This is a genomic window from Terrabacter sp. MAHUQ-38 (assembly GCF_014518425.1).
GTDB lineage: Bacteria > Actinomycetota > Actinomycetes > Actinomycetales > Dermatophilaceae > Terrabacter.
In genome coordinates, this window is the sequence record NZ_JACVCU010000001.1 from 561,841 (window position 1) to 791,434 (window position 229,594).

199 protein-coding genes, 3 tRNA genes and 2 pseudogenes (2 of these 204 running past the window's edge) are annotated in these 229,594 nt (G+C 71.3%); 106 read left to right on the top strand and 98 right to left on the bottom strand.

The window, feature by feature from the left end; translation table 11 throughout:
- The 3 genes in view from H9I49_RS24305 to H9I49_RS02735 are tightly spaced (at most 9 nt apart) and all read left to right on the top strand, a layout consistent with a single transcriptional unit that may run on beyond the window.
- Positions 1-340, top strand: the final stretch of a protein-coding gene (locus H9I49_RS24305; RefSeq protein ID WP_188028779.1) for a HAMP domain-containing sensor histidine kinase. The gene continues 842 nt to the left of window position 1, outside the view; only the last 340 of its 1,182 coding nucleotides appear in the window; its start codon lies beyond the left edge, outside the window; its stop codon occupies positions 338-340.
- Positions 341-349: 9 nt separating this feature from the next.
- On the top strand, positions 350-1,042 hold the full coding sequence (locus H9I49_RS23655; RefSeq protein ID WP_188028780.1) for an MBL fold metallo-hydrolase: 693 nt from the start codon (positions 350-352) through the stop codon (positions 1,040-1,042).
- Positions 1,030-1,791: an SDR family NAD(P)-dependent oxidoreductase gene (locus tag H9I49_RS02735; RefSeq protein WP_370587398.1), complete on the top strand. Its 762-nt coding sequence runs from the start codon at positions 1,030-1,032 to the stop codon at positions 1,789-1,791. The genes H9I49_RS23655 and H9I49_RS02735 overlap by 13 nt, the downstream gene beginning before the upstream one ends.
- A gap of 12 nt (positions 1,792-1,803) precedes the next feature.
- Here H9I49_RS02735 and H9I49_RS02740 read toward each other — a convergent pair whose 3' ends face one another.
- Positions 1,804-2,820: an LLM class flavin-dependent oxidoreductase gene (locus H9I49_RS02740; RefSeq protein ID WP_188028781.1), complete on the bottom strand. Its 1,017-nt coding sequence runs from the start codon at positions 2,818-2,820 to the stop codon at positions 1,804-1,806.
- Between the two features lie 94 nt (positions 2,821-2,914).
- On the opposite strand from H9I49_RS02740, the gene H9I49_RS02745 reads away from it, so the two are divergent.
- From H9I49_RS02745 to H9I49_RS02785, 9 genes are all read left to right on the top strand, one after another.
- Positions 2,915-4,495 carry a molybdopterin-dependent oxidoreductase gene (locus tag H9I49_RS02745; protein WP_188028782.1) on the top strand — a complete coding sequence of 527 codons (1,581 nt, stop codon included), beginning with the start codon at positions 2,915-2,917 and terminating at the stop codon, positions 4,493-4,495.
- A 110-nt stretch (positions 4,496-4,605) separates the two neighbouring features.
- The gene (locus H9I49_RS02750; RefSeq protein WP_188028783.1) at positions 4,606-5,271 is read left to right on the top strand and encodes a fasciclin domain-containing protein; all 666 of its coding nucleotides are present in this window, start codon (positions 4,606-4,608) and stop codon (positions 5,269-5,271) included.
- Between the two features lie 47 nt (positions 5,272-5,318).
- Positions 5,319-5,930: an ECF RNA polymerase sigma factor SigK gene (sigK, locus tag H9I49_RS02755; RefSeq protein ID WP_188028784.1), complete on the top strand. Its 612-nt coding sequence runs from the start codon at positions 5,319-5,321 to the stop codon at positions 5,928-5,930.
- Positions 5,927-6,733: an anti-sigma factor domain-containing protein gene (locus H9I49_RS02760; RefSeq protein WP_188028785.1), complete on the top strand. Its 807-nt coding sequence runs from the start codon at positions 5,927-5,929 to the stop codon at positions 6,731-6,733. The genes sigK and H9I49_RS02760 overlap by 4 nt, the downstream gene beginning before the upstream one ends.
- A 104-nt stretch (positions 6,734-6,837) precedes the next feature.
- A complete protein-coding gene (locus H9I49_RS02765; protein WP_188028786.1) occupies positions 6,838-7,266 on the top strand; it encodes a hypothetical protein in 429 nt (142 codons plus the stop codon).
- A gap of 23 nt (positions 7,267-7,289) precedes the next feature.
- The gene (locus H9I49_RS02770) at positions 7,290-7,943 is read left to right on the top strand and encodes a vWA domain-containing protein (protein WP_188028787.1); all 654 of its coding nucleotides are present in this window, start codon (positions 7,290-7,292) and stop codon (positions 7,941-7,943) included.
- Positions 7,944-7,978: 35 nt separating this feature from the next.
- Positions 7,979-8,392: a hypothetical protein gene (locus H9I49_RS02775; protein ID WP_188028788.1), complete on the top strand. Its 414-nt coding sequence runs from the start codon at positions 7,979-7,981 to the stop codon at positions 8,390-8,392.
- Positions 8,393-8,420: 28 nt separating this feature from the next.
- Entirely contained in the window at positions 8,421-9,362 is a 942-nt protein-coding gene (locus H9I49_RS02780) for a phosphotransferase (RefSeq protein WP_188028789.1), read from the top strand.
- Between the two features lie 30 nt (positions 9,363-9,392).
- A complete protein-coding gene (locus H9I49_RS02785) occupies positions 9,393-9,965 on the top strand; it encodes a hypothetical protein (RefSeq protein ID WP_188028790.1) in 573 nt (190 codons plus the stop codon).
- A 205-nt stretch (positions 9,966-10,170) separates the two neighbouring features.
- On the opposite strand, the gene cobA is transcribed toward H9I49_RS02785, so the two are convergent.
- The 10 genes from cobA to H9I49_RS02835 all read right to left on the bottom strand — a co-directional run bounded on the left by cobA (position 10,171) and on the right by H9I49_RS02835 (position 21,092).
- On the bottom strand, positions 10,171-11,406 hold the full coding sequence (gene cobA, locus H9I49_RS02790) for a uroporphyrinogen-III C-methyltransferase (protein WP_188028791.1): 1,236 nt from the start codon (positions 11,404-11,406) through the stop codon (positions 10,171-10,173).
- On the bottom strand, positions 11,394-12,773 hold the full coding sequence (locus H9I49_RS02795) for a sulfate adenylyltransferase subunit 1 (protein ID WP_188028792.1): 1,380 nt from the start codon (positions 12,771-12,773) through the stop codon (positions 11,394-11,396). The genes cobA and H9I49_RS02795 overlap by 13 nt, the downstream gene beginning before the upstream one ends.
- Entirely contained in the window at positions 12,773-13,744 is a 972-nt protein-coding gene (gene cysD / locus H9I49_RS02800; RefSeq protein WP_188028793.1) for a sulfate adenylyltransferase subunit CysD, read from the bottom strand. The genes H9I49_RS02795 and cysD overlap by 1 nt, the downstream gene beginning before the upstream one ends.
- The gene (locus H9I49_RS02805) at positions 13,741-14,490 is read right to left on the bottom strand and encodes a phosphoadenylyl-sulfate reductase (protein WP_188028794.1); all 750 of its coding nucleotides are present in this window, start codon (positions 14,488-14,490) and stop codon (positions 13,741-13,743) included. The genes cysD and H9I49_RS02805 overlap by 4 nt, the downstream gene beginning before the upstream one ends.
- Positions 14,487-16,205, bottom strand: coding sequence for a nitrite/sulfite reductase (locus tag H9I49_RS02810; protein WP_223128237.1), 1,719 nt, complete (start codon positions 16,203-16,205; stop codon positions 14,487-14,489). The genes H9I49_RS02805 and H9I49_RS02810 overlap by 4 nt, the downstream gene beginning before the upstream one ends.
- Positions 16,206-16,507: 302 nt before the next feature.
- Positions 16,508-17,443 carry a lytic transglycosylase domain-containing protein gene (locus H9I49_RS23665; protein ID WP_255523588.1) on the bottom strand — a complete coding sequence of 312 codons (936 nt, stop codon included), beginning with the start codon at positions 17,441-17,443 and terminating at the stop codon, positions 16,508-16,510.
- A gap of 111 nt (positions 17,444-17,554) precedes the next feature.
- Complete coding sequence (locus tag H9I49_RS02820; RefSeq protein WP_188028795.1) at positions 17,555-17,953, bottom strand: universal stress protein; 399 nt, start codon at positions 17,951-17,953, stop codon at positions 17,555-17,557.
- A gap of 107 nt (positions 17,954-18,060) precedes the next feature.
- Positions 18,061-18,945 (bottom strand): ATP-binding cassette domain-containing protein, encoded by an 885-nt coding sequence (locus H9I49_RS02825; RefSeq protein ID WP_188028796.1) that lies wholly within the window; start codon positions 18,943-18,945, stop codon positions 18,061-18,063.
- Entirely contained in the window at positions 18,942-19,967 is a 1,026-nt protein-coding gene (locus H9I49_RS02830; protein WP_188028797.1) for an ABC transporter permease, read from the bottom strand. The genes H9I49_RS02825 and H9I49_RS02830 overlap by 4 nt, the downstream gene beginning before the upstream one ends.
- A 3-nt stretch (positions 19,968-19,970) precedes the next feature.
- Positions 19,971-21,092, bottom strand: a complete 1,122-nt coding sequence (locus H9I49_RS02835; protein WP_188028798.1) for a substrate-binding domain-containing protein — start codon at positions 21,090-21,092, stop codon at positions 19,971-19,973.
- 117 nt (positions 21,093-21,209) lie between these two features.
- On the opposite strand from H9I49_RS02835, the gene H9I49_RS02840 reads away from it, so the two are divergent.
- Complete coding sequence (locus tag H9I49_RS02840; protein WP_188028799.1) at positions 21,210-22,277, top strand: LacI family DNA-binding transcriptional regulator; 1,068 nt, start codon at positions 21,210-21,212, stop codon at positions 22,275-22,277.
- 118 nt (positions 22,278-22,395) lie between these two features.
- Positions 22,396-22,812 carry a hypothetical protein gene (locus tag H9I49_RS02845; RefSeq protein WP_188028800.1) on the top strand — a complete coding sequence of 139 codons (417 nt, stop codon included), beginning with the start codon at positions 22,396-22,398 and terminating at the stop codon, positions 22,810-22,812.
- Here H9I49_RS02845 and H9I49_RS02850 read toward each other — a convergent pair.
- The 3 genes from H9I49_RS02850 to H9I49_RS02860 are packed head-to-tail and all read right to left on the bottom strand — an operon-like array spanning position 22,802 to position 26,072.
- Positions 22,802-24,028, bottom strand: coding sequence for a glycosyltransferase (locus H9I49_RS02850; RefSeq protein WP_188028801.1), 1,227 nt, complete (start codon positions 24,026-24,028; stop codon positions 22,802-22,804). The two genes, H9I49_RS02845 and H9I49_RS02850, sit on opposite strands and share 11 nt — an antisense overlap.
- Before the next feature lie 36 nt (positions 24,029-24,064).
- A complete protein-coding gene (locus H9I49_RS02855) occupies positions 24,065-24,667 on the bottom strand; it encodes a TetR/AcrR family transcriptional regulator (protein ID WP_188028802.1) in 603 nt (200 codons plus the stop codon).
- 34 nt (positions 24,668-24,701) lie between these two features.
- The gene (locus tag H9I49_RS02860; protein WP_188028803.1) at positions 24,702-26,072 is read right to left on the bottom strand and encodes a 6-phospho-beta-glucosidase; all 1,371 of its coding nucleotides are present in this window, start codon (positions 26,070-26,072) and stop codon (positions 24,702-24,704) included.
- Positions 26,073-26,223: 151 nt separating this feature from the next.
- Between H9I49_RS02860 and H9I49_RS02865 the strand changes: the two genes are divergently transcribed.
- On the top strand, positions 26,224-27,339 hold the full coding sequence (locus H9I49_RS02865; RefSeq protein ID WP_370587399.1) for a carbohydrate kinase family protein: 1,116 nt from the start codon (positions 26,224-26,226) through the stop codon (positions 27,337-27,339).
- Between the two features lie 25 nt (positions 27,340-27,364).
- On the opposite strand, the gene H9I49_RS02870 is transcribed toward H9I49_RS02865, so the two are convergent.
- From H9I49_RS02870 to H9I49_RS02905, 8 genes are all read right to left on the bottom strand, one after another.
- Positions 27,365-28,216, bottom strand: a complete 852-nt coding sequence (locus H9I49_RS02870) for a carbohydrate ABC transporter permease (RefSeq protein ID WP_188028805.1) — start codon at positions 28,214-28,216, stop codon at positions 27,365-27,367.
- Positions 28,216-29,061 carry a carbohydrate ABC transporter permease gene (locus tag H9I49_RS02875; protein ID WP_370587400.1) on the bottom strand — a complete coding sequence of 282 codons (846 nt, stop codon included), beginning with the start codon at positions 29,059-29,061 and terminating at the stop codon, positions 28,216-28,218. The genes H9I49_RS02870 and H9I49_RS02875 overlap by 1 nt, the downstream gene beginning before the upstream one ends.
- 137 nt (positions 29,062-29,198) lie before the next feature.
- The gene (locus H9I49_RS02880) at positions 29,199-30,527 is read right to left on the bottom strand and encodes an ABC transporter substrate-binding protein (RefSeq protein WP_188028806.1); all 1,329 of its coding nucleotides are present in this window, start codon (positions 30,525-30,527) and stop codon (positions 29,199-29,201) included.
- A 136-nt stretch (positions 30,528-30,663) separates the two neighbouring features.
- Positions 30,664-31,710 (bottom strand): LacI family DNA-binding transcriptional regulator, encoded by a 1,047-nt coding sequence (locus H9I49_RS02885; RefSeq protein ID WP_188028807.1) that lies wholly within the window; start codon positions 31,708-31,710, stop codon positions 30,664-30,666.
- A gap of 142 nt (positions 31,711-31,852) precedes the next feature.
- The gene (locus H9I49_RS02890) at positions 31,853-33,706 is read right to left on the bottom strand and encodes an ABC transporter ATP-binding protein (protein WP_188028808.1); all 1,854 of its coding nucleotides are present in this window, start codon (positions 33,704-33,706) and stop codon (positions 31,853-31,855) included.
- Positions 33,703-34,635, bottom strand: a complete 933-nt coding sequence (locus H9I49_RS02895; RefSeq protein ID WP_255523589.1) for an ABC transporter permease — start codon at positions 34,633-34,635, stop codon at positions 33,703-33,705. The genes H9I49_RS02890 and H9I49_RS02895 overlap by 4 nt, the downstream gene beginning before the upstream one ends.
- Complete coding sequence (locus H9I49_RS02900) at positions 34,632-35,621, bottom strand: ABC transporter permease (protein ID WP_188028809.1); 990 nt, start codon at positions 35,619-35,621, stop codon at positions 34,632-34,634. Before H9I49_RS02900 ends, H9I49_RS02895 begins: the two co-directional genes overlap by 4 nt.
- On the bottom strand, positions 35,618-37,267 hold the full coding sequence (locus H9I49_RS02905) for an ABC transporter substrate-binding protein (protein WP_188028810.1): 1,650 nt from the start codon (positions 37,265-37,267) through the stop codon (positions 35,618-35,620). The genes H9I49_RS02900 and H9I49_RS02905 overlap by 4 nt, the downstream gene beginning before the upstream one ends.
- 220 nt (positions 37,268-37,487) lie before the next feature.
- Here H9I49_RS02905 and H9I49_RS02910 point away from each other — a divergent pair, with 220 nt between their 5' ends.
- From H9I49_RS02910 to H9I49_RS02925, 4 genes are all read left to right on the top strand, one after another.
- Positions 37,488-40,895, top strand: coding sequence for a cellobiose phosphorylase (locus H9I49_RS02910; RefSeq protein WP_188028811.1), 3,408 nt, complete (start codon positions 37,488-37,490; stop codon positions 40,893-40,895).
- Between the two features lies 1 nt (position 40,896).
- Positions 40,897-43,074 (top strand): glycoside hydrolase family 3 N-terminal domain-containing protein, encoded by a 2,178-nt coding sequence (locus tag H9I49_RS02915; RefSeq protein ID WP_188028812.1) that lies wholly within the window; start codon positions 40,897-40,899, stop codon positions 43,072-43,074.
- Positions 43,071-45,404, top strand: coding sequence for a beta-galactosidase (locus tag H9I49_RS02920; RefSeq protein WP_188028813.1), 2,334 nt, complete (start codon positions 43,071-43,073; stop codon positions 45,402-45,404). Before H9I49_RS02915 ends, H9I49_RS02920 begins: the two co-directional genes overlap by 4 nt.
- A 197-nt stretch (positions 45,405-45,601) precedes the next feature.
- The gene (locus tag H9I49_RS02925) at positions 45,602-47,029 is read left to right on the top strand and encodes a hypothetical protein (RefSeq protein ID WP_188028814.1); all 1,428 of its coding nucleotides are present in this window, start codon (positions 45,602-45,604) and stop codon (positions 47,027-47,029) included.
- 3 nt (positions 47,030-47,032) lie between these two features.
- Here the strand turns inward: H9I49_RS02925 and H9I49_RS02930 are convergent, their stop codons facing one another.
- The 4 genes from H9I49_RS02930 to H9I49_RS02945 form a co-directional block, all read right to left on the bottom strand.
- Entirely contained in the window at positions 47,033-47,935 is a 903-nt protein-coding gene (locus H9I49_RS02930; RefSeq protein WP_188028815.1) for a carbohydrate ABC transporter permease, read from the bottom strand.
- Entirely contained in the window at positions 47,932-48,927 is a 996-nt protein-coding gene (locus H9I49_RS02935; protein ID WP_255523590.1) for a carbohydrate ABC transporter permease, read from the bottom strand. Before H9I49_RS02935 ends, H9I49_RS02930 begins: the two co-directional genes overlap by 4 nt.
- A 14-nt stretch (positions 48,928-48,941) precedes the next feature.
- On the bottom strand, positions 48,942-50,207 hold the full coding sequence (locus H9I49_RS02940) for an extracellular solute-binding protein (RefSeq protein WP_255523591.1): 1,266 nt from the start codon (positions 50,205-50,207) through the stop codon (positions 48,942-48,944).
- Positions 50,208-50,370: 163 nt separating this feature from the next.
- A complete protein-coding gene (locus H9I49_RS02945) occupies positions 50,371-51,171 on the bottom strand; it encodes a DeoR/GlpR family DNA-binding transcription regulator (RefSeq protein WP_188028816.1) in 801 nt (266 codons plus the stop codon).
- Between the two features lie 124 nt (positions 51,172-51,295).
- On the opposite strand from H9I49_RS02945, the gene H9I49_RS02950 reads away from it, so the two are divergent.
- Positions 51,296-52,195 (top strand): SIS domain-containing protein, encoded by a 900-nt coding sequence (locus tag H9I49_RS02950; protein ID WP_188028817.1) that lies wholly within the window; start codon positions 51,296-51,298, stop codon positions 52,193-52,195.
- A gap of 206 nt (positions 52,196-52,401) precedes the next feature.
- Here the strand turns inward: H9I49_RS02950 and H9I49_RS02955 are convergent, their stop codons facing one another.
- The 3 genes from H9I49_RS02955 to H9I49_RS02965 are packed head-to-tail and all read right to left on the bottom strand — an operon-like array spanning position 52,402 to position 55,084.
- On the bottom strand, positions 52,402-53,235 hold the full coding sequence (locus H9I49_RS02955) for a class II fructose-bisphosphate aldolase (RefSeq protein ID WP_188028818.1): 834 nt from the start codon (positions 53,233-53,235) through the stop codon (positions 52,402-52,404).
- Positions 53,232-54,182: a 1-phosphofructokinase family hexose kinase gene (locus tag H9I49_RS02960; RefSeq protein WP_188028819.1), complete on the bottom strand. Its 951-nt coding sequence runs from the start codon at positions 54,180-54,182 to the stop codon at positions 53,232-53,234. Before H9I49_RS02960 ends, H9I49_RS02955 begins: the two co-directional genes overlap by 4 nt.
- On the bottom strand, positions 54,179-55,084 hold the full coding sequence (locus tag H9I49_RS02965) for an ROK family protein (RefSeq protein WP_255523676.1): 906 nt from the start codon (positions 55,082-55,084) through the stop codon (positions 54,179-54,181). The genes H9I49_RS02960 and H9I49_RS02965 overlap by 4 nt, the downstream gene beginning before the upstream one ends.
- A 206-nt stretch (positions 55,085-55,290) precedes the next feature.
- On the opposite strand from H9I49_RS02965, the gene H9I49_RS02970 reads away from it, so the two are divergent.
- A complete protein-coding gene (locus H9I49_RS02970; protein WP_188028820.1) occupies positions 55,291-55,695 on the top strand; it encodes a VOC family protein in 405 nt (134 codons plus the stop codon).
- 95 nt (positions 55,696-55,790) lie between these two features.
- On the opposite strand, the gene H9I49_RS02975 is transcribed toward H9I49_RS02970, so the two are convergent.
- Positions 55,791-56,135: an MmcQ/YjbR family DNA-binding protein gene (locus H9I49_RS02975; protein ID WP_188028821.1), complete on the bottom strand. Its 345-nt coding sequence runs from the start codon at positions 56,133-56,135 to the stop codon at positions 55,791-55,793.
- Positions 56,136-56,322: 187 nt separating this feature from the next.
- Between H9I49_RS02975 and H9I49_RS02980 the strand changes: the two genes are divergently transcribed.
- Positions 56,323-57,144 (top strand): hypothetical protein, encoded by an 822-nt coding sequence (locus H9I49_RS02980; protein ID WP_188028822.1) that lies wholly within the window; start codon positions 56,323-56,325, stop codon positions 57,142-57,144.
- Here H9I49_RS02980 and H9I49_RS02985 read toward each other — a convergent pair.
- Positions 57,117-57,626: a GNAT family N-acetyltransferase gene (locus H9I49_RS02985; protein ID WP_188028823.1), complete on the bottom strand. Its 510-nt coding sequence runs from the start codon at positions 57,624-57,626 to the stop codon at positions 57,117-57,119. The genes H9I49_RS02980 and H9I49_RS02985 overlap by 28 nt on opposite strands.
- A gap of 145 nt (positions 57,627-57,771) precedes the next feature.
- Between H9I49_RS02985 and H9I49_RS02990 the strand changes: the two genes are divergently transcribed.
- Positions 57,772-59,136, top strand: a complete 1,365-nt coding sequence (locus tag H9I49_RS02990; protein ID WP_188028824.1) for a S53 family peptidase — start codon at positions 57,772-57,774, stop codon at positions 59,134-59,136.
- Between the two features lie 49 nt (positions 59,137-59,185).
- Here the strand turns inward: H9I49_RS02990 and H9I49_RS02995 are convergent, their stop codons facing one another.
- The 4 genes from H9I49_RS02995 to H9I49_RS03010 all read right to left on the bottom strand — a co-directional run bounded on the left by H9I49_RS02995 (position 59,186) and on the right by H9I49_RS03010 (position 62,380).
- Positions 59,186-59,770 (bottom strand): transcriptional regulator, encoded by a 585-nt coding sequence (locus H9I49_RS02995; protein ID WP_188028825.1) that lies wholly within the window; start codon positions 59,768-59,770, stop codon positions 59,186-59,188.
- A 6-nt stretch (positions 59,771-59,776) separates the two neighbouring features.
- Positions 59,777-60,940, bottom strand: a complete 1,164-nt coding sequence (locus tag H9I49_RS03000) for a PEP/pyruvate-binding domain-containing protein (RefSeq protein WP_188028826.1) — start codon at positions 60,938-60,940, stop codon at positions 59,777-59,779.
- An 8-nt stretch (positions 60,941-60,948) separates the two neighbouring features.
- Positions 60,949-61,761: a CPBP family intramembrane glutamic endopeptidase gene (locus H9I49_RS03005; protein ID WP_255523592.1), complete on the bottom strand. Its 813-nt coding sequence runs from the start codon at positions 61,759-61,761 to the stop codon at positions 60,949-60,951.
- A 97-nt stretch (positions 61,762-61,858) separates the two neighbouring features.
- Complete coding sequence (locus tag H9I49_RS03010) at positions 61,859-62,380, bottom strand: DinB family protein (protein ID WP_188028827.1); 522 nt, start codon at positions 62,378-62,380, stop codon at positions 61,859-61,861.
- Between the two features lie 278 nt (positions 62,381-62,658).
- On the opposite strand from H9I49_RS03010, the gene H9I49_RS03015 reads away from it, so the two are divergent.
- Positions 62,659-64,050 carry an FAD-binding oxidoreductase gene (locus H9I49_RS03015; protein ID WP_188028828.1) on the top strand — a complete coding sequence of 464 codons (1,392 nt, stop codon included), beginning with the start codon at positions 62,659-62,661 and terminating at the stop codon, positions 64,048-64,050.
- 55 nt (positions 64,051-64,105) lie between these two features.
- On the opposite strand, the gene H9I49_RS24310 is transcribed toward H9I49_RS03015, so the two are convergent.
- Both H9I49_RS24310 and H9I49_RS03025 read right to left on the bottom strand, forming a co-directional pair.
- A complete protein-coding gene (locus tag H9I49_RS24310; RefSeq protein ID WP_188028829.1) occupies positions 64,106-65,536 on the bottom strand; it encodes an adenylate/guanylate cyclase domain-containing protein in 1,431 nt (476 codons plus the stop codon).
- The gene (locus tag H9I49_RS03025; RefSeq protein ID WP_188028830.1) at positions 65,529-67,295 is read right to left on the bottom strand and encodes an FAD-dependent oxidoreductase; all 1,767 of its coding nucleotides are present in this window, start codon (positions 67,293-67,295) and stop codon (positions 65,529-65,531) included. Before H9I49_RS03025 ends, H9I49_RS24310 begins: the two co-directional genes overlap by 8 nt.
- A gap of 129 nt (positions 67,296-67,424) precedes the next feature.
- Between H9I49_RS03025 and H9I49_RS03030 the strand changes: the two genes are divergently transcribed.
- Entirely contained in the window at positions 67,425-68,657 is a 1,233-nt protein-coding gene (locus H9I49_RS03030; protein ID WP_188028831.1) for a cysteine desulfurase-like protein, read from the top strand.
- Positions 68,658-68,678: 21 nt separating this feature from the next.
- On the opposite strand, the gene H9I49_RS03035 is transcribed toward H9I49_RS03030, so the two are convergent.
- Genes H9I49_RS03035 through H9I49_RS03045 form a run of 3 tightly spaced genes read right to left on the bottom strand, consistent with a single transcriptional unit; the run spans position 68,679 to position 72,752 of the window.
- The gene (locus tag H9I49_RS03035; protein ID WP_370587401.1) at positions 68,679-69,203 is read right to left on the bottom strand and encodes a metallophosphoesterase; all 525 of its coding nucleotides are present in this window, start codon (positions 69,201-69,203) and stop codon (positions 68,679-68,681) included.
- 13 nt (positions 69,204-69,216) lie between these two features.
- Positions 69,217-70,164 carry an FAD binding domain-containing protein gene (locus tag H9I49_RS03040; RefSeq protein ID WP_188028833.1) on the bottom strand — a complete coding sequence of 316 codons (948 nt, stop codon included), beginning with the start codon at positions 70,162-70,164 and terminating at the stop codon, positions 69,217-69,219.
- Positions 70,161-72,752 (bottom strand): molybdopterin-dependent oxidoreductase, encoded by a 2,592-nt coding sequence (locus H9I49_RS03045; protein ID WP_188028834.1) that lies wholly within the window; start codon positions 72,750-72,752, stop codon positions 70,161-70,163. Before H9I49_RS03045 ends, H9I49_RS03040 begins: the two co-directional genes overlap by 4 nt.
- Positions 72,753-72,849: 97 nt before the next feature.
- Here H9I49_RS03045 and H9I49_RS03050 point away from each other — a divergent pair, with 97 nt between their 5' ends.
- Positions 72,850-73,812: a 2-dehydropantoate 2-reductase gene (locus tag H9I49_RS03050; protein WP_370587402.1), complete on the top strand. Its 963-nt coding sequence runs from the start codon at positions 72,850-72,852 to the stop codon at positions 73,810-73,812.
- A 34-nt stretch (positions 73,813-73,846) separates the two neighbouring features.
- On the opposite strand, the gene H9I49_RS03055 is transcribed toward H9I49_RS03050, so the two are convergent.
- The gene (locus tag H9I49_RS03055; protein ID WP_188028835.1) at positions 73,847-74,683 is read right to left on the bottom strand and encodes a matrixin family metalloprotease; all 837 of its coding nucleotides are present in this window, start codon (positions 74,681-74,683) and stop codon (positions 73,847-73,849) included.
- 192 nt (positions 74,684-74,875) lie between these two features.
- Between H9I49_RS03055 and H9I49_RS03060 the strand changes: the two genes are divergently transcribed.
- Positions 74,876-75,583 (top strand): M50 family metallopeptidase, encoded by a 708-nt coding sequence (locus H9I49_RS03060; RefSeq protein WP_370587403.1) that lies wholly within the window; start codon positions 74,876-74,878, stop codon positions 75,581-75,583.
- Positions 75,584-75,888: 305 nt separating this feature from the next.
- On the opposite strand, the gene H9I49_RS03065 is transcribed toward H9I49_RS03060, so the two are convergent.
- A complete protein-coding gene (locus H9I49_RS03065) occupies positions 75,889-76,791 on the bottom strand; it encodes an endonuclease/exonuclease/phosphatase family protein (protein WP_188028836.1) in 903 nt (300 codons plus the stop codon).
- 144 nt (positions 76,792-76,935) lie between these two features.
- Here H9I49_RS03065 and H9I49_RS03070 point away from each other — a divergent pair, with 144 nt between their 5' ends.
- The 3 genes from H9I49_RS03070 to H9I49_RS03080 all read left to right on the top strand — a co-directional run bounded on the left by H9I49_RS03070 (position 76,936) and on the right by H9I49_RS03080 (position 81,837).
- Positions 76,936-80,235, top strand: coding sequence for a BTAD domain-containing putative transcriptional regulator (locus tag H9I49_RS03070; protein WP_188028837.1), 3,300 nt, complete (start codon positions 76,936-76,938; stop codon positions 80,233-80,235).
- A gap of 163 nt (positions 80,236-80,398) precedes the next feature.
- Complete coding sequence (locus H9I49_RS03075; RefSeq protein WP_188028838.1) at positions 80,399-81,304, top strand: peptidoglycan-binding protein; 906 nt, start codon at positions 80,399-80,401, stop codon at positions 81,302-81,304.
- A gap of 44 nt (positions 81,305-81,348) precedes the next feature.
- Positions 81,349-81,837: a hypothetical protein gene (locus H9I49_RS03080; RefSeq protein ID WP_188028839.1), complete on the top strand. Its 489-nt coding sequence runs from the start codon at positions 81,349-81,351 to the stop codon at positions 81,835-81,837.
- A gap of 62 nt (positions 81,838-81,899) precedes the next feature.
- Here the strand turns inward: H9I49_RS03080 and H9I49_RS03085 are convergent, their stop codons facing one another.
- From H9I49_RS03085 to H9I49_RS03105, 5 genes are all read right to left on the bottom strand, one after another.
- A complete protein-coding gene (locus H9I49_RS03085; RefSeq protein ID WP_188028840.1) occupies positions 81,900-82,550 on the bottom strand; it encodes an LON peptidase substrate-binding domain-containing protein in 651 nt (216 codons plus the stop codon).
- A 49-nt stretch (positions 82,551-82,599) separates the two neighbouring features.
- Entirely contained in the window at positions 82,600-83,586 is a 987-nt protein-coding gene (locus H9I49_RS03090) for a serine/threonine-protein kinase (protein ID WP_188028841.1), read from the bottom strand.
- 365 nt (positions 83,587-83,951) lie between these two features.
- Positions 83,952-84,034, bottom strand: a tRNA-Leu gene (locus tag H9I49_RS03095).
- Between the two features lie 89 nt (positions 84,035-84,123).
- A complete protein-coding gene (locus tag H9I49_RS03100) occupies positions 84,124-84,933 on the bottom strand; it encodes an NAD(P)-dependent oxidoreductase (protein WP_188028842.1) in 810 nt (269 codons plus the stop codon).
- A 43-nt stretch (positions 84,934-84,976) separates the two neighbouring features.
- The gene (locus H9I49_RS03105; protein ID WP_188028843.1) at positions 84,977-86,575 is read right to left on the bottom strand and encodes a hypothetical protein; all 1,599 of its coding nucleotides are present in this window, start codon (positions 86,573-86,575) and stop codon (positions 84,977-84,979) included.
- 219 nt (positions 86,576-86,794) lie between these two features.
- On the opposite strand from H9I49_RS03105, the gene H9I49_RS03110 reads away from it, so the two are divergent.
- The 7 genes from H9I49_RS03110 to pknB all read left to right on the top strand — a co-directional run bounded on the left by H9I49_RS03110 (position 86,795) and on the right by pknB (position 95,802).
- Positions 86,795-87,571 carry a DUF3662 and FHA domain-containing protein gene (locus tag H9I49_RS03110; protein ID WP_188028844.1) on the top strand — a complete coding sequence of 259 codons (777 nt, stop codon included), beginning with the start codon at positions 86,795-86,797 and terminating at the stop codon, positions 87,569-87,571.
- Between the two features lie 51 nt (positions 87,572-87,622).
- Positions 87,623-88,222: an FHA domain-containing protein gene (locus H9I49_RS03115; protein ID WP_188028845.1), complete on the top strand. Its 600-nt coding sequence runs from the start codon at positions 87,623-87,625 to the stop codon at positions 88,220-88,222.
- Positions 88,223-88,226: 4 nt separating this feature from the next.
- Positions 88,227-89,666 (top strand): PP2C family serine/threonine-protein phosphatase, encoded by a 1,440-nt coding sequence (locus H9I49_RS03120; protein WP_188028846.1) that lies wholly within the window; start codon positions 88,227-88,229, stop codon positions 89,664-89,666.
- Complete coding sequence (locus tag H9I49_RS03125) at positions 89,663-91,060, top strand: FtsW/RodA/SpoVE family cell cycle protein (RefSeq protein WP_370587404.1); 1,398 nt, start codon at positions 89,663-89,665, stop codon at positions 91,058-91,060. Before H9I49_RS03120 ends, H9I49_RS03125 begins: the two co-directional genes overlap by 4 nt.
- A complete protein-coding gene (locus H9I49_RS03130; protein WP_188028847.1) occupies positions 91,057-92,517 on the top strand; it encodes a penicillin-binding transpeptidase domain-containing protein in 1,461 nt (486 codons plus the stop codon). Before H9I49_RS03125 ends, H9I49_RS03130 begins: the two co-directional genes overlap by 4 nt.
- Positions 92,514-93,851: a serine/threonine-protein kinase gene (locus H9I49_RS03135; RefSeq protein WP_188028848.1), complete on the top strand. Its 1,338-nt coding sequence runs from the start codon at positions 92,514-92,516 to the stop codon at positions 93,849-93,851. Before H9I49_RS03130 ends, H9I49_RS03135 begins: the two co-directional genes overlap by 4 nt.
- 103 nt (positions 93,852-93,954) lie before the next feature.
- Entirely contained in the window at positions 93,955-95,802 is a 1,848-nt protein-coding gene (gene pknB / locus H9I49_RS03140; RefSeq protein WP_188029587.1) for a Stk1 family PASTA domain-containing Ser/Thr kinase, read from the top strand.
- A gap of 100 nt (positions 95,803-95,902) precedes the next feature.
- Here the strand turns inward: pknB and H9I49_RS03145 are convergent, their stop codons facing one another.
- Both H9I49_RS03145 and H9I49_RS03150 read right to left on the bottom strand, forming a co-directional pair.
- Positions 95,903-96,532, bottom strand: coding sequence for an aminodeoxychorismate/anthranilate synthase component II (locus H9I49_RS03145; protein WP_188028849.1), 630 nt, complete (start codon positions 96,530-96,532; stop codon positions 95,903-95,905).
- A 38-nt stretch (positions 96,533-96,570) separates the two neighbouring features.
- Positions 96,571-97,350 (bottom strand): DUF881 domain-containing protein, encoded by a 780-nt coding sequence (locus H9I49_RS03150; RefSeq protein WP_188028850.1) that lies wholly within the window; start codon positions 97,348-97,350, stop codon positions 96,571-96,573.
- Between the two features lie 185 nt (positions 97,351-97,535).
- Here H9I49_RS03150 and H9I49_RS03155 point away from each other — a divergent pair, with 185 nt between their 5' ends.
- Positions 97,536-97,787 carry a cell division protein CrgA gene (locus H9I49_RS03155; protein ID WP_188028851.1) on the top strand — a complete coding sequence of 84 codons (252 nt, stop codon included), beginning with the start codon at positions 97,536-97,538 and terminating at the stop codon, positions 97,785-97,787.
- A gap of 402 nt (positions 97,788-98,189) precedes the next feature.
- Here the strand turns inward: H9I49_RS03155 and H9I49_RS03160 are convergent, their stop codons facing one another.
- A complete protein-coding gene (locus H9I49_RS03160; RefSeq protein ID WP_370587405.1) occupies positions 98,190-99,092 on the bottom strand; it encodes a rhomboid family intramembrane serine protease in 903 nt (300 codons plus the stop codon).
- A gap of 88 nt (positions 99,093-99,180) precedes the next feature.
- Positions 99,181-99,699, bottom strand: coding sequence for a peptidylprolyl isomerase (locus H9I49_RS03165; protein WP_188028852.1), 519 nt, complete (start codon positions 99,697-99,699; stop codon positions 99,181-99,183).
- A 188-nt stretch (positions 99,700-99,887) separates the two neighbouring features.
- On the opposite strand from H9I49_RS03165, the gene H9I49_RS03170 reads away from it, so the two are divergent.
- From H9I49_RS03170 to H9I49_RS03185, 4 genes are all read left to right on the top strand, one after another.
- Positions 99,888-100,508 carry an antitoxin gene (locus H9I49_RS03170; RefSeq protein ID WP_188028853.1) on the top strand — a complete coding sequence of 207 codons (621 nt, stop codon included), beginning with the start codon at positions 99,888-99,890 and terminating at the stop codon, positions 100,506-100,508.
- 127 nt (positions 100,509-100,635) lie between these two features.
- Positions 100,636-101,802, top strand: a complete 1,167-nt coding sequence (locus H9I49_RS03175) for a hypothetical protein (RefSeq protein WP_188028854.1) — start codon at positions 100,636-100,638, stop codon at positions 101,800-101,802.
- A 485-nt stretch (positions 101,803-102,287) separates the two neighbouring features.
- Positions 102,288-102,665 carry a hypothetical protein gene (locus tag H9I49_RS03180; protein ID WP_188028855.1) on the top strand — a complete coding sequence of 126 codons (378 nt, stop codon included), beginning with the start codon at positions 102,288-102,290 and terminating at the stop codon, positions 102,663-102,665.
- Entirely contained in the window at positions 102,662-104,983 is a 2,322-nt protein-coding gene (locus tag H9I49_RS03185; protein WP_188028856.1) for a caspase family protein, read from the top strand. The genes H9I49_RS03180 and H9I49_RS03185 overlap by 4 nt, the downstream gene beginning before the upstream one ends.
- Before the next feature lie 13 nt (positions 104,984-104,996).
- Here H9I49_RS03185 and H9I49_RS03190 read toward each other — a convergent pair whose 3' ends face one another.
- Both H9I49_RS03190 and H9I49_RS03195 read right to left on the bottom strand, forming a co-directional pair.
- Positions 104,997-106,163 (bottom strand): amidohydrolase family protein, encoded by a 1,167-nt coding sequence (locus H9I49_RS03190; RefSeq protein ID WP_188028857.1) that lies wholly within the window; start codon positions 106,161-106,163, stop codon positions 104,997-104,999.
- On the bottom strand, positions 106,163-107,521 hold the full coding sequence (locus tag H9I49_RS03195; RefSeq protein WP_188028858.1) for a glutamine synthetase family protein: 1,359 nt from the start codon (positions 107,519-107,521) through the stop codon (positions 106,163-106,165). The genes H9I49_RS03190 and H9I49_RS03195 overlap by 1 nt, the downstream gene beginning before the upstream one ends.
- Before the next feature lie 143 nt (positions 107,522-107,664).
- Between H9I49_RS03195 and H9I49_RS03200 the strand changes: the two genes are divergently transcribed.
- Positions 107,665-108,246: a DUF6529 family protein gene (locus H9I49_RS03200; RefSeq protein ID WP_188028859.1), complete on the top strand. Its 582-nt coding sequence runs from the start codon at positions 107,665-107,667 to the stop codon at positions 108,244-108,246.
- A 69-nt stretch (positions 108,247-108,315) separates the two neighbouring features.
- On the opposite strand, the gene H9I49_RS03205 is transcribed toward H9I49_RS03200, so the two are convergent.
- The 13 genes from H9I49_RS03205 to H9I49_RS03265 all read right to left on the bottom strand — a co-directional run bounded on the left by H9I49_RS03205 (position 108,316) and on the right by H9I49_RS03265 (position 123,974).
- Positions 108,316-108,388, bottom strand: a tRNA-Ala gene (locus H9I49_RS03205).
- Positions 108,389-108,405: 17 nt separating this feature from the next.
- Positions 108,406-108,585: a DLW-39 family protein gene (locus tag H9I49_RS03210; protein WP_188028860.1), complete on the bottom strand. Its 180-nt coding sequence runs from the start codon at positions 108,583-108,585 to the stop codon at positions 108,406-108,408.
- A 28-nt stretch (positions 108,586-108,613) separates the two neighbouring features.
- Positions 108,614-108,690: transfer RNA gene (locus H9I49_RS03215), tRNA-Ile, on the bottom strand.
- Between the two features lie 177 nt (positions 108,691-108,867).
- Positions 108,868-109,653 carry a DUF3566 domain-containing protein gene (locus tag H9I49_RS03220; protein ID WP_188028861.1) on the bottom strand — a complete coding sequence of 262 codons (786 nt, stop codon included), beginning with the start codon at positions 109,651-109,653 and terminating at the stop codon, positions 108,868-108,870.
- Positions 109,650-112,361, bottom strand: coding sequence for a DNA gyrase subunit A (gyrA, locus tag H9I49_RS03225; protein ID WP_188028862.1), 2,712 nt, complete (start codon positions 112,359-112,361; stop codon positions 109,650-109,652). Before gyrA ends, H9I49_RS03220 begins: the two co-directional genes overlap by 4 nt.
- Positions 112,362-112,508: 147 nt before the next feature.
- Positions 112,509-114,680, bottom strand: a complete 2,172-nt coding sequence (gyrB, locus tag H9I49_RS03230) for a DNA topoisomerase (ATP-hydrolyzing) subunit B (protein ID WP_188028863.1) — start codon at positions 114,678-114,680, stop codon at positions 112,509-112,511.
- Between the two features lie 372 nt (positions 114,681-115,052).
- A complete protein-coding gene (locus H9I49_RS03235) occupies positions 115,053-116,474 on the bottom strand; it encodes a M36 family metallopeptidase (RefSeq protein WP_188028864.1) in 1,422 nt (473 codons plus the stop codon).
- A gap of 130 nt (positions 116,475-116,604) precedes the next feature.
- Positions 116,605-118,077: a protealysin inhibitor emfourin gene (locus H9I49_RS03240; RefSeq protein WP_188028865.1), complete on the bottom strand. Its 1,473-nt coding sequence runs from the start codon at positions 118,075-118,077 to the stop codon at positions 116,605-116,607.
- A gap of 179 nt (positions 118,078-118,256) precedes the next feature.
- Entirely contained in the window at positions 118,257-118,811 is a 555-nt protein-coding gene (locus H9I49_RS03245; protein ID WP_188028866.1) for a DUF721 domain-containing protein, read from the bottom strand.
- The gene (gene recF / locus H9I49_RS03250) at positions 118,804-120,114 is read right to left on the bottom strand and encodes a DNA replication/repair protein RecF (protein WP_255523593.1); all 1,311 of its coding nucleotides are present in this window, start codon (positions 120,112-120,114) and stop codon (positions 118,804-118,806) included. Before recF ends, H9I49_RS03245 begins: the two co-directional genes overlap by 8 nt.
- 19 nt (positions 120,115-120,133) lie before the next feature.
- Positions 120,134-121,297 carry a phosphogluconate dehydrogenase (NAD(+)-dependent, decarboxylating) gene (gene gnd, locus H9I49_RS03255; protein ID WP_188028867.1) on the bottom strand — a complete coding sequence of 388 codons (1,164 nt, stop codon included), beginning with the start codon at positions 121,295-121,297 and terminating at the stop codon, positions 120,134-120,136.
- A gap of 117 nt (positions 121,298-121,414) precedes the next feature.
- Positions 121,415-122,542: a DNA polymerase III subunit beta gene (dnaN, locus tag H9I49_RS03260; RefSeq protein ID WP_188028868.1), complete on the bottom strand. Its 1,128-nt coding sequence runs from the start codon at positions 122,540-122,542 to the stop codon at positions 121,415-121,417.
- Positions 122,543-123,215: 673 nt separating this feature from the next.
- A complete protein-coding gene (locus H9I49_RS03265; protein WP_188028869.1) occupies positions 123,216-123,974 on the bottom strand; it encodes a TetR/AcrR family transcriptional regulator in 759 nt (252 codons plus the stop codon).
- A gap of 122 nt (positions 123,975-124,096) precedes the next feature.
- Here H9I49_RS03265 and H9I49_RS03270 point away from each other — a divergent pair, with 122 nt between their 5' ends.
- Positions 124,097-125,053: an NAD-dependent epimerase/dehydratase family protein gene (locus tag H9I49_RS03270; RefSeq protein ID WP_188028870.1), complete on the top strand. Its 957-nt coding sequence runs from the start codon at positions 124,097-124,099 to the stop codon at positions 125,051-125,053.
- A gap of 51 nt (positions 125,054-125,104) precedes the next feature.
- Here the strand turns inward: H9I49_RS03270 and dnaA are convergent, their stop codons facing one another.
- Positions 125,105-126,739 carry a chromosomal replication initiator protein DnaA gene (gene dnaA / locus H9I49_RS03275; RefSeq protein ID WP_188028871.1) on the bottom strand — a complete coding sequence of 545 codons (1,635 nt, stop codon included), beginning with the start codon at positions 126,737-126,739 and terminating at the stop codon, positions 125,105-125,107.
- Positions 126,740-127,294: 555 nt separating this feature from the next.
- On the opposite strand from dnaA, the gene rpmH reads away from it, so the two are divergent.
- The 8 genes from rpmH to H9I49_RS03315 all read left to right on the top strand — a co-directional run bounded on the left by rpmH (position 127,295) and on the right by H9I49_RS03315 (position 134,067).
- Positions 127,295-127,432 (top strand): 50S ribosomal protein L34, encoded by a 138-nt coding sequence (gene rpmH, locus H9I49_RS03280; RefSeq protein ID WP_028051105.1) that lies wholly within the window; start codon positions 127,295-127,297, stop codon positions 127,430-127,432.
- Positions 127,433-127,450: 18 nt separating this feature from the next.
- Positions 127,451-127,801: a ribonuclease P protein component gene (gene rnpA, locus H9I49_RS03285; protein WP_188028872.1), complete on the top strand. Its 351-nt coding sequence runs from the start codon at positions 127,451-127,453 to the stop codon at positions 127,799-127,801.
- A complete protein-coding gene (gene yidD / locus H9I49_RS03290) occupies positions 127,798-128,130 on the top strand; it encodes a membrane protein insertion efficiency factor YidD (protein WP_188028873.1) in 333 nt (110 codons plus the stop codon). The genes rnpA and yidD overlap by 4 nt, the downstream gene beginning before the upstream one ends.
- 92 nt (positions 128,131-128,222) lie before the next feature.
- A complete protein-coding gene (yidC, locus tag H9I49_RS03295; RefSeq protein ID WP_188028874.1) occupies positions 128,223-129,212 on the top strand; it encodes a membrane protein insertase YidC in 990 nt (329 codons plus the stop codon).
- Positions 129,213-129,308: 96 nt separating this feature from the next.
- Complete coding sequence (locus tag H9I49_RS03300; RefSeq protein ID WP_223128241.1) at positions 129,309-130,031, top strand: R3H domain-containing nucleic acid-binding protein; 723 nt, start codon at positions 129,309-129,311, stop codon at positions 130,029-130,031.
- Positions 130,032-130,101: 70 nt separating this feature from the next.
- Positions 130,102-130,893 (top strand): 16S rRNA (guanine(527)-N(7))-methyltransferase RsmG, encoded by a 792-nt coding sequence (gene rsmG / locus H9I49_RS03305; RefSeq protein WP_188028875.1) that lies wholly within the window; start codon positions 130,102-130,104, stop codon positions 130,891-130,893.
- 667 nt (positions 130,894-131,560) lie between these two features.
- Positions 131,561-132,562 (top strand): ParA family protein, encoded by a 1,002-nt coding sequence (locus tag H9I49_RS23360; protein ID WP_370587406.1) that lies wholly within the window; start codon positions 131,561-131,563, stop codon positions 132,560-132,562.
- 347 nt (positions 132,563-132,909) lie between these two features.
- Positions 132,910-134,067, top strand: a complete 1,158-nt coding sequence (locus tag H9I49_RS03315; RefSeq protein ID WP_188028876.1) for a ParB/RepB/Spo0J family partition protein — start codon at positions 132,910-132,912, stop codon at positions 134,065-134,067.
- Positions 134,068-134,079: 12 nt separating this feature from the next.
- On the opposite strand, the gene H9I49_RS03320 is transcribed toward H9I49_RS03315, so the two are convergent.
- Positions 134,080-135,519 (bottom strand): hypothetical protein, encoded by a 1,440-nt coding sequence (locus H9I49_RS03320; RefSeq protein WP_188028877.1) that lies wholly within the window; start codon positions 135,517-135,519, stop codon positions 134,080-134,082.
- Between the two features lie 191 nt (positions 135,520-135,710).
- Here H9I49_RS03320 and H9I49_RS03325 point away from each other — a divergent pair, with 191 nt between their 5' ends.
- The 3 genes from H9I49_RS03325 to H9I49_RS03335 all read left to right on the top strand — a co-directional run bounded on the left by H9I49_RS03325 (position 135,711) and on the right by H9I49_RS03335 (position 138,659).
- Complete coding sequence (locus H9I49_RS03325; protein ID WP_188028878.1) at positions 135,711-136,571, top strand: Fpg/Nei family DNA glycosylase; 861 nt, start codon at positions 135,711-135,713, stop codon at positions 136,569-136,571.
- 236 nt (positions 136,572-136,807) lie between these two features.
- The gene (locus H9I49_RS03330; RefSeq protein ID WP_188028879.1) at positions 136,808-137,698 is read left to right on the top strand and encodes a metallophosphoesterase; all 891 of its coding nucleotides are present in this window, start codon (positions 136,808-136,810) and stop codon (positions 137,696-137,698) included.
- Positions 137,699-137,801: 103 nt separating this feature from the next.
- Positions 137,802-138,659 carry an alpha/beta fold hydrolase gene (locus H9I49_RS03335; RefSeq protein WP_188028880.1) on the top strand — a complete coding sequence of 286 codons (858 nt, stop codon included), beginning with the start codon at positions 137,802-137,804 and terminating at the stop codon, positions 138,657-138,659.
- Positions 138,660-138,756: 97 nt separating this feature from the next.
- On the opposite strand, the gene H9I49_RS03340 is transcribed toward H9I49_RS03335, so the two are convergent.
- Positions 138,757-139,773, bottom strand: coding sequence for a glutathione S-transferase family protein (locus H9I49_RS03340; protein ID WP_188028881.1), 1,017 nt, complete (start codon positions 139,771-139,773; stop codon positions 138,757-138,759).
- A 106-nt stretch (positions 139,774-139,879) separates the two neighbouring features.
- Between H9I49_RS03340 and H9I49_RS03345 the strand changes: the two genes are divergently transcribed.
- The gene (locus tag H9I49_RS03345; protein WP_188028882.1) at positions 139,880-140,536 is read left to right on the top strand and encodes an N-acetyltransferase; all 657 of its coding nucleotides are present in this window, start codon (positions 139,880-139,882) and stop codon (positions 140,534-140,536) included.
- Positions 140,537-140,583: 47 nt separating this feature from the next.
- Here H9I49_RS03345 and H9I49_RS03350 read toward each other — a convergent pair whose 3' ends face one another.
- From H9I49_RS03350 to H9I49_RS03385, 8 genes are all read right to left on the bottom strand, one after another.
- Positions 140,584-141,801 carry an N-acetylmuramoyl-L-alanine amidase gene (locus H9I49_RS03350; RefSeq protein ID WP_188028883.1) on the bottom strand — a complete coding sequence of 406 codons (1,218 nt, stop codon included), beginning with the start codon at positions 141,799-141,801 and terminating at the stop codon, positions 140,584-140,586.
- 142 nt (positions 141,802-141,943) lie between these two features.
- On the bottom strand, positions 141,944-142,273 hold the full coding sequence (trxA, locus tag H9I49_RS03355) for a thioredoxin (RefSeq protein ID WP_045189044.1): 330 nt from the start codon (positions 142,271-142,273) through the stop codon (positions 141,944-141,946).
- A gap of 44 nt (positions 142,274-142,317) precedes the next feature.
- Complete coding sequence (trxB, locus tag H9I49_RS03360; protein WP_188028884.1) at positions 142,318-143,376, bottom strand: thioredoxin-disulfide reductase; 1,059 nt, start codon at positions 143,374-143,376, stop codon at positions 142,318-142,320.
- A gap of 195 nt (positions 143,377-143,571) precedes the next feature.
- The gene (locus H9I49_RS03365) at positions 143,572-144,480 is read right to left on the bottom strand and encodes a hypothetical protein (RefSeq protein ID WP_188028885.1); all 909 of its coding nucleotides are present in this window, start codon (positions 144,478-144,480) and stop codon (positions 143,572-143,574) included.
- Between the two features lie 241 nt (positions 144,481-144,721).
- Positions 144,722-145,294, bottom strand: coding sequence for an RNA polymerase sigma factor SigM (gene sigM / locus H9I49_RS03370; RefSeq protein WP_188028886.1), 573 nt, complete (start codon positions 145,292-145,294; stop codon positions 144,722-144,724).
- A 3-nt stretch (positions 145,295-145,297) separates the two neighbouring features.
- Entirely contained in the window at positions 145,298-147,256 is a 1,959-nt protein-coding gene (locus H9I49_RS03375; RefSeq protein WP_188028887.1) for a protein kinase family protein, read from the bottom strand.
- A gap of 67 nt (positions 147,257-147,323) precedes the next feature.
- Positions 147,324-149,675, bottom strand: a complete 2,352-nt coding sequence (locus H9I49_RS03380) for a DUF6049 family protein (protein ID WP_188028888.1) — start codon at positions 149,673-149,675, stop codon at positions 147,324-147,326.
- 41 nt (positions 149,676-149,716) lie between these two features.
- Positions 149,717-150,202: an NUDIX hydrolase gene (locus H9I49_RS03385; protein WP_188028889.1), complete on the bottom strand. Its 486-nt coding sequence runs from the start codon at positions 150,200-150,202 to the stop codon at positions 149,717-149,719.
- Between the two features lie 147 nt (positions 150,203-150,349).
- Between H9I49_RS03385 and H9I49_RS03390 the strand changes: the two genes are divergently transcribed.
- The 15 genes from H9I49_RS03390 to H9I49_RS03460 all read left to right on the top strand — a co-directional run bounded on the left by H9I49_RS03390 (position 150,350) and on the right by H9I49_RS03460 (position 177,608).
- Positions 150,350-151,849, top strand: a complete 1,500-nt coding sequence (locus H9I49_RS03390; RefSeq protein ID WP_370587407.1) for a CCA tRNA nucleotidyltransferase — start codon at positions 150,350-150,352, stop codon at positions 151,847-151,849.
- Between the two features lie 117 nt (positions 151,850-151,966).
- A complete protein-coding gene (locus H9I49_RS03395; RefSeq protein WP_188028890.1) occupies positions 151,967-152,521 on the top strand; it encodes a hypothetical protein in 555 nt (184 codons plus the stop codon).
- Entirely contained in the window at positions 152,518-153,762 is a 1,245-nt protein-coding gene (locus H9I49_RS03400; RefSeq protein WP_188028891.1) for a hypothetical protein, read from the top strand. Before H9I49_RS03395 ends, H9I49_RS03400 begins: the two co-directional genes overlap by 4 nt.
- Positions 153,763-153,868: 106 nt before the next feature.
- A complete protein-coding gene (locus tag H9I49_RS03405) occupies positions 153,869-154,378 on the top strand; it encodes a hypothetical protein (RefSeq protein WP_188028892.1) in 510 nt (169 codons plus the stop codon).
- The gene (locus H9I49_RS03410) at positions 154,375-155,187 is read left to right on the top strand and encodes a PP2C family serine/threonine-protein phosphatase (protein ID WP_188028893.1); all 813 of its coding nucleotides are present in this window, start codon (positions 154,375-154,377) and stop codon (positions 155,185-155,187) included. Before H9I49_RS03405 ends, H9I49_RS03410 begins: the two co-directional genes overlap by 4 nt.
- 2 nt (positions 155,188-155,189) lie before the next feature.
- Positions 155,190-157,907, top strand: a complete 2,718-nt coding sequence (locus tag H9I49_RS24315; RefSeq protein WP_188028894.1) for an FHA domain-containing protein — start codon at positions 155,190-155,192, stop codon at positions 157,905-157,907.
- A complete protein-coding gene (locus H9I49_RS03420; protein WP_188028895.1) occupies positions 157,904-159,601 on the top strand; it encodes a serine/threonine-protein kinase in 1,698 nt (565 codons plus the stop codon). The genes H9I49_RS24315 and H9I49_RS03420 overlap by 4 nt, the downstream gene beginning before the upstream one ends.
- Positions 159,602-159,813: 212 nt before the next feature.
- Positions 159,814-160,605 (top strand): hypothetical protein, encoded by a 792-nt coding sequence (locus H9I49_RS03425; RefSeq protein WP_188028896.1) that lies wholly within the window; start codon positions 159,814-159,816, stop codon positions 160,603-160,605.
- Positions 160,602-166,922 (top strand): fibronectin type III domain-containing protein, encoded by a 6,321-nt coding sequence (locus tag H9I49_RS03430; RefSeq protein ID WP_188028897.1) that lies wholly within the window; start codon positions 160,602-160,604, stop codon positions 166,920-166,922. The genes H9I49_RS03425 and H9I49_RS03430 overlap by 4 nt, the downstream gene beginning before the upstream one ends.
- A gap of 115 nt (positions 166,923-167,037) precedes the next feature.
- The gene (locus H9I49_RS03435; RefSeq protein WP_188028898.1) at positions 167,038-168,030 is read left to right on the top strand and encodes a MoxR family ATPase; all 993 of its coding nucleotides are present in this window, start codon (positions 167,038-167,040) and stop codon (positions 168,028-168,030) included.
- Between the two features lie 43 nt (positions 168,031-168,073).
- Positions 168,074-169,498, top strand: coding sequence for a DUF58 domain-containing protein (locus H9I49_RS03440; RefSeq protein ID WP_188028899.1), 1,425 nt, complete (start codon positions 168,074-168,076; stop codon positions 169,496-169,498).
- An 89-nt stretch (positions 169,499-169,587) separates the two neighbouring features.
- Positions 169,588-172,212, top strand: a complete 2,625-nt coding sequence (locus H9I49_RS03445) for a transglutaminase-like domain-containing protein (protein WP_188028900.1) — start codon at positions 169,588-169,590, stop codon at positions 172,210-172,212.
- Complete coding sequence (locus H9I49_RS03450) at positions 172,209-176,609, top strand: FtsK/SpoIIIE domain-containing protein (RefSeq protein ID WP_188028901.1); 4,401 nt, start codon at positions 172,209-172,211, stop codon at positions 176,607-176,609. The genes H9I49_RS03445 and H9I49_RS03450 overlap by 4 nt, the downstream gene beginning before the upstream one ends.
- Positions 176,610-176,999: 390 nt before the next feature.
- A complete protein-coding gene (locus H9I49_RS03455) occupies positions 177,000-177,275 on the top strand; it encodes a WXG100 family type VII secretion target (protein ID WP_081633740.1) in 276 nt (91 codons plus the stop codon).
- Between the two features lie 57 nt (positions 177,276-177,332).
- Entirely contained in the window at positions 177,333-177,608 is a 276-nt protein-coding gene (locus H9I49_RS03460) for a WXG100 family type VII secretion target (RefSeq protein WP_188028902.1), read from the top strand.
- A 188-nt stretch (positions 177,609-177,796) separates the two neighbouring features.
- Here H9I49_RS03460 and H9I49_RS03465 read toward each other — a convergent pair whose 3' ends face one another.
- A complete protein-coding gene (locus H9I49_RS03465; protein WP_188028903.1) occupies positions 177,797-178,435 on the bottom strand; it encodes a peroxiredoxin in 639 nt (212 codons plus the stop codon).
- A gap of 244 nt (positions 178,436-178,679) precedes the next feature.
- Here H9I49_RS03465 and H9I49_RS03470 point away from each other — a divergent pair, with 244 nt between their 5' ends.
- The 3 genes from H9I49_RS03470 to H9I49_RS03480 all read left to right on the top strand — a co-directional run bounded on the left by H9I49_RS03470 (position 178,680) and on the right by H9I49_RS03480 (position 180,034).
- A complete protein-coding gene (locus tag H9I49_RS03470; RefSeq protein ID WP_188028904.1) occupies positions 178,680-178,880 on the top strand; it encodes a hypothetical protein in 201 nt (66 codons plus the stop codon).
- A gap of 28 nt (positions 178,881-178,908) precedes the next feature.
- Positions 178,909-179,142, top strand: coding sequence for a hypothetical protein (locus H9I49_RS03475; protein WP_188028905.1), 234 nt, complete (start codon positions 178,909-178,911; stop codon positions 179,140-179,142).
- Between the two features lie 127 nt (positions 179,143-179,269).
- Positions 179,270-180,034, top strand: a complete 765-nt coding sequence (locus tag H9I49_RS03480; protein WP_188028906.1) for a DUF4190 domain-containing protein — start codon at positions 179,270-179,272, stop codon at positions 180,032-180,034.
- Between the two features lie 98 nt (positions 180,035-180,132).
- Here H9I49_RS03480 and H9I49_RS03485 read toward each other — a convergent pair whose 3' ends face one another.
- From H9I49_RS03485 to H9I49_RS03495, 3 genes are all read right to left on the bottom strand, one after another.
- Complete coding sequence (locus H9I49_RS03485; RefSeq protein WP_188028907.1) at positions 180,133-181,224, bottom strand: inositol-3-phosphate synthase; 1,092 nt, start codon at positions 181,222-181,224, stop codon at positions 180,133-180,135.
- A 3-nt stretch (positions 181,225-181,227) separates the two neighbouring features.
- Positions 181,228-181,887, bottom strand: a complete 660-nt coding sequence (locus H9I49_RS03490) for a PadR family transcriptional regulator (protein ID WP_188028908.1) — start codon at positions 181,885-181,887, stop codon at positions 181,228-181,230.
- 143 nt (positions 181,888-182,030) lie between these two features.
- Positions 182,031-182,402, bottom strand: a complete 372-nt coding sequence (locus tag H9I49_RS03495; RefSeq protein ID WP_188028909.1) for a hypothetical protein — start codon at positions 182,400-182,402, stop codon at positions 182,031-182,033.
- A 373-nt stretch (positions 182,403-182,775) separates the two neighbouring features.
- Here H9I49_RS03495 and H9I49_RS03500 point away from each other — a divergent pair, with 373 nt between their 5' ends.
- From H9I49_RS03500 to H9I49_RS03540, 9 genes and pseudogenes are all read left to right on the top strand, one after another.
- Positions 182,776-184,983 carry a transglycosylase domain-containing protein gene (locus H9I49_RS03500; RefSeq protein WP_188028910.1) on the top strand — a complete coding sequence of 736 codons (2,208 nt, stop codon included), beginning with the start codon at positions 182,776-182,778 and terminating at the stop codon, positions 184,981-184,983.
- A gap of 7 nt (positions 184,984-184,990) precedes the next feature.
- On the top strand, positions 184,991-186,334 hold the full coding sequence (locus tag H9I49_RS03505) for a glycosyltransferase 87 family protein (protein ID WP_188028911.1): 1,344 nt from the start codon (positions 184,991-184,993) through the stop codon (positions 186,332-186,334).
- Positions 186,335-186,568: 234 nt separating this feature from the next.
- Positions 186,569-186,856, top strand: a complete 288-nt coding sequence (rpsF, locus tag H9I49_RS03510; protein ID WP_188028912.1) for a 30S ribosomal protein S6 — start codon at positions 186,569-186,571, stop codon at positions 186,854-186,856.
- 50 nt (positions 186,857-186,906) lie between these two features.
- Positions 186,907-187,521 carry a single-stranded DNA-binding protein gene (locus H9I49_RS03515; protein WP_188028913.1) on the top strand — a complete coding sequence of 205 codons (615 nt, stop codon included), beginning with the start codon at positions 186,907-186,909 and terminating at the stop codon, positions 187,519-187,521.
- 133 nt (positions 187,522-187,654) lie between these two features.
- Positions 187,655-187,891, top strand: a complete 237-nt coding sequence (gene rpsR / locus H9I49_RS03520) for a 30S ribosomal protein S18 (RefSeq protein WP_013494395.1) — start codon at positions 187,655-187,657, stop codon at positions 187,889-187,891.
- 26 nt (positions 187,892-187,917) lie between these two features.
- A complete protein-coding gene (rplI, locus tag H9I49_RS03525) occupies positions 187,918-188,364 on the top strand; it encodes a 50S ribosomal protein L9 (RefSeq protein WP_188028914.1) in 447 nt (148 codons plus the stop codon).
- Between the two features lie 372 nt (positions 188,365-188,736).
- Positions 188,737-188,859, top strand: a pseudogene (locus H9I49_RS24320) (hypothetical protein); the annotation flags it as partial.
- Between the two features lie 26 nt (positions 188,860-188,885).
- Positions 188,886-189,209, top strand: coding sequence for a DUF4262 domain-containing protein (locus tag H9I49_RS03535; RefSeq protein WP_255523695.1), 324 nt, complete (start codon positions 188,886-188,888; stop codon positions 189,207-189,209).
- A 129-nt stretch (positions 189,210-189,338) separates the two neighbouring features.
- A complete protein-coding gene (locus H9I49_RS03540; RefSeq protein WP_255523594.1) occupies positions 189,339-190,220 on the top strand; it encodes a hypothetical protein in 882 nt (293 codons plus the stop codon).
- A 202-nt stretch (positions 190,221-190,422) separates the two neighbouring features.
- On the opposite strand, the gene H9I49_RS03545 is transcribed toward H9I49_RS03540, so the two are convergent.
- From H9I49_RS03545 to H9I49_RS03565, 5 genes are all read right to left on the bottom strand, one after another.
- Positions 190,423-191,451, bottom strand: a complete 1,029-nt coding sequence (locus H9I49_RS03545) for a LacI family DNA-binding transcriptional regulator (protein ID WP_188028916.1) — start codon at positions 191,449-191,451, stop codon at positions 190,423-190,425.
- Positions 191,448-192,995: a GH1 family beta-glucosidase gene (locus H9I49_RS03550; RefSeq protein WP_188028917.1), complete on the bottom strand. Its 1,548-nt coding sequence runs from the start codon at positions 192,993-192,995 to the stop codon at positions 191,448-191,450. The genes H9I49_RS03545 and H9I49_RS03550 overlap by 4 nt, the downstream gene beginning before the upstream one ends.
- Entirely contained in the window at positions 192,992-193,822 is an 831-nt protein-coding gene (locus H9I49_RS03555) for a carbohydrate ABC transporter permease (RefSeq protein WP_188028918.1), read from the bottom strand. Before H9I49_RS03555 ends, H9I49_RS03550 begins: the two co-directional genes overlap by 4 nt.
- On the bottom strand, positions 193,819-194,850 hold the full coding sequence (locus H9I49_RS03560) for a carbohydrate ABC transporter permease (RefSeq protein WP_370587408.1): 1,032 nt from the start codon (positions 194,848-194,850) through the stop codon (positions 193,819-193,821). The genes H9I49_RS03555 and H9I49_RS03560 overlap by 4 nt, the downstream gene beginning before the upstream one ends.
- 160 nt (positions 194,851-195,010) lie before the next feature.
- Positions 195,011-196,345, bottom strand: coding sequence for an extracellular solute-binding protein (locus H9I49_RS03565; RefSeq protein ID WP_188028919.1), 1,335 nt, complete (start codon positions 196,343-196,345; stop codon positions 195,011-195,013).
- A gap of 303 nt (positions 196,346-196,648) precedes the next feature.
- Here H9I49_RS03565 and iolC point away from each other — a divergent pair, with 303 nt between their 5' ends.
- Positions 196,649-197,614, top strand: coding sequence for a 5-dehydro-2-deoxygluconokinase (gene iolC / locus H9I49_RS03570; RefSeq protein ID WP_188028920.1), 966 nt, complete (start codon positions 196,649-196,651; stop codon positions 197,612-197,614).
- A gap of 255 nt (positions 197,615-197,869) precedes the next feature.
- Here the strand turns inward: iolC and H9I49_RS03575 are convergent, their stop codons facing one another.
- The 6 genes from H9I49_RS03575 to H9I49_RS03600 all read right to left on the bottom strand — a co-directional run bounded on the left by H9I49_RS03575 (position 197,870) and on the right by H9I49_RS03600 (position 202,692).
- A complete protein-coding gene (locus tag H9I49_RS03575; RefSeq protein WP_188028921.1) occupies positions 197,870-199,228 on the bottom strand; it encodes an MATE family efflux transporter in 1,359 nt (452 codons plus the stop codon).
- Positions 199,225-199,935, bottom strand: coding sequence for a DNA alkylation repair protein (locus H9I49_RS03580; protein WP_188028922.1), 711 nt, complete (start codon positions 199,933-199,935; stop codon positions 199,225-199,227). The genes H9I49_RS03575 and H9I49_RS03580 overlap by 4 nt, the downstream gene beginning before the upstream one ends.
- A 79-nt stretch (positions 199,936-200,014) precedes the next feature.
- Positions 200,015-200,647 carry a class I SAM-dependent methyltransferase gene (locus H9I49_RS03585; protein WP_188028923.1) on the bottom strand — a complete coding sequence of 211 codons (633 nt, stop codon included), beginning with the start codon at positions 200,645-200,647 and terminating at the stop codon, positions 200,015-200,017.
- A 21-nt stretch (positions 200,648-200,668) separates the two neighbouring features.
- Positions 200,669-201,304: a GTP cyclohydrolase I FolE gene (gene folE / locus H9I49_RS03590; protein ID WP_370587409.1), complete on the bottom strand. Its 636-nt coding sequence runs from the start codon at positions 201,302-201,304 to the stop codon at positions 200,669-200,671.
- Complete coding sequence (locus H9I49_RS03595; RefSeq protein ID WP_188028924.1) at positions 201,301-202,227, bottom strand: patatin-like phospholipase family protein; 927 nt, start codon at positions 202,225-202,227, stop codon at positions 201,301-201,303. Before H9I49_RS03595 ends, folE begins: the two co-directional genes overlap by 4 nt.
- A gap of 3 nt (positions 202,228-202,230) precedes the next feature.
- A complete protein-coding gene (locus tag H9I49_RS03600; RefSeq protein WP_188028925.1) occupies positions 202,231-202,692 on the bottom strand; it encodes a DoxX family membrane protein in 462 nt (153 codons plus the stop codon).
- Positions 202,693-202,815: 123 nt separating this feature from the next.
- On the opposite strand from H9I49_RS03600, the gene H9I49_RS03605 reads away from it, so the two are divergent.
- Genes H9I49_RS03605 through H9I49_RS03615 form a run of 3 tightly spaced genes read left to right on the top strand, consistent with a single transcriptional unit; the run spans position 202,816 to position 204,058 of the window.
- On the top strand, positions 202,816-203,070 hold the full coding sequence (locus H9I49_RS03605) for a hypothetical protein (protein ID WP_188028926.1): 255 nt from the start codon (positions 202,816-202,818) through the stop codon (positions 203,068-203,070).
- Entirely contained in the window at positions 203,070-203,816 is a 747-nt protein-coding gene (locus H9I49_RS03610) for an RNA polymerase sigma factor (protein ID WP_188028927.1), read from the top strand. Before H9I49_RS03605 ends, H9I49_RS03610 begins: the two co-directional genes overlap by 1 nt.
- Positions 203,813-204,058, top strand: coding sequence for a hypothetical protein (locus H9I49_RS03615; RefSeq protein WP_188028928.1), 246 nt, complete (start codon positions 203,813-203,815; stop codon positions 204,056-204,058). The genes H9I49_RS03610 and H9I49_RS03615 overlap by 4 nt, the downstream gene beginning before the upstream one ends.
- A gap of 42 nt (positions 204,059-204,100) precedes the next feature.
- On the opposite strand, the gene H9I49_RS03620 is transcribed toward H9I49_RS03615, so the two are convergent.
- On the bottom strand, positions 204,101-204,376 hold the full coding sequence (locus H9I49_RS03620; RefSeq protein WP_188028929.1) for a DUF2277 domain-containing protein: 276 nt from the start codon (positions 204,374-204,376) through the stop codon (positions 204,101-204,103).
- 108 nt (positions 204,377-204,484) lie between these two features.
- Between H9I49_RS03620 and H9I49_RS03625 the strand changes: the two genes are divergently transcribed.
- From H9I49_RS03625 to H9I49_RS03670, 10 genes are all read left to right on the top strand, one after another.
- Positions 204,485-205,612, top strand: coding sequence for an ROK family transcriptional regulator (locus tag H9I49_RS03625; RefSeq protein WP_188028930.1), 1,128 nt, complete (start codon positions 204,485-204,487; stop codon positions 205,610-205,612).
- 138 nt (positions 205,613-205,750) lie between these two features.
- Complete coding sequence (locus tag H9I49_RS03630) at positions 205,751-207,109, top strand: extracellular solute-binding protein (RefSeq protein WP_188028931.1); 1,359 nt, start codon at positions 205,751-205,753, stop codon at positions 207,107-207,109.
- Between the two features lie 81 nt (positions 207,110-207,190).
- A complete protein-coding gene (locus H9I49_RS03635; protein WP_188028932.1) occupies positions 207,191-208,138 on the top strand; it encodes a carbohydrate ABC transporter permease in 948 nt (315 codons plus the stop codon).
- Positions 208,138-209,010: a carbohydrate ABC transporter permease gene (locus H9I49_RS03640; protein ID WP_188028933.1), complete on the top strand. Its 873-nt coding sequence runs from the start codon at positions 208,138-208,140 to the stop codon at positions 209,008-209,010. Before H9I49_RS03635 ends, H9I49_RS03640 begins: the two co-directional genes overlap by 1 nt.
- A 1-nt stretch (position 209,011) precedes the next feature.
- Positions 209,012-210,433, top strand: a complete 1,422-nt coding sequence (gene nagZ / locus H9I49_RS03645; protein ID WP_188028934.1) for a beta-N-acetylhexosaminidase — start codon at positions 209,012-209,014, stop codon at positions 210,431-210,433.
- Entirely contained in the window at positions 210,430-211,509 is a 1,080-nt protein-coding gene (locus H9I49_RS03650; RefSeq protein WP_188028935.1) for an ROK family protein, read from the top strand. Before nagZ ends, H9I49_RS03650 begins: the two co-directional genes overlap by 4 nt.
- Positions 211,509-212,321: a glucosamine-6-phosphate deaminase gene (locus H9I49_RS03655; protein ID WP_188028936.1), complete on the top strand. Its 813-nt coding sequence runs from the start codon at positions 211,509-211,511 to the stop codon at positions 212,319-212,321. The genes H9I49_RS03650 and H9I49_RS03655 overlap by 1 nt, the downstream gene beginning before the upstream one ends.
- Positions 212,322-212,707: 386 nt before the next feature.
- Positions 212,708-215,293: a replicative DNA helicase gene (dnaB, locus tag H9I49_RS03660; protein WP_370587410.1), complete on the top strand. Its 2,586-nt coding sequence runs from the start codon at positions 212,708-212,710 to the stop codon at positions 215,291-215,293.
- A 230-nt stretch (positions 215,294-215,523) separates the two neighbouring features.
- Positions 215,524-216,306 (top strand): hypothetical protein, encoded by a 783-nt coding sequence (locus tag H9I49_RS03665; RefSeq protein WP_188028937.1) that lies wholly within the window; start codon positions 215,524-215,526, stop codon positions 216,304-216,306.
- 76 nt (positions 216,307-216,382) lie between these two features.
- Complete coding sequence (locus H9I49_RS03670; protein ID WP_188028938.1) at positions 216,383-216,964, top strand: DinB family protein; 582 nt, start codon at positions 216,383-216,385, stop codon at positions 216,962-216,964.
- 524 nt (positions 216,965-217,488) lie between these two features.
- Here H9I49_RS03670 and H9I49_RS03675 read toward each other — a convergent pair.
- Positions 217,489-218,316: a carbon-nitrogen hydrolase family protein gene (locus H9I49_RS03675; RefSeq protein ID WP_188028939.1), complete on the bottom strand. Its 828-nt coding sequence runs from the start codon at positions 218,314-218,316 to the stop codon at positions 217,489-217,491.
- A 162-nt stretch (positions 218,317-218,478) separates the two neighbouring features.
- Here H9I49_RS03675 and H9I49_RS03680 point away from each other — a divergent pair, with 162 nt between their 5' ends.
- The gene (locus tag H9I49_RS03680; RefSeq protein ID WP_188028940.1) at positions 218,479-219,135 is read left to right on the top strand and encodes a Type 1 glutamine amidotransferase-like domain-containing protein; all 657 of its coding nucleotides are present in this window, start codon (positions 218,479-218,481) and stop codon (positions 219,133-219,135) included.
- A gap of 290 nt (positions 219,136-219,425) precedes the next feature.
- A pseudogene (locus tag H9I49_RS24325) lies at positions 219,426-219,617 on the top strand (hypothetical protein); the annotation flags it as partial.
- Positions 219,618-219,660: 43 nt separating this feature from the next.
- Here the strand turns inward: H9I49_RS24325 and H9I49_RS23690 are convergent.
- Complete coding sequence (locus tag H9I49_RS23690; protein ID WP_188028941.1) at positions 219,661-219,819, bottom strand: hypothetical protein; 159 nt, start codon at positions 219,817-219,819, stop codon at positions 219,661-219,663.
- A gap of 103 nt (positions 219,820-219,922) precedes the next feature.
- On the opposite strand from H9I49_RS23690, the gene H9I49_RS03690 reads away from it, so the two are divergent.
- The 6 genes from H9I49_RS03690 (at position 219,923) to H9I49_RS03715 (ending at position 226,203) form a co-directional block, all read left to right on the top strand.
- Positions 219,923-220,912, top strand: a complete 990-nt coding sequence (locus tag H9I49_RS03690; protein ID WP_188028942.1) for a patatin-like phospholipase family protein — start codon at positions 219,923-219,925, stop codon at positions 220,910-220,912.
- A 144-nt stretch (positions 220,913-221,056) separates the two neighbouring features.
- Complete coding sequence (locus H9I49_RS03695; protein ID WP_188028943.1) at positions 221,057-222,538, top strand: FAD-dependent monooxygenase; 1,482 nt, start codon at positions 221,057-221,059, stop codon at positions 222,536-222,538.
- A 61-nt stretch (positions 222,539-222,599) separates the two neighbouring features.
- Positions 222,600-223,115: a putative immunity protein gene (locus H9I49_RS03700; protein ID WP_188028944.1), complete on the top strand. Its 516-nt coding sequence runs from the start codon at positions 222,600-222,602 to the stop codon at positions 223,113-223,115.
- A 416-nt stretch (positions 223,116-223,531) separates the two neighbouring features.
- A complete protein-coding gene (locus tag H9I49_RS03705; protein ID WP_188028945.1) occupies positions 223,532-224,722 on the top strand; it encodes a lanthionine synthetase LanC family protein in 1,191 nt (396 codons plus the stop codon).
- Between the two features lie 99 nt (positions 224,723-224,821).
- A complete protein-coding gene (locus tag H9I49_RS03710; protein WP_188028946.1) occupies positions 224,822-225,475 on the top strand; it encodes an O-methyltransferase in 654 nt (217 codons plus the stop codon).
- A gap of 5 nt (positions 225,476-225,480) precedes the next feature.
- A complete protein-coding gene (locus tag H9I49_RS03715; RefSeq protein WP_188028947.1) occupies positions 225,481-226,203 on the top strand; it encodes a VOC family protein in 723 nt (240 codons plus the stop codon).
- A 45-nt stretch (positions 226,204-226,248) separates the two neighbouring features.
- Here the strand turns inward: H9I49_RS03715 and H9I49_RS03720 are convergent, their stop codons facing one another.
- Positions 226,249-227,442: a RimK family alpha-L-glutamate ligase gene (locus H9I49_RS03720; RefSeq protein WP_188028948.1), complete on the bottom strand. Its 1,194-nt coding sequence runs from the start codon at positions 227,440-227,442 to the stop codon at positions 226,249-226,251.
- A 54-nt stretch (positions 227,443-227,496) separates the two neighbouring features.
- On the opposite strand from H9I49_RS03720, the gene H9I49_RS03725 reads away from it, so the two are divergent.
- Positions 227,497-227,943, top strand: coding sequence for an ATP-dependent zinc protease (locus tag H9I49_RS03725; RefSeq protein ID WP_370587411.1), 447 nt, complete (start codon positions 227,497-227,499; stop codon positions 227,941-227,943).
- Positions 227,944-228,048: 105 nt separating this feature from the next.
- On the opposite strand, the gene H9I49_RS03730 is transcribed toward H9I49_RS03725, so the two are convergent.
- The gene (locus H9I49_RS03730; protein ID WP_188028950.1) at positions 228,049-229,044 is read right to left on the bottom strand and encodes an NAD-dependent epimerase/dehydratase family protein; all 996 of its coding nucleotides are present in this window, start codon (positions 229,042-229,044) and stop codon (positions 228,049-228,051) included.
- Between the two features lie 115 nt (positions 229,045-229,159).
- Positions 229,160-229,594, bottom strand: partial view of a MerR family transcriptional regulator gene (locus H9I49_RS03735; RefSeq protein ID WP_188028951.1) — the 3' portion only. The gene runs 3 nt beyond the window's last position; 435 of the gene's 438 nt are visible here — the last part of the coding sequence; its start codon lies off the right edge, out of view; the stop codon is at positions 229,160-229,162.

The following is a 229,594-nucleotide window of genomic DNA, read 5'->3' on the forward strand; positions in this document are numbered from 1 at the left end:
CGTGGCCGACCGTGACCGCATGGAGCAGGTCCTCGTCAACCTGACCAACAACGCCCGTCGCCACGGTGGCGGGCGGGTCGTCATCGGGGGCCGGCGCGAGGGTACCGACGTCGTCGTGACGGTGCGCGACCACGGCCCGGGCGTACGCGACGAGGACGTACCGCGGCTCTTCACCCGGCTGGCCCGTGGCAGCGACGGCACGGACTCGGTGGGGCTCGGGCTGTGGATCGTGCGCACGCTCACCGAGGCCCACGGCGGCTCCGTCAGCCACGAGAACGCCGATCCCGGCGCGCGCTTCCTCGTGCGCCTGCCCCACACCCTGCCGCTCGACGGCTCCTAGGCTGGGTCCATGCGCGTGGACGACGTCGTGCGGATCGGCCTCGGCGGCTTCGTGCGCCCGGCGGAGGAGACGGGCACGGGCAGTCCCAGGGTCGAGCCGGTGTTCGGCTACCTCGCCCGGACGCCGGCGGGCCTGCTGCTGCTCGACACCGGGCTCGGCGAGGCCGACGAGGAGACCGACGCGTGGTACCGGCCCCGCCGGGTGCACGTCGCCGACGCCCTGCGGTCGGTCGGTGTCGCGCTCGACGACGTCGCACTGGTCGTCAACTGCCACCTGCACTTCGACCACATCGGCGGCAACCCCGCCTTCGCCGGCCGTCCGATCCACTGCCAGCGCCGCGAGCTCGACACCGCGAGGGCGGGCGACTACACGATCCCCGAGCTGGTCGACTTCGACGGCGCCCGCTACGAGCTGCTCGACGGCGAGGCGGAGCTCGTTCCCGGCATCCACGTGATCCCGACGCCCGGGCACGTCCACGGGCACCAGTCGGTCGTCGTCGAGTGCGAGGACGGGTCGCTCGTGCTCGCCGGCCAGGCCCACGACACCGCCTCCGGCTGGTCCGCCGACGTGCTGGCGGCGCAGGCGCCCGAGCTGGGCCACGAGCCGCCGCTGCCGACCCCGAGCCCGTGGATGGCCCGGATCCTCGAGTTCGACCCGCGGCGGGTCGTCTTCGCCCACGACGCCGCCGTGTGGGTGCCGTGAACCCGGGCGGCGAGCGGCCGTCGTACGTCGTGACGGGCGGCGCGCAGGGCGTCGGGCGCGCGATCGTCGACCGGCTCGCGCGGGAGGGCAACGTCGTCGTGCTCGACGTGGCCACCGCTCTCGACGGCAGGCCCGAGCGGGTGGAGCTCGTCACCGGCGACGCCTCCGACCCGCGCGACGCAGCGGCCGCCGCCGAGACCGCCGAACGGCAGGGCCCACTCGCCGGGTGGGTCAACAACGCGGCCGTCTTCCGCGACGCGAACCTCCGGTCGTCCACGTCCACCGAGGTGCTCGACCTCGTCGTGGCCAACCTCGGCCTCGCGGTCACGGGCTGCCACGCGGCCGTGAACCACTACCTCGCGCACGGACGAGCCGGCGCGATCGTCAACGTGTCGTCGCACCAGGCGCTGCGCCCGGTGCGCGGTGCGCTGCCGTACGCCACGGCCAAGGCCGCCGTCGAGGGGCTGACGAGGGCAGTCGCCGTCGACCACGGGCCGGACGGCATACGCACGAACGCCGTGGCGCTGGGCTCCATCGCGACGGCCCGCTACGAGGCACACCTCCGCGAGCACCCGGACGCGGGGGCGGAGATGGCGCGGCTGCACCCGCTCGGCCGGATCGGCACGCCGGAGGAGGTCGCCGAGGTCGTGGCGTTCCTCCTGTCACCGGCTGCCGGGTTCGTCAACGGTGCGGTGCTGCCCGTCGACGGTGGGCGGGCCGTCAACGGGCCCGACCCCGAGGCCGTCTAGGCCCGGGATCCCTCAGCGCCAGCCCAGCCCTGGCGCGACGTGCGTGAGCACGCTCTCGATGACGTGGGCGTTGTAGTCGACACCGAGCTGGTTCGGCACGGTGAGCAGCAGCGTGTCGGCGGCCGCGATCGCCTCGTCCTCGGCGAGGTCGCGGAGGAGCTGGTCGGGCTCACCGGCATACGTCTTGCCGAAGCGCGCGGTGCCGCCGTCGATGATGCCGACCTGGTCCTGGCTGGCCGCCTCGCGGCCGAAGTAGGCGTGGTCGACGTCCGTGACGATGGGGAAGACGCTGCGGCTCACCGATACCCGGGGCTCGCGCTCGTGGCCGGCCGCGCGCCACGCGTCGCGGAAGCGCTGGATCTGCTCGGCCTGAAGCTGGTGCAAGGGCACGCCCGTGTCCTCGGTGAGCAGCGTCGAGCTCATGAGGTTCATCCCCTGCGCCGCGGTCCACTCAGCCGTCGCGCGGCTGCCTGCACCCCACCAGATGCGCTCGCGCAGGCCGGGCGAGTGCGGTTCGACGCGGAGCAGGCCGGGCGGGTTGGGGAACATCGGGCGCGGGTTCGGCTCGGCGAAACCCTTGCCGGAGAGGACGTCGAGGAACGCCTGAGTGTGCTCGCGCGCCATCGCGGCGTGGTCGCCGTCCGCCGGCTCGAAGCCGAAGTACCGGAAGCCGTCGACGACCTGCTCGGGTGACCCGCGGCTGATGCCGAGCTGCAGCCGTCCGCCCGAGATGAGGTCAGCGGCGCCGGCGTCCTCCGCCATGTAGAGCGGGTTCTCGTAGCGCATGTCGATGACGCCGGTGCCGATCTCGATCCGGCTCGTGCGCGCCCCGACGGCGGCCAGCAGCGGGAAGGGTGACGCGAGCTGCCGCGCGAAGTGGTGCACGCGGAAGTAGGCACCGTCGGCGCCCAGCTCCTCGGCCGCGACGGCGAGGTCGATCGACTGGAGCAGCGCATCGGACGCGGACCGCGTCTGCGAGTGCGGCGAGGGGTTCCAGTGCCCGAACGAGAGGAAGCCGATGTTCTTCACGTGGCGTGCAACAACGCGGGTGTCCGCACCCTTCCCGGGCCCTGGGTCGGCGCTCCGGACAATCCGCCCGGCCCGTCGGCACCGAACGCCGGACATGACGCGCCTACGACCTGCCCTGAGCGGGATCCTCGCCGCGGTCGCCGGCATCGCTGCCGGTCACCTCGTCGCCGGCTTCCTCGCGCCGGCCTCGTCGCCGGTGCTCGCCATCGGCTCGACGGTGATCGACCTGACGCCGACGCCGGTCAAGGAGTGGGCGATCGCGACCTTCGGGAACGCCGACAAGGCGATCCTGCAGGCCTCGGTGCTCGTCGTGACGCTGACTCTCGCGGCTGGGGCGGGCCTGCTCGCCCGCCGCCGGCTCCCGCTCGCGATCGGCTTCATCGTGCTGCTGACCGGCCTCGCCGGAGTCGCCGCGCTGCTGCGGCCGACCGCAGGCGTGGTGGACGCGTTCCCGGCCCTCGCTGCCATGGCCCTCGGCGTCGCCACCCTCGTCTGGCTCGCGCGCTCCGCGCGTGCCGCGACGGGCGACGCACCGACGGAGGCCGCCAGGCGGCGCGACGTGACGACCGGTCCACGCGGCTCTCTCATGACGAACGCCACCGACCCCGCCACACGAGCCGCCACCGGCCGGCGCCGTTTCCTCGGCGGCGCCCTCGGCGTCACCGTGCTCTCGGTGCTCGCCGCCGGCGGCGGCCAGCTGCGCAGCAGCGCCCAGGCCGCGAAGAGGATCGTGCTCCCGCAGGCCGCCGACCCCGCGAAGGCCCTGCCCAGGGGGCTCGAGGCCACCGTCCCCGGCATCTCGCCCCTGCGCACGCCGACCAACACCTTCTACCGCGTCGACACGAACCTCGTCGTGCCCACGGTCGACGTCGACGCCTGGACCCTCGAAGTCGGCGGCATGGTCGAGACGCCGTTCAGCGTGACCTTCGCCGAGCTCGCCGCCACGCCGCTCATCGAGCGCGACATCACGATGACGTGTGTCTCCAACGAGGTCGGCGGCGGCTACGTCGGCGCGGCCCGATGGCTCGGCGTGCGCCTCACCGACGTCCTCGACCGCGCGGGAACGACGGGCAGACCCGACCAGCTGCTCAGCACCGCCGTCGACGGCTTCACGATCAGCACGCCGCTCGACGTCCTCCGCGACGGACGGGACGCGATGATCGCCATCGGCATGAACGGCGCCCAGCTCTCTGACGTCCACGGCTTCCCGGCCCGCCTCGTCACGCCGGGGCTCTACGGCTTCGTCGGCGCGACGAAGTGGCTGGCGAAGCTGACCCTGACCACGTATGCCGCCGACCAGGCGTACTGGACCAGGCGCCAGTGGGCGACGGACGCTCCCATCAAGACGAGCGCGCGCATCGACACCCCCGCGCCCCTCTCGACGGTCCGGGCGGGCACGGTCGCCATTGGCGGCGTGGCCTGGGCCCAGCACCGCGGTGTGGGCAGGGTCGAGGTCCGCATCGACGACGGCCCTTGGCAGGAGACCAGGCTCGGCCCCGACGTCGGCATCGACTACTGGCGCCAGTGGTACCTCGCCTGGGAGGCGAAGCCCGGCCTGCACCGACTCGCCGTCCGCGCCACGGACCTGCAGGGCGGGCTCCAGATCACCGAACGAGCCACTCCCTTTCCCGACGGGTCGAGCGGGATCCAGGAGGTGGTGGTGACCGTCGCGTGACAAGCAACGACGACGCTCCCGAAAAAACCTGTGCCCCAAGCCAATCCGGAGCCGTCGCGGCGCCGAACCCCTGCTGACCTCGCACCACCCAGCCACAAGGAGTGACTGACATGAAGACCATGAAGACCCGCACCGCCCTCGTCGCCCTCGCGATCGCCCTGCCGCTGACCCTCGCCGCCTGCGGCAGCTCGTCCGACACCTCGGCCGCTGCCGGCAGCACGCCCTCGGCCTCCAGCTCGGACGCCATGACCCCCACGCCCTCGGAGACGATGGCGTCGTCGGACGACGGCATGGCCGACCCGGCGACGCAGGTCTTCGGCGAGGCCTGCTCGGCCGTGCCGAAGGACGGCAAGGGCTCGTTCACCGGAATGGCGACCGACCCCGTCGCGACCGCTGCGAGCAACAACCAGCTGCTCTCGACCCTCGTCACCGCCGTCAAGGCCGCCGGCCTCGTCGACACCCTCAACTCGGCGCCTGACGTCACCGTCTTCGCGCCGACCAACGACGCGTTCGCCAAGATCCCGGCCGACACGCTGAAGAAGGTCCTGGCCGACAAGCCGACCCTGACCAAGATCCTCACGAACCACGTCGTCGCGGGCACGCTGTCCCCAGACCAGCTCGCGGGCACGCACAAGACGCTCGCGGGCACCGAGCTGACGGTCGCGGGCTCGGGCGAGTCCTTCACCGTCGGCAAGGAGAAGGCCGCCGTCCTCTGCGGCAACGTCCCGACCGCCAACGCGACCGTGTACATCGTCGACTCCGTCCTGATGCCCTGACCGTCACCCGGCCACGGCTGACGCAGACCACGACGACGGGCGAGACAATGGACCCCATGTCACGGTTCTCGGTGGTTCCCTCCGGCGACGGGTCGCCGGAGGGAACCGCCCGCCCCGTCACGCTGGAGCAGCTGCTCCGCAGGTCGGCGACCGGGGACGAGACGGCCTTCGCCGAGCTGTACGACGCGGTCTCTCCACGGCTCTTCGGCCTCGTCCGCCGCGTCGTGCGCGACCCCGCCCAGTCCGAGGAGGTCGCGCAGGAGGTCTTTCTCGAGATCTGGCGGCACAGCGCACGGTTCGACCCCGGCAAGGGCGGCGCGCTCTCGTGGATGCTCACCATCGCCCACCGCAAGGCCGTCGACCGGGTCAGGTCCGCCGAGGCGGCCCGGCACCGCGACGAGGGCTACGGCTCGAGCAACCAGGACGTGACGCACGACTCCACCGCGGAGGCCGTCGTCGAACGGCTCGATGCGGAGCGGGTCCACCGGGCCCTGGACACCCTGACGCCCGCCCAACGCCAGGCGCTCGAGCTGGCCTACCTCTCGGGCTACACGCATACGGAGGTGGCGACCATGCTCGACCTGCCACTCGGGACAGCCAAGACGCGCATCCGTGATGGACTCATCAGACTACGAGACACGTTGGGGGTGACACGGTGAACGACGACATCCACGCTCTCTCCGGCGCCTACGCCGTGGACGCCCTCGACGACGCCGAGCGGGCACGGTTCGAACGACACCTCGCGGGATGCACCGCCTGCCAGGCCGAGGTCGAGAGCCTCTTCGCGGCCGCATCCGAGCTGTCGGTCCTCACCGAGGCCACGCCTCCGGCATCCCTGCGCGCAAAGGTGCTCGGCGACATCGCGACCGTCCGTCCTCTGCCTCCGCTGACGGCGCCCACCGACCAGTCTCGCGACCAGGCCGGCGACCAGCCCAGCGACCAGCCCGGCGACCAGCTGGGCGACGGGGCCGACGCCCCACCCGTGGAGCAGCTTGCCGACCGGCGTCGCGCACGAGGACTGTCCCGCGGCTGGCGCGGGCTCGTCGCGGCCGCGACCGTCGCCGTGCTGGCGATCAGCGGGTTCGTCGTGTGGCGGCAGGTCAACGCCGACCCGGCGAGGACGATCGCCGAGCAGGTGCTCGCCGCGGGCGACGCCACGCGGACCTCGAAGACCTTCGCCGACGGGTCCACCGCGACGATGGTGCGGTCCGGCTCGCTCCACAAGGCCGTCATCATCACGAGCGGCATGGCGCAGCCTCCGGGTGGCAAGGTCTACCAGCTCTGGCTGCAGGACCCGACCGGGCACATGGCCTCGGCCGGTGTCATGCCCCCGGGCCCCGACCAGGTCGTCGTCCTCGAGGGCGATGCGAGCAAGGCGACGGGCGCCGGGATCACCATCGAGCCGGCAGGCGGCTCGGGACAGCCGACGTCCGACCCGATCGCCCTGTTCAGCTTCGCCTGACCCTCCGGCCCCACCCCGCGCGAGTCTCGCCCCGGCTGAGTTGGCGTGGCTCGTGCGGAGGCGCGGCTATTGCGCTACCGCAGTTAATGCGGCACGATGGTCACATGAACAGCAGCGAGCACCAGCCGCCGGCACCCGAGGCCTCGAGCGAGACCGTCCGGGCCGCGATCGAGGCCGCCACGGCGGCACTCGCCCAGGCCGATCCGACGACGCCGAGTTCCGCCCTGCCCCTGCTGCGCTCCGCCCAGGAGCACGTCACCACGGCCATCGACGAGGCCATGGCCGCACTGCTCGTCGCCGAGGGCGGCACCATCCGCACCGCGGGCGCCCTCGCCGGCCTGTCGGAGAACGCCGTCGGGCCGCGGTTGGCCCGCACGCGACTGCTCGCGGCATACGGCTCGGAGTCCGGACGCGTCACGGCGGCCGGCGTCGAGCGCGCCCGCTACGACCTCGAGGAGGGACGCCACCGCGCGGGGGCCGACCTGCCCGACCAGCCCAAGCCGATGCGTTTCCGCGCGCGTCGCACCACCTAGGGACCACCTGAGAGGGGACCACCATGACCGACCCGAACCTCACCCACCTGTACTTCCTGCTCGACCGCAGCGGGTCGATGCAGTCGATCAAGGACGACACCGAGGGCGGCTTCGACGCCTTCATCGCGGAGCAGCGCTCGCAGCCGGGCGCCTGTCGCGTCACCCTCGCCCAGTTCGACGACCAGTACGAGGAGGTCTACCGCGACCGCCCCGTCGGCGACGTGCCACCGCTCAAGCTCCAGCCGCGCGGCAGCACGGCGCTGCTCGACTCGATCGGCCGCCTCGTCGGTGAGGCCGGCGAGCGGCTCGCCGCCCTGCCCCAGGAGCAGCGTCCGGGCGTCGTCATCGTCGGGATCATGACCGACGGCCACGAGAACGCGTCGCGCGAGCTGACCCACCCGCAGGTCAAGGCGCTGATCGAGCGGCAGACCAAGGACTACGGCTGGCAGTTCCTCTACATGGGCGCCGACCAGGACGCCATCGAGGTCGGCTCGAGCATCGGCGTCTCCGCGGCCAACTCGATGACGTACAGCCGGGGGCGGGTCGCCGCCGCCATGGCTGCGACGTCGCGCAACATCGGCCGCACGCGGTCGGCCGTCGCTGCGGGCGCCTCGATGCAGGAGGCGTCCTCGCTCATCGCGTTCGACGCAGAGCAGCGCGCCGCCGCCCAGGAGTAGGGGCCGGGGACGGGCCCGCGAGGTACGTTGTCGCCATGACGGACGACGAGCAGTTCACCGTGCCCGTCCCACCGGTGCCCACCGCGAGCCCGACCCAGGAGCTGCCGGTCGCCGAGCCGACCCGCGCCCTGCCGGTCGCCGCGCCAGCCGTCCCGCCGAACCCGTATGCCGGTGGGCCGGCCTGGCCGGTCGCGCCTCCTCACGCGGTCGACCCGAACGTCAGCCCGAACGTCCACCAGCTCGTCCGCTTCGGGCTCACCGACACGATCGTCATCCGCACCATCGACCGCGGCCCCGAGGAGACGGTCGTCGCCGCGGTCCTCTCCGTGATCGCGGCACTGCTGCTCCTCCTCGGGCGCGGGCGAGCGGGCCGCTCCCCCCTGGGCTGGGCCTGCCTGGCCCTCGCCGTCCTCACCGTTGCGGTCGCCGTCTGGCGGCTGCTGCCATGACGCGGACCTGCTGAGCAGGACACGCACGGTGCTCCAACCCTCGACAGCGGCGGCAGTCGCCGACGCCTACGACCTCCCCTCGCCCGCCCGGCTCACCGGGCCGGTCGCGCGCGGGCAGCTCGGGCAGGTGTGGCGGCTCGACACCCCGCGCGGCAGCCACGCCGTCAAGGAGTGGTTCGCGACGCCTGACCTCGACGACGCCTCACGGGACGCCGATCTCGTCGAGGCCGCCCGCGCCCACGGGGTGCTGACACCCGAGATCGTCAGAACGCCGGCCGGCGAGGTCGCCACGATCGTCGAGGGCACGGCGGTCCGCGTGTTCGGCTGGGTCGACCTCCGCGCACGGTCGCGCCGCCTAGACCCCGCCGAGGTCGGCCGCACCGTGGCCCGGCTGCACCGCGCGGGTCCGCGCACCATCGACGGGGTCGACAACTGGTTCGCGACGGGGTTCGGCGAGCAGAGCTGGCGCGAGCTGCACCGTCGCGTCGCGGACGAGGGGGCGCCCTTCGCCGGGCAGCTCGGGGCCCTCGTGGACGAGCTCGTCGCCGTCGAGTCGGTCATCGAGCCGCACGAGGCGCCGATCGCCTGCCACCGCGACCTCTGGGCCGACAACGTCCTCGCGACCGCCGACGGACGCATCTGCGTCATCGACTTCGAGAACATGGGCCCGGCCGACCCGAGCCAGGAGCTCGCGATGGTGCTCTTCGAGTTCGGCAACGACGACCCGTCCCGTGCGCGACGGCTCCACACGGCATACCGCGAGGCCGGGGGGCCGGGGCGCGTCTCCCGCAGAGGACACTTCACGATGCTCGTGGCCGAGCAGGCGCACATCGGCCAGCTCGCCTGCTCGCGCTGGGTCGGCACGCCGGCGGGCTCGGAGCGCGAGCGGCTCGCGGCGTGGTTCCTCGAGATCCCGGAGGACCCGGTGACCCTGGCCCGCATCGACCGGATCCTCGCCGCCGTCGCGTGACCCGTGCCGGCGCGGGCCTACGCTGGCGCCGTGACGAGTCTCGGACGCCTGCTGCTGGCCCAGGTCCGCGCCATCGGCTCACGCAACGCATGCCTGCCCGCTCGCGATGTGCCCGGCGGTCCGTGGGCCGTCGTCGGGCAGCGCACCTACCGCACGGGCGCGAGCGGCAGCACGAGCGAGGTCGTCGAGCGCGCCCGGACCGTACGGTCAGTGACGAGCCTGCGCGCCTACCAGGACGCCGGGCGGGCGGACCTGTTCGTGCAGGTCGTCAGGTTCGCCTCGGCCGACGACGCGCGGGTGGCGGTGGACGAGCTGCGCGCACTGCCGCGCTCGGTGCCTCACGCCAAGGGCGTGTCGGACATCGGACCACTACGCACGGCGTCGCCCCCCGAGGTGGCCGGTGCCGACCGGACCGAGGCCGCGGAGCAGGCCTTCGTCCTCGACGGCGAGCACGCCCGCACGCTCACCCTGTGGTGCACGACGGGCCCGTTCGTCGTCGTGGCCGGCCTCGGCGGGCGCGCCGAGGTGGTGCGCTGGTCGCAGCTGTCCGGGATCGTCGAGGCGCAGCTCGCGGCGCTCAGCCGCGACCGAGCAGTCGGCTGAGGAAGCCTCCGCCCGCAGGCTTCTCGGAGGCTTGGTGTCCCGCGCAGCGCTGGTCGGCGGGCACGTGGCGCATCACGTCGTCGACGTGCTGGCCACAGCCGGCCCACGTCGTCCTGCCGCACGTCCGACAGGTCACGGCTCGGCACATGGTCGGTCTCCTCCAGCGGTGGTGAGACACCTCTGAGGATGTCCGGCGACCGTCACGCTAACCGGCGGAGGAGACGCGGCGCCACTCGGGGGAGAGCCGCACGACGTCGCCCACGACGACGACGGCCGGCGCCTCGACCGCCCTAGCAGCCGCCAGCTCGGCGATGGTCGCCACCGTGCCCACCGTCGTGCGTTGCGTGGGCAGGAAGCCGCGCTCGACGATCGCTACGGGGCAGTCGGACGAGCGGCCATGTGCGACAAGCAGGTCCATCGTGCGGCTCAGCCGGGTGACGCCCATGAGCAGGATGACCGTGTGGTCGCCGCCGGTGGGCAGTGCCGGGATGTCGTCGTGCCCGGTGACGACGGTGAAGCCGCGCGCGACGCCCCGGTGGGTCACCGGGATGCCGGCCGCCGCAGGCACCGAGACGGCACTCGTCACGCCCGGCACGACCTCCACGGGTATGCCGTGCGCCTCGCACGCCTCCCGCTCCTCGCCCCCGCGGCCCAGGACGTAGGGGTCGCCGCCCTTGAGACGCACGACGCCGAGGCCGCGCTCGGCCTCCTCGACGAGGAGGTCGTTGATCCGCGACTGGGGCACAGGGTGGTGGCCGGGCGTCTTGCCGACGTCGATGACGCGGACCGACGCGGGCAGACGGTCGACGACGCCGCGCGGCGCGAGCCGGTCGACGACGACGACGTCGGCCGAGGCAAGCAGCTCGTGGCCTCGCGTCGTCAGCAGGCCGTCGATGCCTGGGCCGCCACCGACGAGTGCCACCCAGCCACGGCGACCGTGGGTCCGGGTGCGCCGCAGGTCGAGCGCGCCCGAGGCGAGGGCGCGCTCCACCCCGTCGCGGACGGTCACGGCGAGGCCCGGATCGCCGGCGGCATACGCGGAGACGGTGACGCGGCCGTCCGGGGTGGTCACGTCGGCACGTGCGGCCACGCTCGCGCTCGTGCCCGCCGCGTCGGTCGCGTCGACGCACCAGACGCGCAAGGTCTCGGCGTCGGCCGCGACCTCGCGGTCGACGGACGGCTCACCGGTCGCCGTGTGCGCGAACCAGGCGCCGTCGAGGTCCGCCGGGCCGGCGTAGTCGCGCTCGAGCCACTCGACGCGTTCGTCCGCCACGAGGTCGCGCAGGTCCTCACAGACCCACGGCGCGACGACACGCACGACGGCGCCCTCGTCGAGGAAGGCCCGCACTCGGCGCGCCGAGACGGGGCCACCCCCGACGGCCACGACGAGGCGGCCGGTCAGGTCGAGGACGACCGGCAGGGCCGGCTTCAGATGTCCCATTCCTCGTCACCCTCGGGCCGGGTCGGCGCCGGCGCCGAGCTCGGCAGGGTCGCGCCGACCATGCCCGCGGCGACGGTGCGACCGTCGTGGGCGTCGATGAGCAGGAACGAGCCGCCCCGGCGCGAGACGGAGTAGTTCTCGACCGGCACCGGGCCGGCGAGGCGCAGCGTGACGAGACCGATGTCGTTCAGGGACAGGGCCTCCGACGGCACGGTGTGCAGGTCGTCGAGGTCGAGCGCCCCGTCGAGCGAGCGGACCGCGGTCTGGACCGTGCGCGACCCGTGCTTGAGGAGCAGGCGCTGCCCGGGCCGCAGTGGAGCGTCCCCGAGCCAGCACACGACGGCCTTGATGTCCTGGGTGGGCTCGGGGGCGTCGGACGCCGACGCGATGACGTCGCCCCGGGAGATGTCGATCTCGTCGGCGAGGCGCAGCGTCACCGACTGCGGCGCGAACGCCTCATCGAGCGTGCGCTCGCCGAGGTCGATGCCGACGACGGTGGTGCGGCGGCCGGACGGCAGGGCCACGACCTCGTCACCGACGCGCACGACACCCGAGGCGACCTGGCCGGCATACCCCCGGTAGTCGCGGTACGCATCGTCGCGCGCCGCGCCCTGCGGGCGGATGACGAGCTGCACCGGCAGGCGGAAGGACTCGTTGGCCGGGTCGTCCGACGGCGGCAGCGCCTCGAGCAGCTCGAGCAGGCTCGGGCCGGTGTACCAGGGCGTGCGCTCGGACCGCTCGGCGATGTTGTCGCCGTCGAGCGCGCTGACCGGGATCGCGATGGCGTCCTCGAGGCCGAGATCGCGGGCGACGGCCTGCACCTCCGCGTTGACGCGCTCGTAGACCTCCTGCGAGAAGTCGACGAGGTCGATCTTGTTCACCGCGACGACGACATGCGGCACCCGCAGCAGCGCGGTGACGGCGAGGTGACGGCGGGTCTGCTCGAGCACGCCCTTGCGGGCGTCGACGAGGAGCACGACGACGTCGGCCGTGGACGACCCGGTGACCGTGTTGCGGGTGTACTGCACGTGGCCGGGGCAGTCGGCGAGGACGAAGGAGCGGTTGGCCGTCGCGAAGTAGCGGTAGGCGACGTCGATCGTGATGCCCTGCTCGCGCTCGGCGCGCAGGCCGTCGGTGAGCAGCGCCAGGTCGGCGGCGGTCAGGCCGCGGTCGCGGCTGACCCGCTCGACGGCGGCGAGCTGGTCGGACAGGACCGACTTCGTGTCGTGGAGCAGCCGACCGACGAGGGTCGACTTGCCGTCGTCGACCGAGCCGGCGGTCGCGAGCCGGAGCAGCGTGCCGCGGGCCGCACCGGCGACGGCGGCGGGGTCGAGGGCGGGAGCGGTGGTCTGCGTGGGGCCGGCCATCAGAAGTAGCCCTCCTTCTTGCGGTCCTCCATGGCGGCCTCGGAGATCCGGTCGTCGGCGCGGGTGGCGCCGCGCTCGGTCAGGGTCGAGGCGGCCACCTCGAGGACGATGTCGGCGTTCGTGCGGGCCGGTGACTCGACGGCCCCGGTGCACGACATGTCACCGACCGTGCGGTAGCGCACGAGGCGCGTCTCGACGGGCTCGTCGTCGCGCGGCTGGCTGTACGGGCCGACCGCGAGCCACATGCCGTCGCGGTGGAACACCTCGCGCTCGTGGGCGTAGTAGAGCGGCGCCAGAGGGATGTCCTCGCGCTCGATGTAGCGCCAGATGTCGACCTCGGTCCAGTTGCTGATCGGGAAGACGCGCACGTGCTCGCCCGGCCGGTGCCGCGGGTTGAAGAGGTTCCACAGCTCGGGGCGCTGGTTCTTCGGGTCCCACTGGCCGAACTCGTCACGCAGGGAGACGATGCGCTCCTTGGCGCGGGCCTTCTCCTCGTCGCGCCGGCCGCCACCGAAGACCCCGTCGAAACGGTTGTCGTTGATGGCGTCGAGCAGGGGCAGCGTCTGCAGCGGGTTGCGCGTGCCGTCGGCGCGCTCACGTAGCCGCCCGTCGTCGATGTAGTCCTGCACGCTCGCGACGACGAGCCGCAGGCCCAGGCGCTCGACGGTCTCGTCGCGGTACGCGAGGACCTCGGGGAAGTTGTGGCCCGTGTCGACATGGAGCACCGGGAACGGGATCGGCGCCGGCCAGAAGGCCTTGGTCGCGAGGTGCAGCATGACGACGGAGTCCTTGCCGCCGCTGAAGAGCAGGGCCGGGCGCTCGAGCTCGCCCGCCATCTCACGGATGACGAGGATCGCCTCCGCCTCGAGAGCGTCGAGGTGGGTGAGGCGGCGGTCGTCGGCGGATGTCGTCGCCGTTGCGGCAGTCGTCGCGGCCGTGGGCGCGGTGAGGTCGTTCGTGGTGGCCGTCATGTGTGGAGTCCGCACTCGGTCTTGGAGAAGCCGGCCCAGCGGCCGGCACGGGGGTCCTCGCCGGGCTCGACCCGGCGGGTGCACGGCTCGCAGCCGATCGACGGGTAGCCGTCGGAGAGAAGCGAGTTGACCTCGACCTGGTGCTCAGCGGCATACGCCAGGAGCTCGTCGAAGGTCCACGCCGCGAGCGGGTTGATCTTGACGAGGCCGTTCTTGTCGTCCCACGACACGAGCGGCGTGCTCGTCCGGGTCGGCGCCTCCTCCCGTCGGACACCGGTCACCCACGCCTCGTACAGCGACAGCGTGCGCGCGAGCGGCTCGACCTTGCGCATCAGGCAGCACAGGGCCGGGTCGCGCTCGTAGAGGCGGGCGCCGTACTTCTCGTCCTGCTCGGCCACCGTCAGCTCGGGCGTCACGTTGACGAGCGTGATCGGGAGGTCCTCGGCGACGATGTCGCGCGTCACGATCGTGTCGGAGAAGTGGTAGCCGGTGTCGAGGAAGAGCACGTCGACGCCGGGCGCGAACCGCGAGACCACATGCGGCAGAACGGCATCCGCCATCGAGCAGGCCACCGCGAGGGTGCCGTCGAAGTGGAACGCGGCCCACGCGGCCACCTCGTCGGCACTCGGCTCGTTGTCGGGGTCGGCGCCCAGGGTCGCGTTGAAGTCGTCGACGAGGGCCTTGAGCTCCTCGGGGGTGCGGCGCTTGCGCGGCACCTTGGGCGTCGCGAGGTCCACGGTCGTCATACGAGCGCTCCTTCGTCGGCTCGGGCGGTCCACTGGGAGAAGGTCTCGCCGCCCTCGCGCTCGTCGAGGAAGCGACGCACGACACGCTCGACGTAGTCGGGCAGGTCGTCGGCGGTGACCTTGAGGCCGCGGACGGTGCGGCCGAGACCGGCCTCGTCGCGGTCGACGGACGCGAGCCCGCCGCCGAGGTGCACCTGGAAGCCCGGCACCTGCTCGCCCTCGATCGTGACGAGCTGGCCCTTGAGGCCGATGTCGGCGACCTGGATGCGGGCGCACGAGTTCGGGCAGCCGTTGACGTTGAGGCTGATCGGGGTGTCGAGCTGCGGCGCGACGTCGGCCAGGCGCTGCTCGAGGGCCGCGATCGTCGTGGCCGCCGTCGCCTTGGTCTCGACGATGGCGAGCTTGCAGTACTCGATGCCCGTGCAGGCCATCGTGTGCCGCCGGAAGGGGCTCGGCGTCGTCGTCAGGCCGAGCTTCTCGAGTCGGCTCACGACGCCGCGCACGCGACGCCCGGGCACGTCGAGCAGCACGAGCTTCTGGTGCGGCGTCAGGCGGAGTCGGTCGGAGCCGACCGACTCCATGATGTCGGCGAGGCCGGCGAGCACGTCACCGCTGATGCGGCCGACCGTCGGGGCGGCGCCGAGGTAGCGCAGCCCGTCCTTCTGCAGGTGGACGCCGACGTGGTCGCCCGGACCGGTCGCGGGCGCCGGGGCCGGGCCGTCGGGCAGGGCGCGCTCGAGGTACTCGTCCTGGAGCACCTGGCGGAACTTCTCCGGGCCCCACTCGGCGAGGAGGAACTTGAGGCGGGCCTTGTTGCGCAGCCGCCGGTAGCCGTAGTCGCGGAAGATCCGGATGACGCCGTGCCAGACCTCGGCCGCCTCCTCGGGCCGCACGAAGACGCCGACCCGCTCGGCGAGGCGCGGGCTCGTCGACAGGCCGCCGCCGACCCACAGGTCGTAGCCGGCGCCGAGCTCGGGGTGCACGACCCCGACGAGCGAGATGTCGTTGATCTCGTGCACGACGTCGAGGCTCGGATGGCCCGTGATGGCGGACTTGAACTTGCGCGGGAGGTTCGCGAGCTCGGGGTCGCCGATGTAGCGGTCGAGGATCTCGTCCATGACCGGCGTCGGGTCGATGATCTCGTCCTTGGCGATGCCTGCGAGCGGGCTGCCGAGGATGACGCGGGGGGTGTCGCCGCACGCCTCGGTCGTCTGCAGGCCGACGGCCTCGAGGCGTCGCCAGATCTCGGGCACGTCCTCGACGCGGATCCAGTGGTACTGGATGTTCTGCCGGTCGCTGATGTCGGCGGTGCCGCGCGCGAACTCCTGGCTGATCTCGGCGAGGGTGCGCAGCTGGGCGAGGCTGAGGGCGCCGCCGTCGAGGCGGACGCGGAGCATGAAGTACTCGTCGGACAGCTCGGTGTCGTCTAGCTGGGCCGTGCGGCCGCCGTCGATGCCGGGCTTGCGCTGCGTGTAGAGCCCCCACCAGCGGAACCGGCCACTGAGGTCCTGCGGCGGGATGGAGGCGAAGCCCTCCTTGGAGTAGATCTGCTCGATCCGCTCCCGGACGTTGAGGCCGCCGTCCTCCTGCTTCCAGGTCTCGTTGGCGTTGAGGGGCTCGGTGCCGTCGACCTTCCACTGCCCGTTGGAGCGGCCGGCGCGCGGCGGGCGGGTGGCCGGGCGGGCGGGCCCGGTCGCAATGTCGGTGACGGTCATGTAATCGAATGTATAACCAGCCATTATCTGCGCCCAAGCGGGTCCAGATTTCGGCCCTTTCCCACCGCCTCGGTGGGAATGCTCGCCTCAGCGCCTCCGGCAGACCACGCCCCGCACCCGCCGACCGCGGGTCCCCACGAGCCTCCCACGAACGCCCCACCCCCGTTGCGCGCGCTCGTGATGTGAGCGCGCGATCCGTGCATCGGCGCGTGAAATTTCGCGCGCCTCGCCCCTGTTTCGCGCGCTCAGGCCTGAAGCGCGCGAAACATCCCGGGTCTGGGGGGCGTCGCGTCGAGGGCCCGTCAGGGGCCGGCCTGCTCTCCTGACGTGACCGCCTCGACCAGCCCGAGGACCGTGCGCACGTAGCGGTCGGAGTGGTTGTACGAGCGCACCGCGGCGCGCAGGTCGTCGGGCCGGGTCAGGTCCCGCCCGCCGGCGCACAGGTAGCGGGCCGCGGCGAGCGTCGCGTCCTCGACGTTCTGCGGGTCGGCGACGCCGTCCCCGTTCGCGTCGGCGCCCCACAGCCGCCACGTCCCCGGGATGAACTGCATCGGACCCACGGCGCGGTCCCAGACGGGGTCGCCGTCGAAGCGTCCGCCGTCGGTGTCGTGGATCGCCGCGAAGGACCCTCCCGAAAGTGCCGGCCCGCGCACGGGCGGGACGACGTCATGCCGGGCGTCCAGCGAGCGCCCGCGCAACGAGGACGACTCCACCTCACCGATGGCCGCCAGGAGCATCGCGGGTATGCGGCAGCCCTTCGCCTCGCTGGCTGCCGCGGACTCGTAGGCCGCCCAGAGGATCTGCTCCTTCGTGCGCGCCGCGCGGCCGCCGCTCGACCCCGGGCGGGGGGCGACGGCGATCGGCGTGCGCAGGTCGGCCGGTGGCGTCCAGTCGTGGGGACGGGTGCTCGAGCCTCCGCCGGGTTCGAGCTGCGCGGCGTCTTCGGTCACCGGGACGCCCACGACGTACGCGGCGGCGACCCTGATCCCGTCGAAGAGGGGGCTTACGAGCTCGCCCGCCAGCGCACCGAACCCGGGACCGGAGGTCACCGCCGGGAGGGACGTCGCCGGGGCGCCAGGGTCGCGCCTGGGCGGGAATGTCAACTGGGGCGACGGTGTCGGCGTGGGCACGGAGCCGTCGTCCCCGGCGTGCGCCGGAAGAGCCGTCGTGACCGTCACGAGTGCGGCCACGACCGCCGCGGTCATGACCGCGATGGCCCCTCGCTCCGTGCGACGCATGGTTCCTTGCCTCCTGCGACCAATGGAACCCCAAAACGCGGTCGACCGTGGCCGATCGTGGGGCCCGTGTCCGCGGACCCGGGCCCCACGGCTGGCTGGGGATCCGGGCCGTCAGCGGGCCTTGACGGCGAGGACGTCGCAGGGCGCGTCGAGGAGCACCTGCTGGGAGGTGCTTCCCGTCACGAGCTTGCCGACCGGCGAGCGACGCCGGACGCCGATGACGACGAGGTCGGCACCGAGCTCCTCGACCGTCGCGAGGATCTCGTCGGCCGCCGAGCGGCCGCTCGTCGGCTGACGCACCTCGTGCGCGACGTCGGCGTTGGCGAGCTGCAGGTCGATCGTGTCGATGTCCTCCGCCGTCGCGAAGGACGGGTCGGCGTAGTTGCCGTCGCGTCCGGTGTTCACGACGGTGAGGTGGGCCCCACGGTCCTTGGCGATCTCGATGGCGGCGTCGAGGGCCGCGACCCCCTCCTTGGTCGGGATGTACCCGACGACGATCTTGCGGAACATGCCTCTCCTGACTGGGGGTGCTGGCGGTGATTGGATCCGGGGTGCGCGAGGGTCTGCCCGAGGGGAGCAGGGCCGCCGCGGTCGGCGGCCCTGTCGTCGGGGTGGGCTCAGCTCTCGAGCTTCATCGCGCCGGTCATGATCGCGACGCCGTCGGTCATCGAGTGCGACGACGGGGTGATGACGCCGGCGAGACCGCCCAGACGCTGGATGTGGATGCGGTCTGCGACGTCCCAGACGTGCGGCATGTTGTGCGAGATGAGGATGATGCCGAGCCCTCGGTCCCGCAGCTGGCGAATCATCTCGAGCACCTGGTTGCCCTCCTTGACGCCCAGGGCGGCGGTGGGCTCGTCGAGGATGACGACCTTGCCGCCGAAGGCCGCCGCGCGACTGACGGCGACCGCCTGGCGCTGGCCTCCGGAGAGGGTCTCGACCGCCTGGCCCATGTTCTGGATCGTCTGGATGCCGAGGTCCTGCACGGCCTTTCCGGCGCGCTCCTTCATGCCCTTCTTGTCGAGCATCCGGAGCACGGAGCCGAGCGGCCCCGGGCGGCGCTCCTCGCGGGCGAGGTAGAGGTTGCTCGCGATGTCGAGCGCCGGGATGACCGCCAGCTGCTGGTAGACCGTCTCGATGCCGGCGTCGCGCGAGTCCTGAGGCCGCTTGAAGTGCACGACCTCGCCGTCGAGCCGCATCTCACCGGAGTCGGGGACGAGGGCGCCGGTGAGGCACTTGATGAGGGTCGACTTGCCGGCGCCGTTGTCGCCGATGACCGCGAGCACCTCGCCCGGGTAGAGGTCGAGGTCGACGCCGTCGAGACCGACGACGCGGCCGAACGTCTTGACGAGACCGCGGGCCGACAGGACCGGGTGCGTCTTGTCGGCGCTCGGTTGGGCGGTCGAGAAGATGCCGCCGTGGTGCGGAGTCGTCTCGTCGGTGGTCGAGTCGGTGCTGGAGACGGTCGTGGAGTCGGTGGTGGAGACGGAGTCGGCGCTCATGCCTTGACCTTCCTGATCCATTGGTCGACGGAGACGGCGATGATGACGAGGACGCCGGTCGCGAGGACGCGGAACTGCTGGTCGACGCCGCCCAACGAGAGACCGAACTGCAGCGACTGGACGATGAGCGCACCGATGAGCGTGCCGACCAGCCGGCCCCGGCCGCCGAAGAGGCTCGTGCCGCCGATGACGACTGCCGTGATGCTGTTGAGGTTGGCGTCGACGATGGCGTTCGGCGTGGCCGCGCCGGAGCGGCCGATGAGGACCCATGCGGCGATGCCGTAGATGAGCCCGGCCACGGTGTAGACCGTGAGGAGGACCCGCTGGGTCGCCACGCCGGAAAGGCGAGCGGCCTCGCGGTCGTCTCCGACCGCGTACACGTGCCGGCCCCAGGCCGTCTGCGAAAGGGCGAATCCGACCGCGAGGTACATCACGCCGACGGCCACGACACCCCACGTGAGGCGGAAGCCACCGCGCGGGCCGAAGCCCTCGCCGAGCGAGTTGAGCAGGCCGGGGAGGTGGTCGGCCTGGATGCTCGAGCCGCCGGAGTAGAGCAGCGCGATCGCGGTGAAGATGCTCAGGGTCCCCAGCGTCACGATGAACGGTGGCAGGTTGAGCCTCGTCACGAGCACGCCGTTGAGGTACCCGGCGGCGACCGCGAGGAGCAATCCGATGAGCAGAGCCAGGAACCCGTTCATTCCGCCGTCCTGCGCCAGGCTCGCCATCACCATCATCGACAGGACGGTGATCGCGCCGACGGACAGGTCGATGCCGGCCGTGAGGATGATGAGGGTCTGGCCGATTGCGAGCGCCGCGACGACAGCCGTCTGCTGCAGCATCAGCCCCATCGACGAGGGCGACGCGAACCGGGGGTTGAGCGTCGTGAAGGCGATGAACGCGATGACGAGAATGAAGAGCGGGCTCAGCCACGGGTATCCGTGCAGCACGTGCTGGATCCGCTGGAGCGGGCTCTGCTGCCGCCGAGCGAACTCGGCGGCAGCAGTGGACTGGGTGGCGGTCATGACTCAGTTGCCCCAGCAGATCTTGGCGCCCTCGTCGGACGTGATGCTGTCGAGCCCGTCGACCTTCTTGTCCGTCACGAGCGCGACACCGGTGTTGTAGAAGTCGAGGCCGGGCGAGACCTTCGGCTTCTCACCACCGGTTGCGATCTTGGCGATGGCCTCCATCCCCAAGGTCGCCATCTTCAGCGGGTACTGCTGTGCCGTCGCACCGATGACACCGTCCTTGACGGACTTGACACCAGCGCAGCCACCGTCGACCGAGACGATGAGCGCCGTCTTGCCCTGCGCCTGCAGGGCGCCGTTGGCGCCGACGGCCGTCGGCTCGTTGATCGTGTAGACGAGGTTGATGTCGGGGTTCTTGCTGAGGCACTTCTCCATGGCCGTGCGGCCGCCGTCCTCGCCGCCGTTGCCCGCTTCGTTGCAGACGATCGTGTAGTCGCCGCCCTTGCCTCCGGTGTACTTGCCGGTCTTGGCCTCGTCGCCGTTCTTCTTGCCGTCCTTGACGTCGATGCCCATGCCCTCGAGGAAGCCCTGGTCGCGGTTGTAGTCGACCGAGACGATCTTGTCGTTGAACAGGTCGAGGAGCGCGATGACGGCCGGCTTGCCGTCGAGCTGCGCGGCAGCCCACTTCCCGTCGAGCTTGCCCGCCTCGCGGTTGTCGGTGGCGAACGTGATGTCCACGGTGTCGGCCGGGTCGGGCGGGGTGTCGAGGGCGATGACGTAGAGGCCCGCATCACGGGCCTTCTTCATCGCCGCATTGACACCGGTGCTCATCGGCGTGATGAGGATTCCCTTGTCACCACGGGCGATCGCGTCCTCGATGGCCGTGATCTGCCCGGCGTCGTCGCCCTCCTGCTTGCCGGAGGCGACGGTGAGGCTGACGTTGTTCTTGTCGGCGTCCGCCTTGGCGCCCTTCTGCATCGCCACGAAGAACGGGTTGCTCGAGTCCTTCGTGATCAGCGCGACACCGATCTTCTCGCCGCCGGCGCCGCCGGTGCTGCCCGAACCGCCGCCGTCGCCACTGCCGCATGCCGCGGCACCGAGGAGGAGCGTCCCGGCGGCGACGGCCACGAGGGCGCGGCGGCCGACCGCCGAACGTCGGGAGGAGGTGGGGCTCTGCTGCATGACATGACCTCTCTGTCTGACGTCGCCTTGTGACAACGTTGTCAGGTCCGGTTATAGGCGCCCCCTTGCCTTGGCGTCAAGTGATGGGCTACAAATCGCAACGTGGATGAGACAACGATGTCATCTGATCCGGAGGCGGTCCCGCCGACCGGCGGCGCCGCCCCGCCGACCGTGGCGCGAGCGACGATGAAGGACGTCGCGGCGCTCTCGGGGGTGAGCATCAAGACCGTCTCACGCGTGGTCAACGACGAGCCCGGGGTCTCGCAGCAGGTGCGCGAGCGCGTCAACCGCGCCGCGGCCCGCCTCGACTACAGCCACAACGTCCACGCGAGCAACCTGCGGCGTACCAGCGCGCGCACCGGGATGATCGCGGCGCTGTTCCAGGACATCAGCAACAGCTTCTCGGCGAGCCTCCTGCGCTCACTCGAGGACGTGGCGCGTGGGCACTCGACGGCGGTGCTCGCGGCCAGCCTGGACGAGGAGCCCGACCGCGAGCGGGCCCTCGTGAAGGCCTTCGTCGCCCGGCGGGTCGACGGGCTGGTGCTCATGCCGGCGACGTCGCGTCAGGAGTACCTCGCGGCCGAGCTGCGCGCCGGGCTGCCGACCGTCTTCGTCGACCGGGTCCCGCACGGCGTCGACGCCGACTCCGTCACGGTCGACAACGTCCTGGGGTCGCGGCACGCCGTCGAGCACCTGCTCGCACACGGACACCGGCGCATCGTCGTGCTGAGCGACCTCGCGGCGATCCAGACGGCCGGGGACCGCCTGCGGGGCTATCGCGACGCGATGGGCGCGGCGGGCATCCCGGCCGCCGACCGGCTGGAAGTGAGCGACCTGCGCACTCCCGAGGATGCCGAGCGGGCGGTCCGCGCGCTCTACCACCGCTCGGGTCCCGCGCCCACCGCCGTGTTCGCCGGCCGAAACGACCTGGCCGTCGGTGCGGTCCGGGCCCTTCGCTCGCTCGGGCTCGCGCACCGGGTGGCTGCCGTGGGCTTCGATGACTTCCCGCTCGCCGACCTGCTCGACCCCGCCCTCACGGTCGTTCGCCAGAACGTCGCGCAGATCGGCGCCGAGGTCGGCCGGCTGCTCTTCGCGCGCATCGCCGGCGACACGGCGCCCCCGCGCCGCGTCATCATCGAACCGACCCTCGTCCTGCGCGGGTCGGGCGAGATCTCACCCTCCTGAGCGAGCTCATGGCGGTGGTATGCCGTCTCCTCCCAAGCCTTTCCGCCTGTGCCTTGACACTGGATAGCGGAACTATCCATTATTGGACAGTCAAACTATCCAATGGCAAGGAGCTTCCATGGACGCCGTCACCCTGTCCGACGCCTCACGCACGCTCGCCGGGATCCTGCTGCTCGCACTCGTCACGGTCGAGAGCGGCGGCCTCTACCTCGTGAGGGTCGTGACCGGGCGCGCCGGCGTGACGCCCTTCCAGGAGAAGTTCGCCCGCGCCGGCCACGCCCACGCGGGCGTGCTGCTCCTGCTCGCTCTCATCTGCCAGCTCCTCGTCGACCACAGCGGCCTGACCGGCGCGTGGGAGTGGCTGGCCCGCTCAGGGGTCGCGGCGTCGGCGCTGCTCATGCCGGGAGGCTTCTTCTTCTCCTCGATGGGCGCCGGCCGCGACCGCCCGAACCGGCTCATCGCCCTCGTGTTCGCAGGCGGCGCCCTGCTCGCGATCTCCCTGACGACGCTCGGCATCGGCCTCGTCACCGCCTGACGAGGACCCGCTCCACACGGTCGGCACCGGCGGCAGCACCTCCCGCGGCCGCATACCCCGAGGCGATGCGACGGGCACCGTCGGCGCGCGTCGCGGCCTCCCGGACGGCGTCGCGCAGCGTCTCGGCCGTCAGCCGCCGCGGGGCGACCTTGGTGCCCGCACCGGCGTGGACGACCCGCGCCGCGACCTCGAGCTGGTCGCGACCGAAGGGAACCACGCACACGGGTATGCCGCGCGCCAGGGCCTTCTGGGTCGCGCCCATGCCGCCGTGGGTCACGGCGACCACGGCCCGGTCGAGGACGTGGCCGTGCGGGACGAACTCGACGACGCGGACGTTGACGGGCAGGTGGTCAGGGACGTCGACGCCGGCCGGCATCGTCGCGACGACCGTCCAGGGCTCGCCCGCGAGGCCCTCGATCGCGGCCCTGACGAGGGCCTCGTCGGCCTGGTACTCCGACGACGTCGTGACGAGCGCGAGAGGCCCGTCGATCTCCTCGAGCCAGTCCGGCGCCTCACCCGGCGGTTCCCACGGGAGCGCGCCGATCATCGTCACGTCGTCGCCCCAGTCGTCGTGCGGGTACTCGAACGGCTCGGCGGTGGTGACGAGCAGGGCGTCGGCGCGCCGGAAGAAGGCGTCGGCACTGTCGATCGCGGCCAGGCCACGAGGGGCGCGGAGCGCGTTGATCCGCGGCACCAGCGCCTTCTCCGCCGCGCCCATGACGAGCGGCCGCAGGAGGGCGTCGCGCAGCCTGCCGACGGGGCCGGCCATCGGCAGCAGTCCCGGACCGAACGGCGGCGTGCCGCGCGACCGGAGCGGCGGCGTGTACGGGCTGAAGAAGACCCACGGTCCTCCCCACGCCTCCGCCGTCAGGGAGGCACCCCACGCGTTGATGTCGACGACGACGACGTCGGGGCGCACCTGTGCGATGGCGCGCTCGAGGTCGGGCCCGTCGAGGGCGGCCCGCTCGCAGAAGGTGCGCACCGTCAGCTCGAGGGCCTGCTTGGGCCCCTTCGCCTCCCAGTCCGGGTGGACGATCGCGCCGATGGCCGGGTCGATCGGCTCGGCGGACAGACCGAGGGAGCGCACGACGTCGACGTGCGAGCCGAGGGTGCGCACGTGGACGTCGTGGCCGCGGTCACGCAGCTCGAGCAGCAGCGGGGTCATGGGGAAGAGGTGACCGAGTGCTGGCGACGTGTAGGCGAGAACGGTGGACATGGGCCCCTCCCGGGCACGGGCGTGACGCGCGCGGCGTCAGCGCTCGGTGGTGAACGGCTCGAGCAGCTCGAGCAGGGCGGTGGTGACCTGGCGCCTGCTGAGGCCGGCGTCGCGGCGCAGCAGCTTCCAGGTGTAGACGTCGCACACGGCGACGAACTGGGCGAGGCGGCGGTCGTGCTCGACCCCCGTCAGCCCCGACAGGTGGGGCGCGAAGACGTGCGCGCACCACTCACGGTGCAGGGCCCGCGCCCGCGCGGTGATCGCCCCGATCGTGGGCGACGCCTCCTCCTCGGCGAGCAGGCGCAGCGCCACGTCGCCGGTCGTCTCATAGTGCTCGACGACGTTGTCGACGATGCCCGACAGATCCCCGATCGGCGCCTTCATGCGCTGGGCGCGCACGGCATCCGTGCCCCGCGTCGCAGCAGCCGCGACGAGTCCCTCCTTGTCGCCGAAGCGGCGGATCACCGTCTGGACCGTTACTCCGGCACGTGCAGCGACGGACGCGAGCGTGAGCTGGACGTACGGCACCTCGAGGAAGAGCGCGGCCGTCGCGTCGAGGATGCGCTCGCCCGTCTGCGCCGTGGACCGCGCGCGCTCGCGCATGACGTAGGCACGGCCCTCACCCCCCTCGCTTTTCATATTAGCGAGGTTAACTCCAATATGTGGCTGCTGTCTAGCGCAACGTCGAGTAGAACTCGGGGAGCCGTCGGCCGTATGCCGTGAGCAGCTCGCGCGCGACCGTGACCGAGTCGACGAGCGGGTGGAGCGCAAACGCCTGCACCGCAAGGGATCCGGAGTGCTCGACGGCCGCGCGGATGATGAGCTCGTCGACCGCCTTGACCTGCTGCACGAGCCCCAGGGCGTGGCCCGGCAGCGGACCCACCTCGACCGGTACCGGGCCCGACGCGTCGACCCGGCACGGCACCTCGACGACGGCATCGTCCGGGAGGCAGGCCACGGTGCCGCGGTTGCGGACGTTGAGGATCAGGCGTGCGGGCTCGTCGCGGGCGATGGCGGCCATCAGGGCGAGGGCGACCCCCTCGTAACCGCCGCCCTCCACGTCCGCCTCGGACCGCTCGTGCGACTCGCCGTCGTCGGCCTCACGCGTCTCCTGCATGTAGGTCGCGTTGCGCTCGCGGCGCACGGCGTCCCATCGGTCCCACGCCTCACCGGGGTGTGCGGCGACGGCGGGGTAGAAGTCGGCCTGCTGGGCGACGAGGTACTCGCCGCGGGTCTGTGGCGCACCGGCGATCTGGGCGATCGCGTCACGCGTGAAGTAGTAGTAGTAGAGGTACTCGTTGGGCAGTGCACCGAGCGACCGGAGCCAGTCCGTGCCGAAGAGGTTGCCCTCCTCGATGCCAGCGAGCGCGGCCTCGTCGGTGAGCAGGTCGGGCAGCAGGTCGCGGCCGTCCAGCCGCAGGCCCGTGAGCCAGCCGAGGTGGTTGAGGCCCGCGTAGTCGATGTCGAGGTCGCCCAGGTCGTGACCGAGCGCGCCGGCCGCGCGCTTGGCGAGACCCAGCGGGGAGTCGCAGATGCCGACGACCCGGTCGCCGAGCACCGACTGCATCGACTGCGTCACCAGACCGGCCGGGTTGGTGAAGTTGATGACCCACGCCTCCGGCGCGAGGCGCTGGACCCGACGGGCGACGTCGAGTGCGACCGGAACCGTGCGCAAGCCGTAACCGACGCCACCGGGGCCGGTCGTCTCCTGTCCGAGCAGCCCCAGGTCGAGGGCCAGGCGCTCGTCGACCGTGCGTCCCTCTAGACCACCGACCCGCATCGCCGAGAAGACGAAGTCGGCGCCGGTGAGTGCCGTGTCGACGTCGGTCGTCGCCGAGACCGTCGGCGGCACGACGCCGACCTCGGTCCCGGACGCGTGCCTGCCCGCCTGCTCGGCGAGCACCCGGCGCATCACGTCGAGCCGGGACGGGTCGGTGTCGTGCAGGACCACCTCCGTGACGCGGCGCTCGGCCGTGTCGTGCAGCAGCGCACCGTGGACGAGCGGCACGCGGAACCCACCGCCGCCGAGGATGACGAGCTTCATGGCAGCACCACCCTCGGACCGTACCAAGGCGGGACGAAGCGCTCACCCGACGCGCGGCCGGGACCCGCCGGACGGCATAGGTCGTCGTGCTGCTCGCCGCCAGCACCCGAAAACCCGCGAGTCACGGGCGGGGGTGCGCGATCATGGGGACGTGCCGCACCACACGTTCGACCCTCTGGCGTCGCGTCGCACCGACGACGACCCGCAGCTCGACGTGTTCGTGTGGGGCACCGTCTTCCTCGACATGATCTTCGCCGGGCTGCCGAGCGCCCCCAAGCCGGGCACGGAGGTCTGGGCCGAGGGCCTGGCCTCGTGCCCCGGAGGGATCGCCAACCTCGCCGTCGCGACCCGCCGGCTCGGCCTGCGCACGGGCCTGGCCGCGGCCTTCAGCGACGACGACTACGGCGACTTCTGCTGGCGCACGCTGGAGCAGCAGGAGGGCATCGACCTCGCCCGTAGCCGCCGGTTCGCCGACTGGCACAGCCCCGTCACGGTGTCGATGTCCGTCGACCGCGACCGCAGCATGGTCTCGCACGGCCACCCGTCGCCCGTGTCGGCGAGCGAGCTCATCGGCACGCCGCCGAGGTCGCGAGCGGTCATGGTCGACCTCGGCGAGGACGAGGCGTTCGGCGGCACGGGCCCGACCTGGGTCGACCAGGCCCGCGAGCGCGGCGCGCTCGTCTTCGCCGACGTCGGCTGGGACCCGAACGAGCAGTGGTCGCCGCACGTCCTCGAGCGGCTCGAGCGGTGTGACGTCTTCATGCCGAACGCCGTCGAGGCGATGGCCTACACCGGCACGAGGTCCCCGGTCGAGGCCGTCTACGCGCTCGCCGACCGCGTGCCCGTCGCCATCGTCACCGACGGCGCCGACGGCGCGCTCGGCATCGATGCCCGCACGGGCGAGGAGGCTCGCGTGCCGTCGCTGCGCGTGCACGAGGTCGACCCGACCGGGGCGGGCGACGTCTTCGGTGCGGCCCTGCTCGTCGGGACGCTGGCCGAGTGGCCGCTCGAGCAGCGGATGACGTTCGCCAGCCTCTGCGCCGGGCTCGCGATGCAGCAGTACGGCGGCTCCCTCGCGGCCCCCGGGTGGGGCGACCTGGCCGACTGGTGGACCGCGCTCGTCGCGGACACGAGCGGCGACGCGTACCACCGCTCGCTCCGGCGGCGGTTCGGCTTCCTCGACGACATCGTGCCCCGGGTGCCGGTCCTGGCGTGCCGCCGCGCCACGGCGACGATCGCGCGCCGCGCCGACGTCGAGCCCTTCTGAGGGGCTCCCGGGCCACGGCGTGGTCTCAGTCGCCGGCGATGCCGGTGCGCTCGACGCCCTCGACGATCCAGCGCTGGAGGAAGAGGAACATCAGCAGCAGCGGCAGGATCGCGACGAGCGCCGCCATGAAGAGCTGGCTCACCTGCACCGACTGAGCGGTGAGGAACGTCGACAGGGCTATCTGGACCGTCCACGACTCCTGGTCGCGGCCGATGACGAGCGGCCAGAGGAACGCGTTCCACGAGCCGATGAAGGTGATCGTGCCGATGGCCGCGACGAAGCCGAGCGAGTTCGGCACGACGATCTTCCAGAACGTGCCCCAGTAGCCGAGGCCGTCGATGAACGCCGCCTCCTCGATCTCCCTGGGGAAGCCGAGGAAGAACTGCCGGAACAGGAACGTCGCGAGCGCCTGGAAGAGGCCCGGGATGATGAGGCCGCGCAGCGTCGAGATCCAGCCGAGCGTCGAGACGAGGACGAAGCTCGGCACGAACGTGACGGCCGCCGGGATGAGCAGGGTCGCGGTGATCGAGTAGAAGACGGTGTTGGACCAGCGGTACGGGATGCGGGCGAGGCCGTAGCCGGCGAGACCCGAGACGACGAGGACACCGACCGTCTGGGTGACGGCGATGAGGCCGGAGTTGAGCAGCGAGCGCGCCATCGGGATCGCCGGGTTGTCGAAGAGGCCGGTCAGGTTCGAGGTCTCCCAGACGGGAGGCAGCCAGTTGAAGTCGGGCGAACCGAGGTCCTGCTCACGCATGAGCGCACTGCGGACGAGGAGGTAGAAGGGGATGAGGAAGAGCAGCGCACCGAGCACGAGCGCGCTGTAGCGGGCCCACCCCGCCGCGCGGGACTGCCTGCGGCTGCGCACGATCGCCATCAGTCGCCCCTGTCGCCGAGCCGGAGGATGCGCCCCTGCACCACCGCGACGACCGCGATGATGAGCGTGAGGATGACGGCGCCCGCCGAGCCGTGGCCGAAGTCCTGACCGGAGCCGAGCGCCGTGTAGTAGAGGTAGACGAGCGGCGGTCGCGCGTAGGGCGGGTACGTGCCGAACGTCGACAGGATGTTGTAGAACTCGTCGAACGCCTGGAACGCGTTGATGAGCAGCAGGAGCAGCACCGCCGTCGACGTCGCCCGCAGCTGCGGCAGGGTGATGTGGCGGAAGACCTTCCAGCCCTCGGCGCCATCGATGGCCGCCGCCTCGTAGAGCGTCGGGCTGATGCGCTGGATGCCGGCGAGGAAGAGGATCATGTAGAAGCCGACCTGCAGCCAGAGGCGAGCCGTGACGATGACCAGCCAGTACCAGGGCGGGTCGGCGAGGCTCAGCCACGGGATGCTCTCGATGCCGAACCAGCCGAGCACCGCGTTGGCCAGACCTGACCGGATGCCGCTGAAGATAGACATCTTCCAGATGAGCGCGGCGACGACGTAGGAGCACGCGGTCGGCAGGAAGAACACCGACCGGAAGAACGACTGCATGACGCGGGTGCGCGCCACGAGCAGCGCCGCCGAGAGGGAGAGCACGAACGTGGTCGGCACGATGAAGACCGCGAAGGCGAGGAAGGTCAGCAGGCTGCTGCGGAACGCCGGGTCGCGCAGCATGTCGAGGTAGTTGCCGACGCCGACGAACGTCGTCGGCGTCACCGTGTTGTACGAGTCGAAGAACGACAGGTAGACCGACCAGAGGATCGGCAGGTAGACGAAGACGACGAGCCCGAGCACGAAGGGCCCGACGAAGACCCAGAACCACAGGTTGCGGTCCTGACGTCCGCGCAGCCGTCGGCCGAGCGACGGCGTCCGTGCCGTCGCCCGGTCGGGTGCCGCCCGGTGGCCGTATGCCGTCGGGTCGGCCCGCGTCGTCAGGCCAGGACCCGCTTCAGCTCGGGCTCGGCGACGGCCTTGACCTTCGCGATCTCGCCGGCCGGGTCGGCGCCCTCCTTGACGATGCGGTTCATCGCGTCGCCGAAGGCGGTGCTGCACTTGGGCGTCCACAGGATCGGGCTCTGCGCGTGACCGACGTCGGTCGCGAGCTTGGCCGCCTCTGCAGCCTGTCCCTCCTTGAGCGTCGTCGCCTGGCTGATCAGGCTCGTGCGCGACGGGATGTGGAAGCCGTACGCCGTCGCGAAGTCCAGCTGGTCGGCGGTCTGGTCGATCCAGAGGTACTTGACGAACTTCTTCGCCGCGTCGACGTTCTTGCTCCTGGCGCTGACGCACGAGCCGTAGGCGCCGACCGGCACCGACGCCTTGCCGCTGCCGTCGAGCGCGGGCCAGGCCATGACGCCGAAGTCGTCGGCGAGCCCCTTCTTGATGTCGGGGAAGGTCCAGAGGCCGGTGAACTGCATCGCCGTCAGGCCGGCGGTGAGTGCGGAGGGGTCGAACCAGTCCTTCGGCGCGCCGAGCAGCAGGACCTTCGCCTCCCACAGCTCACGGAGCTTGCCCAGGGCGGTCGCCGCGCGCGGGTCGTCGAAGCCGAACTGGTTGTCGTCCGTGAGGTAGTCGAGTCCGGCCGACCACAGCATCGGGCCACCCATGAGTCCCGCGCCGCCGTCGTTGCCGAGGAAGAGGCCCTTGACGTTGCCCTGGGTCAGCTTCTTGGCGGCCTCGAGGAGCTCGTCGACCGTCTGAGGCGGCGTCACGCCGGCCTTGTCGAGCAGTGACCTGCGGTAGACGAGCAGCTGCATGTCGACGACCTGCGGGATGGCGTACGTCTTGCCGTCGTAGGTCATCCGCTTGAGGATGCTGGGGTTGAAGTCGTCCTTGGTGTCGCCGAGCAGGTCGGTGAGGTCGACGACCTGGTCGCCCTTGATCATGTCGATGGTCGGGCCGTTGCCGTACTCGAAGACGTCGGGGCCGGCATCCGTGAGCAGCGAGGCTGCCGTGGACTGGTCGTAGTCGCCGGGCTTCCAGCTCACCTTCACGGTGGCGTCCTTGTAGGCCGCGGCATACCTCTCGACGGCCTGCTGGGTGCCGGCCTCGCCGTACTGGTGGTACCACTGGTTGAGGGTGACTCCTCCGCCACCGCCACCAGTCGCGCCCCCGGTCGCGGTGGGCTCGCGCCCGGTGTTGCTCCCGCAGGCGGCGAGGGCACCCGTGACGGCAGCCGCCCCGCCGAGGGCGAAGAGCGAGCGACGGGTCAGGGTGGGCCCGAGGGCTGGGCCGAGCGGTCGGCCGATCTGCTTGTCAGACATGGCGCTTCCCCTGTGTCCTTCCTGCCCGGCATGACGGGCAACCGGTGTCGACGGCGGGCGTCAGGCCACCTGCTCGACCTCGCCCACGATGCGATCGTATGCCTGCAATCTGGGCATGACCCGGCTGCGAAGCGGGTCAGGCGCCGACGACGGAGGTCTGGTCCCATTCGCAGCCGCAGGATCCGCGCACCACCATGCGTGTCGGCAGCACCTGGGGATGCACGTCGAACGTCCGGCCGGCGATGCGCTCGTGGAGCCGGATGGCGGCCCACCGTCCGAGCTCACGCATCGGCTGCTGCACCGTGGTCAGACCAGGGGCGAGGTAGCGCGAGGTCATGATGTCGTCGAAGCCCACCACGGCGACGTCGTCGGGCACCCGGCGACCCTCGCGGTCGAGGAGCACCATCGTGGCGAGCGCGAGCTCGTCGTTGGCACACACGATGCCGTCGATGTCGGCTCCGGCGGCCTCCGCCGCGCGCAGCCCGTCCATGACGCGTCGCCCCGACGTCTCCTCGTACTGGACGCGGACAGGTTCGGCCACCTCCGCGCCGCGCTGGTGAGTCAGTGCGTGCAGGAAGCCGCGGTAGCGCTCCGAGATGTCGTGGGAGGTGTCCGGGTCGCCCACGAAGACAAGGCGTCTGCGACCGTGCTCGAGCAGGTGCCGGGTCACCTCGGCCGAGCTGATGAAGTTCTCGACCTGCACCGAGTCGCAGCCCTCGATCGCGTCGCGGGCGACGAGCACGGTCGGTGTCGAGCGCACGATCTGGCGCACCATCGTGTCGCTGACCGTGTCGTTGGCGATGACGATCCCGTCGACGCGGCCGAGGATCTTGCGCACCGCTGCCTCGGCGTCCTTCGACGCGTCGCACACGACGACGACGGTCGACTGCCCAGCCTGCGCGGCCGTCGCCTCGAAGCCCGACAGCAGCTCCGAGTAGTAGGGCCCTCGAAGTCCCGGGAGCACGAACCCGTGGGTCTCGTGGGACGGCACGTCGACGGCCCGCCCCGCGCGCAGCGGTACGTACTCGAGGTCCTCCACCGCCCGCAGCACCCGCTGGCGGGTGATCGCGGAGGCCGGGGTGGACCCGCTGAGGACGCGCGAGACCGTGGCGATGGACACACCGGCGCGCTCGGCCACGGTGTAGATCGTGACCGGTCGCGCGTCATCGTGCTCTGTCGACACCGAGGCTCCTCCTCCCCGGCCCCACTGTGCACGCCACCGCGAACGCGCACAAGCCGGGCACACGGGGCCTGGACGCCGAAGACGGGCGTATGCCGTGCGGTCGGGTGTATGCCGTGGGGCAGCGTCCGTCGGCCTCGCCGCGTCAGAACGGGTTGGGGATCGCCTCGATGAGCGTGCGGGTGTACGCGTCCTGGGGCGAGCGGATCACCGCGAGGGTCTGCCCCTGCTCGACGATCCGGCCGTTGTTGAGCACGATGACCTCGTCGGCGAGCATCCGCGCGCTCAGCAGGTCGTGCGTGATGTAGAGGATGCCGACGTCCTTGGTCTGGACGAGGCCGCCGAGCAGCTCGAGGATCTCGGCGCGGATCGACACGTCGAGGCTCGAGATCGGCTCGTCGGCGACGATGATGTCGGGCTCGACCGCGAGCGCCTTGGCGATGACGACGCGCTGGCGCTGCCCGCCGGAGAGCTCGTAGCCGTAGCGGTTGACGAACCGGTCGGCGGGTGTGAGCGCCACCGTCTCGAGCAGCTCCTCGACCCGGTCGCGCAGGGCGTCGCCCTTGAGGCCGTGGTAGTTGGCCAGGGGACGGGCGAGGACGTAGCCGAGCCGCTTCGCCGGGTTGATCGAGCTGTACGGGTCCTGGAAGACCATCTGGACGTTGCTGCGGTAGTCGCGCAGCGAGCGTCCGCGGAAGCCGGCCACCTCCTGGTCGCCGTTGGGCCCGTGGAAGACGATCCGGCCCGTCGTCGGGCTGTCGACGCCGGTGATCATCCGGGCCAGCGTCGACTTGCCGCTGCCGCTCTGCCCGACGAGCGCCGTCACCTCGCCCTTGCGCAGGACGAAGCTCGCGTCCGTGACGGCCTCGGTGTGCTGGACGGTGAGGCCCCGGCGACGGGTGAACACCTTCGAGACGTGGTCGACGGTGAGCACGACGTCGCCGCGCAGTGCCTGCGTCGACTCCTCGGCGGTCTTGACGAACTGGGGGCCGTCGAAGGTGCGCTTGGGTTCGCCGTGCTCGCCGGCGCCGCCCTCATCGCGCTGGAGCTGCGCGACGTGGCACGCGGCCCGGCCCGCGGCCATCGGCAGGAGAGGCGGGTCGACCTCGGTGCACCGGGCGATCCGCTCGGGGCATCGCGGGGCGAAGCTGCAACCGCGGATCTCGAGGCTGAGGTCCGGCGGGCGGCCCGGCACGTACGTGATCCGGACGGTCTCCGCGCGCGGGTCGCCGTACGACCCCAGAAGACCCTTGGAGTACGGGTGGAGCGGGTCTCGCAGGAGCGCGGCGGCCGGTTGTTCCTCGACGATTCGGCCGGCATACATGACGAGGATCCGGTCGGACAGGTCGAGCACGGTCCCGATGTCGTGGCTGATGAACAGCACCGCGAAGCCCTGCTCGGCCTGGAGGCGGCGGACGTTCTCGAGGATCGAGTGCTGCACGACGACGTCGAGGCCGGTCGTCGGCTCGTCGAGGAGGACGAACTTCGGCTCGAGGGCCAGCGCGAGCGCGAGGTTGACGCGCTGGCGCATGCCGCCGGAGAGCTCGTGCGGGTACGCGGAGATGAACCTGTGGTCGATGATGACCATGTCGAACAGCTCGCGGATGCGCGTCGTCACGGCCTCGCCCCGCAGACGCGAGTGCTGCTCGATGACGTCCCGGAACTGCGCCTCCACCCGCGTCACGGGGTTGAGCGCGTTCATGCTGCTCTGGAAGACGGTCGAGATGTCGCGCCAGCGCAGGTCGCGCAGCTCGTCCTCATGCAGGTGCGTGATGTCCGTGCCGTCGAAGGTGATGCTGCCGGCACTGATGCGGCCCGGTCGCTGGAGCAGGCGTAGCAGCGCCGTGCCGAGCGTGGTCTTGCCGGAGCCCGACTCGCCGATCAGCCCGACGAACTCGCCGGCCTCGATCGAGAAGCTGACGTGCTGGACGGCGTCGAGCGGCCGGTGCGACTTCGGCTCGTAGCGGACCGACAGGTCCGAGACGTCGAGCAGGCTCATGCGTCCTCCCGGAGGTGCGGGTTGCTCAGCAGGTCGACACCGAAGTTGATGAACGACATGCCGGTGATGAGGATGGCGAGGACGAGGCCGGGCACGAACACCCACAGCCACAGCCCCTGCGTGATCGCGCCCTGGGCGTTGGCCTGGTAGAGCATCGTGCCCCACGAGACGCTCTGGCTGTCACCGAGGCCGAGAACCGCCAGACCCGCCTCCGCTCCGATCGCACCGGTGGCCGCGCCGACGAAGGCCGCTGCGACCAGCGAGCTCATGTTGGGCATGATCTCCCGGAAGATGATGCGCGTCGTGCTCTCGCCGGAGAACTTCGCGGCCGTCACGAAGTCGCGGTTGCGCAGGGTGATGATCTGGGCGCGCTTGGCCCGGGCACCGCCTGCCCAGGACGTGATCGCGATGACGAAGACGATGAGCCAGACGCCGCGCACCTCGGAGTAGGCCACGAGCGTGATGATGAGCGGCAGGGCCGGGATGACGAGGGCGACGTTCGTGACGAACGACAGGATGTCGTCGACGATCGTGCCCTCGGCGTAGCCCGACACCATGCCGATGACCAGGGAGATGATCGTCGCCAGGAGACCGCCGAACAGCCCGACCAGCAAGGAGATCCGCGACCCGTAGATGAGCTGCGACGCGATGTCGCGACCATCGGTCGTCGTGCCGAGCCAGTTGTCGCCGCTGGCACCGGCGAGCGGTGTGAACGTCGAGTCGAGCGGGTCGTGCGGCGCGACGAGGGGGGCGAAGACGGCGACGATCACGTAGACGGAGACGATGACGACGCCGACACGGGCCTTCCTGCTGCTCCAGACGACCTCCCACCAACGGTCCGGGCGGCCGGCGTCCGAGACCTGCTCGAGCGTGAGGGCCTGGGCCGAGTCGCCTTCTGCCATGAAGTCTTTCGCGGGGGTCGTTGTCATGACTGCGCCCTTCTCGCGCGCGGGTCGAGCACTCCGTAGAGCAGGTCGGCGACGAGGTTCGCGACGAGCACCCCGACGGTCGTCAGGAGCATCAGGGTCTGCAGGAGCGGGTAGTCCTTGTTCTCGACCGCCTCACCCATGAGCCGGCCGAGGCCCGGGTAGTCGAAGGCCTGCTCGACGAGGATGGCGCCACCCAGCACGCCACCGAGAGCCAGGGCGAAACCGGTGACACTCGGGAGCAACGCGTTGCGGGCGGCATACTTCAGGGCGACGACCCGGTCTGGCAGCCCCTTGGCCTTGGCCAGCCTGATGTAGTCCTCGCCGAGGTTCATGATCATCGTGTTGCGCATACCGAGGATCCAGCCGATCGGCGTGACGATGAGCAGCGCCAGCGCCGGCAGGAACGAGTGCGACACCGCCTCCTGGACGAACGGGAAGTTGAGTCCCGGCGTCGACTCCTCGTAGCCGCCGGAGGTGGGGAACCAGCCGAGGCTGTAGCCGAAGACGTACAGCAGCAGAAGGGCGATCCAGAACGGCTGGAGCGTGCCGAGGAACGTCGAGCCCAGGGTCACCACGGAGTCGAAGCGCGAGTTGCGCCGCCACGCGGCATACGCCCCGAGGACGACACCGACCACGAAGGAGAGCGCCTGCGTGACGGTGACGAGGATGACGGTCCACCAGAACGCCTGGCCGATGACCTCGGTGACCTTGAACGGGTAGTAGCTGTACGAGAGGCCGAAGTTGCCGCGCACGAGCTCGCCGAGGTACGTCCCGTACTGCTGGACCAGCGACCCGTCGGGCGCCCCGAGCATGGCCCGCATGGCGCGCACCTGGGCCGGGTCGAGCTGCGCGTCCTTGCCGGCCAGCTTCTTGACCATGATCTCCGCGGGGTCACCCGGCTGGAGACGGGGGATGAGGAAGTTCAGCGTCACCACGGCCCAGAGCGTCGCGACGAAGAAGCCGAACTTCCGCGCGAAGTACCTCACTTCGGAGCGGTCAGGCGCGTGATGACGAGGAGACGGTCGTCAGAGGGGTTGGCGTAGGGGTCCTGCTCGCTCGGCCAGCCGACGGCCTTGTCCGTGCGGTAGAGGATGCGGGCCGGGGCGTAGATGAGCGGGGTCACGGGGTACTTCGTCATCATCGTGTCGACGAGCTCACCGAGGTACTTCTTCTGGTCGGCCTCCTCGGTCGACTGCGACAGGTCGGTCACGGCCTGGTCGACGGCGGGGTCGCTGAACCGGCCGACGTTCGGCAGGATCTCGGTCACCGTGGGGAACTGCTTGCTCGACAGCTTGGCGCCGATGTTCTTCGCGAGCTCGCAGCCACCGTGGAGGTACTCGAGCATGAGCTGGAAGTCGCCGGTCTTCTTCTGGCCGTCCACCGAGTCCGGAGCCGAGGCGGTGACCTTGGTGGCGACACCCGCGTCGTTCAGGCCCTTGGCGACGACGTCGGCAACGGCCTGGTAGTCGATCCACCCGGCCTGCACCGAGAAGTTCACGGCGAGCGGCGAGCCATCGGGCATCGTGCGCTTGCCGTCGGCGCCCTTCTTGTAGCCGGCCGCGTCGAGCAGCTGGTTCGCCTTCGCGATGTCGTAGGGGATGACGGTGTCCTGGCCGGCGTACTTCTCCGGCAGCAGCTTCTCCATGGAGGGCAGCTTGAGACCGGTCTGGCTGGCCGGCTTCATGATCCCGTAGGTCGCCTTGACCGACATCCCCTCCTTGTCCATCGCGTGGCTGATCGCCTCGCGGAACCTCGGGTCGTTGAACGGCGGCTTCTGGTCCTGGCCCGTGAGCACCGTCATGCCGTTGGGGGCGTAGTAGAGGTGGTTGGTCTTCGGGTCGGCGTCGACGAACGTCTTCTTCGGGTTGGGCACCTCGCCCCAGTACGCGTCGAGCTGGCCGGAGCGCAGCTTGAGGGCGGCCTGCGACGCGTCGTAGTTTCCCTCGAGGACGAGCTTGTTGACCTTGATCCTGTCGGCCTGCCAGTAGTCCGGGCGGCGCTCGAGGACGAGGCGGCGACCGTTGTAGGTGCCGACCTTGAACGGCCCGGTGAAGACGGGGGTCTTGTCGACGTACTTCGACGGGTCACCGACGCCCCCGTAGTAGTGCTCGGGCAGGATCTTCGTCGAGATGATGCCGTCGTACTTCGGGGCCGCGTTGCCGGTGAACTCGAAGACGACCCGGTTGCCCTCCGCGGTGACGGACCTCGCCGGCGCACCGAACGTGTCGTTCCAGACACCGGCCTTGTCGATGGCCGGGTACTGCTTGCCGAGGTTGAAGGTGAAGGCGACGTCCTTGGCGGTGAAGGCCTTCCCGTCGCTCCACTTGACGCCGTCACGGATGTCGAGGGTCAGCTTCGTGGCGCCCTCCCACGTGGCCTTCGTGGCGAGCCACGGGGTCTCCTCGCACGTGAGGTTGTTGCGCACGATGAGCGGCTCGTAGAGCCAGTTGGACGTGAGCGGCTTCGGGGAGTTCGGGTTGTAGTTGACGAGTCCACCGACGGTGGCGTCCGCATCCGACGGGAACGTCAGCTGGGCGATCATCCCGCCGCTGCCCGCAGCCCCCTCGGTCTCCTTCTGCTTGGCGCTGCCGGCGCAGGCGGTGAGGGCGAGGGCGGCGGTCAGACCGGTCACGCCAATCGCGATCAACGTGGGCTTTGTACGAGTCAGCGTCATTGCGGACCTCCGTCGGGGGCGGGATTTCCGCCAGAGTAGGCGCGGGCGAATGACCGGTGTCAACGCTCTTGGGGCATGTAAGTACTTTCATGGGGTTCGTCGTGCGTGCCCTGACTTTCATTTGTTTTCAAGGGGATTCGCTCTGGAGTGGAACCGCGGCCGCTGGTAGGAATGAAGGGTGCTCGACGACAACGCCGTCCTGTCAGCTCCCACGGTCTTCACCCTGGGGGGCCGCTCCGGGCTCATCGCCGAGGTCCTCGACAGCGGCGCCCTGAGGCGTCTCGAAGCCTTCGGCACCAGCCTGTTGCTGCACCCTGCGACCGTCGCCGAAGCGGGTCTGACGAACGTCCACCTGCGCCTGCACCGGCCGGAGGGCATCCGTCGACTGGCGCTCCTCGGGCCGGGGAGCGGCTCCGTCGTGACGGGGGGCGACGGGGAGGTGGCCGTCACCGGGAGCCACGAGTCGGTTGCCTACCGGCTGTCGCTGCGCCTCGGCGAGGGCCAGGCCGACGCGGCGACCTGGCACTGGGACGTCGAGCTGACGAACACGTCCGGCGAGCCGGTCACGGCCGACGTCGTGCTGACCCACGACCCCGCGCTCGCTCCGCTCGCGAACGTGCGCATCAACGAGTACTACGTGAGCCAGTACCTCGACATCACGCCGGTCGCGACGTCCCAGCACGGCACCGCCGTCGCGGTGCGCCAGAACATGCCGGGCGAGCGCGCGCCCTGGCTCATGGTCGGGACCGTCGGCACCGGCGCCGGCTGGTCGACCGACGCCCTCCAAGTGGTCGAGCGCACCGAGCGCGGAGTCGTGTGGAGCGGCCTCGACGCCGCCGAGCTGCCCTCGCGTCGCCTCCAGCACGAGCACTCGCTCATCGCGCTACAGGACGCGCCCGTCGAGATCGCACCGACACACACCCACCGCACCGGCTTCTGGGGCATCACCCTCGAGGACCATCCGGCGGCGACCTCCGACGACGACGCGCGCTGGGCCGACGTCGCCCTCGCGGCGAGCCCGACCGAGGCCGTGCAGACGGGCGGCGGCGCGACAGGCCGGCCCACCCCGTCGACTCTATGGTCCTCTGGCGCGGCCTTCGCGTCTCGAGCACTCACCCGCGAGGAGCTCGACGCCGCAGGCCTGCTCGCCGATCGCAGGCACGTCGAGACCTCCGACGACGGGACCGAGCTGGCCTGGGTCGTCGACGGCGGCCAGCTCGTCACGCCGGCGAAGGAGCTGGCCGTCCTCCGCCCCCACGGACACCTCCTGCGCACCGGCGACACCTTCACGCCCGACTCGCACTCGCTCGCCTCGACCGTCTGGATGGCCGGAACCTTCCACTCACAGGTCACGCGTGGTCACGTCGGCCGCAACGCGCTCGCGACCGGCCGCCGCACCTACCTCGGCCTCCAGCGTGCCCACGGCGTGCGCCTGTTCATCGAGGCTCCCGACGACACCTGGCACCTCCTCGAGACCCCGAGCGCGTGGTTTACCGGCCTCGACCACTGCACGTGGTGGTATGCCGCCGCGTCCGGGCCTCTCCTCACCGTGACCTCGAGCGCCCCCGCCGACGAGCACACCCTGAGGCTCTCCGTCCGCCAGCAGGGCGCCGCCCCACGACGGGTCCTCCTCGCAATGCAGGTCGCCGACGACCTGACGCCGGCCCCCTCCGTGACGACGGCCGGCGACCACGTTCACATCACGACCGCCCACGACCCGCGCCCGTGGCGGGTGTCGTGGGCCGGGCCCGGCAGCCCCGACCTCGGAGACGCGCGTCTCCAGGTCGACGGCGTCTCACGTGGGCACGGCTGGCTGACGGTGCTCTTCGAGCCGGCCGAGCAGGTCGAGGTCGTCATGGCGTCGGCTCCCGGCGCCGGTGACGCGGCCGAGGGTGAGGTGAGCCCGACGGACGAGCACCTCGGCGCCGCCTTCTGGCACAAGGCCGCCCATGCCGTGTCGCTCGACGGCGCGGGCCTCGGCGACGTGCCAGAGGCACAGGCGCACCACCTCTCGGCCGCCCTTCCGTGGTTCGCCCACAACGCGCTCGTCCACTACCTCTCGCCCCGCGGCCTCGAGCAGTTCTCGGGCGGTGCGTGGGGCACCCGCGACGTCTGCCAGGGACCGGTCGGGCTGCTGACCGCCCTCGGCCGACAGGACGCGGTCCGTGACGTCCTGCTCCGCGTCTTCCGCGCGCAGAACGCCCGCGGCGACTGGCCGCAGGCCTTCGAGTTCCTGCCGCCGCTGCGCGAGTCGGGGCAGCCGGACTCGCACGGCGACGTCGTCTTCTGGCCCGTCCTGGCAACCGGCGACTACCTCCGCACGACCCGTGACGCCGGCCTGCTGGAGGAGACCGTCGCCTTCGTCGGCGACGACGCGCTCGGCGAGCCCGCCACGGTCGCCGCGCACCTGCGCCGGGCGGTCGACCGGATCACGGAGTGCACGGTTCCCGGGAGCCCGCTCCCCGCATACGGCCACGGTGACTGGAACGACTCGCTCCAGCCCGCCGACCCGCGCCTGGCGGCACATCTCGTGTCGACGTGGACCGCCGTGCTCCAGACGCAGTCGCTGCGCACCCTCGCCGAGGGGCTCCGCGCGGCCGGGGCGCCGGGCGACGCCGGCGCCCTCGCCGACGACGCCGACGACCTCGCCGAGCGCACGCACGACGCGCTGCTCGACCAGCTCGCCGCCGACCCGGTGCTGCCCGGCTACCTGCTCCACCACGACGAGGGGCGGCTCGAACCGCTCGTGCACCCGACCGACGAGCGCACCGGCCTGCGCTACGGCGTGCTGCCGTGGATCCATGCGATCGGTGCAGACCTGCTGACGCCGGAGCAGGCCCGCCACCACCTCGACCTCATCGAGGAGCACCTGCTCGGCCCCGACGGCGCGCGGCTCTTCGACCGGCCGGTGAGCTACGTCGGCGGACCGATGACGGTCTTCCAGCGCGCCGAGGCAAGCACCTTCTGGGGCCGCGAGATCGGTCTCATGTACATGCACGCCCACCTGCGGTACGCCGAGGCGCTGGCCCGGGTCGGTGACGGCGCCGGCCTGCTGCGCGCACTCGCGAAGTCGAGCCCGGTCGGTCTGGAGTCCCTGGTGCCGCAAGCCCGCCCGCGGCAGACGACGTGCTACTACTCGTCCTCGGACGGCGCCTTCACCGACCGTTACGACGCCCAGGCGAGATATGCCGCCCTCATGGCCGGCGAGGTGCCGCTCGAGGGCGGGTGGCGCGTCTACTCCTCCGGCCCGGGGCTCGTGCTGCGGCTCGTGACCGAGGTGCTGCTCGGCATCCGGCAGCGCGGCGACGACATCGAGATCGACCCCGTCCTGCCGCCGGGTGAGGGCGCGACCGCGGGGGAGCTGACCGCGCGTCTGCCCCTCCTCGGCCACGACCTCACGGTCCGCTACTTCGTCGGCCCGGAGGGACACGGCGTCCGGCGGGTCACCGTCGCCGGCCGTGAGCTCGACCTGCGACCACTGCGCAACCCCTACCGGCGTGCGGGGGCGGTCGTCCGCGCCGCCGACCTCACCAGCGGCCCGAGCACCACCGCCCCCACCACCGAGATCCACGTGGAGACCCACTGACATGACTGACGTCACCACCAGGACCACCCGGCCGTGGCTCGATGCCGCGCTGCCCGTCGAGGAACGCATCGACCTGCTCCTGGCCGAGATGACCTTGGCCGAGAAGGTCGGCCAGACCCATCAGGTCGCCAACATCGACCCCGAGGCGGACGCCGAGAGGATCCGCGCCGGCCGCATCAGCTCGAGCCTCTACGCGTCCGGCGCCACGGGCGGGAACGAGCGCGACGAAGGGGTCCTCGTCGGCAACATCGACGCCGCGCAGCGCCACGCGGTCGAGGGCAGCCGGCTCGGCATCCCGCTGCTCTTCGGCCGGGACGTCATCCACGGCCATCGCACCGTGGGGCCGATCCCGCTGGGGCTCGCGGCTTCGTTCGACGCCGAAATCGCGGAGAAGCTCGGCGAGACCGCGGCCCGGGAGGCCGCCGTCGACGGCGTCGCGTGGACCTTCACCCCGATGGTCGACATCTCCGAGGAGCCGCGCTGGGGCCGCGTTGCCGAGTCCCTCGGCGAGGCGCCGGTCCTCTCGGGACGCCTGGCAGCCTCGCTCGTGAAGGGCTTCCAGGGTGCCGACCCGAGCGACCCCGACCGGATCGCCGCGTGCGCCAAGCACTTCACCGGATACGGCCTCGCCGCCGGCGGCCGGGACTACGACACGGTGAGCGTGGGCGAGAACACGCTGCGCAACCTGCACCTGCGCCCGTTCAAGGCGGCCGTCGACGCCGGCGTCCTGACCGTCATGGCCGCCTTCAACGACGTCGACGGCACGCCGATGCACGCCCACGAGCACCTGCTCCGCGGCGTCCTCAAGGGCGAGTGGGGGTTCGACGGCGTCGTGGTCGCCGACTGGAACGGCATCGGGCAGATCGTGTTCCAGGGCGTCGCCGCCGACAACCGCGACGCGGCCGCCCTCGCCATCCGTGCCGGCGTCGACCTCGACATGGTCAGCGGCGCCTACCTCGCGCACCTCGAGGATCTCGTCGAGTCGGGCGAGGTCGAGCTGGCGCTGGTCGACGACGCCGTGCGTCGCGTGCTGCGCCTCAAGTTCCGCCTCGGCCTCTTCGAGCGTCCGTATGCCGCCCAGCCGGGTGCGACGAACGCCCCGACTCCCGAGACCCGGGCGGTCGCGCTCCGCGCCGCCCAGGCCGCGCACGTGCTCGTGAAGAACGACGGCGTGCTGCCGCTCGAGCCTGACGCCGGGACGCTCCTGCTCAGCGGACCCTTCGTCGACGAGGGGGAGGCGCTGCTCGGCACGTGGACGCTCGACGGCCGCGGTGAGGACGTCGTCAGCCCTGCGGCAGCGGTCCGGGAGCGTCTCGGCGACCGCGTCGAGGTGAGCGACGGCCGCTTCTCGGACCGCACGCTCCAGCAGGCCCGGCGCGCCGAGCGGACCGTGCTGCTCCTCGGTGAGCACCCGTCGCGGTCAGGCGAGGCCAACAGCGTCACCGACATCGGCCTGCCGCACGGCCAGCTCGACGTGCTGAAGGCTGTCGCCCGGCTGGGCAAGCCCGTCGTCGCCGTCGTCTACACCGGCCGCCCGCTCGACCTCGGCCAGGTGCTCGACCTGGCCGACGCCGTCGTCGTCGCATGGCACCCAGGTGTCGAGGCCGGCACCGCCCTCGCGTCGGTCCTCTTCGGCGACGTCGAGCCGCACGGCCGGCTGCCGATGACGTTCCCCCTCTCGACCGGGCACATCCCGACGAGCACGCACCAGCGGCCCACCGGCCGGCTCATCCGCGCGGACGTCGACCACGCGGAGGGGCGCTACCTCGATGCGCCCACCTACCCGCGGCTCCCCTTCGGGTTCGGCCTGTCGTACACGACCGTCGAGTACGCCGCTCCCACGGTGTCGACCCCGACGATCCCCACTGACGGTTCCCTCACCCTCACGGTCACCGTGGCGAACACCGGCGAGCGCGCCTGCCGAGAGGTCGTGCAGCTCTACTTCCGCGACCCCGTCGCCCAGGTCACCCGCCCCCTCGTCGAGCTCACCGACTGGGCGCTCGTCGACCTCGCACCCGGCCAGTCCCGTGAGGTCACGTTCGACGTCCACGCCGGGCAGTTCGCGTACGTCGGTCGCGACCTGACCGCCCGCATCGACGAGGGAGAGGTGGTCCTGCTCACCGGACCCGACTCCGCCCGGCTCCAGCCGGTCAGCATCACGGTGAGGAACGACTCATGATCGAGACCATCCGCCGGCAGATCCGCGTCGACGGCACGCCTCGCATCGTCATGTCGGGCGAGGTGCACTACTTCCGCGTCGCGCGTGAGGAGTGGGCCCAGCGCCTCGACCTGCTCGTCGCGGCCGGCTGCGACACCGTCGCCTCGTACATCCCGTGGATCTTCCACGAGCTGCCCGACGGCAGCATCGACGTGACGGGCAGGACCCGTCCCGAGCGCGACGTCGGCGCGTTCATCGACCTCGCGGCCGAGAAGGGCCTGCGGTTCATCGCCCGGCCAGGGCCGTTCGTCATGGCCGAGCTGAAGAACGAGGGCATCCCGTTCAGCGTCTACCGCGACCACCCGGAGATCGTCCCGGTCGGCTGGGACGGGGCACCGGTCGCCTCACGCACGGTCGACTACCTCGCGCCCGCCTTCCTCGCCGAGAGCGGCCGGTGGTTCGACGCGATCATGCCGGTGCTCGCGCCACGGCTGCAGCCGGCCGGCGGCCCGGTCATCGGCGTGCAGCTCGACAACGAGGTGGGCATGCTCGCCTGGGTGACGAACTCGCCCGACCTCACCGACGGGCTCGTCGAGGCGTTCGGCGAGTTCGTTCGCAGGCGTCACGGCGAGGCGACCCCGTATGCGGTCCGGCCCGGTGAGGCGGGGTGGGCGGACCTCGTGCGCTCCCCCTCGGAGGAGGCCGCCGGGCCGCTGCGCCTCGACCTCGGCCTCTTCATGCGCGGGCGTTTCGGCGAGTACGTGGCCACCCTGCGCCGGATGTGCCAGGAGCGTGACGTGGCCGGCGTCCCCTTCTTCGTCAACATCCACGGCACCGAGGGCGGCAACGGTGCGCCGTTCCCCATCGGGATCAGCCAGCTCGTCGACACCTACAGCGGCATCCCCGGGATGGTCTCGGGCTCGGACCACTACCTCGGCGAGGCGACGCTGAACACGATGACCGACCTCTACGTCATCAACGCCTTCATGGCGGCGGTGCACGACGACGACCAGCCCCTGACCTCGCTGGAGTTCGAGGCGGGGTCGGGCGACTACGGCGCCGGCTCGGAGCTGCAGTACGACCCGTCGACCGCGGACCTCAAGACCCGTCTCTGCCTCGCGCAGGGCAACCGGCTCGTCAACTACTACCTCTTCGCCGGCGGCATCAACCCGCCGCTCGACGAGCTCGTCGGCGACGGCAACGACCGCCTCTCGTTCACCGGGGAGCGCCACGGCACGGCCGCACCCGTCGGTCCCGAGGGCCAGCGCGGCTACACCTATGCGGCGACGAGTCGCAGCATCCACGCGATCAAGGCCAACGAGCCGTGGCTCGCCCGGATGGACGAGGACCACGACGACGTGTCGCTGGGACTCGTGCTCGACGCGTACATGACCGAGTACCACCACCCGGGCTCCGCGCTCATGACGGAGGTCGTCGACGACCTGACCGCGCACCGCGGGGCGGGTGAGCGCAAGGCCCTCGCACGATCCCTGCTGCTCGGCGGGTTCCGTTACGGTGCAGTGCATCTCGAACGCCGTGACCCCGAGCCGGGCAGCACGGTGCTCGTAGGAGTCGGCCGCTACGTGTCGCGCACCGTGCAGGAGCGCCTCGTCGGCCACGTCGTGTCGGGCGGCAACGTCGTGCTGCTCGGCCGCATCCCCGAACGCGACCTGGACGGCACGCCGTGCACCGTCCTCGCCGACGCGCTCGGCATCAAGCCGGGCGAGGTCGTGCGTGACCACGGGCACTACTTCCCCTCGCTCGTCGCCCACGGCTGGGCCGAGCCGTGGCCGGAGGTGCGGGCGGGCTGGATCCAGTCGCTCGTGCACGAGCGCGGCGACGTCGTGCTCACCGACGTCTACGGAGCCGTGTGCGGCGTCGACGTGGCGCTCGGCGAGGGCCGGGCCATCGTGCTCGCCGCGCAGGTGCCCTCGGACCCGGTGCTCTTCGACCGGGCCCTGTCGAGCCTGGGCGTCGGCCCCGGGCTCCGCCTCGAGACGCAGTGGCCGGGCGTGTTCGCGACGACGACGAGCACGGCAGGCGGCGAGCGGGCCCTGCACGTCATCAACACCTCCGGTGCGGGGGCCACCGTGACCGTCGCGCTCGACGACACCCCGATCGCCGCCGGGACCACGCTGGAGGTCCCGGCCCGCAGCGGGCACATCCTGGCCCTCGGGCTCGACGTCGCCGGACGCCGCCTCGAGTGGGCCTCGGCCGAGGTCGCCGGCGTCGACGCGGACGGCTCGGTCCACTTCCGGCCGGGCCTCGACGAGGACGGCGGGACGACGGTGGTCGTCGACGGGACACCGGTACGGCTGGCGCCGGGCGAGCACACCGTCCGGCCCGGCTGACAGGCGACGGCCTCGGTCTCGCACGGGTGACCGGGGCCGTCGTCGTGTTGCTTGACTCGAGGCGAGGTGCCGGGGTAGGCATCCGGTGAGTCCACTGGGAGTTCACTGGGAAGGTGGCCGGATCCCCGGGTCCCGGCGGATCCGTGCCTATCGTCGTGGGGAGCATGTCCCTTCTCGACGGGTGAGCGAGTCCAACGATGACGGTCCAGGTCCGCCCCTCCACCACGGGGTCGCCTCGTGGCGGTCGCGAGGCCGGACCGCCGAGATGGCTCCTCGTGGCCGTCGTCCTCGGCGTCGCGCTCGTCCTGACGGACACTGTCTCGCAAGCCGTCGCGCCGTACATCCGCAGGGACGACTGGCCGTACCTCCTGCCGCCGGACACGCCGACCGCCACCAGCGTCGTCGCGAAGAACCTCCTCGAGGGCCGATGGCTCAACTCGGCCTGGTGGTATGTCATCGGCCAGCACGGCACGGCCACCTCGGCTGCGGTGACGTACGCGGCGGCATACGCCCTCTTCGTCGCCGGACTCTGGCGCCTGCTCCGTCTGAGACTCCCGCGGCTGCACTGGGCTGTCGACGCGCTGCTGGGGCTGGCCCTCTTCGTGTCGGTCGTGTGGGTGCGGCTGCTCTACTGGCCGGGCACCCTCACGCCGTCGGTCCTCGTGGCTGCCGCGGGTGTCTGGACGCTGCCGGCGGCAGGCCACAGCCGCCGCCGCCTCGGCACGTGGCTGCTCGTGGTCACCGTGCTGTCGGTGCTGACCTACCCTCCCGTCGGGATCGTCCTCTTCGTGTGTGCCGTGGTGCACGTCGGGGTGCGGCCGTGGCGCGACATGGTGCTGCTCGCCGTCGGTCTCGTCGCGTCGTACGCGGTCGGCGTGGCCGTCATCTACGTGCTCAACAAGATCGCGTTCGACCACTTGGGGCTGCGGATCGCCGCCTGGCGGCACCCGAACCCACTGGTCAGCCTCTACGACGCGAAGGTCAACACCCTGCGGGTCCTGCGAGCCCTGTACCGACTGGGGGTCGTCGTCTGGGCGGCCGGCCTCGTGGGTGTCGTCGCTTCCGTGGTGGCCTTCCGCGACACAGGCCTTCGACCGGCCCTGGTGCGACTGTGGTTCGCCGTCGCGGTCGTGGTCGGCCTGGGCTCGGCCCAGACTCTCGTGACCGGCATCGACACCGACCCGCGCGGTGAGCTCTGGGCCTGGCTCGCGATCGTCCTGCCCGCGGCGTTCCTGCTGGCCGGGTCGCGGTGGTCACGCCGGATCGGGGTCGCCTGTCTGGCGGTCCTCGCCGTGGTCGGGGTCGCCACGTGGCGCTCGGACGTCGGTGACCACCAGGCCACGCGACGTGCGTACTCCGCCCTCGTCCAGCAGGCCACGCAGCCGCGGCCCGACGGGTCACGACCGCAGGTCGTGCTCTACCAGCCGGCGAAGGAGCGGAACACGACGAGGGGCCGAATCACGGCCGGCACGGTGCGGATGATGGTGCGGGCCGCCCAGGACGGGGTGGTGCCGAGGTGGTGCACCGAGGCCGAGTGCCGCCGGATCGCGGCGGCCCGGCACTCGGTCGTAGACCTCGGCACCGTCGTCGGCATCGTCGTGCCGCCCCCGCCGGCCCAGCTGTGACGCCTACTTGACGGAGCCGGCGGTGAGGCCGCCGACGAGGTGCTTCTCGATGATCGCGAAGAGGATGACGACCGGCACGACGGCGATGACCGACGCCGCGAAGAGCTGGTCCCAGTGCTGCTCGTAGCCGGTGATGTAGGCGCGCATGCCGACCGTGAGCGGTTTCTTGTCGTCGTCGATCATGAGTGTCAGCGCCACGACGTACTCGTTCCACGCGGCGATGAAGGTGAAGATCGTCGCGGTCACGAGGCCGGGCAGGGTCAGCGGCAGCATGACCCGGCGCAGCACCTGCCAGCGGCCCGCGCCGTCGAGCGCCGCCGCCTCCTCCACCTCGAGCGGGATCGAGGCGAAGAAGCCGTGCAGGATCCAGATCGCGAAGGCGAGGTTGAACGCAGCGTTCGTGATGATGAGCGCGCCGTACGTGTTGATCATGTTGAGCTCGAAGAACTGCCGGTAGAGGCCGACGACGAGCGACGTGGGCGCGAACATCTGCGTCACGAGCACGAGCAACAGGAACGCCCCGCGTCCCGGGAAGCGGTGCCGGGCCGTCATGAACGCCGCCGGGATCGCGACGACGATGACGATGACCGTCGAGCCTGCCGCGACGATGAGCGAGGTCTTGAGCCAGGCCAGGAACCGCTCGTCGCCGAGCACCTGCGCGTAGGTGTCCCACTGCCAGACCTTCGGCAGGATCGTCGCGGGGGTGCTCTTGACGTCGCTGCTCGTGCGCAGCGAGTCGAGCACCATGACGAGGTAGGGCGCGAGAAAGACGAACGCGACGAGCGCTCCGCCGACCGCCATGAGGATCCGCTTGCGCCGCTTGGGGTCCCGAGGTGCCGAGGTCGAACTGCCCTGCGGCGCAGGCGTTCCCGCCGATGGGGGGGTAGAGACCGTGGTCGAGGTCATCGGCTCGTCTCCTCACGCCAGTTGATGATCTTCAGGTAGATGGCCACGACGACGAGGATGAGCAGGACGTTGAAGATGCCCGCGGCGGCGGACATGCCGACGTCCTTCTCCTGGCTCTTGAACGCCAGCTTGTACATGAACGTGATCGTCGTGTCGTGCAGGTAGCCGGGGTTCCGGTCGTTGAGCGTGTAGATGATCGGGAAGCTGTTGAAGACGTAGATGACGTTGAGCACCGTCGCGATCATCAACGCCGGGCGCATGAGCGGCAGCGTGATGTTCCAGTAGCGCTGCCACGGGCTCGCGCCGTCGACGGTCGCGGCCTCCATGACGTCGTCGGGGATCGCGCCGAGGCCGGCGATGAACACGAAGATCGTGAACGGCAGCGACACGAAGACGCCGACGACGACCATCGAGAACATCGTCCAGCTGTCGTTGCCGAGGAAGTCGATCGGCGTGCTGATCAGGTGCAGGCCCTGCAGGACGTGGTTGATGATCCCGTAGTTGTAGTCGTAGAGCAGCACGAAGAGCTGGCTCGTGATGATGAGCGAGGCAGCCCACGGGATGATGACGGCCCAGCGTACGAAGCGCCGCCCCGGAAACGGCTTCACGAGGAACTGCGCCAGGGCCAGGCCGATGACGATCGTGACCGCGACGACGGCGACCACCCACACGACGGTGTTGAGCAGGACCGTGCCGAGGTCGGGGTGGGCCAGGACCTTGGCGTAGTTGTCCCAGCCGGCATCGCCCTTGCGCAGGCCCGTGATCGAGTACTCCCCGCGTGAGGCGTCGAAGAGCTTGATCGCCGGGTAGAGCACGACGCCGAGGATGAGCGCGAGCGCCGGCGCGAGCCAGAGCAGCGCGACGAGGGGGTGGACCTGGCCGATGCGGCCGGCCCGCCTGCGACGGGACGGGCGGGACGGCATACGGGAGCCGGGGTCCCCCGACCCCGCAGCTGCGGCGGGGTCGGGGGTCACGGTGGTGCGCTCGGTCATCGCGGACGCGAACCTCATCCGCCGTTTTCGGCGGTCTGCTGGAGCTTGTCGAGCACGGCCTTCGGGTCGCCGGTCATGGCCGCGCCGAGGTTCTGCTGGACGGCGAGCTTGACCTTGTCCCACGTCGGGTCGTCGGTCGGCGTCAGCTGCGCGTTGGGCAGGGTGTCGAGGTAGACCTTGAGCTTCGTCTCGCCGGCGAACGCCTCGACACCGGACTTCGTGACCGGGAGGAAGCCCTCGGCCTTGATGAACGTGTTGACCTGGTCGGGCTGGTAGTAGAGCTCGTAGAAGGCCTTGACCGCCTTCTCGTTGCCCGGCTTCTTGAAGGCCATGAGGTAGTCGGTGACGCCGAAGGTCTTGCTCTCGGAGCCGTCGTTGGTCGGGAACGGCGCGACGCCGTAGTCGACCTTCTTGTCCTTGTCGAGGTCGGCCGCCAGCGGGCTGAAGCCGATGACCATGCCGGCCTTGCCGGACTTGAAGAGGTCGAACGCGTCAGCGCGGTTGGTGCGGGCCGGGTTGTTCTGCGTGAGCTTCGCGTCGGTCAGCTTCTTGAGGAAGGCCAGAGTCTCGACGTTCTTGTCGGAGTTGATCGTCCACTTCCCGCCGTCCTTCCACGTGCCGCCGTTGTTGAACAGCCACATGGAGAACTCGCCCTGCGACTCCTCCGGTCCGAGGGGGAGGGCATAGCCGACGTTGCCACCACCGAGCGCGGTGATCTTCTTGGCGTCCGCCTCGAGCTCGGCCCACGTCTTCGGCGGCTCGTTGATGCCGGCCTGCTTGAAGAGCGCCTTGTTGTAGAAGAAGGCGCGGGCCGACGACAGGTCGGGGAAGCCGTAGAACTTGCCGTCGTACGTGCCGTACTTGACGAAGGTGTCGAGGATGTCGCTCTTGACGCTCGCCGGCAGGACGGCGTCGGAGTCGTACAGGAGGCCGTCCTTCGCGTAGCTGGCGTACGCGTTGAGGTTGAGGATGTCGGGCGCCTGGTTGTTCTGGATCATCGTCGAGGACTGCTGGTCGATGTTGTCCCAGCTGACGACCTGCACCTCGAGGGTGTAGCCGGTCTTCTCCTTGTACGCCTTGGCGAAGGCGTCCCAGAACGCCTTGGTGTGGTCCTTCGAGTACTCGGCCGCGACGAGCTTGATCGTCTTGACCTCCTCCCCACCGGTGGAGCCTCCCGCGCCGCCGGCGTTGCCGGCTCCGGTGCCACCGCCACAGGCCCCGAGGGCGAGGCCCGCGATGGCCAGACCCGCGACGACCACAGAGTTCTTCATCGACCTCATGTCTCTCCTTGGTTCGGTGCCGGGGTGGTTGGCGGCGTGATCACGCGCCTACCCGTCACACGGTGACGCCCAACCTAGAGCGGGATTCTGCGCACCGCAAGACCAAAGGTGACTGAAATTTGGCTCAATCAATCACAATCACGCATCGCCACTGCGCGACTCGCTAGACCTGGTGGACCTCGACGCCCGCGTCGCGCAGCGCCTCGACCTCGGCCCGGTCTGCGCCCACGGTAGTGACGAGGTGGTCGATGCGCTCGGCAGGACAGATCGAGGCGAAGGTGCGCGTGCCGAGCTTCTCTCCGGTCGCGACGCAGATGACCTGCTTCGAGCGCTCGATCATCGTGCGGATGATGGCGGCCTCCTCCTCGTGCCGGCAGGTCGCGCCCTCGCGCGCGGAGAGGCCGTTGACCCCGACGACCGCGACATCGAGCCAGAGCTGGTGCAGCACGAGCTGCGCGAGCGGTCCGGTCACCTCGTAGGACTCGGGCCGCGCGACGCCGCCGAGCGAGACGCACTGCACGTGCGGGCGCAGCACGGCCTCGGTCGCGATGTTGAGCGCGTTGGTCACGATGGTGATCTCGCCGTCGCTCGCGAGGTCCTCGCGCGCCGTGATGGCCCGCGAGGTGGCGGTCGTCGTCGTGCCGCCGTTGAGCCCGATGACCTGGCCCGTGCGCACGAGCGCGGCCGCCGCCTCGGCCACGCGCGCCCGGTCGTCGTCCGCGCGCCCGCTCCGGTAGCGGTAGGGGAGCTCGTAGGCCACCGAGGTCGCGACTACCCCGCCGTGGTTGCGGGCGACGAGCTGCCGCTTGGCGAGCTCGGAGAAGTCGCGGCGGATGGTCGCCTCGCTGACGCCCAGCAGCTCGGAGGCCTCGCCGACTCCGAGACGGCCGACGGTGGCGAGCCGGTCGAGCATGATCGACCAGCGGCTGGCGCGGTTACGGGCGAGATCGCTGTCTTCGGTCACGGGCTGACCATACCGCGCAGTTCGAGCAATAGACATGTGCATCTATGCGCGTTTAGGCTACGTTTCGATCAAACACAGTCACGGCGCCACGGCCCCGTGCCGTCACGACGTCCGGAGTCCAACGATGCCGCAGAACCAGCACCTCGCCCAGGAGATCGCCACCCAGCCCGACGACTGGGAGCGGGTCGTCGGCCGACTCGCCACGGTCGCCGAGCGCCTACCGCAGCCGGGCGAGCGCGTCGCCACGATCGGCTGCGGCACGTCGTGGTTCATGGGCCAGGCGTATGCCGCACGGCGTGAGGAGCTCGGGCAGGGCGTCACCGACGCGTATGCCGCCTCGGAGCACCGCCTGAGCCGCGGTTACGACCGCGTCGTCGTGATCAGCCGCTCCGGCACGACGACCGAGGTCATCGAGGTCGTCGAGGCGTTGCGCGCCTCCGGTACGCCGCACGTGTCGATCGTGGCGACCGCCCGGACGCCGGTCGTCGAGCAGTCCGCCGCGACCATCCTGCTCGACGACGTCGACGAGCAGAGCGTGGTGCAGACGCGGTTCGCCACGACGACCCTCGCACTGCTCCGCGCGTCCCTCGGCGAGGACCTCGCACCGGTGGCGGCGCAGGCCCGCGCCGTGCTCGCGGAGGAGGCGTCGGCGGCATACGGCCGGCTCGCCCTGGCCGAGCAGGTCACCTTCCTCGGGCGCGGCTGGACCGGCGGGATCGCCAACGAGGCGGCGCTCAAGCTGCGCGAGTCGGCACAGTTCTGGTCCGAGGCCTACCCGGCGATGGAGTACCGCCACGGCCCGATCAGCATCGCCGCCCCCGGCCGGGTCGTGTGGGCCTTCGGCGAGGTGCCCGAGGGCCTCGCGGACCAGGTGCGGGCCGCCGGCGCGCACTTCGAGCACCGCGACATCGACCCGCTCGCCGACCTCGTGCGCCTGCACCGCCTGTGCCTCGCGAAGGCCGACGCGGCCGGTCTCGACGCCGACGCCCCCCGCCACCTCACGCGCAGCATCGTCCTCACCTGACCCCCGCCCTCCCCTCGGGCTCGCCCGCCGAATCGCGCGCTCCAGCCCTGAGCGCGCGGTTCAACCCGAGGCGCGTGACATTTCGCGCGCCTCACGGACGTTTCGCGCGCTCAATCCAGAAGCGCGCGATCCGGACCCGAGCGCGTGACATCTCGCGCGCCCAGAACCTGTTTCGCGCGCTCAGGTCAGGAGCGCGCGAAACAGGGTCAGCGGAGGGCGAGGAGCTGCAGGAGGCGGGCGGCCTCGTCGGTGACCGCGTCGCGGGCCGCGCCGAGGTAGACCCTCGTGTCCACGGTCGGCGACTGCTCGAGACGGCCGGTCATCGCGCGCGTGAAGACCTGGTTGAGGTGCGTCGCGATGTTGACCTTCGTCATGCCCGCCCGCACCGCCGCGACGAGGCCGTCGTCGGGGACGCCCGACGAGCCGTGCAGCACGAGCGGCACCGGCACCGAGTCGCGCAGTGCCGCAATGAGGTCCGTGTCGAGCTCGGCGGTCCGGTCGGTCATGGCGTGACTGCTGCCGACGGCGACCGCCAGTGCGTCGACACCCGTCTCGGCGACGAACCGGGCGGCGGCCGCGGGATCGGTGCGGGCCCCCGGGGCGTGCACGCCGTCCTTGCCCCCCACCTCACCGAGCTCGGCCTCGATGCTCATGCCGGCGCCGCGGCACAGCTCGACGACGCGCCGGGTGGCGGCGCGGTTCTCCTCGTCGGGCAGCGTCGACCCGTCGAACATGACCGACGTGAGCCCGAGCCGCACCGCCTCCGCGACGAGGTCGGCGTCCTCGGCGTGGTCGAGGTGGACGACGACGGGCTGGTCGCACGCGTCGGCGATCGCGAGCGTCGCGGCCGCGAGGGGCGCGAGCGACCCGTGGTAGCGGACGCAGTTCTCCGAGATCTGCATGACGACCGGGAGGCGGACGCGTTCGGCCGCGGCGGCGTACGCCTCGGCGTGCTCGATCTGGACGACGTTGAAGGCCGCGACGGCACGCCCGGCGGCTGACGCCTCCGCAAGCAGGGGCGTGAGGGGCGAACGGCTCACGGACGGATCTCCTCGATCTCGACGGTGGGGAGCAGGCGGTCGACGTCGGCGGGGTCGACGGAGCCGGCGACGGGCTGGAGGACGGCGGCGGCGGACCACGCGATGCCGCGACGCAGCGCAGCCGCCCAGGCGTCACGGCCCTGCGGCATCCCGTCCTCGAGGTCGGCCGCGAGCGCGGCGGTGAGGGCGTCACCGGCGCCCGTGGGGTTGCCCGACAGCGGACGGCGAAGGTGGGCGCGCAGGGCGACGTCCTCGTGGACGAGGACGAGACCGTTGGTGCCGTCGCTGACGACGGCCGCACCCGCGCCCGCGACGACGAGGGCCCGGGCCGCGCCGGGGACGCTCGGCACCTCACCCCTTCCGAGACCGGTCAGCGTGACGGCCGCTTCGACCCGGTTGGGTTTCACGAGCTCGGGGGCGGCACCGAGGGCGCGGGTGAGCGGGACGCCGCTGACGTCGAGGACGACCCGAAGGCCGGCCTCGCGCGCCAGGAGGGTGACGCGGCGGACGAGGTTCGGGTCGGTCCCGGGCGGGAGGCTGCCCGACACCGTGAGCACGCTCGCGTCGGGCGCCAGCCTCACGAGCTCGTCGGCGAGGCGGTCCCAGACCCGCTGCGACTGGCCGAAGCCCGGCTCGTTGAGCAAGGTCGCGCGGCCGTCCGCCTCGACGACGGCCACCGAGCGCCGCGTCGGGCAGGGTGAGCTGACCAGGCGGTGTGGCACCCGGCGGGCGTCCAGGTCGGACGCGAAGAGGCCGGTGTCGAGCTCACCCACGGGCGCGACGGCCACCGCCGGTCGGCCCATGGCCGTGAGCACCGCGGCGACGTTGAGGCCCTTGCCCCCGGCCCGCTCGCTGACCGAGCCGACGCGGTGGGACTCCCCGAGCGCGACGGATGTGACGGCATACGTGATGTCGAGCGCCGGGTTCGGCGTCAGCGTGAGGATCATCGACCGACGAGGTCGAGCGCTATGGTCGCGGCGCCGAGCGAGCCGGCGCGGTCGCCGAGGGCTGCGGCCTCGACGGCGACGTCGTCGCGGCCGCCCAGGCGGACTGTCAGCGCGTCCCGGAGCGGGTCGAGGAGGGTGTCGCCCGCGTGGACGAGGCCGCCACCGATGAGGACGAGCTCGGTGCCGGCGGCCGCGACGACCGGGGCGACCATGATCGCCAGGGCGTCGATCGCCTCCTGCCAGATGCGACGGGCTTCGGGCTCGCCGGCGTCGGCGCGACGGGCCACCTCCTCGGCGTCACCGACCATGCCGGTGGCCTCGGACCAGCGGCGTCCGATCGCTCCGGCACTCGACAGGGCCTCGAGGCAGCCGCGCTGGCCGCAGGCGCACGCGGGGCCGTCGGGAACGACGACGATGTGACCGATCTCGCCGGTCCAGAGGGAGCCGGTGACGAGCTGGCCGCGGCAGAGGATCGCGCTCGCGAGGCCGGTGCCGAGGGGGACGAAGAGCACGTTGTCCGCCTCTCGCGCCGCGCCGAGCCGGTGCTCGGCGAGCAACCCCGAACGCACGTCGTGCCCGATGGCGACCGGCACGTCGACGTGGGCGCTGATGCCGCCGCGCAGGTCGAGGTCGCGCCAGCCGAGATTGGCCGACCAGACGCCGATGCCCGCCACGTCGTCGACGAGCCCGGGCACGGCGACGCCGACCGCGAGAAGCTCCACGGCGTCGTCGGCGCGTGCGGTCAGCTCGACCACGGACTTGGCGGCGACCTCGCCGAGCTGAGGGCCGACGTCCTCGGGTGTCGGTCGCACCGCCTCTGCGAGGACCTGCCCGTCGGGCGCCACGAGGACCGACTTGACCCGGGTGCCACCGACGTCGATCCCGACCACTGCTTCGCGCATCACGCCGCGCAGTCTATGCGCAATACTGCACGGCTCAACACCTGATCGATCACATTCGGACACATCCAGGGACGCTCGAGCACGCTCCCCACCCTGCCACCGACCGCCTCCCTCCGCTCGCGAAGCGGGCAGGCTCTCGCCGCCATCGGCGAAGGAGACAGGGCAACCCGGTTGCGGCGGGGGGCGATCGGGACGACGCTGCCCGCATGGCACTGGAGATCCACAACATCACCTTCGACTGCGCAGACTCGCGCGCCCTCGCCACGTTCTGGGCGGGGCTGCTCGGCTGGAACGTCTACTACGACGACGACCCCGAAGTGGTCGTCGCGCCCTCCTTCCCCCACCCCGGCACGGGGCTGCTCTTCATCCCGGTGCCGGAGGGCAAGACGGCCAAGAACCGGGTCCACCTCGACGTCGCCCCCGACGAGGGCACCCGCGACGAGGCCGTCGAGCGGGCTGTCTCCGCCGGTGCCACGGTCGTCGGGGACCACCGCAAGGAGGACGGCACGGGTTGGGTGACGCTGGCCGACCCGGAGGGCAACGAGTTCTGCATCGAGCGCGGCGCCGCGGAGAAGGGTCCGCGGACGTCCGCCTCCTACCGCATCGGCTGACCGCTCGGCTCGCCGCGTCAGCCGGACGCCGCAGCCAACCGCCTCAGCCGGCCGCGTCAGCCGGCCGCCGCAGCCAACCGCCTCAGCCCGCCACCTCAGTCGCCGCCCTGGGCGAGCGCGACGGTCTTGGGCACGACGAGGCGCCACGCGTCGATGACGATCTCACGCATGCGCGCCTCGTCGAGGGCCGCGAGCCTCACCTCGACCCAGTTGAAGCGCAGGTCGGAGCGGCGCGGCATGAGGAATACGTCGGGCTCGCTCGCGACGAGGACGTCGCGCTCCTCCTTGGGGAAGGCGAAACCCATCTGCGTCTCGTCGGCGGAGAACGCGAGCCACACGATCTTGCCGACACGGAACTTCACGCGGTCGCGGACCAGCACCTCGTACGAGCGAGGCAGCTGCTCGGCCACACGGCGCACGTCGTCGATGGTCACGGGCACCCCTCCACCCTGCCACACGGCCCGGCGGCACGCCGTTTCGATACCTCTGGTACCGAGGGACCTGCCCGTCAGCGCCATGTCGGACCTTCCGCGTCGGCACGCGGCGGCATAGCCTGCGTCCTGTCGCGACCCCGACGGCACCGGGCCGGGCGGGCTGAAACGTCGACCTCTTCCAAGGAGCCGACGTATGCCGTTCTCGCCGTCCCAGCACACCGTCCCCGAGCGCCTCCTCGCCTTCCTCGACCGTCTCGGCGCCGAGCTCGACCGCCGCGGAGACGCCGTGGCGCTCCTCGGCCTCGGGTCGGTGGGGCGCGACCGGCACCGCCTCGACGAGCACTCCGACGCCGACTTCTTCGTCGTCGTCGACGACGCGGCAGCGCGTGACCGCTACCTGGGCGACATCGACTGGCTCGAGGCCGCGCACCCCGTCGTGTGGTCGTTCGAGAACAGCGCGGCCGGGCGCAAGGCGCTCCTCGCCGACGGGCTCTTCGCGGAGTATGCCGTCTTCCCCCTCGCGGACATGGCGACCGCCGGCTACCCGCCGGGCCGCATCCACTGGAGCCGCGCCGACGCACCGGCCGGGCTGGAGATCCCGAACGTGCCTGTGCCGCAGGCGCCCCCGCTCGAGCACGAGGTCGGCGAAGCGGTGACGAACCTCTACGTCGGGCTGCACCGCGACCTTCGCGGAGAGCGCCTGACGGCGACGCGCTTCATCCAGGGGTATGCCGTCGACCGCTGGGTCACGGTGCTCGGCCACCTCGGCCTCGGCGACGGCGATGCGCAGGACCCCTTCGTCGTCGACCGCGGGGTCGAGCGGCGGTTCGGGCCGGACCTGCTGCCGCTCGCGGACCTCGTCCCCGGCTACGAGCGCAACGCGCTGGCGTCCGAGACCCTGCTCGACCTGCTGGAGGCGCACGTCGAGCTCGACCCCGCGATCGTGGCCGCGGTGCGCGACCTCATCGGCCGGGCGCGCGCGGCGGCTCAGTCGCGGGCGAGGTCGAGCGCGTAGACGAGCAGGTTCGTGTCGTCGACCGGCGACCAGTCGCGCTCGGGCACCCGGACGAAGCCGAAGCGCTCGTAGAGCCGGTGCGCCGCGTACATCATCGGCTGCGTCGACAGGACCACGCGGCTGCGACCGAGCGCGCGCGCCCGGTCGAGGCACGCGGCGACGAGGGCCGCGCCCACACCGCGGCCGCGTCCACTCGGCGCGACCGCGAGGGTGCGGAACTCCGCCTCGTCGTGCGCGGCGATGTTGGCGAAGGGCCCCGGACCGCCGACGAACGCGACGCCACCGAGGACCGAGCCGGCCTCGTCCACCGCGACGAGGACCTCGGCGTGCTCGGCCCGGTGGCGCACGTCGCGCAGCACGGCCAGGTACGGGTCCTCCGCGCCGAAGTCGAGCAGGTCGTCGTCCAGGTAGGCGGTGGCCGTCAGCTCACCGAGCAGGTCGTATTCCTCGGGCCGCGCCGCCCGGATCGTGAAGCCCTCCATGTCCGCAGTCTCGCAGCCCGCCACGACGGGTTCCCAACCCTCCCATGCAGCGAGCAGGAGCAGCCAAGCCGATTCGCAGAGAGCCGACCTACCTTCCGAACGGCTCGCCCGAGCCGCCTCGGGGGTGACCAGGGAAAGGGGCACCATGCGCACACCACAGACGCGCGGACGGACGTATCTCGGGGTCGGTCTCGTCACGGCCGCGTTCGCCGTCGGGTCGACGCTCGCCGCAGGGTCCGCGACAGCGGCCGGCACCAGCACCGTCAGCACCAACACCGGCGACATCGTCTACACGGTCCATCCGCTGACGCGGCAGTTCTCGACCGGGACCCACCCGGGCGCCCTGCCGACGCCGTCGCAGTGCGTCGCGGCGATCGGGCTCGCCTGCTACACACCGGCGCTCATCCGCAGGGCGTACGACATCCCCGCGGGCTGGACGGGCAAGGGACGGCGGATCGTCATCGTCGACGCCTACGGGAGCCCCACCGTGCGGCAGGACCTCGACGTCTTCAGCCGGACGTTCGGGCTGCCTGAGGCCGACCTCAACGTCTACTACCCGCAGGGCGCGCCGGACTCGAGCACCGCCCACCAGGGCCAGCCCCTCGGCTGGGCCGGCGAGACGAGCCTCGACGTCCAGTGGGCGCACGCCGTCGCGCCGGACGCGACGATCAACCTCGTCGTCGCCCCGAACAACTACGGCAATGCCATCAACGTCGCCGTCCGCTACGCCGTCGACCACGACCTCGGCGACGTCCTGTCGATGAGCTACGGCGCTTACGAGGCAGCCATCAGCGGCAAGGGCAACAACCTGCAGCTGCAGCAGTCGCACGAGAACTTCGTCGCCGCGCAGGCCAAGGGCATCTCGCTCTTCGCCTCGTCCGGCGACGACGGCGCCTCCAACGGCGGGCCGACCCCGGCCGCCGGCTACCCGGCATCCGACCCGCTCGTCACGGCCGTCGGCGGCACGAACCTCTTCGCCGGCGACACCGGCGCCTACCGGTCCGAGACGGTCTGGGGTGACGAGGCGTCGTGCGCCGTCCACCAGCCGTTCGGCTGCCGCCTCGGCCCGATCGGCGCGACCGGCGGGGCGCCCAGCACGATCTTCCCGGCGCCCTCGTACCAGGCCGCCGTCAACGGCAATCGGATGCGCACGACGTCGGACGTGGCGTACGACGCGTCCGTCTACACCGCCGTGTTCGTCTACAACGGCTTCAACCCGGACCCGGCCGACAACGGCTTCTACTTCTACGGAGGCACGAGCTCCGGCTCGCCGCAGTGGGCCGCCATCGGTGCCCTCGCCGACCAGCAGGCCGGCCACCGGCTCGGCGGGCTCAACCCCGCCCTGTATGCCATCGGCGCGGGTCGGACACACGCCCTGGCCTTCCACGACGTGACCTCCGGCAACAACGCATGGGAGGGGCCGGGCCTCGACGCGAAGGTCGGATACGACGACCCGACCGGCCTCGGCTCACCGGACGTCGCGAACCTCGTGGGTCAGCTCGTCCACTGACTCCGCGTATGCCGTGAGGCGGCCGCCCGGTACGCGCCGGTCGGCCTCTTCAGCGGGAGAGGCCGAGCGTGGCGATGAGGTCCTCGTGCAGCTCGAACCAGACCCGGTGGCACGAGTCGACGTCGGTGCCGGTGAGCCACGCGGGGTCGTCGTCGGAACGGAAGAGTGCAGTGGCGAACCGGCGGTGATAGCCCTCGAACCTGGTGAGGCAGTCGGCCAGCCGGTCCTCGAGGCCGGAGAGGTCAGCGGCCACGCCCGAGAGCGCTTGCCACGCGGCCTCGTGGTTCTCGGGTGACGGGTCGAGCTGCACCGTCGTGCAGGCGTGGGCGACGACGTCGTTGAGCGGGACGAAGGCTCGATGCGCCTCGACGACGATCTCGCGGCCACCCACGGCATCGATCTCGTCGCGAAGCAGGGACTCACCCAGCCGCCGCCCCTCCTCCGTCAGGGACCAGCCGGACACGGCGGCGAAGGCGCTCCGCGCCACGCGACCCGCGGCCCGGTGCGCTTCCAGTCGCCCAGCAGTCTCGTCGAGGCGCAGGCCGAACCGTGCGGCCACTTCGGGGGTGTCGCCGAAACCGGTGAGCCGCACGGCGTGCAGGGTCAGCAGGTCTGGCGTCGACGCCTGGGTCATCGGCGCTCACTCACCTCTTCGGTGCTCACTGAGACGGGCTGGTGCGGCGACGGTACCGCGCGCGCCGTCCACCACGACGGCCTCCCCGTCGCCGATCCGCGACAGCGCGCCGACCGCCCCGACGACGGCGGGGATGCCGGCCTCGCGAGCCACGATGGACGCGTGCGACAGCAGGCCCCCGGTCTCGGTGACGACAGCGGCGACGATGCCGAAGAGCGGGGTCCACGCCGGGTCGGTGGTGCGGCAGACGAGGATGTCACCGGGACCGATCCGACCGAACTCGTCGACTCCGCGCACGACCCGTGCCGTCCCGCCGACCGTGCCCGAGCTCGAACCGGTGCCCGACACCAGCACTCGCCCGGTGTCGTGGCCGCTGCGTCGCGACCGGGAGAACGCGCTCGTGGTGATGGGCCGCGCTTGGAGGACCCACAGCCGGTCACCCTCGACGGCCCACTCGACGTCGACGGCATGGCCCAGCACGGCCTCGACGTGACGGGCGGCCTCGGCCACCTCCGCGGCCATCGCGTCCGTCAGGCTCGGGCGGCGACGGTCGGCGTACCCGACCGCGCTGCGCCGCAGGCCGTCCGGTCCGAGGTCGACGCGAGTCGCCTTGGATCCCACCCGGACCTCGACCCCCCCGATCCCGGACCCCCCGGACACCGTGTAGCGGTCGGGAACCACCGTCCCGCCCACCACGGACTCCCCGAGCCCGCGGGCAGCCTCGATGACGACCGCGTCCGCGCCCGTGGTGGGCTCACGAGTGAAGGCCACCCCGGCGACCTGCGCCGCCACCAGGCGCTGGACGATGACCGGCACCCGCGTCTCCGTCGTCCTGCCGAGGCGCCGCGCATAGGCACGTGCCCGGTCGGTGCCGCCTGAACGGGCGCACCTCTCGACCGCCTCGGCCACGGCCTCCGTGCCGGCGACGCCGAGGACCGTCTCGAGCTGCCCGGCGAACGAGGCGGAGGCCGAGTCCTCGTGCAGGCCGCTCGAGCGGACCGCGAGCGGCTCGCCGAGCCGAGCCAGCACCTCGCGAAGCGCGAGGGCGTCCACCTCCCCGAGGGCCACGACGCCCTCGGGCACGTCGACACCCGCCCGCACCAGACGGCCCAACGCGTACGCTTTGCCGCCGCACTCCGGGCCGGCGTCGGCCAGGTCGACGAGGCGCACCGGTGCGCTCAGGCGGCGAGGCGCCAGGCGAGGACGCCGAAGAGCACACCGAGGGAGTTCGTCGCCCAGTGCATGCCGACGCTCGCGAAGATGCTGCCGCTCCGGCGGCGCAGCTCACCGGCGAGCACGCCACCGAGCGCGGTGAAGAGCACGGTGCCGCCGACGACGGCGACCTTCGCGAACGGGCCGAGGCCGGCGACGGCACTGCCGATCGCCTCGTTGCCGGTCACCGACGCCATGGCGGGGAAGACGTGCCAGAGGCCGAAGAGCACCGACGACGCGACGACGACCTGCCACATCCGGGCGTGGCGCGACAGGAACCCCCACAGCACCGAGCGGAAGGCGACCTCCTCGAGGAGGATCGTGCCGACGGGGATCATGACGAAGGCCGTGAACAGGGCGCCGGCCGGGGGCAGGTGGTAGCGGACGTCGAGGAATGCGGTGCGCGTCGTGGGCAGCAGGATGCCGGCGAGGTACACGAGCCCGACGACACCGATCACGCCGAGGCCCCAGCGGATGCCGCGCGCGTGCGTGCGGCGCGCGAGGCCGAGCTGGTGCCAGGACAGGCCCTGCCAGCGGGCGAAGCCGAGCAGGGCGACGGCGCCGACCGGGCCGAGCCACATGGTGTCCCAGCCGAGCACGTGGTTCGCGATGTTGACGGCGACGAGGGCGAAGACGACCACGACGGTCGCGGCGAGGCGCGCCCGGCGACCGCGCGCGATGAGCGCGAGGCGGTGCCGGCGTACGGCCTCGTGTGACTGCATGACACCGCCGTCGGGTGGGTCCCCGACGAACGAAGGTGTGCTCGCGAGTGCAGTCATCTTCTCCATGGTGGCACGCGAACCTGTGCCGTATGCACGTTGGCCCGCTTTCACCACTCCTGCCACAGGAGTCCCCCCAGTCGCGGGTTTCGCGCCGTCAGCGCCGCCGTTCGAGGAGGCCGCGCACGTACTCGGCCTGCCCGAGGTGCTTGGCGGCGTCCTCGAGCACCGACATGATGCGCACGCCGACCGTGACCGGCGGGTCCCAGCTGCGGTCGATGACCCGCGCGTAGGTCGCCGCGTCCATCTCCTCGACGAGAGCGGCGGTTCGCTCGTGGACGGCGCCGTGATAGCCCGCGAAGAGGCCGGGGTCGGCGACCCTGAACTGCCCGACGTCGGACGAGGTCATGCTCCAGCCGTGGGCGTCGCGCGCGTAGGGCAGGCCGAACCGGTCGACCCAGCCGTCGCCGAGCCACACCGAATCGTCGTCGGCGAGCTGGGCCACCTGGTCGTCCTGCTGGCGGGCCAGGTGCCACACGAGCCACGCGATGTGGTTGGCGTCGGCGTCCGGGCGCCACAGCAGCTCGTCGACGGAGAGACCGTCGACCACCTCCGGCACACCGTCACGGATGCGGCCGAAGCCGTCGAGCAGCAGGTCACGAGCGGGGTCTGTCGTCACGTCGTCCACCTGACCAGCATGCACCCATGGCCGGTTGGGACGCCGCCACGCACGGCAGGCGCGAGACGTCCGACCCGGTCGCCGCTCAGCGCCGTGGGAGCACTCCGACGCCGCTGAGCCCCCCCAGCGCCGGTGAGCCGGACCAGCGTCGCTGGGCCCGTCGCAGATTTCTGGCCCGCCGTGTCACAAACCGGCGTCGCCGTTCGACGTAGGGGTGAAGGGCCGCGACCGACAAAGCCCTTGACCTCACGTCCACTTGAGCCCGGAGGATGACCAGCATGACGACGACAGACCCCACCATCACCCCCGACGTCCTGCGCCGAGCCGTGAGCGGCACGGTCCACGAGCCCGGCGATCCCGGCTTCGGCGACGCACACGCGATCTTCTACCGCCACCTCGACGTGGCACCCCGCGTCGCGGTCACCACGACCAGCGCCGAGGACGTCGCGGCCGCCGTGACCTTCGCCGTCGAGCACGGCCTCGAGGTCGCTGTGCGCAGCGGGGGCCACAGCGGCGCCGGCCACGGCACCGTCGACGGCGGCCTCGTCATCGACCTCAGCGGCCTCGACACCATCGACGTCGATGTGGAGGCGCGCACCGTCACGGCCGGCACCGGTGCCACCGCGGGCGAGGTCACCGCAGCGGTGGGCGAGCACGGCCTCGCCATCGGCTTCGGCGACACGGGCACCGTCGGCATCGGCGGCATCACGACCGGCGGCGGGGTCGGCTTCCTGAGCCGCGCCCAGGGCCTGACCGTCGACAACGTCCTGTCGGCCCAGGTCGTCACGGCCGACGGCACCATCCACGAGGTCGACGCCGACCACGAGCCCGACCTCTTCTGGGCTGTTCGCGGCGGTGGCGGCAACGTCGGCGTCGTGACCCGGTTCACCTACCGCCTCCACGAGGTGCCGCAGATCGTCGGCGGACTCCTCGTGCTGCCGGCGACGGCCGATACCGTGGCCGAGCTCGTCCGGGTGACGCAGGAGGCACCCGAGCAGCTCGGCGCGATCGTCAACGTCATGCCCGCGCCGCCGATGCCGTTCCTCCCGGCGGAGCTGCACGGGAAGCTCGTCATCTTCGCGCTCGTGTCGTATGCCGGGTCGCCCGAGGAGGCGGAGCCCGTGCTGTCGCGCCTGCGTGCGGTCGCGCCGCCCATCGCCGACCTGCTGGCCCCGATGCCGTATGCCGGCCTGTTCGCGGCCGAGGAGGGCGCCGACTACCACCCGGTGGCCACGTCGACGACGGGCTTCGCACAGGAGTTCGGCGTCGCCGACGCCGCCCGCGTCATCGACGAGCTCGGGGCGCGGCTCGCCGATCCGGGCGTGCAGATGACCGTCGTCCAGCTGCGCCCGCTCGGCGGGGCCATCAGCCGCGTCGCTCCGGACGCCACGGCGTACGCCCACCGCGAGTGGCCGCTGATGTACAACGTCGCCGCGATCGTCGACGGTGTCGAGCACCTGGCGGTCCAGGGCGAGTGGATCGAGGCTCTCGGTGCTGCGATCTCGAAGGGCACGCCGGGGGCGTACGTCGGCTTCTCACTCCCTGACGACGCCGACGCCGTCCGGAGGATCTATCCCGGCCGGACCTTCGACCGGCTCGCGGCGATCAAGCGCACCTACGACCCCGACAACGTCTTCCACCGCAACCACAACGTCCCACCCGCAGGCTGACCGGCGGCACGGGCATCCCCGATGGCCCGCGACGCCCGTCGCCGGCCGGGTGGGGTCACGAGTGGTCGTCCGGGAGCGAGAGCAGGACGAACGCCTCGACGGGCTCGCCCTTGCCCTTGAGGTCGAGCGGGCCGAGCGGCTCGGTCATCGCGCCGGGCAACATCGTGAGGGTGTCGGCGGTGACCGCGACGCGGCCGACCGGCGCCTGGCCCTCGATCCGTGACGCGACGTTGACGGCGTCGCCGATGACGGTGTGGGTGCGGCCACCCTCGCTGCCGAGCACGCTGACGAGAACCTCGCCGCTGTTGATCCCGACCCGGAACCGGGGCCAGCCGGGGTGCTCGTCGGCGATGCGCGCCGTCTCGGTCTGGAGGTCGAGGCCCGCCTGCGCGGCCCGGCGCGCGTGGTCCGGCTGGTCGCCGAGCCGGTTGAACGTCGCCATGATCGCGTCGCCGATGAGGCGGTCGATGGTGCCGCCGTGGCGTTTGACGACGGCTGGGATCGCGACCGTGAAGTACGCGTTGAGCATCGCGGTGACCTCCGCCGGGTCGTGGCCCTCGGAGAAGGTCGTGAAGCTCTTGAGGTCGGCGAACAGGATCGTCATCTCACGTCGCCCCGCCAGGGTGTCCGCCGTGTAGAGGGCGGCGTAGCGCTCCTCGTGCCAGGACTGCTGCGCGCCCCACGCGACGAGGACGAACGCCGCGAGCATGAGCAGGTGCCACTCCCACCACGAGTAGTGCCAGTTCGGCGCGAAGACGATGGCGACCATCGCCTCGGCGAGCAGGACCATCGCCGACGCCATCGCTGCGGGGAGCAGGCCGCCCCGGTGCCACCACAGACGGGCGTATGTCACTGCCGCCACGGCGAAGAGCACGACGGCGAGCACGGCCGTCGCGGCCATGGGCGCCGATCCGCGCTCCAGTCCCGGCCCGACGTCGAACGGCGGCAGGCGCAGGAGCGAGACCACTGCCCACGCGACCATGAGGAGGATGAGGGCGACCCGCGACCACCGCGCCCGGCGCATCTCTTCGACCGCCCGTCCTGCGTCGACCTCGCGCACCGACGCGACGGCGAAGAGCGAGCCGATCGCGATGCCGACGGGAGTGGAGACGTTGAACCCGGCGGACGCGGTCTCGAGGAGCATGCGCGGTGTCGCGAGCGCGTGCAGACCGAGGAAGCCCGCGGACGAGAGGAAGGCCAGCGAGACGTACATGACGCGCACGTCGCCGCGCCGCACCGCCGCCGCCCCGGTGCCGTATGCCGTGACGGCACTGAGCAGTGCCGCGCCGAGGACGATCCAGAAGTGGGTCGACTCGTGCTGCCACTGCCGGTCCAGCTGCCCCGAGAGGCGGAGCAGGACGAGGCCGAGCAGCGGCAGGGCCAGCGCGGCGGCACCGACCGCGCCGCGCCGCCGAGCTCCCGCGCGTGCGTGCCCCGGGCCCGTGGGGGCGGGCGCCCGAGGTCCGACGGTGGCGTGCTCAGCCACGGTCGGCCTGGGTTTCCGTCTCCGCGTGGCGGGCCTTGGCCTGCGCCAGCGCGAGGAACTGGTGGACCTCGGACACCACGACCGAGCCCTCGCCGACCGCCGACGCGACCCTCTTGACGGATCCCGCCCGCACGTCGCCCGCCGCGAAGAGGCCCTGCAGCGACGTCTCGTGGGCACACGGCGGCCGCTCGAGGGTCCAGGCACCGGCCTCCCGCACGTCGGCTCCGGTGAGCAGGAACCCCCATCTGTCGCGCACCACGGCGTCGGGCAGCCACGACGTGTGCGGCTGCGCCCCGATCATGACGAAGAGGCCGTCGGCCGCGATCGAGCGCTGCTCGCCGGTCGCCCGGTCGGCGACGACGATCTCCGACAGCCACCCCTCGCCCCTGCCGTCGACGACGTCGGCGTTCGGGACGACGGTGATCGTCGGCGATGCCTCGATCTCGTCGATGAGGTAGCGCGACATCGTCGAGGAGAGGTCGGGCGTCCGGATCACGATGGTGACGTCAGCGGCATACCGCTGCAGGTGCAGGGCGGCCTGGCCGGCCGAGTTGCCGCCCCCGACGATCACGGTGTGCGCGCCCATGAGCCCGTGCGCCTCCGAGACGTTGGCCCCGTAGTACACGCCCGAACCCGTCAGCGCCTCCAAGGACGGCACGCCGAGTCGGCGGTAGGCGACGCCGGTCGCGAGGAGCACCGCGCGCGCCTGCACCTCGCCGACGTCGGAGACCGTGGCCCGGAAGCACGGGACGCCGGCCGCGTCGGTGACGGGGTCGATCGCGGTGACCCGCCGGGTCAGGACGAACCTCGCACCGAAGACCCATGCCTGCTGGAAGCCACGCTGGGCGAGCTCGGCGCCGGAGAGACCGCGGGAGAACCCGAGGTAGTTGCGGATGAGCGAGCTCGTGCCGGCCTGGCCGCCGAGCGCCTGCTCCTCGACACACAGCACGGAAAGTCCCTCGGACGAGGCGTAGACCGCGGCGGCGAGCCCGGCCGGGCCGGCGCCGACGATGAGCAGGTCGATGTCGCGGACCTCGTCGTCGCTACCCGGCGCTCCGAGGTCGGTGCCGATGCCCCACGCCTGGCAGATCTCGACGTCGCTCGGGTCGATGAGCACCCGACCGCCGAGCGCCGCGAGCCAGATGACGAGAGGGCCCTCCGCGTCGGCCGGCCGCGGAGCGTCGATCGACTCGAGCACCGCAGTCGCCTCCGGGGTGCCGCGGTCGAGGTAGGCGTGTGGGATCCCGTTGCGGCTCAACAGGCTTCGCACCGTGTGGCCACGGGGGTCGCGGGCCGCACCGACCACGACGACCTCGCGCCGGCGGTTCTCGACGGTCCTCGACCACATCTGCACGAACTCCGAGACGGTGCGGCAGAAGAGCTCGTCCGGCGAGGTCCACGGCTCGAGGACGTAGTAGTTGATGTCGCCGAGCGACATGCCGCGCAGGATCGCGTCCGCGGTCCGCCGGTCGGCCCACGCGCCCCAGGGCACGAGCAGGGCGCGGCCCGCATCCGGGTGCAGCGTACGGACGGCGCGGAGCAGGTCGGCACCGCCCACCCCGGGCAGCCACGGGTCGGCGAGGACCAGGGCGACGGGGTCGCCGCGCTCCGCGGCGAGCTCGAGCTGCCGCAGCGCGGCGGCACTGTCGGACTCGCTGCGCACGCGGAAGTCCGCGCCGAAGCGGCGCGCGAGCTCGCCCTCGGTGCGCGCCAGGCCGTCGAGGTCAGGATCGACAACGAGCAGGAGAGGACGGGTCACGGGTCACCCCTCACACGGACGTGCAGACAGGTCGGAGTACGACCACCCCCTCCTCCGACGGTAGGTGAATCCGCGGCCTCCGGGTCCGGAACGGCCGATCCCGTCGCTGCTCGGGCGAGGATGGGGCCCATGGCACCCGTCGCACACCCCTCCTACGACGTCGACCGGATCCGCTGGCACTTCCCCGCCCTGCGCGAGGGAGCGGCGCACTTCGACGGGCCGGGCGGCTCCCAGGTGCCCGACGCCGTCGCGACCGCGGTCGTCACGACGCTCACCTCGGCGATCTCCAACCGCGGCACGGTGACGCCCGCCGAGCGGCGCGCGGACCGGGTCGTCCTCTCGGCACGCGCCGCGCTGGCCGACCTGCTCGCCGTCGACCCGGGCGGTGTCGTGTTCGGCAGGTCGGCGACCGAGCTGACCTTCCACCTGGCCCGCACGCTGTCGAAGGACTGGGGACCCGGCGACGAGGTCGTCGTCAGCCGGCTCGACCACGACGCCAACGTGCGGCCGTGGGTCCTCGCCGCCGATGCGCGGGGCGCGACGGTCCGCTGGGCCGAGTTCGACCCTGCCACAGGCGAGCTCGCGCCGGAGGCGGTGGGCGCCGTGATCACGTCACGCACCCGCCTGGTGGCCGTCACGGCGGCGTCCAACCTCATCGGCACCCGTCCCGATGTGCGCGCCATCGCGGTCCTCGCCCACGCGGTCGGCGCGCTGCTCTGGGTCGACGGCGTGCACGCGACGGCTCACGTCGTCACGGACGTGCCGGCGAGCGGAGCCGACTTCTGGGTCTGCTCGCCGTACAAGTTCCTCGGCCCACACCTCGGCGTGCTCGCCGCGGCGCCCACGCTGCTCGAGACCCTGCACCCCGACAAGCTCATCCCGTCGTCCGACGCCGTGCCCGAGCGGTTCGAGCTCGGCACCCTGCCCTACGAGCTGCTCGCCGGCACGACGGCGGCCGTCGACTTCCTCGCCGATCTCGTGCTGCCCGACCCGTCGGCGTCACGCCGTGACCGGCTCGTCGCGTCGTTCACCGCCCTCGAGGAGCACGAGGACGCCCTGCTCGCCACGCTGGAAGCGCGGCTGCGCGCGATCCCCGGCCTCACGGCATACAGCAACGCTGGGCGACGCACCCCGACGCTGCTCGTGACGGTCGACGGCCACGACCCGCAGGCGCTACGAGCCGCGCTGGGCGACCGCGGGGTCAACGCGCCGGCCGGCAGCTTCTACGCCTGGGAGTGCAGCCACCACCTCGGCCTCGGCGCCGCCGGCGGTCTGCGGATGGGCCTCGCGCCGTACACCGACGCCGACGACGTCGACCGGCTCGCGACCGGGCTCGAGGAGATCTGCGGGCCGGGCCGGTGAGCCACTCGTCGACCGCCGCGCTCACCGCGGCAACGGCTCGATGCGCGCCTCCACGACGACACCATCCGTGAGGTCCAGGGTCGCGAACGTGCCGGCAGGCTGCCGGCGTCGGTCTGTGGGAGAGCCCGGGTTGAGGATGCGTACGCCGTCCGCCGTCTCGTGCAGGGGGATGTGCGAGTGCCCGAAGACGACGAGGTCGGCATCGGGGAAGCGGTGGCGCAGACGGGCCGCGCGCCCCTGCCGCTGGCCGCTGTCGTGCACCATGCCGACCCGGACCCCTGCCAGCTCGACCTCCAATGTCTCTGGCGCGCCCCAATCGGCGACCTCGGGCATGTCGTTGTTGCCCATGACGACGTGGACCGGCGCAAACGTCGAGAGCAGGTCGAGCACGTCGGGCGTGCAGACGTCGCCGGCGTGCAGGATCACGTCCGCCGCCTCCAGGTGAGGCAACAACGCCGGCGGGCAGCCCTTCCAGTGACGCGGGCTGTGCGTGTCGGACAGCACGACAACCCTCACGGCCGGTGCTCCGCGACAGGTGCGGCGCACATGCGTGGCTGCCTCATGACCTGACCCGTTCGAGGACCTCGCGGACGGTCGCCTCGACGAGGTCGACCTTGTAGCCCGTCTCGGGGAGCGGGCTCGCCCCCGCCGTGGCGGCCGACGCTGCCGCTGCGACCACGTCGTCGTCCAGGGTCGAGCCGGTGAGCATCGCCTCGACCGCCTTGAGCCGCAAGGGAGTTGGCGCGACCCCACCGATCGCGACGCCACACGAGGTGATGGTCCCCGCGTCGTCACGAGCCACCCGGCATACGGCCTCGACGAGGGGCCACTCCGCCTCGAAGCGGCTGATCGCCCGGTAGTACGCGCCCTGCTCGCCGGCCACCGGTGGGGGCAACGTGACACGGGTCAGCACCTCGTCGTCGCCGAGCAGGTGGTCGCGGCTCGGGTCGGAGCCGTCGCCGAGGAGGTCACCGATCGTGAGACCGTCGCGCTGCGTCGTCGTGACCGTGGCGGCGTAGGTCAGCAGGGCCATGGCGAGCGACGACGGGTGCGGGTGGACGCACGGGGCGGTATCGAATGCGACTCCGTAGAGGTGTCGCCCGTCGCGCGCGGGGCAGCTGTCGCCGCCGCACTTGAGGCACGTCAGGTGCGGGTGGCGGAAGTACCAGCAGCGCGTGCGTTGGAGCAGGTTTCCGCCGATCGTCGCGGTCGCGCGCACCTGCGGCGTCGCCAGCCCGGCTGCCGTGAGTGCGAGCGCCGGGTAGTCGGCGGCCAGCTCACGCGTGAGGGCCTCGACGGTCGTGCCCGCCCCGATGGTCGTGCCCGTCCCGGCCCGCTCGATGCCGGCAAAGCCCGGCACGCCGGTGAGGTCGAGGACGTGCGGGGTGGCGCCGGTCGTGCGCAACCGCTCCTGCAGGTCCGTGCCGCCCGCACGGTAGACGGCGTCACCTGGCCCCAGGCCGTCGGGTCGCTCGTCGTATGCCGTGAGGATCGTGAGGCCGCTCACCGGGTCACCCCCGCGCGCAGGCCCTCGAGGAGCCGGTCCGGACGCACCGGCAGCGTGAGGGGCCGCCAGCCGGTCGCGTTGAAGATCGCGTTGCCGACCGAGGCCGCGGGGCTGACTGTGGCGACCTCGCCCAGACCGATACCACCGCCCGGCACGTGGTCCCAGCCTTCCTCGTGGAAGTGGATGTCGATCTCCGGGGTGTCGCCCAGCTGCGGGATGCGGTAGTCCTCGAGGTTCGCCGTCAGGGTCAGGCCCGTGTGCGGGTCGAGGACCTGGTTCTCGTAGAGCGCGAGCCCGATGCCCTGGATGACCGAGCCCTCGCACTGGCTGCGGGCGAGGACGGGAGCGTGGATGCGGCCGACGGCGATGCCGCCGTGGACGCGGAGCACGCGCGTCTTCCCGGTGCGGGTGTCGACCTCGACCTCGGTGACGTGCAGGGCAGCGGAGAAGCCCCGGCCGATCTGCACGCCGTTCATGGTCACCGGGACGGCTCGCATGCCGCGGTCGCCGCCACGCTTCGCGCCGGCCGTCGCGCCGTCGGGGACGGTCGACAGGTCGGTGCCGACGCGGTCGCGCAGGGTCGTCGCCGCCTCGACCGCGGTCGACCACAGCGAGACGGTCGTGCGGCTCCCTCCGGAGGCCGGCCCGTGCGCGGTGCCGCCGTGCGAACGACCCAGGCGTACGTCGACCTGGCTCGGGTCCACGCCGAAGACGCCCGCGACGGCCCGGGCCACGACGGTCCTGCTGCCGGTACCCATGTCCTGCGTCGCGGACGAGGCGACCAGCCGTCCGGACTCGACCGAGACGACCACCTCGCAGTCGGGGTCGACGATGTAGATCCAGTTCCCCGCCGCGACACCGACGCCGCGGCGGTAGCGACCGGCCCGGCTGCCGGTGGCCTGCCGCTGCCGCCACGTCGGGAGAGCACCGGCCCAGCGGTAGAGCGCCTGGCGCTTCGGGTTGCCGTCCCACTGCGCCCGCAGCTCGATGGGGTCGCGTCCGAAGCGGTGCGCGACCTCGTCGACGGTCGACTCGAGCGCCCACGCGCTCGTGGGGCCTCCGGGCCCGCGGAAGGGGGCGCCGGGCGGCGCGTTGGTCACGACGTCGACGTCGCGGGCCAGGCGCGGGGTGCGGTCGTAGAGGAGCATCGCCAAGGACGCGGCACTTCCACCGACCGCGACCCCTCCATGGCTGTCGGAGTCGACGGTGAGGGCCCGGATCCCCTGGGTGTCCTCGTCGACCAGCAGCGCGACGCGCGAGCGGCTGCCCGGGCGGTTGCCGGTCGCGGTCAGCTCCTCGTGCCGGTCGAGGACGAGGCGTACCGGGCGGCGCGCCAGCCGGCTGAGCGAGATGGCGCCGACGGCCTCCGGCGTGAGGCTCAGCTTGGCGCCGAAGCCGCCACCGACGTACTCGGCGACGACCTCGACCTGCGTGGGGTCGAGGTCGAAGCGCTCGGCGATGGAGAGCCGCAGCTGGTCGACGCCCTGCGTGCTGAGCCAGACCCGCAGGTGCTGCGCGTCGCTCCAGTCGGCGACGCAGGCGTGGGGCTCGAAGGCGGTGTGCAGCTGTGCCGTCGTGCCGACCTCGAGCTCGACGAGGCCGCGGCGTCCGGCTGCGCGGGCCGAGCTGATCCGGCGCTTGGCGACGGTCCCGAGGAACGGCGTACGCGACGGGCCGTGACGGTTGCCGTCCCACGAGACAGGCATGGGCGCGCCGCCCTCGCCGGCCGACGGCGCGTTCTTCCGGTCTGCCCTCGTGGCGTAGACCAGTGGCGCCCCGGGGCGTACCGCCTCGTCCGGGTCCAGGACGAAGCTCTCCGGCGTCAGCGGCACGTCGAGCTCGCGCGCGACCCGCCGGGCCTCGGCGAGCGACTCGGCGGCCACGGCGGCGATCGGCTGCCCGGCCCACCGGACCCGACGGTCGGCGCCGAGCAGCTCGACGCCGACGACGCCGTCCGGAAAGGTGATCGGGCCGACCAGCCCCGCCGCGACGTCCGAGCGGCGGATGACGGCGTGCAGCATGCCGGGCAGGACCACGTCGGTCGTGAAGACCGCGGCCCCGGTGAGCTTGGCCGGGGCGTCGACGCGCTCGACGATGCCCGCGCCTCCGTCGTGCTCGCCGCGGCAGGCCGCCGCCACGGCGCGGTACACGCCCTCGTACGAGCCGCACCGGCACAGGTGTCCCGCGAGCGCCTCGGCGATCACCTCCCTGGTGGGCTCCGTCGTCCCGTGGTCGGCGCGCCAGCGGTCATGGAAGGCGACGGCGTCGACGACGAACCCCGGTGTGCAGTAACCACACTGGAGCCCGTCGTGGTGGGCGAAGGCGCGCTGCACCGGGTGGAGCTCGGCGCCGTCGGCGAGGCCTTCGACGGTCGTCACCGCGCAGTCACGCAGCCGGGTCGCCGGGGTGAGGCAGGCCAGCACCGGCTCGCCGTCGACGAGGATCGTGCAGGCTCCGCACACGCCGCTGCCGCAGACGAGCTTCGTCCCCGTCAGGCCGAGGTGATCGCGCAGCACGTCGACGGCCACCTCCGTGCCGCCGACCTCCACGGCCCGCGGCTCGTCGTTGACCGTCGTGGTGAGCTCCATGGCCTCTCCTCGGGCTGCGTCTCGACGAGACGGTGCGCCCCCGACGCTACGCCCCGACCGGGCTCCGGGCGATGATGGCGGTGAGGGCTCGACCGGCGTGCCCGACGAGGTCCAGGAGGTCAGGATGCGCATCGCGGTGCTGGGCACGGGCGGGATCGGCGGCTACTTCGGGGGGCGGCTCGCGGCGTCCGGGCACGACGTCACCTTCGTGGCACGCGGGGCCCATCTGGAGGCGATACGCGGGCGGGGGCTAGCCGTCTCGAGCGTCGCGGGCGACGTCACGGTCCACCCGGCGAACGCCACCGACGACGCGGGGTCGATCGGGCCGGTCGACGTCGTCCTGCTCGCCGTCAAGACGTGGCAGCTGCCTCCGGTCCTCGAGGCCGTGCCCGGGCTCGTGCGGGCCGACACTGTGGTCGTCACGACCCAGAACGGCGTCGAGGCCCCGGACCGGGTGGCCGCAGTCGTCGGCCGCGAGGCGGTCCTACCGGGCATCGCGAAGATCTTTGCCTACATCGACGGTCCCGGCCGCATCACGCACGCCGGCGGGCCCGCGTCGCTGGTCTTCGACGAGTGGTCACCCGGCCCCGGCGGCCCGTCCGACCGGGTGACGCGGCTGCGCGAGGCCGTGACGGCGTCCGGCGCCGTCTCACCCGCGCCCGAGGACATCTGGGCGGAGCTGTGGTCGAAGATGCTCTTCGTGGTGCCGTTCGGCGGCCTGGGAGCGGCCCTCGACGCCACGATCGGGGAGCTGCGCTCGAAGCCCTCGAGCCGCGCCCTGCTTCAGGACGCGATGCGTGAGGTCGAGGCGGTGGCGCGGGCGCGTGGTGTGCGCCTGCCGGACTCCGTCGTCGCGGGCACCATGGCCTTCGTCGACGACCAGCCAGCGGACGCGACGACATCGCTCCAACGCGACCTGCTCGGCGGCAAACCCTCCGAGCTCGACGCCTGGACCGGCGCCGTGGTGCGGCTCGCGGCGGAGTCGGGCGTCGACGTGCCGCTGCACCGGCTGCTCCTCGAGGTGCTGACGAACCGCCACCCGAACGCCCTGCCGGGCTGACGGCACATCGCACGGGGCCGCTCGCGCCCCGCCGTCAGAGGTCGGGGCGGCACACACCTCGACCGAGGACCGCGAGGCCACGACGGTCACCGTCAGCCGGACCGTTGACCGAGCCGCCGGACTCGGACATCAGCTGCGAGCTGTCGGACACGTGGTTGAGACCCAGGACGTGGCCGATCTCGTGCTCGATGACCGCCCGGGCCGAGTCGACGCGTCCGGCCCGCAGCAGGTCGGTCATCGCGTCCCGGTCGAGCCACACCGTGCCCGTCACGTAGACGAGGACCCCGTCCCGGGCGGCTCGCGGAGTACTGCCGCCGAGCCCGACCGTGCCGCCGGCCAGCCGCGGGATCTGCTCAGGGGTCGCGAACGCGATGTAGACCGGCGCCCACCGGTCGCCGTAGCGGTCCGGCTGGTAGGGGTCGCGCTCCGGCGTCGGGGCCTCGTCCGTCAGGCCGTCGTCCACGAACCGCAGACCGCTCGCCAGCGACATCGTGGCGACGGCGTCACGGACGAGCGCGTCACCGCCCGTGGGCAGCCCGACCGAGCTCGTCGTGAAGTGGATGGGCCGGCACGGGTCGTACGCGACCGGCTCGGTGCCGCTCGGCTGGAGCCGCATGAAGGTGTAGCCGCCGTGCCCGCTGGGCGTCGTCGGCGGGGCGCCGAGCGGCGCCTGGGCCGCGCCGATGCCTGCGGGCGGGCTGTCGACACCGAGCCCGTGCCGCGCGTCGAACGGCCGTGCCTGCCAGAGCCACACGGGCACGGCCAGGACGAGGACCGCCAGCACGGCCACCCCGGGCCAGCGACGTCGGCTCGGATGTGGCGACGCAGCCCGGTGCCGACCGGGCGCACGGACGTAGGACCCCTGACGCATGCCCAGCAATATGCCCTGTACCCCCTGTCCTGTCGCATCGACGACCGGCGATCGGCCGGGACCGACCGTGACGTACCCACCCGGGCGGGTCGTGCAGCGGGCGGGTCGTGCAGCGGGCGGGTCGTGCAGCGGGCGGGTCGTGCAGCGGGCACGTCGGGGGCGGCGCGGAGCAGTGGGCTAGGTTCTGCGTCCGTGGAATGGCTCGAGCTCGTGCGCGACCGGATGGTCCCGGCGCCCGGTGATGTGGCCCTCGCGGCTCCCCGGCTCGTCGTCGTCCTCGCGGTCGCCTTCGCCCTCATCGTCGTCGAACCCCTCTGGCGGGTCGTGCGCCTCGTCGTGACCCTCGTGCACGAGCTCGGGCACGCCGTCGTCGGGGTCCTCGTCGGTCGCCGTTTCACCGGTTTCGTGCTGCGGGGCGACATGTCGGGTCACGCCGTCACCCGCGGGCCCGTTCGAGGACCGGGACGGGTGGCCTCGACGTGGGCGGGATACCCGATGCCCGCGATCCTGGGCGCCGGCATGGTGTGGGCGGCGGGGCGCGGCTGGTCGGCCCCCCTCGTCACGGCGGGCCTCGCCATCCTCCTCTTCGCGCTCGTCCGGGTCCGTTCGGCGTTGACGGTCGTCGTCATGGCCGTCGCGATCGCCGGGTCGGGTGCGCTGTGGTGGTGGCGGGACGACACGCTCCAGCCGCAGGTGCTCGTCGGCCTCGGCGTCGTGCTCCTCGTCGGGGCATGGCGGCACCTCGGGGTGGTGCTCCGGGACCGCAGCCGCGGCAGCGATCCCGGCGTGCTCGCGACACTGACCCACGTGCCTCGGGGCCTGTGGAACGGATCGTTCGTCGTGGTGTGCGCGCTCGCGACGTGGCTGGTGACCGCGGAGGCCGTCGCGACCCTTCGCTGACCGACGCCGTGTGCCGGGCCGGTGCAGGCCCGCCGTGCGCGGGGCCCTGCCAGCCCTCTCCCGTCAGACCGTGGCGCCGCTCAGGACGACGTCCGCGAGATGGTCGTGAGAGCCCGCTCCGAGTGGGTACGGGGAGCCCGGGCGCGGCCCCAGGGGGAGCCGCCGCCCACGTCGCGTCTCGCGCGCGGCTCAGCCTCGGGGGAACGTCGCGGCTGGTGCACTCCTGCCGCGGCGCCAGCCCGGCGGCATAGGGGGACACAAATGTATGCCGCCGGGCTGGCCTGCGCCCCAACCACTCCCATGGCTCAGGGCTGGAGGACGAACCTCACGACGACGCCGTTGTGGTCGCTGTTCGTGTCGTCGAAGACGTAGGCGTGGTCCATGTCCATGACGCGTGCCTCGGGAGTGCGCACCCACTCGTAGACGTAGTCGATGCGACGTGACCCGTGCGTGCCGAGGCCGGTCACCCCGAGGCGCGAGTAGTGGGAGCGCAGGCCGGGGAGGCTGTCAGCGGCCTGGCGCTCCTCGAGCACGGTGTACGGGAACTTCGCGTACTGGACCCGCTTGTCGTCGACGTAGTCGACGTTGAAGTCGCCGGTGACGACGACCTGCCCGGCGTCCTTCTTGTCGAGGACGAGCTTCTTGAGCTTGACGAGGTGGTCCTCCGCGTCGCGCGTGCGCGGCAGGTCGTACGGGTGGCCGTTGTCGTCGATGTGCGAGTTGAGGTGGGTGTTGACGTGCACGACGTGCCGCCCCGTGTTCCGGTCCTCGTAGCGGACCCAGTTGTCGTAGCGCGGCGGCGGCGCAGCGCCGGCGCCCCCGGTGTCGCAGACGAAGATCGAGCCCTGGTCGATGACGTCGAACATGGACCTGCGGGCGAGCATCGCGTTGGCGCAGGCCGCAGAGGGGGTGGGCGCGAACAGGTGCCAGCCGTTGTCCCGGGCGAAGGCCGTGAGCAGCTCGCGCCGGTCGCCGGTCTCCTGCAGCCCGACGATGTCGGCTCGGGAGGTCACGTTGCGAAGGTCCTCCATGAAGTTCGCAGCGCCCAACTCGTAGAGGATGTTGAGGGTGCCGACGCGGAAGGTCGTCGAGCCTGCGGCGCGTGCCGTCGACCCGGCCGTGGTGGCGGTCGCACCGGCGACGGCAGCGGCGAGGCCGAGCCGCCCGAACGACCGTCGGGTCAGGTGGCGCGGAGTGGTGTGGTCCATCGGTGCTCCTCGAGGTGTCGTCGGCAGGTCACGGATGACCGTGCGCGACCGCACTGCGGAGTCGCTGCGATCGTGGTGCGAAAGGCGAGCGCCCCTCGGAGGTTCCAACAGGACGAGGTCCGAACGCCGGGCTATCGTCCCCCTGTGCCTGTGCACCTACAGGGGACTCCATCGAACGACCGGGTGCCGTCCGCCTGCACCGGCGGTCCGCCCCGGGTCCTCGTGCTCGGACTCGTGCAGGTGATCGTCGACGGCCGGCCGGTGCCACTGACGCTCTCGGAGCGCACCCTGCTCGCGGGCATCGCGTCGGCGGGCGGCCGCGTCGTCACCGTGTCGGCCCTCTCGGACTGGGTGTGGGGTGGCGGACACCACGCGTCGCCACGCAACCGCATCCAGGCCCTCGTCTCGGCGATCCGCCGCAAGGTGGCCCCCGCCGACCTCATCGTCACGCACGAGGTGGGCTACCAGCTCGACCCGTCGGTCGGCACCGACCTGCGCGACCGTGACGACCTGCGCCGACAGCTCTCGAGCGACGAGCTGACGCCGGTCGAGCGCCGCACCCTGCTGCACGGCGCCGCCGCCCTCACGACGGGCGATCCCCTCGACGGGTGCCACCCGACGCCCGAGGTCGACTCACTCGCGCGCCGGCTCGGCGAGGAGCACCTCGAGCTGCTCGCCGAGCGCGTCGAGGCCGACCTCGCCACGGGCCAGCTCGACGGGCTCGCGGCGGAGCTGTCGACCCTGACGAAGCGACACCCGTTCCACGAGACGTTCCACGCCCAGCTCATGCAGGTCCTGGCCCGCACCGGCCGGCAGGCCGACGCCCTCGCCGTCTACCGGGCCGCGTTCCGCCGCCTCGACGACGAGCTGGGCGTACGCCCGGGACCGGCCCTGAGCGCCGCCCACCAGGACGTCCTGCGGGCGGTCCACAGCATCCCCGAGGAGGCGGTGGTCGCCGACGACCCTGCGGATCCCGCCCCGGCGGGGCCCTCGGGCCAGGTCGCCGGGCGTCCGGGCGACGAGGTCGAGCGCGACGACGTCGGCCAGCACGCCGGCGCGCTCCACGCGGTGCCGGCACCACGCACGGTGCCGCGCACGGTGACCCGGCTCGTCGGCTGGCGGGAGGAGCTCGCGCGCGTGCTCGGCGCAGCCGAGCAGGAGGACGGCCCGGCCCCCGTCGTCGCGGTGACCGGGCTGGGCGGCATGGGCAAGAGCACCCTGGCCGTCGAGGCAGCCCACCTGCTGCGCGACCGCTTCCCCGACGGCACGCTGTACCTCGACTTCGACAGCGAGACGGGCCGAGCGGGCATCTCGAGCGTGCTCGCGCTCTTCCTCGGCCTGCTCGGCATTCACGCGGACGCCGTGCCCGCGTCGCACGACGCCCGGGTCGCGCTCTACCGCTCCGTCATCGACGACCGCCGCATCCTCATCGTCCTCGACGACGTGCCCGGCGACCTCGACGTCAGTGCCCTGCTGCCCGCACGAGCGAGCTCGGTGGCCATCCTGACGAGCCGGCACTCGCTCGCGTCGTGCCAGCCGACGGTTCGCGTGCGTCTGACCGGGCTGGCCGACGACGACGGCGCGGCGCTGCTGCGCGACCTGCTCGGGCCGGACCGCACGGACGACTCGCCCGACGACGTCGCCGCCCTGGCCCGCGAGTGCCGCGGGCTGCCGATCCTGCTGCGCGTCACGGCCCAGCGGGTCGCGGGGCGCCCCGACCTCACGTTGCGCAAGGCCCGGTCGACGCTCTCGGCAGAGATCGCCGGACGCCCCGGGTCGGGTGCCGCGGCCCGGCGCGAGGAGCGCACGGACCAGGCCGTGTACGCCGGTCTCGGCCTCGCCGAGGCGCCGCTGCCTCCCGAGGCGCGCGCCGTGCTCGGCGACGTCTCCCATCTCCCGTTCGCCCGGGTCAGCCGTTGGCTCGTGGCCGCGCTGGCCGGCGGGGAGGTCGCGGGCGACACGGCGGTCGACACCCTGCACGCCGCGTGCCTGCTCGAGCCGGTCGTCCAGGCCGGGCGCACGACGCAGTTCCAGCTCCACGATCTCGTCCGGCTCTACGCGCGGTCGGCGTGCGGCGACGACCCGGCCGCGGTGGCCGAGCGCAAGGACGCGCACCTGGCCGCCGTCATCCGTCGACTCCTCGTCCTCGCCGAGGCGCACGCGCGGGCTTTCCCGGCCAGGCTGCTTCCGCTGCCGCCGCCGCACCTCGACCCCGCCGCACCCTGCTCGCTCGGCCCGACCGGGTCGCGCGCGGAGGCGGAGTCGGGATCCGTCGGGCCCGACCCCGACGACCCGCCCTCACCGGACGACGCACTTGTCTTCTTCCGCACCGAGCAGGACACGATCCTGACGTGCGTGCGGTGGGCCGCCGAGCACGACCCGGCCGCGGCCTGGCGCCTGCTCGGCCTCATGGCGCACCACGCGCAGGCGAGCGTCGAGCCGGGCCTGTGGACCGCCGCTGCGCGCGCGGTGCACGACGCGCTCACCGAGACGACACCCGACGGCCGCCGCGGCCGCGCGCACCTCATGCTCGCCGAGAGCCTCATCCGCCACGAGGCGAGCGACTCGAAGCACGCCGCCCCGCTCGCCGTGCGTGCGCGCCGCACCCTGCACCTCGAGGGAGACCAGCTCGGTGCCGTGGCCGCTGCGGTCGTCATCGGCCGCTGCCAGCGTGCCAACGGCCGCCGTGCCGCCGCCGAGGAGGCGCTGGGCTGGGCCGGCGCCACCGTCGACGACGGCACCCCTCGCGAGCTGCACGGCTACGTCGAGCTCGCGTGGGGCAGCCTGCTCGACGACTACGACGAGCTACGTCCCGCACGCACGCACCTGCTGCGGGCGCTCGAGCACCTCGAGGGCACGGGCGACTGGGCTGGGCTCGCCACCGCCCAGTTCGCGCTGGCGCGGGTGCACCGCCGTCTCGGCGAGTACGAGGCGGGGCTGCCGCGGTGCGACGTCGCCATGGAGCTGTTCGCGCGGCTGGGTGACGTCAACGGCCGCACCGCGGTGCTCGACACCCGCGCCGACCTGCTCGTCCACATGGGCGAGCCGGCCGCCGCGCTCGAGGCGGCACGCGAGGCCGTCGACCAGGCCGGCCAGCGACGCGACGCGTTCATGCTGCACCGGGCCCAGCGCACGGTGGGCCGCGCCCTCGCCGGGCTCGGTCGGCTCGACGACGCCGAGGAGGCGCTGCGGGCCAGTGTCGCCGGCTTCGAGGCGCTGGTGCGCCCGCTCAGCCTGGCCGCGAGCCTGCGCGACCTCGGCCGGGTGCTCCAGCTCGTCGGCCGCGTCGACGAGGCGCGCACGATCTTCCTGCGCGAGCGGGCCTGCCTCGAGCGGGCCGGTCTCGTCGACCTCACCGAGCTCGACGAGCTCATCAGCCGCCTCGACGCGCGCCGCGAGGGAACCCGCCCGGTGGCCCGGCGCCGGCGCGGCCGCGGCGCCTGACTGTCCTCTCCCCGGTCGAGGTGACCCGACGCACCATCGTCCGGCGCCGGACATCGACCCCGCCGACGCGTCCGGAGCGCTGTCGCAGCGATCCCGCAGCGGCACGCGATGGACTCTGCCCGACGCCGGCACCCGCCGGAGCAGCCGCCAGGAAGGACCCACCATGACCCAGCACCTCGCTCCCGAGCGGACGGCGTCCGCCGACCACCCGTCGACCGCAGGCTCCCGGACCCGCACGAGCCGCACGACCCGGCGTGCGGTCGCCTCCGTCGCGGCGGGCCTCGCCGCACTGGCCGGGGTCGTGGGCGCGCCGACGACCGCCTCGGCCGCACTCCCCGCGGTCAACATGGAGCGCGTCCTGCTCGCGGCCCAGCTAGACCCGCACCGCGACGGGACCGGCACCACGGTGGGCGCGGCCGACGACGTGCTGCTCGTCGAGCAGGCGCTGCGGGCCAAGGGCCTGCTCGGCGCGTCCCTCGTCGACGGCCACTTCGGGTCGTCGACGACGACGGCGTGGAGGCAGTGGGAGAACCGGGTCCACGCCACGTCGACCCCGTGGGCCGACAACGGACTCCCCGGCCTCATCGAGCTGCGAGAGCTCGGCGACGGGCGCTTCACCGTCGTGGGCGCCGTCTCGCCGGGCTCGTGGGTGACCGAGGACGGCGAGACCATCGACGAGCGCACCCGGGCGATGTTCCGCAAGGCCGAGCAGCTGAGCGGCACCGACATGTACATCACCCAGGGACGCGGCAGCGCCAGCGAGTCCGCAGGCACTCACGTGGGTGGCGGGGTCATCGACATCCGCGTCATCGACCGACCGGCGATGACGGACGAGCGGGTCAGGGCGCTGCGCCAGGTCGGGTTCGCCGCGTGGTTCCGCGACTACTCGAGCGGGCCGCACATCCATGCCGTCGCGATCAACGACCCGTACATCGCGTACGGCTCTCACTACTCGCTGTGTCAGGTGTACCAGTACCGCTTCGGTGGGGCGGGTGACAGCTGCTCCGACAGTCTTGCCGGGGCCGACCGCGACCTCAACACGTGGGAGGACTGGCAGCGCACCCACTGAGCTCGCGTCTACACGAAATCCCTTACGACACAGGAGAACCACCGATGAAGAAGACACGCTCCGCTCTCGTCAGCCTGGCAGCCGCCCTGTCCGCGCTCGTCATGGTCGCGCCGACCGCGAGCGCCGAGACCAACGCCGGCACCCTCTACGCCTCCTGCGACGGCACCCGGATCGCCGCCCGCGACATCGTCAACGGCGCCGGCTCGACGCTGAGCACCGTCGAGGTCTGGAGCGCGGGACGCGACCGGAGCTCGACCCTCTGCGTGCGCAACATCCACCGTGGTGGCCACTACGGGCAGACGCTCTACACGACGGTCAACATCGACGGCGTCTACGACCGGGGCAACTACGCCTACTACGCCGGTGCCATCCGTCGCCCCGGCGACTGGGAGGCGGACTACGACATCCACTACGGAGGGTCGAGCCCCGCGAACCCGGACCGCGACTACTACTGCGACAAGGTGATCGGCCAGACGGCCGGCATCTCGGCGACGACGATCTGGGTCTGCTCCCTGCAGATCGTCTCCCGCTGAGCCGACCAGCGTGGCGGCATACGGCACCTGCCGTATGCCGCCGGACACGTAGGCGACCCAGCTCAGTTCAGGCTGAACGGGGGCAGTGGCGGCTTGGCGACCGCGCCGAGCGCCGTGGCGAACTCGAGCTCACGCTGCGTCAGCTGGAGTCCGAGCCGCAGGCGTGACTCGGTGTCGGGGCTCTCGAGGAGGCGCTGGCGGTCGGCCACGTCGAGGCTCACGGTGTCGGGCACGGCATACGCGAGCGCCCTGTCGTCGGTGGGGATCTCCGCCTCCTGGCCCGTGGCGGCCGCGAAGTCGGTCAGCTCCGAGCGGAGCCGGGCGGCGACCTGGACGATCGTGGCGGCGTCGCCGTCGGGCTCGGGGAGCCAGGTGACGCGGCCGGTGGCGTACGGGGTGCCGGCGTCACCGTCGATGGCGTCGAGGTGGAAGCGGTCGGTGCCCTCCGAGATGACGAGGAAGCGCTCACCCTCGAGCGCAGCGGCCTGCGTCAGCAGCGCGCCGCACCCGACCGGGTGCAGCGCGCGCACCGCGTCCTCGCCGACCTCGTGGCCCTCTCGGATGGCGACCACGCCGAACACGGGGGAGCGCTGGTCCTGGCCGTCGAGCAGGTCGTGGAGCAGCTGGACGTAGCGGGGCTCGAAGATCTGGAGCGGCAGCCGGGCCCCGGGCATGAGCACGGTGCCGAGCGGGAACAGCGGCAGGATCGCCATGTCTTCCAGCCTAGGTCGGCGCCGCAGAGCGCGACAGGTGCGCTGCCCGTCAGTCGGGCAGGCCCGACGCCATCCACTGGGTCGAGCCGAGCTCGTCGTTGCCCGCCTCCGTGGCGTGCGCGGGCCGGGACTCCTCGGCGAGCTCCTCGACCGCCTCCATGAGGTCGGCGGGGGAGCCGTTGATGGCTGTGGCGAGCCCGAGAGCGAGGCCGCGGACCTCCTGGTCGCCGAGTCCCAGGCGGATGGCGACCGCAGCGGCGTTGGCCGGCCGCCTCTCCGGGTCCTTCTCGAGGCACTCCAGGATCAGGTCGCGCAGGTCCTGCGGGACGTCCTCGGGCAGCGGGGGAGACGGCTCGTTGACGTGGCTGAGGGCGGTCGCGATCGGCGTGCCGCGGTCGAACGGCCGCTGCCCCGAGAGCATCTCGTGCGCGACGACGCCCAGGGCGTACAGGTCACTCGCGCCCGTCGCCGCGTGACCGAGGGCCTGCTCCGGGCTGATGTAGTTCGGCGTGCCGAGCATCTCGCCGTGCTGCGTGTGCCCGGACGCGTCGAGCGCGCGGGCGATGCCGAAGTCGGTCAGCTTCACGAGACCGTCCTCGCGGACCATGATGTTCGCCGGCTTGACGTCGCGGTGGACGACCCGCGCCTCGTGCGCCACGCCGAGCGCAAGGGCTGCCTGACCCATGATCGAGCGGACCTCGTGGGGCGAGAGCGGTCCGCGCGTCCGGAGGATCGCCGAGAGCGGCTCACCCTCCACGAGCTCCATGACGAGGAAGGCGAGACCGTCGTCCTTGCCGTAGTCGAAGACGGTCGCGATGTTCGTGTGCAGCAGCGCCGCAGAGTGAACGGCCTCATCGTGGAACCGCAGGGCGAAGAGGCGCTCGTGGTCGGTGTCGGGCCGCATGACCTTGACCGCGATGGGACGCTGCAGCACGTCGTCCGTGCCGGCCCACACGTCGGCCATGCCGCCGGAGGCGATGCGCCGCTCGAGTCGATAGCGGCCACCGAGGACGAACCCTTCGTGCAGGCGGTTCATGTGAGGGGGCACCTGGGCCTTTCGGACGGAAGGTGCACGTCAGTCGACATTCTCAGGGGCCTTCGTCAGCAGAAATGGTACGTGACCAGAGCGGTGGTCAGCATCCAGCGGCCGGGTCTCGGCAGCGTTGCCCCCGCGCGCGGCTCCCGGCTACATACCCCCGCCGAGGCGGTCCCCAACACCCACCGGCGCCTCGTTCTCGCGGGGCAGGACACGCGTCTGACGCGGTCGTGCGCGTGGGGGAACCCGTCGCCTCCTCTGCGCTCCGGCTCCTCCCAGATCCCCGCGGGCGCGCACGCGATCGCGGAGGGCCCTGTCACGCGAAAGGGCCCCAGTTCCGAGAACTGGGGCCCTTCGTCATCGCGTGCGCGAGGGGGGATTTGAACCCCCACGCCCTTTCGGACACTGGCACCTGAAGCCAGCGCGTCTGCCGTTCCGCCACTCGCGCGTGACAAGAGGACAGTGTGCTGCATACCCGACGAGTTCGCCAAACCGGGCCACGCCGAGCACGTATGCCGTGTGGCGCGGGCCCAGCGGTCAGCCACCGTGCGGCTCGCCCAGCCGGTAGGCCGGCGTCGCGAAGCCCCCACCGAGCAGACCAGGTGCGGCGCTCGGGTCGCGGCGCTCGACCCCCGCGGCGTACGTCTCGGCGTCGTCCTGCGGGTCGAAGCCGATCTCGAGACCCGGCGACAGGTCGACACGGCGGCGCGTGTTGCGCGAGACACCCCAGACGACGTGGTGGCCGGTGGCCTCGGTCGTCAGGGCGGCGTGGACGAGACGGGCCATGTCGTCACCGGACAGCCAGGACTGCAACGAGCGCGGCGCCTCCGGCTCGTCGCCGAAGGTCATGATCCGTGCGCTGACGACCGTCATCCCGAACCGGCCGGCATACAGCGCCCCGAGCGCCTCGAGCGCCGCCTTGCTCACTCCGTAGTACGTGTCCGGGGCCGGCAGCGGCATGCCCGACCGGGCCGCCTCGGAGTCGACCGGCACGAACCCGGCCGCGTGCACCGAGCTCGCCAGGAGCATCCGCTGCACGCCCGCGAGGCGCGCGGCCTCGCACACCGCGCGGGTGCCGTCGATGTTGACGGCGACGATGTCGGCCCACGGCTGCTCGTCGGAGTACGCGCCGAGGTGCACGACGAGGTCGGCCCCCGCAAAGGCCGCCGCCTGACCGTCGACGTCGCGCAGGTCGCACTCGACGGCCGTCTCGCGCTCCTCGTCCACGTCTGCGACCGGCACGCCGACGCCCTCGAGGAGCACGAGACGGTGCCCCGCCGCGCGCAGCCTCGGCCGCAGGGCGGTCGCGATGCGCCCGGCGGCGCCGGTCAGCGCGAGGTGGGCCACGTCAGCGGCATACCCACTCGGACGCCCATTGCCGGAGGCGGGGTCAGAGACCGTCGACGACGACCGCGGCCATCTCCATGCACGAGTCGTGCGTCTTCTTGCTGATCTTGAGCGGGTCGAGGTGCAGGCCCGGCGCGAGCATCGGGTCGTAGGGGATGTCGACGACCGCGCGCACCCACTGCTCGAAGTGCTCACGCGTGTGCACGCCCGCGCCGATGTCGTTGCCCTTGGCGGACGTGTGGGAGATGACGCAGACGGCGTTGCGCACGAGGTCGCCCCGGCCCATCGCGACGAGCGCGTCGAGGTTCTTCGCCGCGACGACCGATGTGTCGTCCTTGAGCGACGTCGCGAAGACGAGCATGTCGGCGCGGGCCGCGGCCGCGAGCCAGTTGGGCGAGAGGCGGTTGTTGCCCGTGTCGACGACGATCATCCGGTAGAAGCGCGAGAGCTGCGTGTGGAGGTCCTCGAACTCCTGCTCGCCGATGATGCGCATGGCCTCGTCGTCGTCGGCCGACGCGAGCACGTCGAACGAGAGCCCGCGCTGCTCACGGACCCAGTGCTCGAGCTCGGAGGTGCCGGCGTTGGGGTCGTTGGCGATCGTCGGCAGCGCCCCGAGCAGGTCGACGACCGTGCGGTGGTGGCTCTGCGACGGGGCGCGCATGCCCAGGGTGCCCTCGGTCTCGTTGTTGTCCCACGCGAGCACCGAGCCCGAGCGGTAGCGCCCGAGGTAGCTCGCGAGCATGAGGGTGACGAGCGTCTTGCCGCCACCACCCTTGGTGTTGATGACCATGATCGTCTTGCGCCCGTTGAGCGGGCGCGCGATGCGGTCGATACGGTCGCGCTCGAGCAGCTCCTTGACGCTGGGGCCCAGCCCGAACGCCTTGCGCAGGCCCGAGTTGGCCTTGACCTTCTGCCGCTCACCCTTGGAGCGCGCCGTGATGAGGTCCTCCGCGCTCGGCCGGTCGGAGTTGCCGGATCGCGCTGCCGGGGTGAGGTCGTATGCCGTCTGCCCGGCCTCGTAGCCTCCCTCGGCTGCCGCTGCGGCGACGTCGGGGTCGACGGCCGGCCGGGCGGCATACGCCTGCTGCGCTGCGGTGTGGTCGTCGGAGTAGTGCGTCGAGCGGCCGGACACGGCTGCCGACGGGTCGGTCGCGCTGCCGGCGGGGGTCCAGCCGGAGTACTCCTCCTCGGACGCGGCGGCCGTGTCGGCGTTGTGCTGGAGCGTCGCCCAGTGCTGGGTCGAGTCGTCGGCGGTGTCGGTGACGCTTGCCGGGGCGGCGGAGACGCCGGGGTCCGACGGCTCCCACGGGGTCCAGCCGTGCTGCTCGCCGACGCCGTTCTGGGCGCTGAGGCCGTTGGTCGCTGCGGTGTCGGACTCGGCCGTGTACTGGCCGCCGTACTCGTACGAGTCGGACCAGTCGTTGGCGCCGGACTCGCCCGACGCGGTCGTGCCGCTGTCGGTCGGCTGCCACGACGTGTCGTCCCAGGTGGAGCTCCAGGGGTCGGCCGGGGCCTCGTCGGTCTGGTCTGCTGCCGCCGTCCCCATCGGGATCGGCAGGGTGAAACCGCCGGGGATGGAGTTGTTCGCGGAGAAGCCGGGAAGTCCCTGACCTTCGGTGCTACCGGTCTCGTCCTTGCTCATCGAGCCCTCCTTGCTGGCCTACCACGTGCGGGACCCGCCGCGGGACCCCGTGCGATGGTCCCATGCTTCGGTCGGACATCAAACCCGCTGACCACGCCGTAAAGGGGCAGAACGGGAGTTTCGGGCACCCCGTAACCGGCCGCAGGTTGGAGGGTCGGGGGGCCGACCCGGTTACGATGAAGCGCCCGGCAGGAGCGCTCACCAGGAGGAGGAGACGGCGTGGGAATCATCAACCGTGTCGAGCACGGTCTCGCCAAGGCTGTCCACGGTGCCTTCGCCAAGGCGTTCAAGTCCGAGGTCCAGCCGGTCGAGATCGCCTCTGCGATCCGCCGTGCGATGGACGACCGTGCCGCGCTGCTCGGCCACGGCCGGGCCATGGTCCCCAACCTCTACACGATCGAGCTGAGCCAGACCGACTACGAGCGGCTCGGCGACTACGAGGAGGACCTCTCCGACGACCTCGTGGCGGCGGCCCAGGAGCACGCCGACTCGCAGGGGTACCAGCCCGGCGGGCCCCTCGAGGTGGAGCTCGTCGAGGGCGAGGGCCTCGAGACGGGCGTCTTCCGCGTCCGGCCTGCGACGGCCAAGCAGGCCGGACGCGAGAGCGCCCACGCGCCCGCCGCGCCACGCCCCCACGCGAGCACGGGCACGGCCGTCGACGAGGCTCCCCCGCAGCGTCCCGCGCCGCGGTCCAACCCGTCGGCCCGCCCGTGGCTCGATATCGCGGGCGACCGCTACCCACTGCTCGGCAGCCTGACGACCCTCGGCCGTGACGAGACCGCCGACATCGTCATCGACGATCCGGGCGTGTCCCGCCGGCACAGCGAGATCCGCGTGACGACCGACGGCCCGCACCTCGTGACCTCGATCCGCGACCTCAACTCCACCAACGGCACCTTCGTCAACGGCGAGCGCGTCTCCAGCCAGCGGCTCCAGGACGGCGACCGCCTCACGATCGGCCGCACGTCCGCGACCTTCCGCGCCGGGCGCCGGTGAGAGCACGATGAAGACCGTGGACCACACCCCTCCGGTGACCTGTGGTGACGCATGAGTGAACTCACCCTTACCCTGCTGCGGCTGGGTCTGCTCGCGCTGCTGTGGATCTTCATCTTCAGCGTCGTCGGCGTGCTCCGCACCGACATCTACGGCACCGCCGTGAACCGGCGCGGCCAGCGCAAGGCGGCCAAGCAGGCGCAGGCGCAGGACCGTCAGCCCAGCGCGCGTCGCACCCCCGTCCCCTCGCCGGGCGGCGGGGCTGCCGCCGGTGCGGCAGCGGCCGGCGCGGCGCCCGCGTCTGAGGCCGGGTCGGGTTCGTCCGGCTGGCGCGGGCGGGGTCGCGGCAAGAGCGTCCCGACCCGACTCGTCGTCACCGAGGGTCCGCTCACCGGCACGTCGCTGCCGCTCCGCAGCGGCGGCGTCCTCATCGGCCGCAACCCCGAGTGCGCGCTCGTGCTCGACGACGACTACGCCTCGGGCCGCCACTGCCGCATCTATCCCGACACGTCCGGCCGCGACGGCTGGGTCGTCGAGGACCTCGGCTCCACCAACGGCACCTTCATCGGCCGCGACCGGCTGACCGGCTCGCGACCCGTCGAGGTCGGCACCACGCTGCGGATCGGCAAGACCGTCCTCGAACTGCGAGGTTGAGCCGATGGCCATCGCCCTGCGCTACGCCGCGCGCTCCGACCTCGGGCTGGGACCCAAGTCCCGCAACGAGGACTCGGGGTATGCCGGCCCCAACCTGCTCGTCCTCGCGGACGGCATGGGTGGGCACGCCGCGGGCGACGTCGCGAGCTCGATGATCGTCGGCGAGCTCGCCCCGCTCGACGAGGAGGACGTGACCGCGGACCAGGCGATCCCGCTCCTCGAGGAGGCCCTGCACGCCGCGAACGCCAAGCTCACCAAGGCGATGCGTGAGAACTCCGACCTCGCGGGGATGGGCAGCACGACGATCGTCATGCTCCGCACCGGCAACAAGCTCGCGATGGCCCACATCGGCGACTCCCGCGCGTTCATGCTGCGCGGCGACACGTTCTCGCAGATCACGAAGGACCACTCCTTCGTGCAGCAGCTCATCGACGAGGGCCGCATCTCCAAGGAGGAGGCCGGCCACCACCCGCAGCGCTCCGTCGTCACGCGCGTCATGACCGGCCAGCCCGACGACGAGCCGGACACCTCGCTGCGCGAGGCCAAGATCGGCGACCGTTTCCTGCTGTGCTCCGACGGTCTGTCGGACTTCGTCGGAGCCGACGTCATCGAGGAGATCGTCCGCGAGGCGCGCACCCCCGCCGAGGCCGCCGACCGCTGCATCGAGGTCGCCCTCAAGGCCAGCACGCGCGACAACGTGACCGTCATCGTCGCGGAGGTCGTCGACGCCGACGGCGACGACCTGCCGACCACGGTGCCGCAGGTCGTCGGGGCCGCAGGCAGGCGCATGCGGGGCCGCACGCGCGCCATCCCGACGAGCCCTGCCGAGAAGGCGGCGGCCCTGTCACGCCAGGCCACCGGCCGGGCCGATGCCGACGACGACTCGCTCGAGCTCGCCGAGGACCGCACCCGCTCCCGGAGCTCGAAGATCGTGACCCGCGTCCTCGCCGCGCTCCTCATCGCGGCCATCCTCGGCGGCGGCGGGTACGCCGCGTGGGCCTGGTCCCAGAAGCAGTACTTCGTCGCCGCCGACGCCGGCCACGTCGCGATCTTCCAGGGCGTCTCGCAGGACATCGGGCCGATCAGCCTCTCGCACCTCGAGTCGCAGTCCGACGTGCTCGTCTCCGACCTGCCGGTCGACGTGCAGGGCTCGGTCGGCAACACCATCTCGGCCCGTGACCTCGCCGACGCGCAGACCAAGGTCAACGCGCTGCGCACGGAGGCACAGCGCTGCCAGCACCTCGCCCAGACCGGTACTCCGTGCGGCACGAGCCCGACGCCCACCCCCTCCTCCACGACACCCACGACGCCGCCAAGCACCTCGCCGGGCACGCCCACGTTGCCGCGGCCGACCACGTCGGCGCCGAAGCCGGCGACGACGCCCACGACCCCGCCGCGGGTCGCCGCCGGCGGTCCGCCCGGCGCGATCGGGGTGGTCGCGTGACGACAACCGTCGAGCCGCTGACCCCGCGCACCCGGCGCGGCGCCGAGCTGCTCCTGCTGCTCCTCGCGATCGCCATCGTCATGCTCGCGTGGGTCACGACCGACCTCAACCGCAACGGCACCGTGCCGGCCAACATCATCCCGGTGGCGGGCGGCTTCACCGTGCTCGCACTCGGCGTGCACCTCGTGCTGCGTTGGAAGGCCGCCTACGCCGACCCCGTGCTGCTTCCGATCACGACGGTCCTCAACGGCCTCGGGCTGGTCATGATCCACCGGCTCGACCTCGCCGGCGGCAAGCTCGGGGCCGACGGCGACGCGTACCGCCAGATCATCTGGACCACCCTTGCGGTCGCCCTGGCGGTCGCGGTCCTCTTCGTCCTGCGCGACCACCGGCTGCTGCGCCGCTACACCTTCGTGACGATGGCGATCGGGTTCGTCCTGCTCCTGCTGCCGCTCGTGCCGGGGGTCGGCCGCACGATCAACGGCTCGCAGATCTGGATCTCCATCGGGCCGATGAACTTCCAGCCCGGCGAGTTCGCCAAGATCGCCCTCGCGGTCTTCTTCGCCGGCTACCTCGTGCAGACACGTGACGTGCTCTCGCTAGCGGGCAAGAAGGTCCTCGGGTTCACCTTTCCCCGTGGCCGAGACCTCGGCCCGATCCTCGTCGCGTGGGTGCTCGCCCTGCTCGTCCTCGTCTTCCAGAAGGACCTCGGGTCGGCGCTGCTCTTCTTCGGTCTCTTCGTCGCGATGCTCTACGTCGCTACCGAGCGTGTCTCGTGGATCGCGATCGGCCTGCTGCTGTTCGCGGCAGCCGTCGCCTTCGCGCTGTCGGCCTTCACGCACTTCCAGAAGCGCGTGGACCTGTGGCTCGACCCCTTCTCGCAGGACAACCTCGAACGCTCCAACCAGCTCGCCAACGGGCTGTGGGGCATGGCGTCCGGGGGCCTCACGGGCACCGGCCTCGGCGCGGGGCGCCCGTACCTCACGTCGTTCGCGGAGAGCGACTTCATCTTCCCGAGCCTCGGTGAGGAGCTCGGCCTGTTCGGCGCGGTCGCGATCATCGTGCTCTACCTCTTGTTCTGCGAGCGCGGCATCCGCACGGCGCTCGGGGTGCGTGACGGCTTCGGCAAGCTCCTCGCGATCGGACTGTCGTTCTCGGTCGCCTTCCAGCTGTTCATCGTCATCGGCGGCGTCACCCGGGTCATCCCGCTGACGGGCCTCACGACCCCCTTCATGTCGCTCGGTGGCTCCTCCCTCCTCGCGAACTGGGTGATCATGGCGCTCCTGCTGCGCATCTCCGACCAGGCCCGCCGACCGATGCCGGAGATGCCGGTGGGCGTGGCCGCCGACGAGCCCGCGCCGGCCGAGCTGACCCAGGTGGTGAAGCTGCCGTGAACACCCCGATCCGCCGGCTCTCGGTCCTCATCGCGTGCCTCTTCACGGCGCTGCTCGTGGCCTCGACGATCGTGCAGTTCGCGCAGGCGAAGTCGCTCGGCGCCATGTCGACCAACAAGCGGACGCTCCTCGACAGCTACTCCCGCGAGCGCGGCTCGATCATCGTAGGCGGGCAGGCCGTCGCGAAGTCGGTGCCCGTCGAGGACCAGTACCGCTTCCTGCGCAGCTACCCCCAGGGTGAGCTGTACGCCCAGCTGACCGGCTTCTACTCGTACTCCGTCGGCGCGCCGTACGGCCTCGAGCACGCGTCCGACGACCTGCTCTCCGGTGACGCCGACACGCTGTTCGTGCGGCGCATGACCGACCTCATCACGGGCCGCAAGACCTCCGGCGCGACGGTCGAGCTGACCATCGACCCCAAGGCTCAGGCCGCCGCCGACAAGGCCCTCGGCGACAGCAAGGGTGCGGTCGTCGCGCTCGACCCGAAGACCGGCGCCATCCTCGCCATGGTCAGCCACCCGACGTACGACCCCAACCCGCTCTCGAGCCACGACCTGTCGAAGGCGGCGAAGGCCTGGCAGTCGCTCTCGACCGACAAGGGCAAGGCCTACCTCAACCGCGCCATCAGTGGCGTCTACCCGCCCGGGTCGACCTTCAAGGTCGTCACGGCCGCGGCCGCGCTCGAGGACGGCATCGCCACCGACGAGAACTCCACGGTCCCCGGCCCCGCCGAGCTGAACCTGCCGTTGACGAGCACCAACCTTCCCAACGAGAACGGCCAGGCGTGCGGACCCGGCGACGAGACGACTCTCATCCACGCGCTCGAGATCTCGTGCAACACCGCGTTCGGGTCGCTCGGTCTCGAGCTCGGCGGTGAGAAGCTGCGTGCGCAGGCCGCCAAGTTCGGCTTCGGCGACTCCCTGCAGGTGCCGATGCGGGTCGCGACGAGCTCGGTGCCGGCCGACCTCAACGCGCCGCAGGCCGCCCAGGCCGCGATCGGCCAGTACGACGTGCGCACGACGCCGCTGCAGATGGCGATGGTGGCCGCCGGCATCGCCAACGGCGGCCGGGTCATGACGCCGTACCTCATCCAGTCGGTGCGCAGCGCCAACCTCGACATCATCGAGTCGACGCCCGACCCCGTCGAGCTCTCGCAGGCGGTGTCCGAGCAGACCGCCCGGACCCTGACGAAGATGATGGTCTCCGTCGTGCAGAACGGCAGCGGCGCCCGCGCCCAGATCGACGGCGTCGAGGTCGCCGGCAAGACCGGCACCGCGCAGCACGACCCTGACAAGCCTCCGCACGCGTGGTTCATCTCCTTCGCCCCGGCCACCGACCCGAAGGTGGCCGTCGCGGTCGTCGTCGAGGACGGCGGCGTCACGGGCAGCGAGGTCGGCGGCGGGCGGGTCGCCGCGCCGATCGCCCGCGAGGTCATGGAGGCGGTGCTGAGCCGATGACACTCGCGACCGGTGCGACGCTCGGTGGTCGCTACACCCTCGGCTCCGTCATCGCGGCCGGCGGCATGGGCGTCGTGTGGGAGGCCACCGACGAGGTGCTCCAGCGTCCCGTCGCCGTCAAGATCATGCGAGCGCCCGGGCCTGACGACGACGCGTTCCTCGAGCGGTTCCGCGACGAGGCGCGAGGCAGTGCGTCGCTGCACCACCCGAACATCGCGGCGGTCTTCGACTACGGCGAGGAGGACGGCACGGCATACCTCGTGATGGAGCTCGTGCCCGGCCGCACCGTCAGCGAGCTCATCCGCGCCAACCCCGGCGGTATGCCGGCGGACGACGTCCGCTCGATCCTCGGCCAGGCGGCGCTGGCCCTCTCGGTCGCCCACGAGTCGGGCATGGTGCACCGCGACGTCAAGCCGGCCAACATCATCGTGACGCCGTCGGGGCAGGCGAAGCTGACCGACTTCGGTATCGCGCGTCTCGGCGACGGATCGGGCCACACGATCACGGGCGAGGTGCTCGGCACGCCCGACTACATCAGCCCCGAGCAGGCCCTCGGCGAGCCGGCCACCGCTGCGAGCGACGTCTACTCGCTCGGGGTCGTCGCCCACGAGATGCTGACCGGCCGGAAGCCGTTCGACATGGGCACGCCCGTCGCGACCGCCTTGGCGCAGGTCAACGACCCGCCGCCGGACCTGCCCGACACGGTTCCGGCAGACCTGCGCGCCGTCGTCGTCGCGAGCCTCGCGAAGTCGCCGGGCGACCGACCGGCGGATGCCCGAGCGGTCGCGGAGGCGACCGGCGTACCGCTCGGCTCCCTGCCCCCGGCGACCACGCCCCAGGTCGACGAGGCCACCGAGGTGCTCCCTTCCGACGCCACCGAGGTGCTAGCTGCCGAGGCCACGACGACGGCCGCCGTGCCGGCGCCGGTCCTGCCGGCCTCGCCGGTGGACGCGACGCGCGCCATGCCGGTGATGCCGACTCGCGGCAGCCGGCACACGGGCGGATCCGCAACCGGGACAAGCCGATCCGGACCGCGGCGCTCTCGGGCCCGGTGGGCGTGGCTGGCCGTCCCGGCCGTCGCCCTCGTCACCTGGGGGGCTTTCGCGCTGGGCAGCCTCATGGGTGCCACTCCGACGACCACGCCGACCACCTCCTCGCACACGGCGTCGGCCGGCACGCCGGCGCCGTCCACGAGCGCCACGAGGTCGACCACGACGCCCACCCCGACGCACACGACGGCGACGACCGCGCCGACTACCAAGCCCCTCGAGCCGACCAAGCCGGAGCCGACCAAGCCGGGCAAGGGCAAGGGCAAGGGCGGCAAGGACAAGTGACATGACAGACCAGCCCGAGCAGCGCGACCCAGGCGCCCGACGAGCGGACCAGGATGAGCCACCACGCGGACGAGCAGTTCCCGAACGAGCAGAGGCGATCGACGTGAGCACCGCAGCCCGTGTCCTCGGTGGACGCTACGAGGTCGGGGAGCTGATCGGCCGAGGCGGCATGGCCGACGTGCACCTCGGCCACGACACCCGCCTCGGGCGGACGGTCGCCATCAAGATGCTGCGCTCCGACCTCGCCCGGGATGCCAACTTCCTCATGCGGTTCCGTCGCGAGGCCCAGTCCGCGGCCGGCCTCAACCACCCGTCGATCGTCGCGATCTTCGACTCCGGCGAGGACGAGAGCTTCACCGAGGGGCCCAACGGCACGCGCACGACCCTGCCGTTCATCGTCATGGAGTACGTCGACGGCGAGACGCTGCGCCAGAAGCTGACCCAGCACCAGCAGCTCGACCCGGCCGAGGCGATCCGGGTGACCGAGGGCATCCTCGACGCCCTGTCCTACAGCCACCGGATGGGCATCGTCCACCGCGACATCAAGCCGGCCAACGTCATGATCACGAGCGGCGGCCACATCAAGGTGATGGACTTCGGCATCGCCCGGGCCATCGCCGACACCGCCGCCACGATGACGCAGAGCCAGTCGGTCGTCGGCACCGCCCAGTACCTCTCGCCCGAGCAGGCGCAGGGCCAGACGGTCGACGAGCGCTCCGACCTCTACTCGACCGGCTGCCTCCTCTTCGAGCTGCTCGCCGGCCGTCCACCGTTCACCGGCGACTCGGCCGTCGCCATCGCGTACCAGCACGTCGGTGAGCTCCCGCAGCCCCCGAGCGTCTGGAACGACTCGGTCGGCGGCGACCTCGACGCCGTGACGCTGCACGCCCTGGCGAAGGACCGCGAGGCCCGCTACCAGGACGCGGCCTCCTTCAGGGCCGACCTCGAGAACGTCCGGCTCGGCCGCCAGATCAGCGCCGCGGCGCTCGGCACCGCTGCGATCGTCGGCGCGGCCGCGACCCAGACCCTCCCGCCGTCGTATGCGACGCCCGGCGCCCCGACCGCGGTGCAGCCCGCCATGACCTCCCGGCGCGAGCGGTACCAGAACACTGCCGGCCTCCCGGCCGTCGGTCACGAGGAGGCCGACGCGCGTGGGCGGCAGGGCGGCCGCGGCAAGGCGGTGCTGGTGACGGCGCTCGTCATCGCCGTCCTCGCCCTCGTCGGCTGGGGCGCGGCCACGTGGTTCAGCAACCAGACGCCGAACGTCACCAAGGTCGCCGTCCCGACCATCGAGGGGATGAAGGAGGACGTCGCCGCCCGCACCCTGACGACCAACGGCCTGCGCGGCCAGAAGACGACCGCCGCGAGCAGCACCGTCGACGAGGGGGAGGTCATCAGCCAGGACCCCAAGTCCGGCACGCAGGTCGCCGAGCAGTCGGTCGTCAAGTACGTCGTCTCGTCCGGCCCCGACACCCTCACGGTCCCGGACGTCACAGGCTTCGACAAGGACACCGCTCGCGAGGAGCTCGAGAAGGCGGGCTTCGCGGTCGCGGGCTTCACCGAGGAGAACACGCCCGACCAGGACAAGAACAAGGTGACGAAGACCGAGCCGGCCGCCCAGGCGGTCGTCTCCAAGGACACGAAGATCCGCATCTTCTACGCCACCGGCAACGTCAAGGTGCCCGACAACCTCGTCGGACAGGACTGGGCCCTGGCCGCGGTCGCGCTCCAGAACGCCGGCCTCGAGCCGCGCAAGCAGGCCGTCGACTCCGACAAGAACCCCGATGAGGTGCTCTCCGTGGACAAGGCCGGGGACGTCGTCAAGATCGGAACCGAGATCGTCGTCAAGGTGGCCCGCACGCCGCCACCCCCGACGGTCACCGTCACGCCGCCCCCGCCGTCGACGGAGACGAACGGCACGGGTGAGCCGACCACGCCGCCGACGCCCTGACCCGACGACACGGCATACGGCACCCGGCACCCGGCATGGCGAAGGGCCTCCTCCCGGGCGGGAGGAGCCCTTCGGCGTCGAAGTCCGGGTGCGGAGCGGGTCAGACCGCCGCGGTGACGAGCGGGCTGAGCCCGACCGAGCGCTCCACGGCGTCGCCGTCACCGCACATGGCGAGGAAGTTGGCGAGCATCCGGTGACCACCCTCGGTGAGCACGCTCTCGGGGTGGAACTGCACGCCGTGCAGCGGCAGGTCGCGGTGACGCACGGCCATGACGAGGCCCGAGTCGGTGTGGCCGGTGGCGACGAGCTCGTCAGGAAGCGTCGCCGGGTCGATGGTCAGCGAGTGGTAGCGCGTCGCGGTGAACGGGCTGGGCAGCCCCTCGAGGACACCGGTGCCGTCGTGGTGCACGAGCGAGGTCTTGCCGTGGAGCAGCTCGGGTGCGCGGCCGACCGTCGAGCCGGCGACGACGCCGAGGGCCTGGTGGCCGAGGCAGACGCCGAACATCGGCTTCGAGAGCCGGGCGCACTCGCGGATGATGTCCATGGAGACGCCCGCTTCCTCGGGGGTGCCCGGGCCCGGTGACACGAGGACGCCGTCGTATGCCGCCGCGTCCGTCGCCGGGACCGCGTCGTTGCGCACGACCGTGCACTCGGCGCCGAGCTGCTCGAGGTAGCCGACGATCGTGTAGACGAAGCTGTCGTAGTTGTCGACGACGAGGATGCGGGTCATGCGGGGCCTCAGTGGTGGTGGGCGGTGGCGGCTGGCGCTCAGCGGATGGGCGACGCGTACTGGAAGTCGACCGACCCCGAGTATGCCGGGAACTCGATCGAGGTGTGGGTGTGGACTCCGTAGCCGAGACCGACGGCGTCGACGTACTGCCGGTAGATGTTGACGGACGGGTCGGCGTCGAGGCCCTCCTGCAGGCGGTCGACGTCGCCGATCGCGGTGATCCGGTAGGGCGGGGCGTAGACGCGCCCCTGCAGGATCAGGGTGTTGCCGACGCAGCGGACCGCGCTCGTGGAGATGACGCGCTGGTCCTGGATCATCATCGCCTCCGCGCCCGAGGTCCACAGTGCGTTGACGACGGCCTGGACGTCCTGCTGGTGCACGACGATGTCGTCGGCGGTGAAGCCGTCGGGCAGCGAGTCGGCGGTGCGCTTCGCGTCATCGAGGGTGACCTCGATCGCCTCCCCCCTGACCTTGGTCGTGGCGGCCGTGGCGGCGAGCTCGTCGGCGGCGCGGGTCAGGCTCGAGAGGTGCTCGTCGGTCGGTGCGCTGGCCTTGGCGAGCGCCTCGACCTCCTTCTGGAGCTCGTCGAGGACGGTCGCCTGCTCGGCGACGCGGGCATCGCCCTCGATGATCAGCTGCGGAAGGTCGCGGTCGGCCCGGAGGTCTCGACCCTGCGCGGCCTGGAAGCTCATCGCGAACATCAGGCCGGCGGCGGCCGTGACGACGGGGACGAGCAGGCGCCACGCCACGCGGCGGCCAGGTGCCGGAGCCGCCGGGGCCACGTCCGGCGCCACCTCGGGCCGGTCGACGTCCGTCATCACCGATGTCCTCGCTCGCGCGGACCCTCCGCGCTGCCACCATTGTGCACGGTTCGCCTCACCGGACGGATCTGAGGTACGGCGCTCGGACCACGGCAGGCTCGGGCGGCGGCAGTACGCGGTGAGCCGGTCCATCGCACCCGTCATTGGCTACCCTTGGCTCAACTCAGAGCAAGGAGAAAGCAGTGCCCGAGTCCAAAGGCCGCGACCACAAGGCGACGGCGTACACCCCGCCCCGCACGAGCAAGGCCGCAGAGCCCAACCCCACCTGGTGGGCGCCCGTCTTCATCACGCTGCTCGTCCTCGGGCTGCTGTGGATCGTCGTCTACTACGTGAGCGAGTACAAGTACCCCATCGGGTCCATCGGGGTGTGGAACCTCGGAGTGGGCTTCGTGCTGCTCATGGGTGGATTCATCATGACGATGCGCTGGCGCTGACCGCCCTGCCGCCTCTGCCGCGGTTGAGGCCTGAGGCGCTCCGGCTGCGCACAAGACCACTGACGCCGGCTGTCCACACCTGTGGACAGCCGGCGTCGTCGTTCCCGGTCCACAGGTGTGGATGACGGCCGTGCACAACCCGGACTGCGCATCCCCGTGGTTATCCACACCTTTGTCCCCAGCTGGGGATGAATGACACGCGTGTAACTACGTCCACAGGTTTGTCCACAGCCGGTGGACAACTGCTGCGGGACTCGCGGACGACGCCTCGCCGGCCGGGCAGGGGCGAGCTCGCCCGCGCTGTGCCGGGCTGCGCGGCACGTGCCGGGCGCGCACGGGCGATGGCGCCGAGCGTCGCGGAGACGCAGGTGGAGGTGGCGAGCAGGAGCGTCGACGACGCCGTCAGCGGAAGTTGCTGGAGTCGATCATCCGGATGACGTCCGGAAGCAGGAGGTACTTCGCGACGGCGACGGCCACGAGGATCGCGAGCACGCCACCGAGGGCGGCCCACACCAGCTGACGGACGCGCTGACGCCGGAACGCCACGATGACGCCCGCGCACGCGAGCCCGGTGACGAGGCCGCCGAGGTGGGCCTGCCAGGCGATGCCGGGGTAGATGAAGCCGAACGCGGCGTTGATGGCGATCGTCGCGTACATCGCCGTGGACGAGCGCCCGAGGTGCCGGTTGAGCACGAGGAGGGCGCCGAAGAGGCCGAAGATCGCGCCCGAGGCGCCGACGACCTGGGTGATCCACCCGGGGTCCTGACCCGTCTCGAGCCCCTCCATCGTCGGTGAGCCGGCCAGCAGGGCGACGCCGACCTGGCCGCCGACGCCGCTGATCAGGTAGAGGGCGGCGAAGCGGGCTCGACCGAGCAACGGCTCGAGGTACTGGCCCAGGCTCCACAGCGCGAACATGTTGAGCAGGATGTGGAAGATCGTGTCCGGCGAGTGCAGGAAGGCCGCCGTGACGAACCGCCACGGCTCGGTCCATCCGAGGGCCGGTACGAACGCGAAGTCGCGGGTCACCGACGGGTCTGCGCGCTGCAGCAGGTAGACGACCGCACAGATCGCGATGATCGCGTACGTGACGACGGGCGTGCCGTCGGTCGCGCGGCCGCCGAAGATGGTGCGCCCCGTGGGGGCGGTGCGGGCGGCCTCGCGTACGCAGTCGACGCACTGGATGCCGACGGCCGCGGGCCGTTGGCACTCGGGGCACGCGGGGCGGTGGCAGCGCTGGCAGCGGACGTACGCCTCCCGGTCAGGGTGGCGCGGGCACACGGACGGACCGGCAGCGGGCTGTGGCACGCCCGGTTCCACCGGGGGCTGGCCACTGGTCGGGTTGTCAGACAACGGGATTCCCCCTGCCGGTCGCGTCCGTGGATGAGGTGGGGCGTCAGTCCTCGACGGTCACCGAGTTGATGACGACGTCATCGAGGGGCTTGTCGTTGGCACCTGTGGCCACCGCCCCGATCTTGTCCACGACGTCACGCGACGCCTGGTCGGCGACCTCGCCGAAGATCGTGTGCTTGCCCTGCAGCCACGTGGTGGCAGCGGTCGTGATGAAGAACTGCGAGCCGTTGGTGCCGCGGCCCATGCGCTTGCCGGCGTTGGCCATCGCGAGGACGTAGGGCTTGGTGAAGTCCTTGTCGGGGCTGATCTCGTCGTCGAACGTGAAGCCCGGGCCGCCGAAGCCCTGTCCGAGCGGGCAGCCGCCCTGGATCATGAAGTTCGGGATGATCCGGTGGAAGATCAGGCCGTCGTAGAACGGGGTCGGGTTGGTGCGTCCCGCCTCGTCCTTGTACTCCTTCTCGCCCTTGGCGAGGCCGACGAAGTTCTCCACCGTCTTGGGGGCCTGGTGCTCGAAGAGGTCGACGACGATGTCGCCGTGGTTCGTGTGCAGGGTTGCCTTCATGCGCCCAATCCTCGCACGGCGGATGAGCACGTATGCCGTCCGGCCGGGTAAGCGTGAGTATGACCGATGGGAGGCGGAACGCTTCCGGTGGACCCGCCGTTGCCCAAGGAGAAGGATCATCCTCATCGCCAGATGAGGACGCGACCCGATGAGCCGCCGGGCCCGGCCCGGCGCAGGACGGAGTGCCGATGTCGTTCATGGACAAGCTGAAGAAGAAGGCCGAGGAGCTCGACCTCGAGACCAAGGCGAAGCACCTGCAGGAGGCCGCGGCACACGCGGCGAAGCAGGCGCGGGAGAAGGCGGGCGACTTCGCCGCCGAGAACCGCGAGAAGATCGACGGCTACGTCGAGTCGGCGACCGCCAAGATCGACGAGAAGACCGACGGGAAGTACCACGACAAGGTCGTCAAGGTGAAGGACCAGGTCGCCAAGGGCGTCGACAAGGTCGCCGAGGGCCACACGGCAGGACCGACGACGGCCACGGGCGCGGCCGCGGCCGCCGGTGCCGCCGACGTGACTCCTGGTGCGGCGTACCCGGTCGACCCCGAGGCGCCGACACCGGCGGACCCGATGGCTGACCCGACGGCCGCGACTCCGGTCGACAGCGGTTTCGACGCCGCGGCCGGCGACCTCCCGGCCCCGACGCAGGAGTCGCTCACCGACACGACGCTCGAGGACACCGTCCTGGGGCTCGACCACCCGCCCGCCACGCAGGGCCACACCGACGCACCTCAGCCCGAGGACGCCGACCGCGGGACCGACCGCAGGACCGACCACGGAGCCCAGCCGCCGCACGACGCCACGAGCTGAGTGGTCGAGGCGCACGGCGTTCGCGACCGGGCGTTCAGGCGGGTGCCACCCGCACGCCGCAGCCCTCCGTGCGGTTCGTGGCCGAACTTGGCAGGATGGGTAAGGACGAGAGGACCTAGGAGGACGCATGTTCCGAACCAAGCAGTCCCGCACGGAGGCTGCCGTCGACCACGCGCGAGCCACGGCAGCCGATCTCGGGTCGGCGGCCGGTGATCGGCTCGGCTCCCTCAGACATGGTGCCGCCGACTCGGCGAGCGAAGCAGCGGCCGTTGCCAGGGACCGGGCGCATGCCGCCCGGGAGGCCGCCACACCGGTCTTCCACGACGCTGCCGACGCGGCACGCGAGCGCTTCCTCGCGGCTCGCGAGGCCGCGGCCCCGGCGCTGCACGATGCCGCCGACGTGGCCCGTGACCGGTTCCACGACGCGGCCGCGAGCGCCCGCGAGGTCGCCGGCGAGGCGCTGCACGAGGCGGCCGACCGGGCCCGGCCCAGGGTCGAGGCGGCGCAGTCGACGCTCGTCGACTCGGTGCTGCCGAAGGTGGGGGCCGCCATCGCGACCGCCGCCGCGGCCCTCGCAGCCGGCGCCGAACAGGCCCGTGACGCGGCCCAGCCGCACCTGGAGCAGGCCGCCGCGCAGGCGCGGGAGACCGCTGCGGTCAGCGGGCACCGCGCCCAGGACGCCTACGCCGTGCTCAAGGGCGACGCCGTCGCGAAGAAGCGGCGCGGCAAGGGCAGGTGGCTCATCGCCATCGGCCTGACCGCCGCGGCCGTGGCAGCGGTCGCGGCATTCCGCAAGCAGAAGGAGGCCGACGACCCGTGGGCCACCCCGCTCGACTCCCGAGCGACGGGCGTGGCGGGTACGACGGGTGCCGTCAGGACCTCGGACACCGCGACCCTCAAGGACAAGGCAGCCGAGCAGGTCGGGCACGCCAAGGAGGTCGTCGCCGACGCCGCGAGCAAGGCCAGGGAGAAGGGTGCCGAGCTCGCCGACGCGGCCAAGGACAAGGCGGGAGACCTCGCCGCCAAGGGCCAGGCCGCGATCGCCGACGCGAAGGACCGCTCCGGCGAGGCCATCGACGACGCGACCGACCCCTACGGCGCCGACACCGAGGAGCCGGCCGCCGCTCCGGCGAGCCAGGGACAGGTGACCGCCGTCGACCCGGCGCCCGACTCCGACGCGATCACGTCGGACGCCGTCGAGGGCGGCACGGTCAACGGGGCCTCGACGAAGGCGTCGCCACGTGGGTCGGCCAAGGCGCGGATGGCCAAGGAGCAGGGCGACCGTTCGAGCTGACGGAGCGCGACGGGCGCGTCCCACACAGAGAAGGACCCGGCTGCCTGAGGCATCCGGGTCCTTCTCTGCGTGAGCTGGCTCGCACCGACAGGGGGACAGTGCGAGCCAGCACAAGCAGAAGGGCTGGGCGCGGTTCGTGCGGGCCCAACCCTTCGCTGCACCCAGTCTAGCCATGAACTGGCTGGTTGCGCGAGGGGCTCGATGAACTTTGCATCACATTGAGCGTGTCAGTACTGGTCCTTCCACGCGAAACGCCCGCGAGATCCGGCCCCGAAGAGGGTCGGACGAAGCTGCTGTGACGAGCATGGCACCACGCCCGGCGTTGCGCCAGAGGAAGCGAGCCGTGGATCGACTGTGGACCGGGCGGCCGGTCGGGCCTTCTCGCTCGGGTCGAGACCCCGGCCGGGAGTGTGCGAGATCGCCGGGTTGTCCGTTGTCCCGCGAGTACGATCGACGCAGGAACTGCGGCACCATGAGGTGGGCCGATGGGCATGATCGTCGACGTGCGGCTGGACGAGCGGGAGGCGGACGCCTCGCGCATCGACGCCTTGCACCGCAACGTCCTCGAGGAGCTGCGCCACGCTGACGACCTCGAGGTCGCCACGGCTCGGACCGTCGGTCCACCCGGCACTCGGGCCGTCGACGTCGCGGCCCTGAGCAGCCTCGCGATCGCGGTGCTCGGATCCGGGGGGCTCACGGCGCTCGTCGCCACGCTGCGTGGCTGGCTCGCGCGGGACCGCGGCACGACCCGGACGGTGCGGCTCGAGATCGACGGCGACGTGATCGTGCTCACCGGCGGGTCGTCCGCGGAGGAGCAGCGACTGCTCGACCTGTTCCTGGGCCGGCACGAGGCGCCGAGATGACCTCCCTGCCGGGCGCCCCGGAGAGTGCCGGGACGCGCCGCGCCCTCATCATCGCCAACGACACGTACGAGCACGCCAGCCTCACCCAGCTGCGTGCGCCCGAGGCCGACGCGCGGGCCCTGGCCGAGGTGCTCGGCGACCCGGACATCGGCGGCTTCGACGTGTCCGTCGTCCGCAACGAGGCGTCATACGAGGTGCAGGCGCACATCGATGACCTCTTCGCCGACAGCCGGCCGGATGACCTGCTCCTGCTGCACTTCTCCGGGCACGGGCTCAAGAGCGACACCGGCGAGCTCTTCTTCGCGGCCCGCAACACGCGTCCCGACAGACTGGGCTCGACGTCGGTCTCAGCCGACTTCGTGCAGCGGTGCATGCGATCGGCCCGGGCGCGCACCATCGTGCTCTTCATCGACTGCTGCTACGGAGGGGCCTTCGGTGAGGGAGTGGCGGTGCGCGCGGCAGGCCCCGTCAACGTCGTCGACAGCTTCCCCGCCGGTCGGCTCGGCGGCGGGCGCGGACGCGCGGTGATCAGCGCCTCGAGCGCGATGGAGTACGCCTTCGAGGGGACGACGCTGACGGCGGACCACCAGCCGCAGCCGTCGGTCTTCACCTCGGCGCTCGTCGAGGGCCTGCGCAGCGGCGAGGCCGACCGCGACGAGGACGGACTCGTGGCGCTCGGCGAGCTCTACGACTACGTCTTCGACCGGGTGCGCGAGCAGAACCCGCGCCAGACCCCGGGCCGCGACGTCGAGATGTCGGGCGAGGTGTACCTCGCGCGGAGCAGGCGCAGGCGGATCCGGCCGGTGCCGATCTCGGAGGCGTTGAAGTCTGCTCTCGGCAACCCCGACCCGACCTATCGACGCGGTGCCGTTCTCGAGCTGCGCGACCGGCTCGCGCACGAGGACCTCGGCGTGGCACTGGGCGCCCTCGAGGCCCTGCGCGAAGTGGCCCGCTCCGACACGAGGTCGGTGGCCGACGACGCCATCGCGGTCATCGACGCCGCCGCACCCAAGGTCACGCCGACAGAGCTCGACTTCGGCGACCTGCACCCTGATGCCGACGTCGCCGTGGAGCGCGAGCTGCACGTGCACGGCCTCCCCATCGCACGGGAGGTCCGCGCGGAGGCGGAGCCACCACTGTCCGCGGTCGTGGAGGGCGGGACGGTCACCGTGACCTTGTCCCCGTCCGGTCGCGCGTACACCGGCACCGTGACCCTGATCGGGCCGACGGGATCGGTCATCGTGCCGGTCGAGGCGCGGGTGGCCAGCCGGTGGGAGAGTCCCGCGGCCCCGGCACCGCCCGAAGCGCCGGTCGCGGCCCCGGCTCCGGACGAGCCGGCCGCCGTGGTCCCATCAGTGGTCGAGCCGCCCAGCACAGCGGGTCCCGAACTGGCTGAGCGTCGACTCGCCCCGGTCGACCCCGAGCACCAGCCGGTCGTCGAATCGGCTGGACCGTCTCCCGAGCCGAGCCAGGAGCCAGAGACCGAGCCGGCCGGTCACACGGCTGGTACGGCCTACCTCCGCAAGCCGGTCGAGAGTCCGGCAGCGCCCGAGCGTGCGCTGGGCTCATGGCCGGTGTGGGGCCTGTTCCTCGGCGCCGTCATGGTGCTGGCCGGTGCCGGGTCGTGGGAGGACAGCCAGTCGGCGTACGTGACGTTCGAGATCCTCCTGGGCCCCGGCCTGCGCGCCCTGCTCGCCGTCGTCGCCGGCATCCTGCTGCTGGCTCCGCGGGTCCGCACGGGCGTGGCGGCCGGCTTCCTCACCGGCACCGCCGCAGCGGCGGGCATCGGGGCCCTGACCACTATGGGGAAACCGATCGAGAAGGGCGGGCTCGAGTCCCTGCTGGGTGGCTGGTGGCTGGCCTTCGTGGGACAGTCCCTCATCGCCGCCACGGGGCTGGTCGCCGCAGCCGTCGTCGCGTGGCGGGCGCCGCTCCCACGGGGTCCCATCGCCTGGCGTGACCCGGGGACGTATGCCGTACTTGCCACGGGTGGTCTCACGACCATCCTGTACCTCGGCTACGCCGGCTACGTGGGATCTGCGGACGGCTCAGGGTACGGCTACTACGCGGCGACGTACTACGTCTGGGGCCTGATCACCCCGGCGATCGTCCTCTTGTCGCTCGCAGCCAGACCCAGTGCGGCCGGACGACTGATGGCGCTCGCGTGGTCGGTTGCCGTCGTCGGCTTCGCGCTGTCTGAGTGGCTGGTGCTCACCAGTCGCTCCGCCGAGTCGATGGGCATGCCCTGGCTGGTCGTGACGGGGCTGCTCCTCGCAGTCGCCGGCGGCTTCATCGGTCGTCGCGCAGCGCCTCAGTGACGGAAATGCCCGTTCAGCCGGGCTGCTCGGCGAGTCGGTCGTAGGCGCGGAAGGCGTTGTCGCGCGCGGTCATCCCGATGACACGGCGGGCGTCGTCGAGGGACCACTCGTCGTCGTCGACGAACCGGCCCAGCACCGTCGCCATCGCGTTGCGCCAGAGCCGGGCGCCGAGGAAGTGCAGCTCCGACGGGCCACACGCGTCCGAGCTGTAGAGCACCTTGTCGAACGGTGCGAGCTCGAGGCTGCGGGCCACGAGGGCGGCCGACCGGGCGCCGAGGTGGTTGACGGCGAGCCCGACGTCGAGGAACACGTTGCGGAAGCCCTGGGCGAGGTAGCCGGCCTCGCGCTCGAACGGGTAGCAGTGCAGAAGCAGGACCGGCACGCGCGCGATGCTCGGGTCCCGCAGCAGGTCGGTCAGCAGGAGCGGGTCGGAGCGGCGCAGGTGCATGTCGCGGTCGCCGAGCCCCACGTGCAGCTGGATGGGCAGTCCGAGGTCGGCGGCCTCGTGCAGACCGAAGGCGATGAGGCGTGGGTCCGCAAGCCTTGCCGGGTCACCCCGGTGGAGCCAGGCGTCGACGTGGTGCTCGACCTCGCGATCTCCGGGCCGGCCCAGGTCGACGTCGAAGCCGGCGCGGTACGCGAGGACGGACTTGGCGGCGACGGCCCCGAGCGAACGGCGCTCGAGCAGCTCACGGAACCGAGCGGCATACGTGCTCGGGGTGACGCCGTCGGCGACGACCTGTTCCGCCAGCGACTCGAGACGCACGATCTCGACGGCGTGCCCGCCGCCGGCCTCGGCCAGGGCCGCAGGGGAGAGCAGGTCGTCGGTGCGGAACCCCGTGTCGACGAGCCAGTGACTGACTCCTGCGGCGGTCAGGAAGCGACGGTTGACCTCGTCCTCGCTCAACGCCGCGCGGACCGTCCAGTAGTCGTCGGCGGAGGCATGCCGTTCGAGTCCGAGCACGGGCGCGCACCAAGCACGGATGGCGACGCCGATCTGGCTGTCGAACGGGTTCGTCTGCGGCGGAAGGGGATCGGTGTCTACCTCGTTGAGCGAGTCGCCGTATGCCGTTCGGCTCGGAGCGTCTCTCAGGGCGCCGTGCACGTGGTGGTCGACGAGCCGGGTCTCGTCGAGCTCTCGGACCAGGTCGGCAGCGGCGCCGGTCCAGCGGTCGGCCATCAGATGGTCCACGCGAGCCGGAGCCGGTCCGCCACGTCGCTCGGGTCCAGGTCGCCGAAGACCTCGCCCTCGCGGCGGCGGACGGCGAGGAGCGCCGCAGCCGCCTGCTCGCCGAGCACACGCTCGGCGACCGAGCCGGTGAACGCGTCGAGGATCGCCACGTGGTCCGTGTGAACGAGGTGCAGGCCCGTCGCCGCACGATCCTCGGAGTCGAGCTGGCCGACGTCGAAGGTCGTCTCCGGCGGGAGCAGGAGGGTGCGCTCGATGCCGTCGAGGGCGAGACCGAGGATGACGGCCGACGCGAGGTAGGGGTTGGCCGACGGGTCGACGAGCTTCACCTCGACGTTGGCGCCGTGCGGGTTGGCCGGACCGGGGGCGAGGTAGCGCACGGCCGCCTCGCGGTTCTCGGTGCCCCAGCAGACCGTCGCGCCCGACCACATCCCGGGTTGGAGACGCAGACCGGACAGGACCGACCCGGTGAGCACCGCCTGGGCGCCCATGAGCCCGTCCAGGATGCCGGCGATCGCGTGCCCGCCCCGGACGGTCAGGCTGTCGGACCCCGATGCCGCCTCGTCACCGAAGAGGTTGGCACCGGCGGACGCGAGGGACACGTGCTGGTGCGCGCCGTTGCCGACGAGACCCGCGAAGGGCACGGGCGAGAACGACGCGGCCAGGCCGTGCGCACGGGTGACGATGCCGATGACGGTCTTGAGCAGGATGACGGAGTCGGCAGCCTCGACCGGGGACTGCGGGGCGAGGGAAAGCTCGAGCTGGTGGGCGCCGTACTCCGCGTGGACCTGCTCGACGCCGAGCCCCGCCGCGGCCGCCGCCTCGACGATCTCGCCGATCAGTCTCGACCGGTCGGCGATCGCCGAGAGCCCGTACGGGGTCCACGAGCCCGCTGGCAGCGCCGAGCCGTCGGGCGCGACGAGGACGAATTCGAGCTCGTGCCCGACAAGAGGGCTCAGGCCGGCGCCCTCCAGCCGGGCGACGGTGCGTGCCAGGATGCCACGGGGCTCGGTCGGGTCAGGCTCGCCCTCCTGGGTGACGGCACACGTCGGCCCGGCGGCCAGCCCACCAGGCAGCACGCGTACGGCCTCGGGGACGAGACGCAGGCGCAGGTCACCGACGGCGTCGTAGAACGGCGTGAGCTGGATCGACGCGTCGAGCGAGTACCCGTTGTAGACGGGCGACATGCCGGCGCCGGCGGTGACGAAGGCGGCGGTGCGCGCGACCGGCATGGCCTTGGCGTAAACGAGGTTCGAGGCGTTGGTCGCCCACCCCGCGACGATGCGTACGCCCTGCCGGGTGAGTGACTCGGTGAGCTCGGTCGGCTCGGTGGGGTCGCTGTCGCTCATGACGGCAGTCTGCTCCGGTGAGCAGCTCGCGGCGACAATTGGGGCGACGTGATCGCGCGTCAGGTCGTGCGTTTCCGGTCGCCTCGTCGGGAGTTCACGACGTTCCGGTCCGGAAGGTGCCGGGGCAGGAGCATCCTGACCCCATGGCAGGCAGCGAGGCGCCGAGGAGCATGTCCATCCCCTTGACGGCATTCGCCGTCGGAGCGGTGGTTGCGCTGCTCCTGGGGGTGTTCGGAAAGGTGCACGACCCGACCCTCGCCGGCACGACGACGCTCGGTTTCCGCACGGTCATCGACATGAAGGTCGTGCTCTCCGTGGTGATCGGAGTGCTCGCCGTGCTCCAGCTCATCGGAGCGCTCTGGATCTACGGCAAGCTGGGCCTCAGGGCGCCGTCCTGGCTCGGCACCGCACACCGGACCTCCGGCGCCATCGCGCTCGTGCTCATCCTGGTCGTCGCGTACCACTGTCTCTGGGCGCTGGGCCTGGAGACAGGGACCTTCGCCGACGGCGAGCCCGTCCCACTGCGGACGGTCGCGCACGGTGTGCTCGGCTGTGCCGTCATCGGTGCGGCGGTGGTCAAGGTGGTGGCGGTCCGGTCGAGGCGCGCACCCGGATGGTTCCTCCCCGTGGCCGGCGGCCTGCTCTTCGCGCTGCTCGTGGCCGCCGTGCTGACGTCGGCCGTCTGGTACATCGGCGCCAAGGGCTGGCCGGGTTCGGGTGGCTAGGGCTGAGCTCGTGTGCAGGCGACGTGACGGAGGCCCTTCCCGACACGCGGAAAGGGCCTCTGACCTGGGTGGAGCCAAGGGGACTCGAACCCCTAACCCCCTGCTTGCAAAGCAGGTGCGCTACCAATTGCGCCATGGCCCCTGATGGGGAGAGCCGCCTCAGGCCGAGGTCGATGCCTCGTCGGTCGCCGTGGGACCGGGAGCCGGGTTGACCGGTGCCTGCACGTCGTCCGTGGCCTGCGTCCACAGGTCCTGCTCGGCCTGCTGCTGCTTCGCCTTCTTGCGAAGGAACAGGAGGCCTGCGACGGCGCCACCGATGAGGGCGAGACGCTTCAGCATGGGGCGATCCTCTCCGTGGTGGCGGTGATGGTGGGCCTAGGAGGACTTGAACCTCCGACCTCTTCCTTATCAGGGAAGCGCTCTAACCGTCTGAGCTATAGGCCCATCGTCACCTTCGCGCGCTCAGTCGACCCGTCGGAACGGATGACCGGACGCGAGGGGAAACGTTACCTGATGCCCCGGGCAACCTACAAAACGGTTCGCGACCAGCCCCAGACAGCCGTATGCCGGCCCGTGGGCGCCCCGCCACGGGCGGCCGCCCCAGCCCGGCTGGAATCGGGATCAGTCGTCGGTGAGGGTCAGCTGCACGCCACCGACGAGGGCCGAGCAGATGTTGTAGAGGAAGGCCATGACGGTCGCGATCGCGGTCATCAGGATGACGTCGATGACACCGATGACGATCGAGAGGGACACGACCCGGCCGAAGCCGACGTAGTCCTTGATCGAGAAGGGGTCGGACGTCGTCGTCTGCAGCGACTGGAGCACGCCCTCGATGTCGGTGAAGACGTTCATCGTCGACAGGATCATCCACAGCACGGCCGTGAGGATGACGCCGGCGATGCCGAGCGCCACGGAGAGCAGGAAGCTCATCTTCATGACCGACCACGGGTCGACGCGCGCGACAGCGAGACGGACACGGCGCGGTCCCTTGTGCTTGCGCTGGGCCCCTGGGCGCGAGCCTGCGGCCGTGGCGGCCCCGGCATGGCCGGCGCCGACGCGCTGAGTCGGGGCGGTGCGGTTCGTGACCGCCCCGCGCGACAGGGTGTGGCCCGGGTCCGCGCTCGCCGCCCCGGACGCGCCGGCCGAACCGGTCAGGCTCGAACCGGCCGTGGTCGAAGCGGACGGACCGGAGCCCGAACCCGACGGGCCGGAACCGCTCGAGGAGTAGGTCGAACCGTTGGAGCCGTAGTAGCCGGAGCCGCTCGAGGTGGACTGGTCGCTACGGCCGGACGTGCCGGCTGACTCGGAGCTGGTCCGCGTCGACGCGCCGGACGCGCGCCCTGATTCACGGGACCCGCCGGTAGCGCCGGGCCCACTGCGGGGACCTTCGGGGCTGCTCGTGCTCATTCGTCACCTCCGGTGTCGCCCTCGGACGAGCCGGCCTCGTCGTTCGACGTCTCGTCAGACGGTACGCCATCGGCGGCGGGAACCGTAGCCGGCGCTCCCGTGCCGGTCGGCTGGTCGACGCTCTCACCGGCCTCGATCTCCTCGACGGCGATCTCTGACTCGGCGTTGCGGGCGACGGCGACGATCGAGTCACCCTTGTCGGGGGTCGCGAACTTCACGCCCTGCGACGAACGGCCGGTGTGGCGCACCTCGTCGACGCGCGAGCGCACGATCTTGCCCTTCTCCATGACGACCATGACCTCGTCGGTGTCGATCACCGTCAGGGCCCCGACGAGGTCGCCGCCCTTGTCGGAGAGCTTGGCGACCTTGATGCCGAGGCCGCCGCGACCCTGGAGGCGGTACTCCGAGACGGGGGTCCGCTTGGCGAGACCGTTCTCGAAGACGACGAACACGTCAGGGCTCTCGCCCTCCTCGACGACCGACATCGCGAGCAGGTCGTCGCCGTCGCGGAACTTCATACCGGTGACGCCCGAGGTCGACCGGCCCATCGGTCGCAGCGCCTCGTCGGTGGCGGTGAAGCGCACCGACATGCCCTTGCGCGAGACGAGGAGCAGGTCGTCGCGGTTGGACGCGAGTCCGGCGCCGACGAGCTCGTCTCCCTCACGGAGGTTGACCGCGATGAGACCGCCCGAGCGGTTCGAGTCGTAGTCGGCGAGTCGGGTCTTCTTCACGAGGCCCCCCCGCGTCGCGAGCACGAGGTAGTCGGCCGACTCGTAGTCACGGATGGCGAGCACCTGCGCGATCTGCTCGCCCGGCTGGAACGCAAGCAGGTTGGCCACGTGCTGGCCCTTGCTGTCGCGCGAACCCTCGGGCAGCTCGTAGGCCTTGGCCCGGTAGACGCGTCCGAGGTTGGTGAAGAAGAGCAGCCAGTGGTGGGTGGTCGTCGTGAAGAAGTGCTCGACGACGTCCTCTCCGCGGAGCGACGCGCCACGCACGCCCTTGCCGCCACGCTTCTGCGAGCGGTACTGGTCGACCCGGGTGCGCTTGGCGTAGCCGCCCCGGGTGATCGTCACGACGACGTCCTCCTCGGGGATGAGGTCCTCCATCGACATGTCGCCGTCGAAGGGCACGATCGTCGTGCGGCGCTCGTCGCCGTACTTGTCGACGATCGCCTGCAGCTCCTCCGAGACGATGTCGCGCTGGCGCTGGGGCGAGGCGAGGATCGCGCGGTACTCGTCGATCATCTCCTGCAGCGCGTCGTGGTCCTGCTGGATCTTCTCGCGCTCGAGGGCGGCGAGCCGGCGCAGCTGCATGTTGAGGATCGCCTGGGCCTGCACCTCGTCGATGGCGAGCAGCTCGATGAGGCCGTCGCGCGCGATCTCGACCGTGCGCGACGCGCGGATGAGGGCGATGACCTCGTCGAGCATGTCGAGGGCCTTGAGGTAGCCCCGCAACAGGTGGATGTCGGCCTCGGCCTTGTTGAGCCGGAAGGTCGTGCGCCGGACGATGACCTCGATCTGGTGGTCGACCCAGTGCCGGATGAAGCCGTCGAGCGGCAGCGTGCGCGGCACCTCGTCGACGAGCGCCAGCATGTTGGCGCCGAACGTCGTCTGTAGCTGGGTGTGCTTGTAGAGGTTGTTGAGGACGACCTTCGCGACGGCGTCACGCTTGAGCGTGATGACGAGCCGCTGGCCGGTACGGCCCGAGGTCTCGTCGTTGATGTCGGCGATGCCCGAGATCTTGCCGTCCTTGACGAGGTCGGCGATCTTCATCGCGAGCATGTCGGGGTTGACCTGGTAGGGCAGCTCCGTGACGACGAGTGCCTGGCGGTTTCCGACCTCCTCGACGTTGACGACGGCCCGCATGATGATCGAGCCGCGACCCGTGCGGTAGGCATCCTCGATGCCGCGGTGGCCCATGATGAGCGCGCCGGTCGGGAAGTCCGGGCCCTTGATGATCGTCAGCAGGTGCTCGAGCAGCTCCTCCCGACCGATCTCGGGGTTCTTGAGGTAGTACTCGGCTCCGGCCGCGACCTCGCGCAGGTTGTGGGGCGGGATCTGCGTCGCCATACCGACCGCGATGCCCGCCGACCCGTTGACGAGCAGGTTGGGGAAGCGGCTCGGCAGCACCGCCGGCTGAAGCGTTTTACCGTCGTAGTTGGGCACGAAGTCGACGGTGTTCTGCTCGATGTCCCGCACCATCTCCATGGCGATCGGGGCCATCCGGCACTCGGTGTACCGCGGGGCGGCCGCACCGTCGTTGCCGCGGGAGCCGAAGTTGCCCTGGCCGTCGACGAGCGGGTAGCGCAGCGACCAGTCCTGCACGAGGCGCACGAGGGCGTCGTAGATCGCCGAGTCGCCGTGCGGGTGGTAATGACCCATGACGTCGCCGACGACGCGAGCGCACTTGTTGTAGCCCCGGTCGGGGCGGTAGCCACCGTCGTACATGGCGTAGACGATGCGGCGGTGCACGGGCTTGAGGCCGTCGCGCACATCCGGCAGCGCACGCGACACGATGACCGACATGGCGTACTCGATGTAGCTGCGCTGCATCTCGTTGTTGAGGTCGACGGCTTCGACGCGGTCCGTCTCGTCGTCGCCCCGCACGATCGGGGCCGTGCCCTGGTCGACGGTCTCGTCAGGCGCGGTCGAATCGTCGGGCGTCTCGTTGACGTCGTCCCCGTCGATGGGAGGCAGGTCGTCGCTCACGTCAGTCCCTTTGTCTCTCAGTCGGATTCAGTGCAGTAGCGGGGGTATGCCGGGTGGCGACGTTTCACGTGGAACGTGCGAACCAGCCCGGCGGGCTTGCGGGAGTCCACGGGGCGCAGGCCGCTCGCGGCCGTGAGCCCCGTGGGTTCAGATGTCGAGGAAGCGCACGTCGCGCGCGTTCTTCTGGATGAAGCTGCGACGCGACTCGACGTCCTCACCCATGAGGACGGCGAAGACCTCGTCGGACTTCGCGGCATCCTCGAGCGTCACCTGGAGCAGGGTGCGGGTCTTGACGTCCATCGTCGTCTCGCCGAGCTCGGCGTAGTTCATCTCGCCGAGACCCTTGTAGCGCTGGACGGGGTTGTCCTTGGGCAGGCGCCAGCCGTTGCCCTCACCGATCTGCTGCAGGCCGTCACGCTCGCGGTCGCTGTAGGCGAACTGGTGCGGCGCGTTGCTCCAGCGCAGTCGGTAGAGCGGCGGCTGAGCCAGGTAGACGTAGCCGGCTTCGATGAGCGGCCGCATGAAGCGGAAGAGCAGCGTCAGCAGCAGCGTGCGGATGTGCATGCCGTCGACGTCGGCATCGGCCATGAGCACGATCTTGTGGTAGCGCGCCCTGTTGATGTCGAAGTCCTCGCCGATGCCGGTGCCGAACGCCGAGATGAGCGCCTGGACCTCGTTGTTCGCGAGGATCTTGTCGATGCGCGCCTTCTCGACGTTGAGGATCTTGCCGCGGATCGGGAGGATCGCCTGGGTGTACGGGTTGCGGGCCTGCGTGGCCGAGCCGCCGGCGCTGTCACCCTCGACGATGAAGACCTCGGAGATGCTCGGGTCCTTGCTCTGGCAGTCCTTGAGCTTGCCAGGCAGGCCGCCCGACTCGAGCAGGCCCTTGCGGCGGGTGGCCTCCCGGGCCTTGCGGGCGGCCATTCGCGCGGCCGCGGCCTGGACCGACTTGCGGACGATGTCCTTGCCCTCGTTGGGATGCGCCTCGAGCCAGTGGCCGAACTCGTCGGTCATCGCGCGCTGGACGAAGCCCTTGACCTCGGAGTTGCCGAGCTTGGTCTTGGTCTGGCCCTCGAACTGCGGCTCGGCGAGCTTGACCGAGATGACCGCGGTGAGGCCCTCGCGGACGTCGTCGCCGGTGAGGTTCTCGTCCTTCTCCTTGAGGAGGTTCTGCCGGCGGGCGAAGTCGTTGATGAGCTTGGTCATCGCCGCCCGGAAGCCCTCCTCGTGGGTGCCGCCCTCGTGGGTGTTGATGGCGTTGGCGTAGGTGTGGACCGACTCGCTGTAGGCGTTGGTCCACTGCATCGCGAGCTCGAGGCTGAGCGATCGGGCCGAGTCCTCGACCTCGATGGAGATGACCTCGGGGTGCACCGGGTCGCTGCGCTTGCTGCTGTTGATGTGGTTGACGTAGTCGACGAGGCCGTCGTCGTAGCGGTAGCTGACCCGCTTGGCCGTGACCTTCTTCTTCTCGGCCGGGCCACCTGCGTCGGACGTCTCGTCCTGGGGGCCGTCGTCGTCGGTCTCCTCCACGACCTCGAGGTCCTCGCCGAGGTCGTCGAGGTCGACGTCCTGCCCGTCGGCTACGGGCTGCTCGACGCGCTCGTCGACGAGGTTGATGGTCAGGCCCTTGTTGAGGAAGGCCATCTGCTGCATGCGCGCGCGGATCGTCTCGAAGTCGTAGTCGACGGTCTCGAAGATGCCGGGGTTGGCCCAGAAGGTGATCGTCGTGCCGGTCTCGTCGGTGGCCTCCTGACGGTCCAGGGGACCATCGGGCACGCCGTCGGTGAAGCTCATCCGGAAGACGTGGCCCTTCTGGCGAACGGCGGCCTTGAGCCGGGTCGACAGGGCGTTGACCACCGAGCTGCCCACGCCGTGCAGGCCGCCGGACACCTTGTAGCCGCCGCCACCGAACTTGCCGCCGGCGTGGAGCTGCGTCAGCACGAGCTCGACGGCGCTGATCTTCTCGACCGGGTGGATGTCGGTGGGGATGCCGCGGCCGTTGTCCTTGACCCGCACGCCGCCGTCGGCGAGCAGGGTCACGTCGATGGTGTCCGCGTAGCCGGCCAACGACTCGTCCACCGCGTTGTCGACGATCTCGTAGACGAGGTGGTGCAGACCACGCGGCCCGGTCGACCCGATGTACATGCCGGGCCGTTTGCGGACGGCCTCGAGGCCCTCGAGGACGGTGATCGCGCTCGCGTCGTAGTCCACCCCGTTGGGGCGGGAGTCGACGGGTGTCGCAGGTGGGTCGACGAGGGAGGCGGGTCCGGTGGAACTGGGGGCGGTGCCGTTGGTGGTCGGCTCGTCGGCGTCGGACACGTCTCTCCTCGGTGGTCAGACCTCATGCGGGCGGCTCGACGTGGACGTCGAGCCGCAACCTCACCAGTCTAACGGTCCGGCGAGGCAAACCGTGCCCTGAGACGCGCCAGAGGGCCACTTTCCGGCCCCCGGACCCTCACTTCCGAGGGGGGACTCACGCCCCGACCCCTCAGCGGCCCTGTGATGCCTTCTCACGAGCCAGCCCCGTAAAGGCGTCGGAGCGGGCCCTGCCGGTCCATTCTCCTCCTGCGGCGAACGCCCGAAGCTGCTCGTCCACAGATGTTCACGCTAACTCCCACGAGGCTTTTGCCCGGGTATGCCGGGAGGCCGGGTCCCAGCGGAACCCGGCCTCCGGCATACGGCTTCGGAACGTCAGAGGATGCCGCGGGCCTGGAAGGCCGCCTTCGTCGTGGTGGCGTCGGCGGAGCCGTAGAGCGCGGCGGCCGTGTCGACCGTCTTCTGCGCGGCGGCCGCCCAGGTCGTCGACGGCGAGTAGCCGAACTGCGCCTCGAGGATGATCCGAGTCGCCTTGTCGCGACCGAACGCCTTGTTCAGGTCCCAGAGCGCGTGGCTCCAGATCTCGCCGTCGTCGTGCACCTCACCGGTGCGGTTGGCGACGGTCTTGGACGTGTCGAGCCGGCGGATGCAGTGCGGGGTGCCGGAGGTGTAGGAGGTCGAGTCCCAGTCCATGACACATGCCCAAGGGGTCGTCGCGGTGTCGGAGGAGTTGGCCTGCGACATCGTCGCGGCCATGTAGTCGCCGAAGCCCTCGCCGATCGCGCCGGCGTCGGAGCTGCTGCCGAAGCCGGGCACCTGGTCGTCGTGGATCGCGTGACCGTACTCGTGCCACACGACCTCCTGGTCCTCGCCGTCGTCCACGCCACCCGTGCCGACCGTGATGGTGTCCTGGCTGGGGGTGTACCAGGAGTTGTCCTGCGTCGTCGTGTTGATGCTGAGGTCCTGAGCCTCGTTGTTGACGTCGGTGAACCCGAGCGACTGGATGTACGTCTGGATCCGGTCGACGGCGTAGTAGCTGTTGACCTGCTCGAAGCGGGTGTCGCTGCGGGTGTAGCTGAACGTGTTGGTCGCCGAGAAGGCTGCCGCGTTCTTGCCCTTCTTGCTGTTGACGACCGTGGCGTAGGCACCGTGCAGGTAGCCGGAGCCGTCGAGGTTGGCGATGGTCACCGTCTTGTAGGCCGCCGCGGGCACCGCGGTGTCGGCGTTGTTGGCGTCGGTGAGCGACTCGTTCTGCTGGGCGACGACCGGGTTGGGGTCGAAGACCTTGCCGGTGCCGCTGGCGAGGACACGCTCGTCCGTGACCTTCGTGACCTTGCCGCTGCGGGCGTCGACGAGGACCACCTTGTCCCGGTCGGTCGTGACCTCCCACGCCAGCGTCGCGGCCGTGCCCGCGGCTCCGGGGACGACGACGAGGCGGCTGCCGCGGGCGTTGCCGTGGGCCTTCGCGGCGCTGGCCGCGGCGGTCCGCGCCAGGCCGGGCGTGGTCGAGGCGAGGCCGGTCACGGTGCGCCGGCCGTCGTCGACCGACGCTGTGGCACCCGTGGCGTGCAGGGCGTAGTAGCCGCCGAGCACCGGCACGCCGCGGTACGTCTGGGCGTACCACGTGTGCGAGCCGAGCAGGCTCTGCCGCACCGTGACGAGGCTGAGGTCGGCAGGCACCGAAGCTCCTGCGGCGGTGGGCAGGGGAGCGGCGGCCGAGCCCGTGGCGGCCGTGGACAGCAGGGCGCCGACCGCCGCGACGACGGCGGCAGAGGCGATGAGAGGCGTACGACGCATGTCGAACCTTTCGGAGGGTGGTGGTGTCGCTGGTGGCGACGACACAGGCAACCACCCGGAGCGCGCGACGTACGGCAAGGATTCGTAAAGAGTTCCCCTCGTTTCGGCAGGTGCAGCGGGACCGCGCTCGTCAGTCGTGGGCCAGGGTGCGCTCGAACAGGGAGTGGATCGCCTCGGGCAGATGTGGCTCCTCGACCGTGACGTTGCAGCCGACCTCGTCACAGACGACGGAGTAGGTGTAGGCGTCGGGGCGGGTGCGCTGCGGGGACGCCGCGATCCGCTGGAGTGTCGGCGCCGCGAGCAGGTGCCGCCAGTCCCTGGCGTCGCGCTCGGGCAGCTCGCCGAGGGCCATCTGCCGCTCGCGCACCTGGCCGGCGAAGCCCCCAGTGCGGCGCAGCAGCAGCCGCGCGTCGACACCCGGCACCTCACCGGTCGGCCGGTCATCGCCCGGAGCGGGCTCGCCCGGCGCCGGTTCGCCCGACTCCGTGCCCGGCTCGGTGCTCGCCCCGAGCACGCCGACCTGCTCCCAGGCCGAGCGCACCGCGGCCTGCTGCGCCGACCCCTCGCCGTGGAGAGTGCCGGCGGCCGCCACCGTGAGGTCGGCGAAGGTCGCGAAGTCGCAGTCGGCCTTGATGCCATCACCCGACACGACGGCATACCAGATGGCGCCGGCGTCCTCCCACGCGTTGCCTCCGACGGCGAGAGCCACGAGGACGAACGCGCGGTTAGGGATGCCGGAGTTGATGTGCACGCCGCCGTTGTCGTCATCGGTGTCGACGTAGGCGTCCATGTGGCCGGGCTGCGGGTCGGTGCCGAGGCGCGGGTCGTCGTAGGCGGTGCCGGGGTTGTGCATGTCGCGGAGGGCGCGGCCCTGGACCGACGGGTTGAGCACGTCGGCGCCGACGAGCCAGTCGGCCTGTTCGGCGGTCTGCGCGAGGCGTCGCTGCTTGACCAGGACTCCGAAGACGTCGGAGATCGACTCGTTGAGGGCCCCCGACTGGCCTTGGTAGAGGAGACCGGCCGTGTGCTCGGTGACGCCGTGGGCCAGCTCGTGGCCGATGACGTCGAGGCTCTTGGTGAACCGCTCGAAGATGACGCCGTCACCGTCGCCGAACACCATCTGGGAACCGTCCCAGAAGGCGTTGTCGTAGTTGCGGCCGTAGTGGACCGTCGCGAGCAGCGGCATGCCCTTGCCGTCGAGCGAGTCCCGGGAGTACGCCTCCGACCACAGCTCCCAGGTCGCGCCGAGTCCGTCGTACGCCTCGTTGACGGCCTCGTCTGCGGACGCGGGCTCGCCCTCGCGGCGCACCCTGGTGCCGGGAGTCGTCGTGGCGCCCTTGGCGTCGGAGATCGTGCGGTGTGGGCCGACCCCGTGCGTCTCGGGGATGTCGGCGCGCCGTGGGGCGCGTCGACCCGTCGGCCGGGCCGTCGGCGTACGACGCGACGCCCGGAGCTCGGCGTCGTGGCGCAACGCCTCACGCGCGTGCTCGACGAGGAGCGGCTCGTCGCTCGCAGCCATGGCCTCGAGCATGTAGGGAGGGACGATCGTGCACCGCGTCGGCTGGGATGTCGGCGAGGGTGTCGGCTGCTGCGTCGAGGTCATGACGACAGTCTGCGACGCAACACCGACAGGCGCCCGGCGACGCACCTGGGTGCACGGTGCCCCCTCGACTCGGCACCGCACGTACGGAACTGGCCACTCGACCTGACGACCTGTCGAGTGGTCACTTTCGTACGGACCCTTCCACCGTCGAGTGGCCAGTTCCGTACGTGCCGGCGGGGTCAGCCGTAGGTGTCGCGCGGGCCGCGCGAGTCGGGGGAGCGGCGCGCACCGCGGCTCCACGACGGTGCGCTCGGGCCGACGACCTTGAGCTCCTTGACCGCACCCGCGCCGATCTCCTCGTCGATCCGCGCGAGCAGTGACGACGACAGCAGACGCATCTGCGTGGCCCAGGCCGTCGAGTCGGCCCGCACGGTCAGCACGCCGTCGACGAACGTCAGCGGCTCGACGTGGCCCGCGATGTCCGGGCCGACGATCTCGGCCCACCGGCCCATGACCGAGCCGACCGCGACGTCGACCTTCCAGCCTCGGTCGATGAGCAGCCGGTCGAGCTGGTCGCCGAGCAGTGACGGGTCGCGGCCGTCGCGTGCCGACCCGGACAGCACCGCCGCGTCACCGATCGGTCGACGTCGCTTGCGCGGCTTCATCCCCGGGCGCAGCCCCTTGTCGGCCGCGGCCGCCCGGGCGCGAGCCAGGGCAGAGGCCGCGGCGTCCGCGATGCGGGTGGCCTCGTCGCTCGGCTCCGGCACTTCTTCGACCGGCGGTTCGTCACTCATCGCCCGACTCCACGCCAGACTCCACGCCCGATTCCACGCCAGACTCCACGTCAGACTCCACGTCAGGGTCCGTGTCCGGGGCCCTCCCAGCAGCCGCGGCGGACCCGCCGACGTCCACCTGGCCCAGCTGGACGGCATACGTCGTCCCGTTCTCGCGCAGCACATCGGGCACGTCGGCGCCCACGGCCGCGGTGATGAGCACCTGCTCGCAGTCGGCGATGAGCGCGGCGAGCCGGTCCCGGCGTCCGGAGTCGAGCTCGGCGAAGACGTCGTCGAGCACGAGCACGGGGTCGTCGCCGAGGTCTCGCCGCAGCAGCCGGTATGCCGCGAGCTTGAGTCCCAGCGCGAAGCTCCACGACTCGCCGTGGCTGGCATACCCCTTCGCGGGCAGCTCGCCCAGCGAGAGCACGAGGTCGTCACGGTGCGGGCCGACGAGCGAGATGCCGCGTTCGATCTCGGTGGAGCGCACCTGCTCGAGCGTCTCGAGCATGCCGCGGCGCAGCTCGTCGATCTCGGGCACCTCTCCGGCGGCGATCTGCTTGGCCAGGTCCTCGTGGAGTGAGCTCTTGTAGGTGGCGCGCGCGTTGGAGGCAGCCGCGCTCACCGCGTCGTAGCACTCGGACAGGTCAGGCACGAGGTCGCGCAGCAGCCGGAGGCGCGCGTAGACGAGCTGCGACCCGATGGTCGCGAGGTGGTCGTTCCACACGTCGAGGGTGTGCAGGGCCGACTCGCGCGCCTCGTCGAGCGGCTGGTCACCGGGGCGGGGCTGGCGGCGGGCGCCCTTGCGCAGTACGGGCGCCGCCGACTTCAGCAGGGCGTTGCGCTGCTTGACGACCTTGTCGTAGTCGGAGCGCACTCCGGACCAGCGCGGCTGGCGCTGCACCAGCAGGTCATCGAGGAAACGGCGTCTCTCGGACGGGTCTCCCTTGACGAGGGCGAGGTCCTCGGGCGCGAAGAGGACAGTGCGCAGCGTCCCCAGCACGTCGCGGGGCCGCGCCACCGGCGAGCGTCCGAGCCGGGCCCGGTTGGCCCGACCCGGCGTGATCTCGAGCTCCACCATCGTCTCGCGGTCGTCGCGTACGACGGCGCCGCGGACGATCGCCTGGGCCGCACCGAACCGCACGAGCGGCAGATCCGTCGCCACCCGGTGCGACCCCAGTGTCGCGAGGTAGCCGACCGCCTCGACGAGGTTGGTCTTGCCCTGGCCGTTGAGACCGACGAGCGTCGTGACACCCGGCGTCAGAGCGAGCTCGGCGCTCGGGTAGCTGCGGAAGTCCTTGAGGGTCAGGTGTCGGACGTGCAAGGAGGGTGCGGCGCTCTGCTCAGGCCTTCGTGGCGGTCTTCTTGGCGGTCTTCTTGGTGGTCTTCTTGGCGGCGGCGCGTTTCTGGCCCCGGGCCGAGTCGGCCATGTCGGTCGCCTTCGTCGCGGTCGCGCGGCCGGAGGAGACGGCCGTCTCGGCCGCGGCGACGTTGGCCTTCGAGGCCCTGGCCGACGCGCGCTTGCTCGCCTGCTTCGTCGCGGCGCGGCGCGAGGCCCCCTTCTTGGCAGCCACCTTCTTGGCCGCGGCCGCGGGCACGTCGCCCTGGCGCAGCTTCTCGCCCTCGGCGATCGTCATGACCTGGTGACCGCCGAACTGGCCGCGCAGGGCGGCAACGGCCTGCATCGTCGGCGAGCTCGACTGGCGGGAGGCGAACCGGGCGAAGAGCGAGGCCGAGATGACGGGCATCGGCACCGAGAGCGCGATGGCCTCCTCGACGGTCCAGCGCCCCTCGCCGGAGTCGTTGGTGTAGTCGGACACGTCGTCGAGGTGCGGGTTCTCCTCGAGCGCGTCGACCATGAGGTCGAGCAGCCAGGAGCGCACGACCGTGCCGCGGCTCCACGCCTTGAAGGCGCCCGGGACGTCAGTGACGATGTCCTTCTTCTCGAGCAGCTCGTACCCCTCGGCGTAAGCCGCCATGAGGCCGTACTCGATGCCGTTGTGGACCATCTTCGTGTAGTGACCAGCGCCGACCTTGCCGGCGTGGACGAAGCCCTCCTCGCGTGGGCCCTCGGGCCGCAGCGCGTCGAAGATCGGCATCGCCTTGTTGACCCACTTCTTGTCGCCACCGCACATGAGGCCGTAGCCGTTCTCGAGGCCCCAGATGCCGCCGCTGACGCCGCAGTCGACATAGCCGATCTTCTTCTCGCCGAGCAGCTTGGCGTTCTCGAAGTCGTCGGTGAAGCGGGAGTTGCCGCCATCGATGACGAGGTCACCCGGCTCGAGCAGCTCGGCGAGCTTCGCGACGGTCTCGCGGGTCGGGTCGCCGGCCGGAACCATGACCCAGACCACACGCGGGGCATCGAGCGCCTTGACGAGGGCCGGCAGGGTGCGCACGTCGGCCACGTCGGGGTTGCGGTCGTAACCGACCACCTCGTGGCCCGCGCGGCGCAAGCGCTCACGCATGTTGCCGCCCATCTTGCCGAGACCGATGAGACCAAGCTGCATGTCGCGAGCCTTTCTGCGGGGTGCGGGCTGAGCGGATCGTGGAGCGCGGTTCGAGGCTACGCCAGCGCGACCGCATCCGGCGGGACGCGGCTCAGGAGCGGACACCCGCCCCGGGCGTCAGCTGGCGAACCGCACCGGCATGAGGACGTAGCGGTAGCTGCTGTCGGGCGCGGAGTCGGCCTCGGCCTGACCGGTCAGCACCGCCGGCCTGCTGGGCTGCGTGAACGACAGCCGGCTCCACGCTGTGCCGACGGCGTGCAGGCCGTCGAGGAGGAACTGCGGGTTGAACGCGATCTGGATCTCGGGACCGTTGAGGGTGGCCTCGACCGCCTCGGAGGCCTGGGCGTCGTCGCCGGTGCCGGCCTCGATGGCGACCTGGCCGTCGGTGAACTTGAGCAGCACCGGGGTGTTGCGCTCGGCGACGAGGGCCACACGCTTGACGGCCTCCTCGAGGGCCGCGGTCTCGATGACGGCCTCGGTGTCGACGGACGTCGGGAAGATCGAGGTGACCTTGGGGTACTCGCCGTCGAGCAGGCGCGTCGTGGCGCGACGCTGCCCGGCCTCGAAACCGATGAGGCCGTCGCCGCCTTGGCCCAGCGCGAGCTCGACCGAGCCGGACGCGCCCAGGGCGCGTGCCGTGTCGGAGAGCTGACGGGCCGGGATGAGTGCGACGTGGCTCGCGTCGGGGACGGCGGGACTCCAGTTGAGCTCACGCATCGCGAGGCGGTAACGGTCGGTGGCGAGGAGCGTGACCTTGTCGCCGTCGATCTCCATCCGCACGCCCGTGAGGATCGGGAGCGTGTCGCCCTTGTCGGCCGCAACCGACACCTGGGCGACGGCCTGGGTGAAGACGTCGCCGGCGATGGTGCCGCTCGTCTCGGGGGAGGCGGGCAGCGTGGGGTAGTCGGCGACCGGCATCTCGCGCAGCGCAAAGCGCGACGATCCGCACGCGACGTTGACCTTGGAGCCGTCGGTGCTGACGTCGATCGGCTTGTTGGGCAGGTTGCGCGAGATGTCGGCGAGGAGACGACCGAGGACGAGGACCTGGCCTGCTTCGGCGACGTCGGCCGGGACCGTGATCCGTGCGGACACCTCGTAGTCGAACGCCGAGAGGGTCAACGTGCCGTCCTCGCTCGCGTCGACGAGCACGCCGGCGAGCACGGGAACCGGCGGGCGTGCCGGGAGGCCACGGGCCACCCAGGTCACGGCCTCGGCCAGGACGTCTCGCTCAACCCGAAACTTCACGGTGCACTCACTTCGAGGGGAAGGACTATTGGGGCTCAGACACTAGTGCCTGCCGGTGTCGGGCACCACAGACACTCCCTAGGGCGCGCTGTCTGGTGCGCACTGGTCCGCTGTCCGTGGGCCCGGCCGGTCGCGGTCGGGCCTGACACCCGTTGTCGGGGCATCTCCCTTGATGGAGGGTCTCGTCATAGTCATAGGTGCTGTGGATGCTGTGGACAACCGCGATCCGGGCTGGTCAGGACCTGAACGGGGATGTGGATGACGTGTGGGGCGGCTTCCGGCTCGCCCGGGTGCGGGTGTGGACGACGAACCGGCGTGCACAAGCCGCTCACAGCCGAGCCGGACGTTGTCCGCAGGTTCGAGGTCGCCGTCCACACCTGTCCACAGACCGATGTGGAGGAGACGAATCCATATGTCCGGTTCGCCCTGGTTGGTGACTAGTCACCTGTGCATGGAGATGCCCTCCGCTTCCACAGAGTTGTCCACAGCCGGTGGACAACTCTGTGGCGACCGGGTCGTGCAGCCTCCGCCGGCCTCGGGTCACGGGGAGGTCACGCTGTGCACACAGCTGTGGACAACTCTGTGCACGGATGTGGACGTGTCCCGGGTGGCTCGCTCCAGAGGAGCCGCCCTCCGCCGTTGGTGGCTGTCACGCCATCCGGCGACCTGTGCGTCAGCGGGCAGGGGACGAGATGACGATCAGCCTGCTCGAAGCCGCCAGGAGGACCTCGAAGAGTGCGGCGCTGTCGGGCACGGGCCCCAGCTGCGAGAACACCTCGCTCGTCACGGCGCCCAGGAGCAGGGTCCAGGCGGTGATGCCCTGGGCCAGCATCACAGGGTCGAGGTCCGTGCCGGCGAACATGGCGTCGTCCAGCATCGGCCCCACGGCCGCCGAGGCGCGCGAGGCGTCGATCCCCGCATCGGCGGGGTCGGGGACACGTCCGGCAACCCGCGCATCCTCGACGAGTGCGATCAGGAGGGCGACGACCGCCGTCCCGACCTCCGTCGTGCGCTCGGCGGGGGCCTCGTAGTCGGGCACGGGCGAGCCGTAGAGCAGGGCGAAGTCGTGCGGGTGCTCGAGCGCCCAGGTCCGCAGGGCGTGCCCGAGCGCGGACCAGCGGCCGCCGAGGTCGTCCGGGGGGACGGCGTCGTGCGCGGTGCGCACGGCCTCGGCCAACGACGTGTACGAGTCGACGATGAGGCGGGTCAACAGCTCGTCGCGGCTCTCGACGTAGCGGTAGATCCCGGACGAGACCATGCCGAGATCGCGGGCGACCGCTCGCAGGCTCAGGGATGCGGCGCCCTCGGACGCCAGGTGCCGGCGCGCGACGCGGAGGATGTCGGCCTCGACGGCGATCCGGTGGCGGGCGCGCTTCCCGAGATCGGCCGCGGGCGTCTCGGAGGCCTCGTCTCCGCGGCGGCTCGTGTCCATGGGCCGAGCCTCCCACATCCCGCGAAGAAATGTGAGCAGCGCTCTTGATTTTCCTCACGTCGCCCGGCATCCTCTAAATGTGAGCGGTGCTCACCAATTCCACCGACCAAGGAGCAGCAACCATGACCCACCACCTCGTCCTCGGCGCCGGCGGCGTCGGCCGCACCACGACCGCGGCTCTCGTCGCGCTCGGCCACACCGTGACGCTCGCCTCGCGCTCAGGCCTGGTGGCCGAGCGCCCCTGGGAGGCCACTCGACCCGACGCCGTCGAGGTCGTCTCCGCCGACGCCGGAGACACCAGGCGGGTCACGGAGCTCGCTCGCGGCGCGACGAGCATCGTCAACGCCGTCAACCCGCCCAGCTACATGACCTGGGACACCGACTGGCCGCCCGTCGCGGCCGCCACCCTCGCGGCAGCAGAGGCGACCGGGGCCGGGCTCGTCATCATCGGAAACCTCTACGGCTACGGCCGGGTCCACCGTCCGATGCGCGAGGACGACCCCCTGCGTCCGAGCGGGCGGAAGGGCGCCCTGCGCGCCGACATGTGGACCGAGGCCCTGGCTCGGCACCTCGACGGACGGCTCCGCGTCACCGAGCTGCGCTCGAGCGACTACTTCGGGCCCGGCACGACGGCGCGCACGAGCTACCTCAACGACATCGTCATCGACTCACTGCTGGCGGGACGCACGCCGTTCCTGCCCGTCGGCCGCAGGAACGCCCCCCACTCGTGGACCTACGTGCCCGACGTCGGTGCCCTGGCCGCCCGGGTCGCCACGAGCGACGACGGCTGGGGCCGGGCCTGGCACGTGCCGACCGCTGCGCCCCGGACCTTCGACGAGGCTGCCTCCGACGTCGCCCGGGTGGCGGGCCTGACGTCCCGCCGGGTACGCGTGCTGCCCCGGGCGCTCGGCACCGCGGCCGGCGTCGTCGTGCCGTTCATGCGCGAGGTGCGCGAGACCCGGCACCAGTTCGAGGGTCCCTTCGTGCTCGACTCCTCGCTCACCGAGCAGACCTTCGGGCTCGCACCGACGCCCTGGGAGGACGCACTCGAGGCCACCGTCGCCGCGCGCCGCCGCTGACGGCATACGTCATCGGTATACGTCATCGGCCGCTCGGAGGGCCTCGGGCGGTTAGTGGGACTGCTGGCGGATGCGGTTCGTCAGCTCCGTGACCTGGTTGTAGATCGCACGGCGCTCACCCATGAGCTCACGGATCTTGCGGTCGGCGTGCATCACCGTCGTGTGGTCGCGGCCGCCGAAGTGCTGGCCGATCTTCGGCAGCGACAGGTCGGTCATCTCGCGACACAGGTACATCGCGATCTGGCGCGCCGTGACGAGCTGACGCGACCGCGACGAGCCGCAGAGGTCCTCGAGCGTCACCGCGTAGTACGCCGCGGTGACCGCCATGATGGTCGCGGCCGTCACCTGGTTCGGGGTCTCGTTGGGCAGCACGTCCTTGAGGACGATCTCGGCCAGCGGCAGGTCGATCGACTGGCGGTTGAGGTTGCTGAACGCGGTGACGCGGATCAGCGCCCCCTCGAGCTCCCGGATGTTCGTGCTGAAGTTCGTGGCGATGTACTCGAGGACGTCGTCCGGCACCTTCATCCGGTCCTGGATCGCCTTCTTGCGCAGGATGGCGATGCGGGTCTCGAGGTCAGGCGGCTGCACGTCGGTGAGCAGCCCTGACTCGAAGCGGGTGCGCATCCGGTCCTCGAAGCCCGACAGCTCACGCGGCGGCAGGTCACTCGTGATGACGATCTGCTTGTTCGCGTTGTGCAGCGTGTTGAAGGTGTGGAAGAACTCCTCCTGGGTCTGCAGCTTGCCCTGGAGGAACTGGATGTCGTCGATGAGCAGCACGTCGACGCTGCGGTAGCGGCTCTGGAACGCACTCGCCTTGTCGTCGCGGATGCTGTTGATGAAGTCGTTGGTGAACTCCTCGGAGTTCACGTAGCGCACCCGCACGTTCGGGAACATCGTTCGCGCGTAGTGGCCGATCGCATGGAGCAGGTGCGTCTTGCCCAGTCCCGACTCGCCGTAGACGAACAGCGGGTTGTACGCCTTGGCCGGGGCCTCCGCGACCGCGACGGCCGCCGCGTGCGCGAAGCGGTTGCTCGCACCGATGACGAAGGTGTCGAAGGTGTACTTCGGGTTGAGCCGGGTGTCGCCCGGCGAGCTCGGCTCGGGACGCTGCTGCAGGCGCAACGGCCCACTCTCACCGGCGCTCAGCGGGTCGGGGCCGAGCTCCATCCGGGTCTGGAAGTCGGGATAGCCGGCGCTGCGCGGCTCGTCGAGGTCGGCGCCGTTGAGCGCCGGAGCGCTCTCGGCGAGGTCACGCAGCGGGTTCGGCTGCGGCTGCATCCCTTGTCCAGTCAGCCCGGTCGACCCCGTGGGGGTCCCGTAGCCGCCGCGGCCGTTCTGGTGGCCGCCCTGCTGACCGCGTGAGCCGTCGTGGACCGAGGCCTGGCCACTCGGCTCGTCGGTGATCATCCCCAGATCGGTCTCGAGGCTCTCGTCGACCGAGACCGCCAGCTGCACGGGGTGGCCGAGTTGGTCGCCGAGCGCCGTGTGGATCTGCTCGCGGACCCGCTGCTCGAGGAAGTCCTTCGTGAACGTGTTGGGTGCGCGCACGAGGGCGGTCTGGTCGAGGACGCCCACGAGGCGGCACAGCCGGACGAAGGCGCGTTCCTGGTTGGACAGGCCGACCGAGTCGAGAGTGCCGAGCGTCTGCTGCCAGATCTGCGCGTAGTCGACGCCTGTCGGAGCCACCTGTTTCCCACCTGCCCCTGAATCTATGTGCCATGTGTCCGCTGCGGTTCCCGGTTCGGCGCGGGCCGCCTCGTGCGGACTCGGTTCCGCCGAGTCCGGACGGTCTGGGTTCGTCCGTGTCTGGTGAACGATGCCCTGTTGTCCACACGTTTGTCCACAGGCTGTGCATGGGGGGTCCAGGAAACGGGCAGAGTCGAAAACCTACAGCCGCAGACCCCGCGCTGACAATTGAGGCGTCCCGGATTTCGTCGATGCTCGGCGTGTCGGCTTGCATATGTGTCGCGAGGTCCGAGGATCGCAGGTTTGCGTCCCCTTCCGGCACGGGCTCCGCCGGTTTGACCCTCGTTCCGGGCCTCCCGTATCGTTGGCCGAGCGTGTCGGCGACCTCTTTCGCATGCCCATGGCACCGAGCGGCCCACCGGACCAGTCCGGAGAGCCCCGGAACTCCACGGGCTTGCCGATTGCGGTCGCAATGACCGACGCCCGCCCCACCACGGGTGCACACCGACGCCGTCCTCGGCCCGGACGGGCACTCGCAACCTACGGAGAATCCTCGTGAGCAAGCGCACCTTCCAGCCGAACAACCGTCGCCGCGCCAAGACGCACGGCTTCCGCCTGCGCATGCGCACCCGCGCCGGCCGCGCCATCCTCGCCGGCCGTCGTCGCAAGGGCCGCGCCGAGCTCTCGGCCTGAGCAGCCGGAGGCCTCGGCGTGCTGCCGGCACGTCACCGACTGCGTGAGCGGGCGGACTTCACCACGGCAGTACGCGGGCCCGGCGCCAGCAGAGCAGGCGGGCGACTCATCGTCGTGCATGCCAACCGGACCGATGCGCGTGCGGAGCTTCCGCCGCGCGTCGGTTTTGTTGTGTCCAAGGCCGTCGGCAACGCGGTCGTGCGCAACCGGACCAAGCGCCGGCTGCGCGCGAGCGTCGCGATCCGGTTGAGCGGCATACCAGCGGGTTTCGACCTCGTCGTGCGCGCCAACCCGGCTGCTGCGGTGGCCACCTGGGACGAGCTCGACTGCGCTGTCGCACGCCAGCTCGAGAAGGCGTGCGCGCGATGAGCGGCACGCTCAATCGAGTGCTCTCGGCGCCACTCGTGCTGGCCGTCCGGCTCTACCAGCGCCTCATCTCGCCGCTGCGACCGCCGACCTGCCGCTTCTACCCGAGCTGCTCGCAGTACGCCGTCACCTCGCTGACCCGATTCGGCCCGGTGCTCGGCACCTGGCTCACGCTTCGCCGGCTCGGACGCTGCCACCCGTGGAACCCGGGGGGCGTCGACCCCGTTCCGAAGACGTGGGCCGAGCGCAACGCCTGGAGTCCCGGGGACTTCCGGCCCGCGGATGAGACCGAGGTCGACCCGGCGCACACGCACCCGCATCCCACGACCTGACCCAGCGGCATATGGTTGCCGATCAGTGGTGAGCGGCCAGTCATCCCGAGAGATCCCGGCCGGCCGGCCCACCTGACGACAGAGGACACACGTTGATCGAGTTCTTCAACACCCTGCTTCTCCCGATCAAGCTCGGTGAAGCCTGGGTCATGTTTGCCTGGCACTGGCTCTTCGACAAGATGGGGCTGCCGACGGGCTGGGCCTGGGCGATGTCGATCGTCGGCCTCACGGTCATCGTTCGTGTTCTGCTCATCCCGCTCTTCGTGCGGCAGATCCACTCGTCACGGCGGATGCAGCTCATCCAGCCGGAGATGCAGAAGATCCAGAAGAAGTACAAGGGCAAGCGCGACCCTGAGGCCCAGAAGGCGCAGCAGGCGGAGATCATGGATCTCTACCGCCGCACGGGCACCAACCCGTTCAGCAGCTGCCTGCCGATCCTGATCCAGAGCCCGTTCTTCTTCGCCCTGTTCCAGCTGCTCAACAACCTCAAGGCGCAGGCCGAGGGCAAGCCCGGCCATGACGCGATCGGGCCGATCACCAACACCGTCGCGGCACAGATCGAGAGCTCGACGATCTTCGGCGCCAAGCTCTCGGACGCCTTCATCATGCAGGGCGCGACCTCACCGCTCAGCACGAAGATCCTCACGGCGATCCTCATCATCCTCATGTCGGCGACGACGTTCACGACGCAGTACCAGCTGATGCGCAAGAACATGCCGGCGTCGGCCCTGGACAACCCGTTCGCCAAGCAGCAGAAGGTGCTGCTCTACCTGATGCCGATCTTCTTCGCGATCTCCGGCATCAACTTCCCGATCGGTGTCCTGCTCTACTGGCTCACGACGAACCTCTGGACGATGGGCCAGCAGTTCTATGTCATCCGCAACATGCCTGCTCCGGGGTCCGAGGCCGAGGCGCGTCGCCGCGAGCGGCTCAAGAAGCGCGGCAAGGACATGGAGGAGCTGACGGTGCCCGGTCTCGGGTCCGACGACGAGGTCCCCGACGACGCCCCCAAGGCCGGGCAGCGGCAGCAGCCCAAGGGCAAGAAGCGCGCCAAGGCGCAGCCGCCCAAGAACCGTCGCTGACGGTTCTCCACATACTTGTCCACACTGCCTTTGGGCCTCTGACCTGCGGAGACGTACGTTATCCACAGACTGGCCCGGGTTCACGAAGGAGTATCCATGAGCGACACGCAGGCCACCGACGTCGAGACCCCCGCCGACGTGACGGAACCCCCCACCACCGAGAGCGCAGCCCCGGCGACTGAGGTCGCCGACGCGCCCGCGGCGCCGGTCGTCGAGGACGATCTCGGCCCGCAGTCGGGCGACTCGGAGATCGCGGAGGCCGAGGGCGCCGACGGTGCTGAGGGCGATGACGGTGCTGAGGGCGCCGACGGTGCAGCCCCCGCGTCCGACAAGTCGGACAAGAAGTCACGCGTCCGGCAGCTCGAGCGGGAGGGCGAGGTTGCGGCCGACTTCCTCGAGACCCTCCTCGACATCGCCGACCTCGACGGTGACATCGACGTCGACGTCGATGGTGACCGTGCCGCCATCGCGATCGTCGACTCCGACGAGGGCCGCGTGCCACGCCGGCTCGTCGGCACCGACGGCAAGGTCCTCGAGGCGCTCCAGGAGCTGACTCGTCTGGCCGTGCAGGCCGAGACCGGTGAGCGCAGCCGACTCATGCTCGACATCGCTGGTCACCGGGCGCAGCGGCGCTCCGCGCTCGTCGAGCTCGCCAAGGCGGCGATCGGCGAGGTCAAGAAGTCGGGCACGAAGCAGTCGCTCGAGGCGATGACCGCCTTCGAGCGCAAGGTCGTGCACGACGAGGTCGCTGCCGCCGGTCTGGTCTCCGAGTCCGAGGGCGTCGACCCCCACCGGCACGTCGTCATCCTTCCTGCGTGACCGCTCCTCGTTTCACGTGAAACGAGGCGGCGAGCCAGCAGTTCGCCGGCACACCCCGAGGAGTGAGCGCGTGGCCCACGATGCTCTGGAACCGGCCGCGCCACCGAAGGCCCCCCCGGCTGCTGCCACCGTCTTCGGTGAGCGACTCGAGCTGGCGGAGCAGTTCGTTGCCGTCCTCGCCGACACCGGCATCACGCACGGGCTGATCGGTCCCCGAGAAGCGCCGCGGCTCTGGGACCGACACGTGCTCAACTGCGCCGTCGTCCAGGAGGCGATCCCGGTCACGGAGGCCACCCAGCGCGTCATCGACGTCGGCTCAGGGGCGGGACTACCGGGTCTCGCCCTGGCCATCGCCCGCCCGGACCTCGAGCTCCACCTGGTCGAACCCCTCGCGCGCCGCACTGGTTGGTTGTCGGGGACGGTCGCTCAGCTGGGCCTCGCGAACGTCACCGTCCACACGGCGCGGGCCGAGGCCATGTGGGACGAGATCGACGCGCCGTGGGTCACGGCCCGCGCGGTGTCGCGCATCGTGCAGCTTGCCGAGTGGACGCTCCCACTTCTGACGGCCGGTGGCAGTCTGCTCGCGCTCAAGGGTTCTCGGGCGGCGGACGAGCTGGAGGAGGGCCGCGCGGCCCTGACTCGACTGGGAGTCGTCGATGCCGGCGTCGAGGCCTGCGGCACGGACCTGCTCGACGAGCCGACCCTCGTCCTGCGCGCCACCATCGGTGACGTCGTCGACCGGCGGCGCTTTCGTTCCCGACAGCCTTCGAGTGCCGGATCCGCCCGGCGAAGGGCGGATCGGCCACGTGGTGCACGACGCTCCGGCCCGGCGGCGGGCGACCGTCCGCACCATCAGCCATGATCGTGACCAGACCATTTCGATGGTCGCTCCGCGCGAAGGTCCACGCGGTTCGACCCTCAACCTCGGAGGTGCTGTCCCCGTGACGATGTCGACCAACCTGGGCTGGCCGAGCGAACCTGAGCCGGGCCCAGAGCATCGGCGTCTGGGCTGGCTCGCGCGCATGTTGGGTGTTTCACGTGAAACGAGCGGCGCGACCGCGATGGGCGGCGAGGACGGGCACCCGGTTGCCGACGACACCTCGCGCGTGGCAGCGGGTGAGGCCGAGGCAACGCCCGCCGGCCCGTCACCCGCCCAGGACGAAGGGGCCGCGAGCGAGGCCGCGCTCGTGGAGTCACCGACCGAGGCACCCGGGCCTACTGCGGATGCCGGGCTCGACCAGAGCCCCCCTCAACTGGAGGCCGAGGCCACCCCTGAGGGCGCTTCCGAAGGGGACCCCTCGCCCGCAGACGGCGGCACCGACACTCGCGCGGCAGCGGCGCAAGTCCCGGAGGACAGCACTTCGGCGGACCGGTCCGCGTCCTCGGGCGAGACGCCGCGGGTCTCGGAGCAGGGGGGTTCGGCGGCGGAGGCAGACCGGAAACCGCCTGTGGACAACGCGGTGGACGAGACGTCCGAATCCAGCGTTGTTGAACGGAGAATCGACTCGTCCGAGGCTGGGGACAACATTGTGGACGAGCACGCGCGCGACCGGTCAGCGCGCCTGGGCTCCGACGCTCTCCCCGAGGCGAGGCTTCACGCCGAGCACTCCGACAGGGCCGACCGCGACGCACTCGCCGCCGCCATCCCCACCCCGGGGGACGACACACCCTTGGCGCGCGAGCTCGCCGAGAACGCTCGTCGACGCATCCAGCTGACCGGACGTCGGTTCCCCAAGCCGGAGTCACCGCGGGTACTCACCGTCGCCAACCAGAAGGGCGGCGTCGGCAAGACGACGACCACGGTGAACGTCGCTGCGGCTCTCGCGCAGTCCGGCCTCAAGGCCCTGGTCATCGATCTCGATCCCCAGGGCAACGCGAGCACCGCCCTGGGCATCGACCACCACGCCGAGGTCCCCTCGATCTACGACGTGCTCGTCGACGGCACCAAGCTGCTTGACGTGATCCAGCCGTGCACGACGGTCGAGAACCTCTTCTGCGCCCCGGCCACCATCGATCTCGCCGGCGCGGAGATCGAGCTCGTGTCTCTCGTCGCCCGTGAGTCGCGGCTTGAGAAGGCGATCGCCGCCGCCGGCCAGCAGGGGCATGAGTTCGACTACATCCTCATCGACTGCCCGCCAAGCCTCGGCCTGCTGACCGTCAACGCCATGGTGGCGGCCAGCGAGGTGTTCATCCCGATCCAGTGCGAGTACTACGCCCTCGAGGGTCTCTCGCAGCTGCTCAAGAACATCGACCTGGTACGGGTACACCTCAACCCCTCGCTCCACGTCTCGACGATCCTGCTGACGATGTACGACGGGCGAACGCGCCTGTCGGCGCAGGTGGCGGACGAGGTCAGGGAGCACTTTCCCGAGCAGGTGCTTCGCACGACGGTCCCGAGGTCGGTCCGCGTGTCGGAGGCGCCGAGCTTCGGCGAGACGGTGATGACCTACGACCCCGCGAGCAGCGGTGCCCTCGCGTACCTCGAAGCAGCGGGTGAGATGGCCGACCGAGGTGCAGCTGGCCGCACCTGACCGGCCAGGACCCAGCGAGCGGGACCGTCACCACGAGAGGTGACGGTCCCGTTTCACGTGAAACAGGCAAGCCACCCGAGGTCGATGGACCCCCAGGGGAAAATGAGTGGGGTCTGTGGTGTGTCCAAGGAGCCTCGTGTCTCGCGGGCGACCGGGACTCGTCACCGTTTCACGTGAAACAGAACGTGACACCCCTCCTGTTTCACGTGAAACAGGAGGGAGCCATGCCGGCGAGACTCCTTCACCACCAAGGACATCCGGCTGTCGCTGCACGGGAGCTGACTGGCGACCACCTAGACTGAGCGCCGGGCGCGATGGCCGCGTCGGTGACGGCAAGGGGTTGGCGAATGGCGGAGAAGCGTCGAGCACTGGGTCGAGGCCTCGGGGCGCTCATCCCGAGCGCACCGAGCGGAGGCGCTGGCCGCCCCGTGGACGTCTTCTTCACGGAGCAGAAGCAGGCTGATCCTGTCACCCCCGCCGGCGAACCGGGCGATCCGGGCGATCCGGCCGCCGATCCGAACGCGTCCAACGGGTCCCACCGACCGGCGCACGCTCCCGGTGAGTTCAGCCCGGATGAGGTGGCGGACATCGCGGCCGAGGTCGCCTCCGGGTCCGCGGCCGCTGCGTCAGGTGCGGACGAAATGCCGGACGGCACCGGACTGGCCGTGGTGCCAGGTGCCGAGTTCGCGGAGATCGACATCGACTCGATCCGACCGAATCCGAAGCAGCCCCGCACGGTCTTCGACGAGGACCAGCTCGCCGAGCTCGTGCACTCGATCCGAGAGATCGGTGTGCTCCAGCCGATCGTGGTCCGCCGGATCCCGGCGGACCAGCTCGACGACGCCGAGGGCAAGACCTACGAGCTCATCATGGGCGAACGCCGCTGGCGAGCCTCCCAGGCGGCCGACCTCGGCGCGATCCCGGCGATCATCAAGGACACGAGCGACGACGACCTCCTTCGCGACGCCCTCCTGGAGAACCTGCACCGCAGCCAGCTCAACCCGCTCGAGGAGGCCGCGGCCTACCAGCAGCTGCTCGACGACTTCGGGTGCTCGCACGAGGAGCTGGCCACGCGCATCGGGCGATCGCGACCGCAGATCTCCAACACGCTGCGCCTGCTCAAGCTGCCGCCACTCGTTCAGCGTCGTGTGGCCGCCGGCGTACTGAGCGCAGGCCACGCCCGCGCCCTGCTCGGCATGGCCGACGGGGGAGCGATGGAGCGCATGGCGCAGCGGATCGTCGCCGAGGGGCTCTCCGTGCGCAACGTCGAGGAGCTGGTGGCGCTCGGTGAGGGCAACGACGCCCCGAAGCCTCGGCGTCCGCGCGCGGGTGGACGTCACCCGCAGCTGGACGACTTCACCTCCGGCCTCTCGGACCACCTCGAGACCCGGGTCGCGATCGCGCTCGGTCAGCGCAAGGGCAAGATCACGGTCGAGTTCGCCTCGATGGAGGATCTCCGGCGCATCCTCGGCCTGATGGGTATGGCGAGCCCGAGCCGCGACTGACCGCGAGGCTGCTCACAACCACGCAGGGGGGCGGGGGAGTCGCACGACAGTGAGCTCGTCGACCCGCAGCACGTCGGCCTTCGGCTGCAGCGCGACCGCCTCGGCGATGGAGTCGCAGTCGAGCGGCTTGCACCAGCGGGGGTAGATGCCGCGCTGGTCGTAGAGCATCTGCTGGATGGTCACTGCGGTCATGTTGCCCGCCGCTGACTTTCGCAGTCGGGGTTCCATCCACATGACCACGCGGTCGGTGGGGTGTTCGGCCACGACGGAGGCTACGTCGGAGACGATGGCGTCGTACTGGACTCGCGTCGCCTGGTGCTCGCCCAGGTCACTGCGCCACGTGAGGCCGCCCACGACGGCCAGGCCCACCAGCGCCACCACCCCCAGCCGGCGGGAGGTGCCAGTTCCCTTGAGCAGCAGCACGGCTGGCATGAACGCCGCAGGCCAGGCCCACAGCGAGGCGCGAGGGCCGGCGACGACTCCGGAGTAGACGGTCTGAGCGGCCTCGAGACCGACGACCACCCCCACGCCCGCCAGTGCGACCAGGGCCGGCCTGCGGGTAGACGCGTCCAGGACTGCCAGGAGCAGACACGCGAGTGAGATGACGCCGGCCCAGCCCAGCACCGAGCAGACGTTGGCGAACTGGTGCCCGTAGCGCGCGAGGTTCTCGGTCAGGGTGTCGAGGCTGACGAGAGGGTTGGGGCCGCGCCACGCGGAGATCGTGATCCCGAACTCACCGAACGCAAACCAGTTGAAGGTGTAGACGGTCAGGACTCCGACGCCGTACGCGAGGATGAAACCCGCGGCGAGCAGGGCGAGACGGCGTACGCGGGAACGTAGCTCGGCGACCACGAGGCAGAGGAAGACCGGGGCCGCGACGGGCGGGTAGGACAGGACCGACAAGGCGACGAACAGCAGGAGCCACGCTGACATGGTGAGCCGCCTGCGTCTCGCCCAAGGGAGCGTCCACGCGGCGGTGGCAGCGACGATCATCGACGCCGACAGGGTGCCGGGCCAGTAGGTCAGTCGCACCCAGATCGGCGAGACGAAGGCCGCGAGCGTCGCGACGAAGATGGCGCCGGGGTTGCGCAGGCGGAAGAAGCGGATGAAGCCGCACGTGAAGGCGCAGTGGGCGGCGAAGAACACGATCGACGCGACGACGATCGAGGTCCACTGGCCGATGAGGACCCAATAGACGGTGTTGAGCCACCGCCCCTCGAAACGGTTCCGGGCGAACTGTCCGGACGAGCCGGGCGCGTCCCCCGGAAGCATGGACATCCAGTCGTCGTGCCGGATGAACGGGTGGAAGACCTGCAGCAAGACGCCCGTGGCGAGAGTCCCGACGATCAGGGCAGCGAGCATGGCGGCCCAGCTCGGCGCAGACCGGCGCACCGTCACATTCGGACGGTCGGTGGCCGACGGATCGGCCACGAGGCGCGCAGTGTCACTCATGCGGCTCCCAGGTCCTGTCGTGCCTTCCCCGTACCCATGCCCGTGCTCGTTCCCACGGTAACTCCGCAGCCCGGCCCGGACCTGCAGGTCCGCTGGGGAACCCCTGCTAGCCGTCGACGGGCCCACGTCGGGCAGGATCGGTCCTGCGGTTCCAGGCGGCGGGCCGGGGACGAGTGACGAAGAGGACGAGGATGCCCGAGGGACACACCATCCATGCGTTGGCCGACCGCCTCGAGAGGGCCTTCCGCAGCCACCGCATCGAGGCCACGAGCCCACAGGGTCGGTTCGCCGCCGACGCCGAGCACCTCGACGGGCAGGTGCTCGAGCGAGCCCAGGCCTGGGGCAAGCACCTCTTCGTGGAGATCGGGGCGGTCAATCTCCACGTGCACCTCGGGCTCATCGGACAGTTCGCCGTGAAACCCCTCGGGGGTATGCCGCCACCGGCGCCGGTGGGAGCCGTACGCCTGCGCCTCGTCGGGCCGGAGCACTGGGCGGACCTGCGGGGCCCGATGATCTGCACGCTCGTCGACCGATCGCGCCAGCGTGAGATCGTCTCCACGCTCGGCCCTGACCCGCTTCGGCGCGCCCAGCGACCGGAGACCGCCATGGTGCGAATCCGCAAGTCCCGTAAGGGAATCGGTGAACTCCTGATGGACCAGTCGGTCGTCTCAGGTGTCGGCAACGTGTACCGCTGCGAGGTGCTCCACCGACTCGAGGTCGACCCGTTCACTCCCGGGCGTGACCTCGACCCGACGACGTGGGAGCAGATTTGGCAGGACCTCGTGCTCCTCATGCCGCTGGGGCGGACGTTCTCGCAGATCATCACGATGCCCAACCAGGTGACGGCCGCGAGCCGGGCCCGACGGTCCGTCCGCACACGAGAGATCACCCGTCGGCTCACGGGGGAACGACTCGGCGACACGTTCGAGCGACGGTTCCTCGTCTACAAGCGCACCGGTGAGGCCTGCCCGCGCTGCGGCGCACCGATCCGGGACGCCCAGGTGTCGGGACGGACGCTCTACTGGTGTCCCGCCTGCCAGGTCCGCCACTGACGACCTGTACCTGGCGACCGAAAGCCCTTGGTGCACAACGGGTCTGGGGATCACCACCCGTCGAAGTGTGCGCGGGAGTGGCGTCGGTCAGCAGCTCGGACCTGAGGAGAATTCGACCGCCCCCGGCGGCACGGAGGTCGGCCAGCCGGTCGACGCCCTTCTCGTACTCAGGGTCACGCCCACGACGTCGCCGGCGCGAGGACACTCGAGCGGGCCCGGCGGCATACATTGGCGCCATGGTCTTCACGGGGAGCCGGCCGGCGCCGACGCACGTCATCGCCCACCTGTCCGACATGCACCTGATCGTCGGGGACGGCCTGCTCCAGGGCCACATCGACACCGTGGCGAAGTTCCGTACGGCGCTCGAGAAGGTGGAGGCCTCGGGGGAGCGGTTCGACGCGATCGTGCTGTCCGGCGACCTCACCGACAGTGCCCAACCGGAGGCATATGCGCTGCTGCGTGGGATGGTCGAGCCCGTCGCCGAGCGTCTGGGGGCCGCGCTGGTCATGACCGGTGGCAACCACGACGAGCGCCGACCGCTGGCTCGGGAGCTGTACGGCCGTGACAGCGACGAGCCGCAGGACACCGTCACGCTGGTCAACGGGCTGCGGATCATCGACGTCGACTCGGCCGTGCCGGGCTTCCATCACGGCGGCTTCTCCGACGACCAGTACGACTGGCTCGCAAGGGAGCTCGCGGTGCCGGCAGAGCACGGCACGATTCTCGTGACCCATCACGCACCCATCACCTACCGGTCCCCCGTCATGCAGCTGCTCGACTTCGACGGCGTCGACCGGCTGCGGTCGGCGCTTGAGGGCACCGATGTGCGGGCCATCCTCAGCGGGCACCTGCACGTGACGAGCTTCGGCACGCTCGGCGGCATCCCCGTCTTCGTCGCAGGTGGAGTGAGCTACGTCGACGACGTCGGCGCCCCGCGCGACCTGCTCATGGGCGTCGACGGGCCGCAGTCGTGGAACCTCATCGAGGTGCACGCCGACTCGATCGTCGGCACGGTGGCCCCCGTCGAGCAGCATCCGACGTGGCCGAGCCTCAGTGAGGCCGTCGTCGAGTTCATGGCGACGGTCCCGGAGGAGGATCGCCGGACCGTCTTCTCGACGAAGCGCTGAGCGGGCGCACAGCGACATTTCGAGAATCGAAATGTCGAGAGGAGGCTACGCCGTTCGACATCCAGGTGACAGCAGCCGGCACCACGCACCAGAGGAGCACCCGATGAGTACCACGTCCGACACGACCGAGAACACCGGCACGACCACGACCACCGTTGCGCACGCCACGTCCGCGGACGGCACGACGATCGCCTACGAGGCGTACGGCTCCGGACCGGCGGCCGTCGTCGTCGGCGGCGCGTTCTGCGATCGCGGCGCCTTCCGTGACCTCGCGCGGACGCTCGGCGAGCTCGGCCTCACCGGCGTCACCTACGACCGGCGCGGCCGGGGCGACAGCGGGGACACCAAGCCGTATGCCGTCGCCCGAGAGGTGGAGGACCTCCGTGCGATCGTCGATGCCGCCGGCGAAACCGGTTCTCCCGCCTACGCATTCGGGGTATCGTCTGGTGGCGCGCTGGTCATCGAGGCCGCTGCCGCCGCGGTGCCTCTCGCCAGGGCCGCCGCCATCGAGGTCCCCTATCGCACCGAGGCCTGGCCGCCCGCACCCGACGACTACATCGGCACGCTCGAGCGCTTCGAGGCCGCCGCCGACCGCGAAGGCATCCTGCGCTACTTCAACAACGTCGTCGTGGGCATGCCCTCGGAGATGGTCGACGGCATGAAGGGCACGCCGATGTGGGAGCCGATGCTCTCACTCACCTACACGGTGAGGTACGACGGCCTCTGCCTCGGCGGCGACGACCAGAGCATCCCCGAGGACACCTTCGCCAGGGTCACGATCCCGTTCCTGTCGGTCTGCAGCAGCGGCACCCAGATGCCGTGGCTGCACGACGCAGCCCAGGTGGTCGCGGACGCCCTGCCGAACGCGACCGCCGTCGAGCTCCCCGGCGAGTTCCACCAGGTGCCCGCCGCCACGCTGGCCCCGGTGCTCGCCGACTTCTTCCGGGCCGGAGCACCCTGACCGCGCCTCGCACTCGGCCCTGTGCCGTCGGGTTCTTCTGGCTGACAAGGGAACCCGACGGCATTCCCGGCACCGAGCGCGCCCGGGCTCCAGCGGTCTATAGCAGCGCGAGGGCCGGGTTGTGCTCGGGTGGCACCACCTCACGCGGCGGGCCGGGTGGAGTACCGTCGCCGAACGGGGAGCCGCCGAGCTCTTCTCGTCCGTGCGGCGTCGCCCAGTTCTCGAGCGCCGGGCCGAGGGGGACGACACCCGTCGGGTTCACGTCCTGGTGCACGACGTAGTAGTGCCGCTTGATGTGCGTGAAGTCGACCGTGTCGCCGAACCCCGGCGTCTGGAAGAGATCTCGCGCGTAGGCCCACAGGACGGGCATCTCGCTGAGCTTGCTGCGGTTGCACTTGAAGTGACCGTGGTAGACGGGGTCGAAGCGCGCGAGCGTCGTGAACAGCCGCACGTCGGCCTCGGTGACGTGCTCCCCGACGAGGTAACGGCGGGTCCTGAGCCGCTCCTCCAGCAGGTCGAGGTGCTCCCAGAGCCTTCGGTAGGCCTTCTCGTAGGCCTGCTGCGTGCCGGCGAAGCCGCACCGGTAGACGCCGTTGTTGACGTAGCGGTAGATGGGCTCGCTCACGGCCTCGATCTCGTCGGCGAGGGCCTCGGGGTAGAGGTCCGGCGCACCCTCGCGGTGGAGTGCGCGCCACTGCGTCTCGAGGTCGATGGTGATCTGCTTGAAGTCGTTCGTCACGACCGCGCCGGTCGGGAGGTCGACGACGGCGGGCACGGTGATGCCGCGGGGGTAGTCGGGGTCTCGCTTGAAGTAGGCGTCCTGGATGCGCGGGATCTTGAGTACGGGGTCGAGCCCGCCCTGGTCGAGGTCGAACGTCCAGCTGCGCTTGTCGTGGGTCGGCCCGCAGATCCCCATCGACAGGGCGTCCTCGAGACCGAGCAGGCGTCTCACGATGATGGCGCGGTTGGCCCAAGGGCAGGCGCGGGCCACGACGAGGCGGTAGCGCCCGGCCTCGGCCGGGAAGCCGTCGCGTCCGTCGGCGGTGATGCGGGTCGTGATGTAGTTCGTGTCGCGCTTGAAGCTCTTCTCGACGTAGGTGCCGGGCTTACTCATGCCGCCACCCTAGTTCGGCGTCGCGACACGACGGTGGCGGCGCTGGTGGTGCCGATGTCGGGTCGTGAGGTCAGAATGGGGAACATGCAGGGATCGAGGAGGCGTGATGCGTGAGCTGCGCCCCCTGACGCCTGACCGCGTCGGCGACCTCGTCGGCCCGTGCGCGCCGTGCACCTTCTGGCAGACGGTCCCGCGCAACGGTCACTCCGACCCGCGTGAGCCGCTCGAGCAGCTCGCCGACTGGGTCGAGGCCGTGACGGCGGACTGGGGGCCGCCCGGCCGCATCGCCTATGTCGATGGACGGCCGGCGGGCCATGTCGTCGTCGCGCCCGCCCGCCACGTCGCGCGCCTCGCGGCCTTCGCGACGTCGCCGTCCGACCCCTCCACGCTGATGCTCGTCACCGCGGTCACGACCCCGCCGGATGCCGGCCGCGGCCTGCGCAAGGTCCTCGTCCAGTCGGCGGCCAAGGACGCCCTGCGACACCGAGCCCGGTCGCTCGAGGTCGTCGCGGCTCGCCCCCTGGCGGTCTCGAGGCACTCGTGCGTGCTCGACGTCGCGTTCCTCGAGAAGGTCGGTTTCCGCGTCGAGCGTGACCACCCGGCCTATCCGCGGCTGCGCATCGAGCTGCGCACGGTCGTCACACTTCGCGACGAGGCCGCCGCGGCCGTCGCGCGGGTCCTCGCGCGCGTACCAGGGGTGCGGCCGGTGCCCGAGACGCACCCGAACGGGTCGAGCCACGCGAGCGTGACCGACCGCGCCTGAGCCCGCGGGCGCAGTCGTCGTAGCCGGCTTCTGTGGTGGGGTCCGGCTCAGCCGACCGTGCGCTCGGCCTGTACCTGCTGGGCGCGCATCGTCTCGAGGTGGCGGCGCAGGTCGTCGAGGCGCAGCACACCGGTGCGAGCCGTGTCGGACTCACCGAGGTAGACGCGCTGGAGGGCCACGACGACTGCCTCTGCGATGTGGTCGAGCGTCTGCGGGTCGGTGAGGGCGGCCGCGTCACCCTCGTGGCTGAGGTAGCCGAAGTCGAGGCGCACGGCAGGCATCCGGGTGCGACGCAGCAGCGGCCACGTGCGCGCATGGGAGCGGCAGTCGGTGAGCCCGGTGCGGGCCACGACCTCGCGCAGCAGCAGGTCGGCGAAGCGCTCACCGATGACCGACCAGTCGGCGCGTGCCTGGCTGTCGGGGTGGCCGTAGAAGTACGAGGCGGCGCCGTGCGCCGAGGCGGACTCGGCGTGGTCGGTGTGGAGGCTGATCACGAGGTCGGCGTCGCACGAGTTCGCGAACGAGGCCCGCTCCTCGTCGCTGCCACCGTCGGTGGTCTCCGTGCGGGTGAAGACGACACTCACGCCGTGGGCGGAGAGCCGACCCTCCACGCGCCGGGCCAGGTCGAGCGCGAGGCGGGCCTCGACGAGCCCCCGGTGGCCCTGTGCACCGCCGTCGGCGCCTCCGTGCCCGGGATCGAGCACGATGGTGCGTCCGCTGAGGCTGTAGCCGCTGCGGCGGATCTGCTCCCGCTCGCGCAGGGCGTTGGCCGAGCCGCCGCTGACCGAGCGGCGCAGGCCCGCGAACGCCCGCATCGTCTCCGGTCCGACAGTGCCGTCGGGGGTCATGCCCACCGCGGCCTGGAAGGCACGTAGCGCGGCATCGGTGTTGGGGCCGTGCAGACCGTCGACCTTGCCCGGTGTGAAGCCGAGCTCGGCGAGACGCGTCTGGAGCGCCACGACGTCATCGCCCTCGACGAAGTGCTCGGGGACGTAGCGCAGCACCCGGTCACCGAGCGCCCAGCGCGCACCGTCGAGGACGGCATACGTCGACCGTCCCACGACGCCGTCGACGATGAGGCCCCGCCGCTGCTGGAACGACTTGACCGCCTGCTCGACCCGCTCGTCGAAGACCGGCTCGTCGGGGCGGTCGGTATGGCCCGGCCCGTCAGGGAGGTCGCCGGACAGCACGAGCCGGTCGCACACGGCGGCCACGGCCGGGCCTGAGTCGCCGCGCCGGAGCACGACTGACTGCGGTGGGGTCATCTCGGCTCCTTCGTGGGGAGGGGCTCCGTACGGGATCGCGGTGTGGCTGTGCGTCGGGCGGAGCAGTCGGGCGCCGTCAAGCAGCGTAGTACGACGAAGGGGTGGCACCGGTAACGGTGGACCACCCCTTCGGCGAGCCGCATCAGGCGATGAACTCCTCGAGCTCACGCAGGAGCTTCGGCTTCGGGTGCGCACCGACGATCGTCTTGACGACCTCGCCCTTGACGTAGACGTTGAGCGTCGGGATCGACACGACGCCGTAACGAGCGGCCGTGTCGACGTTGGCGTCGGTGTCGAGCTTGACGACCTCGATCTTGTCGCCGTACTGCTCGTTGATCTCCTCGAGGATGGGGGCGACCTTGCGGCACGGGCCGCACCACGTCGCCCAGAAGTCGACGAGCACGGGCTTCTCGCTCATGAGGACGTCGTCGGCGAAGGTGGCGTCGGTCGTGTTCTTCAGTGCCATGGAGATTCCTTCTCGGTGTTCGGCGGGGCGGGGTGGGGGCTGGTTCGAGGTTAGGCGTCGGCGCCGACGGTGGCGCGCGGGTCGGAGATCGGGTGCGAGCTCGGCTCCGGGATCGGGCCCGAGTCGGTCTCGTCGATCGCGGCGGCCTCGGCCGCTGCCTCGGCGGGCGAACCGGTGTCCTCGAGCGCCGCGAGGTAGTGCTCGGCGTCGAGCGCGGCGGCGCAGCCGGAACCGGCCGCCGTGATGGCCTGGCGGTAGGTGTGGTCGACGAGGTCGCCCGACGCGAACACGCCGGGCAGGTTGGTGCGCGTCGAGCGACCCTGCACGAGGACGTAGCCCGCCTCGTCGGTGTCGACGAGACCCTTGACCAGCTCGTTGCGGGGGTCGTGGCCGATCGCGACGAAGAGGCCGGTGATCGCGAGCTCGCGGGTCTCGCCCGTGACGGTGTCGCGCAGCGTGACGCCCGAGAGCCTGCCCTCGCCGTGGATCTCGGCGATCTCGGAGTTCCAGGCGAACCGGATCTTGTCGTTGGCGAACGCCCTGGCAGCCATGATCTTGCTGGCGCGCAGCTCGTCGCGACGGTGCACGATCGTCACGCTCCGGGCGAACTTGGTGAGGAACGTCGCCTCCTCGATGGCGGAGTCGCCACCACCGACGACCGCGATGTCCTGGTCGCGGAAGAAGAAGCCGTCGCACGTCGCGCACCACGAGACGCCATGGCCGGAGAGCTCCTTCTCGCGGGGGAGGCCGAGCTCGCGGTACGCCGATCCCATCGCGAGGATGACGGCCTTGGCGCGGTGGACGGTGCCCTCGCCGTCGGTGACGCTCTTGAGCTCGCCGGTGAGGTCGACCGCGGTGACGTCGTCGGTCACGATCTCGGCGCCGAAACGTTCGGCCTGGGCGCGCATGCCGTCCATGAGCTCGGGGCCCTGGATGCCGTCCGTGAAGCCGGGAAAGTTCTCGACCTCGGTCGTGTTCATCAGTGCCCCACCGGCGGTCACGGCGCCCTCGAAGACGAGGGGCGCGAGGTTCGCGCGCGCGGCATAGACGGCTGCGGTGTAGCCCGCGGGTCCCGAGCCGATGATGATGACGTTGCGGACGTCGGACATGTGGGCTGCTCCTCGTAACGCTCTCGTGTCGTGGCCGCTCGCCGTCGTGGACGCCGGGGGACGCCGGTGCCGCGGAAGGCCGCGAGCCGCATAGGCCTCAACCGATCCTAGGCGTTCGTTGTTCCCGCGCCCGTCAGGCCGCAGACGGGCGCCCATTTGGCGCGAGATGGCGTGAAGGCAGCGTCCTCCCGAGGCTCAGGGGACTGGTGTGGCGCCCTTGAGCACTCCGGGGGAGCCGGTGGAGCAGCTGCGCTCGAGCGCCCAGGCCGTGCTCGCGCCGCTCCGGGTCACGACGACGACCACTGCGGGTCGGCCGTCGTAGGTCGCGAGGTCGGCCGACACAGCCTCCGGGGCAGGGCTCGACGCGTCGAGCGCGCCGATGGCCTCGAGGCAGGACTCGAGCCCGATCGGCGTGGCGATGGGACCGATGGAAGGAGCCTCCGCCGCGAGGTCGCGGATCGGCCGGCCGGGGTGCTCGAGCAGCTGACGTGCCTCGGCGGCGAGGTTGGTCGCATCGTATGCCGTCGTGCTGAGCTGGATGTGCAGCCCCCCGGACGTGCTGGGCGGCGGGGTCGGGCTCGTCGAACCGGACGTGAACCTGTCGCCGACGACGGCCGCGCCGTTGGGGCGCTTGGTCACGTGCAGCGCGGACGCGCCCACCGCGACGACCGCTGCCGCCGCGGCGACGGCGGCCACGAGGTAGATCGGCTTGGGCCGTTCGGCGCGGGACGGCATCGCCAGGACGGAACCGCCGGTGTGCCCCGTGCTGTCCTGGCCGGGGTCCACCGCGCCCATCGAGGCCATCGAGACCCCCGGCGCGCCGATGACGAGGGGCCCGGGGTCGACGCGCAGCCGGGCGGCATCGAGCAGGGCAGCCGAGATCCGGTCGGCGACCGCGTCGGGCATCGGCCCAGGGTCAGATGCCTCGGCGAGCAGCGCCTGCACGCTGGCCTCGACCTCGGCGTCCAGGTGCGGCTCGGGGCCGGCGTCCTCGATCTCGGGCTCGTCGGCGACGTAGCGCCGCGCCACGGTCGGGAGGGTCTCCTGCTCTGCGGGGGCGCTGGTCGGCCGGTCGTGCTCAGGGGTGTGCGCGGACTCGTCCACGGATGTGGTCCTTCGGGCAGTGCGTGCAGTGGTCGTACGGGCTGGCAGAGGTATGCCGGACGCCAAGGGTTCGACGGCCCCCTGTGGCCGTCGGGTTCCACGGGATTCAACCATCATCCTCGGCACCAGGCGCAGCTGCGCCGCGCCGTCGGACGCTGCCTACCCAGTCTGCGGGCCACGCCCTCGCCGTGGCCGCCCGCCGTCAGCTGCCTTCGGCGGCGGCGGTCGTGGGCTGCTGCCGTCAGTCCTCGTGGACCGGGCGCACGCCCGGGGTGAGCCCCAGGTGCTGGGCGAGCGCCGCCCGACCGCGGGCGCAGCGCGACTTGATGGTGCCTTCCGCGACGCCCAGGATCACGGCAGCCTCGGCGACGGGCACGGCATGCATGTCGACGAGCACGAGTGCCGCGCGCTGGCCCTCGGGCAGCCTGGCGAGCGCCTCCTGGATGTCGAGGCGTACGTCCGTCGAGGCGTGGTGGTCGTGCCGGTCGGCGAGCTCGTACTCGGGCAGCTCGGTGGTCGGCTTGCGGCGACGGAGCCGGTCGAGGCAGGCGTTGACGATGATTCGGTGCAGCCACGTCGTGACGGCCGCCTCGCCCCGGAAGGAGTCGGCGCGACGGAAGGCCGCGATGAAGCCGTCCTGAACGCAGTCGGCGGCGAGCTCGGGGTCGCGCACCGTGCGCAGCGCGACCGCCCACATGCGGTCCTTGTGCCGACGGAACAGCTCGGCGAAGGCGTGGTCGTCACCGGCGACGTGAAGTGCCAACAGCTCCCGGTCGCTCAGCTCGGCGACCGGGGCGCCAACCCCCGGGATCATCGGTCAGCGCACCGTCACTTCGTTGATCTGTGCGCGGTAGCGGCCGTCGGACTCGGCCTGGCCTGCCTTGGTGATGAAGACGATGATCCTGCTCGCGGGCTCGAGGGTCCCGTCGGCCTTGATCGTCACCCGGCCCTCGGCGTTCTTCATCGAACCCACCTTCTGGGCCCCGTCGAGCGAGTCGGTGGAGTCGGAGTTGGTGGCGTAGACGGTGACGTTCTGGGCGGCGGGGAGGTCGAGCTCGACCTCCTTGACGGCGGTCGGGGCACTGAGCTCGAGCAGGACTCCCACACCGTCCTTGTCGCCGTTGTACGACGGCGTGCCGTACCAGCGTGACCGCCAGCCGTCGTCGTCGGAGCCGTCGTAGACGTTCTTGACGTTCTGGTCGGCCTCGTTGCCGTCCTGCGGGTCGAAGCCCTTGCCGCCCGTGATCTCGACCGGGCCGGCCGGGGTCTGGGTCGTCGGCGAGGGTGCCTGTGTGGACGTGCTCGGCTGCTGCTGCTGCTGCGACGTGCTCGGCGGGCGCGTCTTGGTGACGGTCACGGCCACGGCGGGACCGTCGTGCTGGCCGATCTTCGCGACGTTGTTGATGCCGATGACGAGCGCGACGAGCACGAGGACCCCGACGATCGCGAGTGCGATGCGCGACTGGGCGCCGCTCGGGGCCTCCGGGACCTCACGGCCGAAGACCGGAAGCGGCGGCTCGAGGCTCGTGGTCGGGGCCTCCTCGAGGGCGTCGGCGAGGGCGATCTCCTCACCGTCGAAGTCGTCGTCGTGCGCGGACCGGCGCTCGGCCGCGCGAGCCGCAGCCTTGTCCGCCGCCGCGCGCGCGAACGAGCCGACCTTGTCGCCGATGGAGCCGGCCACACCTGCCGCGGCGGCGCCGGCGGCGGCGAGAGCGCCGGGGATGCGCTCGCTCGCGTCGCCCGCCCCGCGCGAAGGCTCGTCACCGGGGCCCACGGACTGTCCCGACCGCGCCTCGGAGAGGCTGTCGAAGAAGGAGGTCTCGGACTGGCCCGGCGGGTCACCCTGAAGTCCGTCGGCGGCATCCGCATGGAGGCTGGCGCCCGGGGCTCCGGCGGCTGCGCTCGCACCCACGGCGGGCAGGACGCGTGTGGGCTCCAGCTCCTCGCGGCTGCGCAGGCCGATGCCGGTCGCGCCGTCGGAGGCGGGCGGCTCGGACGGCCAGGGGGCGATCTGGAGGGCGAGGTCACCGGGCGACACCGGTCCGCGCCGGGCACCGGACAGGGTCATCCGACAGATGAGGTCGAGGTCGTTGGGGACACCCACGGCGATCTCGGAGGGCGCGGCGACGCCCCCGACGATCGTCGGCGCGGGTTCCAGGCCGACGGGTGCACCCGCAGGGACCAGGCCGCCGTCGACGGCCACCATGGGCCAGCGACCGGTGAGCCCGGCATACGCGATCTTGACGAGGCCCACGGCGTCGGCACGGGAGGCCTGCTCGTCGGAGAGGCGGTCGGCGTCGGTGAGGGCGGCCTCGGTGGCGAGGCCGCGGACCTTCACCTCGCCGTCGGGCATGCGCAGCACCGAGCTCGGCGAGAGGGCCAGGTGGTGCAGCCCGCGGTGGCCGGCCTTGTCGAGCGCCGTCGCGGCCTCTCCGGTGAGCCGGCGCACCTCGTCGGGGGACAGGCCGCCGCCCTGCAGCAGGTGGGAGAGCGGCACGGCACCGGTCAGCGGCTCCTCGACGATGAAGCCGACGCCCTGGTCGGACCCGACGTCGAGCACGCGGACGAGGCGCGAGTCCTCGATGCCCGCCGCGCGCCTGGCGGCGTCGAGCGCCGGGGCGGCGACAGACGAGCGGGCGGGGAAGCAGACGAGCACGACCTCGCGCTCGAGGGTGTGGTCGTTGGCGCGCCAGCGCTCGTGGTGGGTGCCCTCGGAGGTGCGCAGCGTCACCGCATAGCGGCCGCCCAGGACGGATCCGGGTCCGACTCCCTGCACGTGCGTCACCCTCCCTCGTCCGGTCGTCGTGCGTGGATTCGTGGCTCGGGGCCCATCCTAGGCCGAGTCACCGGCGATCCCTGTCCTCCGAATCGCCGAGGGCCTCGTGCGCCGCGGTGACCGCCTCGATGTCGGCGATCTCGTCGACACGCGACGTGCCCTTGACGATGGCCCGCACGACGCCGAACAGCAGGACGAGGCCGACGAGGACGCCACCGACCCAGTAGATCGCGCCGTCGATGGGGTTCGCGGACACCTTGATCGTCGCGGGCGAGCCGATCTGGGTGCCGTCGGCCGTCGTGAGGAAGGCCCGGATCTCGGCGCGCCCGGCAGCGACCGCGGCCACCTCCACGGGCACGTTGGTGCGCGACGAGGGGCCGATCGTGATGGGCCCCGGCTGCTCGATCACCTGGATGCGTGGGTTGTTCGGGGCGAGACGCAGGCGGATGTCCTGCACCGTGTAGTCGAGCCCGTTCTCGATCGTCACCTGGAGGGTTCCGGTCTCGGCGAGCAGGTTGACCGTGGCACGCGAGGCGACCTTGATCGCGCTCGTCGCGGACCGGACGTCGGTCGCGACGGAGTTCGCGAGGTTGCCCCACGAGCTCGGGCGGTAGCGCCACCGGGCGCTCGCGAGCTCGTCGAGGACGCCCCGGTAGGTGCGTTCGAACGCGTCCCCGTCACGCAGCACCGACGAGACGCTGAGGAGCGTGTCGCGCTGGTCGGCCATCTGCGAGAGCCGGCGGGTGTTGAGGACCGGCCGGGGCGCGGCCGACGCGACGGGGGTCGTGGGCTTCGTCTGCGGCACGGCGACGTCGTTGCCCCGGTCGCTGAGCAGCGACGCGGCATCGACCGTGTCGAGCCAGGGGGCGCTCGAGACCGCGGTCAGGAAGGTCGCGAGGCCTGCGGCGTCGGGGTCGTAGCCGCGCGGCGCGGCGACGAGCACCGAGCGGGGGGTGCCGGCGCGCTCGCCGAGGAGCACGAGGGACTCGGCCAGGTAGCGCTGCACCGACAGGACGGGGCTCGGATCTGCGCGTCTGGGCAGCAGCGCCGACAGGCGGGTGTCATACGCGAGCAGCCGGGTCCCGGAGGCCGTCGCCCTCCGGGCGGTCGGGGTGTATGCCGTCGCCTTGGTGACGGCGGCCGCGCTGACCACGATGCCTGCGGGCTTCTTGACGGTCGTGCCCGACAGCAGCGTCTTGAGACCCTGCTCGCGGCCGGCCGGCAGCAGCCCGTCGACGGGCCACATGATGTCCGCCCGTGCCGGCTGGTCGAGACGAGCGGTCAGGGTGGCCGCGCGGCTGACGAGGTCGCGCACGAGGGAGTTGGCCGGGTCGGTCCCGACGGTGGCGGCGAGGTCGGCGTCGGCATACGGCAGCGACCACACGCTGCGGCCGCGCAGCTGCGCGGCGACCTCGTCACCGAGGCGCTCGATGACCGACGCGGCGCTCGACGGGTCGTCGGTCACCTCACCCGTCGGCTGACCCGTCGGCGCGACAGTGCTTGTGGGGGTGGTGGGCACCGGGGACGGAGGCGTGGCACCGGACGAGGTGCCGGAGCTCCCGCCGGGGGCCGGAGTGCCCGTCGACGTGCCGCTTCCCGACGGCGTCGGGCCGCCGGCGCCGGGATCGGCCGTTGCCGCGGGACCGAGCACCGACGGGTCGACGGCGAGGTTGACGGGCCGGCCGCGGGTGCCCTCGAGGATCCGGTCGACCCGCGATCCCGGGCCGATGACGCGCTGCCAGGCGGCCTGGCGGGCCACGTCGTCGCGGGAGAAGAGGTCGATGTCGGGGTCGAGCGTCACCGGCAGCACGGTCGCCACGGCGAGGGGGACGTACTCCTTGCGGCTGTTCCACGCGACGAACGTGCGCGTCTTGCCCGTGGGCTCGCTCGCACCCTCCTGGACGACCTCGACCGAGACGGGCAGTGCTGCGAACGGCTCGTCGGACCGGAGCCGCTCCCACGGCACGGTCGTGGTGAACGCGCGGGTCTGGCCCGCGGCCACGGTCGGCATAGCGGTGGTCGCGACCGTGCGGCCGGAGGTCTCGGTGCGTCCGGAGGCCCAGGCGTCGAGGGCCTCGCGCTTGATGATCGTCACGTCCCCGCGCACGACCCGCAGCTCGGGCGACGACAACGGACCCGTCAGCGGTGCCGTGACCGTGCCGGTGATCGTCACGTCGGTGCCGGGGCGCACGACGGCCGGGCTCATCGTCTGCAGGACGATCAGGGCGACGTCCCTGGCGGGGGTCACGCCGGGGCGGGGGCTCGAGGACACGAGGGATCCCTGGGATGCAGCGGCATGCTCCAGCGCGCCGGAGGCGCCGGCGCTCGCGACGGAGGCCGTAACCGTGCCACCGACCGACAGACCGAGCGCTGCAGCGGTGACGACCGTGGCGGTCAGCGTCCGAGCGAGACGGGTCACGCGGCGCCCTCTCGATCCCGGACGCCGCGACCCTGCGCGGATCACGCCGTCCCTGCCAGCCGGTTCCACGCCGCCTGGGCGATGCGGCGCTCGTTGGGGAAGGTCAGCCGGCGGTGCACCTCGTCGAGCCGCATCCAGGCCACGTCGATGGCCTCGTGGTCGGGGTCGTTCTCGATGGAGAGCTCACCGCCCGTGGCCTCGAGCAGGTAGTGGTGCACGAACTTGTGCACGCGCTTCGTCGACGTCGCGAACCAGTAGTCGATGGTGCCGAGCTCGACGAGGACGCGGCCGACGATGCCCGTCTCCTCGGCAACCTCGCGCGCGGCGGTCTCGACGAGGGTCTCACCGGGCTCGACGTGACCCTTGGGCAGGCACCACTCGATGCGGCCGGCACGGTTGCGGCGGGCGATGATCGCGATGAGGGCCAGGCCTTCCTGCACGTCGACGACGATGCCCCCGGCGGAGCGTTCCTCGACGGCGGGCAGACGCCTCCCCGGCACGTGGCTGGGGACGGGCTGCGCGCTCACATCGCCACCATAACGGGCGCGGCGCGAACGGCCCCCGTCGTCGGCGAAGCCCTGCACGGACGGCGCCCGCACGGCGTGTCCGACAGGGTGCGCCGCGCTGCCGCCGGTCGGTCAGGCGCGCCAGCACGGCTCACTAGGCTGGGGCGCGTGCCCGATCGACCTGACACGCCCGTTCCCGGTGGTGCCCAGCCCGCCGACGCCGGCCTCCCGCTGCTGCGCGCAGCCGTCGCGCGACTCGCCCCCGTGCTGCCGTTGCTCACCGAGCTGGGCCGGCGGTTCGCGGCTGCGGGGCACGAGCTGGCCCTGGTCGGCGGCCCGGTGCGCGACGCTTTCCTCGACCGGGTGTCGCCCGACCTCGACCTGACCACCGACGCGCGGCCCGAGGCGATCGTCGCGGCCGTGACCGGGTGGGCTGACGCCCACTGGGACATCGGTCGCGACTTCGGCACCATCGGCCTGCGCAAGGGTGCGCTCGTCATCGAGATCACCACGTACCGTGCCGACACCTACGACCGGACGTCCCGCAGGCCGGAGGTGATGTTCGGCGACAGCCTCGAGGGCGACCTCGTCCGCCGCGACTTCACCGTCAACGCGATGGCGATCCGGCTGCCGAGCCTCGAGTTCGTCGACGTGCACGGCGGTCTGTCCGACCTGGTGTCACGTCGGCTCATGACGCCCGCCGCGCCGGAGGAGTCGTTCGCCGACGACCCCCTGAGGATGATGCGGGCGGCGCGGTTCGCCGCGCAGCTCGGCTTCGACGTCGCACCCGAGGTGCGCGCGGCCATGACCGAACGCGCGGCCACGCTCTCGATGATCTCCGCCGAACGCGTACGCGAGGAGTTCGTCAAGCTGGTCCTGTCGCCGCGCCCGCGCGCGGGCCTGACGCTCCTCGTCGACACGGGACTCGCCGACGTGTTCCTGCCCGAGCTCCCGGCGCTGCGCCTCGAGCTCGACGAGCACCACCGGCACAAGGACGTCTACGAGCACTCGCTCATCGTCCTCGAGCAGGCCGTCGACCTCGAGGGGCCGGCCGACGGCCCGCCCGACTCGGTGCCCGGACCCGACCTCGTGCTCCGCCTCGCCGCGCTGCTCCACGACATCGGCAAGCCCGCGACCCGTCGCTTCGAGGACGGGGGTGGGGTCTCCTTCCACCACCACGAGCTCGTGGGCGCCAAGCTGACGAGCCGACGGATGAAGGCCATGCGCTTCGACAAGGACACGACCAGACAGGTCGCGCGCCTCGTCGAGCTGCACCTGCGCTTCCACGGCTACGGCGAGGGCCAGTGGACCGACTCGGCCGTACGCCGGTACGTCACGGACGCCGGCCCGCTGCTCGCACGCCTGCACCGGTTGACCCGCTCGGACTGCACGACCCGCAACGTGCGCAAGGCGCAGCGGCTCTCGCGCGCGTACGACGACCTCGAGGCGCGCATCGAGCGGCTCGCCGCCGAGGAGGAGCTGGCGAGCGTCCGGCCCGAGCTCAACGGCAACGAGATCGCCGAGGCGCTCGGCATCCGGCCCGGACCGGTGCTCGGAGAGGCGTACGACTACCTGCTGTCGGTCCGACTCGACGACGGCCCCATCGGCAAGGACGCGGCTCGCGAGAAGCTCGTCGCCTGGTGGGCGGCGCGCGAGTCCTCCGCCTGAGCCACGGGGCGGGGAGTTCTCCCCATCGCCGCGCCGACCTGAGCGGACCTACGCTCACGCCCAGACGGGGCACCCCGTCGAGGGCGACCGCCAGGGGTGGTCAGGCAGGGGGTCACGATGGCGACGCTGGAGTTCCCGAGTGCGCTCTTCCCGGGTCGTCCCGCGCTGGAGCTCAGGGTCCCCGACGGCTGGGAGGCCGTCCCGGCCGTCAGCGAGCTTGCGGGGGCGGCGCTCGCGGCGCTCCGGCCGCTGCCCGACGGCGAGTTCAAGGCCAACGTCGTCGTCACCGTCGACGAGGTGGTGGCCGAGCACACGGTGCGCACCGACCTCGAGGCCGTCGCCGGCTCGGCCGCGGAGCGCCCCCAGGGAGCCGCGGGCGAGGTCTACGCGCGGACCATCGGCGGCCTCACCTTCTTCGGCCGCGACCTCAGCTTCGTCGACCCCGTCGCCGGGACCCTCCTGACGAGCAGTCTCTTCGGGTTCCTCCGCCGTGACGTCGACGCAGGGCTGGTGCGCATCACCGTCACCGGCACCATCGGCGCCGCCCGCCATCGCGAGGACTACGCGACCCTGCACGCGGTCATCGACGAGCTCCGGGTCACGCCCGCCGAGGGAACGACTCCTCTCGTCGACGACGCGCTCACAACGGCCAGCGGGGAGGGCCGGCCGTGACGGCCTACCGCAACGGCGCCGACCCCGAGGCCCTGACCGGGATCGCCCGCAGCCTCTCCGCCATGCAGGCCGAGCTCAACCGCCTCGAGTCGAGCACGCGCTCGGCAGTGGGCACGATCCGCGGCAACTGGAGCGGCGACGACCTGCTCTCCCTCGTCGACACGTTCACGACCACGTGCCTGCCCGGCCTGCGTGCCTGCAGCGGTGCTCTCGACGCGATGGCCCGACGCCTTGACGACAACGTCGCCGCCCAGCGGGCCGCGAGCGGCACCGCCCACGGCTGCAGCGGCGGGGCCGATGGTGGCGGCGGCCCAACCGGCCCGGGCGGCCTCAACGACGTGACGAGGACCCAGGGCAAGAAGTACGACGCGAACCTCGGCGGCGACAGCCACGGGAAGGTCGGGCTCATCGACGGCGCCCTCGGCGCCGTCAACTGGACCCACAAGGACGAGGACGTCCGCACCGACTACCAGAAGACGTTCTACGACGCCGCCGGCGACGTCACGGACGAGGCGCACGCCGACCACGCGGCATACGGAGGGACGCTCGGCACCGAGAGCAGGCACCACGCCGAGGCGGGCCTCAAGGACGGGGCCCTGTATGCCGGCGCCGGAGCGGGTGCCGGCGCGTACCTGCTGCGGGGTGGGGTCGAGGGCAACCTCGGCGAGCACGGCAAGTACGAGGCGAGCGGGTTCGTCGGGGCCGAGGCGAAAGCCGACGCGAGCGTCAGCCTGGGCAAGGAGGGGCTCCGCGCGAAGGTGGGAGCCGAAGCGTTCGCGGGGGCGAAGGGCGAGGCCGGCATCTCCTACGACGACGGCCCGTTCGCGGGCCACGCGGCTGCCTCGGCGATGGCCGGCGCCGAGGCGAAGGCCGACACGTCGATCGGGATCGGGAAGGACGGCATCAAGGCGCATGCTGGGGCCGAGGCGTTCGCGGGGGCGAAGGCGGCGGCCGAGCTGGGCGGCAGCATCGCCGGCATCGGGGGCACCGTGGGTGGCGAGGTCTATGCCGGCATCGGCGGGCACGCCAAGGTGGACGCCGTGTTCAGCGCCGAGCGGGTCAAGGCCAACGTCGACGTCGGCGCCGCGGTGGGCGTCGGTGCAGGGGCGAAGTTCAGCGTCGACGTGCAGCCGAAGGAGTTCGTCGACGATGTCGGCCACGGCCTCGGCGGCGCGGGCTCCGCCATCGAGGGCGGTTTCAGGCAGGGCGCCGAAAGCGTCGGGCGGGTGTTCGGCTGGTGAGCGCGTCCCATTGCCCGGGCGTCAGCCGACCTGACACCACCCGTCCAGAATGATTGACTGACCGCGCCGTCCCCGACCCCCGCGGGAACGACCGAAAGGACCGACCATGAGCACCCTCGCCTATCCGAGCGCGGACTTCCCGGGCCAGCCCTCGGTGAGCCTCGAGGTGCCCGAGGGGTGGGAGCCCGCCCACCGGCCCGGCACGACCATCGCGGCCCGGCTCCCGCGCGAGGGGGCGTTCGCGCCCAACGTCGTCGTCAGCATCGAGCAGTGCGGTCCTTCGTTCCGGGTCGAGGACTCCCTCGAGCAGATCCGCACCATGGCCACGTCGCGCGGGGGCGCGGTGTCCGAGCCGTATGCCGCCGAGCTGGGTGACGCGCACTTCGTCGGGTGCGACGCGACCTGGCCCGACCCGGACGTCGAGACGGTGCTGCAGGCCAACCTCTTCCACGTCGTGTCGTCCGGTCGACCCGGAACCGCGGCCCACCTCGTGCAGCTCACCGGCGCGGTCGGCGGTCCGGACGCAGAGACCGACTACGAGCTGATCCGGCAGGTCCTGACGACGGTGCGCGTCACCCCCTGGGGCGTCGCTCGTGACGGGGGACTGGGCGCATGAGCACGACGCTGCCGGCCATCTCGGCAGGCCTCGCGACCGATGTGGGTCGCGTCCGCCAGCACAACGAGGACACCGCGCTCTCGAAGGGAACCGTGTTCGTCGTCGCCGACGGCATGGGCGGTCACGCCGCGGGCGAGGTGGCGAGCCGGATCGCGGTCGAGACGCTCGTCGAGCTCGGCGACCGTCCCGTCGTGCAGGTGCGCGACATCGTCGGCCAGGTCGAGGAGGCCAACCGGCGCATCCTTGCCTCGGCCGCGCGGCATCCCGAGCAGACCGGCATGGGCACCACCGTCGCGGGCCTCGCGCTCGTCTCCGTCGGCGGCTCCCGCCACTGGGCCGTCTTCAACATCGGCGACTCCCGCGTCTACCGCTGCCTCGACGGTGAGCTCTCCCAGGTGACCGTCGACCACTCAGAGGTGTGGGAGCTCGTCGAGCGCGGGCTCATCACACCCGAAGAGGCACAGCACCACCCCGGTCGAAACATCGTGACCCGCTCGCTGGGTCGTGACCCGATGGGCGTCGTCGACACGTGGGTGTTCCCCCCCTACCCGGGCGAGGTCTTCGTCATCTGCTCCGACGGTCTGTCCAACGAGCTGACCCGGGAGCAGATCGAGGCCGTCCTGGCCGAGCACCACGACGCCCAGGAGGCCGCCGACGAGCTCGTCCGTCGCGCGGTCCGGGCCGGGGGTCGCGACAACGTCACTGCTATCGTCGTCGCGGTGCAGGGGGAGGACTCGGACTCCGACGTGGACGAGGACACGACCCCGCGCGAGAACGTGAACGGCTCATCAGGGGAGAGCAGGTCGTAGACGTGAGTGGCCCGTCCGTTGTTGTCGACCGGGCCCCCGACGGGTGGACGCACATCGGGGGCCCCGGCATGCACCTGCTCATCGGCCTCGACGAGGACGACGAGCGCACCCTCGCAGCGAGCGACGCCGCCGACGGCGGCGACATCGACGACGTCGTCGAGGTCCTGACGGCCGGCGGCATGCGCAAGGCCCACCACTTCGTCGGTGTGCACTGGCAGCCGCGCACGCGGATCGTCGCGTTCGGGCCGGTCGCGGCCGTCGTGACGCTCGCCGACGGCACCGAGCACGACGTGCGCGCCCCGAGCGCCAAGGTCTGGACCGACCTCGAGCTGCCCGAGCACCCCGAGCGGGTCGTGCTGCGGGTCCTCGACGAGGAGCAGCGCTCTGCTCCCGAGCCCCCGCAGACCCTCTCCGCCGCATCGCACATCTCGGCCGTACCGGGTCCGGATGCCGCATCGCCCGCGACGCCTGACGCCGCGGCTCCACTCGCGCCGTCTCCTGTCCCGTCGACTGACCACGCGGCTGACGACGCGACGGCCGACGAGCTCGCGGCCGCCGAGCTCGCGGCCGCCGGCGCACCGGCGGCGAAGTCCTCGGCGGACGCAGCACCTGCGCCGGCCACGGCTTCTTCGGGTTCGACGCCGGCTGTCCCGACGTTCGGCGCGGTGACCCAGTCCTCATCCACCGGGTCGGTCGCCCCCGGCTCCTCGGGCTCCTCCTGGGGACGCAGCTGGGCCCGCGAGCCCGCGGCGCCTTCGAAGTCAGCGACCGGAGAGCCTTCTGCCAGTGCGGCTCTCGAGTCTGCGACGTCGGATCCGTCTGCACCACAGGGGGATCCGCAGATCACGCCAGCAGCCCCGTTGCCTGTCGACGAGCCTGCCGACCTGACCGTCGACGTTCCGCAGTCTGACGGACACTCGGGACTGAGCGCTGCCGGCGAGGCGGGCGGTCCTGCGGTGCAGGACAGTTCGGCGCAGCGTGGCGATGGCGCCGATCAGCACCTTGCCCCGACGCCGCCCGAAACCCCTGCTGCACAGGCGGACTCGCCGCCCGAGCCGGCGGTGGTGCCACCCACTGCCCCGCCGGCTGCGCGGCCTGCACTGCGCTCCTGGGAGGCCGTCGCGCCGGCCGTCCCCGTTCGCGCCACCGTGGTCCCGGCGGCCCCCGCCGAGACCCGCGACGTCGACCTCGCCCCTGGCGTTCCGGCACGGCCCGTGGGGGTGGAGTGGGAGTCCGCGCCTGCGCCGGCCTACTCCCCAGACCCGGTCCAGCCGGCCGACCCCACGGTCCCGGCCACGCCGACCGTTCCCAGCGTCCCCGAGACCCCGGTGGCGGGTGACCTGCCCGCTGCCGCCCCGCCGCGCGACTTCGAGTCCACCTGGGCTGCGCGACCGGTGCTCGAGACCGAGAGCGCCCCGCCGCGCATCATCACAGCGCCGGCCTCCGGCACGCGCACGCCCGCGCCCGGCTCCACCGGATCCGGCCCGGTGGGGTCCGATCCCACGGCCGCCGAGGCCGCCGCGGAGGCCGACGACGAACAGCCGGCGGTGCCGCCCAGCTACGACTACCTCTTCGGCCACACGACGCTTGCCGACGAGCACCGCAAGGTTCTCGCGCAGCTCGGCGCACCCGAGGACCAGGAGGGCGCGCACGAGGACGACGACGCGCCTGCCGTCCCGGCCGCCCTCGACACGTCCGACGCGCCGGTGACGAACGCCGCCCCGGCGCCTGTGGTGCCGCCGCGCCCCATGCCCGCGACCCCCGAGGTCCCCGAGGGCGGCCTCATCTCGTCCGTGCCCTGGGCCACGTCCCGGCCTGCGCCGTCGGTGCCCAAGCCCGAGCCCGACGTGCCGTCGTTCTCGGGCCGGCACACGCCCCCGCCGGCGCCGAGCCTGCTCCCACCGATGAACACCCCGCCGCCGGGCAGCCGGGCGCCCGAGGCGACCCCGCTCATCTCCACCGGTCCACCGCCGGCGACGCCGCCACCGGCACCGATGCCCGCACCGGCACCGGTGTCGAGCGAGCCGATCTTCGACGTACCGATCTCCACACCGCTGGGTACGACACCGCTGGGCACGACGCCGTCGCCCACGGCACCCGTCGCGCCGTACCGCCCTGTGACGGAACCGATCCCGTCCGGTCCCGCTCCGACCGTCGACGTCGGAGCAGGGGCCGACGAGGACGAGACGGAGCTGACCGTCGACCGGAGCGCGCTCCTCGAGGCGCGCAACGCCGCCCAGAACCTGACCTTCTCGGGTCCGAGCGTCCTCGCGGTGCTCTGCTCGGCCGGTCACCCGACGCCACCGCACAGCGACCGCTGCCGGGTGTGCGGTGCCGGCATCCCTCCGCAGGAGCCGTTCACGATGCCGCGGCCGCCGCTCGGCGTGCTGCGCCTGTCGACGGGCGACGTCGTGACCCTCGATCGCAGCGTGCTGCTCGGCCGCGCGCCGAGGCTGGGTGACGGACTGGCCGCCCACGACCGCCCGCACGTCGTCAAGGTCCCGAGCCCCGAGCGTGACGTCTCGCGCAACCACGTCGAGGTGATCCTTGAGGGCTGGCACGTGCTCATCCGTGACCTCGGCACCACGAACGGCACCACCGTCACGCTCCCCGGCGAGGTCCCGGTCCGCCTGCGCGCCAACGACCAGCAGGTCCTCGAGCCGGGCTCACTCGTCTCGATGGCCGACGAGGTCTCGTTCACCTTCGAGGCGGCGTCATGAAGAAGGGCACGCCCCCGAAGCTCCCCGGCCTCGTCTTCGTCCAGCCCCTCGGCTCGGGTGGCTACGCCGACGTCTTCCTCTACGAGCAGCAGAGCCCCCGCATGCCGGTCGCGGTCAAGGTGCTCAAGTCCGAGGGCCTGACCGACGCGCTGCGCCAGCAGTTCGTCGAGGAGGCCGACACCATGGCCGCCCTCGGCGACCACCCCTACATCGTGCAGATCTTCCGCTCCGGCACGTCCGAGGACGGTCGCCCGTACCTCGTCATGAAGTACTACCCGCCGCCGAACCTCGCCATGCGGGCCCGCGCCGAGCGGTTCTCCGTCGAGGACGTGCTGCGCACCGGCATCCAGCTCGCGAGCGCCGTCGAGACGGCACACCGCGCGCGCATCACGCACCGCGACATCAAACCGGCCAACGTCCTCATCAGTGCCTACGGCGCACCGGGACTGACCGACTTCGGCATCGCCGGCCGTGGTGCCCGCGACGGTGAGGTCGAGGTGGAGAGCACCGACGACGTCGGTGTCTCGGTGCCGTGGGCGCCGCCCGAGGTGCTGTACGGACAGAGCAACGGCGACGAGCGTGCCGACGTCTACTCGCTCGCGGCGACCCTCTGGCAGCTGCTCGTCGGCCGCTCGCCGTTCGAGGTGCCCGGCGGCGACAACTCGGCGTACGCCCTCATGCCTCGGATCCGAAGCACCGCACCGCCCTCGACCGGACGCCAGGACGTCCCGGCAGGCCTGGAGCGCCTGCTCGCCCAGGCGATGGCCAAGGACCCGGCGCACCGGCCGTCGTCGGCGCTCGAGTTCGCGCGCGCCCTGCAGGCCGTCGAGCAGCAGCAACGCCTGGCCCGCACCCCCATCGTCGTGCTCGACGAGCAGGGTCACACGACGCTCGTGAGCCAGACGCAGGGGTCACCGACCGGACGGTCGGCCGAGGACGACGACCGGACGCGCATCAAGGCGCCGCAGACCGTCGTGGCCCAGCCGGTCGGCCCGTCGCCGACTCTGCTCGATGACGAGACGCGCCGCAGGTCCGACGCCGGCGCGCCCCGCTGGTCGCCCGCGCCCATGCCCAGCCCGAGCCGCCAAGCCTCGGGTGCGCCCGTCCGACCCGCGGCCCTGACGGACCCGACGACGAGCCAGACCGCGCCGCTCGGTCCCGACACGGCCGACGAGGCCACGATCCGGCGAGCCGCGAGCACGCCTGCAGCGCAAGCGCATCCGGCAAGCGCGCCCGCCGCGTCGCCGCTGTCCAAGCCGGGTGCGGTCTGGGGACTGGTCGCCGGGGTCGTCGTCCTCGCAGCCCTCGCCACGTTCCTCGTGCTGCGCCCGGGCTCGGATCCGTCGGCCACAGTCACGCCGACACCGAGCCCGACGGTCACGATGCCAGGCGACGACAGCGCGATCGGCGACGGCGTCTTCGACAAGCCCGCGCTCGAGCCCGAGTCCGAGGTCGGCCGCGTCACGTTCACGTGGAGCTACCCGCAGCCGTCGAAGAAGGACACCTTCCGGGTCTCGATCGGCCCGACGCCGTCCGACGCGGGGAACCCGGAGCGATCTCGCACCGTCTCCGTCACGTCCAGCCGCTACGCGGTCAAGGCCGCGAAGGGCACGAAGGTGTGCGCCACGGTCATCGTCGTCCGTGCCGGACAGGCGTCGCCCGGCTCCGACGTGCAGTGCGAGACAGCACGTTGAAGCCATGAGAAGGCGCGGCGAGAGGGAGCCCGCCAGTCGCCGGCGAGCCGGTCCCGTGAGTACCGGGGCGGGTGGACACCCGGTGGTGGGAAGGGCAACCTCGACACAGACACCAGCAAACCACCACAGACTTCCGTAACCAGACATGCTCGGACGTCGTTGACCGCGAGTGCCAGCGCGCGTGCGCTTCGACAGGATTAGGGGACCTGATCGTGATCCACAGCAAGGTGACCGTCGTGTTCTGCGGCGAGGAGTACTCCGTGTCACCCGACACCGGCCTGACCATCGGCCGCACCGGCGACGTCGAGGTCGACGACAACCCGTACCTGCACCGCACGTTCCTCGTCGTCTCGTTCGACAACGGCTTCTGGTGGCTCAGCAACACCGGATCGACGCTGACGGCGACGGTCGCCGACGAACAGGGCCTCTTCCAGGCCTGGCTCAACCCGGGCGCGAAGATCCCGCTCGCGATGAAGAAGCTCATCGTCTGGTTCACGGCCGGCCCCACCACCTATGACTTCGAGGTCCACGTGGCGAGCCCGGCCTTCAAGTCCGTGACCGCCGACCCGCCCGAACAGACCGACGACGACGAGGTCGGGGCGGCCACGGTGGGCCGCGTGTCCTTCACGCCGGACCAGAAGCTGCTCATCGTCGCGCTGTGCGAGCCGTTCCTCCGGCGTCGTGAGGCCGGCACCAGTCAGATACCCTCGTCAGCCGCGGCGGCCGAGCGTCTCGGCTGGACGCTCACCCGCTTCAACCGCAAGCTCGACAACGTCTGCCAGAAGCTCGCCGACGCCGGCACACGCGGACTGCACGGCGGCGTCGGCAAGCTCGCGACCAACCGCAAGGCCCGGCTCGTCGAGCACGCGCTCTCGACCAAGCTCGTCACCGAGGACGACCTCGCCCTCCTCGACGCGCCGCACAGCACCGAACCGACACCACACACCGACGTAGAGAACAGGCGCGCCGACCGGATGGTCGCGGCCGAACAGGGGAACGCATGAGCACCGCCGCCACCACGCGACGGATCGGGATCATCTCGACCGTCGTCGTCGCCCTCGTCGCGAGCCTGCTCGTCTGGCTCGCGACTCGCAGCGAGGGTGAGATCGTCCGCAAGGCCGACCTCAACGACGGCGGGATCTGGGTGACGAACGCCGAGCAGGCCCGTTACGGCCGCATCAACAAGCCGGCCGGCCAGCTCGACGCCGGCGTCCTGTCCGACGGCACGAACGGCTCCGGCCTGGACGTCTTCCAGGACGGCGCGGCCGTCGTCGGCTACTCGAAGGCCAGCAACCAGATCGTCCCGATCAACCCGTCCGAGGGCACGCTCGCCCCCGAGCAGGCGGTCGTGCTGCCGAAGCCGAGCACGGCCACCGGCAACCGCGTCTTCACGGCCCCGCTCGTCGACGTGCGCGGCGGCACCATCGCGATGATCGACCCGGCGAAGGGTGAGCTGCGCGCGCAGCGGGTCGAGGACCCCACGGGGGTCACGAGCCTCGACGGGCTGCAGACCCAGGCCAAGCCGCTCGCGAAGGTCGGCGGCAACGCCGCCGTCGCCGTGGGCGTCGACGGCACGGTCTACGCACTCTCCGCCCAGTCGGGCAGCATCAGCGTCCTGCGCAAGGAGGGCAACGCATACGGCAAGCCCGTGACGACGAAGCTCGGCTTCACGTCGAAGTCGGCGCAGGTCACGGCCGTCGGCACGCACTGGGTGGTCTGGGACTCCGGCACGGGCAAGCTCTACTCCGACGCGCTCTCCGAGCCCGAGCAGCTCTCGGTGGGCAGCGCCGAACCCGGCAACCCAGCGTTCGCGGCCCTCCAGCAGCCCGGGCCCGACGCACCGACCGTCCTCATCCAGGACGAGACGCAGCTGACGCAGGTCTCGCTGACGGGTGACAGCCCGACCGTGGGCGGCGTGAAGCTGAGCCAGGGGGCGCCCGGCCAGAAGCTCTTCCTGTCGGCGCCGGTGCGTCTCGCGTCGTGCATCCACGCCGCCTGGGCCGGCGCCTCGAACGTCTACTACGGCCGCAACTGCGGCTCGCCCACCGACGCCGACACCGTCGACCTCGGCGCGATGAGGAAGGGCGTGCGCACCGACGGCGTCAAGCTGCGCGTCAACCGCGGGCTGATCGTCCTCAACGACCTCGACTCCGGCGACGTCTGGGACATCGACCGCAACCGCGTGAAGATCGACAACTGGAACTCCGTCATCCCGCCGCCGCAGACCGACGACAAGAACAAGAAGAAGGACGAGAACCTCATCGACGACGAGGTGAGCCGCACGCCGCCCAAGGCGCAGCCGGACTCGATGCAGGTCCGGCCGGGCCGCACCTCGACCCTCCACGTGCTCGACAACGACTCCGACTCGCAGGGCTCGATCCTCGCGATCGCGCCGGGCGACGTGGGCCAGCCCAGCACGCCGGGCATCTCGACGAGCGCGTCCGCCGACGGCCAGACCGTTCAGGTGACCGTCCCCGAGGAGGCCGGTGGCACGTTCTCGTTCGACTACACCGTCAACAACGGCACCACGGCGAAGAACGGTCGCGCCACGGCGAAGGTGACGGTGCGCATCGTCGGCCCCGACGTCAACACCGCCCCGAAGGTGCGCACCGGGCAGGCGAAGCTCGCCCAGGCGAAGTACCCCGTCGTCGCGAGCGGTTCGGTGCGGGTCGGTGTCATCGCCGACTGGCGTGACGCCGAGAACGACCCCCTCCAGGTGTCGGCCCTCGACCCGGTCAGCACGGGCGTCGACGGATCCGGCGCGCTGACCGTCAAGGCCAAGGCGGACAAGGGTGACCAGGTCGTCGACTACCAGGTCGACGACGGCCGCGGCGGCGCCGAGAAGGCGTCCGTCACGCTCGACGTCCTGAGCGAGGACGACTCCAAGGCGGTCGCCCCGAAGACGCAGCCCGACGTGCTGCGCGCCGTCGTCGGCAAGCCCGTGCAGCTGCAGCCCCTCGGCAACGACATCGCCGGCGCCGACCCCACCGACCCGCAGGCACGGATGCGCCTCGCGCAGGCGGTCAAGGGCCCCGGCCAGCTGACGATCGACACCAACCTCGACACGAACGTGCTCACCGTGACCGGCCAGACGCCCGGCACCTCGACGATCACGTATGCCGCCCAGGTCGGCTCCGGGGTGAGCGTCGGCCGCATCCGCGTCGACATCGCCCCCGCCCCGTCGGTCGACCTGCCACCCGTTGCGACCCCGGACGCCGCGGTGCTGCGCGGCCAGACGCCCGTCATCGCCGATGTCCTCTCCAACGACTACAGCCCCCGCAGCGACGTCCTCGTCGTGCAGCGTGTCGCCACGACGGACGCGTGGCTGCGTGTCTCCGTCGTGCAGGGCCGGTGGGTTCGGGCCGAGGCGACGTCGCCGCTCGACGGCGACACACCGCGTCGCGGTTCCGTCCGCTACACCATCAGCGACGGCACGAAGTCCGCGGTCGGCCAGCTCTCGGTCGTCCAGAAGCCCGAGCCGAAGGACAAGGTGCTTCCGACGGTCGTCGACGACGTCGCGACCGTGCGCGTCGGCGACGCGGTGACCATCCCGGTGCTCGACAACGACTCGATGAGCGAGGGCATCCCGCTCAAGCTCGACCCGCAGAGCGTCAAGGTGCTCTCCGGGGGCGGCCAGGCGTTCGCGTCGGGCACCGTCGTACGCTACGTCCCCGAGCAGAAGACCCTGACCGGCCCGAGGTCGGCGATCCTCGAGTACGCGACCTACCCGGAGGGCCTCCGGGCCCGGGCCGTGACCGGTCGCGTCAACGTCACGATCAACCCGCTGCCGGATGCCGTGAAGTACCCCAACCAGCCCCCGTCGGCGCGCAGCTTCTCGGCGAGCGTCACGGCGGGCGACACCCTGGCCATCACGGTCCCGACGAGCGGCGTCGACCCCGACGGCGACCTGACCTTCGTCAGCGGCATCGTCGGCGAGGACGGCAAGGCGGTCGACCTCGAGCTCGGTCGCGTCCTCGGGTTCGGAGCGGCCACGATCCGCTACGAGGCCTACCCGCGCAGCGCGGGCACGGAGGTCATCCGCTACCAGCTGCGCGACCGGTTCGGTCTGACGAGCGAGGGCTTCGTGCGGGTCGGCGTCGTCCAGCCCGGTGACCCGCAGCCGCCGGTCGCTGTCGAGGACGACGTCGTCGCGGCCCCCGGCCGCACCGTCCGCGCCGACGTGCTCACCAACGACCTCATCTCCGCCGGCGACTCGGTGTCCTTCGTCGACCTGTCGACGCTCAACGACCCCGACGTCCTCAAGGACTTCCAGAAGCAGAAGGACGACACCTTCAAGGTCGTCGCACCCGACGACGGCCCGGCCAAGGTGCTGACCTACGGCATCACCAACGGCCTGTTCGACCCGTCGAAGTCGACGCTGACGGTCCGCGGCCAGACGGACTTCAACAACCCGCCGGTCGCGGTCGACGACACCGGCGTGGCCAAGCAGGGCGAGACCTCGATCGTCGTCGACGCGCTCGCGAACGACCGCGACCTCGACGGCGAGCAGTCCACGCTGAAGATCACCAAGTTCCTCGGTGACGGCGTGACCCGCGAGGGGAGGAAGCTGCGCATCCAGCTGCGCCCGCAGGCGCGCGTCGTGCCGTACTTCATCGAGGACGCCGACGGCGCGGCGGCCATGGCCCTCATCTACGTGCCCGCCGGCAACAACGGCTCGCCGTATGCCGTCGACGGCAAGGTGATCAAGATGGGCGCCGACTCGACCGTCAAGGTCGCCCTCGGCGACTACGTCTCCGACCCGCGCGGCGGCAAGGTCACGCTGACGTCACCCGAGACCGTGTCCACGTCTCCGGCGGAGAACCTCCAGTTCGCCGTGGGGTCGGGCGCCGAGCTCACGCTGACATCGACGAACGGCTACGTCGGTCCCGCGGCACTGATGCTCGAGGTCACGAACTCGACGGGCCCGAGCGACAAGGCCGCCCAGTCGGCGTACGTCACGGTCCCGGTCCAGATCGGGCCCGACGTGCCGGTGCTCCGATGCCCTGACCACGAGGTGCGGCTCGTCGCCGACGGCCCGGCCCGCAGCTTCGACATCCCGCGCCTGTGCCACGCCTGGCTGCCGACGGGGATGGACCAGGGCAACGCCCGGTACGAGGCCACGTGGGACCCGGGCATCGACCGGGTCGACCTGAACCAGACCGGGGCCGGCGGCCGCCAGGTCGTCCTCCAGGCGCAGCCCGCTGCGCAGGAGGGCGCCACCGGCGCGGTCACCGTCAAGGCCAAGGGCGGTGCCGAGTCGTACAAGATCAAGGTGCGCGTCGTCAGCTCGCCGCCGATCGCCACCCTGCGGCCGGTCCGCATCGAGGGCCTCATCGCGGGCACGAGCCGCACGGTGAACCTCGCCCAGTACCTCGACAGCCCGCTGTCGGCGCCCCAGTGCGCGGTCCAGTCGAGCCGGGTCGTCTCCGGGCAGGGTGTCAGCGCGTCCCAGAACGGCTGCCAGCTCACCGTCTCGGCCTCCGACAAGGGACGCGGAGACGCTCGCATCACCGTGTCCGTCACCGACGCGCCCGGCCGTCCGGCGGCCACGGGTCTGGTCTCGGTCAGCGTCCGCAGCAAGCCCGACCCGACCGCTGCCCCGGTCGCGGTGGCCGACCGGATCCTGGGCAGCAGTGCCCGCGTCGACTGGCGTCCCCCTGCCTACGACGGTGGCCTGCCGATCCAGCAGTACGAGGTCACGGCGATCGGCCCCGGCGGCAAGGCGACGGCGTGCGGGTCTTCCCCCTGCACCATCACCGGCCTGACCAACGGTCAGGACTACACATTCACCGTGCGCAGCCGCAACGCCGTCGGCTGGTCCGACCCGAGCCCGCGGAGCAACACGGTGCGGCCCGACACGAAGCCCAAGGCGACCTCGATCAGCGACATCACGCCGGGCGACCGGAAGCTCACGGTGCGCTGGACCGAGCCGCCCAACGAGGGCAGCGCGGTGCTGAAGTACCGCGTCCAGTGGGTCAACATCGGCGGGAGCGCCGGTACCACCGGGCAGGCCGAGGTCGCGGCCCCGGGCCTGAGCAAGGTGATCAGCGGCCTGGTCAACAACGACGCGTACAACGTGCGCGTGCAGGCCAACAACGAGGCCGGCTGGGGCCCCTTCGGACCCGAGGTCAAGGCGCAGTCGTTCGGCAAGCCGGCCGCGGTGCCGGCGCCGACCCTGAGCCCCCGCGAGCCCGTGCCCGGTGAGCCGAACGCCCAGGTGTCGATCACGTGGTCGTCGACCGATCCGAACGGGCCGCCGATCACCAGGTACGACGTCTTCCGTCGCACGAGCGGTGGTCCCTGGAACCTCATCGCGACCCGGTCGGGCGGGGAGTCCCGCGTGGCCAGCGACACGGTCCCGTACCAGGGCCAGACGGTCGAGTACGTCGTGACCGCGACGAACGGCGGCCCCGCCACGTCCGACAAGGCGAACTTCAGCGGCTACACCGCCGACGGCATCCCCGAGACCCCGAACCTCCAGTCGGTCTCGACCCCGAGCGAGAACTACTCGGCCAACGCGTCGTTCTCCCTCGGTGACTCCCGCTCGCGCGGTTACGACAAGGTGAACTGGCGCACGAGCGCGGGGCGGTCGGGCTCATGGGGCTGCTCCGGCGGCTGTTCCGGCGGCACGGCGTCCGACCTCGGCACGAGCCAGCAGACCATGGAGATCCAGGCCTGCAACGTCGCCGGTCGGTGCTCGCCGTGGTCCAACAGCGTGACGTTCCACCCGTACGGCCCGACCAGGTCGATCCGCAACCCGGGGGAGAACCACGACAACAACAGCATCACCTTCACGTGGAACGCCCCGGCCGACAACGGCCGACCGATCACGCAGTACCAGGTGACGGGCGACAAGGACGAGACGTTCGGGGCCAGCCGCGAGTCGACGACGATCGGCGGTCTGGGCTACAGCGAGAGCCGCACGATCCGGGTCCGGGCCTACGCCACCGACTCGGGCTGGGGTCCGTACACGTCCATCACGGGCCGGACGAACCCCGCCCCCGCGCAGAAGGTGGTCTCGGTCTACAAGGGACCCGCCTGCGGCCCGAGCAACTGCCCCAAGCCGGACGGCACCCAGTGCGGCACCAACTGCAACTTCGTCGGCTACGAGCTGGAGAACTTCACCGGCAACATCGTGTGCAGCCTCGACAGCAGCGACGGCGCCTGGGGCACCCTCGACGACGGCAACGCCGGACGACACAACCCGACGAACGGCCGCAACGTCTCCGGGAAGTTCTACGGGTTCCCCACGGGCTGGGTGAGCGTCAGGTGCACCGGCTCGAACGGCTCCGACTCCGCGACACGCAACCCATGGGGGTGACGGCGGGCCCCCGCGAGACACCCGGACCGCCGGGTCCTCGCCACACGGCATACGCCTCCCCGCATCACCACGACACCGCAGGCTCGATGAAAGACATGACAGGAGAACGACACCCATGACGGCTCACACGACCGCCAGTCACATCACCCAGGAGCAGGTCACCTGGTTCGCCCACACGTTCGACCAGCTCGTCGGCAACATCGAGAAGGCCGTCCTCGGCAAGGAGCACGTGACGCGTCTCGCCCTGACCTGCCTGCTGTCCGAGGGGCACATGCTCCTGGAGGACTTCCCCGGCACCGGCAAGACCCAGCTCGCGCGCGCCCTCTCGGCGACGGTCCAGGGCTCGCACAGCCGCATCCAGTTCACGCCCGACCTGCTGCCCTCCGACGTCACCGGCGTGACGATCTACGAGCCGACGAAGCAGGCCTTCGAGTTCCACCCGGGCCCGATCTTCGCGACGATCGTCCTCGCGGACGAGATCAACCGCGCTTCGCCGAAGACCCAGTCGGCGCTCCTCGAGGTCATGGAGGAGGGCCGCGTGACGGTCGACGGCAAGCCGCACTCGGTGGGCGAGCCGTTCATGGTCATCGCGACCCAGAACCCCATCGAGCAGGCCGGGACCTACCGCCTCCCCGAGGCGCAGCTCGACCGTTTCCTCATGAAGGCGAGCGTCGGCTACCCCGACCACGAGGCGACGATCGCGGTCCTGGCCGACGCCAAGACGCGCGACCGTGCGAAGACGCTGAGCCCGCTCATCGCGAGCAACGTCATCGTCGAGATGTCCAAGCTCGCCGACGAGATCCACGTCGACCCGGCGATCCTCGGCTACGTGAGCCGCATCGCCGAGGAGTCGCGCCGACACCCCTCGCTCAAGCTCGGGCTGTCGGTCCGTGGCTGCCTCGCCTACGTGCGCTGTGCCAAGACGTGGGCGGCGAGCCAGGGACGTACGTACGTGATCCCGGACGACATCAAGCTGCTCGCCGGGCCGGTCCTGAGCCACCGCCTGCTGCTCGGCGCCGAGGCGCAGTTCGCGGGCACGACGGTCGAGCAGTGCATCGACCAGATCCTCGACGACATCGCGCCGCCGGCCGAGCGCGCCTCGGCCTGACCGCGGCTCGCGTCAGGACCGGACAGGGAACCGAGGGGAACGCATGACCCAGCAGGACCAGGGAGAGACGGCGTCGCGCGGCGGCCGTCGCCTCCGTATGCCGTCACGTCGCGGCACGCCAGGCGGAGCCGTCGCGCCCGCGGTCGGCACGACGAGCCGCGGCGTCCGCCAGATCACCGCGCCGATCACCCGCTCCATCGAGCAGGTGGCCGGCCAGACGGAAGGGGTCTGGCGTCCCGTCGCCGGCGTGCTGCGCTGGGTCTCCCCGCTCGGCTGGACGATCCTCGCGCTCGGCGTCGTCTCCTGGCTCGTCGGCGCGCGCTGGGGATGGACCGAGCTGCTCATGGTCGGCGCGGCCGCCTTGCTCCTCTTTGCGATCTGCCTGCTGCTGGCCCTCGGCCGCACCAAGGTCCGCATCCTGGCCGAGGTCGACCCCCGCCGGGTGGTCGTCGGCGAGCCCGCGACGGGCCGCATCCTCGTCACCAACGAGGCCCGCACGCCGATGCTGCCGATCCTCGTCGAGCTGCCGGTCGGCCTGTCCGCAGCCCGGTTCGTCCTGCCCGCCCTGACGCCCGGCAACGCGCACGAGGAGCTATTCGTCGTGCCGACGTCGCGCCGTGGCGTCATCCGGGTCGGGCCCGCGACGACCGTCCAGGGTGACCCGCTCGGCCTGATGCGCCGCACCCTCACATGGACCGAGCGCACCGAGCTGTTCGTCCACCCGCGCACCGTCGCGCTCGAGTCGCTCGGCGCAGGCCTGCTGCGTGACCTCGAGGGCAGCACCACCGAGGACGTCTCGATGAGCGACCTCGCCTTCCACGCCCTGCGCGAGTACCAACCCGGCGACGACCGGCGCTACATCCACTGGCGCAGCTCGGCCAAGGCCGGCAAGCTCCTCGTGCGCCAGTTCCTCGACACGCGACGCTCGCACGTGACGATCATCGTCGACCCCGACCCTGAGCAGTACCGCTCCGGTCACGGCCGGACGGGCGTGACCGACCGGGACGTCGAGCGCGATGTCATGGCCGCCAACGCCCCGACCGCGATCCAGGCCGACGTCGAGACGGCGATCTCGACCGGCAGCTCGATCATGGTGCGCGTCATGCTCGACGAGCAGGACTGCACGATCGTCTGTGGCGACCAGAAGGTCACCAAGTCCGTGCCGCAGGTGGGCCTCGACGCCATGTCGCGCGTCGACCCCGGGCCGGTCGACCTCTTCTCCGTCTCGCTCGACGCCGCCGATCTCGCGCCCGACACGAGCACCTGCTTCATCGTCACCGGTCCGCACCGGCCGTTGATCGACCTGCAGCGCGCCGCCGGGCAGTTCCCGCCGGAGGTCACCCGGGTCGTCGTGGTCGTCGACCCGCTGGCCGGGCACGGCATCCGTCGTGGCGGTGGTCTCGTCATCCTCACGCTGAGCACGCTCGAGGACCTCCGCACGCTTCTCGTCTCAGGGGTGGCCCGATGAGCTCACCGATGTCGCCGTCGTCCAGGCCGGGCTCGATCCCGGCCCCGCCACCGTCCGCGCTGGTCAGACCGCCGTCGGCGGGAGCGCGGGTGCGCAGCCAGCTCGAGCGGCTCCGCCCGACCGTCCCGCAGCTCGTCGACGCGGGCTTCACGGTCGTCCTCGCCGGTCTCGCGCTGATCGGCTTCCGCACCACCTTCTTCGGCCTCGGCTGGCTGTGGGTGGGCCTCGCGGGGCTCGTCCTCGGCCTGCTCCTCGCCCACGTCACGTCGACGTTCCGCGCACCCGGGGTCGTGACCCTGCTGGCCGTCGCGGCGGCATACCTCCTGCTCGCCGGGCCGCTTGCGGTCCGCGAGGGCCTCATCGCCGGGTTCATCCCGTCGGGCGACACGTTCGCGACGCTCGTCCACATGGCGGTGCCGGGCTGGAAGGAGCTGTTGACCGCGCTGCCGCCGGTCGACTCCGAGGGCCCCTACATGGCCCTGCCCTTCCTGTTCACGCTCGTCGGCGCCGCCGTGGCGTATGCCGTCGCGCGCCGCTGGACGGGCTCGGTCGTCGCGATCGTCGCGCCGGTCGTGCTGCTCGTGACCTCGATCGTGCTCGGCACCCTGACGCCCGCCGCCGTGCTCCTCCAGGGCGCCGTCTTCGCTCTCGTCGCGATCGGCTGGACCGCGCTGCGCAGCAACCGCAACCGCCCGGCCCTGCAGAACGGCGCCGGCCGCACGACGCGCGCCGTGACCACCGCTGCGCTGCTGGCCCTCGCGACCGTCGGCGGGTTCTTCGTGGGACCGCACCTGCCCGGGGCCGGCAGTGCCGAGCGCACCGTCTTCCGTTCGGCCCTCGTGCCGCCGATCGACGTCACGCAGTACGCGTCGCCGCTGGCGGGTTTCCGGCAGTACACAGAGCCCAACGGCGCCGAGCTCTTCGACAAGACGCTGCTCACGGTCCGCGGCCTCCCCAAGGGCGTCCCGGTGCGCATCGCCGCGCTCGACTCCTACGACGACTTCGTCTGGGGCGCGGGCAACGTCGCCAACGAGGGCACCGGAGACGACCCCCAGGGGTCGAGCTTCCGCAAGGTGGGCAGCCACATCGCGGCATCGGGTCCCGGTCAGGAGGTCACCGCGACGGTCGGCGTGCCCGCGGGCGGCTACGACGACGTGTGGCTCCCGACGTTCGGCACGGTGACCGGTCTCGACTTCGGCGGCAACCGCGGCGACGAGCTCGCGGACGAGCTCCGGTTCAACGTCGACACCAACACCGGTGTCCTGCCCGAGAAGCTCACGGCCGGCGACACGTACACCGTCACCGCCCTCGCGCAGCCGCTCGACGACGCCCTTCCCGCCAACGTCGACGTCGCCGACGGCAGCGTCGTCGACAGCCAGAACCTCACCTTCATCGACGACAAGGTCGCGCCGTGGACCGAGCGCGTCGACGGCCAGTGGCAGAAGGTCGTGGCCATCGCCAAGGCGATGCAGGACGGCGCCTACACCGACGGCGGCGCCCCCGGCGACTACCAGAACGTCTTCCTTCCCGGCCACAGCCTGCGGCGGATGACCCAGTTCCTCAAGGCGACCCAGCTCGCCGGCAACGACGAGCAGTACGCCTCGGCACTGGCCCTCGCGGCCAACCGCATCGGCGTGCCGGCACGCGTGGTGCTCGGTGCCGAGCCCGACGCGCAGGGCGTCATCAAGGGCAAGGACGTGCATGCGTGGGTCGAGGTGCTGCGCGCCGACGGGTCGTGGCAGCCGATCTACTGGAAGCAGTTCCTCCCGGACCGCAACAAGAAGCCGCAGCAGCTGATCCAGAAGTCCGAGGAGAAGAAGACCGGGGCCCAGGTCCCGCCGCCCGCGGCCAACAACCCGCCGAGCGTGCTCCAGGGCCCGGACCAGGCGCAGAACGCGACCCAGCTGAAGAACCCGGTCAAGGACGACGCGAACCCGCTCGACCCCGACAACTGGCCGGACTGGCTGCGCTACCTCGTCTTCTTCCTCGTCGGTCCGCTCCTCGTGCTGCTGGTCGTCTACGGCGTGATCCGCTCCGCGAAGTGGCTCCGTCGCCGTCGCCGCCGCACGACCGGGGAGACGGTGAGCCGGGTGAGCGGCGGCTGGCGCGAGGTCGTCGACACGGCCCGTGACCTGCGGATGCCACTGCCTGTCAAGGGAACTCGGCTCGAGCAGGCTCGCGCCCTGGAGGAGCACGTCTTCGGGCCGCCACCCGAGAAGCCGAGCCCGGTCGTCGACGGTGCCCTCATGGGCGCCCCCGTGCGCGTGACGTCGGGCGGGCAGCTCGCCCCCAGCTCCGACACCGAGCCACTGCCGCCGGGCGGGGGCGACGGGCCCGCCCGGCGTGTGCTCGCGCTCGTGCCGCTCGCGGCCGCCGCCAACGGCCACGTCTTCGACGTCACCGAACCGACTGCAGACGAGGTCATGGCGTTCTGGGCCGACGTCGAGACGGCACGCAAGCGCATCCGGGCCGAGCAGGGCTTCTGGCAGAAGCTCCGCGGTGACGTCTCGCTGCGCACCTTCCGCGACCACCTGCCGAGCGGTTCGGGGCTCGGCCCCGCCGTCGCGCGCACGTCGCGTCGTCAGGGCAAGCCCGCGCCCGGCCGCCGCGGCCGGGCTACGAAGGCGGGCATCGGCACGACCGCACCCGTCGAGACCCGCGCGGGCCGGAGCGGCACCCGTGCAGGCAACCGTCGAAAGGGACAACAGCGGTGAAGCTGAAGTTCGTCCTCCGGTCCGGAGACCGGGAGACCGACCTGGTCGCGACGACCGACTCCGCCACCACGGTCGGCGACCTCGCCACCTTCCTGGCCGCGGCGGACCCGCACCGGTCGAGCGTGCTCGGGGTCGACCAGGCGATGACCCTCGCCCTCGTCGACCAAGAGCTGCGCGGCCTCGACCCCCGGGCGACGGTCGCCGAGAGCGGCCTCCAGTCCGGCATGCGCGTGTCGGTGACCCGCGCGGGGGAGGGCTTCGTCGACCGCGGTCGCCCCGCGGCGGTGGCCTACATCCGGTCGGGCCCCGACGCGGGCAAGGAGATCGCGCTCGCCCGCGGCACGGCATACGTCGGCCGCGGCCGGGGCTGCGAGGTCCAGCTGAGCGACGAGTCCGTGTCGCGCAAGCACGCCAAGCTCGTCGTCCAGGAGGTCGTCGAGGTCGTCGACCTCGGCTCGGCCAACGGGATCACCGCCGGTGGGCAGCAGGTGACGCGCGCACACCTCAAGAGCGGCGACGTCGTGCGTCTCGGCGACACCGAGCTCGAGGTGCACCTTCAGGGCGACGGCGTGGTCAGCCGTCCGGGCAGCGGCGTGCTCTCGGGCGACGCGGGCACCGTGGCGTTCTCGCGCTCGCCGCGGGTCGCGCCCCTCTTCGCCGGGCAGGAGTTCCAGGTCCCTGACCTGCCCGAGCGCGGCAAGACCCATCCCATGCCGATGGTCGCCATGATCGTGCCGCTGCTCATGGGCGCCGTGCTCTTCGCGATCACGAAGAGCCCCTTCAGCGTCATCTTCATGCTGATGATGCCGCTCATGATGGCGGGCACCTACTACGAGGCGCGCCGTCAGCAGAAGAAGGACTTCGCGCAGGCCATGGAGGACTTCAAGGAGGACCTGGCCCTGCTGTCGCAACGCATCCGCGGTTCTCTCGACGTCGAGGGTGAGACCCGCCGCGCCGAGCACCCGAGCGGCGTGGAGTGCCTGACGGCCGTGCGCGACCGCAGCGCCCTGCTGTGGACCCGACGCCGCGACGTCCCCGGCTACGCCGAGCTGCGCCTCGGCATGGGCACCCTCGCGTCGCGCTCGGCGATCAAGATGCCGGCCGTCGGCCGCTCGAAGGCCGAGGCGTGGCACGAGGTCTCCGAGCAGCTGCACGGTCTCGAGATCGTCCACGACGTGCCGGTCGTCGCGACCCCGCTCACAGCGGGAGCCATCGGTGTCGCGGGCCACCGCGGCAACGCCCTCGGCTCGGCGCGCTCGCTCGTGCTGCAGGCGGTCGCGCTGCACTCACCGGCCGAGCTCGCCGTGTGCTCGTTCGCCTCGGGCAGCTCGGCCCGCGACTGGGACTTCCTCAAGTGGCTGCCGCACACGACGTCGCCGCACAGCCCCGTCGGCGTGGACCACCTGGCCGCGAGCGCACCGGCCTGCTCGGCGCTCGCCGACGCCCTCGAGGACATCATCGAGTCCAAGGGCACCCCGCAGGAGCGGGAGGCCGCCAGTGCCGCACGGCCCACGGTGCTCGTCCTCGTCGAGAGCGACGCCCCCATCGACCGCAGCCGCCTCGTCGCCATCGCCGAGCGAGGTCACGCGCAGGGCGTCGTCGTCGTGTGGGTCGCCGAGACCCAGCAGCTGCTGCCGGCGGCGTGCCACACCTTCCTCGTCGTGGGCGACGACCAGAGCTCGCTCGCCGGCTTCGTCCACGACGGCGAGGAGGTGCAGCCGGTGCAGGTCGACCGCATCGGCTACGACGAGGCCATGGCCTGCGCCCGCCAGCTGGCCCCCGTCGTCGACGCCGGGGTGCCGGTCGACGACGCGAGCGACCTGCCGCGTGCGGTCTCGTTGCTCACCCTGACCGGCACCGACCTCGCGCGGTCGGAGGAGGCGGTCATCGAGAAGTGGGGCGAGTCCCGCTCGATCCTCACCGGCCCCTTCGCGCCCGCGGTGCTGCCCCGCAAGCCCGGCAACCTGCGCGCCATCGTCGGCCAGTCGAGCCAAGGCACGTTCTCGGTCGACATCCGCTCCGACGGTCCGCACGCCCTCGTCGGCGGAACCACCGGCGCCGGCAAGTCCGAGCTGCTCCAGGCCTGGATCCTCGGCATGGCGGCGGCCCACTCCCCGCAGCGCGTCACGTTCCTGCTCGTGGACTACAAGGGTGGCTCGGCCTTCCGTGACTGCGTCAAGCTGCCGCACACGGTCGGCCTCGTCACCGACCTGTCGCCGCACCTCGTGCGCCGGGCCCTCGCGTCCCTCGCCGCCGAGCTGCACTACCGCGAGCACCTGCTGGCCCGGCACAAGGCCAAGGACCTCGTCGAGCTCGAGCGCCGCGGCGAGGTCGACGCCCCGCCGTCGCTCATCATCGTCGTCGACGAGTTCGCCGCGCTCGTCCAGGAGGTGCCGGAGTTCGTCGACGGCGTCGTCAACGTCGCCCAGCGCGGCCGCTCGCTCGGGCTGCACCTGATCCTCGCGACGCAGCGTCCCGCCGGTGTCATCAAGGACAACCTCCGCGCCAACACGAACCTCCGCATGGCGCTGCGGATGGCCGACGAGAACGACTCCGACGACGTCCTCGGCTCCAAGGAGGCGGCGTTCTTCGACCCAGCGCTGCCGGGTCGTGCGGTGTCGAAGACCGGTCCCGGCCGGCTCGTTCCCTTCCAGACGGGGTATGCCGGTGGGTGGACCTCCGACGTGCCGCCGCCTCCGGACATGAAGGTCGAGACGCTGACCTTCGGCTCGGGAGTCGAGTGGGAGCCGCCGCGCGTCGACGGCGCCGACGAGGCCGCAGACCTCGGCCCCACCGACATCCAGCGCCTCGTAAGCACCCTCGGCCGCGCCGCCCGGGTGGCCGAGCTGCCCCGGCCGCGCAAGCCGTGGCTGCCGGACATGCGTGCCGTCTACGACCTCGCGAGCCTGCCCACGCAGCGCCGCGACGACGAGCTCGTCTTCGGCGTCGCCGACGACCCCGACAACCAGGCCCAGCCCGAGATCGCGTTCCGCCCCGACAAGGAGGGCAACATCGCGATCTACGGCACGTCTGGTTCCGGCAAGTCGGTCTTCCTCCGGTCGATGGCGGTCGCCGCCGGTTACACCGTGCGCGGCGGGCCCTGTCACGTCTACGGCCTCGACTTCGGCAACCGCGGCCTCGCGATGCTCGAGTCCCTGCCGCACGTCGGCTCGATCGTGCCGGGCGGCGACCACGAGCGCGTCACGCGACTGCTCCGGATGCTGCGCGCGACGATCGACGAGCGGGCCTCTCGCTACTCGGCGGTCAGCGCCGCGACGATCACCGACTACCGGCGGCTCGCCGGCCGCCCGGACGAGCCGCGCATCATCGTGCTCATCGACGGCATGACCGCCTTCCGGCAGGCGTACGAGGTCGGTGGCCGCTTCCAGTGGCTCGACCTGCTCGCCGGTCTCGCGGCGGACGGCCGACCTGTCGGCATCCACTTCATCATCGCGTCCGACCAGCGCACGGGCCTGCCGACCAACCTTGCGGCCGCCGTCCAGGGCCGGATCATCCTGCGGATGAGCAACGTCGACGACTACTCCGTCTTCGGTGTGCCGGGCGACGTGCTGACGATGGCCTCGCCGCCCGGGCGTGGGCTCATGTCGGGCTCCGAGGTGCAGGTCGCGGTCCTGGGTGGGTCGTCCGACGTGACCGTGCAGGCCGCCGCCATCGAGGCGTTCGCCGACGCGACCCGCAAGGCCGGTGTGAGCGAGGCACCGACGATCGAGAGCCTCGCCGAGGTCATCCCGCTCGGTGACCTGCCCTCCGAGTTCGGCGGTCGACCCGTCGTCGGCGTCGCGTCCTCGACGCTCGAGCCGCACGGCTTCGACCCCAAGGGCAGCTTCATCGTCACCGGCCCCTCGGGGTCGGGGCGCACGACGGCGATGGCGGCGACGGCGGCCGGCCTCTACCGGTTCAGCTCCTCGTCGGCGCTCTACCTCATGACGCCGAGGCGCAGCTCCGAGCTGCTCGACCTCGGTGTCTGGGCCGACACCGCCGTCGGCGGCGAGGCGTCGGCGGCGTTGGCGACGCGCTTGGCGGCCGAGGTCGAGGACGGGCGCATCACGAGGCCGGTCGCGGTCTTCGTCGAACGCATCGACGACCTCGCACCGTCCGGCGCCGAGAACGCCCTGACCAGCCTCACCAAGGCCTGCGTCGACAACGACCAGCTCGTCGTCGCCGAGGGCGAGGCGGCCTTCTTCAGCAGCAACTTCGGGCTCCAGGCGCTGCTCAAGACGTCGCGCTCGGGTCTCGCGCTGCACCCCGACGGCAACGAGGGCCTGTCGGTCTTCAAGGCCAACCTGCCCTCCCTCAACCGGGCGGAGCTGCCCCCGGGCCGCGGGTTCATCATCGAGAAGGGCCGGTTCGAGCTGCTCCAGGTGGCCCTCCCATGACCCTCGTGCCCGCACCACACCGGAGACCCTTCGACACACCCGGGTCGGATGCCGGTGAGCTGCGTGCTACTCGGTGTGTTGCAGATGGACCGGCGGGCGACGGGCGGTTTGCGGGCCGCGCGAAAAGGCTTGTGACACAAGGAGATCGATACGGCGCGGCGGCATACGGAATCCGTTCGCCTGGGTCGCGTCCGTCATGGGGAGTCCTCCCCATCGACACTCCCCGCGGGCTCACATAGGTTTCTGCATGTCGACGAAAGCCGCTCATCGGGAGCAACTGCGCGAAGGCGGCAGACGTCGAGGAGTTCGACAAAGCGCGGGCCTGCACGGTTGGTCCGGAGGAGAAAACTTCCCGAATCAGTCGGGGGAACACAGGCAAAGGAGAAGGTCATGGCTTGGCTCGGAATGAACGACGATGAGGTCAACGCCCAGGGCAACGTCCTGCAGCAGCAGGCGGAGGCCATCCAGAAGCTCATCACGAAGGTCGACCAGGAGGTCGAGTCGCTGAAGCAGAACTGGCAGGGTGACGACTCCAAGCAGTTCGAGCAGGAGTGGACCGGCACGCACCGTCCCGAGCTCCAGAAGGCCCAGAAGCTGCTCACCGAGATGAAGTCGACGATCGACCACGAGGTCCAGCAGCAGCGCAGCACCTCGTCGCAGTACTGATCGACACCTCGTCTCACCACCAGACCAACAAACGCAGACTTCTGAAGGGGAACTGACATGGCTGTTTACAAGAAGGGTATGAACGCCGACGCGGTGTCCGCGTCCGGTGACAAGCTCGTCGGCTACAAGGGCGAGCTCGACGGCATCGTCGAGGCCGTCAACGGCGCCGTCTCCACGATCAAGAGCAACTGGGGCGGCACGGACGCCGACCAGTTCCAGAGCGACTGGCACGGCCAGCGCCAGGTCGTCTCGGCCGCCGGCGACAAGCTCGACGCCATGGGCAAGAAGTGCAAGACGAACGCCGAGGCGCAGAAGCAGACCTCGTCGAAGTGAGCCCGGCTGCGGCGTGAGCCCGGCTCCGCCGCACCCGTTGCGAAGGGTGGTCCGCTCCATCAGGGGAGGAGCGGCCACCCTTTCGCATGTCCGGTTCCGCGTCCGGGCATGCATCGAGGGCCGCTCCCGATTGGGAGCGGCCCTCGACGCGTTCTGCCCTGGTCGTGCTGCTTGGTTGCCCGTTCCGCTCAGGCGGGAGCGGTCGTGTAGCGCAGGTAGGGCTTGACCTCCTCGACGGCGTCCTCGCCGAAACGCTCCTTGGCGTCGGCCGTGGACACCGTTGGCGCGACGATGACGCGCTGGCCCTCACGCCAGTCGGCCGGCGTCGAGAAAGGGCCCCGGTCGGTCAGCTGCAGGGCGTCGACGGCGCGGAGGATCTCGTCGAAGTTGCGGCCCACGCTCTTCGGGTAGGTCAGCGAGAGCCGGACCTTGTTGGCCGGGTCGATGACGAAGACGGAGCGGACACTCGAGGTGTCGCCCTCGCCGGGGTGGATCATGTCGTAGAGCTCGGAGACCTGGCGGGAGTCGTCGGCGATGAGGGGGTAGTCGACGCTCGAGCCGCTGACCTCCTCGATGTCGCCCTTCCACTCGTTGTGCGCGTCGATCGGGTCGACGGAGACGGCGAGCACCTTGACGTTGCGCTTGGTCCACTCGTCGTCGAGCGCGGCGACCCGGCCGAGCTCGGTCGTGCAGACCGGCGTGAAGTCGGCCGGGTGGCTGAAGAGCACGGCCCAGCTGTCGGCCTTCCAGTCGTGGAAGGAGATCGAGCCCTCGGTGGTCTCGGCCGTGAAGTCGGGGGCGGTCTCGCCCAGTCGCGGTGTTGCCATGGATGGTCCTCCTCGCGGTCGGGCGCACGTCACGCCCCGGTCTGCCAGCCATTGTGGTCGCAAAACCATGCATTGCGTTATGGGTGTCCAAATGTTGTGACGCTCGGGTCGGTGTGACGTCGAGGACGAGGGGAGCGCTCCCCATCGCGGACGGCGGCAGGGCTGCGTACGTTGAGGATCGCCGGCTCGGCGCCGGTCTGCGTACGAGCTCACGTACGAGTCACCAACGCACAGGGGATCAGAGATGACGTTGACGAAGAAGAAGATCCGCACGGCCGTGGCGGGTGCCGCCGTCGCCACGGCGCTCGCCGTGGCCGGCGCACAGCCGGCGAGCGCGGGCACCGAGATGAACGGCTACTTCCCGTGGGTCAAGGGATGTGACGCGGACCAGGCCCCTGGTCGACTCGCGGCCGGTCTGGGACAAGTACGGCCGCTACGTCGGTGACGTCCAGCTCTGGTGGTCGGGGAGGTGCGTGACGAACTGGGTGCGGGTGGCGCCGAACAACCCCAACGGCATGGGCGTGTCGGCCACCATCTCCAATGTGTACGGCCGGTACGGCGCCAGCGCCAAGGACTACTCGTTCGGCTACAGCGGCATGCTCTACTCGCCGTCCTGGTCGCCGTGCGTCAACGTCGACATCCTGGTCAGTGCCGGCCCGTGGAGCGACACCTACAACGACCCGGCGCCGCGCTACACGATCTGCTGACCCCCCACCTTCGGTCGGGCCGGCGGCACGGCCGCCGAGCCCGACTGAAGGCCTATGGTTGCGATTGGATCGTGGTTGTCCGAGATTCACTCGCGGCGTCTCTCGGGCGCATGTCATGCTCCACCGCGTGACCGACGAGATGCCGCGGCCCAGCGGCCCACCGCAAGCCGGGGCAGGTGCCGCCCGGCCCGTGCCGCCCGGACCCGTGCCGCCCGGACCCGTGCCGCCCGGACCCGTGCCGCCCGGACCCGTGCCGCCCGCGCCGATGCTGTCCTACGACCGGACCCCGATGCCCGGCGCCAACGGCCTCGCCATCGCGGCCCTGTGCTGCGGGCTCGTCGGACTCTTCCCGATCGCCGCGATCGTCGCCGTCGTGCTCGGCATCGTCGCGCTCAGCCAGCTGCAGAGGCGGATCCAGCGCGGCAGGGGCATGGCCATCGCCGGCATCGTGCTCGGCTCCCTCTGGGTCGTCGGCTGGATCGTCTTCGTCGTCGCGGCGGTGAACGACGCCCCGGAGCGCGACGTGTCCGGAGCCGTGACCCAGCAGTCGGAGGTCTTCGTCGACGATCTCAAGGCGGGCGACTGCTTCTCCGGGGGCAAGGGTGACGATGTCGATCTCGTCACTGCCATCCCCTGTGCGTCGCCGCACGAGAGCCAGGTCGTGACCACGTTCGAGCTGCCCGACGGTGCTTATCCCGGCGAGGACGCGGTCATCGACGCCGCTGAGCAGGGCTGCATCGACAAGGGCGACCCGCTCCTGACCGAAAAGGCCTTCGACGAGCTCGAGCCGACCTTCATCTACCCGGACTCCTACACGTGGCGCGGCGACCGCTCCATCATCTGCGTCGTCGAGGCGTCGTCAGGCACCACGACGGGGACCGCGCTGAAGTAGCCGACGGCACCGGGCGAGCACGAAACTCGGCGTATGCGTGAGGCCCCCTTCCGGCTGGAAGGGGGCCTCACGGCATTCGAAAGGAGAGATCGCTGAGGTCAGCGCTCCTCGGTGCCCGCGATGAACGCCTCGAGCTTCGCGCGACCGAGGTCGTCCGGGCGCTGCTCCGGCGGGGACTTCATCAGGTAGGACGACGCCGACAGCAGGGCGCCACCGATGCCGCGGTCCTTGGCGATCTTCGCCGCACGGATCGCGTCGATGATGATGCCGGCCGAGTTGGGGGAGTCCCAGACCTCGAGCTTGTACTCGAGGTTCAGCGGGACGTCGCCGAACGCGCGGCCCTCGAGGCGGACGTAGGCCCACTTGCGGTCGTCGAGCCACGCGACGTAGTCGGACGGGCCGATGTGGACGTTCTTGCTGTCGACGAGACCCGACAGCGAACCGCTCAGGTTGGACGTCACGGCCTGGGTCTTGGACACCTTCTTGGACTCGAGGCGCTCGCGCTCGAGCATGTTCTTGAAGTCCATGTTGCCGCCGACGTTGAGCTGGTACGTACGGTCCAGCGCGACGCCGCGGTCCTCGAACAGCTTGGCCATGACGCGGTGCGTGATGGTCGCGCCGACCTGGCTCTTGATGTCGTCGCCGATGATCGGCACGCCTGCGGCCTCGAACTTCGCGGCCCACTCGGGGTCGGAGGCGATGAAGACCGGGAGGGCGTTGACGAAGGCGACGCCGGCGTCGATGGCGCACTGGGCGTAGAACTTGTCCGCCTGCTCGGAGCCCACCGGGAGGTAGGAGACGAGGACGTCGACCTTGCGGTCCTTGAGGACCTTCACGACGTCGACCGGCTCGGCGCCCGACTCGTCGATCGTCAGCTTGTAGTACTTGCCGAGGCCGTCGAGCGTGTGGCCGCGCTGGACCTCGACGCCCGTCGTCGGCACGTCGGCGATCTTGATCGTGTTGTTCTCAGAGGCGTTGATGGCCTCGGAGAGGTCCTTGCCGACCTTCTTGTCGTCGACGTCGAAGGCCGCGACGAACTGCACGTCCTTCACGTGGTACTCGCCGAACTCGACGTGCATGAGGCCGGGGACGGTGCCGGTGGCGTCAGCGTCCTTGTAGTACTCGACGCCCTGCACGAGGGAGCTCGCGCAGTTGCCGACGCCGACGATGGCGACGCGTACGGATCCCATGGATCACTCCTTGTTGTTGGTGATGGTGCTCTGGGTGGTGTCTTCGGTGGTGCTGGTGGTGCTGCCGGGTGTGTCGTCAAATGCCGCCGGGCCGGGGTCGAGGGCCGCGCGCCGCTCCGCGACGATCAGCTCCTCGAGCCAGCGGACCTCGCGCTCGGCGCGCTCCTCGCCGTGCTGCTGGAGGGCGATCGTGTAGGCGTCCATGCGCTCGCGGTTGCGGGCGCTGGCCTCGCGGACGTTGGCGAGGCGCTCCTCGAGCCGGGAGCGCCGGCCCTCGAGGATGCGCAGGCGGACCTGCGCCTCGGTGCGGGAGAAGAAGGCGAAGCGGACGTCGAAGTCGTCGTCGTCCCAGGCGTCCGGGCCGCTCGTCGCGACGAGGTCCTGAAAGTGCTCCTTGCCGTCGGCGGTCAGCTCGTAGGTGATGCGGGGCCGTTTGCTGCTGCCCACGGCCGTCTCTGTGCTCTCGTGGATCCAGCCGGAGCCGACGAGGTGCTTGAGGGCGGGGTAGAGCGAGCCGTACGACAGCGCCCGGAAGATGCCGAGGGCCGTCGTGAGGCGCTTGCGCAGCTCGTAGCCGTGCAGCGGGCCGTCGTGGAGCAGGCCGAGGACCGCGAACTCGAGCAGCGCGGCGCGGCGGCTCTGCGGGCGATCGGACTTCGGCACACCCACACTGTACACACGGATATATCGCAGCGATACATCACCGTGACACGCATGTGGGTCGAGCGACAGGACGAAGCCCCGGAATCGGCCCAAGGAGGGCGGAGCCGGGGTCTCCGTCCTGTCGCTTGACCCGTCTGGAGGGGTCAGCTCTCGAGGGTGTAGACGGCGATGAAGGCCGTCCCGCCATCCGGTCGCGACCCCTCGGCCACGAGACTCGGCGTGCGCGCGGAGCCGGCCGGCACCGGCGTCGGGCCCCATGTCCCGAGCGAACGGTCCTCGCGCGCCTCGCGCACACCGTCGAGCCGCAGGCTCCCCGGCGTGCCGGGAGCGGCGGTCAGGGCGGTGTCACCGGCGGACCCCCACACGACGACTGAGGGCCCGGCGGGAGCGCTCGTCCGGGGGAGCGGACCCGACGCCAGCGGACCCGTGGACATCCCATCCAGGCGGTAGCGGTACCCGTGGTACTCGACGACCTCCGGGATCTCGGCCAGGACGCGGGTGCCGTTCGCGGCCACTGCCCGTCGCGGGCCCAGCTCGTATGCCGACCCGGCCAGCCGCAGGGTATGCCGTACGCAACAGCTGGGTGGAGCGCGTTGCCACGAAGTCGTCGAACGGCGCCTGTTCCACCGCGTGTCCCCCTGTCAGCGGCCCGGACAGGGCGTTGCCCGCCCCGGCCCCGGTGCCCGTCGTCGTCGTCACAACCTGGTGGACCGGTTGGCCCCCACGAAAGGTTGCACGCCCACGGCCGGTACCTGAACCCATGCTGTGGGCCCCGTGTGCCGGTCGTGTGAGAGCCGTCCGTCGTTTCGGCGTCGTGGCCCCGGTCAGGTCATACTGAGTGGCGGCCCGAGACGGTTTCTCGGGTCTCATCGGTGAATGGAGCAGGTTGTGACGCAGAGCAGGCGCGAGGTCCGCGCTGCCCAGCTGGCGGCCGACAAGGGTCGGGCCAGAGGCAACGCCAACGGCAACGGTCGCCGCAGTGCCGGCTTCGACGACGGTGACGGCGAGGGCCGAACCGGCTGGAGGAAGTGGGTCGTCGGCACCCTCAAGTGGGGCTCGATCGCGGCAGCCGTCCTCTTCGTCCTCGGCGTCATCGGCGTGGTCGTCGCCTACAACCAGGTCGCCATCCCGCAGCCCAACGACCTCGCCAACAAGCAGGTCTCGATCGTCTACTACTCCGACGGCAAGACCGAGCTCGATCGCATCGCGGTCCAGGACGGCAACCGCGAGTCGGTGAAGCTGGAGAGGGTGCCGAAGTTCGTCCAGGAGGCCCACATCGCGGCCGAGGACCGCACCTTCTACCAGAACAACGGCATCTCGGTCGGCGGCATCCTGCGTGCCGTCAAGACGAGCGTGACCGGTGAGGCCCAGGTCGGCGGCTCCACCATCACCCAGCAGTACGTCAAGAACTACTTCCTCACCCAGGACCGGACGCTCTCGCGCAAGGCCAAGGAGATCCTGATCGCCGTCAAGATCGACGGCCAGCTGTCCAAGCAGGAGATCCTCGAGAAATACCTCAACACCATCTACTACGGCCGCGGCGCGTACGGCATCCAGAGCGCGGCGAAGGCGTACTTCGGCAAGGACGTCAGCAAGCTCACGGTCGCCGAGGGCGCCGTCCTCGCGTCCGTCATCAACGCGCCGTCGCTCTACGACCCGGCCAACGGCGAGCGGGCCGAGGCGAACCTCACGAAGCGCTACGGCTACGTCCTCAACGGCATGGTGGAGGAGGGCTGGCTCAGCGAGGCCGACCGGGCCACGTACGACAGGCTGCCGAAGATCCAGCCCTACAAGGGCAACAAGTTCTCGGCCGGCCCCAACGGCTTCATCACCGCCCAGGTCAAGCGCGAGCTGGTCTCGACCGGCCTCTCGGAGCAGGACATCGACAACGGCGGCCTGCGCATCGTCACGACGATCGACAAGAAGGTCCAGGCCGCCGCGATCAACGCGATGAAGGACAACCTGCCCAAGAAGGTCACGGGCGGCCTCGTTGCCCTCAAGCCCGGGGACGGCGCGGTGGTCGCGATGTACGGCGGTGCCGACTACGCCAAGAACCAGTTCAACACCTCGACGCAGGCGATCATGCAGGGCGCCTCGAACTTCAAGCCCTTCGCCGTGCTCGCCGCGGTGCGGGACGGCATCTCCACGAAGACGAAGTTCGACGGCGACTCGCCGCAGGAGATCGACGACACGCGTGTCACGAACTTCGGTGAGCGCTCCTACGGCATGGTCGACATGCGCCGCATGATCGGCCGCTCCATCAACACCGCGTTCGTCAACCTCAACAAGGAGATCACCCCGGCGCTGACCCGTCAGGCGGCGATCGACGCCGGCATCCCCGAGAAGACGCCGGGCCTCGACGAGACCCTGACCAACGTCCTGGGCACAGCCTCCCCGCACGTCATCGACATGGCCTCGGCCTACTCGACGATCGCGTCACAGGGCGTGCGGTCCAAGCCGTACATCGTCAAGAAGGTCACGTCGACGACGGGCGACTTCAGCTACGAGGCCAAGCCGCAGACGCGTCGCGCCTTCGACAAGGACGTGACGGCCGACGTCACCGACGCGATGACCTACACCGTCAAGGACGGCGGCACCGCGACGAAGCTCCAGCGGCTCGACCGCCCGATCGCCGGCAAGACGGGCACGTCGTCGTACGCCAAGTCGATCTGGTTCTCCGGCTTCGTGCCGCAGCTCGCCGTCTCGATCGGCATGTACAAGCCGGACGCCGACGGCAACCCGCTGACGCTGACCGACGCCGAGGACACCAACCTCACCGGTGGCACGGTGCCCGCTGACGTCTTCTACGACTTCATGAAGGCCGCCCTCGAGAACATGGAGGTCCAGGACTTCCCCGAGCGCGCGGGTGTCGGTGACGACAAGATCCCGACGCCGACGACGACGTTCACGCCCCCGCCGACGACGACCGAGGCTCCGACGACAACGGTCACGGAGACGCCGACCACGACCACGCAGCAGCCGACGAAGACCAACGGCACGGGCAAGCCCCAACCGACGACGACGACGGAGGAGCCGACGGTCACCATCCCGTTGCCGTTGCCATCGACGTCGACCAAACCGGGCAACGGCCCATGACGCCGCGGTGACCGAGCGGGTCGACGACCCGGTCGTACGGGCGGCCTCCGAGGTCATCGGTGGTCCCCGCGGACGGTACGCAGCCGCACGCGAGCTCCCGTGGGTGCTCACGGCCGCCGTGCTGTCCGCCCTCACGGCGGTCACGGCCGGTCTCGGCATCCTGCTCCGTGCCCCCTGCCTGCGGACCGGCTTCACGGGCGACACCCAGTTCTGGAGCGCCTGCTACGCCGACCTGCCCACCGCCTACCGCGACGCGAACCTCAAGGCCGGCCTCGCGGCATACCTCCAGGGTGGCGACGGCGCGCCCGTCACCGGGCAGCCGCCGCTCACCGGGATCGTGCTGACGGCGATGGCGAGCCTGGGGCCCGACGACGGCTCGCTCAAGACGCGGGCCGCCTGGTACTTCGCGCTGTGGTCCGTGCTGCTGACGCTGCTGCTGCTCGCGACCGTGTGGCTCGTCGCGTCGTCGGCCGCCCGGCCGTTCTCCGCCGCGCACGTCGCGCTGTCGCCGGTCGCGGCGCTCGTCGGCTTCGTGTCGGCGGACCTGCTCGGCGTCATGCTGGCCAGCGCGGGCCTGTGGGCGTGGTCGCGCCGCAACCCGACGCTCGCCGGCGTGCTCCTCGGCCTCGCCATCGGGGCGCGCTCCTACCCCGTGCTCATCCTGCTCGCCATCGTCCTGCTGTGCGTGCGGTCCGGGCGGCTGCGCGAGATGGGCCGCACCGTCGGGTACGCGCTGCTGACCTTCGGGGCGCTGCTGTCGGCGATGTGGCTGCTCAACAAGAACGCGGCAGCGTCGCCCTACCTGAACTGGGCGTCGGCCGGTGCCGGCTACGGCTCGCCGTGGCTGCTGCCGCAGCTCGCCGGGCACCCGCTGCCCGAGGGGGCCGTCACGGCGCTCGCGGTCGTCGGCTGGCTCGTCGCCCTCCTCGCGGGTGCGGTGCTCGCGCTCGCGTCGGCGCGGCGCCCGACCATCGCCGAGGTCTCGCTCGTCATGGTCGGCATCGTCCTCGTCACCGGCAAGTCGTTCACGGTGCAGAGCTCCCTGTGGCTGCTGCCGCTCGTCGCCTGGTGCGCCCTCCAGTGGCGCGACCACCTCGTCTGGGCGGGGGCCGAAGCGCTCAACTTCGTCGCCGTCTGGCTCACCATCGCGGCCACCAGCGTGCCCGACCGCGGCATGCCGGCCCCGTGGTACGCGTTCTTCTCGATGCTGCGCGTGGTCGCCGTGCTGTGGCTCGTCGCCGTCGTGTGGCTGCGCGCCCGTGAGAGGTGGAGCCGCTCGAGCGTCGAGCCCGACGACCTGGCCGGGCCGATGCGCGGCGCCGAGGACCACCTCATCGTCCGCTTCTCGTGAGCGCACGCGTCGGCGTCTCCGATTTCTTCGTATGCCGGGTCGCCCGGTAGTCTTGCCCAGTTCGTCGTGTGCCCGGTTGCCTGTGGATTCGACCCGACCGATGTCGGTGAGGTCTGCGAGGCTGAACCCGGCTGGACATCAGGCCGGGCCCCAGGCTCGCGACGGGACGAATGCAACCCTCCTGTCACGAGAGAGACTCGTGACCGCCGAGACCAGAGGAGGTGGGTTAGAAGCATGCGTCAGTACGAACTCATGGTCATCCTCGACCCGGAGACCGAAGAGCGCACCGTCGACAAGACGATGGACAAGTTCCTCTCCGTCGTGAAGAGCGATGGCGGCACCGTCGACAACGTCGACATCTGGGGCCGTCGCCGTCTCGCCTACGACATCAAGAAGAAGTCCGAGGGCATCTACGTCGTCGTCACCATGTCTGCTGAGCCGGCGACGGCCCAGGAGCTCGACCGCCAGCTGAACCTCAGCGAGTCGGTCATGCGCACCAAGCTGCTGCGCCCCGGCGCCTGATTCAGCGACCAGTTACTGAACCGCTCGATCAACCGACGAAGGACTGATCCATGGCTGGCGACACCGTCATCACGATCATCGGCAACCTGACCGCCGACCCCGAGCTGCGTTTCACGCCGTCGGGTGCTGCGGTCGCGAACTTCACCGTGGCCTCGACGCCGCGGCAGTTCGACCGCCAGAGCAATGAGTGGAAGGACGGCGAGACGCTGTTCATGCGCTGCTCGGTGTGGCGTGACGCGGCGGAGAACGTCGCCGAGTCGTGCCAGCGGGGCATGCGCGTGATCGTGTCGGGCCGGCTCAAGTCTCGTTCCTACGAGACCAAGGAAGGCGAGAAGCGCACCGTCGTGGAGATGGACGTCGACGAGATCGGCCCGTCGCTGCGCAGCGCGACCGCAAAGGTCAACAAGACCCAGCGCGGTGGCGGCGGTGGTGGCTTCGGCGGCGGCCAGGGCAACCAGGGCGGCGGCTGGAGCGGTGGCGGCGGCCAGGCCGAGGACCCGTGGGCGACCGGCGGCTCCGCTGGTGGTGGCCAGGCCGGTGGCGGCCAGGGTGGCTGGGGACAGCCCGCTGGAGGCCAGCCCGCTGCTGGTGGCCAGCCCGCGGCCGGTGGCCAGCAGGGCGGTGGCTGGGGCCAGGCCCCCAGCTACGACGAGCCCCCCTTCTGATCGTCGAGATCGACTCCTGATCGAGCAGGTCAGCACCGTCGTCCGGTGAGTCTGCCGGACGGCATACCGAAGAAGTTCAGAACCATCCCGGGGCACGAAACCCCGGGCTCTCATCAAGAAGGAGAGCACCACGATGGCAAAGCCCGTTGTGCGCAAGCCCAAGAAGAAGGCCAACCCGCTCAAGGCGGCGAAGGTCGAGAACATCGACTACAAGGACACTGCGCTGCTGCGCAAGTTCATCTCCGACCGCGGCAAGATCCGTGCGCGTCGCGTGACCGGTGTGTCCGTCCAGGAGCAGCGTCTCATCGCCACGGCCGTCAAGAACGCCCGTGAGATGGCCCTGCTGCCCTACTCGAGCTCGGCTCGCTGAGCCCGTTCGGGAACGAGGAGAACACCATGAAGCTCATTCTCACGCACGAGGTCTCGGGTCTCGGTGAGGCCGGCGACATCGTCGAGGTCAAGGACGGCTACGGCCGCAACTTCCTGCTCCCGCGTGGTCTCGCGACCCCGTGGACCAAGGGTGGCCAGAAGCAGGTCGACGCCCTGACGAAGGGCCGTGAGGTCCGTGCGATCAAGGACCTCGACCAGGCCAAGGGTGTCCGGGGCCAGCTCGAGGCGACGTCGGTCAAGGTCCCGGCCAAGGCCGGCCAGTCGGGTCGTCTCTTCGGTGCCGTCAGCAACGGCGACATCGCCGCTGCCGTCAAGGCCGCCGGTGGCCCCGAGCTCGACAAGCGCAAGATCGAGGTGAAGCAGGCCATCAAGACGCTCGGCACCTACGAGGCGACCGTCCGCCTGCACCCCGAGGTCGCGGCGACCCTCAAGTTCGAGGTCGTCTCCGCCTGAGAGCACGCCAAGCAGCACGGCCGAAGGGCCGGGTTCCGCCCCCGCGGACCCCGGCCCTCCGCCATGTCTCCACCCCCCACCAGACCAGTCGAGTGGTCACTCCCGTACGCGGGCCCGTCCGCGATTCCGCCGTCGAGTGGTCACTTCCGTACGCCGTCCGTCGCCGACTCCCCGTCGAGTGGTCACTCCCGTACGCGCAGTCGGGTTGTCCACAGCCCCACCGCCGCCGAACTGGTGATCCACAGTGACGGCCGCGCCATCCGCCCCGTCACGGTGCCCGACCTAGCGTGACACCCACCTAGTCAGGAGGGAGCGGGCATGGACACGGCAGCGACACACTGGCTCGACCAGCAGGACCGCGTGGCGCGGAAGATGATCCGTGAGTACGGATGCTTCCTCCAGTACGTCTCCGGCGGGCATGGCGCCTCACGTGGAACCCCGTTCTGTTACACGACCGAGCTCTTCGGCCTCGGACAGCCGGAGCTTCTCGTCTTCGGTCTTGACCAGCTGAGTCAGCGGGTCTGCTCAACCACGTCTTTGCGCTGGTCCGCGACGGGCGCGAGCTGGTGCCGGGCGAGGAGCTCGAGTTTGCCGGTCACGACGAGCGCTACCTCGTCGAGAAGGTGCCCAACCCGGGGGAGATCCTCCTCACCGCCAACCGGCACTACGCCGGGGCCCTCGTGAAGTCCGTGCCGGCGTACCAGCTGACCTGGTCCGTGGACGGCGCGTTTCCTTGGGAGCCCGGCTACCCCTACCGCCCCGAGTCACAGCCACGACCCGGCACCTTCTCGGCGTTGGGCACCGACGGGGGCGATGCCGTCACGTGCACGTGCGGGCTCCACTGACGGCACAGTATGACGGGGATCGCTGACGCCGGCCGGCCCTTCCTCACTGTCGAGGGTCTGGCCGCTGGGCTCCCACGGCGGCTGCTGGACTCCGACCGCTTCGTCCGCCCGGCACGCGGCGTGCGAAGCATGTCACCGCCGCTGAGTCTGGTCGAACGCGCGCACGGGTTGACACCGGTGCTTCGGCGCGACGCCTCGTTCTCGCACGTAACGGCAGCACAGCTGCACGGGCTGCCTCTCTCGTATGCCGTCTCCGCCGACGAGCGTCTTCACTTCGTCCAACCCATCGACGCTCCACGTGTCAGGCGACCTGGGATCGTCTGCCACCGGGTGCTTCACGAACGGGCCGTGATCGCGGTCGAGCATCTACGCGTCGTCGGGCTGGCCGACACCTGGGTCGACCTCGGCGAGCTCGTGGGCCGGGGCAGACCCGTTGGTCTCGATGACCTCATTGTCGTCGGCGACGCCGTCGCGACGAGACTCGGGTCCGTGCGGCTGCGGCCGGTGGCGCTGGCCAAACGTGTGCGGCCGCGTGGCAAACGCACGCTGATCGAAGCCTTGGCAGAGATCCGGGTGGGCTCCATGTCGCCGCAGGAGACCCTGACGCGCCTCATGCTCGTGCGTTGCGGTCTACCGGAGCCCAAGCTCAACCAGGCCATCGTGAGCGCTGACGGCGTGTTCCTCGGAGTCGCGGACCTGAGCTGGGAGGAACAGAAGGTCGTCGGTGAGTACCAGGGCGAGGAGTTCCACTCGGGCGACGACCAGCGGGCGCGCGACGAAGTCCGACTCGCGGGCTTCAGGCGAGATGGCAGAGGCGTGGAAGAGATCTGGAAGTCTGACCTGGCCTCCACATCGGCGCGGCGGGCATGCGTCCTGCGCTTCGCCGAAGCCTTGAAGGTCGAGGAGTCGACCCTGGATCTCGCCAGCTGCGAACCTCGCTTCTTCTCACGCCACGCCATGGAGCTGGCGCTGCAGCGGGATGAGCGCCGTCAACGGCGTCGTGCGTGGTGACCGAACCCGACAAGAGCGGGGAACCTCCCCCGCCGGGCGTAGCCACCACTGCGCGCCAGGTGGTGACGGCATACGCCGGTCGTACGGGAGTGACCACTCGACGGGGTCGGCCGGGCGAACCTTCGTACGGGAGTGACCGCTCGACGGGGTCGCGCGGGCGAACCTTCGTACGGGAGTGACCACTCGACGGGGTGGGTGGGGGTCAGGTGGAGCTGCGCTCGACGAGCTGGGTGTCGAGGGTGGTCACGCGCGGCGGTGACTCCCCGCCGAGCAGCCGCAGCAGGGTGTCGGCCATGACAACTCCCATCTCCTGCGCCGGCTGGGCGACCGTCGTCAGCCCGATCTTGCCCCGCGTCGCGTACTGGCTGTTGTCGAAACCGACGATGGCGACGTCGTCGGGCACCCGCAGCCCGCGCTCATCGAGCGCGAGCAACGCACCGCTCGCCATCAGGTCGCTGGCGACGAAGATCGCGTCGAGGTCGGGGTGCTCGTCGACGAGCGTCAACGCCGCCCGGATGCCGCCCGCCTCGGTGAAGTCGCCGCGGCCGACCCGGTGGTCCGAGAGCCCGGCGGCGGCCAGCGCGTCGCGCCACCCCAGCTCGCGGTCGACCGAGGCGGGCATGTCGGCGGGCCCGGTGATCGTCGCGATCGCCCGTCGACCCCGGGCGATGAGGTGCTCGACGCCGCGCCGCGCGCCGGTGCGGTTGTCGACGTCGATGTAGTAGTCGCCGGGGTTGGCGATGTCACCGAGCGGGCGGCCACCGAAGACGACCGGCAGCGAACGCCCGAGCGAGGCGAGGAAGTGGTCGCCCGAGTGGTGCGACACGACGAGGGCACCGTCGACGTTGCCACCGAGCAGGTAGCGCTTCGTCTTCTCGGACGGCGAGCTCGGGTGGGTGAGCTGCAGGTTGAGCACGTAGTCGCTGTCGTCGAGCCGCTCGCTGATGCCCTGGACGACGTCGGCGAAGTACGGGTCGCCGAAGAAGCGGTGCGCGTCCTCGGGCACGACGAGCGCGATCGACATGGTGGCCCGGGCGACGAGCGAGCGCGCCGCCCGGTTGGGCACGTAGTCCAGCTCGGCGATGGCCTTCTCGACCGTGGCGAGCACGTCGGGGCTGACCCGCGGCGACCCGTTGATGACACGCGAGACCGTGGCCCGCGACACGCCGGCCACCCGGGCGACCTCCTCGAGGGTAGGTCGCCCGACGGGGGTGGCCGCCGCGTCGCTCATGCCTGCGTGTCTCCTGCTGGTTCGGTCGGGGTGTCGGTGCCGCTCGTACCCAGTGGTGCCAGGGGTGCCGAGGGTGGAAGCAGCCGGCGCGTGGCGATGGTCCGGGCGAGGTCGAGAGCGCTCGCCTTGGGCGTGCGCACCTGGGTGTCGTAGTCGACTCGGACGATACCGAAGCGTTTGGCGTAGCCCCACGCCCACTCGAAGTTGTCGAGCAGCGACCAGTAGAAGTACCCGCGGACCGGCACCCCGGCGTCGAGGGCATCGAGGATGGCCCCGAGGTGCGCGCGCACGTATGCCGTCCGGTCGCGGTCCTCGACGAAGCCGTCCTCGTCGGCCACGTCGTCGAAGGCGGCACCGTTCTCCGTGACGTGCAGCGTGACCCCCGCCGGCCCGGTGTAGTCCTGGTGGAGCCGCACGAGCAGGCGGGTCAGACCCTCGGGCTGGATCTCCCAGTCCATCGACGTCACGGGCAGCCCGCGGGGGTGCCGGAACGACTCCTCGGCCGCCGGGAACGGCGAACGCGTGACGCGGCCTCCGTTGAGGTTGTCGGCCAGGACGCTGGCCGGCTTCGTGTGACCGATGGCCTCGCCGTTGTAGTAGTTGACGCCCAGGACGTCGATCGGCGTCGAGATGGCCTCGAGGTCTCCGTCCATGATCCGGTCCTCGAGTCCCAGGTGGCGCACGTCCTCGAGCAGGTCCGTCGGGTAGGCGCCTCGAAAGATCGGGTCGAGGAAGACCCGGTTCATCTGGGCGTCGACGCGCCGCGCGGCGTCCACGTCCCGGGGGTCCGAGGGGTCGACCGGGTCGGCCACCGTGAAGTTGAGCGTCAGGCCGAGCTCGAGCGACGAGTCTCGCGCCCGCAGCTCCTGCACAGCGCGCCCGTGGGCGAGCATGAGGTGGTGCGCGGCGGCGAGTCCGTCTGCGGGAGAGGTGCGCCCGGGCGCGTGCATGCCGGCGGTGTAGCCGAGGAACGCCGCGCAGAACGGCTCGTTGAGCGTCGTCCACGTGTTGACCCGGTCGCCGAGCCGGTCGTGCACGGCGCCGGCGTACTCGACGAACCGCTCGACGGTCTCGCGCGACGTCCACCCGCCCTTGTCCTCCAGGGCCTGCGGCAGGTCCCAGTGGTAGAGCGTCAGCCACGGCGCGATCCCGGCCTCGATGAGCGAGTCGACGAGCCGCTCGTAGAAGTCGAGACCCTTGGCGTTGACCGCCCCGCCGTCGGGGCAGACGCGTCCCCACGCCGTGGAGAAGCGGTACGACTGGACGCCGAGCGACTTCATCAGGGCGACGTCCGCGGCATACCGGTGGTAGTGCTCGCACGCGACGTCACCGGTGTCGCCGTCGACGACGGCGCCCGGCGTGTGCGAGAAGGTGTCCCAGATCGAGTCGGTGCGGCCGTCCTCGTGACGGGCCCCCTCGATCTGGTACGCGGCCGTGGCGACGCCGAGGACGAACTCGGCGGGCACCGGCCGCCCTTGCGGCGCAACGTTGTCGGCGCCAGGAGCGACGAGCGTGCTCTGGTGGTTCTGGGTCTGGGCGGTCATCCCTTGACTGCTCCTTGCATGATGCCGGACACCAGCTGCTTGCCGGCGAAGACGAACAGGACGATGAGGGGCAGTGCCATGAGGACGACCCCGTTGAGCACGAGCGAGTAGTCGACGAAGTACGCGGCCTGCAGCTGCTGCAGCGCGACCGGCAGCGTCGGGTTGCCGGGGTCGAGGATGATGAACGGCCAGAAGAAGTTGGTCCACGTCGCGATGAAGGTGAACAGGCCGAGCATCGCTGCGCCGGGGCGCGCGGCCGGCAGGGCGACCGACCAGAACGTCCGCAGCGTCGAGGCACCGTCGACACGCGAGGCCTCGATGAGCTCGTCGGGCAGAGCCTCCTGGAGGTACTGCGTCATCCAGAAGACGCCGAAGGCGCTCACCGCACTCGGGAGGATGACGGCCCAGACGCTGCCGATCCAGCCGAGCTTGCTCATGACGATGAAGAGCGGCACGATCCCGAGCTGCGTCGGCACGGCCATCGTCGCGATGACGAAGACGAGCAGCCCTGAGCGGCCACGGAAGCGCAGCTTGGCGAACGCGAACCCCGCCAGCGCGGAGAAGAGCACGACGAGCAGCGCGACGGTCGAGCTGACGAAGATGCTGTTGCCGAGCGCCTTCCAGAACGGGACCGTCGTGACGACCGTGGCGGCGTTCTCGAAGAAGTGCCCACCCGGCACGAACGAGTACGGGTCGCGCACGATGGCTGCCGAGTCCTTGCTGCCGATGACGAACGACCACCACAGCGGGAAGGCGGAGGCCAGCAGGACGACGAGGAGGAAGACGTATGCCGTGGGGCTGGCCTGGGTGCGTCGGGCGAGTCTCATCGCTGTCCCTTCGAGGCGATCCGGCGGGTGACGAAGTAGTTCACGACCGCGAACAGGACGACGACGAGGAAGAGCATCCACGCGACGGCCGCGGCCCGGCCGAAGTTCTTCTGCGTCCAGCCGAGCTGGTAGAGGTAGATGGTCAGCGTCTGCCACTGGCGGTCGGCGCCGCCGAGGCCGTACTGGTCGTACATCCGCGGCTCGTCGAAGATCTGCAGGCCACCGATCGTCGAGGTGATGACGACGAAGATGATCGTGGCGCGCAGCTGCGGGATCGTGATCGAGAAGAACGTCCGGACGCGGCCGGCGCCGTCGATCATGGCTGCCTCGTAGTAGTCACGCGGGATGGCCTGCATCGCGGCGAGGAAGATGAGGGCGTTGTAGCCGGTCCACCGGAAGTTGACCATGGTCGCGATCGCGAGGTGGCTGGGCACGACCTCCTTGTGCCACTGCACCGGGTCGATGCCGACGAGACCGAGCAGGTGGTTGACGAGACCGAACCTGTCACCGAAGAGGTCGCTGAAGATGAGGGCGACGGCGACGGGCGCCACGACGTAGGGGAGCAGGACCCCCATGCGCCAGAAGGTCCGCGCCCTGAGGCCGCTGTCGAGCGCCGCCGCGATGAGCAGCGCGAGGATGATCTGCGGCACGCTCGAGAGCAGGAAGATGCTGATCGTGTTCTTCAGCGCGTTCCAGAAGTACGGCTGGGCCAGGACGTCGGTGTAGTTCTTGAGGCCCACGAAGTTGCCCTGGCCGCCGATGAGGCTCCACTTGTGGAGCGAGACCCACGCCGTGTAGAGCAACGGGAAGAGCCCGACGACGGCGAAGAGGATGAAGAACGGCGAGACGTACGCGTACGGCGAGGCCTTCTCGTCGAGCTTCGTCAGGCGCCTGCGCCAGGTCGGCCGGGGCCCCACCGGCGAGCGTCTCACGAAGTCGGGCGCTGTCTGCCCGGCCGGGTCGACGCCCGCGGTGCGGGGGCGCCCCGGCGAGGTGCCGGGTGGCTGTGCTGGGGACTGGACGGTCACGGTCGGTTCCGCTCGTCGGGCGGGTGGCCCGGTGCCGGGTGACGGGTCACCGGGCCACCCGCGGTCGGCGCTCAGCGGCATACCGCTGGCTGGTGGAGGGGCGGGACGGGGGCGGGTGGCGCGTACCCGCCCCCGTCTGTTCCCTGGGGATCGGGCGTGGTCAGCCCAGGGCCTTCACGTCGGCCACCCACTTGTCCCAGGACTCCTGCGGCGTGGAGCCCTGCTCGACGCGGGTCAGCGCCTGCTGCATCGCGTCGTTGATGGCGAAGTAGTGGGTGCCCTTGTACGGCGCGACGGTCACGGCCTTGGCGCGCTCGGCGAAGATCTCGCCGGTCGGGGCGTTGTTGAACGCCGCAACCTTGACCGAGAGCAGCTCGGGGCTGGTCAGTGCAGCCTGCTGGCTCGGGAAGGCGCCGACCTTCTTGAAGGCCTTGATCTGCTGCTCGGGGGCAGTCAGCCACGAGGCGAGGACCTGCGCCTCCTTCGGGTGCGCGCTCTGCTTGGGCACGACGAGGTAGGAGCCGCCCCAGTTGCCGCCGCCACCGGGGAAGGTGTTGGCGACGTCCCAGCCCTTGACGCCCTTGGCGTTGCCCTCGATGACGCCGACCATCCAGCCGGGGCAGAGCATGGTCGCGAAGCCGTCCTTCTGGAAGCTCGCGGTCCAGTCGTCGCCCCACTGCTGGAGCTTGGCCGAGAGGCCGTCGGTGATGCCCGCCTGCACGACCTGGTCGTAGATCTTCTTGACCTCTGCGCTGTCGGTCGCCGTGATCGTGTCGTCCTCGGGGTTCTCGTACGCGGCCTGGACCTGGTTGATCATGCCCTGGTACGTCGCGCCGAGGCTGTCGAAGAACGGGACCTTGGACTTCGCTGCGAACTGCTTGCCGGCCGCGAAGTAGCTGTCCCACGTCGTGCCGAAGAGCTTGGCGACCGACTCCCGGTCGCTCGGCAGGCCCGCCTTCTTGAACAGGTCGCTGCGGTAGCAGATGGCTTCGGGGCCGGAGTCGGTGCCGTAGCCGATGAGGTGGCCATCGGCGTCGGTGGCGGCCTTGGCCTTCCAGTCGAGCCAGCGGCCCTGGACGTCCGGGGAGGTGAGGTCGGTGAACTTGTCGGAGTACTGGAGCATCTCGGGCAGCCAGTCGACCTCGACGGCCTCGACGTCGGCCATGCCGCTGCCTGCCGAGAGCCGGGTGAAGAAGGTGTCGCGGGCCTCGTTGGAGGTCGCGGCCTTCTTGTGGGTGACCTTGATGTTCGGGTGCGTCTTCTCGAACTCGGGGATGAGCTCCTCATAGCCGAACTGGTTGAAGGTGGCGAGCGTCAGGGTGACCTGACCGCCGTCGCCCTGGCCGCCGGTGCTGCCGGCCTGGGTGGCAGGCCCGTCGCCACCCGAGCCGGAGCTGCACGCCGAGAAGGCCAGCAGCGACGCGGTGAGGGTGGCGAGAACTGCATGGCGTGAGCGCACGGAGGGCGCGCCGATCCGGGTGGAACGGGATGTCATGGAGAGCTCCTTTGGTCTTCATCCCCTAGCGGGTGTGGGAGCGCTCTCCGTGCGTGGAACCGAACCATGAGAGCGCTCTCACGGGAGAGAGTGGACCTCCGACAGGGCATCGGTCAAGACCCGTGACCAATCCGTGATCCACGTCGCCCGAAGTGCGTCGCGGTGGGCGATGTGTGCGCGTGCTCGACCCACCGCGACGTCGGCTCGACGGCTAGCGTGGTGGGGTCGGGCGCCGTTCCAGGCGTCGACACGTGCACCGACACAGGCACCGACACAGGCACCGTCGCTGACCGGGAGGCTCCCATGACCGCCTACGACCTCGTCGCGCTCGGTCGGGTCGGCGTCGATCTCTACCCGCTCCAGCACGGGGTCACGCTCGACGAGGTGCGCTCGTTCGAGAAGTTCCTCGGCGGCAGCGCGGCCAACGTCACCGTGGCGGCGGCCCGCCATGGCAGGCGCGCCGCGCTCGTCAGCGCGACGGCCGACGACGCCTTCGGGCGCTTCGTCCACCGCGAGCTGCTCCAGCTGGGCGTCGACGACGCGCACGTGCAGACCATCGCCGGAGGACCCCCGACGCCGGTCACGTTCTGCGAGGTCTTCCCGCCCGACCACTTCCCGATCTGGTTCTACCGCTACCCGACCGCACCCGACCTGCTCATCACCGCGGATTCCATTCCGCTGCAGGCGATCCGGGAGGCGCGGGTCCACTGGTCGACGGTCACCGGTCTCAGTCAGGAGCCGAGCCGGGCCGCCCATGTCGCCGCGTGGCAGGAGCGCGGGCGCGCCCCCCTCACGGTGCTCGACCTCGACTACCGCGCGGTCTTCTGGAGCGACGTGGACGAGGCCCGCAGGCAGGTGCGTGAGGCGGTCCGCAACGTCACGGTCGCGGTCGGCAACACGGAGGAGTGCGAGGTGGCGACGGGGGAGACCGATCCCGAGCGCGCTGCCCGCGCCCTGCTGGCGAGCGGGGTCGAGCTGGCCGTCGTCAAGCAGGGTCCGCGCGGCGTGCTGGCCATGACGCAGGATGAGCGTGTCACCGTCAGCGCGTTCCCCGTCGACGTCGTCAACGGGCTCGGCGCGGGTGACGCCTTCGGTGGCGCGCTCGTGCACGGACTGCTCGAGGGCTGGGACCTCGAGCGCATCCTGCACTTCGCGAACGTCGCCGGCGCCCTCGTCGCGGGACGGCTCGAGTGCTCGACGGCCATGCCGACGACGGCCGAGGTCCAGGCCCTCCTGTCGGACGTCGAGGTGGCCGACGGCGCGATGTGAGCCGCGGGGCGGAAAGAGAAAACCCGCCCCTGCTGGTCACGTCGCCGAACTCGACCAGCAGGGGCGGGTGCCCTAGACCCGGTGATCCGACAGGGGGAGGAGATCACCGAGCCACAAAGGAGCAACTCACGAGAACGACTATGAGCGCCGGACCTTAAAGAACACTGGGAATGCCGTAGTAGTTGTCTCTGACCTGTTCGGCGTGCGGTCTGGGTGGCCTCGCCGGCATCGGCGGAGGCGCGCGCCCCGTGTCCCTCAGCGCGCCCCGACGACCATCCAGTCGTCACGACGGGCGCGCCAGCCGAGCACGCACGCACGGATCACCATGAACGCGGTGAAGGCCGCCCACAGGACGATGACGTCCCGGGCCGGCTCGCCGCTCGGGCCGGCCGCGCGGACCGCGAGGATGAAGGGAAGGTACGCGACGAGCGTGATGACCATGCCCCAGGCGAGCCACGAGCCGTCGCCGGCGCCGATGAGCACGCCGTCGAGGACGAAGACGTAACCGGCGACGGCCTGGCCCAGCCCGACGACGATCAGCGCGGCCCCGAGCGCGTCGCGGACGGCGGGGTCGGTCGTGAAGAGCGCCGGGATGACGCCGTGCAGCGCGACGAGAACGAGCCCCAGCGCGAGCCCGCCCCAGACTCCCCAGCGGACCATCGTGCCCATCGCGACGCGTACGCCCTCTCGGTCACCGGCGCCGAGCGCGCGCCCGACGATCGCCTGCGCGGCGATGGCGAGCGCGTCGAGGGCGAAGGCCAGGAACGACCAGACCGTCAACGCCACCTGGTGCGCCGCGAGCGGAACGTCACCGAGCGATGCAGCCACCCACGTCGTGACCAGCAGCGTCGCGCGCAGCGCGAGGGTGCGGACGAGCAGGGGTATGCCGGTGCGCGCGGCCGCGAGGATCCGTGCAGGATGCGGTCGCAGCCGTGCCTCGCGCGTCTGGGCCTTGAGGAGCAGGACCGTGACGAGCGCGATGCCCATGCCGGTCTGCGCGATGACGGTGCCCCAAGCGGATCCGGCGATGCCCCAGCGCAGCCCGTAGACGAAGACGAGGTTGAGCACGATGTTGGCGCCGAAGCCGACGACCGACGCCACGAGCGGGGTGGTCGTGTCCTGAAGGCCGCGCAGGACGCCCGTGACGGCGAGGATCACGAGCATCGCCGGGATGCCGAACGCCGAGATGCGCAGGTAGGTCGTCGCCTGCTCGATGGCCGCCGGGGAGGCGCCGAATGCTGCACTGATCGGCCTCGCGGCCACGGCGACGACCGCTGCGGTGACCGTGCCCAGAGCCAGCGCCAGCCACAGGCCGTCCACCCCGGCACTGATGGCGGCTTCCTCGTCGCCGGCGCCGAGGTGGCGGGCGACGACGCTGGTCGTGCCGTAGGCGAGGAAGACGAAGATGCCGGCGGCGGTGACGAGCGCGGCGCTCGCCACTCCGAGCCCGGCGAGCTGGGCGGTGCCGAGGTGGCCGATGATCGCCGAGTCGGCGAGCAGGAACAGCGGCTCGGCGATGAGGGCGAGGAAGGCCGGGACGGCGAGGCGGAGGATCTCGCGCCGGTGGCCGGGAAGCCGGGTCGGGGGCCGGCTCGTCGGCTGGGAGGCGCTCACCGCAACGGCCCGAGGTGCTTGAGCGCCTCGCGGCGGGAGAGGCCGGCGAGGTCGGGGTGCTCGGCCACGAAGGCGCGCACCCAGTCCGGGTCGTGGCGGGCATGGTCGCGCAGGGCCCAGCCGATCGCCTTGCGGATGAAGAAGTCGCGGTCGTCGACGTTGGGTTCGATGACGTCAGCCAGGAGCTGCTGGTCGAGCCGCTCGCGGGCGCCGACCTGGCCGATGATCGAGGCGCGCCGCACCCAGAGCGAGTCGCTGCCGGACCAGTCGCGTAGCCGCAGTCCCTCGACGGCCGGGGCGGCCAGCAGCGTGTCGCGCACGAGGTGGGTCGCGATCTCGTCGACGACGTCCCACCAGGCCCCCGCGCGGATCAGGCTCTCCCACAAGGGCATCGCCTCGCTGTCGACCCACGATCGATAGGCGCGGTGGCGCGCGAGGGCGATCGCGGCATACCACTGCTCGCGGTGGGTGGCCCCCTGCCAGAGGTCCTCGATGGTGGCGAGCCACTGTTCGCGGGACTCCATGGCGAGTCCCGGGTCGCGCAACAGTGGACGGAGCGTGGCGGCGAGCTGCGGCGAGGTGAGGCCGAAGTACGGCATGGCGGACTTCATGTAGCGCTGCTGCCCGCGGGCCCGCTCCGCATCGGCTCGCGCGAGGAGCGCGGCCCGCACCTCCGACGCGAGGTCGGGGTGCGGGTCGGAGGCCATGCGCCCAAGGTAGTCGGACGTGCCCACGATGCCGCGCAGTGACCGAGCGCCGACTCGCCGGTCGGGTAGGCGCCGGGTCTCAGTCGACGGGCCGCTTGACCGCCCGGCCGAGGTAGCCGTAGGTCCACGGCCTCATCGCCCGGGGGAAGGGTCCGTAGGCGGTCTCGAGGCGCTCGAGCTCGAGCCCGCTGTCGGCGACGATCCGGTCGATCGGGCGCGTGAGGTGACAGCCGTCGAACGCGCGCTTCTGGAGCGGCTCGAGCCGGCGCTGCCATCGCCGGACCGACTCGTCGGGGGCGATGCCGTGCTCGAAGAAGTGCAGCGCGCCGCCCGGGCGCAGGACGCGGCGCACCTCCGCGAGAGCCAGCGGCAGGTCGGGGATCGTGCAGAGCGTGAACGTCGAGAGCACGGCGTCGGCGCTGTCATCGGGCAGGTCGAGGTGCTGGCCGTCCAGGGACCCGCGCGTGACGGGGACCCGGCTCGCGGCCCGGCGTTGCTCCGACCGGCGCCAGGCGACGTCGGAGGGCTCGACGGCGACGACGCTCGTCACCTGCGGCGGGTACACGGTGGTGTTCGGTCCGCTGCCGAACCCCAGCTCGACGACGTCGCCACGCAGCCCGCGGCAGGCCTCGGCCCGCAGCGGCATGATCTTCGGGTCGTCGGATCCGGAGTCGACGAGCCGTGGGGTGACCTGCCGCGCCCAGAAGCCCATGCCCCGAGCGTAGGCGCCGGCTCAGCCCGCCACGCGCGTCAGGGCCAGGAACTCGGCCCGCGAGCGTGAGTCCTCCCTGAGTGCCCCCAGAAGACTCGACGTGATGGTGGTGGTGCCCGGCGCCTGGACGCCGCGCAGGGTCATGCACAGGTGCTCGGCCTCCATGACGACTCCCACACCGACCGGGGACAGCTGGGCGCTCAGCCAGTCGGCGACCTGGACGGTCAGCCGCTCCTGCACCTGGGGGCGGGAGGCGAAGTGCTCGAGGACGCGGGCCAGCTTGGACAGCCCGAGGATGCGCGCGCCTGGGAGGTAGCCGATGTGGGCGGTCCCGACGAAGGGGAGCATGTGGTGCTCGCACAGGGACCGGACCGGGATGCTCCGCGCCACGATCAGCTCGTCGTAGCCGCCGTCGTTGGGGAACGTCGTCATCGAAAAGGGTCGCGGGCTGATGAGCTCGACGAACGACGCCGCCATGCGCTCGGGGGTGCGCGCGAGCGACTCCGTCTCGAGATCGAGCCCGAGCGCCTCCAGCAGGATCCTCGCTCCGGTCGCGGCGCGGGCCAGGTCGGGCTCGGTGACTGCGCCGGTGCCCGACCAGTTCTTCCGGGTGCCGTGACGACGGTGGCTCGGGGCCGGCTCTGCTGACGTGTTCACGTGGTCAGTCCTTTCGTGGGTCCGGGGACGGGGACCGGCGCCCGTGTGGGGTGGCGGTCCGGCTGCGGCGGTCGGCCGTGGTGGGTGTGGAGAGCGAGGACACCGGGGTCGCCCGTCGCCTCGGGACGGGCCTCCAGCCACCGGAAGGTGGCGTCGGTGGCCCGGGCCACGAGCGCGGACGTCTGGCTGAAGTCGGCCGGCGAGATGGAGAGCGGACACAGCGGGGGAAGGACGTGCAGCCGGGCGCTGCCGACGTAGTCCCGCAACTGCGCACTGATCTGGCGGTGGAGCAGCAGGCTGAGCGCGGTGAGGACCGTGCCGAGCGCAGTCCTCGGTCCGGCTCCGGCGCAGGGGTAGCCGGCGGGCAGCAGGTAGATGTCGCTGACGCCGAGGGCCGCCGTGCGCCCGAGTAGGTCCAGTTCCCCGATCGCGCCGTCGACCAGCGTCCGGCCGTCACGCACGACCGGTGGAAGCACGCCGGGGACGGCGGCACTGGCACGGACCGCACTGACGACCGGGCCGCTATCGAGCAGCAGGCCGTGGCCCGTGACGAGGTCCGTGGCCGTGACGAGGACGGGGATGCGTGCATCCTCGAGCGAGTCGTAGCCGAGGTTTCGTTCGAGCAGCCGCTCGAGCCCCGCACCCGAGAACAGTGACGGTCGCGTGCCTCGAGCCGCGCCGAGCCAGCGCCGAAGGTCCACGGTGAAGACGTCCTGGCGACGCATCCGCTCCCAGAGGCGGATGAGCGTCTCCAGGCGCGCACCGGTGCTGCCCGGCCCGGCGAGGTAGGCGGCGTTGGCCGCTCCGACGGACGTGCCGACGAGCAGGTCCGGCTCGACCCCGTACGCGTGCAGCGCGGCCAGCATGCCCACCTGCACGGCTCCGAGGCTGCCGCCACCCGTCAGCACGAACGCCGTGCTCACGGTTCAGCCCCGACGCAACGGCCACAGGGTGGGCCGCGGGTCGTACCGCGTGGCCAGGCGTTGGAGGGCGACCGCGGCCATCAGCAGCCCGAAGTCGCGCAGCGCCACGTCGTAGAAGCCCTGCAGCAGAAGCAGGTTGACGATGATGCCGGCGAGCCACACAGCCACGACGAGGGCGCCCAGCCGTGGGTGGAAGGCCACGACGAGCCCGGCGACCACCTCGATCACGCCGACGGCATACATCGTCTGGTGTGGGGAGAAGGGCAGCGGCTGCGACAGGGCGGGAGCGAGGTACTGGTCCCACTGCACGAGGACGTTCGTGAACTTGTCGAGGCCGAAGACGACCGGAGCGACGACGAAGGCGGTCCGCAGCACGGCATACGCCTGGTGGACGGCGTCACCCCGATGCGGCCGCGTGGGGGTTCCCGTCTCGTCGAGCGAGCGGTGGGTGCCGATGGTGACCATGGGTCCTCCTGGAGGGCGGTGAGGTGGGACGCTGACAGGGTGTTAGCGCGGGAAGGAGTCGCGCGTCTTACCGAGCAGGTCGCCGCCGGTAAGACCTGGCAGGCTGCGTACCGCAAACAGGGCATGATCACCCGCCCGAGCCGTCCCCCCGCCTCGCCGGCTCCGTGCCAGTCGGCCGGCCCGCCGCTCGACGTCGTCGACTGGAGGTACTGCCGCCTGCGCGAAGCGGGGTTCCCGCCGGTGCTCGCCAGCACTCTGGCCCGCACGCGCGTCGACCTGCACGCCCTGCTGCAGCTGGTCGACGCCGGCTGCCCACCGGAGCTGGCGGCACGCATCCTGTCGCCACTCGACGACACCGGCGATCTCGAGGCCGGCTGATGACGGCCGAGAGCTGGGACGACCGCCGGTCGGGCACGGCGGTGTCCGTCGGGGACCAGGACGCGAGGAACCGGCCTGAGCCGACCAACTGGGTGGCGGCGCTCGCGACGGACGGGCCGGAGCAGGCGGCGGCCCTGCGGGAGCTCCACGCGCTGATGATCCGGGCCGCAGGTCACCAGGTGTGGCGGATGCGGGCATCGTTGCCCGACCCGTCACCCGCGGCCGTCGACGTCATCGTGAACCAGGCCGCGGACGAGGCCATGACCGCGCTGCTCGGGAAGCTGCACACGTTCGAGGGGCGCAGCCGGTTCACCACGTGGGCCTTCAAGTTCGCAATCCTCCAGGCGGCGACCGAAGTGCGCCGGCTGCAGTGGCAGCACCGCGAGGTCGAGCTGCGCGACCTCGACGTTCCCAGCGCACCAGCGCACGACAGCCCGGAGCTGTGCGCGGAGGGCACCGACCTCGCCGGCGCCGTGGCCGACGCGATGCGACGCGTCCTGACCCCGTACCAACGGCGGATCGCGATCGCACTGCTCGTCGACGGTGTGCCGATCGACGTGCTGGCCGCCCGGTTGGGCACCAACCGGGGCGCGCTCTACAAGACGCTCCACGACGTACGCGTTCGGCTGAGAGCCGAGCTCATCGCCAGCGGCTACCTGTCACCGCCTCGAGCCGGCCCTCGTGATGCGGTCTCCTCCGACCATCGCTCCCGCGTGTCCCCAAACCCCACGGCAGGCACCTCATGAGCACGACACCGCAGCCACGTCCGCCCGAGCTCCAGGCCGTCCACGTCGACGCGCTGTTGCAGGACACCACGCCCTGGCTCTCGTGCGACGAGTGCTTCGAGCGGATGGACGCCTACGCCGAGGCGGCCGTCCGGGACCCCGGCAACCGGGACGAGGCCATGGCCACGCACCTGCGCGGGTGCGCCGCCTGCGACGAGGAGGCGCAGTCTCTGATCCAGCTCCTCCGGGGCGGGGGCGCCTGAGCGCGGAGACCGTCGAACTGCCCGGACGGCGGTCGCGCCGGGTCAGGCGGGGGTGCCGAAGCGGACGGCGTTGCGCTCCCGGGCCCGCTGACGCTCGACCTCGCGGTCCTTGGGCGGGGCGGTCGTCGTCAGGTGCTCGAGGAGGTGCTGCGTCGCGTGCGCGACCGCCTCGACGGCCTCGTCGAACGCGTGCTGGTTGGCCTGGCTCGGCTTGGTGCTCCCGCTGACCTTGCGGACGTACTGCAGCGCTGCGGCGCGCACCTCGTCGGACGTCGCGGGCGGCTCGAAGTTGTGGAGCTGTCGGATGTTGCGGCACATGCCTCGACTGTATGTCGTGCCACCCACCCCGTCCGGTCTTGTCGTCCGCCGGAGATTTCTCTGCCCAAAGGGTTGTCATTTAGGAGTTAGTAAACTTTACTAACTCCTGTGACGACGACCACGCCCCGCGCCCGACGAGTCTCCCCACGGACTGCCGTGCTCCCGGCCCACGGCCGCCGGCACAACCTCTCGCTCGTGCTCCAGATGCTCTACTCGGTCGGGGCGATGAGCCGCGCGGACCTTGCCCGCCGCCTCGGGATGAGCAAGGTGACCGTCTCCGACCTCGTCGCCGAGCTCATGGACAGCGGCCACGCGGTCGAGCTCGGTCCCTCGGACGTCGTGCGCCCCGGCAAGCCGGCGACCCTCGTCGACGTCAACCGCACCGGCCTGCAGGCGATCGGCGTCGACCTCGCCGCCCACGAGGTCCTCCGGGCCGCCGTGCTCGACCTCGACGGCAACATCCTCGTCCGAGCCGAGCGGCCGATCGCCGACGACTCGGGCCAGGCCGTCGTCGACACCGTCCTCGACCTCGTCGCCGAGGTCGTCGCCGCGGCGACGGCGCCGCTGCTCGGCATCGGCGTCGGAACGCCCGGCATCGTCGGCCCGGGCGGCGTCGTCGGCACGGCCCCCAACCTGGGCTGGACCGATGTGCCGCTTCGCGACATCGTCGCCGACGCGACCGGCCTGCCCGTCTTCGTCGTCAACGACGCCGATGCCGCCGTCCACGCCGACCACACCCTCGGCGATGGCGGCGACGACCTCGTCCTCGTCAAGATCGGCCGCGGTGTCGGTGGCGGCCTCATTGTCGGCGGGCAGCGTGTGCGCGGCGCCCACTTCGCCTCCGGCGAGATCGGGCACGTCACCGTCGGCACCGACGGCGGCGCGACGTGCCGCTGCGGCAAGGTCGGCTGCCTCGAGACCTGGGTGTCCGCCCCGAACCTCGAGAAGGCCCTCGCCGCGGCAGGTGGCGACGAGCCGCTGCGCGAGGCCGGCGAGCGCCTCGGCATCGCCCTCGCCCCCGTCGTGGCCGCGCTCGACCTCTCCGAGGTCGTCCTCAGCGGGCCCGAGCACCTGCTCGCGGGCGTCCTGCGCGACGCCGTCGAGCAGACCCTCCGTGCGCGGCTGCTCGCCCGCACCACGACCGACCTCACCGTGCGTCTCGCGCACCACTCCGACGACATCGTGCTGCGCGGCGCCGCCGTGCTCGTCCTCTGGGACCAGCTCGGCGTCGCCTGACCCGCCCCCACTCACCCGGCGCGGGGCTCTCGACCGCAGCCACCCGGCATACCCCACCGGCCCGCAGGGCCACCCGAGACATCTCCCCTCCACAGGGAACAACCGGTCCGCACCGCGGCCCCTTCGAAAGGAACAGGAATGAATAAGACCCTCGGTCTGGCCGTGGCCACGACCACCGCGGCGCTCGTCCTCACCGCATGCGGTGGGGGTGCGACCGGCTCGGCGACAGCCCCGTCCGCCGGCGCGTCCGGCAACGCGGGCAAGACCATCACCCTCTGGCTCGCCGGCACCGACACCCCGAAGGAGCTGCGCACCTACCTGCAGGACACCTTCAAGGCCAAGACCGGCGCGACCCTCAAGATCGAGGAGCAGAGCTGGGGCGACCTCGTCACGAAGCTGACGACCTCGCTGCCCGACCCGAAGAACACGCCAGACGTCACGGAGATCGGCAACACCCAGAGCCCGACCTTCACCAACGTCGGTGCCTTCAGCGACGTCTCCGACCTCTACCAGGAGCTCGGCGGCAGCAAGCTGCTCCAGTCGTTCGTCGACGTGGGCTCGGTCGACGGCAAGCAGTACGCGCTGCCGTACTACTTCGGCTCGCGCTACATGTTCGCCCGCGCCGACCTCTGGAAGGAGGCCGGTGTCAACACGCCGACGACGCTCGACGAGTTCAACGCGGCGGTCAAGACCATCACGGCGAAGAACCCCCGCGGCATCAAGAACTTCAGCGGCTTCTTCCTCGGCGGCCAGGACTGGCGCAACGGCATCTCGTGGATCTTCGCCAACGGAGGTGACCTCGCCAAGCAGGAGAACGGCAAATGGGTCTCGACGCTCGCGGACCCCAACACCGTCAAGGGCCTGACCCAGCTGCAGGACCTCTACCGGAACGCGTCCAAGGCACCGGCCGACGCCAAGGACCAGACGCCGTGGCTCTACGTCAACGACGCCGACGAGATCCTCGACGAGAACCAGAAGGTCACGGGCAAGACGTCCCTCGCCGCCGCGACGATCATGGCGCCGGGCTGGGCGCACTGGTCGATCGGCGACCTCAAGGAGAAGGACGGCAAGAAGGTCCGCGAGTGGAACGACAAGACGTTCGCCGCGTTCGTCCTGCCGGGTAACGACGGCAAGCCCGCGCCGGTGTTCGCCGGCGGCTCGAACATCGCGATCTCCAAGGCGAGCCAGAACCAGGAGCTCTCCAAGGAGCTGCTGAAGATCATCTTCTCGGCCGACTACCAGAAGAAGCTGGGGGGCGCCGGCCTCGGCCCGGCCAACAGCGACTACGTCAGCGCCCTCGGCGACGACCAGTTCGCCAAGGCCCTCGTCGACTCCGCCGCGAACTCCAAGCTGACGCCGGCCGCTCCCGGCTGGGCCACGGTCGAGTCGAAGATGATCATGGAGGAGTTCTTCTCCAAGATCCGCGACGCCTCCGACCTCACGGCGCTCGCGAAGGAGTACGACGCCAAGATCACGCCGCTGCTCAACCTCTCGTGACGGCGCCCGCCGCCTGACTCCACCCCCGGCGGCCGGGCGTCCACCCGCCCGGCCGTCGGACCCAGGCTCGAAAGGCCCGCCATGACCTCGACGGCGATCGTCCCGCCCGACACCACCCACCAACCCCAGCCTGCCCCTCCTGCCAGGCGACCCCGGCGGGCCATGCCCGCCGTGCTCGTCGTCCCGACGCTCCTCGTCCTCCTCGCCGCCCTGGGCTACCCCGTCGGCTGGCAGATCGTCACGAGCTTCCAGCACTTCGGGATGATGCAGCAGTTCGGTCAGCCGCCCGAGTGGGTGGGCCTGTCCAACTACACGGCGCTCCTGACCGACCCGAACCTCTGGGTCATCGTCGGCCGCTCGATCGCGTTCTGCCTCGTGTGTGCGCTCGTGACCGTCGCCGTCGGGCTCGCCCTCGCCATGCTCATGTATGCCGTCGGGCGGGGTCCCCGGGTCGTCCTGCAGGTCGCGCTGCTGCTGGCGTGGGCCATGCCCGTCGTCGCGTCGATGACGGTCTGGACGTGGATCGTCAACTGGCGCAACGGACTGCTCAACTGGGCGCTCGAGCGCCTCGGCGTCGACGCGCAGGGGCACAACTGGCTCGTCGACCCGATCTCGTTCTTCGTCGTCGCTGCCGTCATCGTCGTGTGGATGAGCGTCCCGTTCGTCGCCCTGTCGATCTACGCCGGGCTCACCCAGCTCTCGCCGGAGGTCCTCGAGGCGGCCGAGATCGACGGGGCCGGCGGCTGGCAGCGACTGCGCCACATCATCCTGCCGCTCGTCGCACCGGTCATCTCGATCGTCCTGCTGCTCCAGCTCATCTGGGACCTGAGGGTCTTCACGCAGGTCAAGCTGCTCCAGGACGCCGGCGGCGTCGCCAACGACACCCACCTGCTCGGCACGTACATCTACCAGCTCGGCACGGGCGCAGGCGACTTCGGGATGGCCAGCGCCGTCTCGATCCTCATGCTCGTCATCACCGTCGCGGTCAGCTGGTACTACGTCCGCTCCCTCATGAAGGAAGAGTCCTGATGCGTACTCCGTTCCTCGCGGCGAAACAGCCGCGGTCCCGTCGGTCGGGACGCCGCGCCCTGCTGTCGGTGGTCGCCGTCGCCGTCGCCGTGGTGTGGGCGTTCCCGGTCTACTGGATGATCAACTCCGCCTTTCTCGACACGGTGACGCTGCAGCGCACGACGCCGACCTTCCTGCCCTTCGGTGGGTCGCTCGACAACTTCGCGACCGTCCTCGACGACGCGGGCTTCCTTCGGGCCCTGGGGATCTCGCTCACCGTCACGCTCATCACGGTCGCGGCGGCCATCGTGATCGCCTTCCTCGGGGCGCTCGCGATCAGTCGCTTCCGCTTCAGGGGCCGGCGCTCCTTCGTGCTCGCGCTGCTCCTCATCCAGATGCTGCCGGCCGAGGGTCTCTTCATCGCGCAGTACAAGATGATGAGCTCGGTCGGGCTGCTCAACAACGTGCTCGGGCTCGCCCTGCTCTACACGGCCGCGGTCGTGCCGTTCACGGTGTGGATGCTGCGCGGGTTCGTCGCCGGCGTGCCGATCGAGCTCGAGGAGGCCGCCATGGTCGACGGTCTGTCGCGGAGCAAGGCGTTCCTGCGGATCACCTTCCCGCTGCTGGCTCCCGGGCTCGTCGCGTCGGGTGTCTACGCGTTCCTGCAGGCGTGGAACGAGTTCACCGTCGCGCTGGTCGTCATGACCGAGGAGCAGTCGCGGACGCTGCCGCTGTGGCTGCGGGGTTTCGTGCAGGCCAGCGCTACCCGCGAGACGGACTGGGGCCAGGTGATGGCCGCCTCGACCGTCGTCGCGGTGCCGGTCATCATCTTCTTCCTCATCGTGCAGGGGCGGATGAGCAGCGGCCTCGTGGGCGGGGCGGTGAAGGGCTGACATGGACACCTCACGAGAGGCGCTGCGGCGCCTCGTTACCGGCACGCTCATGCCCGGGTTCGTCGGCACTTCCGTGCCCGGGTGGGTCGGGAGGGAGTATGCCGCCGGGCTGGCCTCCGTGTGCCTCTACGGTGCGAACATCGTCGACCCGGACCAGCTGGCCCGGCTGTGTGCCCAGCTGCGCGCGGCCGCGCCCGACCTGGTCGTCGCTGTCGACGAGGAGGGCGGCGACGTCACGCGCCTGCACTACCCGACCGGCTCGACCCAACCGGGCAACGCCCTGCTCGGCCGTCTCGACGACACGGCCCTGACACGAGCCTCCGCGTCGGCCATCGGACACGAGCTCGCGGCATACGGCATCAACCTCGACCTCGCCCCGGTGGTCGACGTCAACTCGGCCGACGAGAACCCCGTCATCGGGGTGCGCAGCTTCGGCGCAGATGCGGCTGCGGTCGCGCGGCACTCGGCGGCCTATGTCGAGGGCGTGCAGTCGGTCGGGGTCGCCGCGTGCGCCAAGCACTTCCCGGGGCACGGGGACACCGTCATCGACTCGCACCTCGACGTGCCGCACGTCCACGCCGAGGCACACGTGCTCGACACGCGTGAGCTCGAGCCGTTCCGCACGGCCATCGGGGCCGGGGTCGCCTGCGTCATGACGTCGCACGTCGTCGTCAGCGCGATCGACCCGGACCGGCCGGCGACCTTCTCGCCCCTCGTGCTCGGCGAGGTGCTGCGGGGCCGGCTCGGGTTCGAGGGCGTCATCGTCTCGGACGCCCTCGACATGGCAGGCGCCTCGGCGGAGACGGGGATCCCCGAGGCGGCGGTGCGCGCCCTCGCCGCCGGCTGCGACCTGCTGTGCGTGGGGTCGGAGACGACGGAGGAGTGCTACCTCGCGGTGGTCGATGCCGTCGTGGACGCGGCCACGTCGGGACGGTTGCCGGTCGGTCGGCTCGAGGATGCGTCGGCACGGGTTGCACTGCTGTCCAAGGGGTTCGGCGCGCCCGGGCAGGCCGTCTCAGCTGACGCCGGTCTGTCGAGGTGGGGGAACGGGAGTCTCGTGGGCGGGTTCGCCATCGGTGACGCGGTGCAGCCCTGGCTCGACGCGGACGGCGACGCCGTCATCGTGCAGGTGGCGTCCGACGTCAACCTCGCGGTCGGCCGGGTCGCGTGGGGGCCGAGTGCGGCCGGCCTGACGACCGGCGAGGCCGACGTGCAGCCGGGGGCGAAGGTCGCCGTGGCGGGGCGCGGGCTCTCGGATGCGCACCCGCTGTGGGACGTCGTCGATCGTCTTCGCGCACAAGGGCATCCGACGATCGTCGTCGACTGCGGGTGGCCGCGGGGTGGCGCCGACCTCGTCACGTTCGGCGGTTCGGTCGTCGTCGCGGAGGCGCTCGGTCGCTACCTCGGGGTGCGGCCGACATGACCGCTCGGCTCAGGCTCGGCATCGACGTCGGCGGCACGAAGACGGCCGCGGCCATGGTGACCGAGGACGGGACTCTGCGCGCGATCCGGTCGGCGCCGTCGGGGCGAGGTCCCGGCGGGGTCGTCGATGTCGCCGTGCGGCTGGCCAGCGAGGTGTTGAGGGAGGTGGGCGTCGACGTCGGCGGGGGAGCCGTGGGCGGCGACGGCGCGGCGCTCGGCGTGGCGGTCGGCGTGGCGGTCGGCGCGTGCATGCCCGGACTCGTCGACCCCGCAACGGGACTGGTCCGCCACGCGGTGAACCTCGAGGTCGACTCTCTCGACCTCGGCGGCGAGCTCACGGCTCGCCTCGGGGTGCCCGTCGCCGTGGAGAACGACGTCAAGGCGGCCGCTCTCGGGGCCTGGCGACTGCGGTCGACCGGCTCCTCAGACTCTGTCCCGACGGCGCTCGCGTACCTCAACCTCGGCACCGGGTTGGCCTCGGCGGTCGTCCGTGACGGGGTCGTCGTCCGCGGGATCGACGGTGCTGCGGGCGAGATCGGGCACCTGCCGGTAGGGGGCGACGCGCCGTGCACCTGCGGCCAGGTCGGTTGCCTCGAGACGATCGCGTCCGGTTCGGCACTCGCCCGGCTGTGGCCCGAGTCGCGACGGCTTGCCCGCGACCCGTTCGCCGCAGCGGCCGCGGGCGACATCGTTGCCGCGGCCGCCGTCGACGTCCTCTGCACGGGCGTGGGCCTGGCCGTGCAGGTGCTCGCCCTCGCCTCGGGTGCCGAGCAGGTGGTGATCGGTGGCGGCCTCGCCGCGCTCGGCCGGCCGCTCCTCGACGGTGCCCGGGCCGACCTGCGCCGTCGGGCTCGCAGCGCCCAGCTCCTCGACGCGCTCGGGTTGCCCGACAGGGTCGAGCTGCTGCCTGCAGACCTCCCCGTCGCCGCGCTCGGTGCCGCCTGGCTGGGCACCGTCTCGCATCCTGCGGTCCGCGCCGCCCCGCCGGTCGCGGCGGGTGCGTGGCCGGGAGACGGGCCGGACGGCATACGGGGGCAGCGGGATGGCGCGACGGCCCGCGGTGGGAAGGTGGGCTGATGGAGGTCCTGGTCCTGCCCACCCCCGAGGACGTCGCCCGTCGAGCGGCGGAGGTCGTCATCGCCGGTCTCGTCGACGCCGCGCGGGCCGAGCCCGTCCTCGGACTCGCGACGGGGTCGTCGCCGCTGGGGCTGTACGCGGAGCTCGCGACCGCCGTGCGGAGCGGGCGGCTCGACCTGCGGTCGGCGCGCGGCTTCGCCCTCGACGAGTATGTCGGGCTGCGTGAAGGGCACCCGCAGTCCTACCGGGAGGTGCTGTTGCGGGAGGTGTGCCGGCCGCTCGGGCTGTCTCCGGACCGTCTGCACGTGCCGGACGGGTCAGGGCAGGACGAGGCGGCCCTCGTGGCCGCGGCGCAGGCGTACGAGCGACTCATCGCCGACGCCGGCGGTGTCGACGTGCAGATCCTCGGGATCGGCGCCAACGGTCACCTCGGCTTCAACGAACCCGGCTCGGCACTGTCGTCGCGGACCCGGGTCAAACGGCTGTCCGAACGGACGCGGAGCGACAACGCCCGCTTCTTCGACGGCCCCGACGACGTGCCGACGCACTGTGTCACCCAGGGGCTCGGCACCGTCCTCGACGCCCGGCGCCTCGTTCTCGTCGCGTCCGGCGCCGCCAAGGCGGAGGCCGTGGCAGCTGCGCTCGAGGGCCCGCTGTCCGCCTCGTGCCCGGGGTCGGTGCTCCAGTGGCACGCGGACGCCACGGCTGTCCTCGACGACGCCGCCGCGACGGGCTTGCGCAACCGTGACTACTACGACGAGTCGGCCTCGGGATTGCCCGAACCGGTCACGCGCCGACCCAAGGCGTGGTAAAGGCGGATTCACGGTTGGACAACGGGAGCCATCGCAGTGGTTGTGGAAAACCGCACAGGCCTGAGGATGTTGTCCTCCACACCCGGTGGACACACGTTTCCGCAGGTCGCCACGCACGAGGTCATGTGACCGGCACCACAGCTGCACAGTTGTTCACACACCTTGTCCACACCTGTTGACGGCGTGTCGCCGGGGCCTGCCCACAGGTTGTCCACAGGGATTGTTGTGGTTGCCGAGGACCCGCCCTAGGGTTTGGCGGGTGCTCCTCGGGGAGGGCGGAACAGCCGGGTTGGGTAGGCCCGGCGCCGCCACTGTCATCGCCGCGATGTCTACTGGTGTCGACCGAGTTGCACCGATGTCATTCGCATGCAGGGGAAGGGGAGCACGTGTCGCTCGACGAGCTGAGCACGAGCGCCTTCGCGTCGTCGACGCGTGACGGGGGGCCGCCAGACGACCGCCTCCCGCCGCAGGACGTCGGCGCCGAACAGTCCGTTCTCGGCGGCATGCTCCTGTCGAAGGACGCGATCGCCGACTGCGTCGAGCAGCTCAAGGGCACGGACTTCTATCGACCCGCGCACGAGCTCATCTACGACGCGATCCTCGACCTCTACGGTCGCGGCGAGCCCGCCGACGCCATCACCGTCAGCGACGAGCTGACGAAGCGTGGCGACCTGGGGCGCGTCGGCGGTCAGGCGTACCTCCACCAGCTCATCGCGTCGGTCCCGACCGCCGCCAACGCGGGGTACTACGCCCAGATCGTCGCCGAGCGCGCCGTGCTGCGCCGTCTCGTCGAGGCCGGCACTCGCATCGTCCAGCTCGGCTACGCCCAGGGCGGCGGCGACGTCGAGGACATCGTCAACGCAGCCCAGGCCGAGGTCTACGCCGTCGCCGACAAGCGCGGCGGCGAGGACTACCACGCCATCGGCGACATCATCGAGGCCACGGTCGACGAGATCGAGGTCGCGTCCGGGCGATCCGGCGAGATGACCGGTGTCCCAACGGGATTCACCGACTTCGACGCCCTGACCAACGGCCTGCACCCGGGTCAGATGATCGTCATCGCCGCCAGGCCGGCGATGGGAAAGGCGCTCGCGCTCGACACGCCGCTCCCGACGCCCGACGGCTGGACGACGATGGGGGAGGTCCAGCCCGGCGACCTCGTGCTCGGTTCCGACGGCCGACCGACCCAGGTCGTGGCTGCCACCGAGGTCATGGTCGACCGACCGTGCTACGAGGTGGAGTTCTCCGACGGGACGGTCATCGTCGCGGACGAGCAGCACCAGTGGTTGACGCGGTCGCGCTCGGAACGCCGGGCAGGGGGGCCCGGGTCGATCCGCACGTCCCGCGAGATCGCGTTCTCGGTCCGCACCGAGACGGTTGAGGCGCGCCTCAACCATTCGATCCGGAACGCTCGCGCCCTCCAGCTCGACGAGCAGCCATTGCCGGTTGCGCCGTACGTCCTCGGTGCGTGGCTCGCGGGCGGTACGAGCGCAGGGGCGTCCATCACGACCGCCGATCCCGAGCTGGTGGTGCGAATCGAAGCCGAGGGTCTCGTTGTGAAGCATCTCAGCGCGAAGATGCGCTACGCCCTGCAACTTCCCGAGGAGGTGATCGCGGTCCGGACGTGCGTCGTGTGCGGTGCCGAGTTCACGCCGCGGACCGCCCAGGTCAAGACGTGCGGCCGCTCCTGCGGCGGGCGTGCACAGGGAGTTGAGGGAACGAGCCTCGTCCCGCGGTGCGCCGACTGCGGTGCGCCGTCATCGGGAATGCGCCTATGCCAAGCGTGCCGTGAGGACCACGGCACGGTCACCGCGCTGCTGCGCGGTCTGGGCGTCCTTGCCGACAAGCACATTCCCCAGCAGTATCTGCGTGCCAGCGAGGCGCAGCGCCGGGACCTGCTTGCTGGCTTGCTCGACACCGACGGCACAGTCTCCGACGCCGGTTGCGTGCAGTTCACCGTGACCAACCGATCCCTCGCTCGCGGTGTCCGTGAGCTCGTCGTCAGCCTGGGCTACCGCTGCACCATCGCGACGCGCTCAGTGAAGGGCCGCACAGCGGAGTCGTCGACCGCGTACGACGTGAACTTCACCTGCGACGACGACGTGTTCTGGTTGCCTCGCAAGGCCCTTCGGCACAAGGAACTCCGCCGTGAGGTGCTCACTCGACGTGACTCACGGTTCATCACGGACGTGCGCCCGGTCGAGTCCGCGCCGGTGCGGTGCATCGAGGTGGCAGCCGACGACCACCTCTACCTCGCGGGCGAGTCGATGATCCCGACGCACAACTCGACGATAGGTCTGGACATCGTGCGGTCGGCGGCGATCAAGCACAAGATGGCCGCCGTCGTGTTCTCGCTCGAGATGAGCCGCACCGAGATCACCATGCGTCTGCTCTCGGCCGAGGCCGGCATCCAGCTGCAGCACATGCGCAAGGGCACGATGCGCGAGGAGGACTGGACCCGCCTCGCGTCGACGATGGGTCGGGTCTCGGACGCCCCTCTCTTCATTGACGACTCGCCGAACATGTCGCTCATGGAGATCAGGGCCAAGTGCCGCCGGCTCAAGCAGCGCGAGAACCTCAAGCTCGTCGTCATCGACTACCTCCAGCTCATGAGCTCGGGCAAGCGCGTCGAGTCGCGTCAGCAGGAGGTCTCGGAGTTCTCGCGTGCGCTCAAGCTGCTCGCGAAGGAGCTCGAGGTCCCGGTCATCGCGATCTCGCAGCTGAACCGTGGTCCCGAGCAGCGCACCGACAAGAAGCCGGCCATGAGCGACCTGAGAGAGTCCGGCTCGATCGAGCAGGATGCCGACATGGTCGTGCTCCTGCACCGTGAGGCCGCCTACGAGAAGGACTCACCCCGCGAGGGGGAGGCGGACCTCATCGTCGCCAAGCACCGAAACGGCCCCACTGACACGATCGTCGTGGCCTTCCAGGGTCACTTCAGCCGCTTCACCAACATGGCCAACAACTTCTGAGCGACTGTTGCAACGATGCGCCGACGGGTGCCCACACGCGCGTCTTGCGCCGGCTGCATGGATGGCTGCGCTCCCGGCCTGTCCGGGCGGACACTGGGTGGGAGCAGGACCTGCTCTCGTCGGGTCCGCACGGCTGAGCAGGAGGCGGGGTGGCGGGCACGGCGGGTCGCCAACGCGGTGGGGGCCCGGCGCTGCGGCCGTCGGACCGTGGGCCGCGGCGCGTCAGCAGGATGATCGTCGCCGCGGCGCTGGTCGTGAGCCTTGCTGCCTGCACTGGGTCGCCGGGCAGAGGAGCGCCCGCGCCCAGCCCGGTGCCCGGCGGGGCGGTGACGCCGGCCACCACCCTCGACGAGACACCCGGGCCCGAGGCCGTTCCCCGCAGCTACCGGGTGCCTGAGGCTCCGCACGTCGTGGACCGCGACGCGTACGCCTTCCGGACCCTGAGCGCCGTGCGGCCCGGAGCGACGTACCGCTTGCGCATGCCGGGCAACCTCTATCCAGCAGCACCGCACTCCAACCTGGCCGTGGAGTTCACGCTCTCCGGCGACAGCTGGTGGCTCTTCGAGCAGGGAGTGGTGACGCAGCGGCCGTCCTACGTGCGGGAGGACGCCGGCGTCCGCGTCATGGAGCTGGACGCGATCCCGTACGGACCGTGCCAGGCCCAAGCGCGCCCGCTGGCAGACCCGGGACCGACTCCGGCCGACCTGGCGGGTGCCATTCTCTCGAGGTACCCGTTCACCGTGATCGAACGTGTTGCCCCGGTCGCGCGGTTCGGCGGGTCCGGCGTTCACCTGATCGCGCGGCTCGACGACCCGCGGGCGAGCTTGTGCGACAACAACGGCGTGATGACCTACCGGCCGATGGCGGGCCAGCACCAGCTCGTCGAGCTGTGGATCGTCACCGTCCACGGTGAGCGGGTGGTCATCGAGCGGTCGTGGTTCCCGGACACGAGCCCGCGTGTCGTAGCGGACCAGCAGCGCACGCTCGACTCGCTCCGCCTCGTGCGCGTCTGACTGGCACGCGTTCATCCGCCGCGAGCGGGGCGCGACACGGAGGTTTCCTTACGCGCTGGATGGCAGAGTGGCGCGCATGGTTGACCACTCTGCCGACAACGCCGCCCGTTCGGAATCCGGCTTGACGGACGACGACTTCGCGCCAGTCTGGGCTGCCGATGACCGGCCGCGAATCCCACGTGTCGCGAGCGAGCGCGAGGCGCTCACGGCCTACCTCGAGTACTACCGGGCGACGGTGGAGATGAAGTGCCGCGGCCTGACGCCCGAGCAGGCGCGGGCCCGCTCCATGCCGCCGTCGACGATGTCGCTGCATGGCCTCGTCAGGCACCTCGCCAGCGTCGAGCGTTGGTGGTTCCAGCAGAACTTTGAACGCCGCGACGTGCCGTTCCTGTTCTTCGCCGAAGGCCAGCCGGACCTCGACTTCAACCCGCCTGCGGACGCCGACTTCGCTGCCGACCAGCAGACGTGGCGCGCGGAGTGCGCGGTATCTCGGGAGATAGTCGCCGCACATCGGCTCGACGACACCGCCCGACCCTTGGACTGGTACGAGGACGTCGACCTGCGCTGGCTGGTACTCCGGATGATCACCGAGTACGCCCAACACTGCGGACACGTCGATCTGCTTCGCGAGGGTGTCGACGGTAGGACTGGCTCGTGAGCGCCGATCCAGCGGACTGCGGACCTCATGCATGCTTCTCCTGCGGGCACGATGGACAGGTGCGAGGGACGCCATTCACCGCACCCGCTACGGCGAGGCGACCGGCGTGCTGATGCCGGTCTCCGACATCGCCGACCGTGACCGATGCCGCCTGAAGCAATCCGGGCGGTAGACGCCCCCCGTCGGAGTACGCGCTCGACATCGACGTCGGGCCCTGTTGCAGGGGAAGACCGCAGGGGGGTCACCGGCCTCATCCCAGCCGTTGTCCCGCACCTGCGCGACGGCAACCCGACGAAGGTCCACGGCGTGCCGGCCGTGGTCGGCACCGTCCCCTCCCTGCTGAACGCCAACCCTGGCGGGGGCGCTGCCGCGGTCGCGTCCGACATGCGCGCCGACTGCGGGCGGCATGTCGATCCGGGTAGATGCACCCCTCGGGTGCACTCGGAGTCGTTGGCACCCAACGCCTTTGTCCGACACGAGGTCCGAGACCGACTGGGTTGCGAAGCGGCGTTCGGAGACCCGCCTCAGAACAGGGTGCGCACCCGGCTGCGCTCGTCGGTGACCCGGCGCCCGTCGTAGATGTCGCCGGCTCGCGCCAATGCCCGCCAGGGCCGAGCAAGGTCGAGGGCGCCGCGCAGCGCGGGGTCTTCTCGATCCAGCGTTCCCACGACCAGCCCCGGCTCGCCGCCAACATCGGCAAGCACCTCGCCGTGCGGCCCGATGAGCCCGGAGTGGAACAGATGCGCGGTCTGCGCCGGCACCGACAAGCTCACCCAATAGTTGTGGATCGCAGCGTAGGCGCGGGCCTTGGTCGCATAGATCGCATCGACCGGATAGGCCGACAGCAGCAAGCAGTCAACGCCACGCTGGTCGTAGTCCGCGAAGAGCTCAGAGAAGTTGATCTCGATGCAGATCGCCATGCCGAAGCGGAAGCCGTCAACGTCGAAGACCACCGGCTCGAAGCCGGGCGTGTAGAACCGGGTGACCTCGGTGTGCGAGCACTTCCGCTTGTCGTAGCGGTCGACGAGCTTCCCCTCCTCGGAGATCACGTAGAGGCTGTTGTGCGGCCAGTTCGGCGACGTCAACGGGTGAGCAGACCCGAGCACAACCCAGATCCCCAGCTCGCCTGCAAGCCTGGCGACATCCTCCAGCTCGGCGCGTGCGACCGCCCACTCGACGTCATCCCAGGCGGCCACGTTCTCGACCGCGTAGCCCGACAGGAACCCCTCGGGGAAGTGAGCCAGCCGTGCGCCCGACGCCGCGGCCACCCGTAGCATCCGGCGCACCTCCGCACCGTTCGCGCGGGGATCAGCGGACGCGGTCGGCTGGCAGGTGGCGATCGCGAGGCTCATTTGCGCATCATGGCAGGCTCCCCTGACCATGGACGGCGCGGTCAGCCCACTTCTTCGCCCGCGGCCTCGTACGCTGCCGCTTGTCCGTCGAGATCCCGGATCTGCGCGGGCTCGCGACCCGAATCTCCTGGTGAGGCAACGACAAAGCCCAGGAAGGGCACCATGAAGTTTCTTCTCACGTCCGGCGGCGTCACCAACACGAGCATCCGCGATGCCCTGGTCGACTTGCTGGGCAAGCCGATCGCAGACTGCGACGCGCTCTGCATCCCGACGGCGGAGTACGGCCACCCCAGCTGTACGCCGGCCTCGGCCTGGCGCTTCATCGCCGGCCAGACCCCGGGACCCATGTGCGACCTGGGCTGGAAGTCGGTCGGCGTGCTCGAGCTGACAGCGCTGCCCAGCATCGGCGAGGAGCGCTGGGTGCCCTGGGTCCGGGAGGCTGACGTCCTGCTGGTGGACGGCGGCGACGCGACGTACCTGTGCCACTGGATGCGGCAGTCAGGGCTGGCGGACCTCCTGCAATCGCTGCCCGAGACGGTGTGGGTGGGGGTGAGCGCCGGAAGCATGGTGATGACCCCACGGATCGGTGACGACTTCGTCAACTGGACGCCACCTGAGGGAGGCGACAGAACCCTGGGCGTCGTCGACTTCTCGATCTTCCCGCACCTGGGTCACGAACTCATGCCGGAGAACACCATGGCCGAGGCGGAGAGATGGGCGGCCGACATCGCCGGACCGGCGTACGCCATCGACGACCAGACGGCCATCAAGGTGACCGACGGCACCGTCCAGATCATCTCCGAGGGGCACTGGCAGTAGTTCCCTTGATAGCCGCGCCCAACAGCGATCCGCTGGACAGGACACCCGTTCCTGCCCCGTCGGAACGGGGTGAGCTGGTGGGCTTGATGGTCACGGATCGTGGCGTCGGGTCCCCCGAACGAAGCCTGCAACGAAACCCAGAAGCAGAAGCCCGACAGCACCGACGACGACCGCCACCGTCCTGCGGCCGGTCACGACCACCAGACCCGGCACCGTCGCGGGCTCAGGTAGGGGCTCGTACGCGAACCAGCCGAACGCCGTCTCTCCTGGCTCTCCGGACCAGAGCACCCATGCGGTCACCAGGGTCGCGACGGCAAGGACGACGGGTCTGCGCGAGGTCCAAGAGCCGGCGTTCTCGCGGCTGGCGGAGCGGCACCGTCGGGAGCTGCACGTGCACTGTGTGGACGGCTTTGTCGCTGCTCGTGATCTCGTTGGTCCCGCCACTCACCTCCGGGGCAGACACCGCGACCACCACCGCCCTCATCGGGCTACACCTCGTCGCTGCGACGGTGACGATCCCCGCCCTCACGCGGAGCCTTCACGCCCGCGCGGATCGAGACCGTCGCGGTCCGCGGCGCGTTCCGGAGACACGGCGGTCGGCGTGATGCCGATTGCCGTGTCGCTCGCGCCCCGGCGTACTAGCGTGGTGGCGATCGTGATCCGTCGGCAGGAGGTGAGACCCATGAACGCAGTATCCGCACCGGGTGCTCCCCCGCAGTCCACGATGCCGCGACTGAGCTAGTCGCCACCGGGAGTGCCCACAGGCAACTCGCGAAAGGCGACTCCCATGAACACAACACCTTCTTCATCTCTGCACTTCACGCCGACGACGGCCTCCGGCCGGCCGGTGCCCGACGAGGATCAGCCACAGCTCGACGCCACAAGGCGGGTACGCGCCGAAGGTGAGCGAGCGTTGGTCCTCGGTGGTGGAGGATCGGCAGGCAATGCGTGGGTGATCGGCGTCGTCGCCGGCCTGTTCGATGCCGGGTTGGACGTGACCGACGCCGACCTGATCGTCGGGACATCAGCCGGGTCGACGGCCGCGGCCCAGATCACCAGCGCGACCACGATGGAACTGCTTTCCGGCATCCTCACCGCTGCGCCCCAGCAACGGACTGGCCCCGTCAGATCCCACGCCGGACCCTTTCCAGGGTCGGTGGTGAACCATGTGGAGCGAACGGGCGCGATCATCGCCGCCGCTGAGGATGCGGTCGACATGCGTCGCAGAATGGGTGCGGCAGCCCTGGAACTGGACGCCGCGTCGGACGGCTCCATGTCTGAGCGGTGGCGCGACACCGTCGCCGCACGGTTGCCGAGCCAGCACTGGCCGGAACGAACGGTGCTCATCACGGCGGTCGATGCCCGAACCGGTGAACCGGTCGCCTTCGACCGGCACAGCGGAGTCGACCTGGCGGACGCCATAGCCGCCAGCTGTGCAAGTGGCTCTCCCCACGCGATCGGCGGCAACCTCTACATCGACGGCGGCTACCGACGCAACGAGAACGCCGATCTGGCAGCCGGACACGCACGCGTGCTGGTGCTGTCACCCTTCGCCGGGAGAACACGGCATCCGCGGGAGTGGGGCACACATCTTGCAGCGCAGGTCGACGAGCTGCTGGCACGCGGCAGCAGAGTCGAGACCATCTTCCCGGACAGCGACTCCGAGCACATGTTCGGTGCCAATGCGATGGATCCGTCGCTGCGTCCGCCCGCGGCTCGAGCCGGTTACGACCAAGGCAGAGCGCTTGCCGGGCAGCTCACCGAGTTCTGGCGCTGACGCCCACGAAACCAGTCGACTCCAACAGGGGCAAGGAACCTGCTCCCCCTGCCACTTCCAAGGTACAGCGGAGAGGGGGGCTTGCGGCAAGGCACCCGTCGTGGCCCAGACTTTCCGGTCGTGCCGAGGAAAGCGAGGACTGACATGAACGACGTGACGATCGTCGGAAGCGGGCCCACCGGCCTGATGCTGGCGGGAGAGCTGGCGTTGGCGGGGGTGGATGTCGTGGTCCTGGAGCGACGTTCGACCCCGGACCTGATCGGCACTCGCGCCCGCGGGTTCCACTCGCGAACTCTGGAGATCTTCGACCAGCGCGGCATCGCCGACCGGTTCCTCGTCGCGGGACGGACCAGTCAGGCGCTGAGCTTCGCCAACACCGCACTCGAGGTCGCGAGCCTTCCCACGCGGCATCCGTACACCCTCGGGCTGTCGCAGAGTCACATCGAGCGGATCCTGCGCGGGTGGGTCGAGGAGCTGGAGGTGCCGATTCATCGCGGGGTCGAGGTCATCGGCTTCGCCCAGGACGACGCGGGTGTCGACCTCCACCTCGCCGAGGGCGAGGCGCGGCGGACGGCATACGTGGTCGGCGCCGACGGTGGACGCAGCGTCATCCGCAAGACAGCCGGCATCGAGTTCGTGGGTGCGCGGGCGACCCGCAGCCATCTCATCGCCGAGGTCGAGGTGACCGAGCAACCGCCCACCGGCATCCGGCATGACGACGTCGGGATCCACGGCATCAACGTGATGGACGACGGGAGGACGGCAGGGATCGTCGTGACCGAGCCCCAGATCGGCGCCGCCACCGAACCGACGCTCACGGATCTCAGCCGGGCACTGACAGCCGTGTACGGCACGGACTTCGGGATCCACGATCCTTCGTTCATCTCGAGGTTCACCGATGCCACCCTGCAGGCGGCCGCCTACCGCTGTGGGCGGGTGCTGCTCGCCGGAGACGCCGCGCACACGCATCCACCTACCGGAGGGCAGGGGATCGGCCTCGGTGTACAGGATGCGGTCAACCTCGGGTGGAAGCTCGCCCAGGTCGTTCAGGGCGTTTCACCCGAGGCCCTCCTGGACACCTACTACGCGGAGCGGCACCCCACCACGGCTCGCGTCCTGAGGAATGTCATGACGCAAGCCCTCCTCCAGCGGGGCGACACGCGAACCGAGGCGATGCGCGACACGATCGCCGAGATGCTGAGCTTCGACGGACCGCGCACTCAGCTCGCCGGGCTCCTGTCCGGGCTCGACGTGGCCTACGACCTCGGTGACGGGCACCACCCCTTGCTGGGACGCCGCATGCCCGATCTCGACCTGTTCACAGCCCACGGCCCGCGGCGGGTCTTCGAGCTGCTTCACGACGCCCGGCCCGTGCTGCTCAACTTCGGCGAGCCCGGCAGCATCGAGCTCACCCCGTGGGCGAGCCGTGTCCAGCAGGTCCACGCCGACCACACCGAGACGTGGGTGCTACCAGTCATCGGCACCGTCACTGCTCCCACCGCCGTGTTGATCCGGCCCGATGGTCACGTCGGGTGGGTCGGCAACGGAGCACAGACGGGACTCAAAGAAGCTCTGACGACCTGGTTCGGACCAGCCACGAGTCCGGATCCCGCCCCGGTGACCTGACCTGACGGGCTCAGTCATCCGTTCCGTGGGAAGTGGGCGGTTCAGTGGAAGAGTGCGAAGAGTGATCCTTCCGGACGTCCGCGATCCGCGCTTCGTGACCATCCGCCGCGGCGGGACCCTCACGGACTCGGACCACCATCTGCTCGCTCTGTGGGCGGCGTCGTGCGCGGAGCACGTCCTCCACCTCTTCGAGTCGGCCCGGCCAGAGGACCCGCGACCACGCGACGCGATCGCGCAGGCTCGGGCGTGGGTGCGTGGCGAGGTCAAGATGATGCAGGCCCGGGCGGCAGGTGGCCATGCCATGGGCGCGGCCAGAGACCTGCGGGGCGCCGCACGGTTTGCAGCGTACGCCGCTGGTCAGGCCGCGTGCGTCCCTCACGTCGCTGCGCACGAGCTGGGTGCCGCCGCCTACGCGATCAAGGCCGCGCGTGCTGCCGTGCCGAACGGCCAGAGTGAGGCGGCCGGGCGGGGCGAGTGTCAGTGGCAGCGTGACCAGCTCCCGACCGCGATTCGCGAACTCGTCCTCGACGACCAGCGGCTGCGGAACGACATCTGCTGGTCGGTGTTCGACTGCTGAGCCGCCTGTTGCGATGGGCCACGGCGCGCCCGTGTGTGAAGGTCGCCATGTGACATCAGAGGTCCGCGACGGAGCCGGATTCTCTTGTCGCTCTTGGTGTGCGCTCTCAGCCTGACCCTGGCGGCATGTTCGACTGCGCGCGTCCCGATGCCGGCCGACGATGCCACACCCGAGCAGGTTGTCCGGGCGTACGCAGATGCGGTCCACGCCGGTGACTGCGAAACGGCCGATGCACTCACAGACGGCCGTGCGCGTAGCTGGTGCGGCGATGTCGACATCAGCGCGCTGAAGGTGACCGAGAGGACGCAGGAGAACCGGGCCAGATGACCTGGCCGCCAGGACGAACGGTCGATGGACTCACCGTCGCGCGCACCGCGGCGGCTCACTGCCGGGCAGCCGCGGGATACGGTCCGGACATGCAGCCCAGTGGTCGCAGACGTCGAGCCCACGCCACTGAGGACCTTGCCCGCTCCGCGGTCGACTGGATGCTCGCGAGTCCCGGGAAGGACTGGGAGCAGCCTTCGCTGTACCACGGTCGAGCGGGCGTCCTCCTGGCCCTGCAGGAGGCGCGTGCCCAGTTCGACGACCCGCGCTATGACGAGGCCCTCGAGCAGGGCTGTGACGCTCTGGCTGCCGACGTCGGCCAGGTCGAGGACTGCTCGCTGTACTTCGGGCTGACCGGGATCGCGTTCACTCTCCACGCCCTCGGCCGGGAGGCTGCTGCTCGCACGGCTCTTCGCCGCATACGTGAACGATCCGAGCGGGGTCGGTGGAGCACGATGTTCGAGCTGTTCGCCGGCAACGCCGGCGTGGGGTTGGGCGCCCTCCGCTGTGGTGACGTGGAGCTGGCCGTCGACGCTGTCACGCCATACGTGTCGACCGCGACCAGGACTGCGCACGGCGTGAACTGGCCGGTGCGGCCCACCCCGCCCCGGTCGCATCACATCGCCCACGGGACCCTCGGCATCGTCTACGCCCTGGCCGCCGTCGGGCGAGCCGCAGACAGGACCGATCTGGTCGAGCTCGCGATCGAGGGAGCCGCCGACGTCGTCGCTCGTGACGAAGCCGGCCCCGACGGCTTCCTGGTGCCCCACTCCGACCCGCCCCACCGTCCGGAGCTCATCGAGCGCTTCAGCCTCGGCTGGTGCAACGGGCCGGCGGGTGATGCCCAGGTGTTCCGGCTGCTCGGCCAGGTCACCGGGCAGGAGTCTTGGGGCCGACTCGCCGACCGGTGCTGGCGCACGGTCACCGCGTCCGGCCTGCCGCGACGGATCCGGCACGGGTTCTGGGACAACAACGGGCGATGCTGCGGGACCGCCGGCGTGCTGGCGCTGGCCTGTGACCGCATCGTCGAGGACGGCGACACCTTCGACTTCGCCGACGTCCTTGTGGACGATCTCGTCGCCCGAGCCAGCCGGGACCGATCCGGTGCACGCTGGTCCAACTACGAGCACCGCGCGACACCCCCAGATCTCGAGCCCCGACCCGGATGGGCGATGGGCAGTGCCGGCATCGTGCGCGAGCTGCTCCGCTACTCCCGGCTCTGCACCGGCAGCTCGGACACCTACGCCGTCGCGTGGCCGGACCATCCATCGACGACGAGGTGACCGCACCTGCCAGGGCGAGGACGTCACCCACGGCGACCGCAACGGATCATCATCGGGCCTGCGCAGGAGATTGGCGCACGAGCGACGTAGCGTCGCAGGATGCGCAACTTTCTGGTGACGGACGCGGTCCGCTCGTACGCAGTTGACCATGGCAGCTGGCGCCCCGACCCGGTCGTGCGTGGGCTTCGGTCCGCCACCGCTGCGCTGGGCGATGTCGCGAAGATGCAGATCGGTGACGACCAGGGCCAGCTGCTCACGATGCTCGCTCGGCTGATCGGTGCGCGTCGCGCCGTCGAGGTGGGGACGTTCACCGGCTACTCGAGCCTGTGCATCGCTCGTGGCCTGGTCGACGGCGGCTCGCTGCTGTGCTGCGACATCAGCGAGGAATGGACCGCGATCGCGCGGCGGGCCTGGGTCGAGGCCGGCGTGGCAGACCGGGTCGAGCTGCGCATCGCCCCGGCGCTCGACACCCTGCGTTCGCTGCCCGAGCGGCCCGAGATCGACCTCGTCTTCATCGACGCGGACAAGCCCGGGTACGCGGCGTACTGGGCGGAGCTGGTGCCGAGGGTGCGCCCCGGCGGGCTGCTACTGGCCGACAACGTGCTGTGGAGCGGCAGGATCACCGACGACGACGGGACGGATGCGGACACGGCCGCCCTGCGCGCCTTCAACGACCTGGTGGCTGCCGACGACCGCGTCGAGTCAGTGGTCCTGACGGCGTTCGACGGGTTGACCATCGCGCGGCGGGTGTGAAGGACATGAGCACTGACCTGTGCGCCCTCTGCATCGACGCGAACGACCCGCGTCGTCTCGCGCACTTCTGGGCCGGGGTCCTGGGCTGGCAGCCGGCCGACGACCCCCGCGAGGGCACTGCGCTCCTGCCGACCGATGACACCGGGTTCCAGATCCGGTTTCTCCGGACCGAGCAGGAGAAGGCCGGCCCGAACCAGATGCACTTCGATCTCACGAGCACGTCGCTCGAGGACCAGCAGCAGACGGTCGCGCGCGCGCTCGAGCTCGGCGCCCGGCACATCGACGTCGGCCAACGCCCGGAAGAGGGTCACGTGGTGCTCGCCGACCCCGAAGGCAACGAGTTCTGCGTCATCGAGCCCGGCAACAGCTTCCTTGCTGACTGCGGCTTCATCGGAGCGCTCTCCTCCGACGGGTCGCAGGAGGTCGGGTACTTCTGGAGCGAGGCGCTGGGCTGGCCGTTGGTCTGGGACCAGGACCAGGAGACGGCGATCCGCTCACCTCGCGGCGGTCCGAAGATCACGTGGGGCGGTCCACCGGTCGCGCCGAAGACCGGCAAGAACCGCCTGCATCTCGACCTCGCTCCACCAGCCGGCGGTGACCAGCAGGCGGAGGTCGACCGACTCATCTCGCTCGGTGCGACCCGGACCGACATCGGACAGGGCGACGTCAGCTGGGTCGTCATGGCTGATCCCGACGGCAACGAGTTCTGTGTGCTCACCCCGCGGTAGGCCGGCCAGACCCCCGGCCGGGGGCCCGCTGATCCACCACGTGGTTCAGGCGACGGTGTGGATCGGCTCCTTCGGGAGCTTGCGCACCTTGGCCCGCCTGCGCCGGCGCTCGGGGATCATCGAGCGCATCTCCTCGAGTCGGCCGAAGCACAGCAGGCGGTCCTCGGGTTCGAGCACGACGCGGCGACGCGGGTTGGGGATCACCGACGGCCCGCGGTGCAGGGTCAGCACCTGGATGTCGCGCTCCTCGAGGCCGGACTCGCCGATGGTCTGTCCGACGAGGTCCGCACCGGCGTGCACGACGAGCTCCGCGACGCCGTATCCCGTTGAGACGGTGAGGCGCTGGCGCACGTCGATCTCCGGGAAGGCGACCTGCCCGGCGATGTGGTCGACGATCGCGCCGGCGACGTCGAGGTTCGTCGCGGCCTCGATGCCCTCGAGGCCGGGCGAGGAGTTGACCTCCATGACGAGTGGACCGTCGTTGCCCTCGAGCATGTCGACCCCGGCGACGCGGAGTCCCATGATCTGAGCCGACCGCACCGCGGCCTGTTCGTAGTCCGGCGGCAGCTCGACCGGCTCGACGGTGCCGCCCCGATGCACGTTCGACCGGAACTCGTCACCGTTGGCCCGCCGACGCATCGCCGCGACGACCCGGTCGCCGACGACGAGGGCGCGGATGTCGCGACCGCGGCTCTCGGTGACGAAGCTCTGGATCAGGACGTTCTGCTTCGTGCTGTGCAGCGTCTCGATGATCGCCTCGGCGATCTTGATCTCCGGCGCGAGGATGACGCCGATGCCCTGCGTGCCCTCGAGCAGCTTGATGACGACCGGCGCGCCCCCGACCCGCTTGATGGCCGGGATCACGTCGGCGCGGTTGCGCACGAAGGTCGTCGCCGGCATACCGATGTTGTGGCGGGAGAGGATCTGCGTCGCGCGGAGCTTGTCGCGGGCGTTCGAGATGCCGTTCGCGGTGTTCGGCGTGTAGACGTCCATCTGCTCGAACTGCCGCACGACCGCCGTGCCGAAGTACGTGATCGAGCTGCCGATGCGCGGCAGCACGGCGTCGTAGTCGGACAGCGGCCGGCCACGGAACTGCAGATCGGGCTCCGGCCCCGTCAGGTCGATGGCGAAGCGCAGCGTGTTGAGCACCCGCACCTCGTGGCCACGGTCGAGGGCTGCGGTGCGCAGGCGCTGCGTCGAGTAGGCACGCGGAGCGCAAGAGAGGATCGCGAGTTTCATCCGGGTTCCTGCCAAGATGGGCGGGTGTCTGGGCCGGCCTATTCAAGCACTCCCGTGGGATGGAGGGAGTGGGTCGCCCTGCCCGGCATCGGGCTGCCGTGGGTCAAGGCCAAGATCGACACCGGAGCCCGCACGTCCACGCTGCACGCCGAGGACGTCGAGGAGTTCGACCGCGACGGCGAGCCGTGGGTGCGTTTCACCGTCCACCCGTGGCAGGACTCGGCGGAGGACGCCCAGAGGGTCGAGTGCCCCATCCACGACCGGCGCAAGGTGCGCTCCTCGACGGGTCACGTGCAGCGCCGCCTCGTCGTGCGCATCGACCTGACCCTCGGTGGCCGCACCGTGCCTGCCGAGGTCACGTTGAGCAGGCGCCACCGGATGGGTTTCCGCATGCTCGTGGGCCGTGAGGCCCTCCGTCAGGGCTACGTCGTCGTCCCCGACCGCTCGTACGCGGCGGGCAAGCCGCCCAAGGACGTACGCCGCCGCAACCGCGGGCGCTGACCGGCGCCGTCCCAGCTCCGCCGGCCCGTCTCGTCGGCGAGTGATGGGTGGGAGATGCCCACTCGACGGGTGTCAGTTCGAGCGGGCACTTTCGTCGTCACGCCGTCACGTCGTGGCGTCGTGGATGGAGAGCAGGCGCTCCTCGGCCGCCGCGTCCATCGGGCCACCGGCGCGCCCCGTCCGGGGCTCCGGCAGCCCCTCGTGCTGGAGCCAGGCCCACGTGTCGGCCACCGTCTCGGGCATCGGCCGCGCCCGCAGCCCCGACGCGTATGCCGCGGACACGTCGCACGCGTGGAGTCCGACGTACTCGCCCGTCGGTGGCACCCAGATCGGCAGCTCGGTCCACGGCGACACCTCGGCGGCCTCGACCGTCGACGGCTCGACCCAGACGAGCTCGGCGTCGCTCTCGGTGACGGCGCGCACCTCGTCGAGCAGCGCACCCATCGTCGTGTGCCCGGCCTCGCTGGCCGTGTTGAAGGTGCCGACCGGCCGCGAGCCGAGCACCCAGTCGGCGATGTCGCGACAGTCCACGTACTGAAGTGGTCGGTCGTACGGGCCTGGTGCCGGCACGCGCCCACCCGAGGCAATCCGATTGAGCCAGAACGGCATCCGCCCCACGTTCTCGTAGGGCCCGAGGATGAGCCCGGCCCGCGCCAGGGCGACGTCGCCGTCGAACTCCTCGAGAACCGCGAGCTCGCCGCCGCGCTTGGCGGCCGCGTAGTCGCCGCCGTCGGTCGACGACGGGTCGCCCTCGACCACGGGGGCGCTCTCGTCGGAGTCCGGCTCGAGCGGCCACGAGTACACCGAGCGCGACGAGATGTACGTGTAGTGCGGAGTGCGCCCGCTGAGCAGCCGCGCCGACGTCTGCACCGCGACCGGCGCGTCCGACCACGTGTCGACGACAGCGTCCCACTCGTCGTCGCGCAGCACCTGCCGCATCGCGTCGGGATCGAGCCGGTCGGCGTGCCGGGCCTCGGCGCCCTCGACGGGGGTGCCGCTGACGCCGCGGGTCACAGTCGTCACCTCGTCGCCGCGGGCGACGGCGGTCTCGACGAACGCGCGGCCGACGTGGTGGGTGCCTCCGAGTACGAGAAGTCTCATGCCTCGATCCTCGCCCGAGCGACGCCCGACGGCCAAGGACCCTTCGCTCTCGACGTAAGGCGGGCCCGGTCCCGCGTGCTCCCGCCCACCTCGGCGCTGTGCCGCCTACCCGCGCCTACTCCCAGTCAGCGATCCGTGCCGTCGGGGTGCGGCCCTCCGTGAGGTCGGCGACGTGCTGCGAGAAGCGCGGACAGGCGACGATGTCGTGCGCCCGGCACCGCAGCGCGTGCTCGGTCATCTCCCGCGACCGTTCGATGGACCTCGCCCGCTCGTCGAGGCCGCGCAGGTGCGCCTCGAGCACCTCGTGGCGGCCGGCGGCCTCGCCGTCGAGGAGCACACCGATCTGCTCGAGCGTCATGCCGGCAGCCTTGTTGCGCAGGATGACTGCCACCCGGACGAGGTCGCCGTGCCCGTAGCGCCGGTAGCCCGACGCGTCGCGCTCGGGCGTCAGCAGGCCGAGGCTCTCCCAGTGCCGGAGGACGTTGGTGGGCAGCTCGAACCGGGCCGCCAGCTCGCCGACGGTCCAGCTCTGCTCACGATCGCTTGCCTT

What these genes read in the sequence shown, in the direction of transcription:
- H9I49_RS02960 (WP_188028819.1), bottom strand. Translation starts at nt 54,182, where the DNA reads ATGATCCTCACGCTGACGCCGAACCCGGCGCTCGACATCACGTATGCC.
- H9I49_RS23690 (WP_188028941.1), bottom strand. Translation starts at nt 219,819, where the DNA reads ATGGGTCTCACCTCCTGCCGACGGATCACGATCGCCACCACGCTAGTA.
- H9I49_RS03710 (WP_188028946.1), top strand. Translation starts at nt 224,822, where the DNA reads ATGCGCAACTTTCTGGTGACGGACGCGGTCCGCTCGTACGCAGTTGAC.
- H9I49_RS03165 (WP_188028852.1), bottom strand. Translation starts at nt 99,699, where the DNA reads ATGAAGGCAACCCTGCACACGAACCACGGCGACATCGTCGTCGACCTC.
- H9I49_RS03065 (WP_188028836.1), bottom strand. Translation starts at nt 76,791, where the DNA reads ATGGACCACACCACTCCGCGCCACCTGACCCGACGGTCGTTCGGGCGG.
- H9I49_RS03075 (WP_188028838.1), top strand. Translation starts at nt 80,399, where the DNA reads ATGACCCAGCACCTCGCTCCCGAGCGGACGGCGTCCGCCGACCACCCG.
- H9I49_RS02930 (WP_188028815.1), bottom strand. Translation starts at nt 47,935, where the DNA reads ATGACCTCGACCACGGTCTCTACCCCCCCATCGGCGGGAACGCCTGCG.
- H9I49_RS03015 (WP_188028828.1), top strand. Translation starts at nt 62,659, where the DNA reads ATGACGACGACAGACCCCACCATCACCCCCGACGTCCTGCGCCGAGCC.
- nagZ (WP_188028934.1), top strand. Translation starts at nt 209,012, where the DNA reads ATGGACACCTCACGAGAGGCGCTGCGGCGCCTCGTTACCGGCACGCTC.
- H9I49_RS02890 (WP_188028808.1), bottom strand. Translation starts at nt 33,706, where the DNA reads ATGAGCCTGCTCGACGTCTCGGACCTGTCGGTCCGCTACGAGCCGAAG.
- H9I49_RS03675 (WP_188028939.1), bottom strand. Translation starts at nt 218,316, where the DNA reads ATGAGCCTCGCGATCGCCACCTGCCAGCCGACCGCGTCCGCTGATCCC.
- H9I49_RS03190 (WP_188028857.1), bottom strand. Translation starts at nt 106,163, where the DNA reads ATGGCCGACCGCTGGACCGGCGCCGCTGCCGACCTGGTCCGAGAGCTC.
- H9I49_RS02950 (WP_188028817.1), top strand. Translation starts at nt 51,296, where the DNA reads ATGCCGCAGAACCAGCACCTCGCCCAGGAGATCGCCACCCAGCCCGAC.
- H9I49_RS03265 (WP_188028869.1), bottom strand. Translation starts at nt 123,974, where the DNA reads ATGGACACGAGCCGCCGCGGAGACGAGGCCTCCGAGACGCCCGCGGCC.
- H9I49_RS03690 (WP_188028942.1), top strand. Translation starts at nt 219,923, where the DNA reads ATGAACACAACACCTTCTTCATCTCTGCACTTCACGCCGACGACGGCC.
- H9I49_RS03545 (WP_188028916.1), bottom strand. Translation starts at nt 191,451, where the DNA reads ATGAGCGACGCGGCGGCCACCCCCGTCGGGCGACCTACCCTCGAGGAG.
- H9I49_RS03200 (WP_188028859.1), top strand. Translation starts at nt 107,665, where the DNA reads ATGGCAGGCAGCGAGGCGCCGAGGAGCATGTCCATCCCCTTGACGGCA.
- H9I49_RS02970 (WP_188028820.1), top strand. Translation starts at nt 55,291, where the DNA reads ATGGCACTGGAGATCCACAACATCACCTTCGACTGCGCAGACTCGCGC.
- H9I49_RS03115 (WP_188028845.1), top strand. Translation starts at nt 87,623, where the DNA reads ATGAGTGAACTCACCCTTACCCTGCTGCGGCTGGGTCTGCTCGCGCTG.
- H9I49_RS03430 (WP_188028897.1), top strand. Translation starts at nt 160,602, where the DNA reads ATGAGCACCGCCGCCACCACGCGACGGATCGGGATCATCTCGACCGTC.
- H9I49_RS03485 (WP_188028907.1), bottom strand. Translation starts at nt 181,224, where the DNA reads ATGGGATCCGTACGCGTCGCCATCGTCGGCGTCGGCAACTGCGCGAGC.
- H9I49_RS03620 (WP_188028929.1), bottom strand. Translation starts at nt 204,376, where the DNA reads ATGTGCCGCAACATCCGACAGCTCCACAACTTCGAGCCGCCCGCGACG.
- H9I49_RS03170 (WP_188028853.1), top strand. Translation starts at nt 99,888, where the DNA reads ATGTCGTTCATGGACAAGCTGAAGAAGAAGGCCGAGGAGCTCGACCTC.
- H9I49_RS02805 (WP_188028794.1), bottom strand. Translation starts at nt 14,490, where the DNA reads ATGACGACCGTGGACCTCGCGACGCCCAAGGTGCCGCGCAAGCGCCGC.
- gnd (WP_188028867.1), bottom strand. Translation starts at nt 121,297, where the DNA reads ATGCAGCTTGGTCTCATCGGTCTCGGCAAGATGGGCGGCAACATGCGT.
- H9I49_RS02965 (WP_255523676.1), bottom strand. Translation starts at nt 55,084, where the DNA reads ATGCGCGAAGCAGTGGTCGGGATCGACGTCGGTGGCACCCGGGTCAAG.
- H9I49_RS03045 (WP_188028834.1), bottom strand. Translation starts at nt 72,752, where the DNA reads ATGGAGCTCACCACGACGGTCAACGACGAGCCGCGGGCCGTGGAGGTC.
- H9I49_RS03345 (WP_188028882.1), top strand. Translation starts at nt 139,880, where the DNA reads ATGCGTGAGCTGCGCCCCCTGACGCCTGACCGCGTCGGCGACCTCGTC.
- H9I49_RS02985 (WP_188028823.1), bottom strand. Translation starts at nt 57,626, where the DNA reads ATGGAGGGCTTCACGATCCGGGCGGCGCGGCCCGAGGAATACGACCTG.
- H9I49_RS03615 (WP_188028928.1), top strand. Translation starts at nt 203,813, where the DNA reads ATGAGCACGACACCGCAGCCACGTCCGCCCGAGCTCCAGGCCGTCCAC.
- H9I49_RS03730 (WP_188028950.1), bottom strand. Translation starts at nt 229,044, where the DNA reads ATGAGACTTCTCGTACTCGGAGGCACCCACCACGTCGGCCGCGCGTTC.
- H9I49_RS03695 (WP_188028943.1), top strand. Translation starts at nt 221,057, where the DNA reads ATGAACGACGTGACGATCGTCGGAAGCGGGCCCACCGGCCTGATGCTG.
- H9I49_RS03135 (WP_188028848.1), top strand. Translation starts at nt 92,514, where the DNA reads ATGACACTCGCGACCGGTGCGACGCTCGGTGGTCGCTACACCCTCGGC.
- H9I49_RS03720 (WP_188028948.1), bottom strand. Translation starts at nt 227,442, where the DNA reads ATGAAACTCGCGATCCTCTCTTGCGCTCCGCGTGCCTACTCGACGCAG.
- H9I49_RS03270 (WP_188028870.1), top strand. Translation starts at nt 124,097, where the DNA reads ATGACCCACCACCTCGTCCTCGGCGCCGGCGGCGTCGGCCGCACCACG.
- sigK (WP_188028784.1), top strand. Translation starts at nt 5,319, where the DNA reads ATGGACCCCATGTCACGGTTCTCGGTGGTTCCCTCCGGCGACGGGTCG.
- iolC (WP_188028920.1), top strand. Translation starts at nt 196,649, where the DNA reads ATGACCGCCTACGACCTCGTCGCGCTCGGTCGGGTCGGCGTCGATCTC.
- H9I49_RS03665 (WP_188028937.1), top strand. Translation starts at nt 215,524, where the DNA reads ATGATCGTCGCCGCGGCGCTGGTCGTGAGCCTTGCTGCCTGCACTGGG.
- rpsF (WP_188028912.1), top strand. Translation starts at nt 186,569, where the DNA reads ATGCGTCAGTACGAACTCATGGTCATCCTCGACCCGGAGACCGAAGAG.
- H9I49_RS02920 (WP_188028813.1), top strand. Translation starts at nt 43,071, where the DNA reads ATGATCGAGACCATCCGCCGGCAGATCCGCGTCGACGGCACGCCTCGC.
- H9I49_RS02850 (WP_188028801.1), bottom strand. Translation starts at nt 24,028, where the DNA reads ATGTCCACCGTTCTCGCCTACACGTCGCCAGCACTCGGTCACCTCTTC.
- H9I49_RS03240 (WP_188028865.1), bottom strand. Translation starts at nt 118,077, where the DNA reads ATGACCTCGACGCAGCAGCCGACACCCTCGCCGACATCCCAGCCGACG.
- H9I49_RS03180 (WP_188028855.1), top strand. Translation starts at nt 102,288, where the DNA reads ATGGGCATGATCGTCGACGTGCGGCTGGACGAGCGGGAGGCGGACGCC.
- H9I49_RS03300 (WP_223128241.1), top strand. Translation starts at nt 129,309, where the DNA reads ATGAGCGACACGCAGGCCACCGACGTCGAGACCCCCGCCGACGTGACG.
- yidD (WP_188028873.1), top strand. Translation starts at nt 127,798, where the DNA reads ATGAGCGGCACGCTCAATCGAGTGCTCTCGGCGCCACTCGTGCTGGCC.
- H9I49_RS02795 (WP_188028792.1), bottom strand. Translation starts at nt 12,773, where the DNA reads ATGGCCGGCCCCACGCAGACCACCGCTCCCGCCCTCGACCCCGCCGCC.
- cobA (WP_188028791.1), bottom strand. Translation starts at nt 11,406, where the DNA reads ATGGGACATCTGAAGCCGGCCCTGCCGGTCGTCCTCGACCTGACCGGC.
- H9I49_RS03220 (WP_188028861.1), bottom strand. Translation starts at nt 109,653, where the DNA reads ATGAGCACGAGCAGCCCCGAAGGTCCCCGCAGTGGGCCCGGCGCTACC.
- H9I49_RS02750 (WP_188028783.1), top strand. Translation starts at nt 4,606, where the DNA reads ATGAAGACCATGAAGACCCGCACCGCCCTCGTCGCCCTCGCGATCGCC.
- H9I49_RS03330 (WP_188028879.1), top strand. Translation starts at nt 136,808, where the DNA reads ATGGTCTTCACGGGGAGCCGGCCGGCGCCGACGCACGTCATCGCCCAC.
- H9I49_RS03120 (WP_188028846.1), top strand. Translation starts at nt 88,227, where the DNA reads ATGGCCATCGCCCTGCGCTACGCCGCGCGCTCCGACCTCGGGCTGGGA.
- H9I49_RS02835 (WP_188028798.1), bottom strand. Translation starts at nt 21,092, where the DNA reads ATGCAGCAGAGCCCCACCTCCTCCCGACGTTCGGCGGTCGGCCGCCGC.
- sigM (WP_188028886.1), bottom strand. Translation starts at nt 145,294, where the DNA reads ATGATCCCGGGGGTTGGCGCCCCGGTCGCCGAGCTGAGCGACCGGGAG.
- H9I49_RS02895 (WP_255523589.1), bottom strand. Translation starts at nt 34,635, where the DNA reads ATGACAACGACCCCCGCGAAAGACTTCATGGCAGAAGGCGACTCGGCC.
- H9I49_RS03565 (WP_188028919.1), bottom strand. Translation starts at nt 196,345, where the DNA reads ATGACATCCCGTTCCACCCGGATCGGCGCGCCCTCCGTGCGCTCACGC.
- H9I49_RS03315 (WP_188028876.1), top strand. Translation starts at nt 132,910, where the DNA reads ATGGCGGAGAAGCGTCGAGCACTGGGTCGAGGCCTCGGGGCGCTCATC.
- H9I49_RS03655 (WP_188028936.1), top strand. Translation starts at nt 211,509, where the DNA reads ATGGAGGTCCTGGTCCTGCCCACCCCCGAGGACGTCGCCCGTCGAGCG.
- H9I49_RS02880 (WP_188028806.1), bottom strand. Translation starts at nt 30,527, where the DNA reads ATGTCTGACAAGCAGATCGGCCGACCGCTCGGCCCAGCCCTCGGGCCC.
- H9I49_RS02845 (WP_188028800.1), top strand. Translation starts at nt 22,396, where the DNA reads ATGGACGCCGTCACCCTGTCCGACGCCTCACGCACGCTCGCCGGGATC.
- H9I49_RS02915 (WP_188028812.1), top strand. Translation starts at nt 40,897, where the DNA reads ATGACTGACGTCACCACCAGGACCACCCGGCCGTGGCTCGATGCCGCG.
- H9I49_RS02840 (WP_188028799.1), top strand. Translation starts at nt 21,210, where the DNA reads ATGTCATCTGATCCGGAGGCGGTCCCGCCGACCGGCGGCGCCGCCCCG.
- H9I49_RS02775 (WP_188028788.1), top strand. Translation starts at nt 7,979, where the DNA reads ATGACGGACGACGAGCAGTTCACCGTGCCCGTCCCACCGGTGCCCACC.
- H9I49_RS03320 (WP_188028877.1), bottom strand. Translation starts at nt 135,519, where the DNA reads ATGAGTGACACTGCGCGCCTCGTGGCCGATCCGTCGGCCACCGACCGT.
- cysD (WP_188028793.1), bottom strand. Translation starts at nt 13,744, where the DNA reads ATGACGGCCACCACGAACGACCTCACCGCGCCCACGGCCGCGACGACT.
- H9I49_RS03350 (WP_188028883.1), bottom strand. Translation starts at nt 141,801, where the DNA reads ATGACCCCACCGCAGTCAGTCGTGCTCCGGCGCGGCGACTCAGGCCCG.
- H9I49_RS03465 (WP_188028903.1), bottom strand. Translation starts at nt 178,435, where the DNA reads ATGGCAACACCGCGACTGGGCGAGACCGCCCCCGACTTCACGGCCGAG.
- H9I49_RS03005 (WP_255523592.1), bottom strand. Translation starts at nt 61,761, where the DNA reads ATGACTGCACTCGCGAGCACACCTTCGTTCGTCGGGGACCCACCCGAC.
- H9I49_RS03705 (WP_188028945.1), top strand. Translation starts at nt 223,532, where the DNA reads ATGCAGCCCAGTGGTCGCAGACGTCGAGCCCACGCCACTGAGGACCTT.
- H9I49_RS03470 (WP_188028904.1), top strand. Translation starts at nt 178,680, where the DNA reads ATGACGTTGACGAAGAAGAAGATCCGCACGGCCGTGGCGGGTGCCGCC.
- H9I49_RS03550 (WP_188028917.1), bottom strand. Translation starts at nt 192,995, where the DNA reads ATGACCGCCCAGACCCAGAACCACCAGAGCACGCTCGTCGCTCCTGGC.
- H9I49_RS03395 (WP_188028890.1), top strand. Translation starts at nt 151,967, where the DNA reads ATGGCGACGCTGGAGTTCCCGAGTGCGCTCTTCCCGGGTCGTCCCGCG.
- H9I49_RS03630 (WP_188028931.1), top strand. Translation starts at nt 205,751, where the DNA reads ATGAATAAGACCCTCGGTCTGGCCGTGGCCACGACCACCGCGGCGCTC.
- H9I49_RS03600 (WP_188028925.1), bottom strand. Translation starts at nt 202,692, where the DNA reads ATGGTCACCATCGGCACCCACCGCTCGCTCGACGAGACGGGAACCCCC.
- H9I49_RS03610 (WP_188028927.1), top strand. Translation starts at nt 203,070, where the DNA reads ATGACGGCCGAGAGCTGGGACGACCGCCGGTCGGGCACGGCGGTGTCC.
- H9I49_RS02860 (WP_188028803.1), bottom strand. Translation starts at nt 26,072, where the DNA reads ATGAAGCTCGTCATCCTCGGCGGCGGTGGGTTCCGCGTGCCGCTCGTC.
- H9I49_RS03460 (WP_188028902.1), top strand. Translation starts at nt 177,333, where the DNA reads ATGGCTGTTTACAAGAAGGGTATGAACGCCGACGCGGTGTCCGCGTCC.
- H9I49_RS03185 (WP_188028856.1), top strand. Translation starts at nt 102,662, where the DNA reads ATGACCTCCCTGCCGGGCGCCCCGGAGAGTGCCGGGACGCGCCGCGCC.
- H9I49_RS03210 (WP_188028860.1), bottom strand. Translation starts at nt 108,585, where the DNA reads ATGCTGAAGCGTCTCGCCCTCATCGGTGGCGCCGTCGCAGGCCTCCTG.
- H9I49_RS03340 (WP_188028881.1), bottom strand. Translation starts at nt 139,773, where the DNA reads ATGAGTAAGCCCGGCACCTACGTCGAGAAGAGCTTCAAGCGCGACACG.
- H9I49_RS03585 (WP_188028923.1), bottom strand. Translation starts at nt 200,647, where the DNA reads ATGGGCTTCTGGGCGCGGCAGGTCACCCCACGGCTCGTCGACTCCGGA.
- H9I49_RS23665 (WP_255523588.1), bottom strand. Translation starts at nt 17,443, where the DNA reads ATGCGTCGCACGGAGCGAGGGGCCATCGCGGTCATGACCGCGGCGGTC.
- H9I49_RS03030 (WP_188028831.1), top strand. Translation starts at nt 67,425, where the DNA reads ATGGCACCCGTCGCACACCCCTCCTACGACGTCGACCGGATCCGCTGG.
- H9I49_RS03440 (WP_188028899.1), top strand. Translation starts at nt 168,074, where the DNA reads ATGACCCAGCAGGACCAGGGAGAGACGGCGTCGCGCGGCGGCCGTCGC.
- H9I49_RS03715 (WP_188028947.1), top strand. Translation starts at nt 225,481, where the DNA reads ATGAGCACTGACCTGTGCGCCCTCTGCATCGACGCGAACGACCCGCGT.
- H9I49_RS03085 (WP_188028840.1), bottom strand. Translation starts at nt 82,550, where the DNA reads ATGGCGATCCTGCCGCTGTTCCCGCTCGGCACCGTGCTCATGCCCGGG.
- H9I49_RS02980 (WP_188028822.1), top strand. Translation starts at nt 56,323, where the DNA reads ATGCCGTTCTCGCCGTCCCAGCACACCGTCCCCGAGCGCCTCCTCGCC.
- H9I49_RS03670 (WP_188028938.1), top strand. Translation starts at nt 216,383, where the DNA reads ATGGTTGACCACTCTGCCGACAACGCCGCCCGTTCGGAATCCGGCTTG.
- H9I49_RS03145 (WP_188028849.1), bottom strand. Translation starts at nt 96,532, where the DNA reads ATGACCCGCATCCTCGTCGTCGACAACTACGACAGCTTCGTCTACACG.
- H9I49_RS03580 (WP_188028922.1), bottom strand. Translation starts at nt 199,935, where the DNA reads ATGGCCTCCGACCCGCACCCCGACCTCGCGTCGGAGGTGCGGGCCGCG.
- H9I49_RS03420 (WP_188028895.1), top strand. Translation starts at nt 157,904, where the DNA reads ATGAAGAAGGGCACGCCCCCGAAGCTCCCCGGCCTCGTCTTCGTCCAG.
- H9I49_RS02765 (WP_188028786.1), top strand. Translation starts at nt 6,838, where the DNA reads ATGAACAGCAGCGAGCACCAGCCGCCGGCACCCGAGGCCTCGAGCGAG.
- H9I49_RS03515 (WP_188028913.1), top strand. Translation starts at nt 186,907, where the DNA reads ATGGCTGGCGACACCGTCATCACGATCATCGGCAACCTGACCGCCGAC.
- H9I49_RS02820 (WP_188028795.1), bottom strand. Translation starts at nt 17,953, where the DNA reads ATGTTCCGCAAGATCGTCGTCGGGTACATCCCGACCAAGGAGGGGGTC.
- H9I49_RS03175 (WP_188028854.1), top strand. Translation starts at nt 100,636, where the DNA reads ATGTTCCGAACCAAGCAGTCCCGCACGGAGGCTGCCGTCGACCACGCG.
- H9I49_RS03650 (WP_188028935.1), top strand. Translation starts at nt 210,430, where the DNA reads ATGACCGCTCGGCTCAGGCTCGGCATCGACGTCGGCGGCACGAAGACG.
- H9I49_RS03090 (WP_188028841.1), bottom strand. Translation starts at nt 83,586, where the DNA reads ATGAACCGCCTGCACGAAGGGTTCGTCCTCGGTGGCCGCTATCGACTC.
- H9I49_RS03195 (WP_188028858.1), bottom strand. Translation starts at nt 107,521, where the DNA reads ATGAGCGACAGCGACCCCACCGAGCCGACCGAGCTCACCGAGTCACTC.
- H9I49_RS02855 (WP_188028802.1), bottom strand. Translation starts at nt 24,667, where the DNA reads ATGAAAAGCGAGGGGGGTGAGGGCCGTGCCTACGTCATGCGCGAGCGC.
- trxB (WP_188028884.1), bottom strand. Translation starts at nt 143,376, where the DNA reads ATGTCCGACGTCCGCAACGTCATCATCATCGGCTCGGGACCCGCGGGC.
- H9I49_RS02770 (WP_188028787.1), top strand. Translation starts at nt 7,290, where the DNA reads ATGACCGACCCGAACCTCACCCACCTGTACTTCCTGCTCGACCGCAGC.
- H9I49_RS03245 (WP_188028866.1), bottom strand. Translation starts at nt 118,811, where the DNA reads ATGAGTGACGAACCGCCGGTCGAAGAAGTGCCGGAGCCGAGCGACGAG.
- H9I49_RS02830 (WP_188028797.1), bottom strand. Translation starts at nt 19,967, where the DNA reads ATGACCGCCACCCAGTCCACTGCTGCCGCCGAGTTCGCTCGGCGGCAG.
- H9I49_RS02825 (WP_188028796.1), bottom strand. Translation starts at nt 18,945, where the DNA reads ATGAGCGCCGACTCCGTCTCCACCACCGACTCCACGACCGTCTCCAGC.
- H9I49_RS03055 (WP_188028835.1), bottom strand. Translation starts at nt 74,683, where the DNA reads ATGCGTCAGGGGTCCTACGTCCGTGCGCCCGGTCGGCACCGGGCTGCG.
- H9I49_RS02870 (WP_188028805.1), bottom strand. Translation starts at nt 28,216, where the DNA reads ATGGCGATCGTGCGCAGCCGCAGGCAGTCCCGCGCGGCGGGGTGGGCC.
- H9I49_RS03680 (WP_188028940.1), top strand. Translation starts at nt 218,479, where the DNA reads ATGAAGTTTCTTCTCACGTCCGGCGGCGTCACCAACACGAGCATCCGC.
- H9I49_RS03540 (WP_255523594.1), top strand. Translation starts at nt 189,339, where the DNA reads ATGTCACCGCCGCTGAGTCTGGTCGAACGCGCGCACGGGTTGACACCG.
- H9I49_RS03150 (WP_188028850.1), bottom strand. Translation starts at nt 97,350, where the DNA reads ATGACGGACGTCGACCGGCCCGAGGTGGCGCCGGACGTGGCCCCGGCG.
- H9I49_RS03080 (WP_188028839.1), top strand. Translation starts at nt 81,349, where the DNA reads ATGAAGAAGACACGCTCCGCTCTCGTCAGCCTGGCAGCCGCCCTGTCC.
- H9I49_RS03605 (WP_188028926.1), top strand. Translation starts at nt 202,816, where the DNA reads ATGATCACCCGCCCGAGCCGTCCCCCCGCCTCGCCGGCTCCGTGCCAG.
- H9I49_RS02745 (WP_188028782.1), top strand. Translation starts at nt 2,915, where the DNA reads ATGACGCGCCTACGACCTGCCCTGAGCGGGATCCTCGCCGCGGTCGCC.
- H9I49_RS02935 (WP_255523590.1), bottom strand. Translation starts at nt 48,927, where the DNA reads ATGACCGAGCGCACCACCGTGACCCCCGACCCCGCCGCAGCTGCGGGG.
- H9I49_RS03555 (WP_188028918.1), bottom strand. Translation starts at nt 193,822, where the DNA reads ATGAGACTCGCCCGACGCACCCAGGCCAGCCCCACGGCATACGTCTTC.
- H9I49_RS03455 (WP_081633740.1), top strand. Translation starts at nt 177,000, where the DNA reads ATGGCTTGGCTCGGAATGAACGACGATGAGGTCAACGCCCAGGGCAAC.
- H9I49_RS03410 (WP_188028893.1), top strand. Translation starts at nt 154,375, where the DNA reads ATGAGCACGACGCTGCCGGCCATCTCGGCAGGCCTCGCGACCGATGTG.
- rplI (WP_188028914.1), top strand. Translation starts at nt 187,918, where the DNA reads ATGAAGCTCATTCTCACGCACGAGGTCTCGGGTCTCGGTGAGGCCGGC.
- H9I49_RS03235 (WP_188028864.1), bottom strand. Translation starts at nt 116,474, where the DNA reads ATGCGTCGTACGCCTCTCATCGCCTCTGCCGCCGTCGTCGCGGCGGTC.
- H9I49_RS03640 (WP_188028933.1), top strand. Translation starts at nt 208,138, where the DNA reads ATGCGTACTCCGTTCCTCGCGGCGAAACAGCCGCGGTCCCGTCGGTCG.
- H9I49_RS02995 (WP_188028825.1), bottom strand. Translation starts at nt 59,770, where the DNA reads ATGACCCAGGCGTCGACGCCAGACCTGCTGACCCTGCACGCCGTGCGG.
- H9I49_RS02990 (WP_188028824.1), top strand. Translation starts at nt 57,772, where the DNA reads ATGCGCACACCACAGACGCGCGGACGGACGTATCTCGGGGTCGGTCTC.
- H9I49_RS02925 (WP_188028814.1), top strand. Translation starts at nt 45,602, where the DNA reads ATGACGGTCCAGGTCCGCCCCTCCACCACGGGGTCGCCTCGTGGCGGT.
- H9I49_RS02810 (WP_223128237.1), bottom strand. Translation starts at nt 16,205, where the DNA reads ATGACCGTCACCGACATTGCGACCGGGCCCGCCCGCCCGGCCACCCGC.
- rpsR (WP_013494395.1), top strand. Translation starts at nt 187,655, where the DNA reads ATGGCAAAGCCCGTTGTGCGCAAGCCCAAGAAGAAGGCCAACCCGCTC.
- H9I49_RS03325 (WP_188028878.1), top strand. Translation starts at nt 135,711, where the DNA reads ATGCCCGAGGGACACACCATCCATGCGTTGGCCGACCGCCTCGAGAGG.
- H9I49_RS03435 (WP_188028898.1), top strand. Translation starts at nt 167,038, where the DNA reads ATGACGGCTCACACGACCGCCAGTCACATCACCCAGGAGCAGGTCACC.
- H9I49_RS03405 (WP_188028892.1), top strand. Translation starts at nt 153,869, where the DNA reads ATGAGCACCCTCGCCTATCCGAGCGCGGACTTCCCGGGCCAGCCCTCG.
- H9I49_RS03105 (WP_188028843.1), bottom strand. Translation starts at nt 86,575, where the DNA reads ATGAGCAAGGACGAGACCGGTAGCACCGAAGGTCAGGGACTTCCCGGC.
- H9I49_RS03635 (WP_188028932.1), top strand. Translation starts at nt 207,191, where the DNA reads ATGACCTCGACGGCGATCGTCCCGCCCGACACCACCCACCAACCCCAG.
- H9I49_RS03335 (WP_188028880.1), top strand. Translation starts at nt 137,802, where the DNA reads ATGAGTACCACGTCCGACACGACCGAGAACACCGGCACGACCACGACC.
- H9I49_RS23655 (WP_188028780.1), top strand. Translation starts at nt 350, where the DNA reads ATGCGCGTGGACGACGTCGTGCGGATCGGCCTCGGCGGCTTCGTGCGC.
- H9I49_RS02940 (WP_255523591.1), bottom strand. Translation starts at nt 50,207, where the DNA reads ATGAGGTCGATGAAGAACTCTGTGGTCGTCGCGGGTCTGGCCATCGCG.